The sequence below is a fragment of the Chromobacterium violaceum ATCC 12472 genome (assembly GCF_000007705.1).
Classification (GTDB): domain Bacteria; phylum Pseudomonadota; class Gammaproteobacteria; order Burkholderiales; family Chromobacteriaceae; genus Chromobacterium; species Chromobacterium violaceum.
In genome coordinates this window covers 1-224594 of the sequence record NC_005085.1, presented here as the reverse complement: position 1 = coordinate 224594, position 224594 = coordinate 1, and the positions used below count along the sequence as shown (strand labels likewise).

Genomic DNA, 224594 nt, shown 5'->3' with positions numbered 1-224594 from the left:
GGCACGCCCCTGCCACCGGTGATTTCCCTCACCCGTGCCGCCACGTCTTCCTCGCGGTACAGGATCACGTGGGCGGCGCCCAGGCTGCGCGCGATCTCGGCCTTGGCCTGCGAGCCCACGGTGGCGATCACCTGGACGCCCATCGCCGACAGCCATTGCAGCGCGATCTGGCCGACGCCGCCGGCGGCGGCGTGCCACAACACGGTCTGGCCCGGCTGAACGGGAAACGTGCGCTGAACCAGGTATTCGACAGTCATCCCCTGCAGCATCGCGCAGGCGGCGGTCTCGTCGGCGATGCCGTCGGGCAGCTTGACCAGGTGTTCGGCGGCGATCAGCCGCTCGGTCGAATAGGCGCCCAGCGGGCCGCCGGCGTAGGCGACGCGGTCGCCGGGCCTGAGGCCGGCCACGCCCTCGCCCACCGCTTCCACCACGCCGGCCGCCTCGCTGCCCAGGCCGCTGGGCAGCGGCGTCGGATACAGGCCGCTGCGCTGATAGGTGTCGATGAAATTGACGCCGATCGCAGTGTGGCGCACCCGCGCCTGGCCGGGTCCGGGCTGACCGACCTCCGCGCTCTGCAGGCGCAGCACTTCCGGGCCGCCGGTTTCGGCGAAAACGATAGCTTGGCTCATGGCGTTTCCTTTGCGAGTGGATGGCATAGTCTGCGCCCGCTCGCGCGGGGCCCGCAAGCGCGGGCGGCTGGACAGGCCGTCAAGCGCGGCTGGACAGTTGCCGGCGCGCCCAGGCGACCACCTCCGGCAATACCTTGGGCCAGTTGTTCAGCCGGTGGTCGTCGCCGTTGAATACAGTCTGCCGGCTGTGGCGGTAATGGACGGCCGCCTCGCGCCAGTCCAGCGTCTCGTCGCGGCTGCCCAGCAGCAGCCAGTAGCGGCCGGCGGCCGGCGCCGCCGTCCTTTGTTCCTGCAGCGCCCGCAGATCGTCGTCTCCCAGCGTGTAGACCTCGCCGGTGTAAGGGTTGGTCTGTTCGCCGCGGAAGCGTTCCAGGTCCCGGTCCGGCCGCACCGCCGGATTGATCAGCGCCGCGGGGCGGTCGTGCCGTTCCGCCAGCAGGGTGGCGTAGAAACCGCCCAGCGAGCTGCCGATCAACAGCGTGTCGGCCGGCAGGCCGGCGATGAGTTCGTCGGCCTGCCGGGCCGCTTCGGCGGGATGGGGCGAAAGCCGCGGGCAGTGCAGGACGATGTCGGGCGCGTGCTGGCGCAGCCAGGATGCGGTTTCGCCCGCTTTCAACGATTGCGGGCCGGAATTGAAGCCGTGCAGATAGACGATGTGCATGATGGAAGCCGGTATGAAAGTGTCTCGATGGTACGACGCCGGCCGGCGTTTGTCTTTGCCGCAAGTGCTTCATTTCCTTGTAAATCTCGAGTAAAAGCTTGCAACCCGCGACGCCTGGCCATTGTCATGTCCGTGGGTGCGATGCTCAAATAGCCGCAAAATCCAATTACAAGAGGAGAACCATCATGACCACCCTTCCGGCAGGAGGCCCGACCGTGGCCCCGCATTCGCTGGAAAGCCTGATCGTCGCCTGCGGCTACCTGCAGCACAGCGCGCTGCTGTTCGCCCAGGACATCAACGACGACCTGGCATTGATCCGGTCCGGCTTCTGCCCGCGCCACCAGGTGCAGCTGGACGCGCTGGGCGACATGCGGGTCAGCCAGGAGGTGCGCGAGGAGGTGGACGCCTTGCTGCAGGACAGCCATACCCTGCGTTTCGCGCTGCATGAGATGCTGATGCAGTTCGGTCCCTCCGTCTGCAACGATTCGCTGGCGCGCATCATTCTGCAGGGCGTGCGCAGCCTGGGCGACTGGCACCAGGTGTGCCGCTCGCTGGCCGATCTGGGACGCGGCCCGGTGCGGGCGGCCGCCTGATCGCGGTTTCGCGCCCGCTTGGCGCGGGCGCGTCGCGGTTCCGCATAATAATAAATTGCTTGCAATTAAATAGTGCACTATTTATTATGCGGCCATGGAACAAGAAAACACGTGCCCGCCGCAGGACGCGCTTTTGCGGCTGGACCAGCAACTCTGCTTCGCGCTGTATTCCGCCTCGCTGGCGATGAACAAGACGTACCGCGACAGCCTGAAGCCGCTGGGCGTCACCTATCCGCAATATCTGGTGCTGCTGGTGCTGTGGGAACAGGACGAGCGCTCGGTGTCGGACATCGGCGAGCGGCTGTACCTCGACTCGGCGACGCTGACGCCGCTGCTGAAGCGGATGGAAGCCGCCGGCTGGCTGGAGCGCAGCCGGCTGTCCAGCGACGAGCGGGTGGTGATTGTGCGGCTGACCGAGGCCGGACGCGCCCTGCGCGCGCAGGCCGAAGGCATTCCGCTGCAATTGTTGTGCCGGAGCGGAATGCAACTGGACGATATCGCCGGATTGAGGCAGTCGCTGTGCGATCTGCGCGACCGGCTGCTGCAATGAACCCGTCAGGGTTTTGATAGTTAGATAGTGCACTATTAAATAGCTCATTATTTTAATCGCAACGGCGTCAAGCCAAGGAGAGCCAGATGAACCCTCTGCAAAAAGTACTGTATACCGCCGAAGCCACCGCCACCGGGGGCCGCGACGGCCGGGCCGAATCCAGCGACGGCGCGCTGCAGGTGAAGTTGAGCACCCCGCGCGAGCTGGGCGGCCTGGGCGGCGACGGCACCAATCCGGAGCAGCTGTTCGCGGCCGGCTATTCCGCCTGCTTCATCGGCGCGTTGAAGGTGGCCGCCCAGCAGGCCGGCGTGCGGCTGCCGGCCGAGGTGTCGGTAACCGGCAAGGTGTCGATCGGGCCGATCGCCCACGGCTTCGGCATCGCGGCCAAGCTGGCGGTATCGCTGCCCGGGCTGGAGCGCGACGCCGGCCTGAGGCTGATCGAGGCCGCGCACGGCATCTGCCCGTATTCCAACGCCACGCGCGGCAATATCGAAGTGGAGCTGACGTTGGCGTAATCGGGCGTACGAATGTAAACGCGCCGCCGGAGCTGGGTCCGGCGGCGCGTTTTTCATGTCGGCGGCGAGGCCTAATCCACGATTTCGGAATGGCGGCTGGGCGATTGCTTGTTGCCGTACATCTTGCGGTCGGCCACCGCCAGCAGCTCGTCTATCAGCAGGCCGTCTTCCGGGTAGTAGGCGATGCCGATGCTGACCCCGACCAGCACCCGGTGCTGATCGACCTGATACGGCATCTGTATCGCCTGCTTCAACCGCGCCGCCACCTTGTCGGCCTCGCGGTTGGACTCGATGTCCTCCATCAGGATCACGAACTCGTCGCCGCCGATGCGGGCGACGGTGTCCTCGTTGCGGATCACGTCGCGGATGCGGGCGGCGATCAACTGCAGCACGCGGTCTCCGACCACGTGGCCATAGGTGTCGTTGACCGGCTTGAAACGGTCCAGGTCGAGGAACAGCAGGCCCAGCCGCTTGCCGCTGCGGTCCAGCCGTGTGATCGCGTGCTGCAGCCGGTCGTAGAACAGGTTGCGGTTGGCCAGTCCGGTCAGGCGATCGTGGTTGGCGAGGTGGAACAACTGGCTTTCGCGCTGGCGGCGGCTGTCGCTGCTGCGCACGAAGCTGAAGCCGGCCAGGCCTATGCCCAGGCCCAGCAGCAGCGACAGCAGCAGCCACACCGTCCATTCGAACAGGCCGATCTGCGCCCAACCCTGTTGCCAGCTCAGCGTCAGCCGCAGCGGCTGGCTGCCGCCGCCCAGCAGCTGGCTGGTTTCCAGCCGCGGGAACAGCAGTTTTTCCAGCGCGCTCGGGTGGGCGCCGCCCAGATGCAGCGCCTGGCCTTCCGTCGGCTGCGCGGGATCGTCGCGGTGGTGCAGGCGGACTTCCATGCCCGGCTGCAGCGCGATGTCGGTGGGCAGCAGCGAATCCGCCCGGACGAACAGCATCACGAAATGCTGCGGCAGCAGACCGATCAACTGGTCGTCCTGATGGTCGTCCATGCCGCGCAGCAGCGCGTAGCCGGGATCGCCTTGCGGCAGCAGCCGGAACTGGCGCGACAGCGTGGTGCGGCCGCTGTTGATGCTGTCCTGCAGCGCTTCGCGCAGCCGCGGCTGCTGCCAGGCGTCCCGGCCCGCCAGCTGGCGATTGGCCTGGGATTGCGGTTCGGCGAACATCAGCGGGAAATAGGCGTCTTGTTCCGGCAGGGGACCGGTTTCGCCGGCGAAGCCGCGCAGCCGGTAAGCGGCGCCGTAGTCGCGCTGCAGCGCGTGGTTGTAGCCGGCGACCTGGCCGGCGGGCACGCGTTCGATGTGGGCCAGCGTGGTGATTTGCGGATAGCGGCGCAGCAATTGCGCGACGAAGGGATGTTTCTGGCGGCTTTCGCTGTGGCGGTCGATGGCGCTGAAGGTGGCGTAGCTGTCTAGTATGGTCTCATTGGCGAGCAATCGCTGTTTCAGCTGTTCGGTCAGTTGCTGGAGCTGGCTGTTGAACTGCTGTTCGGCGCCCAGCAGCGAGCGGCTGGCGATGGACAGGGCGGCGAGCGCGCTCAGTATCAGCCATAGGACGAGGCACCCAGCATAGACCAGTCTTGCGTGCATGTTAAAACCATCGACATATATTCAGCAGTGAACGATTCTATAAGAACAGGTGCCTATTTTTTAGCAATAAATCGGGTAAAGCCGGTTTTAAGTAATAGTACGTAATCAATTGGATACGCTCAGCGCGGCGCGCAGCGCGTGAATCTGGCGGCGGCTGACCGGCAGCGGCGCCGGAATGTCGCGCAGTCTGACAATCCATTGTTCGTCGCCGTCGTTCTCCCCGCCGCGGCACAGTTCCTGCACCGCGTGGCGCATCACCAGGCAGTTGCGGTGGATGCGCAGCGCCGAATCGCCCAGACGCTGTTCCAGCGCCACCAGCGCGTCGTCCAGCAGGTATTCGCTGTCGGGGGTGACCAGGGTGACGTATTTGAGTTCGGCCTTCAGGTAGCGCGCGTCGGCGAAGGGCACGTTGAGCAGCCGGCCGCGCTGGCGCACGGTGAAGCTGGTCTGAGGCTGGCCCTGCCGGCGCGCCAGCGCGCGCCGCAGCGCCTGTTCCAGCCGTTCGCGCCGCACCGGCTTGAGCAGGTAGTCGGCGGCGTCCAGTTCGAACGCCTCCACCGCGAAGTGGTCGTGCGCGGTGCTGAACACCAGCGCCGGGGCCAGCGCCTGCTGGCGCAGCTGCCGGGCCAGCGAGATGCCGTCCAGGCCGGGCATGCTGATGTCCAGCAGCAGCACGTCGACCGGATGGCGCGCCAGCCAGTCCAGCGCCGCCTGGCCGTCGGCCAGGCAATCGACCTGCTCGACGCCGCAGTCGGCCAGCAGCTGGCGCAGCCGGTCGCAGGCCAGCGCCTCGTCGTCGACCACCAGCGCCCGCAGCGCGCTCAAAGCGCCCATTGCGGCTTGTCCATCTTGTCCACCAGCAGCCGCCAGGATTGCAGGATCTTCTGGAACTTGTTGTTGGTGGGCGCCGTGTCGCGCACCTTGCCCAGCAGTTCGTAGGCCCGGCGCATATGGCTTTCGTGCCAGCCGTTCTGGCTGACGTAGGCCAGCACCGCGTTGATCAGGTTGAGCATGATCTGCACGTTTTGCGGCATCTCGTCCAGCGCCTTGACGAAGCGTTCGATCGCCGCGTCGAACTGGCCCGACTGCGCTTCGCGCACCGCCTGGTTGTTCAGTTCCAGCACCGATTTGACGTTCTGCGCGATCAGCTGGCGGCCGGCTTGGCTCAGGCCGATTTCCTCGAACATGTCGCCGAAGTGCTCCAGCATGTCCTCGTCGTCGTGGTGGTTGCGCACCAGGTATTCCATCACCGCGTTGCCCTGGCCGTCCCGCCCCTGCTGGTAGCAGGCGCGCGCGTATTCCAGCTGCGACTCCTGGTCCAGCTTGGGCGCCAGCTGCTTGAAGCGCTCGCCGGCGGCTTCCAGCAGCTCGCGCGCCTTGTCGGCATTGCCGTTCTTGGCCTGCAGCTGGCTGTCCATCACTCCGGCCAGCCATTCGCCTTCCTCGTTGTAGCGGTAATCGTGCTTGAGGTTGGCCAGCGTGCGGACGGCGTTGCCGTTGTCGCCGCGCGCCAGCTGGACGCGCAGCAGCGCCGCGTAGTGGGTGGGGCTGCGGTGCCAGGTGTACTTGGCGATGTCCAGCGTCTGCTGGCAGGCGGCTTCGGCGGCGGCGAGGTCGTGGTTGAGCACCGCGACCTGGGCCAGCTGCTGCTGGCGGCGGAACACCACCGGCGACATGTCGGCGGCGGTCTGCAGCGTGTGCTGGGCGCGGCCGAGGTCGTGGTTGCCGCGGTAGAGCCGCGCCAGCCAGTCGTAGGCTTCCATCACCTGGTTGTTGTCGGCCAGCACCGCTTCGAACAGCAGCCGCGCCTCGTCGTGGGACTTCAGCCCGGCCAGCGACTTGGCCAGACCCATTTTGGCCCAGGTGGCGGGGCGCAGCCGCAACACCTGCATATAGGCGTCGCGCGCGGTGTCGAAATCGTTGATCTTCAGCGCCAGCGAGCCTTTCAGCCGCATGAAGTCGAGCGCGAATTCGCCGTTTTCCTCTATCTTGCGGCCGCAGGTTTCGATGGCGGACAGGTAGTCGTGGCGCAGGATGTTTTCATCCACCAGCCGGAAGGCCTCGCGCTTGCGCATCGCCCGCTCCAGCCGATCGCGCAGCACCTCGCCGGTGAACGGCTTGAGCAGGTAGTCGTCCGGCGCCAGCTCGGCGGCGGAAATCACCCGCTGGGCGCGCCGCTCGCCGGTGACGATCATGAACACGCAGGACTGCTTGAGCAGGTTGCGCTCCCGGATCTCTTCGAACAGGTAGAGCCCGTCGTAGCCGTTGCCCAGGTCGTAGTCGCACAGCACCACGTCGAACTCGTACTTGGCCATCTTGGCCAGCGCATCGCTGGCCTTGGACGCGTATTCGACGGTGTTGGCGCCGAACGACGACAGCGTCATCGCCAGCGCCCGCTGCATCTGCGGCAGGCTGTCTATGATCAGGAACAGCCGCTTGGCGTAGGGATTGTCGTAAGCCGCGCTGCGCGCCGGCGCGGCCTTCACGTGGTGGACCGGTTCCGGCGCCGCCGCCGGGGTGGGAGTGGTTTCGCTCATGACGCCTCGTCGGCTCGCTGTCCTGTGGTTGCGGATTGCAGTGTCGGCGGCGCGCGTTCCGGCTCAGGCCGGAGTCAGTTTCGCATAGCGCAGATCCAGCCATTTGACGCCGTGTTCGGCGAAATTGATCTGCAGCCGCACATCCTCCCCGTTGCCCTCGGCGTCTATCACCACGCCGATGCCGAACTTGGCGTGGCTGACCGCCTGGCCGATGGACAGGCCGTAGGCGTTTTCCGCCTGCCGGCGCGGCGCGGCGGCGGCGCGCCTCGCCTGTTGCGGCGCAACGGGTGCTTTCACTGTAGCAGACAGCGAATGGATCAGTTCGGCCGGGATCTCGTCGATGAAGCGCGACGGGATGGGGTAGCGGCTCTGGCCGTGCAGCATCCGGCTCTGCGCGCTGCTGAGGTACAGCCGCTTGCGGGCGCGGGTGATGGCCACGTACATCAGCCGGCGCTCTTCCTGCAGGCCCTTGCCGTCCATCACGCTGTTCTCGTGCGGGAACAGGCCTTCTTCCAGGCCGCTGACGAACACCGCGTCGAATTCCAGGCCCTTGGCCGCGTGCACCGTCATCAGCTGCAGCGCGTCGCTGCCGGCGTCGGCCTGGTGCTCGCCGGCTTCCAGGCTGGCGGCGGCCAGGAACTCGGTCAGCGCCTGTTCCGGCTGGTCGGGCAGGAAGCTGGCGGCGGCGTTGACCAGCTCGTCCAGGTTGGCCAGGCGCTCCTCGCCGTCCTTCTTGTCCTGCTCGTACATGTCGCGCAGGCCGCTGCGGTCTATCACCAGGCTGATGGTCTCGGCCAGGTTGAAGTCGCGGCACTGCTCGCGCAGTTTTTCGATCAGCAGCACGAACTCGCCGATCTTGGCGGCGGTGCGGCCGCCGCCGCTCTGGCAGGCCGCCTGCCACAGCGTGACGCCCTGCTCGCGGCTGGCGGCCTGCAGGTTTTCCACGCTGCGCGCGCCGATGCCGCGCGCCGGCACGTTGATCACCCTGAGCAGCGCGTTGTCGTCGTCCGGGTTGGCCACTAGCCTGAGATAGGCCAGCGCGTGCTTGATCTCCTGGCGTTCGAAGAAGCGCAGGCCGCCGTAGATGCGGTAGGGGATCTGGGCGTTGACCAGCACGTGCTCCAGCAGCCGCGACTGGGCGTTGGAGCGGTAGAGCACGGCGATGTCGGACAGCGCCAGGCCGTCGCGGTGCAGGCTCTTCGCCTCGTCGACGATGAACTCGGCCTCCTCGCCGTCGCTGCCGGCCTGGAAGAAGCGGATCTTGTCGCCCTCGCCGGCATCGGTCCACAGGTTCTTGCCCAGCCGGCCGTCGTTCTGTTCGATCAGCGCGTTGGCGGCGTTGAGGATGTTGCCCATCGAGCGGTAGTTCTGCTCCAGGCGCACCGGCTCGGCCACGTGGAAGTCGGACAGCAGCGCGCGCATATTGCCGACCTCGGCGCCGCGGAAGGCGTAGATGCTCTGGTCGTCGTCGCCGACCGCGAACAGCGCGCCGTGCTCGCCGGCCAGCAGCTTCAGCCACGCGTATTGCAGGCGGTTGGTGTCCTGGAACTCATCCACCAGGATGTGGGAAAAGCGGCTGCTGTAATGGGCGCGCAGCGCCTCGTTGCGCGACAACAGCTCGTAGCTTCTGAGCAGCAGCTCGGCGAAGTCCACCACGCCCTCGCGCCGGCACTGGGCGTCGTAGGCGGCGTACAGCTCCACCAGCTTGGCCTCGTACGGGTTCAGCGCCGGCGGCAGCGATTCGGCGCGCAGGCCGGCTTCCTTGTTGCCGTTGATGAAGGACTGCACTGCGCGCGGCGGGTATTTCTCGTCCGACAGCTCCAGGCTTTTCAGCAGGCGCTTGATCGCGGCCTGCTGGTCGGCGGAGTCCAGGATCTGGAAGGTTTGCGGCAGGCCGGCGTCGCGGTAGTGGATGCGCAGGAAGCGGTTGCACAGGCCGTGGAAGGTGCCTATCCACATATTGCGGACGTTGACCGGCACCAGCGCCGACAGCCGGGTCTGCATCTCGCGCGCCGCCTTGTTGGTGAAGGTCACCGCCAGCACGCCGGCCGGAGAGGTCTGTCCGGTGGACAACAGCCAGGCGATGCGGGTGGTCAGCACCCGGGTCTTGCCGCTGCCGGCGCCGGCCAGCACCAGCGCGCTCTTGGCGGGCCAGGTGACGGCGCGCAGTTGTTCGGGGTTCAGGCCGGCTAACAGATCGCTCATGTCGGGACGCTTTTTCGCTGCAAAAACGCCATTTTAGCATGCGAGTCCGGCATCCCGTTCCGGACGGCCGAGCGAATCCGAACGTTCGCAGCGGCGCGCGGGCCTGTGGCTCAGGCTGGCGCGGGCGCTACTCCTGCCACAGGTAGTGGGACATCAGCGTTTTCAGCCTGCCGCTCTTGTGCAGGCGCTCGATCGCGCGGTTCAAAGCGTCCAGCTTGACCGGCGAGCGCTGCGACAGCGCGCACATGGTCGGCTGCGAGGACACCACCAGCGGATGGACCTTGAAGCTGGCGGCCTCCTGGGCGTGGCCGCGGGCCCACCAGACATAGGTCAGCTCGGTGACGATGGCCACGTCGCTCAGTCGTTTCTCCAGCGATTTGGGCAGCAGGTCGAAGCGGGCTTCGGTGACGCGCTCGCTGCGGTTGGCGGACCACAGGTATTCCAGCGCCGGGTAATGGAAACCGTGGATGACGCCGATGCGCTTGCCGGCCAAATCGTCCAGCTGGCGCAAGGAGGGCTGGCTCTTTAGCGACAGCACGCGCTCCACCAGCGGATAGGTTTCATGGCTCCAGCCCAGGCGGGCGGAGTTGCTGTACCAGTCCGGGTTGGCGTTGCAGATGATGTCCACCTTGCCGCTCTCTATCGCCGGCTCCACCCGGCGGCGGGCGAGCAGCGTGAACTGCGGCTTCATGCCCATTTCGTCGGCCAGCAGCACGCCCAGTTCGCGCGCCAGGCCGCCGCTCAGCGTGGAACCGTCTTCGGACAGCACGGCGATCGGCGCGGCGTCGGTATCCGAGACGCCGATTCTCAACGGCGATGGCTCCGCCTGCGCCGAAGCGGAAAATAAAACCAGCCAAACCAGCCATTTCTTATGCAAACTGGCCATAAGGGAGCTCTCTCAATATTCTATTGCCGAGGGACAGACGCGCAGAGCGGCGATGTTAAGATGAATTGACGCCAACCCTTACCAGCTTTTGATTTCGTTTTAGACAAAATACCAGCCATCGCCATGACAAAGCCATTACCCCACTCCATTTATCAGCACCTGTCGCAACGCATCCTGATCCTGGATGGGGGCATGGGCACCATGATCCAGCGCCACCAGCTGACCGAGGCCGATTATCGCGGCGCACGCTTCGCCGACTGGCGCTGCGACGTCAAGGGCAACAACGACCTGCTGGTGCTGACGCGGCCGGACGTGATCGCCGGCATCCACCAGGCCTATCTGGACGCCGGCGCCGACATCGTCGAGACCAACACCTTCAACGCCACCTCCATCGCGATGGCGGATTACCAGATGGAAGAGCTGGTGTGGGAAATCAACCGCGAGGCGGCGCGGCTGGTGAAGGAACTGTGCGAGGCGGAGACTGTGAAAAATCCGGCCAAGCCCAGATACTGCGCGGGCGTGCTCGGCCCCACCAACCGCACCTGTTCCATCAGCCCGGACGTCAACGACCCCGGCTACCGCAACGTCAGCTTCGACCAGCTGGTGGCAAGCTACACCGAGGCGATAGACGGTCTGGTGGCCGGCGGCGCCGACCTGCTCTTGGTGGAAACCATCTTCGACACGCTGAACGCCAAGGCGGCGGTGTTCGCCATCCACAAATATTTTGATGAGCGGCCGGCCATCGCCCGCCTGCCCATCATGATTTCCGGCACCATCACCGACCAGTCCGGCCGCACGCTGACCGGCCAGACGACGGAAGCCTTCTACAACTCGCTGTCCCACGCCGACGCCGCCAGCTTCGGCCTCAACTGCGCGCTGGGGCCGGATCTGCTGCGGCCCTACGTGGAAGAGATGGCCCGGGTGTCGTCCACTTACGTGTCGGTGCACGCCAACGCCGGCCTGCCCAACGCCTTCGGCGGCTACGACCTTGAGCCGGAGAAGATGGGCGAGTACGTGCGCGAGTGGGCCGAGAGCGGGCTGATCAACATCGTCGGCGGCTGTTGCGGCACCACGCCGGAACACATCGCCGCCATCGCCCGCGCGGTGGACGGCATCGCGCCGCGCGCGCTGCCGTCCATCGAAGCCAAGTGCCGGCTGTCCGGCCTGGAGCCGTTCAACATCGGCGACGAAGACCTGTTCGTCAACGTCGGCGAGCGCACCAACGTCACCGGCAGCCGCGCCTTCGCCAAGCTGATCCTGAACGGCGACTACGCCACCGCGCTGGACGTGGCGCGGCAGCAGGTGGAAAACGGCGCCCAGGTCATCGACATCAATATGGACGAGGGCATGCTGGACGCCCACGCCGCCATGGTGCGCTTCCTCAACCTGATCGCGTCGGAGCCGGACATCGCCCGCGTGCCGATCATGATCGACTCGTCCAAGTGGGACGTGATCGAGGCCGGCCTGAAATGCATCCAGGGCAAGGGCATCGTCAACTCGATCTCGCTGAAGGAAGGCAAGGAGAAATTCGTCGAGCAGGCGCGGCTGATCCGCCGCTACGGCGCGGCGGTGATCGTGATGGCCTTCGACGAGAAGGGCCAGGCCGACACCTACGCGCGCAAGATCGAGATCTGCGACCACAGCTACCGCATCCTGGTGGACGAGGTGGGCTTCCCGCCGGAAGACATCATCTTCGACCCCAATATCTTCGCCGTCGCCACCGGCATCGACGAGCACGCCCGCTACGGCCTGGATTTCATCGAGGCCACCGGCTGGATCAAGCAGCACCTGCCGCACGCCAAGATCTCCGGCGGCGTGTCCAACGTCAGCTTCAGCTTCCGCGGCAACAACAAGGTGCGCGAGGCCATCCACGCGGTGTTCCTCTACCACGCCATCCAGCGCGGCATGACCATGGGCATCGTCAACGCCGGCGCCTTGGAAGTGTACGACGAGGTCGACCCCGAGCTGCGCGCGCGCATCGAGGACGTGGTGCTGATGCGCCAGCCCAAGGACGGCGGCGACGCCACCGAGCGCCTGATCGAGCTGGCCGAGAAGTTCAAGGGCGAGGCCGCCGGCGAGAAGAAGGGCGAAGACCTGGCCTGGCGTTCCTGGCCGGTGGAAAAGCGGCTGGAGCACGCGCTGGTCAAGGGCATCACCACCTTCATCGTCGAGGACACCGAGGAAGTGCGGCTGAAGTCGGCGCGGCCGATCCACGTGATCGAAGGCCCGCTGATGGACGGCATGAACGTGGTCGGCGACCTGTTCGGCGCCGGCAAGATGTTTTTGCCGCAGGTGGTGAAGTCGGCGCGGGTGATGAAGGCCGCCGTCGCCCACCTGGAGCCCTTCATCGAGGAAGAAAAGATCCGCCTCGGTCTGGCCGACGCGCCGGCCAAGGGCGTGATCATCATGGCCACGGTCAAGGGCGACGTGCACGACATCGGCAAGAACATCGTCGGCGTGGTGCTGCGCTGCAACAACTACAAGGTGATAGACCTGGGCGTGATGGTGCCGTGCCAGACCATCCTCGACGCCGCGCGCGAGCATAAAGCCGACATCATCGGCCTGTCCGGCCTGATCACCCCCAGCCTGGAGGAGATGAGCCACGTCGCCAAGGAAAAGCAGCGCCAGGGCTTCGACATCCCGCTGCTGATCGGCGGCGCCACCACGTCCAAGGTGCACACCGCGGTCAAGATCGCCCCGCACTACCAGCACCCGGTGGTCTACGTGCCGGACGCCAGCCGCGCCGTCGGCGTCTGCTCCAACCTGTTGTCCGACACGCTGAAGGACGCCTTCGTCGCCGAAAACCTGGCCGAACAGCAACGCGCGCGCGAAGGCCACGCCAACAAGGCCAACCGCAAGGTGGTCAGCCTGGAGGCCGCGCGCGCCAACAAGGAAAAGATAGACTGGGCCGGCTACGTTCCCCCCAAGCCGGCCTGGCTGGGCGTGCGCCGCTTCGAGCACTACCCGCTCTCCGAGATCGCCCAGTACATCGACTGGACGCCGTTCTTCCAGAGCTGGGAGCTGGCCGGCCGCTTCCCGCGCATCCTCGACGACGAGATCGTCGGCGAATCGGCGCGCGCGCTGTATGAAGACGCCCAAGTGATGCTGAAGCGGATCGTCGACGAGAACTGGCTGACCGCCAACGCGGTGATCGGCCTGTTCCCGGCCGCGAGCGTCGACGACGACGACATCGAGATCCGCCGCCCGGACAACGGCGCCAGCCTGATGACCTGGGTCGGCCTGCGCCAGCAGCTGCCCAAAACCGACGGCAAGGCCAACTGGGCCTTGGCCGACTACGTCGCGCCCAAGGACAGCGGCGTCGACGACTACATCGGCGCCTTCGCCGTCACCGCCGGCATCGGCATCGAGCCGCATGTGAAGCGTTTCGAAGACGCCAACGACGACTACTCGGCCATTCTGCTCAAGGCGCTGGCCGACCGCCTGGCCGAGGCCTTCGCCGAGCTGATGCACGCCCGCGTGCGGCGCGAGTTCTGGGGCTACGCCGCCGACGAGCAGATCGACAACGAAGGCCTGATCGACGAACAGTACCGCGGCATCCGCCCGGCGCCCGGCTACCCGGCCTGCCCCGACCACACGGTGAAGACCGAGTTGTTCAAGCTCTTGGACGCGCCGGCCATCGGCATGACGCTGACCGAGGGCTACGCGATGCTGCCGACCGCCGCCGTGTCCGGCTTCTATTTCAGCCATCCGGCGTCGCGCTACTTCGGCGTCGGCAAGGTGGAAAAGGACCAGGTGAGCAGTTACGCCCAGCGCCGCGGCGTGACGCTGGAGCAGGCCGAGCGCGATCTGGCGCCCAATCTGGGGTATGACGCGTAAGGCGCGCTGCTTCTGGCTGCTGATGGCCATGCTGCTGGGTTGCGGGTGGTTGTGGCAACAGTCCAGGCGGCCCGCCGAATGTTTCTGGCAGAGCCGCGCCGCCTGCCTGCAACGCTTGAGCGCAGGCCTGGACAAGCAGCCAAGCGAAGTCTGGCGCAGCGGCCCGCGGCATGACAGCGCGCAACTGCAGCTGGCGCGCGACGGCCGTTACCAGATTTATGCGATGGCGGACGACGTAGACGGCCGCGTCGATGTGGCCGAGGTCGGCCACTGGCAGGAGGCGCGCGGCGAACTGACGCTGCAGCCTCAGTTCGGCGGCGAAGCGCCGGCACGCTGGCATCGGCAGTGTTTTCAGGGGCAGTATTATCTGACCCGCTCTCCCCATCCTAGGGATATGGCGCGACGAGTGCAGGCCTGGCATCAGGATCGTTGGGACTTGCCTCCGCCGCTTCCCGGCGCGGAAAAAGAAGCTGAGACTTTGTGGCGGGGAGGCCTGGCCAGCGATTGTCCGGGCGCTTGATGCCGGATGGCGGACCGCGTGAATCCAAAAACAAAGAACCCAAATGCCAAAATGGAAAACCGCGTTTAGCAAGGCGGCGGCTGTCGTCTGGACCGCAAGCGCTTGCGGCCTGCTTGCCGCCTGCTGGCCCGGCGCAAGCGAGCGCATCAACCGCCAGGCCGAAGAACTGGGCCGCGCGTTGCCGCAGGAGGGCAGCCAGTTCTGGCAGTACTACGGTTTGACCGTGGTGCAGCAGCAGCTGACCCTGGCCGCCAATGGCTATTACGCCTGGGAGACTGTGTCCGACGACGGTGGCGCTCCGCCGGGAGACCATGATTACGGGCGCTGGCGCGAGGAGGATGGCCAACTGGTGTTGGCCTCGCAATTTGGCGGCGAGCGCCGCCTGCAGGCTGGCTGCCGCGACGGCGAATTCGTCTGGCTGTACGGTTACCCGGATGAAGAGCCTGCCTGGCATGGCGATACCGCGCGTCCTTGCCCGGATGGCAAGCGGCAGGCGAAGACAGAAAAACCGTTGGCGTTCAGATGAAGACACCCTGGATCAAACCCGTTCTCGCCAGCCTCGCCTTCGGCGGCTGGTGGCTGCTGCTGACGCTGTGCCGCGACCGCTGGGTGATGGTGACGCTGGCCGCGGCGTTGCTGCTGTGGGAGGCCCTGCCTAGCGGCCTGCGCGGGCGGGCGCTGCTGCTGGCCGGCGTCGGCTGCCTGCTGGATCTGGCGCTGGCTGCGTCCGGCCTGCTGCGCTTTGCCGGCGTCGGCGCGCTGCCCTTGTGGATGATGGTGTGGTGGTTGAGTTTCGCTTGCTGGTGGCTGTGGCTGCTGCAGTCCTGGCGGCCATCGCCGCGTTTGCTGATGATGCTGGGCGGGCTCGCCGCGCCGCTGGCGCGCTACGCGGCGTTCAAGTCGCAGGCGCTGCAGCCCGGCGCGGCCTGGTGGCTGCTGCTGCCCTTGCTGGCGCTGATGTGGGCCGCCTTGCTGCCGCAGACGCTGTGTCTGATCAGGCATGCGCCGCTGGCGGATAGGCATTGAGCCTGCCGCGGCGGGTGGCGTGCGCGAACTGTGGATAAGTGTTCCGCGGCGCGATGCCTGTGGGTAACACTCAGTTGATGGCTTCCAGATAATCCAGTTTGGGGATGCGCAGCGCCATCTCGCGGAGGATGCTGCCGCGTATCGCTTTCAGCCGCTCGCGCTCGCTGCCGTTGAACACGCCAGGCAATACCGCCCAGATATCGAAGCGGATTTCCTGGCTGGAAGTGTACTGGTAGCGCAGAAGCAAATGGGGTTTGGTGCTGCCCTCGTATAAACCCTTGTCTTGTGCCGGATCGCACTGTTGGCAACGAAGCTGATATTGGGCGGCTACCGCATTCAGCGCTTCCATCGTTTTGGCGCGGTCCAGATGCGCGGCCTGGATGCGGGTGCGCACGCTGTACTGCTCGCTATAGGGAGTCGCGGATGCCGCGCAGGCCAGCAGGGCGGTGAATGCGAGAGGCGGCGCCAGCCAACGGCGAGAAGCGGGGGCGGCCAAAGCCAGCCGTTCCCGGTGTACGACGGCTAGCCGGCTCAGCGGCAGCGCGGACAGCGCGATCAGGTCGCTGTAGTCGACGACGCGGGCGACCCGGAAGGGCAGCCAGTGGTTGACGGCGGCGATCGCAGGCGTGGACTGCGGGCTTTTCCACCACAGCCAGGCCAGCGCGATGCCGGCGCTGACTGTCGCGAAGCGCTTGGGCCAGATCGCCAGCGCCAGCATGCCGACGAGCGCCAAGCCGGCAAAATCGGACAGCTTGCCGCTGAGCCAGCCGGGATGGTGCTGTTTCAGCCACCAGTCATTGGCCAGCAGCAGGGACAGCGAGGCCAGTGCAGGCCAGCCGGCAAGGGTGGAACAGAGTCGCTGGTGCATGGAGGGAAGCCAGGGGATGGGAATGCGCATTGTAGCAGCGCGGGTCTGCCCCGAGGACCCGTTTCACACCCAGGCCAGCGGCAGCAGCCCCGCTCCCGCCAGCGCCAGCAGCAGCCACAGGCTTTGCCGGCCCGCTTCGCGCGCGCCCAGCGCGCGGGCGTAGACGCCTTTGGCGACGTTATTGGCGGCGGCGGCGATCAGGATGGCCGAGGCGGCTACCGGCAGCGGCGTCAGCGCGGGCGTGGACTGGGTGATGCCCATGATGAAGGGGTCGACGTCGCTGACGCCCATCGCCGCGGCCAGCGCGTACACGCCGCCGGCGCCCAGGTACTGGCTGGCCAGCCGGGTGGCGGCCAGCATGGCGAGGAACAGCAGCGCGAACAGCAGCGCGGCGCCGATTTCCAGCGGGTTGTGCGGCCGGTAGCCGCCGTCGCGCAGAGGCACGGCGTGGCCGCTTTTCGCCCACAGCCAGCCGCCGGCCAGCGCCGCCGCCGCCAGCAGCAGGAACGGCGGCCACAGCCGCTGCAGCAGCGCCGGATTGAACAAGGCCAGGAATACCGCCAGCCGCAGGTACATCACGCCGGAAGCCATCAGGATGGCGCCGGCGTACAACCTGGGCGCGTCCGCCTCGGCGGAACGGCGCGCCAGCGCCACCGTGGTCACCGTGGACGAGTAGGCGCCGCCGGCCAGCGCCGCCAGCAGCAGGCCGCCGCGGTCCTGGCGCAGCCGCTGCAGCAAATAGCTGCCGTAGGACACGGCGCTGACGGCCACCACCACCAGCCACGCCTGGAACGGGTTGACATGGAAGCGGCCCAGCGGCGCGTTGGGCAGCAGCGGCAGGATCACCGCCGCCAGCAGCAGGAACTGGGTGACGGTGAGGATGTCGGCCGGATCGATGCGGCGGGCCAGGTTCTCCAGCCGGGTCTTGAACTCCAGCAGCAGCAGGCTGGCGACGGTCAGCGTGGTGGCCAGCCAGAACAGTTCGCGGTACACCAGCGCGCCGATCAGATAGGTGGCCAGACCGGACATTTGGCTGGTGACGCCGGATTGGCCGGAGGCGTCCAGCTTGTGCCAGTAGGACAGCAGCAGGAAGGCGGCCACCACGATGAAGCCCAGCGCCAGCGGCAGCAGCTCGCCGCCGGACAGCGCCGACATCGCGTAGCCGATCAGGCCGATCAGCGGGTAGGTGCGCACGCCGCCGAAGGCGTAGGGGTCGCCGTTGCTCTTGCGCTCCTCCCGTTCCAGTCCGATCAGGAAGGACAGGAACAGCACCACGAGGATTTGCGTGGCTTCCGGCGGCAGCCAGTCCGGGTAGATCATGTTCGCGCCTCCCGGCATGCGGACGATGATGTCTTCAGGATACGCCGTCATGGGGCGCGGGGCCATCTGCGGACCGGCGCCGGCGCGGCAAAGGGCGAAGCGGGTCATGGCCGTCCCTTGGCTTGGATGGGCCTGGAGAGGACGCCCGCGGCCCGCCGCGGTGAGGCGCTGTGGATAAATCCCGAGCGCAAGCCGGCCTGTGGATAAGCGCAGCGCCGGTTTTCCGGCGCGCTGGCGGGCTAGGCGGCCGGAAGGTTCAGGCCGAACGAATGGCGCCGGCGGCCAGGCCGGCACCGCGAAGAGGCACGCATGGTTTTCGTAGGCCCGGCCTTGCCGCGGCGGCGGCAGGGAAAGACGCCGTCAGGCCGCGCACGCCTCCTGCTCGATGAAGGCGAACACGTAGCCGTCCGGGTCCGGGAAGTAGCAGATCCGGCAGTGATCGTCCTCGTACTTGGCGATGATGTCTATCTTGTCGCCCGCCTGGTCCAGCTTGGCGAAGATGTCGTCGACGCGCAGGTAGAAAACGGCGCTGGCCGGCGAGGGGCCAGGGGCCGAGCGCGGCAGAAAGGCGCAGGCGCCTGCGCGCGGCTGCACGGTGAACAGCGTGGCGCCGCCCTCGCGGATCGCGTACACCGTCTCGTGCCGGGAGACGCTGTCGCGGGAGACTTCATAGCCTAGCGACTCGAAGAAGTCGAGCGTGGCGCCGGCGTCCTGCACGGCGAGCCGGACGCAGAAGGGATGGGAGGGCATGGTTTTCCTTTCGTTTTGGGCGCCGGAATGGCTGGAACTGCCGCGCCCATGCGACAGTTTAGAATGCCCCTGCTGACAGCGTATTGTCAGTAGCCTTCTCGCGCCGCCACGCTTCCTGCTGGCGGCGGAGGTAATCGGCCAGGCTGGCATGGGCCGGCGGCGGCGCGGAGACCGTTCGCCGCAGCGCCTGGATCAAGTCGACGCGGAAGCTGCGGTAGTCGCCGCGCAGGCCGCACCAGGCCACCAGCGTCCACTTGCCGCCCCAGTACAGCAGGCCCAGCGGAAACACCGCGCGCCGGGTGCGCGCCTGGGCCAGGCTGAAGTAGTCGATTTCCAGCGGCGCGCGTTCGGCGATGGCCAGCCGCAGCTGGTCCCAGCGCGTTTTGTGCGCGGCGTCGAACGGCTCGGTGAACGCCAGCACCGCGCCGTCGCCGTCGCTGGCGCGCGCGTCGGGCAGGCTGGCGTAGATCTTGGCCAGCAGGCTCTGCGCCGCCCGGCTGAGGTCGTTGCCCACCGCGCGCGACAGCATGTCCATCGCCAGCGTCAGCGCTTCCAGCTCGGCCGAGGTCAGCGTCAGCGGCGGCAGCTCGAAGTTCTCGTCCAGCCGGTAGCCGACGCCGGCCTCGCCGTAGACCGGAATACCGTTGACCGACAGGTCGTCGATGTAGCGGTAGATGCTGCGCGCCGACACGCCCAGCCGTGCGGCCAGCTCCGCCGCGGTGATGGGCTGGCGGGCGCGGATCAGGTTGACCAGTTGGAACAGGCGTTCGGCTTTGCGCATGGATGTGATCGTCGGCTGCTGGGTTGCCAAGTGTAGCGCCAACGCGCGGGCGGCTACACTGAATCAAGGGCCCGGCGGGCCGCACGCGGGAGGGGACCATGGACATGCTCAGTCGCGAAAGCCTGTTGTGCCTGATGGAGGACGTGGAGGCGGAAGACCCGATCGATTACGCCGACCTGCCGTTCGACGAAAGCAATCTGCGCGAACTGATCGTCGACTCGCTGCTGGAGCGCGAGCTGGTGTTCCGCGCCGAGGAGCCGGACGACGCCAAGCGCATGCTGGTCTACCTGGCCGCGACGGCCAGGCTGACGCTGGAGAACATGGTACTGCACGCCCGCTTGCTGCGCGCCGGGCTGGAAGAGGCCTGATCCCGCCTCGCGCGCGGCGGCGGAATAATCATACGGCATGAATCGGATTATACTGGCGGCTCCCCCATCTAGAGGAAGCCGCCATGCTCCGCATACTCGGCCGCAGCAGCTCGATCAACGTCCGCAAGGTGCTGTGGACCTGCCATGAAATCGGTCTCGATTACGAACGCGAGGATTGGGGGCGCGGCGTGCGGCCGGTCTCCGATCCGGCATTCCTGGCGCTGAACCCGTTTGCGATGATCCCGGCGCTGGTGGACGGCGACGTCGCGCTGTCCGAATCCAACGCCATCTGCCGCTATCTGGCCGCCAAGCACGGCCGGCGCGACCTGCTGCCCGCCGATCCGGCCGGTCGGGCGCAAGTCGAGCGCTGGATGGACTGGCAGATCGCCGACCTGAATCCCGCCTGGAGCTACGCCTTCCACGCGCTGAGCCGCAACAGCCCCGAGCACCGAGATCCGGCGCGCATCGCCGACAGCGCGGCGGCGTGGAACAAGCAGATGGCGGTGCTGGAGTCGCAATTGGGCGAAGTCTGGCTGTTGGGCGAGGATTTCACGCTGGCCGACATCGCGCTGGGCGTGTCGGTGCAGCGCTGGCTGCTGACGCCGTTCGACAAGCCGGCCCTGCCGAAAGCCGAAGCCTATTTCGAGCGCCTGCGCCGCCGCCCCGCCTACCTGGCCCACGGCGGCGAGGGCGTGGCCTGATGGAGAACCGGGAGATGACGATGCAAGCGCGATGGGACGCGGTGGACGATTATTTCTGCCGACAGCTGGTGCATCAGGACGCCGCGCTGGAGGCGGCGCTGGCGGACAGCGCCGCCGCCGGGCTGCCGGCGATCAGCGTGGCGCCCAACCAGGGCAAGTTCTTGAACCTGCTGGCGCGCATCCACGGCGCGCGGCGGATTCTGGAAATCGGCACCCTGGGCGGCTACAGCGCGATCTGGCTGGCGCGCGCGCTGCCGGAGAATGGCCGGCTGGTGACGTTGGAATACGAATCGCGGCACGTGGAGGTGGCGGCCGCCAACCTGGCGCGCGCCGGCGTGGCCGGCAAGGTGGACATCATCCAGGGCGCCGCCGCGGACTCGCTGCAACGCTTGATAGACGACGGCGCCGCGCCGTTCGACCTGGTGTTCATCGACGCTGACAAGCCGAACAACCCGGTGTATCTGGAGCTGGCGCTGCGGCTGTCGCGGCCGGGCACGGTGATCGTCGGCGACAACGTCGCGCGCCAGGGCGAGGTGGCCAATCCGGACAATCCCGATCCGGCCATCGTCGGCACCCGCCGCTTCATCGAGCTGCTGGGCAGCCATCCGCGGCTGTCCGCCACCGCGATCCAGACCGTGGGCGGCAAGGGCTACGACGGCTTCGCGCTGGCCATCGTCGAGGGCTGAGCGCGGACGCGAAAACGGGCAGGCGCCGTCAGGCCCTGCCCGTTGTGCTTGGCTGCGCAACGCAGTCCGTCGCGCGGCGCGACCTTATTGTTGCGCGGCGAACACGTCGCGCCAGCCGGTGTAGGCGGTGACGAAGGCCACCGGCAGCCACAGCAGCAGGCCCAGGCCCAGCGGCAGCAGCGCCACCAGGCAGCTGACGCCCAGCACCAGGCTGGCCACCAGCAGCGGCAGCCAGTTGCTCAGGCAGGCCTTCAGGCTGGCGCGCAGCGCCGGCCAGGGCTCGACGCGGTTCAGCGCCACCAGCGTCGGCGCGAACCAGTAGGCCATGCCCACCAGCACGCCGCCGACCATCACCAGCAGCGCCAGCACGATGACGGCGCCGCCGGTCGCCATGGTCGACGCGCTCGACGCGGTGGCCTTGCCGAGCAGGCCGCCCATCAGGCCGCCGGACACGCCCATCGCCACGCCGATCACGATCAGGGCCAGCATCAGGCCGAAAATCATCGCGCCCAGCAGCAGCAGCGGGCCGGGCATCAGGCGGAAGGCGGCGAACAGGTCGGCCAGCTCCAGCTCCTCGCCGCGCTCGGACTTGGCGGCGGCCAGCACGAAGCCGGCGGCGAACAAGGGGCCGATCAGCGCGCTGGCGAGATCGCCGAGCACCGGCACCACGCTGAGCGCGATCTGGATCAGCAGATAGACCAGGGTCAGCAGCACCCAGGTCAGCGGTTGTTGGCGCACGATCTGGAAGGCTTCCACGAACCAGCGCCAGCCGCGGCCGGCTTCGACTTTGCGATGGGTGGGCGGACTATTGGGTTGCTGCATGGGCTTCTCCGGGAAGGCGCGCGGGGCGCGAGATGTTGATCGAATATGTCGAACGACTGTGCTTGATTGCCGATTATGCTTGATTGTACTCAATTCGCGCCCGGGCGGCTGGTTGCCGGGAAAGGGCAAAATCGGCGATAATCTCGCGGTTTTGCGACGGCGTGCCCCTGTCGCCAGCAGCATCGAGCGCGAGGGATGGACCGTCGTACCGGTTCCCAATAGTCTTGAGGTTTTACCTGCATGGTTACCCGCACCGAGCTTGCCAACGCCATCCGCTTCCTCTCCATGGACGCCGTGGAAAAAGCCAAATCCGGCCACCCCGGCGCCCCGATGGGCATGGCGGACATCGCCGAAGTCCTGTGGCGCGATCACCTGAAGCACAACCCGGCCAACCCGGCCTGGGCCGACCGCGACCGCTTCGTCCTCTCCAACGGCCACGGCTCGATGCTGATCTACAGCCTGCTGCATCTGACCGGCTACGATCTTTCCATCGACGACCTCAAGAACTTCCGCCAGCTGCATTCCAAAACCCCGGGCCACCCGGAATACGGCTACGCGCCGGGCGTGGAAACCACCACCGGTCCGCTGGGCCAGGGCATCACCAACGCCGTCGGCATGGCGCTGGCCGAAAAGATGCTGGCCGCCCAATTCAACCGCGACGGCCACGAAATCGTCAACCATCACACGTATGTCTTCCTGGGCGACGGCTGCCTGATGGAAGGCATCAGCCACGAGGCCTGCTCGCTGGCCGGCACCTGGGGCCTGAACAAGCTGGTCGCCTTCTGGGACGACAACGGCATCTCCATCGACGGCCACGTCGAAGGCTGGTTCAGCGACGACACCCCGGCCCGCTTCGAAGCCTACGGCTGGCAGGTGATCCGCAACGTCAACGGCCACGACCCGGCCGAGATCGCCACCGCGATCGCCACCGCCAAGAAGAGCGCCGACAAGCCGACGCTGATCTGCTGCAAGACCACCATCGGCTTCGGCGCCCCCAACAAGCAGGGCAGCCACGACTGCCACGGCGCGCCGCTGGGCGCCGCCGAGATCGCCGCCGCGCGCGAGCTGCTGAAGTGGCCGCACGCGCCGTTCGAAATCCCGTCCGAGATCTACGCCGAATGGAGCGCCCGCGATCAGGGCGCCGTCGCCGAGATCGAATGGAACAAGCGCTTCGACGCCTACCGCGCCGCCCATCCGCAGCTGGCCGCCGAGTTCGAGCGCCGGATGGCGGGCGAGCTGCCGGCCGGCTGGGCCGAAGCCCAGGCCGCCGCCGTCGCCAAGATCGCCGACGCCGCCCAGACCGTGGCCACCCGCAAGGCCAGCCAGATCGCGCTGGAAGCGTTCTCCCCGTCCCTGCCGGAGTTCGTCGGCGGCTCCGCCGACCTGACCGGCTCCAACCTGACCAACTGGTCCGGCAGCCAGTGGATAGACGGCGAAGGCAACGGCAACTACATCAGCTACGGCGTGCGCGAGTTCGGCATGGCCGCCATCATCAACGGCATGACGCTGCACGGCGGCCTGCGCCCGTACGGCGGCACCTTCCTGATGTTCAGCGAATACGCCCGCAACGCGCTGCGCATGGCCTCGCTGATGAAGATCAACCCGATCTTCGTGTTCACCCACGATTCGATCGGCCTCGGCGAAGACGGCCCGACCCACCAGCCGGTGGAGCAGACCGCCACGCTGCGCTACATCCCCAACCACCACACCTGGCGCCCGTGCGACACCACCGAGACCGCGGTGGCCTGGGCGCACGCCATCGAGCAGAAAACCACCCCGTCCAGCCTGGTGCTGAGCCGGCAGAACCTGCCCTTCGTCGCCCGCGACGCCGCGCAGACCGCCGCGATCAAGAAGGGTGGCTACGTGCTGCGCGACGCCGAGAACGCGCGCGCGGTGCTGATCGCCACCGGCTCCGAAGTGGAGCTGGCGCTGAAGGCGCAGGAAACGCTGGCCGCCGAGGGCGTGCCGGTGCGCGTGGTGTCCATGCCCTGCACCAATGTGTTCGACGCCCAGGACAAGGCCTGGCAGCAGAGCGTGCTGCCGGCTGGCCTGCCGCGCGTGGCGGTGGAGGCCGGCCATCCGGACTTCTGGCGCAAGTACGTCGGCCTGGAAGGCGACGTGGTCGGCATCGACCACTTCGGCGAATCCGCGCCGGCCGGCCAGCTGTTCAAGGAATTCGGCTTCACCGTGGAAAACGTGGTCGCCAAGATCCGCGCCGTTCTGCGTTAAGACGTAAACAGACCACCGGGGCGGCTCGGTGGTCTTTTTTTGCCGTGTCGTGTAGTGCCGGCACTACATTCAGTACCCTGGAGAAGAGAGAAGCATGACCATCCGCCTCGCCATCAACGGTTACGGCCGCATCGGCCGCCAAGTTCTGCGCGCCATCTACGAAAACAAGTTGCACGACGACTTCAAGGTGGTGGCGGTCAACGCCTCCGGCGATCTGAACATCAATGCCCACCTGACCCAGTTCGACACCGTGCACGGCCGTTTCCCCGGCAGCGTCGAGCAGGATGGCGAACACCTGATCCTGAATGGCGACAAGATTCCGTTCTTCAGCACCCGCAACCCGGCCGAGCTGCCGTGGCAGGCGCTGGATGTCGACCTGGTGCTGGAGTGCACCGGCGCCTTCACCACCAAGGAAAAGTGCCAGGCCCACTTGAACGCCGGCGCCAAGAAGGTGCTGATCTCCGCGCCGGGCGGCGACGACGTCGACGCCACCATCGTCTACGGCGTCAACCACGACACGCTGACGCCGGAGATGACCGTGGTGTCCAACGCCAGCTGCACCACCAACTGCCTGGCGCCGGTGGCCAAGGCGCTGAACGATGCGATCGGCATCAAGAAGGGCCTGATGACCACCATCCACGCCTTCACCAACGATCAGGTGCTGACCGACGTCAAGCACAAGGATCTGCGCCGCGCCCGTTCCGCCACCGACAACATGATCCCGACCAAGACCGGCGCGGCCAAGGCCGTCGGCCTGGTGCTGCCGGAGCTGAAGGGCAAGCTGGACGGCTTCGCGGTGCGCGTGCCGACCATCAACGTGTCGCTGGTGGACCTGACCTTCACCGCGATGCGCGACACCTGCAAGGACGAGATCAACGAAATCCTGCAGGGCGCGGCCAAGGGCAGCATGAAGGGCATCCTGGGCTTCAACACCCTGCCCCTGGTGTCCGGCGACTTCAACCACACCGAGGAAGCCTCCACCTTCGACGCCACGCTGACCAAGGTCACCGGCGGCAATCTGGTCAAGGTGCTGGCCTGGTACGACAACGAGTGGGGCTTCAGCTGCCAGATGCTGCGCACCGCGCGCGCGATGTTCGGCCGCTGACGCGGGCGGGAAACGACGGGGCGGGCGGCGGTTTCATGCCATTCGCCCTGTTGTTTTGTTACATAAAGCGCGCAAAAAATTTGATTGGTGTTAAAGTGACGCCGCCTAATCGGCATACACTGCCGGATAGGGGTGATCATCGGTCCCGCGCGCCCGGCGCGCCGGATACGGCGGCGGCGGACGGGAAATTTTGCAACAGCCCGCGCGTCGAAACGGATTGCCCGTGGTTTCGCCCTAGCTTGTTCCGCAAGACCGGCGGCCTGCCGCTTGCCGGACCGTTCCGCATCCAAACCGAGTGAGTGAAACGATGAAATTCAACAAACTCTCCGAACAGAATCTTTCCGGCAAGCGCGCGCTGATCCGCGTGGACATGAACGTGCCGCTGAAGAACGGCGTGATCGGCGACGACACCCGCATCCGCGCCAGCCTGCCCACCATCGAACACTGCCTGAAGGCCGGCGCCGCCGTGCTGCTGATGACCCATCTCGGCCGTCCGACCGAGGGCGAGCCCAAGCCGGAGGACAGCCTGGCGCCGGTGGTGGCCCGCCTGTCCGAGCTGCTGGGCAAGCCGGTGCGCCTGATCGCCGACTTCCACGCCGGCGTCGAGCTTGCGCCGGGCGAAGTGGCGATGCTGGAGAACGTGCGCCTGAACAAGGGCGAGAAGAAGAACAACGACGAGCTGGGCCGCGCTTACGCCGCGCTGTGCGACGTCTTCGTCCACGACGCCTTCGGCACCGCGCACCGCGCCGAGGCCTCCACCCACGCGGTGGCCAAGTTCGCGCCGGTCGCCTGCGCCGGCCTGCTGCTGTCGGCCGAGCTCGACGCGCTGGGCAAAGCGCTGCAGGCGCCGGCCCGCCCGCTGGTGGCCATCGTCGCCGGCTCCAAAGTGTCGACCAAGCTGACCATCCTGGAAGCGCTGGCCGACAAGGTGGACCAGCTGATCGTCGGCGGCGGCATCGCCAACACCTTCCTGCTGGCCGAGGGCAAGGCCATCGGCAAATCGCTGGCCGAGGCCGATCTGGTGGAAGACGCCCGCCGCGTGATCGCCAAGATCCGCGCCCGCGGCGGCGACGTGCCGCTGCCGGCCGACGTGGTGTGCGCCAAGGAATTCGCCGAAACCGCCGCCGCGGCCACCAAGAACGTGGCGGAAGTGGTCGCCGACGACATGATCCTCGACATCGGCCCGGACGCTGCCAAACAGCTGGCCGCCATCATCGCCCAGGCCGGCACCGTGGTGTGGAACGGCCCGGTCGGCGTGTTCGAGTTCGACCAGTTCGGCAACGGCACCAAGACGCTGGCCCAAGCCATCGCCCAGTCCAAGGCGTTTTCGATCGCCGGCGGCGGCGATACGCTGGCGGCGATCGCCAAGTACGGCATCACCGACGACATCAGCTACATCTCGACCGGCGGCGGCGCCTTCCTGGAGTTCCTGGAAGGCAAGGAGCTGCCGGCGGTGGCCATCCTGGCCGAGCGCGCGCAGTAAGCGACAGGGCCATGCTGGCTTGCCGGCATGGCCTTTTTTCCGCATCGGGCCGAGGACAAGGCAAGCGCCATCGGGGATAATGCCGGCCTTGTCCGCCACGCCGGACACGCAGGACGAAAGCCGGCGCGGCGGCCCCGGCGGCTGCGCCGTTTCGGCAAATCGCGGCGCGCGGCGGGCGATAAGCGTAAGATTGGAAACAGGAAAACGGATACCCGCGGAAACTGAGGAGAAGAGATGTCCTGGCAAACCTGGCTGTTGTTCGTCACCACCGTGTTCTTCGTCTCCGCCACGCCCGGCCCCAACATGCTGCTGGCGATGACGCATGGCATCCATTACGGCGTGCGCCGCACGCTGATGACCTGCTTCGGGCTGATGACGGCGCTGGGCCTGATCATGCTGGGGTCGGTGGCCGGCCTCGGCGCGCTGCTGGCGACGTCCGAACTCTTGTTCTCCATCGTCAAGTACGCCGGCGCGCTGTACCTGGTCTACCTGGGCGTCAAGACCTGGCGCAGCCTGCCGCAGCCGGTGGCCGAGCTGCGCGAGGACGACAGCGGCAGGCACGGCCCGTGGGCGTTGTTCCGCCGCGGCTTCCTGGTGGCCATGAGCAACCCCAAGGCCTTCATCTTCTTCACCGCGCTGTTTCCCCAGTTCATGAACGCGCACCAGCCGCAGGGGCCGCAGCTGGCCATCCTGGCGGCCACGTTTTACCTGATAGAGTCCTGCTGGCAGCTGACCTATGCCAGCAGCGGCGCCCGGCTCGCGCGCTGGCTGAACAGCGCGCGGCGGCTGCGGCTGGTCAACCGCTTCAGCGGCGGCGCCTTCGTCGGCGCCGGCCTGCTGCTGACCGGCCTGTCTCGACAATAACCATCACGGCTGCCGATCCGCCATCGTCAGCCGTTTTTTTCGAACCGGCCCCGCGAACTGCGGGGCTTCCCGAGGGAGAGATTCATGGCACTCGTTTCCATGCGCCAGCTGCTGGACCACGCGGCTGAATACAGCTACGGCCTGCCGGCTTTCAACGTCAACAACCTGGAGCAGATGCGCGCCATCATGGAAGCCGCCGACAAGGTCGACGCGCCGGTGATCGTGCAGGCCTCGGCCGGCGCCCGCAAATACGCCGGCGCGCCCTTCCTGCGCCACATGATCCTGGCCGCGGTGGAAGAATTCCCGCACATCCCGGTGGTGATGCACCAGGACCACGGCACCAGCCCGGACGTCTGTCAGCGTTCCATCCAGCTGGGCTTCTCCTCGGTGATGATGGACGGCTCGCTGAAATCCGACGGCAAGACCCCGGCCGACTACGACTACAACGTCGGCGTCACCCGCACCGTGGTCAACTTCGCCCACGCCTGCGGCGTGTCGGTGGAAGGCGAGATCGGCTGCCTGGGCAGCCTGGAAACCGGCATGGCCGGCGAGGAAGACGGCGTCGGCGCCGAAGGCGTGCTCGACCACAGCCAGCTCTTGACCGACCCGGAAGAAGCCGCCCGTTTTGTCAAGGACACCGGCGTGGACGCGCTGGCGATCGCCATCGGCACCAGCCACGGCGCCTACAAGTTCACCAAGAAGCCCACCGGCGACGTGCTGCGCATCGACCGCATCAAGGAAATCCACGCCCGCATCCCCAACACCCACCTGGTGATGCACGGCTCCTCCAGCGTGCCGCAGGAATGGCTGAAGATCATCAACGAATTCGGCGGCGATATCGGCGAAACCTACGGCGTGCCGGTCGAGGAAATCGTCGAGGGCATCAAGCACGGCGTGCGCAAGGTCAATATCGACACCGACCTGCGCCTGGCATCCACCGGCGCCATCCGCCAGTTCCTGGCTAAGAACCCGGCCGAGTTCGATCCGCGCAAATACCTGGCCAAGACCATCGAAGCGATGCGCGACATCTGCATCGCCCGTTACGAAGCCTTCGGCGCCGCCGGCCAGGCCAGCAAGATCAAGGCCATCAACCTGGACACCATGGCCAATCGCTACCTGAAGGGCGAACTCGCGCAGATCGTGCGCTGAGCGCCGGATGGCGATGGATGCGGCGGCGGGGTTTGTAAGCTGGATGTAAAAACGCTTGCAAGCCTTTGCCGGAAAAGCAATAATCCATTTGTCATTTCAGGAAAGGGATTTGTATGCCAATTTCGGCTCGCGCTCAATTGCACGCGCCGATGGCCATACTGACTGCCCGACCCGCCCTCGCGGCGGGTTTTTTTTTGGCCGCCGGGCCGATGTTTGCGCGCCGGCATTGGCCCGGCCCGGCGGTTTGCATACACTGCCGGTATTCGGACAAGAACCGGGAGGGACGCATGAAATTGAGCCTGCTGTATTTCGCCAGGCTGCGCGAGACGCTGGGCGTGGAGAGCGAGCAATTGGACAGCGAGGCGGCCAACGTGGCCGAGCTGCTGGCCGAATTGCGCCAGCGCGGCCAGGTCTGGACGCTGGAGCTGGCGGCGGACAAGGTGTTCCGGGTGGCGGTGAACCAGGAAATGGCGGGACTGGACACGCCCTTGGCCGACGGCGACGAAGTGGCGGTGTTTCCGCCGGTGACCGGGGGCTGAGATGACGGTCAACCATATCCGGGTGCAGACCGAGGGCTTCGACGTCGGCGCCGAGGTCAGGCGCTGGTCGGTCAATCCGGCCTGCGGCGCGGTGGTCAGCTTCACCGGCCTGGTGCGCGATTACGGCGACCGCCAGGACGTGGTGGCGCTGGAGCTCGAGCATTACCCGGGCATGACCGAAAAGGCGCTGGCCGACATCGTCCGCCAAGCGCGCGCGCGCTGGTCGCTGAAGGGCGTGACGCTGATCCACCGCGTCGGCCGGCTGGCGCTGGGCGACGACATCGTGTTGGTGGTGGTGGCCAGCGGCCACCGCCGCGACGCCTTCGAGGCCGCCGCCTTCCTGATGGACTATCTGAAGCGGCAGGCGCCGTTCTGGAAATGCGAGATCCTGGCCGACGGCAGCCGCCACTGGGTGGACGCCAAGGCCAGCGACGAGGCGGCGGCGGCGCGCTGGAACGCGCAGGGGGAGCAATCATGACGATGGACGTGATCGACTACCGGGTGTTCGGCGACGACATGCAGTACGTCGAGGTGGAGCTGGACCCCGGCGAGGCGGCGGTCGGCGAGGCCGGCGCGCTGTACTACATGCAGGACGGCATCGCGATGGACACCGTGTTCGGCGACGGCTCGGGCCGCGACGGCGGCGTGCTGGGCTCGCTGCTGGGCGCCGGCAAGCGGCTGCTGACCGGCGAGTCGGTGTTCACCACCGTGTTCGCCAACCAGTCGGCCGAGCGGCGCAAGGTCGCCTTCGCCGCCGCGACGCCGGGCAAGATCGTGCCGGTGCACCTGCTGGAGCTGGGCGGCACGCTGTACGCGCAGAAGGACAGCTTTCTGGCCGGCGCCAAGGGCGTCAGCCTGGGGCTGGCCTGGCAGAAGCGCATCGGCACCGGCCTGTTCGGCGGCGAGGGCTTCATCATGCAGAAGCTGGAGGGCGACGGCTATGTGTTCCTGCACGCCGGCGGCGCGCTGACCGAGCTGCAGCTGCGCCCGGGCGAGACGGTGCGGGTGGACACCGGCTGCGTGGTCGCCTACCAGCCCAGCGTCGATTTCGACATCGAATATGTCGGCAAGCTGAAAAGCGCGCTGTTCGGCGGCGAGGGGCTGTTCTTCGCCAGGCTGACCGGCCCGGGGCGGGTGTGGTTGCAATCGCTGCCCCTGTCGCGGCTGGCCGACCGCATCGTCGCCGCCGCGCCGCGCGCCGGCGGGGAATCCAAGGAACAGGGCTCGCTGCTGGGCGGCCTGTTCAACGACAAGAGCTAGGGGCGCGCCGCCAGCCGTCCAGCCGATGATGGCGGACGCCGCCCGCGCCCAGCTCGGACGCCAGCAGCGTCACTTCCTCCAATGGCAGCGCCAGCGGCGGCAGCGCCTGTTCCGGCAGCGGCCGCTCCAGGCCGCGCAGCAGCGTCAGGTGCGGGCGGTAGGGCCGCGCTTCGACGGCGATGCCGGCCGCGCCCAGCGCCGCTTTCAATTGCGACACCCATGCGCCCAGCGCCGGCGGCGGGCGGGCCGGTCCGCACCACCCCACGCCGCGCCAGCTGCCGCAGCGGTCCAGCACGATGGCCGGCGGCAGGCCGGGCGCCGCCTTTTCCGCGCAGTCGGCGGCCAGCTGCAGTTGCAGCGGCGTCACGTCGTCCAGGAAGGCCAAGGTCAGATGCAGCTGGGCCGCGGGCAACGGGCGGCCGCCGGCTTGTTTCCGCAAGCCGGCCTGCCATGCCAGCAGCCGGGCCAGGCATTCGGGCGGCGGCAGGCAGGCGAGGAAGGCGCGCATCAGTCCTCGTGGCGGATCAGCGCCTGGCGGCGCTTGACGAAGCCGCGCACCCGCTCGTTGTCGTGCGGCAGCCAGTGCAGCAGCTCGCGCAGGCTCTGCATCTCGCCGGCGAAGTCCTGGCCGGCCTCTTGCCGGTTTTCGGCGATGCGCAGCAGCATCGCGCAGCCGTACATGCCGAGCCGGCAATTCAGCGTCCGCATCGCCTCGCCGCGCAGCATCGCGGCGGCGGCCTCCAGCTTGCCCTGGTTGGCCTGCTCCAACGCGGCCCGGCTCTTGTCCTGCAGCTCGGCGTAGGCGGCGCTGACCGCGTCGGCGCAGGCCGGCCGCGGCGCCGCCACTTCCAGCAGCGTGCCCAGCTCGTGCCGGCCGTCGGCGAAACGCAGCGCGATGGATCGCGCCCAGTCCGGCGCGCGCTCGGCGCCGTGTCCTTCCGGCAGCTTGGCCGCCGCCGACAGGAAGCGCAACGCGCTGCCGAAGTCGGTTTCCGGCGCGGCGATCCATTCCGCGCCCTCGGCCAGATGGATTTGGGCCTGCTGCGGCCGCTGCTGCGCCAAGGCGGTCAGCGCGCGGCACACCGCCATCGTCAACGGGCCGCCGGGCAGCTCGCCCTGGCGGGCGGCGATGTCGTGCTGCAGCCGGTCCAGCTGCTGGGTCTGGCCGCTTTCGCAGCGCGCCTGCAGCAGGTTGACCATCGCTTCCGGACCGAAGAAGCTGTTGCCGCGGCCGATGTCCACCGCCCGCTGCAGCGGCTCCACCGCCCGCGTCGCTTCGCCGCTGCGCAGCAGCGCGGTGCCGTAGTGGTGCAGCCGATTGAAGTTGCGCGGCGAGATCGCCACCGCCTTTTCCAGCGCGCCGGCGGCGTCCGGGTAGTTGCCGTCGTCGGTCAGGTTCTGCGCCAAGAGGTCGTAGGCCTCGGTGTAGCGCGGCGCTTCGGCGATCACTTGGTCCAGCAGCGCGTTGGCGCCGCCGCCGTCGCCCTGCTCGGACAGGATGCGGGCGACGCCCATCTTGGCCCAGGGCAGCTCGTCCCGGGCCAGCACCTCGCGGTAGAGCCGCAGCGCCGCCTCGTGCAGCCCCTCGCGCGCCAGCAGTTCGCCGCACAGCCGCTGCGCGTCCAGCCGCCGTTGGCGGCTGTCGGCCTCGGCGATCAGTCCGCCCAGCGTCTGGATCGCCTGCTCGGTCTTGCCCTTGTCCAGCAGCCGGTGCGCCGGCGCCAGCCAGGCCTTGCGCCGGGCGGCGGCTTCCAGCCGGTCCAGCAGCTGCTGCGAGGTGAAGGGCTTGAGGATGTAGTCGTCGGGGACCAGTTCGGCGGCGCTGGCCACCTGGCCGTAGTTGCGCTCGCCGGTGATCATCACCCACAGCGTGGACAAGGGCAGCGCGCCGGCGCGGCGCATCGCCTCCAGCAGCTCCTGGCCGTTCATGCCCAGGCCCAGGTTGTAATCGCACAGCACCACGTCGTAGCGGCGGCCGCGCAGCCGGTTCTGCGCCTCGCCGGCGTGGCTGGCGGTTTCCGACTGGGTGACGCCGGCCATGGCCAGGATGGCGCGTATGCCCTGCGCCATGCTGTGCGCGTCGTCGACGATCAGGACCGTGGTGTTTTCATCGAATGCCATGTCGCCTCTCGCGTCGGCCGGCGCGGCGCCGGCCTCATTCGCAGTCCGGGTTCAGCGCGTGCAGCCGGCGCAGGAAGCCGCGCACGCGTTCGTTGTCCTCGGGTAGCCAGTCTATCAGCCGCTGCACCTGATGCTGCTCCTCGGCGAAGTCGCGGTTCGCCTTGTGGCGGTTCTCGCAGGTGCGCAGCAGCAGCGCGCAGGCGTTCATGCTGATGCGCTCGTTCAGCGTGTCCTGCGACAGTTGGTACAGCATGGCGGCGGCTTCTTCCAGCTTGCCGTTGCCGGCCAGCTCCACCGCCTTGTTGCTCTCCTGCTGCAGCGTTTCGTAGGCGTGCTCGATGGCGGCGTGGCCGGCCTCGTGCTTGTGCGAGATCTCCAGCAGCGTGCCCAGCTCGTGGCGGCCGTCGGCGAAGCGCAGCGCGATGGCGTGGCCCCATTGCTGCGGCAGCTCGTTGCTCAGCTCGGCCGGCAGCCTCACCGCGGCCGACAGGAAGCGCTGGGCGGAGGAAAAGTCGGTTTCGCGGGCGCGCAGCTCGCCGGCCACGCCCTGCAGCTGCGCCAGCGCGTCGCTGGGCCGCTGCTGGGCCAGCGCGGTCATCGCGCGGCACACCGCCATGGTCAGCTTGCCGCCGGGCAGCTCGTCGATGCGGCCGGCGATCTCCGCCTGCAGCCGGTCCAGCTGCTGGGTCTGGCCGCTCTCGCTGTAGGCCTGCAGCAGGTCCACTAGCACGTCGGGGCCGAAGAAGTTGTTGTTGCGGCCGATTTCCACCGCCCGCTGCAGGTAGTCGGCGGCCTTGGACGGGTCGCCGCAGCGCAGCAGCGCGGTGCCGCAGCTCTTCAGGCGGTTGAAGTTGCGCGGCGAGATCGCCACCGCCTTTTCCAGCACCACGGCGGCGGTCTGGTACTGGCCGTCGTCGATCAGGTTCTGCGCCAAGAGGTCGTAGGCGTCGGTGTAGCGCGGCGCGTCGGCGATGATTTCGCGCAGCAGCGCGTTGGATTCCTGGGTTTCTCCCTGCTCGGCGACGATGCGGGCGACGCCCATCTTGGCCCAGGGGATCACGCGCTGGGTCAGCAGTTCCTGGTAGATGCTCAGCGCCTCGCCCTGGCGGCCTTCGTTGACCAGCAGCTCGGCGGCCAGGCGCTTGGCGTCCAGCCGGTACTGCGGGTTCTGCGTTTCGCGCGCCAGCTGCAGCAGCACCTGGATCGATTGCTCCACCTTGCCCTGCGCCAGCAGCTTGTGCGCCGGGGCGAGGAAGGTCTTGCGCTGGCCGGCCAGGTGCATCCGGTCCAGCAGCAGCTGGGAGGCGAACGGTTTGAGGATGTAGTCGTCGGGCGCCATTTCGGCGGCGGCCACCACCCGCTCGTAGTGGCGCTCGCCGGTGATCATGATCCAGATGGTGGACAGCGGCAGGTTGCCGCCCTTGCGCATCGCCTCCAGCAGCTCCTGGCCGTCCATGCCCTCGCCGAGGTTGTAGTCGCAGAGCACGACGTCGTAATTCTTGCCGCGCAGCCGGTTGCGCGCCTCGCTGGCGTTGCTGACGGCCTCGGAGCGGGTGATGCCGGCCATGGACAGCATGGTGCGCAAGCCCTGGCGCACGGTGTGTGAGTCTTCGATGATCAGTACGGTGGTGGTGGCGTCGAATTGCATGATGGGGGCCGGTCGAATGCCGGTCTCAGACGATATCCAGGTGGTCTATGCCTTCCAGCGGGTCCCGGTTGCGGGCGCTCTCGCTGTACAGCTTGATTCTCAGGCGCAGGTCGTTGATGGAGTCGGCGTTGCGCAGCGCATCCTCGTAAGTGATCAGCTCGGCCTCGTACAGTTCGAACAGCGATTGGTCGAAAGTCTGCATGCCGGCCTCGCGCGAGCGTCCCATCACCTCCTTCAGCCCGGCGATCTCGCCCTTGAACACCATGTCCGACACCAGCGGGCTGTTGAGCAGGATCTCCACCGCCGCCACCCGGCCGCGGCCGGACTTGTGCGGCACCAGCCGCTGCGAAATGATGGCGCGCATGTTCAGCGACAGGTCCATCAGCACTTGCTGGTGGCGCTCTTCGGGGAAGAAGTTGAGGATGCGGTCCAGCGCCTGGTTGGCGTTGTTGGCGTGCAGCGTGGCCAGGCACAGGTGGCCGGTTTCGGCGAACTGCAGGCCGTAGGCCATGGTTTCGCGGTCGCGGATCTCCCCCATCAGGATCACGTCCGGCGCCTGGCGCAGCGTGTTCTTCAGCGCGACCTCCCAGTTCTCGGTGTCCACGCCGATCTCGCGCTGGGTGACGATGGACTTCTTGTGGGTGTGCACGTACTCGATCGGGTCTTCGATCGTGATGATGTGGTCCTGGTTGTTGCTGTTGCGCCAGTCCACCAGCGCCGCCAGCGAGGTGGACTTGCCGGAGCCGGTGCCGCCGACGAAGATCACCAGGCCGCGCTTGATCAGCGCGATGTCCTTCAGCACCTCGGGCAGGTTGAGCTGGTCGAAGGTGGGGATCTCGGTGTTGATCTTGCGCAGCACCATGCCCACCATGCCCTGCTGGACGAAGGCGCTGACGCGGAAACGGCCGACGCCGGGCGGGTTGATGGCGAAGTTGGCTTCCTTCTTCGCCTCGAACTCCTCGGTCTGGCGGTCGTTCATCACCGCGCGCACCAGTTCCTTGCTCTGCAGGGCGGTCAGCGCCTGCGGCGCCACCGGCGTGATCTTGCCGTCTATCTTCATCGCCGGCGGAAATTCGGCGGCGATGAAGATGTCGGAGGCGTTCTTTCCCGTCGCATGCTTGAGCAGGTCGTGGATGAATTTGGAGGCCTGGTCTTTTTCCATGGCGGCGTTTCCTGCGTAAGCGGCTTATACAGTCTAGCCCGCCGGGCGGCGGCGGGCGGGACTCAGAATGCGTCCTTGTGGCTGGCCTTGGCGCGCGCCTCGGCCGGCGACACGATGTTGCGCCGGGTCAGGTCGGCCAGACACTGGTCCAGCGTCTGCATGCCGTGTTGCTGCCCGGTCTGTATCATCGAGTTGATCTGGGCGATCTTGTTCTCGCGTATCAGGTTGCGGATGGCGGGCGTGCCTATCATGATCTCGTGCGCGGCCACCCGGCCCTGGCCGTCCTTGGTCTTCAGCAGCGTCTGCGCGATCACCGCGCGCACCGACTCCGACAGCATCGAGCGCACCATTTCCTTCTCGCCGGCGGGGAACACGTCGACGATCCGGTCTATGGTCTTGGCCGCGCTGCTGGTGTGCAGCGTGCCGAACACCAGGTGGCCGGTCTCGGCGGCGGTCAGCGCCAGCCGTATCGTTTCCAGGTCGCGCAATTCGCCGACCAGGATCACGTCCGGGTCCTCGCGCAGCGCGCTTTTCAGCGCGTTGGCGAAGCTGTGGGTCTGCAGGCCCAGCTCGCGCTGGTTGATCAGGCTCTTCTTGCTCTCGTGGACGAACTCGATCGGGTCTTCCACGGTAAGAATGTGCGAGAAGGCGTTTTCGTTGACGTAGTCTATCATCGCCGCCAGCGTGGTCGACTTGCCGGAGCCGGTGGGGCCGGTCACCAGCACCAGGCCGCGCGGGTAGTTGGCGATGTCCTGGAAGATGCGCGGCGCCGACAGCTGCTCCAGCGTCAGCACCTTGCTGGGAATCACCCGGAACACCGAGGCCATGCCGCGGTTCTGGATGAAGGAGTTGACGCGGAAGCGTGCGATGCCGGGCAGCTCGAACGAGAAGTCGCACTCGTAGGTGTCTTCGAAGGTCTTGCGCTGGTAGTCGTTCATGATGTCGTACACCATGTCGTGCACGTCATGGTGGTCCAGCGGCGGCAGATTGATCCGGCGGATGTCGCCGTTGACCCGTATCATCGGCGGCAGGCCGGCCGACAGGTGCAGATCGGAGGCCTTGTTCTTGACGGTAAAAGCCAGGAGCTCGGAAATTTCCATATAATTCTCCACGATGACATCGCCGCCCGCCGGTTTTCCGTTGGCATGGCCGGTCCGCAATCCATTGTATGCGCTTGCCGGGCGGCCGGATATCCCCGCCGCGCCCGAGCCGGGCGCTTCACGGAAATGAAAACGACATGACCGATTCCCTTTCTTCCCGACTCCAGCAGGTGCGGCTGCGGCTGGACGCCGCCTGCGCCGCCGCCGGCCGCGCGCCCGGCGCCGCGGCGCTGCTGGCGGTGAGCAAGACCTTCCCCGCCGACGCGCTCCGGGCCGCCTACGCTTGCGGCCAGCGCGCCTTCGGCGAGAACTATGTGCAGGAGTTGCAACAGAAGTGCGAGGCGCTGGCCGGGCTGGAGATAGAATGGCACTTCATCGGGCCCCTGCAGTCGAACAAGACCCGCATCGTCGCCGAGCGCGCGCACTGGGTGCATTCGATAGACCGGCTGAAGATCGCCGAGCGCCTGTCGGCGCAGCGGCCGGACGGCCTGCCGGCGCTGAATGTCTGCGTGCAGGTCAATGTGTCCGGCGAGGACAGCAAGAGCGGCTGCGCGCCGGAGGAGGCCGCGGCGCTGGCGCGCGCGGTGGCGGCGCTGCCGCGCTTGAGGCTGCGCGGCCTGATGTGCATTCCGGAACCGACCGAAGACACGGCCAGGCTGGCGGCGCAGTTCGCCCGCCTGCGCGGCTTGCAGCGGCAGCTGAACGCCGAGGGCCTGGCGCTGGACACATTGTCGATGGGCATGTCGGCCGACCTGGAGACGGCGGTGGCCGAAGGCGCCACCCTGGTGCGGGTGGGTTCGGCCATCTTCGGCCAGCGCGACTACCAACATTGAACACGGCGCCGCCCGGCGCGAGCCGAAGGGCGACGCATCCATAAAGGGGACGCTATGCGGATCACATTCATCGGCGGCGGCAATATGGCCGGCGCCATCATCGGCGGGCTGGCCCGCCAGGGCGGCCATCGCATCCACGTGGTCGAACATCAGCAGGACAAGCTGGACCAGCTGGCCGCCGGCTTCGGCTGCAGCGGCAGCCAGGCACTGCCCGAGCGCTTCGCCGCCGACGAGGTCGTAGTGCTGGCGGTCAAGCCGCAGCAGCTGCGCGAGCTGTGCCTGGCGCTGGCGCCTGTGCTTAACGGCGCGCTGGTGGTATCCATCGCCGCCGGCATCCGCCTGGACGCGCTGGCGCGCTGGCTGGGCAGCCGCCGCATCGTGCGGGTGATGCCCAACACCCCGGCCATGGTCGGCAAGGGGGTATCCGGCCTGTACGCCGACGCCGCGGTGTCCGCCGCCGACCGCGACGCGGCCGAGACCGTGATGCGCGCCGCCGGCCTGACCGTGTGGCTGGCCGACGAGGCCGGCATCGACGACATCACCTGCGTGTCCGGCAGCGGCCCGGCCTATGTGTTCTATTTCATAGAGAGCATGATAGAGGCGGCGGCGAAAGCGGGCTTCGGCGAGGACAAGGCGCGCGAGCTGGTGCTGGCGACTTTCGACGGCGCGGTGGAGCTGGCGCGGCAGAGCCCGTTGCCGGTGGCCGAGCTGCGCCGGAACGTGATGTCCAAGGGCGGCACCACCGAACGCGCGATCGCGCGCTTCGAGGCCGAAGGCGTCAAGGCGGCCATCGTCGCCGGCGCGATGGATTGCCGCGACCGCTCGATCGAGATGGGCCGCGAACTCAGCCAGGAGTGATGCCGCATCATGTTCGTCCATACCTTGCAATCCCTGATCCAGGTGCTGTCCGACCTGTTCGCGCTGGTGCTGGTGCTGCGTTTCTACCTGCAGGTCGCCCACGCGCCGTTCAAGCACCCGCTGTGCCAGTTCGTGGTGGCGGCCACCAACTTCCTGGTGCTGCCGACGCGCAAGCTGGTGCCGTCGGTGCGCAGCTACGACACCGCCACCCTGCTGCTGGCCTGGCTGGTGTGCCTGCTGGCGCGGGTGCTGATGGTGCTGCTGTGGTGGCGGCCGGAGATCTTCGCGCTGCCGCAAGCCTGGATGGTGCTGTCGCTGTGGTCGGTGCTGGCGGTGTTCCAGCTATCGCTGAAGCTGCTGCTGGGCGCGGTGATCGTGCAGGCGGTGCTCAGCTGGGTCAATCCCTACAATCCGCTGGCGCCGGTGCTGGACAGCCTGACCCGTCCCTATCTGCGGCCGTTCCGCCGCGCGGTGGTCGGCGGCGTCGACCTGGCGCCGATGGCGCTGTCGCTGATCGTCTGGATGATCCTGACGATTCCGGTGACCTGGCTCGAAGCAGTGTTCTTGACCCAACTCAATGTCATGGGCTGACAAACCGGGTTATTTGTCATACTTTTGACAACCGCCGCCTGTCCGGGCGGCCACGTGAAACGCGATAGGGAGAACCACGATGAAAAAAACCTTGCTCGCCGCCCTGCTGCTGGGCGCCGCCGCCGCGCCGGCGATGGCGAACATGCAGCTGGCGCAGAAATACAGCTGTACCGCCTGTCACACGGTGGACAAGAAGCTGGTCGGCCCCGCGTACAAGGACGTGGCCAAGAAATACGCCGGCGACAAGGGCGCCGAGGCCAAGCTGATCGCCAAGGTGAAGAACGGCGGTTCCGGCGTCTGGGGCCCGGTGCCGATGACCCCGCATCCGAATATTCCCGACGCCGATCTGAAGGCGTTGGTGAAGTGGGTGCTGAGCCAGAAATAAACACCGGCGCCCGGCTGTATTGAGGCAAGTCCGCAACGGCTTGCCCGGATTCAAAGGCGGCTTTTGCCGCCTTTGAACTTGTAAGGGCATCGTGGGTCGAAACCGGCGTCCTCATTATATTTCTGCTATTTCGGGCGGACTTGTTATCGGTACTGAAACGGGCTATATAAAATGCTAGTGCAATCGGTGATTATTGGGATTCGCGCTCAATACAGTTGCGCAAACATTAGCCCGCCGGTAATCTTCTCCGCCTGTTGCCAACTCTATGCTGGAAGCACCAAACATGGCCAAGCTGACCGAACAGGATATCCTCAACTGGGAAGGCGATGATTACATGAACGCCGACCACCTTGAGTTCTTCAAGGAACGGTTGTTGCAAATGCAGCAGGAGTTGCTGGTAAACGCCAACGCCACTGCCAACCACCTGCAGGAACAGGAAGCCACCCCTGATCCGGCCGACCGCGCCACTCTGGAAGAAGAGTACGCGCTGGAGCTGCGCACCCGCGACCGCGAGCGCAAGCTGCTGCAGAAGATCCAGGCGTCCATCCGCCAGATCGAAGACGGCTCCTACGGCTTCTGCGAAGACACCGGCGAACCCATCGGCCTGAAGCGCCTGATGGCCCGCCCGACCGCCACGCTGTCGGTCGAAGCCCAGGAGCGCCGCGAGCGCATGAAGCGCCAGTACGCCGACTGAGCGTCGCCTCGCCCCGACACGAAGCGCCACCGCCGCCAGGCCGTGGCGCTTTTGTCTGGCGGTTGTCACCCGTCGACAAATCCGGTTATCTTGCTGCTATGCAGAAAACGAAATAGCCACAAGGGACAACCGCATGCAACGCCAGACCGACGACGTCAGAATCCGCGAAATCAAGGAACTGCTTCCCCCGATCGCCCACCTTTACGAGCTGCCGATCAGCGAGTCGGCCTCCGAGCTGATCTACAACACCCGTCGCGAAATCTCGGCCTTGCTGCGCGGCGAGGACGACCGCCTGCTGGTGGTGATCGGCCCCTGTTCCATCCACGACGTCGACGCCGCGGTCGAGTACGCGCAGAAGCTGGCGCCGCTGCGCCAGGCGCTGGCGGATGAGCTGGTGGTGGTGATGCGGGTGTATTTCGAGAAGCCGCGCACCACGGTCGGCTGGAAGGGCCTGATCAACGACCCGCACCTGAACGAGTCCTACGACATCAACGCCGGCCTGCGCATCGCGCGCCGCCTGCTGCTGACGCTGAACAACCTGGGCATGCCGGCCGCCACCGAATTCCTCGACATGATCACGCCGCAGTACTTCGCCGACCTGATCAGCTGGGGCGCGATCGGCGCCCGCACCACCGAGAGCCAGGTGCACCGCGAGCTGGCCTCCGGCCTGTCCTGCCCGGTCGGTTTCAAGAACGGCACCGACGGCAACCTGAAGATCGCCGTCGACGCCATCCGCTCGTCCAGCGTGCCGCACCATTTCCTGTCGGTGACCAAGACCGGCCATTCCGCCATCGTTTCCACCGGCGGCAACCCGGACTGCCACGTGATCCTGCGCGGCGGCAAGGAACCCAATTACTCGGCCGAGCATGTGCGCGCCGCCGCCGCCGAGCTGACCGCGGTCGGCCTGCCGCACAAGCTGATGGTGGACTTCAGCCACGCCAACAGCCGCAAGGACTACCGCCGCCAGATGGAGGTCAGCGCCGACGTGGCCGGCCAGATCGCCGGCGGCGACCGCAACATCTTCGGCGTGATGGTGGAAAGCCACCTGGTGGAGGGGCGCCAGGATCAGAAGCCCGGCTGCGAGCTCAAGTACGGCCAGAGCATCACCGACGCCTGCCTGGGCTGGGACGACACCGAGACGCTGCTGCGCCAGCTGGCCGACGCCGTCAAGGCGCGCCGCGCCGCCGAGTAAAGCCCGGCCGCGAAGTTCGCGCGATGCCCCGCCCCGGCGGGGCATCGCCGTTTCCGGCCCGCGTCAGGGGGCCGAGACCAGGCGGTCGGCCATCGCCTTCAACGCCCTCATTTGCAGGCCGGTCTTCCAGGCGTAGGCCGGGCCGGTGTAGCCGAACCAGTCCCAGCATCCCTGGGGATTGGCCGCCGAGGTGGTGGTTTGCGGATACAGCACGATGATGCGGTTGTCGTCCGCCCACTCGTTGTAGCCGGCATGCGCGTAGAAAGCGTCGCCCACTTTGCCCGCGTACTGCTGGCAGCCGTGCAGCGCGATGTGCACCTTGCATGCCTGGCCGGCGAAGCAGGCGCGCGGCACGTAGACGTAGCCTTCGGCGGCCAGGCTGCTGCCGGCGGCGGCATACGGGGTCTGATCGAAGCTCAGCAACTTGCCGCTGGTCGTTTGCGGCTTGGGCTGCAGCGCGCCGTAGATGTGCTTCAGGATCAGGCCGGCCTGGTCGTAGCCCTGGCCCTGCCAAGTGCAGTGGTTGAGGTAGGGCGAGGCGGTGGCACCGCAGTTGTTGCCGAAGCTGGGCGTGATCTGGGCGTGGCCGGCCGGCAGCTGCTTCTGGTAGGCGAGCTGCGCCGCCGGCACGCCGGCCAGCTGGAAGAAGGACGCGGCGGCGTCCACCACCGGCGTGCGGACCGTGTTGTCCTGGGTGCCGCTGAACAGATAGATCCGGCGCTTGGCCAGGTCGGCCAGCGGGTCGATCTGGCCGGCCGCGGCGAACTGCTTGGCGCCGGCCAGCAGCAGCGAGGGCTGGGGCGGCGGGCCCGCCATGCAGGCCGCGGTGCCGGCCAGCGATCCTTGCGCGCAGTAGTACGGACCGCCGGCCACCACCCCGGCGCCGACCACCGACGCGGAAAAGGCGACCTGATACTGCGCCGCCATGAAGGCGCCTGACGACAGGCCGGAAACCGACGACTGTCTGGAATCGCCGTGGAAGGCGGGCAGCGGATCGGCGGCCTGCGCCGGCAAGGCCAGCATGGCGGCCAGCCCCAATATCGCTATCGATTTCATGCGGACTCCTTTCAATGGGCGCCTGCCGGCGCGATGGCGAAACGAAGACTCAACATGAAAATGGCAAATATCTTATGAAATATCAATGACATTTGCCAGTCCGGCGACAGGCCCGCCAAGGCGGGCCCGGATTTCAGCGCGCGGCGGGCGCGGTATCGCCGCCTATCAATTTGGCGATCGAGCCGGCCAGCGTGGCGTCGGGCAACGCGAAGAACAGCCCGCCGCGGCCGTTCTGCGCGCTGGCGCAGTCGCCGGACAGCGCGCCTTCCTGGTTCATGTCGCCGAAGATCGCGTAAGCCGCGCCGCCGACGCTGACGCCTATCTTGGCGTGGTTGAAGTTCTTGCCCAGGCCGCCTTTCAGCGAGAAGGCCTGGCCGGCCCAGCTGCCGGAGGTGGCGATCGCCACCGGACCCGGGATCGGCAGGCCGCCGCTCCAGCAAGCCGGCGCGCCGGCTTTGGCGGTGCTCGGGATGGCGGTGCTCTTGCTGCCCTCCCACCAGGTGGCGGCGCGCAGCGGGATGCCCCCCAGCTCGGCCGATACCAGTTGCCACGGCGGAACCTGCAGCGCGGAGGGCTTGGCGATCAGCGTGACGCCGCTGGACAGCCTGCTGACTTGCGGCGTCGCGCTGGAGGACAGCTGGCCCAGCTGGCCGACCGCGGCCTGGATGTCGGCAGGTCCGCCGTTCTTGACGATCTGCGGGTTGCCCGGATCGGTCACCGCGCTGGCGTTGGCCAGGCCCTGCAGCACCGCCAGCACGTCGGCGCGGCTCAGTTTCAGGGCAAAGAAGTGCTGGCTGACTTCCACATCGTTGTCCTGGACACAGCCCAGGGTGTTGCCGTCGCTGGTGCGCGGGTATTGCGCGTTGCCGGAGGCCGGCCACGACGGCGTGCTCACCTGCATCACCACGCCGTTGCCTTGCGCGTCCCAGGCCAGCACGCCCTTGGAGTGGCCCCACGGCGCGCCGCAGGCATTGCCGGAGCAGGAGGGGATGGCCGGATCGTCGTAGAACTGGTCGTTCCACACCACGTAGTTCAGCGTGCCGTTGTAGATCTGGCTGAAGGTGGCCCCCACCGGGTCGGCCGGGGTGTCGCCGACGCAGCCGCCGCCCTGTGTCAGGCTGGGCTGGCTGCTGCTGGCGTACACGTATTGCTGGCTGAAGCTCTTGCCGCCGGTATAGCTTTGCGGGCTGCCGCCGAACTGGCAGCTGTTCACCCTGGCCGATCCGCCGCAGCCGGGGAAGGCGGCGGCATTGAACTTGAACGCGAACCACCAGTTGACCGGGTGGCCGGCGTCCAGCAGCGGCGACGGGGCGGCCTGGCTTGGCTGCGCGGCGGCGGCCAGCGCCAGGCCGAGGCAGGCGATGCGCCAGAACGATGGGGCGGGCATGGAATGTCTCCTTCAGTGGGTCGGGTTGTGCGAGGCTAAGGCAGGATCCGAACAATGCCAATTGAATATTATGTGGAGAGTTTGAAGCCGCCTCCTGCCGCAACACTCGTTAACCAAGCGCCGATTTATCCACAGCCGCCCACGATCAGTCCAGTTATCCACACCCGGCCAAAAGACGGAAAAACAGGTAAAATGGATGCATGCGCGAACTCGACACCCTGATCGTCTCCAGACCCGGCATCACCCCATCGCGGGGTGAGGGGGAGGCGTGCGCGCGCATCCCGGGAGCCTAGCTCCGTCCCCTCAAGCCCCGCCGCATGCGGCCGGGCTTGTCTTGTTGGCATCAAACGCCCAGCCGTCGGCATTTCTCGACATGGAGTTTTTTGGCAATGACGCAAAACATCTACGACACCCCCGAATTTTTCCACGGCTACAGCCAGTTGAACCGTTCCGTCCATGGTTTGGCCGGCGCGCCGGAATGGCCCAGCCTGCAAGCGCTGCTGCCTGAGCTGGCGGGCCGCGCGGTGGCCGATCTGGGCTGCGGCTACGGCTGGTTCTGCCGCTGGGCGCGCGAAGCCGGCGCCCGCTCGGCGCTGGGTCTGGACGTCTCGGAAAAAATGCTGGCCCGGGCCGCGGCGATGACCGCCGACGATGCCATCGAATACCGGCGCCAGGATCTGGAAACCCTGCAATTGCCGCCCGCCGCCTTCGATCTGGTCTACAGCTCGCTGACCCTGCATTACATCGAGGATCTGGCCGGCCTGCTGGCTACCTGCCATCGCGCGCTGAAACCCGGCGGCCGCCTGGTGTTTTCGATAGAGCACCCTATTTTCATGGCGGCCACGCAGCCGCAATGGCTGCAGGATGCGCAGGGACAGCGGTGCTGGCCGGTCAGCGGCTACCAGGACGAGGGCCCGCGCGTCACCCACTGGCTGGCCGACGGCGTGATCAAGCGGCACCGCACCATCGGCACCTTGCTCAACCTGGTGATGGCCGCCGGCTTCACGCTGCGCCACGTCGAGGACTGGGGGCCCAGCGCCGAGCAGGTGGCGGCGATGCCGGAGCTGGCGGAAGAAAGGGAGCGGCCGATGCTGCTGCTGGTGGCGGCGCAGCGCTAGATCGGCCGGCTTTCAGACAAAAGCCCCCGCGATGCGGGGGCTTGCCAGGGGGCGACAGCTTCCTAGATGGCCGCGGCCAGGCGCGAGCCTTGGTCGATCGCGCGCTTGGCGTCCAGTTCGGCCGCCACGTCGGCGCCGCCGATCAGGTGCACCGGCTTGCCGGCGGCTTCCAGCGGCCCCTGAAGCTCGCGCAGCGGATCCTGGCCGGCGCAGATCACCACATTGTCCACCGGCAGCACTTGCCGCTCGCCCTTCACCGTGATGTGCAGGCCGGCGTCGTCGATCAGGTCGTAGCTGACGCCGGACAGCATCTTCACCCGCTTCATCTTCAGGCTTTCGCGGTGGATCCAGCCGGTGGTTTTGCCCAGGCCCTCGCCTACCTTGCTGGTCTTGCGCTGCAACAGATAGACCTCGCGCGGGCTCGGGTGCGGCTGCGGACCCTGCGGCGCCAGGCCGCCGGCGCTGTCGCCCGTCATGTCCACGCCCCATTCGCGCATGAAGGCTTCGGCGTCCAGCGAGGTGGAGCGGCCCTCGTGGCACAGGTACTCGGCGGTGTCGAAGCCGATGCCGCCGGCGCCGATGATGGCCACTTTCCCGCCTACCGGCTTCTTGTGCTTGAGCACGTCGAGATAGCTGAGCACCTTGGGGTGGCCGATGCCGGGGATGGACGGGGTGCGCGGCGCGATGCCGGTGGCCAGCACCACCTCGTCGAAGCCGGACAGGTCATCCGCGGCGACGCGGGCGCCCAGCTTCAGCTCTACGCCGGTGGTCTCGATGCGGCGCTTGAAGTAGCGCAGCGTCTCGTGGAACTCTTCCTTGCCCGGAATCTGCTTGGCGACGTTGAACTGGCCGCCGATTTCGGCCGCGGCGTCGAACAGCGTCACGCTGTGGCCGCGCTCGGCGGCGACGGTGGCGAAGGCCAGGCCGGCCGGGCCGGCGCCGACCACCGCCAGCTTCTTCGGCACGGCGGTTTTCTCGTAATTGAGCTCGGTTTCGCGGCAGGCGCGCGGGTTGACCAGACAGGAGGTCAGCTTGCCCTGGAAGATGTGGTCCAGACAGGCCTGGTTGCAGCCGATGCAGGTGTTGATCTCGTCGCCGCGGCCTGCCGCCGCCTTGTTGACGAAGTCCGGATCGGCCAGGAAGGGGCGCGCCATCGACACCATATCGGCGCAGCCGCCGGCCAGGATATCTTCCGCCACTTCCGGCGTGTTGATGCGGTTGGTGGTGATCAGCGGGATCTTGACCTGGCCCATCAGCTTCTTGGTCACCCAGGCAAAGCCGCCGCGCGGCACCATGGTGGCGATGGTCGGCACCCGCGCCTCGTGCCAGCCAATGCCGGTGTTGATCAGGGTGGCGCCGGCCTTTTCGATCTCGCGGGCCAGGTGAACCACCTCGTCCCAGCTGCTGCCGTCCTGCACCAGGTCCAGCATCGACAGCCGGTAGATGATGATGAAGTCGCCGCCCACCGCCGCGCGCACCGCCTTGACGGTTTCGATCGCGAAGCGGATGCGGTTCTCGAAGCTGCCGCCCCAGTCGTCGGTGCGCTTGTTGGTGGCGCGGGCGATGAACTGGTTGATCAGATAGCCTTCCGAACCCATCACCTCGACGCCGTCGTAGCCGGCCTGTTGGGCCAGCTTGGCGCAGTTGGCGAAATCGGCGATGGTTTGCCAGACGTCGGCGTCGGACAGTTCGCGCGGGGTGTAGAAGTTGATCGGCGCCAGCAGCGGCGAGGCCGACACGCACTTTTCCTGGAAGCTGTAGCGGCCGGAGTGCAGGATCTGCAAGGCGATCTTGCCGCCCTCGCGGTGCACCGCGTCGGTCACCAGCTTGTGCTTGGGCACTTCGTGCGCGTCCGACAGCTGGGCGGCGCCCTCGGCGACGCAGCCTTCGGCGTTGGGGCCGACGCCGCCGGTGACGATCAGCGCCACCCCGCCCCGCGCGCGCTCGGCGTAGAAGGCGGCCATTTTTTCGAAGCCGCCTGGGGATTCTTCCAGGCCGGTGTGCATCGAACCCATCAGCACGCGGTTTTTCAGCGTGGTGAAGCCCAGGTCCAGCGGGGCCAGCAGGTGCGGGTAAGCGCTCATGTTTCTTCCTCGTGTCCGTTTTGTAGCGGCCCGGGCGGGCGTGCCCAAGCCTTTGATTCGTCTGGCGATGTCAACCCTGGGGCCAAGATACTTACTGGTAAGTAAGTTGTCAATGGAATCGCCGGCCGCCAGACCGCGCTAGCCATCTATAATCGCTTGGACGGCCGCAGCCGTCATGACAAAGGAGAATAATCATGTGCGAATCATCGCCTCACGCTCACGGCGACTGCCTGAACCCGCCGCAAGCGCGCCCGCTGGGCCGCCGCGGCTTCCTGAAACTGGCCGCCCTGGGCGGCGGCGCCGTGCTGCTGGGCAGCTTTCTGCCGCGCACCAGCTGGGCCGCCGGGAAGACCGACGCGCTGCTGCTGTCCTGCATGGACTACCGGCTGGTCCACGACTTCGGCGAGTTCATGGATGGCCTGGGCCTGCGCGGCAAGTACGACCACATCGTGCTGGCCGGCGCCTCGCTGATCTCGATCACCGACCAGTTTCCCGACTGGAACGCCACGTTCTGGCAGCATCTGGGCGTGGCGATAGACCTGCATCACATCAAGCGGGTGGTGCTGCTGGACCACCGCGATTGCGGCGCCTACAAGGTGGCGTTCGGAGAGGACTTCGCGCAGGACCCGGGCAAGGAAACCCGGATCCACGCCAAGGCCTTGCTGAAGCTGAAAGACGAAATCCTGGCCAGGCATCCCGCGCTGGCGGTGGAAACCTATCTGATGGCGCTGGACGGCAAGACGGAGTCCATCGCGGCCTGAGCCTGGACTCAGGCGTGGACCGGCTCCGCGACGGCCGTCGGGCTGACGGCCGTTTTGGCATCCAGCCAAGCCAGCAGGTCGGATTCCACCTCGGCGCGGTTGATCTCGTTGAGCATTTCGTGGCGGCCGCCCGGATAGACCTTGCTTTGCAGGTCCAGCACGCCGGCGTCGCGGTAGCGGATTTCCAGCTGGCCCAGCGCCAGCCGGCCCAGGCTGACCGGATCGCGGCTGCCGGCGAACAGCAGGATGGCGCAGCGGCGGTTGAGGCCGGTTCCGGCCGCTTCGCCGTTTTCCATTTCGACGATGCCGGCGAACAGGTCGGCCCACAGGCCCGGGGCCGGGTCGAAGCCGCAGCGCGGATCGGCGAGATAGGCGTCGACCTCGGCCCGATCGCGGCTGAGCCATTCCATTGCGGTCCGCCACGGCGGAAAGCCCAGGTTGAAGCTGCCGAACACCAGCGACGCCATCAGCCGGCTGGGCTTGTCCCCGCCGCCCCTGCGGCCCAGCCAGCGCGCCAGCGCGCCCAGCGTTTTCGCCAGCGGCCGCTGGCGGTAGCCGGTGGAGGACAGCATCAGTCCGGACAGCTGCTTGCCGTGGCGCAGGAAATAGGCGCGGGCGATGAAACTGCCCATGCTGTGGCCAAACAGGACGATGGGCAGGCCGGGATGCCGCTCGGCCGCGTGGCGGCGAACCGTCTCGATATCCTCCACCACTTTGCGCCAGCCGTCGTCGGCGGCGAAGAAACCCCGCGGCTGCGGCGCGTCGCCATGGCCGCGGTGGTCGTGCGCGTACACCGCGTAGCCGGCGGCGGTCAGCGCGCCGGCGAAACGGTCGTAGCGGGCCGCGTGCTCGCTCATGCCGTGGGAAATCAGCACCACGGCGCGCGGCGGGCCGTCCGATGGCCATTCGCACAAGGGGATGTCGACGCCGTCGGCGGCAGGCAGCAGAGTACGGTACATGCGTTGTCCTTTTTGTGATTCTAGTCTAACGCGATCGCGGCGGCGATTCGCCCCCGGACGGCCGGGCCCAGGCATTTGAGATCGTCCCGCGCGAAGCCGCGGGCCAGGCCGCCAGATTGGGGTTTCCATCCGCTCAGCCCAGCAGCGTCCGGCGGTCGAAATCCGGGTTGGTCAGCGAGGTCAGCACGTGGTCGCGCCAGGCGCCGTCGAGGAACAGGTAGTCCTTGGCCTGCCCTTCGACGGCGAAACCCAGTTTTTGCAGCAGCGCCGCGCTGCGGACGTTGTGCGGCTGGTAATTCGCCTGGATGCGGTGCAGCTTGAGATCCGCGAAGGCGAAGGCGATGGCCGCCTGCAGCGCCTCGCGCATCAGGCCCTGCCCCTCGCGCGCCCGGTCTATGCCGTAGCCGAGGTGGCAGGCCTGGAACACGCCGCGGACGATGTTGCTGAAACTGACGGTGCCGATGATCCGTTCCGGTTCGGCCGGCGTCGCCAGCAGGAAGCGCGCGCTGACGCCTTCCTCCCAGCTGCGCGCGGCCTGGCGCAGCTGCATCGCCCAGTGGGCTTCGGTGTAGAACTGCGGGCCGGCGGTCGGGTTCCACGGCTCGAGGTGGGCGCGGTTGCGCAGATGGTAGTCGAGCGCGGCCGCGGCCAGTTCCGGGCGGGCTGGCAGCAGCCGCAGCCGTGGCGTGTCGAGTATCGGTTGGGCGACGGTCATGGCGTTGCGTTTTTTTATGACATGGCCGTAGATAGTAGTCGCAACGCCGGGCGATGCTCAAGCGACGCCGCCGGCGAGGGGCCGGCGGCGGGAGGTCCAGGCTATGGCGCGGCCATCGCCGGAGGGTTCCGGCAAGCGCGGGGTTTCAGCCGGCCAGCTTCTCCAGCGCCTCGCGGTACTTGGCGGCGGTCTTCTCGCGCACGTCCAGCGGCACGGCCGGGGCCGGGGCCTGCTTGTTCCAGCCCGAGGCCTCCAGCCAGTCGCGGACGAACTGCTTGTCGAAGGACGGCGGGTTGCTGCCGGGCTGGTAGCTGTCGGCCGGCCAGAAGCGGCTGGAATCCGGCGTCAGCGCCTCGTCCATCAACGTCAGCGTGCCGTTTTCGTCCAGGCCGAACTCGAACTTGGTGTCGCAGATGATGATGCCGCGCGTGGCCGCGTATTCGGCGGCGGTCTGGTACAGCAGGATGGCGGTGTCGCGCACCTTGGCCGCCAGCTCGGCGCCGACGATGGCCTCGCACTGGGCGAAGCTGATGTTTTCGTCGTGATCGCCCACCGCCGCCTTGGTGGAAGGGGTGAAGATGGGCTCGGGCAGCTTGTCCGCTTCCTTCAGCCCGGCCGGCAGCGCGATGCCGCAGACCGAGCCGGACTGCCGGTATTCCTTCCAGCCGGAGCCGGCCAGGTAGCCGCGCACCACCGCCTCGATCGGCACTGCTTTCAGGCGCTTGGCCACCACCGCGCGGCCTTCCACCTGCGGCAGGTCGGCCGCCGCCACCACGTCTTCGGGCTGGTCGCCGGTCAGGTGGTTGGGCACCACGTCCTTCAGCTTGTCGAACCAGAAATTGGAGATGGCGGTCAGGATTTGGCCCTTGGCCGGGATCGGGTCGTCCAGGATCACGTCGAAGGCGGACAGCCGGTCGGTGGCGATCATCAGCATGCGCTGGTCGTCGATCTCGTACAGGTCGCGCACCTTGCCGGAGTAGATCTTCTTCAGGCTGGTCAGGTTGGTGGTGGAGAGTCCGGTCATCATGCTTCCTTCGCGGGCAGGGGGTTCTGTTGGATTCGTTTCAGCGCTTCGCGCCGCGACAACGGCGACAGCGCGGCGGACGCGACGAAGCCGCGCACGGCCTCGGCGTCGGTGTAAGCGTATTCGCGCAAGGCCCAGCCTATGGCCTTGCGGATGAAGAATTCGGGATCGGCGGCGTTGGCCGAGCAATAGCGGAACAGGCGTCCGGCGTCGGTGTCGCGCTTCCAATACAACTGGTGCAGGATGGCGACGCGGCGCAGCCAGAAATCGCTGTCGCCGGCCAGCGTGTCCATCTCGGTCTGCAGTTCGCGCCGGCCGCGGACCAGCCCGCCTATCACCCAGGCCGCCAGGCCGTCGACGGTGTCCCACCATGACTTGGCGGTCACCAGCGCCAGCAGCCGCGGCAGGATGGCCGCCGGCAATTCGGCGGCATGGCGGGCCAGCAGGTCGAGCGCCACGTACTGGAATTCGCGCTCAGGTTCTTGCCACAGCCTCTCGGCCAAGGTCAGCCACACATCAGGACCGGCGGTGTCGTGGGATTTGATCCAGGCTACGGCGGCCTTGCGCCGCGCGGGCGCGGCGACGCCGAGGAAGTCGAACTGCCCGCGCATATAGGCGCGCATCGCCGGCGCGCGCGCCGGATCGGCGGCGGCGGTCAGTTGGGCGCGCAGCGCGTCGATTCGATCCATCAGCCGGCCTCCTGCTCGAAGAACACCATGTCCCGATAGGGTTGGGCGCGACAGGCGGCGAGGCGGCTCTGCAGCGAGCCGACGTGCAGCTCCAGCCGATGGCCGTCCGGGTCCAGGAAGTAGAAGGAGTCGCCCTCGCTGCGGTTGTCTTTCCAGGTTTGGACGCCGGCGTCGCGCAAGCGCGCCGCCCAGGCCGGAAAATCGGCGGCGGCGACGCCGAACGCGTAATGGGTGTAGCCGCGGCCCGGTTCGGGCGCGTCCAGAGACAGGCACAGCCACAACTCGCCCAGGCTCAGGTAGGCGCCGCCGGCCCAGCGCGCGTGCGGCCGGGCGCCGAGCAGGCCGTGGTAGAAGTCCCAGGACCGGTCCAGGTCGGCGACCGCCAGGGTCAGATGATTGAGTCCGTTCAGCTTCATCGGGATGAAAAATGGCGAAGCCGCCGGCCTCGCCATCTCGCTCGCTACAGGGTGTCCTTCAGCGCCCTGGCCTGCTCCAGCGCCTCGTCGGCGCTGGCGGCCATCACGTTGAAGTGGCCCATCTTGCGGCCCGGCCGCGCCTGCTTCTTGCCGTACAGGTGCAGCTGGGCGTTGGGCGCTTCGGCCAGCACGTCCCAGTTGGGCTCGTGGCCGTCGTCCTTCCACACGTCGCCCAGCAGGTTCACCATCACCACCGGGCTGAGCAGGTCGGTGCGGCCCGGCAGCAGGCCGCACATCGCGCGCACCTGCTGCTGGAACTGGTCGGTCAGGCAGGCGGTGAGCGTGTAATGGCCGGAGTTGTGCGGCCGCGGCGCGATCTCGTTGACCACCAGGCTGTCGTCGGCCAGCACGAAGAATTCCACCGCCAGCACGCCGACGTAGTCGAGCGCCTCGGCCAGTTTCCGGGCCATGTCCTGCGCCCGCGCCGCCAGCGCCGGAGCGATGCGCGCCGGCACGATGGATTCGTCGAGGATGCCGTTCTTGTGGATGTTTTCCGCCACCGGAAACACCGCGCTCTGCGCGCCGCTGACGCGGGTGACGATGGCCGACACCTCCAGCTGCAGGTCCAGCATTTTTTCCAGCACGCAGGCCTGGCCGCCCAGGTTGGCGTAGGCGGCGCGCGCCTCGTCGGCGGTCTGCACCCGTACCTGGCCCTTGCCGTCGTAGCCGAGGCGGGCGGTCTTCAGGATGCCGGGCAGGTAGGGCGCCAGGTCCACCTGGATGTCCTCGACGCTTTCGATGGCGAGGTAGGGCGCGGTCGGCAGGCCGGCCTTGTTGATCCAGGCCTTCTCGGCGATGCGGTCCTGGGCGACGGCGACGCAGTCGCCGGACGGCGACACGCGGGTGCGGCGCGCCAGCTCGCGCATCGCGTCGGCGTTGACGTTCTCGAATTCGGTGGTGACGGCGGCGCAGCTGTCGGCCAGCTCGCGCAGCGCGGCCGGGTCGTTGTACGGCGCGCGGATGTGGCGGTCGGCGAAGGCCGCCGCCGGCGCGTTCTCGTCCGGATCCAGCACGGTGACGCGGTAGCCCATGGTTTTGGCGGCCACGGCGAACATGCGGCCGAGCTGTCCGCCGCCGAGTATGCCCAGCATCGCCGGCGGCAGGATGGCGGCCATTATTCGACCTCCGGCAATGTCATCGCCAGCACGGTTGCTTCCTGTTGCTTGCGGAAGCCGATCAGTTGCTCGGCCAGTTCCGGCCGGGTGGTCGCCAGCATCGCCACCGCGAACAGCGCGGCGTTGGCGGCGCCGGCCTCGCCGATGGCGAAGGTGGCCACCGGGATGCCCTTGGGCATCTGGACGATGGACAGCAGCGAATCCTCGCCGCGCAGGTATTTGGACGGCACCGGCACGCCCAGCACCGGCACGTGGGTCTTGGCGGCCAGCATGCCCGGCAGATGGGCGGCCCCGCCGGCGCCGGCGATGATGGCCTTCAGGCCGCGCGGCGCGGCTTCTTCGGCGTACTGGAACAGCAGGTCCGGGGTGCGGTGGGCGGAGACGACGCGGGTTTCGCAGGCGACGCCGAAGTTTTTCAGCACGCGGGCGGCGTGCTGCATCACTTCCCAGTCGCTGTTGCTACCCATCACGATGCCGACTTCAATCATGGCGATGCTGCTCGCGGATGGTGAACGAAGAACGCGATTTTAACCGATGGCGCGGGCTACCCGTTATGGTTTTTTATTTTCATATCAAGACAGTTAGAGAATAAAGCTGTCTCGAAACAATGCTCTCACGCCAGTTTCGGATAGGTGAACAGCAGCAGGTGCAGGGTGTTGAAACCCAGGTGCGCCAGCACCGCCAGCCACAGCTGGCGCCGCGCGGCGTAGATCAGGCCGTAGCCTATGCCGGCCAGCGTGGCCAGGCCCATCCAGGCCCAGCCGCCGGCCAGGTGGGCGAGGCCGAACAGCAGCGACGCCGCCATCAGCGCGGCGAAAGGCTCGGTGCGCAGCTCCAGCCAGCGCTGGACGCCGGCGCGGAAGAAGGCTTCCTCCACCAGCGACGCCAGGAAGCAGTTGGCCAGCAGCCACGGCAGCAGCCAGGACGGCCACTTGGGCGCGAAGCCGATCACGCCGACGGCGGCGGCGATGCCGAGCACGAACAGCAGCGCCAGCGCGCCGACCGCGGCCGCCGGCCAGCCCAGCCGCCGCTCCGGCAGCGGCGCGCGGGCGAGGTTTAACAACAGCAGCAGGCCGGCCAAGCCCTTGTCGTAGCTCCAGAACAGCCGGTAGGGCGCGCTGTCGGGGCTGGCCCGGCCCTGCCACAGCAGCGGGTTGTCGAAGCCGGGCAGCGCGTGCACCGCCAGCGCCAGCAGCGCGGCGATCCATACCAGGTGCAGCTCCGGCCGCGGATGGCGGCGCAGCGCCAGCGTCAGCCCGGCGACGATGGCCGCGGCCAGCGCGCCCAGCGGCTGCAGCACGCCGGCGGCCAGCGCCAGCATCGCGCTGGTGATCAGGGCGATCCAGCCGGGCGCTTCCTGGCGCAGGCTGGCGGCGGTCAGGCCCAGCGCCAGCAGGCCGTAGGCGGCCAGCGTCAGGGAGGAAAGCGTCAACATGGCGGCTCCGTCGCGGGATGGGCAAGCGCCCGATGATAAGGCTTGGACGCGGCGAGGCCAAACGCTTCCTCAGGGCTGGGGCGGATGCGGCCGCAGCAGCCGGCGGCGCTGGGCGTCGGCCAGGTAGGCGGCGATCGGCGCCGCCTCTTCCGCCGGGATGGGCGCCTTGAACGCCAGCCGCATCTTGTCGACGACGGCGCGCCAGCGCGCTTCGTCGAAGTCGGGCTGCAGCGCGATGTAATCGGCGGAATGGCAGACCAGGCAGCGCCGCAGCGCGGCCTGGTAGCCGGGATGGCCGCTGTCCGGCAGCATCGCCGTCTCGTTGGGCAGCGCGATGCTGGCGGCGCCGGCGGGGGCGGCCAGCAGGGCCAGCGCCAGCAGCGCGGCCCTCATCGCTTAACCTCGGCGACGACGATTTCCACCCGCTCGGCGACGTTGCGGGCGTAGCCGCCGGGGTTCCACGGCTGGCGCAGCGGCTGGCGCTGGCCGTCGTTGGCGGCGGCGCGCGCCATCAGAGTCAGCGGGCCCGGCTTCACGCCGTCCAGCGTCAGCGTCCACGGCCGGAAGGCGAAGCGGCCGATGTCGGGGCCCAGCTCGGCCTGCCGCCAGCTGTCGCCGCCGTCGGCGGAAACGTCCACCCGGCGGATGCCGCTGCCGCCGTCGAAGGCGATGCCGCGCAGCGCCAGCCGGCCGTCCGGCGCGGCGATCGCGTCGCCGTGGGCGGGGTGGGTGATGAAGCTACGCACCTTCATCCGGGTCAGCCGCGCCGTCCTGTCCGGCTTGGTTCCCGGCGGCACGCCGTTGTCCGGCGTGTCGGGCACGGTGTAGGCCTGGCTGGCGAACCAGCCGTCGAACACATGGTCGAGCACCTCGATATGCGACAGGTGCTTGATCCAGTAGGCGGCGTAGAAGCCGGGGATGACCAGCCGGATCGGGTAGCCGTTCAGCACCGGCAGCGGCTGGCCGTTCATCTCCCAGGCGATCATCGCCTCCGGCCGCAGCGCGTCGGCGAGGTCCAGCGAGCGGACGAAGGCCGGCGTTACCTCCAGCGCCGGCTGGTCGGTGCCGCGGCAGGCGATCTGGCGCGCGCCGTCGATCACGCCGGCGGCGGCCAGCACGTCGGCCAGCCGCGCGCCGGCCATCTCGACGCAGGCCATCGAGCCGTTGCCCAGCTGCGCGCCCTGCACCCGCGGCTGGAACAGGCCGCGGCCGTTGCCGGCGCATTGCATCACCACGGTTTGCTTGAAGCGGGGAAAGCGCTGCAGCTCGCTCAGCGTCAGCGTCAGCGGCCGCCTCACCTTGCCGTCTATGGTCAGCGTGTGGGCGGCGGGGTCGATGTCCAGCGGGTGGCCGGCCAGGTGGTAGCGGACGAACACCGCCTCGTTGGGCGTGATCAGCCCGCGGTCGAATTGGGAAAACGGCGTTTCCAGATGCACCGGGCGGGTGGTGATGCGCAACAGCGGCATCTTCTGCGGATAGGGGACCAGCTCGCGCCAGCCGTTGTCGAAGCCCTGCTCCAGCCAGGCGGCGCGCGGGCGGCCCGCCAGGCCCAGCAGGCCGGCGGCGAGGCCGGCTTTCAGCAAGGCCCGGCGGGTGGCGGCATCGTCCATGTCCGCGCCTTTCCAGAAGGGAATGGACGCGATGCTAGGCGCCGCGCGGGCGGCCGTCTACCGGGGAAAGGGACAGGCGCTCAGCCGCGGCGGGCGCGCCAGCGCCGGGTCAGCGCGCCCGCCGCGGTGGCGAGGATGCCCAGCGCGGCCACCCATACGCCCAGGCCGAAGCCGGGCGGCATTTCGCCGGCGTCGGACGCGGCGGGCTCGGCCAGCAGCATCAGCAGCAGGCCGGCGACCAGCAGCAGCGCGCAGCCCAGCCAGTACAGCCGGCGCTGGTGCCAGCCCTGGAACAGCGAATACAGCAGCGAGCCGAGGTACAAGCCCAGCAGCGCGGCGGCGGGAATCCATTCGGAGGAAGGCGTGGACATCTATCGGCGGGAATCCGGATCAAAACACGATAGACCCGGCCGGGCGGGACTGGTTCGCCCGGCCGCGCCCTGCTACCAGCTGCGGTAGGGATGCTTGGACAGGTAGGCGTTGGTGTAGCGGCCGTCCTCGGTCACTTCCTCGCCCACCCAGTCCGGCTTGGCGAACGGGGTGTCCTCGTCCGGCAGCTCGATCTCGGCCAGCACCAGGCCGGCGTTGTCGCCGAAGAATTCGTCCACTTCCCAGACAAAGCCGCCATGCTCGATGCGGTGGCGCAGCTTGTCCACCACCATCGGGCACATCGCGCCCATGATGGTCTGCGCGTCGGCCAGCGGAATCGGGTATTCGAACTCGTGGCGGCTGACGTTGCTGATATGGCTCTTCAGCGTCAGCCAGGCTTGCTGGCCGACCACCCGCACCCGCACGGTGCGCTCCTTTTCCACCGACAGATAGCCCTGGCGGTATTGCACGGCCGGCGCCAGGCCGCGCCAGCCGTCGCCGCTCACCACGAAGCGGCGTTCGATTTCCAATGCCATCGATCAAGTCCTCAAGCGAAACATTCAGGGTTGGGGATGGGTCAGAACGGCTTGACCACCACCAGGATCACCACCGCCAGCAAGACCAGCACCGGCAGTTCGTTGAACACGCGGAACCAGGTGTGGCTCCTGCGGTTGCGGCGGGCGGCGAAGTCCGCGTACAGCCTGGCGCAGTAGCCGTGGTAGCCGACCAGCAGCAGCACCAGCGCCACCTTGGCGTGCAGCCAGCCGCCGGCGATGCCGAAGCCGAGCCACAGGCCGAGTCCGGTGGCCAGCGCCAGCAGGCCCAGCGGCGTCATGAAGCGCAGCAGCTTTTTCGCCATCAGCAGCAGGCGGCCGTATTCGTCGCCCTCGGCGGCCAGCGCCAGGTTGACGAACAGCCGCGGCAGATAGAACAGGCCGGCGAACCAGGACACCACGAAGAAGATGTGTAAGGCTTTCAGGTACAGGTAGCTCATCGACTTTCCAATGGGAGCGGGATGGGGCGATGGACCGGACGGGGCCGGCCCGGTTCCCGCCGGATCAGGACCAGGCCTGCCGTTGCGCCTTCGGCAGCTTGCTAAGCACAAGCTGGCGCGAGCGCTCGATGCCGCGGCGGATGTCATCGGGCGCCAGCGCCTCCAGCGAAACCACCTGCACCCAGCGGGCGCGGGCCAGATACGGCGCCGGGCGCACGCCGGGCAGGCCGGACAACGCCAGGAAGTCATCGTCGGCTACTTTGTAGCTGATGCCGGCCTCGCCGCACACCAGGAACATCTTGCCGCCGATGGAGACCACCCGCGTCCCGCCCCATTTGACGTCGAACTCGGCGCCCGGCAGCGCGCGGGCATGATCCAGCATCTCGTCGAACAGGGCGGCGGGCAGCGGCATCGCTCAGCCTTTCTTCGGCGCGGCCTGGTACAGCGGCCACACCTGCGGGATATGGGCTTGCAGGTCGCGGATGCGGGTGGGGCCCGACGGGTGGGTGGACAGGAATTCCATGCCGCCGCCGCCGCCGGCCGCCTGCATCTTCTGCCAGACGTTGACCGCGGCGTTGGGATCGTAGCCGGCGCGGGCCATCAGCTCCAGGCCCATGATGTCGGCCTCGGACTCCATGGTGCGGCTGTGCGGCTTGGACAGCGTCACGTCGCCGACCAGCGAGGCCAGCTTCAGCTGGCTGTCGTTGAGGCCGACCAGCGCGCCGACCAGGCCCAGGCCCATCTGCTGCGCGTAGGCCTGGCTCATGTTCTCGCGGGTGTGCTCGCGCAGCGCGTGCGAGATCTCGTGGCCGATCACGGCGGCGAGCTCGGCGTCGGACAGCTTCAGCTGTTTCACCAGGCCGGTGTAGACCATGATCTTGCCGCCGGCCATCGCGTAGGCGTTCATGTCGTCGGTGGTCAGCACGTTCACTTCCCAGCGCCAGTTGCGGGCGTCGGGACGGAAGGACGGCGTCTGGGCGATCAGCCGCTGCGACACGCGGCGCACGCGCGCGGTCAGCGCCGGGTCGGTGTTCAGGCGGCCCGCGGCGCGGGCTTTTTGCAACTCGCCGGCGTAGGACTTGGCCGACATCTGCTCCACTTCCTGGCTGGACAGCAGCATGCTCTGGCTGCGGTTGACGCCGACCGCGCCGCCGGCGGTGGTGCTCACCTGGGCGCAGGCGGCCAGCAGGGCGGCCAGCAGCGCGCCGCCCAGCCAGCGTTTCCAGTGCTTGGCCATCAGATTTCCACCATCTGGAAATCGTCCTTGCGGGCGTCGCAGTCGGGGCAGGTCCAGTTGGGCGGCAGGTCTTCCCAGCGCGTGCCCGGCGGGATGCCGTCTTCCGGCCGGCCGGCTTCCTCGTCGTAGATGAAACCGCAGATCAGACACATCCAAGTACGCATCGCATCGCCCTCGTGTTCGGATAAAATGGGTATTCTAAATCGTGCCACCGCAATAAAACAGAAGAGGTTCGCCCTTGACCACTCCACCCTCCCCTCCCGTGGTGCTGACCCTGGCCGGTTCCGACCCTTCCGGCGGCGCCGGCATCCAGGCCGACATCCTGACGCTGGCCAGCCTGGGCTGCCACCCGCTGTCGGTGATCACCGCGATCACGGTGCAGGACACCGTGGGCGTCAACGACCTGATGGTGCTGGATTCCGACTGGGTCAACGACCAGGCCCGTTTCCTGATGGAGGACATGCCGGTGGCGGCGTTCAAGATCGGCATGCTGGGCAGCGTGGAGAACGTCGCCGTGGTGTCGCAGCTGATCGCCGACTACCCGGACATCCCGGTGGTGCTGGACCCGGTGCTGGCCAGCGGCGGCGGCCACGAGCTGGCCGACGAGGACCTGATCGGCGCGATGCGCGACATGCTGATCCCGCAGGTGTCCATCCTGACGCCCAACAGCCTGGAGGCGCGCCGGCTGGCCAGCAACGATCCGGACGAGGACGAGGAGCTGACGCTGGATCAGTGCGCCGAGCGCATCCTGGCATTGGGCAGCCCCTATCTGCTGATCACCGGCACCCACGAGAACACCAAGGAAGTGATCAACAGCCTGTACGGCCAGGACGGCGTGGTGCGCGCCGACCACTGGGAGCGGCTGCCCGGCAGCTACCACGGCTCCGGCTGCACGCTGGCCTCGGCCATCGCCGGCATGCTGGCCACCGGCCTCTTGCTGCCGGAGGCGGTGCGCGAGGCGCAGGAATACACCTACCAGACCCTGCTCAACGGCTTCCGCCCCGGCATGGGGCAGTTCCTGCCGGACCGGATGTTCTGGGCGCGCGGCGACGACGAGGAAGACGGCGATGCCGCCAAGAGTTGAGGGGCTGTACGCGGTGACGCCGGACGGGCTGGACGATGCCCGGCTGTTCGCGCTGGCGGCCGCTGCGCTGGCTGGCGGCGCGCGCGCGCTGCAATACCGCGACAAGAGCGGCGACGCCGGGCGCCGGCTGCGGCAGGCGGCCGAGCTGCAGCGGCTGTGCCGCGCCCATGGCGCGCTGTTCATCGTCAACGATGATGTCGAATTGGCGGAGCGGATCGGCGCCGACGGCGTCCACCTGGGGCGCGACGACGGCGACATCGCCGCGGCGCGGCGCCGGCTGGGCGCGGACGCGGTGATCGGCGCCTCCTGCTACGACCGCATCGAACTGGCGCGCGCGGCGCTGGCCGCCGGGGCCAGCTACGTCGCCTTCGGCGCGGTGTTTCCGTCGCGGACCAAGCCGCACGCGGCCGCCGCGCCGCTGTCGCTGTTCGCTGACGCCGCGGCGCTGGGCGCCAACGCGGTGGCGATAGGCGGCATCGCGGCCGGCAACGCGGGGCGGGCGGTCGAGGCCGGCGCCGACGCGATCGCGGTGATTGGGGGCTTGTTCGACGCGGATGACACCGCCGCCGCCGCTAGAGCGCTGGCGGGTTGGTTCGGAGCACGGTGATGTCGGCCAGCCGGTAGCTGCCGGCGCGGTCTTCCTGGCAGAAGGCGCGGGCGCGCACGGTGACGGCGCGGCCCTTCAGCCTGGCCATGTCTTCCTGGCTCAGCGCCAGGCTGCGCATTTCCTGCTCGCCGCAGGCGGCGCCGTCGTCCAGCCGCAGCGGATGGTCCAGCTTCAGGTGATAGGCCTGGAAAAACGTGCCTTCGGCCTTGCTGCCGGAGCGCACGGGACCGATCACGGTGCCGCGCAGCGTGATCGGGGCGGCGGAGTCGCCGTCTATGCGGAAAACCTGGCCGGCATGGCCGGCCAGGCTGCTCGCCAGCATGAAGCCGGCCAGCGCGGTACTGCAGAGCTTACTCATCCCGATGAATCTATCAGTCCATATTGTTTTCAGACTTGTGCCGCCATTCCACCAGCGATCCCCCTGTCCGACAATCAGGGATATCCCGACGTTCGCAGAATGAAAAATCCCCTGCCGCATGACAGGGGATTTTTTCGATGCGGACGGCGCGCTCAGCCGTTGGCCTTGCGGTACAGCTGGATCAGCCTGCGGGTGGAGCTGTCGTGCTCGGCCTGCTCCAGCTTGCCGGTCAGCTCGGCGTGGATGGTCTTGGCCAGCTGCTTGCCCAGCTCCACGCCCCACTGGTCGAAGCTGTTGATGTGCCAGATCACGCCCTGGACGAAGATCTTGTGCTCGTACAGCGCGATCAGCGAGCCCAGGTTGCGCGGGTCCAGCCGGCTCATCAGCAGGGTGTTGGTCGGGCGGTTGCCGCCGAACACCTTGTGCGGCACCAGCGCTTCCATCTCCTCGCCCGACAGGCCCTGTTCGGCCAGCTCGGCGCGCACCTCGTCGGCGGTCTTGCCGCGCATGAAGGCCTCGGCCTGGGCGAACACGTTGGCCAGCAGGATCTCGTGGTGGCCGGGCAGGCTGGCGCGGTTGCCCAGCGAGGCGATCAGGTCGATCGGCGAGATGTGGGTGCCCTGGTGCAACAGCTGGAAGAAGGCGTGCTGGCCGTTGATGCCGGTCTCGCCCCAGATGATGGGCGCGGTCTCGAAATCCACCGGCTGGCCGGACAGCGTCACCTGCTTGCCGTTGGACTCCATGTCCAGCTGCTGGATGAAGGCCGGCAGCCGGTGCAGGTATTGGTCGTACGGCGCGATCACGTGGCTGCCGCCGCCGTAGTAGTTGATGTACCACACGCCTATCATCGCCAGCAGCACCGGCATGTTCTGCTCGAACGGCGCGTTCATGAAGTGCTGGTCCATGATGTGGGCGCCGTTGAGCAGCTCGGTGAAGTTCTCCTCGCCCAGGTAGAGCATGATGGGCAGGCCGATCGCCGACCACAGGCTGTAGCGGCCGCCGACCCAGTTCCAGAATTCGAACATATTGGCCGGGTCGATGCCGAACTCGGCCACCGCCTTCTGGTTGGTGGACACGGCGACGAAGTGCTTGGCCACCGCGCCCTCGTCGCGGGCGTGCGACAGGAACCACTCGCGCGCGGTGAGCGCGTTGGTCAGCGTTTCCTGGGTGGTGAAGGTCTTGGATTCCACCACGAACAGCGTGGTCTCCGGATGCACCTTCTTCAGCGTTTCCTTCAGCTGGGCGCCGTCGACGTTGGAGACGAAGTGCATGTTCAGCCGCGGGTGGCCGAAGGGCTTCAGCGCGGAACAGACCATCAGCGGGCCCAGGTCGGAGCCGCCGATGCCGATGTTGACGATGTCGGTGATCGGCTGGTTGGTGAAGCCCAGCCAGTCGCCGGAGCGCACCGCGTGGGCGAACTTGCCCATCCGCTCCAGCACCGAGTTCACCTTGGGCATCACGTCCTCGCCGTCGACGCGGATCGGCGAGTTGGTGCGGTTGCGCAGCGCCACGTGCAGCACCGCGCGGTTCTCGGTGCGGTTGATCTTCTCGCCCTTGAACATCGCCTTGATGCGCGCGGGCAGGCCGGCTTCGCGCGCCAGCTCCATCAGGCCCAGCAGGGTGGCGTCGGTGATGCGGTTCTTGGAATAGTCGAGGAACAGTCCGCCCACTTCCAGCGAGTAGCGCTCGGCGCGGCCCGGATCGGCCGCGAACAGGTCGCGCATGTGCAGGTGCTTGGCCTCGGCGAAGTGGTCCCAAAGGGCCTGCCAGGCCGGCAGTTCGGTCAGTTCACTCATGATGTTTCGTCCTATTCCGGTTGCTTGTTGTCCAGCCTGCGGTTCTTCAGGCTGTGTTTGGTCTTTTCCAGCTGGCGGATCAGGCCCGGGCCGCGGCGCAGGGCCACGCTGACCGTCAGGATGTCGATCTGAACCAGGTGCACGATGCGCGAGATCATCGGGCTGTAGGTTTCGTTGTCTTCCAGCGTGTCGGCGATCAGCGACACGGTGGCGCGGCGCGCCAGCGGCGAGCCGCTGGTGGTCAGCGCGATCACCTTGGCGCCGGAGGCCAGCGCCACGTCCACCGCGTCCAGGAGCTCCATGGTGCGGCCGGAGCTGGAGATGGCCACCAGCACATCGTCCGGCCCCAGCACCGACGCCGCCATCATCTGGATGTGGGTGTCGGAGTAGGCGACGGTGGGAATGCCGAAGCGGAAGAACTTGTGCTGGGCGTCGGCGGCGATGATGCCGGAGTTGCCCAGGCCGTAGAACTCGATGCGGTTGGCGTCGGTCAGCAGCCGCACCGCGGCCTCTATCGCCTGCGGGTTGACGTCGTTGCGGCACTTCAGCAGCGCCGACACGGTGTTGTCGAACACCTTGGCCACGATTTCCGAGGTCGGGTCTTCCGGGCGCACGCTGGAGTGGACGTAGGGCACGCCGGTTACCAGGCTGCCGGCCAGCTTCAGCTTGAAGTCGGGCAGGCCGGAGCAGCCGACGGTGCGGCAGAAGCGGATCACGGTGGGCTGGCTGACGCCGGCGTTCCTGGCGATCTCGGCGACGGCGGCCTGGATCACGGTGTACGGCTGCTCCAGCACCAGATCGGCCACCTTGCGTTCGGCCGAGGACAGCTGTTCCAGCTGGCCGCGAATGCGATCAAGCATGCATGTCTCCTGCTGTGCCGCCGCGAGGATGGGTGGGCGCTGCCACCGGGGCCGGGTCGCTGCGCGGCGCCAGGTGGTCCGCCAGATGGGCGGCCACGCCCGGCAGGGCCGGGTAGGCGCTGGTGATCAGGTAAACCGGGATGTCGGCCAGATAGGCCGACATCCGCCCCTTGTCCTCGAAACGGCGGCGAAATGGGGATTGTTCAAAAAAACCGCTCAAACGCGGCACAATACCACCACCTATGTACACCCCGCCACGGGCACCGAGGGTCAAGGCCAGATTCCCGGCCGCCGAACCCAGCAGCGCGCAGAAGATTTCCAGTGCTTCGCGGCAGCGCGCGTCGGCGCCGGACAGGCCGCGGGCGCTGACTTCGGCCGGCGCCAGGCCGGCCTCTTCCGCCCCGTCCAGCGCGCACAGCGCCCGGTGCAGCAGGCTGAGGCCGGAGCCGGACAGCAGCCGCTCGTGCGACACGTGGCCGAAGCGGGCGGACGCGTAGCGCCAGATGCCGATTTCGCGTTCGTTGGCCGGCGCGAACGAGGTGTGGCCGCCCTCGCCGGCCAGCGCGCGCCAGCCGCCGGCGTGCGGCACCAGCGCCGACACGCCCAGCCCGGTGCCGGGGCCGATCAGCGCCAGCGGCGCGTCCGGCCGCGGCGCGCCGCCGCCCACCTGGGCCAGCTCCCGGCGCGGCAGCCTGGGCAGGGCCAGCGCCAGCGCGGTGAAGTCGTTGAGCAGCAGCAGCGTGGAGAGGCCCAGCGCGCGGCGCGTCGCTTCGATGGAAAACGACCAATGGCAATTGGTCATCCGCACCAGGTCGCCGTTCAGCGGATTGGCGATGCCGATGGCGGCGTGGGCGACGCGGCGCGCGCCGACCTGGGCCAGGTAGTCGCGCAGCGCGTCCTCCAGCGTCGGGTAGCGCTCATTGGACAGCGTCAGGATGTCTTCAATCACCCCGGGCGCGGTTTCCAGCGCGAAGCGCGCGTTGCTGCCGCCGACGTCGCCGAGCAGCCGCGGCCAGGCTTCAGGCAGACCAGTAGACATCGATCGGCACCTTGTCCTGGGCCAGGAAATGGCTGATGGGCAGCGCGTCGTCGGGGCCGCGGGCGGCGGCTTCCAGCACTTCGCGCTTCTTCGCGCCCTGGATGGACAGGATCAGGCAGCCGGCTTGCAGCAGCGCGGCGCGGCTCAGCGACACGCGGCGGTGCGGCGCGGTCTGCGGCGTCACCGCCAGGAAGGGCGCCGGGTTGGCGAGGTCCAGGCCGGCGGCCAGCTCCGGCGCGCCGGGGAACAGCGAGGCGGTGTGGCCGTCCTCGCCCATGCCCAGGATGGCGACGTCCGGCGCGATGAAGTCGCGGTTGTCGGCCGCCACCTCGGCGTCGATGTTGGCGACGGCGCGCACCAGCGGCAGGAAGCGCGCGGCCGTGGCGCGGTTCTGCAGCAGGTGCGCGCGCACCAGCGCGGCGTTGCTGTCGGCGTGGTCGGGGGCGACGAAGCGCTCGTCCACCAGGCTGACGGTGACGCGCGCCCAGTCTATCGCCATCTCGGACAAGAGCTTGAACAGCGGTATCGGCGACTTGCCGCCGGACACCGCCAGCGCGGCCTGGCCGCGGCTTTCGATTGCGGCGGACAGGCGGGCGGCGACGCTGTTGGCCAGCGCGTCGGTTTGCTGCGCGGCGTCGGGGAATTCCAACCAGTTCATTCGCTTACCTCGGTTGCTTCTTGCGGGGGCGGAAAACGGCTTTACGGGCCTTCCACCCCAATGGTGTTTTCGTAAGGCGGAAGCCCGCGGAGCGGGCGTTCCGCCATGTTCGTCGATGGGCGTGAAAAAGGCGGAACCCCCCGAAGGGGCCTCCGCCCTACCTTAACACTCCTCGTGCCAGCTGATGCCGTCGCGCGACAGCAGCGCGCTGGACGCGGCCGGGCCCCAGCTGCCGGCGGTGTATTGCTTGGGCGGGTTGTTGGTGCTGGCGGCCCAGGTGTCCATGATGGGCTCGACCCAGCGCCAGGCCTCGATCAGCTCGTCGCGGCGCATGAACAGCGCCAGCTTGCCGCGGATCACGTCCAAGAGCAGGCGCTCGTAGGCGTCGGCGCGGCGCACCTTGAACGCCTTGTAGAAGTCCAGGTCCAGGTAGGCCGGCTGCAGGCGCATGGTGTCGCCCGGCTCCTTGGCCAGGAAGTACAGGCGGATGCTTTCCTCGGGCTGCAGGCGGATCACCAGCCGGTTGGCGTGGTGGCTGCCGCCCAGCGGGCCGGTGAACACCTGGTGCGGCACATCGCGGAAGTTGATGACGATCTCGGCCAGGCGTTCCTGCATCCGCTTGCCGGTGCGCAGGAAGAAGGGCACGCCGGCCCAGCGCCAGTTGTCGATCTCGGCCTTGATGGCGACGAAGGTCTCGGTCTGGCTGCCGGCGGGAATGCCGGCCTCGTCCTGGTAGCCGACCACCGGCTGGCCGCCGCTGGCGCCGGCCTTGTACTGGCCGCGCACGGTCTTGGCGGCGACATCGTGCTCGGTGAACGGGCGCAGCGCCTTCAGCACCTTCAGCTTCTCGTCGCGGACGGCGTCGGCTTCCAGGTTGGCCGGCGGCTCCATCGCCACGATGCACAGCAGCTGCAGCAGGTGGTTCTGCACCATGTCCCTGAGCGCGCCGGTGCCGTCGTAGAAATCGCCGCGGCTGCCGACGCCCAGTTCTTCCGAAATGGTGATCTGCACGTCGTGTATCCATTCGCGGCGCCACAGCGGCTCGAACAGCGCGTTGGCGAAGCGGATGGCCATCAGGTTCTGCACCGACTCCTTGCCCAGGTAGTGGTCGATCCGGTACAGCTGCTCTTCCTTGAAGAAGCGGGCGACGTCGTCGTTGATCTCGTTGGACGAGTCGAGGTCGGTGCCCAGCGGCTTTTCCAGCACCACCCGCACATTGGGGCGGTTCAGGCCGACCGCGGCCAGGTTTTCGCAGATGCCGGCGAACAGATTGGGCGCGGTGGCAAGGTAGCACACCACCACCTTGCCGGCGTCGTCGCCGACCTTCTCGGCCAGCGCCGGGTAGTCGGCGGCCTGGGAGGCGTCGACGCGCAGGTAGTCGATGCGGCTACAGAAGCTCTGCCAGGCGGCATCGTCGAAGTGGGACTTGATATGGATGCGGGACTGCTTTTCGACGGAAGCCAGGTAGTCGTCGCGGCTCAGGTCCTTGCGGCCCAGCGCCAGGATGCGGCCCTGTTCGTTGAGCAGGCCGGCGTTATGCGCCTGGTACAATGAAGGCAGCAGCTTGCGCATCACCAGGTCGCCGGCGCCGCCGAACAGCACCATGTCGAAGGCCGGGGTAGGGGTAGAACGAGTCTCCATCCTGATCTTCCATCTCGTTAAGTGTATTAGATGTAGTTATATTACCATTCGCCATCGTGCTGTCTACGTCGGTACAGACGATGTGGCCGCTTTTGCAACACCATTTGTCTTTGCTCAAGAATCGGCTATTTCCGCTGGAAATCCTTGAGAAGAAATAGGATAGTCGCCTTGGGCCGCCGCCGGCGGCACGTAGCGAACCTTGCATTTTGAGTGTAGTAAAACTACTATCAGTTTCAAATCCAATCACGGAACGTCACCATGGCTTTGCATCCCACCCTGTCCGCCGTCACCGACCGCATCATCGCGCGCAGCCGCGCGCGCCGCGACGCCTACCTGGCCCGTGTGCGCGCCGCCGCCCAGCAGGGCCGGGTGGAACGCGCCCAGCTGTCCTGCACCAACCTCGCCCACGCCTTCGCGGCGATGCCCGATAGCGTCAAGATCCACCTGAAGGAAGAGCACCGCGCCAACCTGGCCATCGTCTCTTCCTACAACGACATGCTGTCGGCCCACCAGCCGCTGGCCGCCTTTCCGGCCTGGCTGAAGGAGGCCGCGCTGTCCGCCGGCGCCACCGCCCAGTTCGCCGGCGGCGTGCCGGCGATGTGCGACGGCGTGACGCAAGGCCAGCCGGGCATGGAGCTGTCGCTGTTCAGCCGCGACGTGATCGCGATGAGCACCGCGGTGGCCTTGTCGCACCAGATGTTCGACGCCGCGCTCTACCTGGGCGTGTGCGACAAGATCGTGCCGGGCCTGATGATAGGCGCCCTCACCTTCGGCCACCTGCCGGCGGTGTTCGTTCCCGCTGGTCCGATGACCACCGGCATCGCCAACGACGAGAAGGCCAAGGTGCGCCAGCTGTACGCCGAAGGCAAGGTCGGCCGCGACGCGCTGCTGGAGTCAGAATGCCAGTCCTACCACGGCCCCGGCACCTGTACCTTCTACGGCACCGCCAACTCCAACCAGATGCTGATGGAGATCATGGGTCTGCACCTGCCGGGCGCCGCCTTCGTCAACCCGAACACCCCGCTGCGCGAGGCGCTGACCCGCGCGGCCGCCATCCAGGGCAAGAAGATCGCCGCCCAGGGCGAGCAGTTCACCCCGGTGGGCGAGATGATAGACGAGAAGTCCATCGTCAACGCCATCGTCGGCCTGCTGGCCACCGGCGGCTCCACCAACCACACCATGCACATCGTGGCCATCGCCCGCGCCGCCGGCATCGACGTCAACTGGGACGATTTCGACCAGCTGTCCGCCGTCATCCCGCTGCTGGTGCGCGCCTACCCCAACGGCAAGGCCGACGTGAACCACTTCCACGCCGCCGGCGGCATGGGTTTCGTGATCCGCGAGCTGCTGTCCGCCGGCCTGCTGCACGAGGACGTGGGCACGGTGATGGGCCGCGGCCTGTCGCGCTACACCCAGGAGCCGTGGCTGGACAACGGCGAACTGAAGTGGCGCGACGCGCCGGCGGTCAGTGGCGACGACAGCGTGCTGCGCCCGGCGTCCAACCCGTTCTCCGCTGACGGCGGCCTGAAGCTGATGGCCGGCAATATCGGCCGCGCGGTGATCAAGGTGTCGGCGGTGAAGCCGGAACACCGGGTGGTGGAAGCGCCGGCGGTGGTGTTCCACGACCAGAACGACATGCTGGCCGCCTTCAAGCGCGGCGAGCTGGAAAAGGACTTCGTCGCGGTGATCCGCTTCCAGGGCCCGCGCGCCAACGGCATGCCGGAACTGCACAAGCTGACCCCGGCGCTGACCATTCTGCAGGAGCGCGGCTTCAAGGTGGCGCTGGTCACCGACGGCCGCATGTCCGGCGCGTCCGGCAAGGTGCCGGCCGCCATCCACGTGTCGCCGGAAGCGCTGTCCGGCGGCGCCATCGGCAAGGTCCGCGACGGCGACCTGATCCGCGTCGACGCCGAAACCGGCGAGCTGTCCGCGCTGGTGAGCCAGGCCGAGTGGGATGCGCGCGAACAGGCCCAGGCCGACCTGTCGCACAACGATTACGGCATGGGCCGCGAGCTGTTCGCGGTGTTCCGCCACGGTGCCGACGAGGCCGAGGCTGGCGCGATGAGCTTCCGCCACCCGGCCTGGAACTGAGCGCGGCTCGCATAATTCAGCAAGGCGGCGCGGACTGAGCGCCGCCCGCCAACAGGAGATAGAAATGGATGCATTGTCTGTACTGCGCCAGGGCCCGGTGGTTCCGGTGATCATCGTCAACGACGCCGCGGTGGCGGTGGACCTGGCCCGCGCGCTGGTGGACGGCGGCATCAAGGTGCTGGAAGTGACGCTGCGCACCAAGGCCGCGCTGGCGGCGATGCGCCGCATGCGCGACGAAGTGCCGGAAGCCATCGTCGGCGCCGGCACGCTGCGCAACCGCGCCCAACTGGAGGCGGCGGTGGACGCCGGCGCCCAGTTCGGCATCAGCCCCGGCTTCTCCGGCGAGCTGGCCTCGGCGGCGCGCGCGTCCAACCTGACGCTGATCCCCGGCATCGCCACCCCGTCGGAGGCGATGTGGGCGCAGGACGAGGGCTTCAACACCCTGAAGCTGTTCCCGGCCGAGGCGGTGGGCGGCGTCAAGCTCTTGAAGTCGCTGGCCAGCCCCTTCCCGGACCTGCGCTTCTGCCCGACCGGCGGCATCGACATCAAGAAGGCGCCGGAATACCTGGCGCTGCCCAATGTGCTGGCCGTCGGCGGCAGCTGGCTGACGCCGGACGACGCCATCGCCGCGCGCGACTGGGGCCGCATCACCGCGCTGGCCCGCGAGGCCTGCCAGCTGAGCGCCGGCTGAGCGTCCCGTTGCCGCTTCATCGATGCCGCCCATGGGCGGCATTTTTCATGGCCGCGCGAGGGTCAGGCGCCGCTGACCACACCTCGCGGCGGACCCGATCCCAGGCGCGCCGGCGCAGGCGGGGCCCGCCGTACGGCAGGGAGGCGCGACGCAGGATCAGCAGTTCGCCTAGCGGCTTTCAGGGCGCGAACACCCGCTCGGCCATGTGGTCGATGAAGGCGCGCAGCCTGGGCGGCATCGCCGGCATCGCCGGCCACAGCAGATACATATTCCCGCTGCGCGCCACCTGGGGCGCATCCAGCAGCGCCAGCGCGCCGGCGGCCAGCTCGCGGCGGACGGAGAAATCCGGCAGGCAGACGATGCCCATGCCGCGCGCCGCCAGCTCGATCAGCGCTTCGCCGGTATTGCAGCTGGCGCTGACCGGCGGCGACGCGTCTTCCCCTTCCGCGCCCACCAGCGGCCACGGCAGCAGCTTGCCGCTGTGCGGCAGCCGGTAGTGCAGGCAGCGGTGGCGTTGCAGATCGCGCGCCGTTTGCGGTCTGCCGTATTCGGCCAGATAGCCGGGCGAGGCCAGCAGGCGCATGCGGTAGCTGCCCAAGCGCCGCGCGGCCAGCCGGGAGTCGCCGGGCTCGCCGCCGCGCACCACCACGTCGAAACCCTCGCCTATCACGTCCACCAGCCTGTCGCTGTAGTCCAGGTCCAGCGCCACTTGCGGGTAGCGGCGCATGAAGTCGGCCAGATGGGGCGTCAGCAGGCCGCTCTCGTGCGGCACCCCCACCTTCAGCCGCCCGCTGGGCGCGGCCAGGCCCTGTTGCAGCTCGCGCTCGGCCGCTTCCGCCTCTTCCAGGATGCGCAGGCAGCGCGCCAGGTATTGCTGGCCCTCGGCGGTCAGCGCCAGCCGCCGCGTGCTGCGGTGGACCAGCCGCGCGCCCAGCCGCTGTTCCAGCCGCGCCAGCCCCTTGCCCACCGCCGACGCCGACAGGCCCAGCTGCCGCCCGGCGGCCACCAGGCTGCCCTGGCGCGCGATCTGGGCGAACAGCTCGATTCCGCTCATTCTGTCCATGATTTTCTCTGGATTACGGAAAATTATTCCGTTATGAGCGGCATGCTAACCCATTTATCCGTCATGGACGCGCTTTTAGCATGGGGGCCTGACATCACGAGGAGCTTTGCCGTGCCGATGACAAAAATCCGTTCCGGAGGCTCCGGCGCGCCGCCGCTGCCCGCCGCCATCTACCTGCTCAGCCTGTGCATTTTCGCGATGGCCACCTCGGAATTCATGGTGGCCGGCATGATGCCGTCGCTGGCGGCGGCTTTCCACGCGTCGCTGGCCGATGTCGGCAATCTGGTATCCGCCTTCGCCGCCAGCGTGGTCGTCGGCGGGCCCTTGCTGACCTGGCGGCTGCGTGCGGTCCGGCGCAAGCCGGCGCTGTTGGGCCTGCTGGCGGTGTTCCTGATCGGCCAGCTGATCGGCGCGATGGCCGACGGCTATCCGCAGATGCTGGCCTCGCGCATCGTCTGCGGCATCGCGCAATCGGCCTTCTTCGGCGTGGCGCTGGCCCTGGCCGGCGAGCTGGTGGGCATGGACCGCATCGCCCGCGCCGCCGGCCTGGTGCTGAACGGCCTGATGTTGGCTTCGGTGGCCGGCCTGCCGATGGCGACGCTGCTGGACCGGCACTGGGGCTGGCGGCCGGCGTTCTGGCTGGTGGCGGCGCTGGTGGGGCTGGCGATGCTGGGCATCGCCGCCGCGGTCCCGGCCGGGGCAAGGCCCGTCCGCCAGGATGCCGGCGCGGAGTGGCGCGCGCTGCGGCGGCCATCGCTGTGGCTGGCTTATCTGAGCAGCGGTTTGATCATAGGGGCGGTGTTCGCCGTCTTCACTTATCTCGCGCCGCTGTTCCTGCGCGTCAGCGGTTTTTCCCCGGCCATGGTGCCGCTGCTGTTCGGCGTCTATGGCGCGGCCACCGTGCTTGGCAACCTGGTGACCGGCCGCCTGGCCGACCGCCATACCCGGCGGGTGCTGCAGGGCGGCATCCTGACGCTGCTGCTGGCGATGACGGCCTTGGCGCTGGGCGCGCAATGGCAGGCGCTGACGCTGGCGGCGGTGTGCCTGCTGGGGCTGGCCGGCCTGCCGATGAATCCGGCGATGGTGGCGCGGGTGGTGCGCGCCGGCGGCAGCGGGCCGATGGTGAACAGCCTGCACATGGCGGTGGTGAACCTGGGACTGATGTTCGGCGCCTGGGCCGGCGGGCTGTGCCTGGACGCCGGCTGGGGCCTGCGCGCGCCCTTGTGGCTGGGCGCGGGGTTGGCCTTGCTGGCTTGGCTCAGTTTGAGCTTGGATAGGCGCGGCGACAGCTGGCAAGCCAAGGCTCGTCCGGCGGATGTGTCGGTTTGATTGAGACTTAGGTTATGGCTACACAGTGAACGGCGGATCACCCCGTGAACGGGGCATCCGCCCTACGCGAAATCTTCAGCCGTAGGGCGGAATCCCGGCCAAGCCGGGAGTTCCGCCAAACCACGCCCATCCTGGCAATATCCGGGGTACGCAGTTTAAAACTTATCATTCAAAACCATGCTCGGATAATTTTATTTTTACAGTTGTCTTTTGTATCTCACTATTAACTGTTGGTAACTTAGCCGAAATTTGATATTGGGTTGAATTTGTATGTAAAACCCAAAACTCTTCATTTGATATTTTTCGAGTGGTGATTGCGCCTGAGCTAAACTTGCTCAATGCTTTCGCAAAGCCTCCTTGAACCCCTTGACTATAGGCACTTGCAATTAAATTGTTAATTGACTCATCAAAATTATCTCCTGAAACCATGGCAGTCTTAATCTTTTCAATCAAATCCTCCATTCTCTCAGTAGGAGTCTCGCCTTCCGTTAAAATATCTGTCTCTTCTTCTATTCGAGAAATCCATTTATTCATAGACTCAGATCTTGCTTCTTTTTTTATTTGATTGATTGATTTTTTGTATTCCATGACCTCTCCTGTACCAATTGAATACTAACGTTTGAGTTAAACGGCTTACGACAGAGTGGAAAAACAGGGCAAAAATGAAATAACACACGGCGCAGGCATGCCGGATAACGTCCGGTTAGACAATGAGGACCGTAGGTTGGGCTGAATAAAATGAAGCCCAACCTACGGTCCTAAATCGGCATCTTAATCTACGACCCTTTGCGTTCCTAATGATTTTAATATTAGCTGCTTGTATTTAGTGCAACTATTGCAACAATAAAACTTCCAAGTGAGACCAATAGCGCAAGGAGTGCTATTACTCCTGGGTTTTTGTTGAGCCATATTGTGATCTTTTGAAGGCGGCTGCGACTAACTGCCTCATAGCCAGCTTTGGTTAGAAAGAATTCGTAGCCATTCGGGGGAAATTTTATTAAGCCTTTTATTTCAAGTTCTTTTGCCCAGTCAATTACGTGCGAGTTGGCAAGATTGCCATCAATAGAATATAGCCAGCTCGGGAGGTCTTTTACACTGTAAGTAGTAAAAAAATGGTCATTCGTCAATGTTGCGAATTCCATATCCAAAACGCTTAGTATATTTGTCCGATAGCCATTTAAGAAATTTCTGTTCGTTTTTTGGATCTCGCATGGGCAATCCCTTTGCGTGCAGCTTTTTTGCCGCCCGATACACTCAGGACCGTGGACTGGGCTGAATAAAATGAAGTTCAACACTCTCTAATGTTTGAATTCAGCGACTCGCTTTAGCGCGTCCGATACAATGAATTGTTATATTTTCAATCACGCAGCTCATATAAAATATTGCCATTAACATCTTTAAGTAAATAAATATTTTTCTCTTTCACAACAGTGCCAATAAATTTAGCAGGCTTATCTAGCGAATATATTTCGACCCCATCCACCCTAAAGTTCACACTACCTGTCGGATAGAAAAACTCTCCATCAAAATGACCAATATGCGTATTTGGCTGTTTGAATACTTGCAAATGAGTATTGCTGTTAAACATTTAGTTATTTCCAATATTCACTCTGCACGGTAAACGTTGGGCTTCGCAAACCCAGCCCAACCTACGGCCCTAATACGCTCCACCGAAGACAGCAGCGACGGCGAAAAATGTGCCAGCCACGGCGGCACAGTCCTACTATGAAATACGCCCGCTTTTTAGCGCCGGCAAGTCCACCGAACTGTGCTTTCCGTCTTTGCTGGTAATTTGAACGACACCATTTGAATTTACGTCTAAACGATGTCCAGATGCTAACTTAACGCTCGCGCTTGGCGTCAATGAATTGATAGCCGTAACATCTGACGCTTTAACGATTATTGTGTACACAAACCCAGTTTCCGACTCTGTGTATTTGTAAGTTGGCATACATGCGCTCCAAGCGTCGATGGAGAAATTGCTCTAACTTGTAATTAGCCACCCAAAACGCTGGGTGCAAACCACCAGATTGTGGCGCATACAAATTATGCCGTCAAAATTTTAATATTAAAATCATGACCATGACAGCCTGCACGATTCTTGCAAGGACCTAAAGTTGGACGAAACACACCGCTTGCCTGGAGTGATGCCGGCGTATCCCAGATAACGGATTGATGTTTTGCGAGTTGGCCGCATTGCGCAGGCGCGCCCATGAAGCCCCGTAGCGCGGGTTGGCGCAAGCCATACCCGCGATACACCCATAGACCTCCCAGCGCTACAGCTGACGCAGCACCGGCAGCTCGCCCGGCCTGCCCAGGTAATAGCCCTGGTACAGTTCCACGCCGAGCGCGCGCATCGCCTCCAGCTGCTCGGCGGTTTCTATTCCTTCCACCAGCATGCGGCTGCCGATCTGCCAGCCGAACTCCAGCAGCGCCGGCAGCCTTTGCGTCTGGCCGGCCATGTAGTCCAGCAGCAGGCTGCGGTCGATCTTGATGATGTCCGGGCAGAGTTCGCCCATCTTGTCGCGGCGGGCGGGCAGCGCGCCGAAATCGTCCACCGCCAGGCCGAAGCCCATGTCCGCGGCGTGGCGCATGCCCTGCAGCAGCGGCTGGCCATGGTGCTCCACGTCGAATTCCGGCAGCTCGAAGATCACCCCGCCGCTGTCCAGCTCCACGCTCTGCAGCATGCTGTTCAGCAGCGGCAGGTGGGTGCGGCCGCTCTGGTCTTCCTGCACAGTGGCGGGCATCAGGTTCAGGCACAGGCAGCCGCCCTGGCCGCTCTGGGCGAAGTTGCGCACGTGGATCAGCCGCGCCAGGCGGTCGGCTTCCAGCGCCATGCCTGGTGCCAGCGAGGCGAGGAAACGGTCCGGCGGCCGCCATTCGCCGCCCTCGTCCACCACGCGCAGCAGCGCCTCATGGCCGAACAGGCTGCCGCCCTTGTAGAAAATGGGCTGGAACGCGCTCAGGAAGCGGTAGCCGGCCAGGCTGGCGCAGTAGCGGCCGGAAGCGTCGCGGAACAGCATGCTGCCCGCCTGCGCGCCGAGTGTGGGCTGCATGGCGCACCTGCCTTGAAGAAGGGGCGATGCTTCAGCATAGCAAAAACGCGTATGGCGAACGCGCGCGGCTGACAAAAGCTTGCAGCGTCGCCAAGGCCGGGTACGGCGCTTACTCCGCGACGTGCAGCTGGGTGCCGGCTTCTTGCATCACGTGGGCGATGGCCGGCGGCACCGGCTTGTCGGTGAACAGCGCGGCGATCTGGGAAAGCCGGCCCAGCTCCACCAGCGCCGGGCGGTCGAACTTGCTGTGGTCGGCGGCCAGGAACACCTGGCGCGACTGCTGGATGATGGCCTCGGTGGTGCGCACCTCGCGGTAGTCGTAGTCGCGCAGCGTGCCGTCGGATTCGATGCTGGAGACGCCGATGATGCCGTAGTCGACGCGGAACTGGCGGATCATCTGCACCGTCGCCTCGCCGGTCAGGCCGCGGTCGCGCTTCCTGAGCGAGCCGCCCAGCACGATCACCTCGCAGTCCGGGTAGTCGCACATCTGCTCGGCCACGTGCAGATTGTTGGTGATCACCCTCAGGCCGCGGTGGCGGTGCAGCGCCTTGGCCACCTCTTCGGTGGTGGTGCCCAGGTTGATGAACAGCGAGGCGTTGTCCGGGATGTGGCGGGCGACGCAGGCGGCGATGCGGCGCTTTTCCTCTATGCACAGCACCTGGCGGGCCTGGTAGGCGACGTTCTCCACGCTGGACAGCACGCTGGCGCCGCCGTGGTAGCGCTGCAGCAGCTGGTGTTCGGCCAGCAGCGCGATGTCGCGGCGTATGGTCTGGCGGGTGACGGAGAAATGGTCGGCCAGCTTTTCCACGCTGACGTAGCTCTCGCGCTTGACCATATCCAGCAGTTCTTGTTGGCGTTGATTCAGAATCAGCATTCTTGTTGTTTCTCCGCTTGTTGCGGCTGATTGTAAGCGATTTGCGTCCGCGTCCGTCAACGCCCGCGCCGTCAGGCCGGCAGCTGCGCCAGCGCGGCGTCGGCGATGGCGAGGCAGCTGGTCAGGCCGGGCGATTCGATGCCGAACAGGTTGACCAGCCCCGGCGCGCCGTGGACTGCCGGTCCCTGGATGACGAAGTCGGCGTCCGGCTGGCCGGGGCCGGCGATCTTGGCGCGGATGCCGGCGTAGCCGGGCGCGAGCGCGCCGTCCGGCAGCTGCGGCCACCAGGCGCGCACCGCGCGGTAGAAGGCGTCCGCGCGGGCCGGGTCGACGCGGTAATCGACGCCGTCCACCCATTCCACGTCCGGGCCGAAGCGCGCCTGGCCGGCGAGGTCCAGCGTCAGGTGGCTGCCCAGGCCGCCGGCTTCCGGCAGCGGGTAGACCAGCCGCGAGAACGGCGCGCGGCCCTGCAGCGAGAAATACACGCCGCGCGCGTAGCGGGCCTGCGGGATCGAGTCGGCGCGCAGGCCGGCGATGGCGCGGGCGACATCGGGCGCGAACAGGCCGGCGGCGTTGACCACCCGCTTGGCCAGCAGCGCCATGCCGGCGACGCGCAGCGCGACGCCGTCCGGCGTGACCTCGCCGCCTTCCACCGGCGAGGCCAGCGCCAGCTGCGCGCCGGCGGCCTCGGCGTCGGCGAGCAAGGACAGCATCAGCGCGTGGCTGTCGACGATGCCGGTGGACGGCGACAGCAGCGCGGCGGCGCAGTCCAGCGCCGGCTCCAGCGCGCGCGCCTCGCTGGCCGTCAGCCGCCGGATGTCGGCCACCCCGTTGGCGCGCGCCTGCGCCTCCAGGGCGTCCAGCCTGGCCAGCTGGCTCTCGCGGCTGGCGACGATCAGCTTGCCCAGTCGCCGGTGCGGGATCGCCCGCTCGGCGCAGTAGCGGTACAGCGCGTCGCGCCCGGCCACGCACAGCCTCGCCTTCATGCTGCCGGCGGGGTAATACAGGCCGGCGTGGATCACTTCGCTGTTGCGGCTGGACGCGTGCAGGCCCATCGCCGGCTCCGCCTCGACGATCACCACTTCGCGTCCGGCCTGGGCCTGCGCCCGCGCCACCGCCAGCCCGACCACGCCGGCGCCGATCACCACGCATTCCACCCGCTCCATAGGCCGTCTCCCGCGCCGCTTCAGGCGATGCCGCGCCGCATCGCTACGCGGTTGCGCAGCCCGGCCGCCGCCTCGGCGCGTAGCTGGTCCGCCAGCGCGCTGCCGGCCGGCGGCTCGAATGCCAGAAAGCCGTGGCGGCGGTAGAACGGCGCGTTCCACGGCAGGTGGGCGAAGGTGGTCAGCGTGACGGCGGCGCAAGCGCGCAGCCCGGCCTGGGCCAGCGTGTGCCGCAGCAGCGCGGAGCCGATGCCGCGGCGGGCGTGGCTCGGGTCCACGTCCATCTCGGCCAGGTGCAGCTGGCCGTCCAGCATCTGCGCCAGCGCGAAGCCGATCGGCTGGCCGCCGCTGTCCGCCACCCACAGCAGGCCGGCGTCGCGAGCGTCGCTCAGCATCCCGGCCGGCAGCGTGTGTTCGCTGAGCGCGGAGGGCAGATCCTCGGGGGAGAACAGCCGCGCGGCGCGGCGTTCTATCCGCGCCAGCAGCGGCAGTTCGGCCGCCTCGGGCGGGCGGATCAGGAAACCGTCTTCTATCATGTCATCCTCAGTTGTTCGGCGGCCAGCCGGCCCAGCCGGGCGATGGCCGCCTGTTGCGCCGCGTCCCAGGGCTGGCCGAAATTCAGCCGCAGGCAGTGGCGGAAGCGCGGCTCGGCTGAAAACAGCATGCCCGGCGCGAAGCTGATCGATTCTTTCAGCGCCGCCTCCAGCAGCCGGGCGCTGTCCAGGCCCTCCGGCCCCTCCACCCACAGCAGGAGGCCTCCTTGCGGCCGCCGCAGCCGGGTGCCGGGCGGGAAGGCGGCCAGCACCGCGTCCGCCACCCGCGCCATCTGCTCCGCCAGCCGCGCGCGCAGCCGCTGCGAGATGCGCGCGTAGTCGCCGCTGGCCAACAGGTCGGACAGCGTGCCCAGCAGCAGCGCCGGGCTGACCAGGCTGCTGCTGGCGCGCAGCCGCTCCAGCGCCGCGTGGTGGCGGCCGCCGGACAGCCAGCCCAGCCGGAACGACGGCGCCAGGCTCTTGGTGAACGACGCGCAGTAGATCACGTCGCCGTCGCGGTCCCAGGCTTTCAGCGGCGTCGGCCGGCGCTTGCCGAAGTAAAGCTCGCCGAACACGTCGTCCTCGATCACGGCGATGCCGTGGCGGCGCGCCAGCGCCAGCAGCCGCTTCTTGTTGTCGTCCGGCATCAGCGCGCCGGTGGGGTTCTGGTAATTGGTCACCGTCACCAGGCAACGCACCGGCGGGCCGTACTGCAGCGCGAATTCCAGCGCCTCCAGCGACAGGCCGGCGTCCGGCGTGCACGGAATCTCCAGCGCCTTCAGCCCCAGCGCCGCCAGCGTTTGCAGCAGGCCGAAGTACACCGGCGTCTCCACCGCCACCGTGTCGCCGGGCCGGGTCAGGTGGCGCAGCGCCAGGCTGATGCCCTCGGTGATGCCGTTGCAGAACAGGATCTCGTCCGGCCCCACGTCCAGCTGCCAGCCGGCGGCCATCTGCCGCAGCTGCGCGCACAGGCGCTCGTGCTGGGCGGCCGGCAGGTAGGCGCCGATCAGCTCCGGCTGGCGCAGCAGCGTTTGCTGCAGCCGCCGCGCCAGCTCCGCCGCCGGGTACAGGCTGTGGTGGGCCTCGGCCATGTGCAGCTGCACCGCCACGTCGGACGCCGACAGCGCCACCAGCTGCGACATGCGGCTGTCCACATCCACCAGGGTGGCCGGCGACGGCAGCGCGCGGGCGGGCGCCTGGCCGGCGGCGCGGGCCGGCAGCGCGGCGAAGAAGCCGGCGCGCGGCCGCGCCACCACCCGCTGCTTCTGTTCCAGCCAGCGGTAGGCGGCCAGCGCGGTCAGGCTGTTGACGCCGTGCCGGGCGGCCAGCTGCCGCACCGACGGCAGCTTGCTGCCGGGCGGGAATTCGCCGGCATCCAGGCGGGCCTGCAGCTGTCGGGCGATGTCCTGATATTGCGGCATGGCGCTCAATCGACGATGAACAGCCTGGCGCCGGCCGGCGCGCTGGAGCGGTGCGCCTCGGCCCGGTCCGCCACCTGGTAGCTCATGCCGGGCTTGAGGATGAAGACGCGGCCGTCGTCCAGCTCGGTGCGCAGCTCGCCTTCCAGGCACAGCAGGATGTGGCCTTTCTCGCACCAGTGGTCGGCCAGGTAGCCGGGCGTGTATTCCACCATCCGCACCCGGATGTCGCCGAACTGGCGGGTGCGCCAGTAGGCGCGGCCCTGTTCGCCGGGGTGGGCTTGCGCGGGAATGTCGTCCCAGTCGGTGACGCCGAAGGGGATGCCGGTCAGCTGCATGCGAGGCTCCTGAAGATGGCTGTTATATAGAACAGATTCGATCCAGCATAAACTGTTTGGCCCGTTTGTGGGAGCCCATGCCGCGCCGGCCGTGGCACGCTGGCGGCATTGGTTTTCATCAGGAGAGTCGCCATGTGGCAAACCCTGCGGCGCGACGCCGCCCCTTCCACCCTGCTGGCCGCCGTCCTGGCGCTGCTGGTGGGCTATTCCGGCCCCTTTCTGATCATCGTCCACGCCGCGCAGTCGGCCGGCCTCAGCGAACCGCAGCTGGCGTCCTGGGTATGGGCGGTGTCGATCGGCTCCGGGGTGGCCGGCGCCTGGCTCAGCTGGCGCTGGAAGGCGCCGGTGATCACGGCCTGGAGCACGCCGGGCGCGGCGTTGCTGTTGACCGCGCTGCCCGGCACGCCCTACCCGGAGGCGGTGGGCGCCTTCCTGGCCGCCGCCGCCATCGTCACGCTGGTGGGCGTCAGCGGCATGTTCGACCGGCTGATGCGGCTGTTCCCGCCGGCGCTGGCGGCGGCGCTGTTGGCCGGCATCCTGTTCCGCTTCGTCGGCGACGTGGTGGGCGAGGCGGCGCGCGACCTGGCGCTGGTGCTGCCGATGGCGGCGCTGTTCTTCATCGGCCGGCGCTTTTTCCCGCGCTGGGCGCTGCTGGCGGCCATCGCCGCCGGCGTGGCGCTGAGCCTGGGACAGATCCGCGCGCCGGCCGCCGGCTCCTGGCAGGGCCTGGCCGGCCCGCTGTTCACGATGCCGGCCTGGTCGTGGAGCGCCTGCGTCAACCTGGCGCTGCCGCTGGCGCTGCTGGCGCTGACCAGCCAGTTCCTGCCCGGCATGGCGGTGCTGCGCGCGTCCGGTTACGACTTGCCGGCCCGCTCGCCGGTGACCGTGCTGGGGCTGGCGTCGGTGCTCACCGCGCCGCTGGGCGGCCACGGCGTGACGCTGGCGGCCATCATCGCCGCCATCTGCACCGGGCCGGAATCGCACCCGGATCGGCGCCGCCGCTACGTGGCCGGCCTGTTCTGCGGCCTGCTCTACATCGTCCTGGGCCTGATGGGCGGCGCGCTGGCCGCCTGGGTGTTGCTGCTGCCCAAGGCGCTGGTGGTGGCCGCCGCCGGGCTGGCGCTGTTCGGCACGCTGGCCTCGTCGCTGGGCGCGGCGCTGGCCGACGGCGAACACCGCGAGGCGGCGCTGCTCACCTTCGTGGTGGCGGCCTCCGGCGTCAGCATCGCCGGCCTGGGCGCGCCGCTGTGGGCGATGCTGGCCGGCGGCCTGCTGTGCCGGCTGCTGAGCCCGGTCAAACCCGCGCCGGAAAAGGCCGTGGAGGCGGCCGCGCGCTGAGGCGGCGGCTGGCCGGCGGGGGCCGCGCGTGATAACTTAGGCGGTTGAATCTACCCGCAGCGGCGCCCCCGCCGGCATGCGGCAAAAGGAGAAAACATGTTCGCCCCTTCCGTCTACGCCCAGCGTCGCGCCGGCCTGAGCCAGGCCGGCCTTTCCGGCCTGTTGCTGTTCGTCGGCAACGTCGATTCGCCGATGAACTACCACGACAACACCCTGCCCTTCGTGCAGGATTCCAGCTTCCGCTACTTCTTCGGCCTGAACGAGCCCGGCCTGGCCGGCGTCATCGACGCCGACAACGGCGAGGCGACGCTGTTCGGCAACGACCCGGACGTGGCCGACATTGTCTGGACCGGCCCGCTGCCCTCCCTGGCCGAGCGCGCCGCCCAGGCATCGCTCTCGCGCAGCCGCCCGTACGCCGAACTGGCGCAAGTGGTGGCCGAGGCCCGCGCCGCCGGCCGCCCGGTGCGCTACCTGGCGCCGTACCGCGGCGAGACGCTGATCGAGATGGGCCGCCTGCTGGACGTGCATCCGGCGCAGGTGAAGGCGGGCTTCTGTCCCGAGCTGACCCGCGCGGTGGTGGCGCTGCGCGAGATCAAGGGCGAGGAAGAGATCGCCGAGATGGAAGCCGCGCTGGGCGTCACCCACGCCATGCACATCGCCGCGATGCAGAACGCCAAGCCCGGCGTGGTGGAATACCAGGTGGTGGGCATCATGGAAGGCATCATGCGCCGCCACGACTGGCAGCTGGCCTACCCGTCCATCTTCTCCAAGCGCGGCGAAGTGCTGCACAACCACCACCACGACCACGTGCTGCAGCAGGGCGACCTGGTGCTGAACGACACCGGCTGCGCCAGCGGCGGCGGCTACGCCAGCGACATCACCCGCACCTTCCCGGTGGGCGGCAAGTTCTCCACCCGCCAGCGCGAGCTGTACGACATCGTGCTGGAGATGCAGCTGGCCGCCATCGCCGCGGTCAAGCCGGGCGTCAAATACCAGGACATCCACAAGCTGTCCGCCGCCGTGATGGTGGAGCGCATGGCCGGGCTGGGCTTCTTCCGCGGCGACGTGGACGCCATCGTCGAATCCGGCGCCTACGCCATCGCCTTCCCGCACGGCCTGGGCCACCAGATCGGCATGGACGTGCACGACATGGAAGCGCTGGGCGAAGACCTGGTGGGCTACGGCGACGGCACCGAGCGCAGCCAGCTGTTCGGCCTGGGCTACCTGCGCCTGGGCAAGGCGCTGAAGGCCGGCATGGTGCTGACCGTGGAGCCGGGCGTCTATTTCATCCCGGCGCTGATCGAGGCTTGGGAAAAGGAAGGCCGCCACAGCCAGTACATCAACTACGCCAAGTTCCGCGAATACGCCGACTTCGGCGGCATCCGCATCGAGGACAACGTGCTGGTGACCGCGGACGGCAGCCGCGTGCTGGGCGAGCCGATCCCGAAGACGGTGGAGGAAGTGGAAGCGGTGATGGCGGTGTAAGCCGTCCGGTTCCGCAACCCGAAACGCCCCGCCGCGCGGGGCGTTTTCACATCCGGCGTCCGGATTGACCGGCCGTCCGCGGCGGCGACACAATGACGGCAGTCTATTTCGCGCCGGCCCGCCATGACCCGCCCGCCGCTTCCCGTTCTCCATCCGCCGCATCACCATCCAGGGAGATTCCCATGTCCGTCCAATACGACTTTTCCGCCATCCCGCTGCTTGCCGACGCCGCCCGCCGCTATGCCTGGCAAGACTGCTGCAGCATCGCCTTGCCGCCCGATGCGCCGGCGGCCGACGCCGCCGGCCTGCTGCGCGCCTTCTCCGCCGCGATGCCGCTCTGGGCCCGCGCGCTGATGCGCTTGCGCGACCGGCTGGTGTCGCCATTGGGCCTGAAAACCGCCCAACCCGCCGCCGCCGCCGAGCCTTTCCATGTCGGTCAGCAGCTGGGCGTGTTCCGCGTGCTGCATTTGGGAGAGCATGTCGCGGTGCTGGGCGAAGACGACCGCCATCTGGATTTCCGGGTGGTGTTGCAGTGGCGGCCAGGGCGGCTGGAGGTCAGCACGCTGGTGCGGACGCATAATTTATTGGGGAGGATGTATCTGGCGGGAGTGACGCCGTTTCATCATGCGATTGTGGCGGCGAGCATGAGGCGGATGGCGGCGGCATTGGGATGAGGCGTAGGGTGCGGTGTCCGCTGCGCGGATGATGATTTTCATGGCGGGGCTGCCCGCCAGGCAGGGAGGCTGTCCGGGTAGGGTGCGTCACCCCATAGGGGCGACGCACCGAATAGGATAGTTTTGTGTCCGCTGTGCGGACGATGGATTTTGATGCCGGTTCCGCCCGTCGGACGGGAAAGGGGGCTGCGCGGCCAGCCCCCTTTCAACCCCAGGCCGCCCCACAGCGCGCGAAACCCCGCTCAAAAACCACCCAGCCAGGCACCGCCGAACTCCATGCGTGCGAATCTTTGATTCGCTCAGCGGTAGGGCGCTAACGTCGCCCCGCTCAAACAGGCGGCGGCTTAAAACCTGGCTGGGCGATTTTTGACCGGCGCGCGCTGAAGGGGGGCAGGGTGGCTATCGATTGAGCGTTTGCCATAAAGCCAATAAAAAAGCGCGACCCGTTTCGGCATCGCGCTCCCGCTGGATCAACCGGCGATCCGCCCCATCCGCTCCGCCAGCCGTAAATGGCAGGCGGAAGCCAGTTTGACCAGGTCGGTATTGTTCACCGGCATCCTGCCCGGCTCGGCGATCAGCTCCGCCAAGCCGTCCAGCGTGGCGACGGAGGAGGGGCGGCCAGGTACTTGAACACCGACACTAGACGGCCCGCTGCCTTAGCCCTTTCGGGCTGTTGTTCGACAGACGCGCTACCCGGCCATAAGCAGCAGACGCACCAAGAGCAAGGCACGGCTAGGAAAGCTATGGACGCAAAAACCTCGTCTGTCGGGCGAGGCAACCGCTAGTGTGTCAGGTGTGTTCAGCACCAAGGAGAATTCTATCAGTGGTGGGAGTGGGGACAACGAAACTCAGTTGACAATGCCCTTCATGTGACTCTTCAGCCTTTGGGTTTAGCTGAAGGAGTCACATGAAGGCAACTCCTACTGGAGTTGCTGCACATCGCGAGCCTGGCGAACGATCATCCACAATGGACAGATTTGTTGCCTTAATACTTTTTGGACGAGTTGGCTGAGGATGGTGCAAATCGTTGAACACTAGATGTAGTGTTTACATGCTTCCCATTAACAATATCTTTTTTCCAAGCGGGCCAGTTGTTAACGTTTTTGCTAGCGTTATCCAGTGCCTGCTGGAGTCCAATTTTGGGTTGCTTACTCATTGGAGGTGTCCTTACTTAATGTGTCAAGTGTACTTCCAAATTGAGTGAAAAAGAAAGTTTCTTTTTCAATGTAGCTCAGAGGATACATTTGTATTCGTAATGAAGGTATTGCACTACCTGGCCATGAGAAAGTTTTCCCATTGGCATCTTTTCGTTTAATTGGGAAACCATCACTCATGTTCATTGAGAATAGATCAAAAAATCGCCTAGGTCCAACTCCAACAAATGGTTCAAAGATAACTTTATTACTTGCATGTGAAGTATTGTACGATATTGAATCGTCGTGAAACTCCATTGCTTTTGATTTAGGATATGGCTCTATATAGACAACTCTCTTTATTCCTGAAGCAATTAGATGCTTAGCGCAGTTGTGGCATGGAAATGTTGTACAATATAACGTTGTTCCCAATGTCGGCGTACCATTTCGTGCGCAATTTAGGATTGCGTCCATTTCAGCATGTACTACTCTTCCATATTCAGTTATGTCTTTTATTTTTGATTTCTTTAGAAATTTATCAATAGTTGCTATTGTATTTTTGTTGGTTATTTCCTTCTTCAATCCTTCAATAATACTATTAATAATGTCATTTTTCTCTTTTGAATTTGAATCATATCCTCTTTTGTAATCACGACCATTAGTAATATCTTCTACTACCCCGTGTTTTTTAATTTCAGGCCAATAAACTCCTCCTCCAAACTTAGGGACGTCATTAGATCCTGTAGAAATTATAACCTGATCTTTTGCAATAACTGCACCAACTTGGCGTGACAGATCGGCAGAGCGCAGCGAAGATGAAAATGCCATAAACATCGAAAATTCATCAAACGTTGGCGTCTTATATGGGTCGCCAAATATTATGTCAATGATTCGGTGTATATTGTTAACGAGAGTGTCTTCTGAGCCGTCATAATTAATAAAAAAATCAGATAAATGAAATGAGTCTCTTGTATGCTGGCCGTATTCATCTGATTCGTCTTCATCTCTTTCAATTAGATTTTCAGCTTGTTCTTCACTCATCACCATATCCGTTAGGCTTTTTTTTCTTCGATTTTTTTCTGAATAAACGGAAATTACATAAAACCCAGACTGATAGATCTCCCTTAACCTTTGGATTTCATCAGGTGTCTTTAATGAATTAACTATGAAAGCAGTATTTTTTAGAGGCTCAAGAGAGTTAGGGTCTTGTGAGCTATCTTGTCTCTTTTTATTAATATAAGCAGCAACACCATTTGCAAGCACTGCATTATTTTTTGTTCCGCTTCTGGCCAAGTTGCCTTTGTTCATGTATAACGTAATTCGCTCAAATGCAGAGGCCGGATCTGCTTTTATATTAAATAGGGGCTTAATGACTTCTTTGGAAACTCTCACTTCCTGGGCAGAGTAATTGTAAGACTTTAGCTTATTTTCAAGCGGAGTTATCACTTTTTTCAAATCGGTACCAACAGCACCAATTAATGCAATAACAATTTCAGACTCATTGAAATTTATCATTTTTTACCTAAAACACAGTTTTTATTTGACATACGCGGGTAAATCTCGTCTACCCATAAAATTTTATTAAAATAGCATAATGTTGTTGATGCCGATGCTGTTAATTCGAACAGATCGGGTCAGACCAACGCGTCTCATATCCCCATCAGCGCAAGCCGGCTCCGAAGCCATTCCCAAGGTTTTAAGCCGCCGGTTGTTCGACGCCGCGCGACGTTAGCGCGGCTAGTTCCGGCGGCTCCTTGGGAATGGGTTTGGAGCCGGGGTTTCGCCGCGCTGCTGGGGTCGCCTAGGGGTGTCGGGGAGCTGGCAAGACAGCTCCCTGACCTGCACGGCGGGCAGCCCCGCCATGAAAAACATCGTCCGCGAAGCGGACACAAAACCTTCCACACAGATGGTGCGTCGCCCCTGCGGGGTGACGCACCCTACTCGCACTGCCTCTACATGGTCATGCCCTCTGCCATCGCAGCGTTTTCCCCAGCCGAATCCGCAGGCAACCAGCCTTGTCTGACATAGTGATGAAAACTGGAATACGGCCAATCCATCACTTGCGCCACATAACCATGCTTGACCGGGTTGTAATGGATATAGTCCACATGCGTTTGCAGGTCAGCCGCATCCCGAATCTGGTGTTCCCAATAATGCCGCTGCCAGATGCCCCGCTCCTTGCGTTGGGCGCGTGACAGGGACAGGTTTTCACCTTTTTCGATGCGTTTGGAGAACATCATCTTGATCAGACGCCAGCGTAAGGCAAAGTCGGCGTCGTCCGCCGGCAATTCCCATACGCAATGCAAGTGATCCGGCAGCACGACCCAGCCGTGGATGACGAAAGGATGGGCTGCCTTCACAGCCCGTACGACTTCACGTAGCGCATCCACGTGCCGTACCAGCAAATCGTTGCCGTGCCGCTGCCATAAGGCCACCGTGAAAAAGTAAGTGCCGCCAGGCATCCAGCTGCGTCGATAATTGGGCATGGCTGATCTCCTGCGAAGCCAAACCTTCATCGTTCCATTGCGGTGACGATATGGCCAATCCGCCTAATGGTCAGGACATGGCGCGTAGGGTGCGTCACCCCAAAGGGGCGACGCACCTCATGCCAAATATGTTTGATCGGCTTTGAATAAGTGGGTGGTGCGTCGCCCCTTTGGGGTGACGCACCCTACGGGCGGGATCGAACCGACGCGTCCCATGCCCCCATCAGCGCAAGCCGGCTCCGAAGCCATTCCCAAGGTTTTAAGCCGCCGGTTGTTCGACGCGGGGCGACGTAAGCGCCCTACCGCTGAGCGAATCCAAGATTCGCACGCATGTAGTTCCGGCGGCTCCTTGGGAATGGGTTTGGAGACGGGGTTTCGCAGCGCTGCTGGGGCGGCCTGGGATTGCCAAGGGGCTGGCCGCACAGCCCCTGGCCCGTTCGCCGGGCGGAACCGGCACCAAAATCAATCGTCCGCGAAGCGGACACAAAGCCGCGACACCACAACCGGCGCGTCGCCCCTGCGGGGTGACGCACCCTACCCGTACACCACCCTACCCTCTACACAATACTTATCCACAGCCATCCGCCAAACCCATTTTTATCCACAGCAAGCCAACGCATGGCGAAAACCCCGCGCATCCCCGCGCAAAACAAAACGGGCAAGGCGCCATCGCCATTGCCCGTCTTTGTCTTCCCCCCATGTCCCGTACAGGCGGAACCGGCGGCGGAACGCCCGGCCACGCCGGGCTTCCGCCCTACCTCACAGCAACACCACGTCGAACTGCTCCTGCGTGTAGCTCGCCTCCACCGACAAGGACACAGGCTTGCCGATGAAATCCACCAGCATCGCCAGGCTCTGCGACTCCTCGTCCAGGAACATGTCGATCACCGACTGCGCCGCCAGGATGCGGTAACCCTTGGCATCGTATTGCCGCGCCTCGCGCACGATCTCGCGCTGGATCTCGTAGCACACCGTCTGCGCGGTCTTGATCTCGCCGCGGCCCTGGCAGGTGGGGCAGGGTTCGCACAGGATGTGGGCCAGGCTCTCGCGGGTGCGTTTGCGGGTGATTTCCACCAGCCCCAGGCTGGTGAAGCCGTTCAGCGTCACCCGGGTGCGGTCGCGCGCCATCGCCTTGGCCAGCTCGGCCAGCACCGCGGCCTGGTGCTCGTCGTTGTCCATGTCGATGAAGTCGACGATGACGATGCCGCCCAGATTGCGCAGCCGCAGCTGGCGGGCGATCACCTGGGTGGCTTCCAGATTGGTCTTGAAGATGGTTTCGTCGAAGTTGCGGTTGCCGACGAAGCCGCCGGTGTTGACGTCTATCGTCGTCATCGCCTCGGTCTGGTCGACGATCAGGTAGCCGCCGAACTTCAGGTTGACGCGGCGCGCCAGCGCCTTGTCGATCTCGGTTTCGATGCCGTGCAGCTCGAACAGCGGCCGCTCGCCGGCGTAGCGCTCGATCTTGTCGACGGCGATCTGCACGTACTGCTCGGCGAACTCCACCATGCGGCCGTAGTTCTCGTTGGAGTCCACCAGCACCTTGTCGGTGTAGCCGCTGACCATGTCGCGCAGCACCCGCACCGCCAGCGGCAGGTCGTCGTACAGCAGGCTTTGCGGCGGCAGCGTCTGCGACTTCTGCTGGATGTCGGACCACAGCTTGCTCAGGTATTCGATGTCGGCGGCCAGCTCGTCGTCGCGGGCGGTCTCGGCGCTGGTGCGGATGATGTAGCCCTTGGGACTGCCGGCCGGCAGCAGCTTTTCCAGCCGCGCCTTCAGGCTGTGGCGCTCGGCGTCGCTTTCTATCTTCTGCGACACGCCGATGTGCTCTTCCTGCGGCAGGTGCACCAGGAAACGGCCGGCCAGCGAGATCTGCGTCGACAGCCGCGCGCCCTTGGTGCCGATCGGGTCCTTGATCACCTGCACCAGCACGGTCTGGCCTTCGAACAGCATCTTCTCGATGCGCTGCGGCTCGGTCGGGTGCTGGCGCTGCTCCAGCACGTCGGCGATGTGCAGGAAGGCGGCGCGCTCCAGGCCGATCTCGATGAAGGCGCTCTGCATGCCGGGCAGCACGCGCTTCACCTGGCCCAGGTAGATGTTGCCGACGATGCCGCGGCTGGCGGCGCGTTCCACGTGCAGTTCCTGGACGATGCCTTCCTCCAGCACCGCGACGCGGGTTTCCTGCGGGGTGATGTTGACCAGGATCTGTTCTTGGGGCCGCGGCAGGTCGCGCGGCAGCGGTATCGATTGATGCAGCATGGCGCCCTCCCGGCTCATGGCAGTTCGAAGCCGAACTCGGCCAGGAGCAGCGCGGTTTCGTGCACCGGCAGGCCCATCACGCCGGTGTAGCTGCCTTCGATGTGTTCGACGAACACCCCGGCCTTGCCCTGGATGCCGTAGGCGCCGGCCTTGTCGAACGGTTCGCCGCTGGCGATGTAGCGCTCGATCTCGGCGTCGGACAGGGATTTGAAGAACACGTCGGTGATGGAGGTTTTGACGAGCAGCTTGCCGCCGTCGCGCACGGCGACGCTGGTGATCGCCTGGTGGCTGCGGCCGGAAAAGGCGCGCAGCATGCGGCGGGCGTCGTCGGCGTCTTCCGGCTTGCCGAAGATTTCGCCGTCCTGGCTCACCGTGGTGTCGGCGGCCAGGAGCGGGCGCTCGGGCAGGCCGCAGGAGGAGACCACGCGCCAGCCAGCCTCGGCCTTTTCGCGGGCCAGCCGCTCGGTGTAGGCGACGGCGTCTTCGCCCGGCCGCACCGACTCGTCGATGTCGGCATGGATGCGTTCCAGATGCAGGCCCAGCTGTTCCAGTATCTCGCGGCGGCGCGGGCTGCCGGAGGCCAGGTATATTCGGGTGTCATTGGTGCTCATGTCAGGCTGCTCGTTTGTTCTTGGGCTGCCGCCTAGGTTACCAGAGCGGCCCCGAGCCAACCATCTCCGCGGCGCGGCGGGGGGGCGCCGGCGGGCGTTCGGCCTTGCGATTCAATGGCTTGCGCCGGGCGGGATTTGGTGAACGATTGTAATGCCGCTATCGCATCGCCGTTCGCTGATATGCCATTGATTTTCATTGATGAAATTTTTATGCAAATTGGAGAATGGGGGCAGCTTTGGTAAAATGTCGACTTTCGCCCCTCGAAGCACGCGTCATGTCGCACTCCAGCCTTGCCGTCCGCCAGTCGAACCCGGCCACCGCCGCCGCCATCCTGTTGATCCTGTTCAATCCGCTTGGCGTGGACTTGTACCTGTCCGCGCTGCCGGCGCTGCAGCGCCATTTCCAGGCCGACGTGTCGGCCAGCATCAGCGTGTTCGTGTTCTGCCTGGGCCTGGGCCAGCTCTTGTTCGGCCCGCTGGCCGACCGCGCCGGCCGCCGCCCGGTGGCGCTGGGCGGCCTGCTGGCCTACGCGCTGGGCTCGGCGCTGGCCAGCCTCAGCGATTCGATGGGCAGCTTCATGCTGGCGCGGATGCTGCAGGGCCTGGGCGCCAGCGCCAGCTCGGTGTGCGCGTTCACCATCATCCGCGACTGTTTCTCCGGCAACGCGGCGTCGCAGCGCTACAGCCTGCTCAACGGCGCGCTGAACATCGTGCCGGCGCTGGCCCCGGCGCTGGGCGGGGTGCTGACCGAGCTGTACGGCTGGCAGTCCTGTTTCCTGTTCCTGGCGGTGTCGGCGCTGGCGGCGCTGGCGCTGCTGTCGCGGCTGATGCCGGAAACGCGGCCGGAGCGGTTGGAGGACGCGGCGGGGCCCGGTTTTCTGCAGGTGCTGCGCCATCCGGCGCTGCTGCGCAACGGCGCCTGCAGCAGCACCGCGCTCGGCCTGATCGTCAGCTACGTGACGCTGGCGCCCACGGTGCTGATCGAGCGCGGCGGCTTGTCCGCCGCCACCTTCGGCCTGCTGTTCGGCGCCAACGCGCTGTTGATCATGGCGGCCAGCTTCGTCGGCCTGGGGCTGATCGGCCGGCTGGGGCCGCGCCGGGTACTGAAGACCGGCCTCGCCATCATGCTGGCGGCCGGCGCGCTGCTGCCGGCGCTGGCTCATCAGGCCGGCGCCTGGCATTACATGCTGCCTGTCGCGGTGCTGAGCGTGGGCTTCGCCTTCACGCTGGGCCCGGCGGCGGGCCTGGCGATGGCGCCGTTCGCGGAATCGGCCGGCCGCGCGGCGGCGCTGCTGGGCTGCGCGCAGATGCTGTTCGCGTCGGCCTTGTCGGCGCTGCTGGCCGCGCTGCCGGTGGCGGGCGAGCTGGCGCTGGGCGGCGCGGTGATCGCGCTGTCGCTGTTGTGCCTGGCGCTGCAGTGGCGCGCGCCGGCGCGCGGCTGATCGCGCCTTCCGGCCGCGCGGCGCGGCCAACTGCCTGAATCGCTTGGGACATTCGCCGCCGCGCGGGTACAATCGCGACTGTTCCAAGATTTGGCAAATTCATGAGCAAGCACATCCCGCGCAAGCGTTTCGGGCAGAACTTCCTGCAGGACGCCAGCGTCATCGCCGGCATCGTCCACGCGGTCAATCCGCAGCCTGACGACATCGTCATCGAGATCGGCCCCGGGCTGGGCGCCATCACCAAGCCGTTGCTGGCGCGCCTCAAGCATCTGCACGTGGTGGAGATCGACCGCGACATCATCGAGCGGCTCAAGGCCGAACATCCGGCCGACAAGCTGACCATCCACGCCGGCGACGCGCTGGCCTTCGACTTCGCCTCGGTCAGCGAGGCGCCGCTGAAGATCGTCGGCAACCTGCCGTACAATATCTCCACGCCGCTGCTGTTCCACCTGGCCAGCTACGGCAACCGGGTGACGGACATGCATTTCATGCTGCAGAAGGAAGTGATAGAGCGCATGGTGGCCGAGCCGTCCACCGCCGATTACGGCCGGCTGACAGTGATGCTGCAGTACCGTTTCTACATGGAAAACATCCTGTTCGTGCCGCCGGAGGCGTTCTGGCCGCCGCCGAAGGTGGATTCCGCCGTGGTGCGGATGATTCCGGCGCCGGGCCGCTGCGGCACCGCGCGCGATGAGGCGCTGCTGGAGAAGCTGGTGAGCCAGGCGTTCGCCCAGCGCCGCAAGACGCTGCGCAACAACCTGAAGGGCCTGGCCGACGCGGCCGACCTGGAGGCGCTGGGCATCGACCCCGGCCTGCGTCCGGAAAACCTGCCGGTGGAGGATTTCGTCCGCCTGGCCAACCATCTGCACGACAAGGGCGCGCGCGGCTGACGGACATTCCGCGGCTGGCCGGGTTTCCGGCCCCGCGGCTTCCCGTTGCGTTATGTCCTGACACAAACAAAAAATAACAGCATACTGTTAGACAATCACTACAAAGAAGATCATGGCGCCGCGACAGCGGCGCCGGCCTACCCGCAAAGAGAGTCTATAAGGAGAAACTCCATGCATATCCGCACCTCCGTCATCGCCGGATGTACGCTGGCCGCCATGGCCACCCTCGCCGCGCTGCCCGCCGGCGCCGCCGAGCTGACCGGCACGCTGAAGAAGATCAAGGATTCCGGCGTGATCGTGCTCGGCAACCGCGATTCTTCCATTCCCTTCTCGTACTACGACAACAACCAGAAGCCGATCGGCTACTCGGTTGACCTCGCCAACAAGGTGGTGGACGAGGTGAAGAAGGAACTGAAGATGCCGAACCTGCAGGTGCGCTACAACCTGGTCACCTCGCAGACCCGCATCCCGCTGGTGCAGAACGGCACCGTGGACCTGGAGTGCGGCTCCACCACCAACAACGCCGAGCGCGGCAAGCAGGTGGCGTTCTCGGTCGGCATCTTCGAGATCGGCACCCGCCTGCTGACCGCCAAGACTTCCGGCGTCAAGGACTTCCCGGACCTGAAGGGCAAGAATGTGGTCACCACCGCCGGCACCACGTCCGAGCGCCTGATCAAGGCGATGAACGCCAGCAAGAATATGGGCATGAACGTGATCTCGGCCAAGGACCACGGCGAATCGTTCCTGATGCTGGAGTCCGGCCGCGCCGCCGCCTTCATGATGGACGACGCGCTGTTGTACGGCGAGATGGCCAAGGCCAAGAACCCGGGCAACTGGGTGGTGACCGGCAAGTCGCAGTCCTACGAGATCTACGGCTGCATGATGCGCAAGGACGACCCGGCGTTCAAGAAGGTGGTGGACACCGCGCTGGAGAAGACCTTCAAGTCCGGCGAAGTGAACAAGATCTACGCCAAGTGGTTCACCAGCCCGGTGCCGCCCAAGGGCCTGAACCTCAACTTCCCGATGTCCGACGAGCTGAAGGCGCTGTTGGCCAAGCCGACCGACAAGCCCGCCGAGTAAGCCGGCCTGGCCGCGGCTGCGGCCTCCGCCCTGAACGTAGCCGCCCGCTTGCGCGGGCGGCGGCTTGACCCTGCGCGGCCGCGGCCGCCGGGGGGCATCGATCGCCGCGCCGCCTTCCCGACGCGCGGCTGGGAGTGGTTGCAATGAATTATCACTGGGACTGGGGAGTCTTTTTCAAACCCACCGGTGTCGGCAGCGAGATCTACCTGAGCTGGTTCGCCAGCGGTCTCGGCTGGACGCTGGCGGTGGCGCTGTCCGGATGGATCATCGCCCTGCTGCTGGGCACCGTGGTCGGCGTGGCGCGCACGCTGCCCAATCGCGGGATCGCCGGCCTGGCGACCGTCTACGTCGAACTGTTCCGCAACGTGCCGCTCTTGGTGCAGCTGTTCGTCTGGTACTTCCTGGTGCCGGACCTGCTGCCGGAGGGCGCGCAAATCTGGTTCAAGCAGGACCTGTCGCCGACCACCTCGCAGTTCCTGTCGGTGGTGGTGTGCCTGGGCCTGTTCACCGCCGCCCGGGTGGCGGAGCAGGTGCGCACCGGCATCGAGGCGCTGCCGCGCGGCCAGCGCAACGCGGCGATGGCGGTGGGCTTCTCGCTGGGCCAGACTTACCGACATGTGCTGCTGCCGCAGGCGATGCGCATCATCATCCCGCCGCTGACCAGCGAATTCCTCAACATCATCAAGAACTCTTCTGTGGCGTCGCTGATCGGCCTGGCCGAGCTGCTGGCGCAGACCAAGCAGACCGCCGAGTTCTCCGCCAACCTGTTCGAGGCCTTCACCCTGGCCACCGTCATCTATTTCACGCTCAATATGAGCCTGATGCTGGGGATGAGCGCGCTGGAGAAGAAGCTCAGGGTGCCCGGCATGATGGGAGGCAAATGATGGATTTCAGCCAAATCGTTCCGGCGCTGCCGGGCCTGAGCCAGGGCATGCTGCTGACGCTGAAGATGCTGGCCGGCGGCGTGGCCGGCGGCGTGCTGCTGGGCATCCTGCTGGCGCTGGCGCGCCTGTCCAGCAACAAGGTCTTGTCGGGCATGGCGACCGCCTACATCTATTACTTCCGCTCCATTCCGCTGCTGCTGGTGATCTCCTGGTTCTACCTGGCGGTGCCGATGCTGCTGAACTGGATCACCGGCAACCTGGAGCCGGTGGGGGCCTTCACCTCCTGCCTGGTGGCCTTCGTGATGTTCGAGGCGGCGTATTTCGCCGAGATCGTCCGCGCCGGCATCCAGGCGATACCGAAGGGCCAGGCCGGCGCCGCCTACGCGCTGGGCATGCGCTACCACCAGGTGATGGGGCTGGTGGTGCTGCCGCAGGCGCTGCGCAAGATGCTGCCGCTGCTCTTGCAGCAGTCCATCATCCTGTTCCAGGACACGTCTCTGGTATACGCTGTCGGCTTGATGGATTTCCTCAACACCGCCCGCTCCAAGGGCGACATCGTCGGCCTGCCGCACGAATTCCTGATATTCGCCGGCATGGTCTACTTCCTGATCAGTTTCGGCGCCTCCCGCCTGGTGAAGCGCCTGCAACAAAGGTTGGCTGTATGACTGCAATGATTTCGCTGAACAAGGTCAGCAAATGGTATGGCGCCTTCCAGGTGCTGACCGACTGCACCACCCAGGTCGCCAAGGGCGAGGTGGTGGTGGTGTGCGGGCCGTCCGGCTCCGGCAAGTCCACCCTGATCAAGTGCGTGAACGCGCTGGAGCCGTTCCAGCAGGGCGAGATCGTCGTCGACGGCATTTCGGTCGGCGATCCGAAAACCGATCTGCCCAAGCTGCGCTCCCGCGTCGGCATGGTGTTCCAGCACTTCGAGCTGTTCCCGCACCTGTCCATCACCGAGAACCTGGCCATCGCCCAGGTCAAGGTGCTGGGCCGCGGCCGGGACGAGGCGGTGGCCAAGGGCCTGAAGCTGCTGGACCGCGTCGGTCTGCGCGCGCACGCCGACAAGCATCCCGGCCAGCTGTCCGGCGGCCAGCAGCAGCGGGTGGCCATCGCCCGCGCGCTGGCGATGGACCCGATCGCCATGTTGTTCGACGAGCCGACCAGCGCGCTGGACCCGGAAATGATCAACGAGGTGCTGGACGTGATGACCGAGCTGGCCCAGGAAGGCATGACCATGATGTGCGTGACCCACGAGATGGGCTTCGCCCGCCGCGTGGCCGACCGCGTGATCTTCATGGACCAGGGCCGCATCGTCGAGGACTGCGGGAAGGACGAGTTCTTCGGCGACCTGGACGCCCGCAGCGAACGCGCGCGCCAGTTCCTGTCCAAGATCCTGCAGCACTGATCCGCCGCGGCGGTATCCGGTTGGCAAAGGCCCGGCATGCCGGGCCTTTTTCACGCCCGGATCATCTCCATGTGGTGCAAATGGTATTTTTGTCGGGATACGGCCGGACCGCGCGTCCGGCGCGTTTCTTTCTTTCCGTTCAATTACTTAATCCGGTGCGCCATGCCGTCTGGATGGCGTTTTCGCAACAACGGCGGTGGGCGCGGACGACAAATGCGCAGCGCATGGCGCTTAGGGGATAGCATTGCTGAAAACATTTCCAAGCAAATGCCGTGAAGAAACTGATCGTCCTGTTGTTGTGCTGTCTGGCGTTCGAACCGGCGCTGGCGGACGCGCGCGAGCTGGTGTTCGCCTACAACGTGTTCGAGCCGTGGAAGCGGCTGGACGCGCAAGGCCGGCCGGCCGGGCCGTACACCGAGATCGTGCGCGAGCTGGCGCGGCGGCTGGGCCTGCCGCTGCGCTACCTGCACTGCCCGCTGTCGCGCTGCCTGGCGACGATGCAGCAGGGCCGGGCCGACCTGATGATAGGCGTGCGGCCGACGGCGGAGCGCGCCCGCTATCTGGATTTCCTGGAGCCCCCGTTCGCCAACGGCGACCACCTGGCTTTCTACCAGCGCCGCGACGACGCGCGCGTCATCGCCCGCTACGAGGACCTGCTGCCGCTGACGGTGGGCGTGGCCGAGGGCGTCAGCTACCTGCCGCGCTTCGATCGCGACGCCCGCATCCGCCGCGAGGCCAGCCCGGGCATGGAGTCGGGCTTCCGCAAGCTGGCGGCCGGCCGGGTGGACGCGCTGATCGTCAACGCGCGCCAGGGCGCGCTGCTGGCGTCCCGGCCCGAGTTCGCCGGCCGGGTGAGGCGCGCGGCGCTGACGCTGGACGACAGCCATCCCAACCGGCTGGCGCTGGCGCGGCGCTCGCCGCTCCATGCGCAGCGCGCGCGCATCGAGCAGGCGCTGCGCGCCATGGTGGCCGACGGCACCGCCGCCCGCATCCTGGCGGTTTCGGGCCGCTAGGGCAAATCCGGACTGGCCGGCGGCGGTTGCGGCTGGCATAGTAGGGTTTTTGCACCATCACTGCAGGACGCTACGCCATGCAAGACTCGCACGCCTGGTCCGGCCGGTTTTCCGAGCCGGTTTCCGAACTCGTCAAGCATTACACCGCCTCCATCGGCTTCGACTACCGGCTGGCCGAAGTGGACATCGAAGGCTCGCTCGCCCACGCCGCGATGCTGAACCGATCGGGCGTGCTCAGCGACGCCGACCTGGAAGCGATCCGACGCGGCATGGCGGACATCCTGGACGAAATCCGCGCCGGCAAGCTCGAGTGGAGCGTGGACCTGGAAGACGTGCACATGAACATCGAGCGCCGGCTGACCGACCGCATCGGCGACGCCGGCAAGCGGCTGCACACCGGCCGCAGCCGCAACGACCAGGTGGCCACCGACATCCGGCTGTGGCTGCGCGGCGAGATCGACGCCACCGTCCACCTGCTGGCCGGGCTGCAGAGCAGCCTGCTGGAACTGGCCGAGCGGCACGCCGACACCGTGATGCCTGGCTTCACCCATCTGCAGGTGGCGCAGCCGGTGACCTTCGGCCACCACCTGCTGGCCTATGTGGAAATGCTGGCGCGCGACGCCGAACGGATGCTGGATTGCCGCAAGCGCGTCAACCGCCTGCCCTTGGGCGCGGCGGCGCTGGCCGGCACCACCTACCCGATAGACCGCCATTACACCGCCCAACTGCTGGGTTTCGACGACGTGTGCCACAACTCGCTGGACGCGGTGTCCGACCGCGACTTCGCCATCGAATTCACCGCCGCCGCCAGTCTGGCCATGCTCCATCTGTCGCGGCTGTCGGAAGAGCTGATCCTGTGGATGAGCCCGCGCGTCGGCTTCATCGACATCGCCGACCGCTTCTGCACCGGCTCGTCCATCATGCCGCAGAAGAAGAACCCGGACGTGCCGGAGCTGGTGCGCGGCAAGTCCGGCCGCGTCGTCGGCCACCTGATCGCGCTGATCACATTGATGAAGGCCCAGCCCTTGGCCTACAACAAGGATAATCAGGAGGACAAGGAACCGCTGTTCGACACGGTGGACACGCTGCAGACCACGCTGCGCATCTACGCCGACATGATGCGCGGCGTGACGGTGAAGCCGGAGGCGATGCGCGCGGCGGTGCTGCAGGGCTACGCCACCGCCACCGACCTGGCGGACTACCTGGTCAAGAAGGGCCTGCCCTTCCGCGACAGCCACGAGGTGGTGGCGCTGGCCGTGCGCCATGCCGAGGGCCTGGGCGTGGACCTCGCCGATCTGCCGCTGGCCAAGCTGCGCGAATTCTCGGCGCTGATCGAGGACGATGTGTTCGGCGTGCTGACGCCGGAGGGCAGCCTGGCGCAGCGCGACCATGTCGGCGGCACCGCGCCGGCGCAGGTGAGGGCGCAGATCGCCCGCCACCGCGGCCGTCTGGGCTGAGCCTCCCGGCTCGCGCGCGAACCCTCCTGCGGGAGGGTTTATTTTTTGGTTTAAAATAAGATAATTATTTAAAACCAATCATCAATTCCGCATGGGCGGAATTGCACGCGCGGAGAGTCGATGAATCCCCTGCAGCCACGCCGTCGCCATCGCCTGTCCCATCTGTTGTTCGCCCTGCTGGTGGCGGCGCTGCCGTTCGCGGCGACCGCGCCGGCGCTGCTGTGGCAGGAACGGCAGGACCTGAGCGCTTCGGTCAGGCAGCAGCTGGACCAAGGCCTGGAACTGGTGGACGGCATCCTCGACCAGGCCGACGAGGCGGCGCGCGTCCTGCTGCCGCTGGCCGGCGGTCCGTGCGACAAGGCCGTCTACCCGCTGCGCCGCCAGGTGGCGGTGGCGCCCTTCGTGCGCAGCGCCGTGCTGCTGGACGGCGATACCGTCTATTGCTCGTCGCTGAGCGGCAGCACCAGCTGGGCCATGCCGGCGCGCGATTTCGTGCAGGGCAGGATGCAGCTGCTGTCCGGCAACGCGGTGACGCCCAATGTGCCCCTGCTGTACTACCGGCTGCACCGCGGCGGCGACGCGGCGGTGACGGCGGTGGACGGGCGCTATCTGCAGCTGGCGCTGCAGGACGCCAGCGACACCATCCCGGTGTTCCTGCAGGTCGGCGAGCATTGGCTGGGTCCGCGCCGCAACGGCGCCGGCCAGGCGCCGGCGCTGGGGCAGGTGGCGGAATTGCGCCGGTCCAGCCGCTATCCGTTCACCGTGCGCGCCAACTACGACCTGCCGCCCTGGCACCGGCAGCTGTGGTCGCACCACGCGCCGCTGACCGTGATCCTGCTGCTGCTGGGCCTGCTGGCCGGGGCCACGCTGTACTGGCTGCTGGGCCGGCCGGCCTCTTTCACCGGCGAGCTGCGGCGGGCGCTGGCCAACGACGAGTTCGAAGGCTATCTGCAGCCCATCGTGAAACCCGGCCTGCCCGACTGGCGCGGCGCCGAGGTGCTGATGCGCTGGCGGCATCCGCGCGAGGGCCTGATCCGGCCGGACCTGTTCATCCCGCGCGCCGAGGAGAGCGGCCTGATCGTCGAGATGACGCGGCGGATGATGGACGCGGTGATCGCCAAGGTGGGCAGGCTGTCGCTGCCGCAGGATTTCCACCTGGGCGTCAACATCAGCCGCGCCCACCTGCAGGAGGGCAGCCTGTATGGCGACTGCCGGCGCTGGGCGGGCCTGCTGGCCGAAAGCGGCGCGGTGCTGACGCTGGAGCTGACCGAGCGGGAAATGGTGGAGATCACGCCCGAGGTGGAGGCGCTGTTCCGCAGCCTGGACGCGCTGGGCGTCAAGATCGCGCTGGACGATTTCGGCACCGGCCATTCCAGCCTGGTCTACCTGCAGCAGCTGACGGTGGACGGCCTGAAGATAGACCAGGGTTTCGTCGCCGGCATCGGCAGCGACGGCCTGTCCGGCCACATCGTCGACAGCGTGGCGGAACTGGCGGCCAAGCTGGGGCTGGAGACGGTGGCGGAGGGCGTGGAGACGGCCGAACAGTTCGACTACCTGAGCCGGCTGGGCGTGGGCTGGCTGCAGGGCTTCTACATCGCCCGGCCGATGCCGCTGGACGAATTCGTGCGCCGCGTCCGCCAGGGCGGCACCTGGCAGCGCTGAGCGGCGTTGCGGCCGCCATGCCGCATGGGTAGACTGGCCGGTCCCGCGCCGGCTGTCGGCGCGCTTTCCCACGCAGAAACCATGAACGCGAAAACCATAGGCATCGCCGGCGTCACCGTGCCCGGCGCTGTAGACTGCCTCTCCAAGATCCACCGCCTGTGCGCGGACCGCTTTCCCCACCACCACCACCCGCGCTTCGCGCTGGACCAGCCGGATTTCGGCGTGGTGCACCAGGCGCAGGACGACGACCGCTGGGACCGGGTCGCGGACTCCATCGTCGGCTCGCTCCAACGCCTGGCCGGCGCGGGCGCCGAGCTGGCGGTGATTCCGGCCAACACCGTGCATCTGGTGGTGGACGACATCCGCGCGCGCTCCCCCATCCCGCTGATCAGCATCCTCGACGTGGTGGCCGACGCCTGCGCCGCGCGCGGGCTGAAACGGGTGGCGATACTGGGCACGCGCTGGACCATGGCGCGCCGGCTGTACCAGGCGCCGCTGGCCGCGCGCGGCATCGAGGAGATGATTCCCGACGAAGAACAGCAGGTTGTGATCCAGCGCGCGATTTTCGAAGAGCTGGTGCCCACCGGCCGCGCCAGCGCAGCCACGCTGGCGGCGCTGCTGGAGGTAGTCGAGGCGATGAAGGCGCAGGGCTGCGACGGCGTGGCGCTCGCCTGCACCGAGCTGCCGCTGGTGCTGGACGACGCCAACTGCGGCGTGCCGGCGATCGACACCACGCTGGTGCTGGCCGAAGCCGCGCTGGCGGCAGCCTGCGCCTAACGCCGCTCAGTCCGGGCGGCGGGACTGGCCCGCCGCCATTTCGGCAAGGCGGCCATCGCGCACCGTGGCCAGGCGGCCGCGGTTGTGGCGGCCGCGCGCCGACGGCTTGGGGAAGGGGCGGAAAGCGCGGGAAATTTGCGGTTCGCATTTGCTATCGGGGGGAAAAATATGTTACTAAAGTAACGTGATTTTCGATTCCGAATAGTTATGAGCCCCCGCTCTCCACGACACGACAAAATCCTGCAGCTGGTTCGCGAAAACGGCTTCATGCCCATCGAAGAGCTGGCCCGTCTGCTCGATGTCACTCCGCAGACGATACGGCGCGACATCAATCAGCTGTGCGAAGCCAATCTGCTGCGCCGCTACCACGGCGGCGCGGCGCTCGGGAACAGCGTGGAGAACGAGGACTATTTTGCTCGCAAAGGAAAGTTCCAGAGCGAAAAGGCCCATATCGCCGACATGATCGCGCGCAGCATCCCCGATCACGCCTCGCTGTTCATGAGCATAGGCACCACGATAGAGGCGGTGGCGCAGGCGCTGACGGCCACCCATAAGGGCCTGCGCGTCATCACCAACAACATCCACGTCGCCTCCATCATGTCCACCAACCCGGACTTCACCGCGATGATCACCTCCGGCACCGTGCGCGCGTCGGACGGCGGCATCACCGGCGTGGCGACGCTGGACTTCATCAACCAGTTCAAGGTGGACTACGCGATCATCGGCGTGTCCGGCATCGAACCGGACGGCTCGCTGCTGGATTTCGACTACCGCGAGGTGCGCGTCGCCCAGGCGATGATGAACAACGCCCGCCACCGCTACCTGGCCGCCGACCACAGCAAGTTCGGCCGCAACGCGCTGGTGCGCATGGGCCACATCAGCGAGTTCCACACCGTGTTCACCGACGCGGCGCCGCCGGAGCCGGTGACCAAGCTGCTGGAAGAGCACAACGTCAGGCTGGTGTTGTCCGAGGCTTGATTGAGATGGAAATGAAAAAGGGCGCCGCGCGGCGCCCTTTGTCTTTGCCGGCGCGGCCGCGCCGGATCGTCCCCTACATCCTGGCCAGCGCCTGCTTGGCCTTCTGCGCGGCGTCGGTCTTCGGGTACAGCTTGATCAGGCGGCGGTAGGTGTTTTTCGCCTGGTCCACCTGGCCCAGGTCGCGCTGGCAGTTGCCGATGTTGCGCAGCGCGTCCGGCGCGAAATGGTTGTTCGGGTACTGCTCGACGAAGCGGCGATGGATGTCGATGGCGGCATCGTACTGGCGCAGCGCGGTGTGGGCGACGCCCAGCCAGTAGCTGGCCTCGGCGGCCTGCGGCGCCTGCGGATTCTGCTGGATGAACAGCGACAGCGCGTTGATCGCGTTGGGGAAGTCGCGCGCGCGCAAGAGATTCAGCGCCTTGTCGTAGTCGGGGCTGGCCTGGCTGTCGCCGGCGGCGGCCTGCTGGGCGGCGGCCTGCGAGGCGTCCCGCTTGCCGGGGGCGCCCTCCAGGTGGGACAGGCGGCCGTCCAGATCGTTGTACAGGTCGTTCTGGCGCTTCTGCGTGGTCTGCAGATTGTAGTTCAGCACTTCGACGTCGCCGCGCAGCTTGGCGACCTCGGCCTTCAGGGCGTCGACCTGGCTGACCATTTCCAGCAGCTTCTCATTGGACAGCTTGCTTTCCACCGCGCTGATGCGGGTGGACGCCTGCTGGTTCACCTGGGCCAGCTGGCGGCGGGTTTCCTCCAGGTCGCTGGTGCTGGCGCAGCCGTTCAGGATCAACAGCAGGGCGCTACTGATGGCGATGCGTTTCATGGGTTTCCCGGTAAGTGACGACAGCCGGATATCATAGCGGCAAGGCCGCCGTTTGGCAGCTGTCCGCGATACCCGGCCGGGAACGGTGGGGCGGCCTGCCGGCCGCCCGCCTGGGGCTTACTGGCCCTGGTAGACGATGTCGGCGCGGCGGTTTTCCGCGTAGTCGGCGTCGCTGTGGCCGGTGGCCTTCGGCTTTTCCTTGCCGAAGCTGACGGCTTCCAGCTGGCTTTCCTTCACGCCCAGCACTTCCATCGCGTGCTTGACGCTCTCGGCGCGGCGCTGGCCCAGGGCCAGGTTGTATTCGCGGCTGCCGCGGGCGTCGGTGTTGCCCTGGATGATCACCTTCTTGTCGTGGCCCTTCAGGTAATCGGCGTGGTTGGCGACGGTGGTCTTGCCTTCGCCGTCGACGGCGGAGGAGTCGAAGGCGAAGTACACGCTGCGCTTGGCCAGCGGGCTGTTCGGATCGTTCAGCGGATCCATCGCCACCTGGTTCTGCTCGCTGCCGGAAGTCACCGGGGCCTGGGTGGTCGGAGCCTGGGTAACCGGCGCGGCCGGGGTCTCGGCCGGCTTGGTGCTGGCGCAGGCGGCGAGCAGGGTGGCGACGGCGGTGGCGAGGGCGAGTTGTTTCAGGTTCATTGTTTGGCTCCCATCAAGGATTATTGAACGGACCCCATGCCGGGTCCTGAACATCACCGTTGAGCACGGCCAGTTTCACCTTGCTGCTGCCGTCGGCGGTGGCCGCGTACAGCACGCTCTGTCCGCCGGCGTCGCTGGAGTACAGCACCATGCGGCCGTTGGGCGCGAAGCTGGGGCGCTCACTGTAACTACCGTCTGACAACTGCCGGCTGTCATTAGTTGCCAGATCCTGCGACATCACACGGAAATTGCCGGCGGAACGACGAATATAGACCAGGGTCTTGCCGTCCGGCGACAATTTGGGCGAAACATTGTAAGCGCCCTCCCAGGTGACGCGCTGCGCGTTGCCGCCGTTCACCGGCACTCGGTAGATCTGCGGGTTGCCGCTGCGGTCGGAAACGAAGTACACCATGGAGCCGTCCGGGCTGAACGCCGGCTCGGTGTCGATGCCGCCGTTGTACATCAGGCGGCGCGCGGGGCCGCCGGCGGCGTTGATGATGTAGATCTGCGAGTTGCCGCTGGTGGTCAGCACCACCGCCAGCTTGCTGCCGTCGGGGCTCCAGGCCGGCGCGGAGTTGCTACCCTTGAAGTTGGCGACCGCGCGGCGCTGGCCGGTGGCCAGGTCCTGCACCCATACCACCGGCTTTTGGCTGGCGAAGGACACGTAAGCGATGTGGCGGCCGTCCGGGCTCCAGCTGGGCGAGATGATGGGCTCGGTGGAGCGCAGAATGGTCTGGCTGCGCTGGCCGTCGACGTCGGAGATCTGCAGCGCGTAGCTGCGGCCGGATTTCAGCACATAGGCCAGGCGGGTGTTGAAGAAGCCCTTCTGGCCGGTGATCGCCTCGTAGATCATGTCGGCGATCGCGTGCGCCACCTGGCGGCTGCGGTCCGGCGTCACGGTGAATTCGCCGCCGGTCAGCTGCTTGCGCTGCGACGCGTCCATCAGCCGGAAGCTGATCTTGATCTGGCCGCCGCCGGCGCTTTCCACCTTGCCGATGGCCAGCGACTGCGCGCCGGCCGCCTGCCACAGCGGGTAGCGGATGTCGGCCGGCTCGAACGGCACGTTGGCGACGGCGGACGGGTCGATCAGGCGGAAGGCGCCGGATAGCGCCAGGTCGTTGCGGATCACCGGCGTCAGATTGCCCTGGGTCGGGCCCTCGTCCTTGAACGGCAGCACGGAGATGGCGTGGCGGCTGGCGCCGCCGCCTATGATTTCGATGTTCAGTTCGGCGCGGGCGCTGCCGGCGACCAGCATCGCCGCCACCAGCACGCCCCGCAGCAGGGTTTTCAAACTCGGCATGGCTTCCTCAGGGCTGGGTCCCGCCCGCTCAGCGCGGACGGAAGGTCAGGGTAAACGTGCGGTAGCCGTCATTGAAATTGGCTCCCGCCGGCAGTTTGGGGAAGGTCTTGGCCTCCCATACCGCGCGTTGCACGGCATCATCATAGGCCGGAACGCCGCTGCTTTTCACCAGCTGCACCGCGCGCACCTCCAGGGTCGGCAGCAGCGTCACGCGCACCACCGCCGCCGGATTGCCGGCGATGCCGGGCGGAATCTGCACCAGCGGCGTCACCTTGGCCTTGACCAGGTCTATCCAGCCGGCGCTGACGCCGGAGCCGTTCACCGCGCCGCCGGCCACGCCGTGCTTGCTGCCGGCCTGGTCGCTGCGCGCGTTCGGTTTGCCGCTGGTGCGCGCGCTGTCCAGGCTGGAGAGCAGGTCGTCGGCCTCGTTGTTGTAGGCCTTGGCGGTCTTGTGGCCGGGTTTGGCCGCCGGCGGCGTCTGGGCCTTGGCCTCTTTCCTGTCCGGCGCTTTTTCCGCCGGCTTGGCCTTTTCCGGGACTTTCTTCTCCGGTTCGGCTGGTTTGGGCGCGTGCTTGGGTTTCTTCGGCTCAGGCTCGGCCGCCGGCTTGGGTTCCGGTTTCGGCGTTTCGTGCTTGGGCTTGGGCGCGTCCTTCTTGCCCAGATTGACCTCGGCCGGCGGCGTCTCGACCACCGGTTTGGGTTCCGGCGCCGGCTGCGGCGCGGGGGCGGGCGCGACCGGGGCGGTCACCGCCGGCGGGGGCGGTGGCGCGGTGGTCCACAGTTCCAGCGCCAGCGGCGCCGGGCTGGGCGGCGGCGTGGTCTGCAGCCCGCCCCACAGCAACAGGCCGATCACGCCGGCGTGGAACAGCGCCGAGGCGATGAAGGTCCAGGGACGCGGCGAGGCGGACGATTGCGGCTTCATTGCTTGCTGATTTGCTTGACGGTCAGCGCCACGCGCTTGATGCCGGCCTGGTGCAGGCGATCGGCGATCCGCACCACTTCGGCGTACTTGAGGTTGGCGTCGGCGGAGATGGCCACCGGGCGGGCGCCGGCGCCCGCCAGCGCCTGGAGCTGGCTGGCCAAGTCGTCCAGCGAGTCGACGCGGGTCTTCTGCTCGCCGTCCACCAGTTCGATCTTGCCGGCGGCGTCCACGGTGACTTCCAGCGGGCGGACGTCGATGGCCGGCGCCTCGGAGACGCTGGGCACGTCGATCACGCCCGGCGTGAACATCGGGGCGGTGACCATGAAAATCACCAGCAGCACCAGCATCACGTCGATGTAGGGCACGACGTTCATCTGGTTCATCTGGCGGCGGGGGCGGCGGTTCAGCATGACGGTGACGGGGTAAGCTCGGTCAACAAACGGCCATCATAGCACCGGCGCGGGGGCCGGCGCTGTGGCCAAAACGTTACAGACCGTCCGCCGGCGGCGAAAGTTCATGCGCGCGGCTTAGCGGCGGGTGCACAGGGTCAGGCCGTCGCCTATCGGCAGCACGCACATGTGCACGCGCGGGTCGGCCTTCAGGCTGGCGTTGAACGCGTGCACCAGGTGCACGCCGGGCGGGTCTTCCGGTTTGGGCTCCACCACGCGGCCGGACAGGAAGATGTTGTCGATGGCGATCACGCCGCCGGGCCGAACCAGCTCAAGGCAGGCTTCGTAGTAGTCGCGGTAGGACGGTTTGTCGGCGTCGATGAAGGCGAGATCGAAGCTGCCGGCCCGGCCTTCGTCCAGCAACTGGCGCAAGGTGTGCAGCGCCGGCTGCAGCCGCAGACTTATGCGCTCGGCGACGCCGGCCTTGGCCCAGTACTCGCGGGCGATGGCGGTGAAGGCCTCGCTGACGTCGCAGGCGACCACCTCGCCGTCCTCGGGCATCGCCAGCGCCACGGTCAGCGCGCTGTAGCCGGTGAACACGCCGATCTCCAGGTAGCGGCGCGCGCCGATCAGCCGCGCCAGCCAGCCCATGAACTGGCCCTGGTCCGGCGAGATCTGCATCTTGGCCAGCCGGTGGCCGGCGGTGAATTCGCGCAGTTCGCGCTGCGCCGGATGTTCGGAGACGGCGATGTCGAACAGGTAGTCGGAGAGGGCGCTGCTGAGCGCCACGGTGTGGCGGGTCATGTTCGGGCTTTCAAAATGACAAAACGCCCGCGAAGGGCGTCGGAGGCGGACCGGTTCGGTTTATTCCGGCTGGTACACGTAGGGCTTCTGCGGCACGCTGGATTCCTTCCAGCGGCGCTGGTCGTCCAGGTTGAGCTCGCGGTCCCACAGCGTCAGGCGCAGTTCGCGGCGCTCGCTGTCCACTTCCGGATTCTTTTCCAGGAAGCCGTTGATGAACTGGGTGAATTCGGACTGGTACATCGTACCCTCCATGGTGGCTGATCAGACGATTTTAATCGATTCGCGCCCCTGCCGCCACGCCGGCTCAGCATTGTTCTCCGTCCTGGTACAGCATCTTCTCGATGCGCCGGTCCGGCGCCAGCCACATCAGCGCCACCGCCAGGTACAGCGCGCCGGCCAGCCAGGTATGCCACCAGGCGGACGCGATCGCCAGCAGGTAGCACAAGGGCGAGAGCTTGCCCTTGATGTCGCTGCCCAGCGCCTCGGACAGCCGGGTGCGGTTGCCGGGCAGGCACAGTAGCGACTGCTGCATGATCCACCAGGCCACCGCGCACATCAGCAGCACCGCGCCGTACAGCGCCACCGGCAGCGGCGCGTAGTGGTTCTCGCCCATCCAGCCGGTGACGAAGGGGATCAGCGACATCCAGAACAGCAGGTGCAGATTGGCCCACAGCACGCGGCCGTCGACGCGGCGGGTGGCGTGGTAGAAGTGGTGGTGGTTGTTCCAGTAGATGCCCACGTAGATGAAGCTGAGCAGGTAGCTGAGGAAGACCGGCAGCAGCGGCGCCAGCGACTGCCAGTCGGTGCCGTGCGGCACTTTCAGCTCCAGCACCATGATGGTGATGATGATGGCGATCACGCCGTCGCTGAACGCCTCCAGGCGGTTTTTTTCCATATTGGGCCTCGCGCGGATGGTCATGACTGGAATGTAGAGCGGCGGGCCGCGTTCGGCAAAGCGCGGCGGCCTCAGCCAGGCCTGGCCGCGGCCCGGCAAGGCAGGCGGACGCGGGCCAGGTAGCGCTCGCCGCGCCGCTCGGCGAGCAGCGAGGCCTCGGCGTCGTACAGCAGCGCCAGGCGTTCGCGCAGGTTCTCCAGCGCGATGCCGCTGCCGGCGCCGGGCGCGGCGTCGGCCGGCAGCGGATTGTCCAGCGTCAGCTCCAGCAGGCCGCCGGCGACGCGGGCGGAGATGACGATCTCCACCTCGCCGGCCACGCGCTCGGCGCCGTGGCAGACGGCGTTCTCGGCCAGCGGCTGCAGCAGCAAGGGCGGCAGCTCGGCGTCGGGCGGCGCGTCGATGCGCCAGCTCACCTTCAGCCGCGGCCCCAGCCGCTCGGACTCTATCGCCAGGTACATGCCGGCCAGCTCGATCTCGCGCGCCAGCGTGGACAGTTTTTCCGGCGCGGCCATCTGGGTGCGGAACAGTTCGGCCAGGTTTTCCAGCACCGTTTCCGCCCGCTGCGGCCGCGAGCGGATCAAGGCGATGGCGGCGTTCAGGCTGTTGAACAGGAAATGCGGGCGGATGCGGGCCTGCAGCGCGGTCAGCCGCGCTTCGGCCAGCGCCGGCGACAGCGCGCGCTGGCGCAGCGCCAGGTAGTGCAGCAGCAGCGGCGCCGCCGCCATCGCCAGCGCGGCCGAGGTCCAGGCCCGGCCCCAGTCGTCCTGCAGCCGCCATTGGCACAGCGCAAAGCTGGCGCCGGCGATCAGCGCCACCCACAGGGCGCCGCGCCGGCGGCGCGCCAGCCAGGGACCGGCCAGCGCCAGCAGGGCCAGCGTCAGCAGGCTGCCCGGAATCAGCGCCAGCGCCGACTGCAGCCAGCGCCACAGCGGCTGTTCGGCGGTCAGCGCCAGCACGCCCGCGGCGCACAGCAGCAGCGCGGGCAGCTGCAGGATGCGCAGCATCACGCCGGGATGGCGGAAGTCGGGCAGCGGCGTCGGCGTCGGGCGGGGCATGGCGGGCATCCGGTAGCGATGCTGCGATGATAGCGCCCGGCGGTGAAAACCGCCGCCGCCGTGTATAACGGAATGCATGGTGAGCGGAGATGAGGCGATGAGAATCCTGTTGCTGCTGGCGTTGTTTTGCCTGGGCTTATGCCGGGCGATGGCGGCCGAACTGCTGATCGCCACCGGCGAGTACGCGCCCTGGACCGGCGAACAGCTGCCGGATGGCGGCTACGTCAACCGCGTGGTGCGCGAAGCTTTCGCCCGCGAAGGGGTGCAGGTGCGCTTCGCGTACATGCCGTGGGCGCGGGCGCTGGAAGCGTTGCGCAATGGCAACGCCCAGGCCAGCTCGTTCTGGTACGACGATCCGGTCAAGGCGAAGGAATTCCTGTACAGCGCGCCGATCTCCGAGCATCGCGAACTGCTGTTCCACCGCAAGGACGTGACCGTGCCGCCGTGGCGCAAGCTGCGCGACCTGCGCGGCCTGCGCTTCGGCGCCACCCACGGCTACACCTACACCGCCGAGTTCCGCCAGCTGATGAAGCAGGGCGCGCTCAACGTGGAGGAGGCCAACGACGACAAGATCAATCTGCTGAAGATGCTGGCCGGGCGCATCGAGCTGTTCCCGCTGGACGAGTTCACCGGCTGGCAGCTGCTGACTTCCGACGCCTTTCCCCGCGGCGCGCACGATCTGGTCACCACCGAGGCCAGGCCGTTCAGCATCCAGTACGGCCACCTGCTGATGCCGCGCTCCGCGCGCAACGAGCAGCTGATGGCGCGCTTCAACGCCGGCCTGGCCAGGCTGCGCGCCGACGGCACGCTGGAGCGCTTCCGCCTCGACCTGTACCGCGGCAGCGGCATGGGTCAATGAACCGGCGCTGATCTGGCGCAAACTTGGTCGCGAACGGCGGTTTTCCCCGCTTGCGGGCTGGCCGAGCCGGCGGTAGTGTCGATTTTTCAGAATATCAGAAAAATCTAATTTGAATTTTCGCCTGCGCGCCTGGGGCTTTCCCGCTTGTCATACGCTTGGCACACGGTTCTGTTGCAATGGATTTATTGCGTTGCGACATGTTGTGCGCATGTCCGATTTCCCGGTTGAATCAAGCCTGTCAGACGATATACGGTAGCCAATATATGCCTTGCATAATGCGGCGCAGCATGCATTTAATGATTTTTCAAACGTTCGTTCCCCATTGCCGCGCACGACCGTTCCCGTTTCTGATTTCACCATCCACTTGCAGGAGATATCCGATATGAATATCGTCATTCCGGCCGAGCGGCTGGCCGGCGAGCATCGTGTGGCGGCGACGCCGGACACGGTGAAGAAGCTGGTCGCCGCCGGCCACGCCGTCACCGTGGAGCAGGGCGCCGGCCTGGCCGCCGCGTTGCCCGACGCCGCTTTCCTGGCTGCCGGCGCGGGCATCGCCGAGCAGCGGCAGGCGATGCTGGCCGCCGCCGACATCGTGCTGGCGGTGCGCATGCCGGAAGCCGCCGACGCGGCGGCGCTGAAGCCGGGCGCGGTGCTGATCGGCATGCTGGCGCCGTACCAGAATCCGCTGCTGCCGCAGCTGGCGGCGCAGCGCGTGTCGGCGTTCGCGCTGGAGCTGCTGCCGCGCACCACCCGCGCGCAGAGCATGGACGTGCTGTCCAGCCAGAACAATATCGCCGGCTACAAGGCGGTGCTGCTGGCAGGACAGTTCTACCCGCGCTTCATGCCGATGCTGATGACCGCCGCCGGCACGGTGAAGGCGGCCAAGGCGCTGGTGCTGGGCGTCGGCGTCGCCGGGCTGCAGGCCATCGCCACCGCCAAGCGGCTGGGCGCGGTGGTGGAGGCCTACGACGTGCGCCCCGCCACCCGCGAGCAGGTGGAGTCGCTGGGCGCCAAATTCGTCGAGGTGCCGATGAGCGACGAGGAGAAGGCCGCCAGCGGCGGCGTCTACGCCCGCGAGATGTCGGCCGACTTCCAGGTCCGGCAGAACGCGCTGATCGCCCAGCGCGCCGCCGCCGCCGACATCGTCATCACCACCGCGCTGATTCCGGGCAAGCCGGCGCCGCGGCTGTTGTCGGCCGAGGCGGTGGCCGGCATGAAGCCGGGCTCGGTGATCGTCGACCTGGCCGCCGAGGCCGGCGGCAACTGCGAGCTGACCCGCGCCGGCGAGGCCTGCCTGTCGCCCAACGGCGTGCACCTGGTGGGCCTGACCAATCTGCCCGCGATGCTGGCGGCCGACGCCTCCAGCCTGTACGCGCGCAATCTGCACACCTTCCTCGGCCTGCTGCTGACGCCGGAAGGGCTGAAAATCGACCTGGAAGACGATCTGGTGGCCGCCACCCTGATCGCCCACCAAGGCGAGCAGCGTTTCGGCGCCGCCGCGCGCCCGGCCGCCGCCAATCACGACAAGGAGCCGCAACATGGCTGATCCCTTCATCACCAGCTTCACCATCTTCGTGCTGGCGGTGTTCGTCGGCTACCACGTGGTGTGGAACGTCACTCCGGCGCTGCATACGCCGCTGATGGCTGTCACCAACGCCATCTCCGGCATCATCGTCGTCGGCGCCATGCTGCAGGTGGTGGACATCGACGGCCAGCAGATCACCGTGACCTCGGTGCTGGGCGCCGTCGCCATCTTCCTCGCCAGCATCAACATCTTCGGCGGTTTCCTGGTCACCCAGCGCATGCTGGACATGTTCAAGAAGAAAAACAGGGGATGACGATGCAGAACGTTTCGGCTGTTCTTTACCTGCTCGCCGCGGTGCTGTTCATCCTGGCGCTGAAGGGGCTGTCCAGCCCGGCCTCGGCGCGGCGCGGCAATCTGTACGGCATCGCCGGCATGGCGATCGCGGTGCTGACCACGCTGCTCATCATCGACAAGCCGGTGCTGGCGCTGATCGCCGGCGCCATCGCCGCCGGCGCGGTCGTCGGCGCCTGGAAGGCGCGCACGGTGGAAATGACCGGCATGCCTGAGCTGGTGGCGGCGATGCACTCGCTGGTGGGGCTGTCCGCGGTGCTGATCGCGGTGGCGGCCATCTTCCACGGCGGCGTCGAGCACACGCCGGTGCAGAAGGTGGAGCTGTTCATCGGCGCCTTCATCGGCGCGATCACCTTCACCGCCTCGGTGATCGCCTACGGCAAGCTGTCCGGCCGCTTCGGCGCCAAGGCGGTCCGCTTCGCCGGCCAGCATCCGCTCAATCTGCTGCTGGCGCTGGCCATGGTCGGCTTCGGCGCGGCCTATTTCTTCACCGACAGCCAGGCCGCGTTCCTGGCCATGGTGGCGGTGGCCCTGGCGCTGGGGGTGACGCTGATCATCCCGATCGGCGGCGCCGACATGCCGGTGGTGGTGTCGATGCTGAACAGCTACTCGGGCTGGGCGGCGGCCGGCATCGGCTTCACGCTGAACAACCCGGTGCTGATCATCGCCGGCGCCTGCGTCGGCTCGTCCGGCGCCATCCTGTCCTACATCATGTGCAAGGCGATGAACCGCTCCATCGTCAGCGTGCTGCTGGGCGGCTTCGGCGCCGAGACCGTGGCCGGTCCGGCCGGCGACGCGGGGCCGGCCAAGGCCTACAAGGCCGGCAGCGCCGAGGACGCGGCCTTCCTGATGGCCAACGCCGACCAGGTGGTGATCGTGCCCGGCTACGGCCTGGCGGTGTCGCGCGCGCAGCACGCGCTGCAGGAATTCGCCGAGCTGCTGCACGAACAGGGCGTCGGCGTCCGCTACGCGATCCACCCGGTGGCCGGCCGGATGCCGGGCCACATGAACGTGCTGCTGGCCGAGGCCGAGGTGCCGTACGAGCAGGTGCTGGAGATGGAGGAGATCAACGCCGACTTCTCCACCACCGACGTGGTGCTGGTGATCGGCGCCAACGACGTGGTCAATCCGGCCGCGCAGAAGGACAAGCAAAGCCCGATCTACGGCATGCCCATCCTGGAGGCGCACAAGGCGCGCAACGTGATCGTGGTCAAGCGTTCCATGAACGCGGGATACGCGGGGCTGGACAACGAACTGTTTTACATGGATAAAACCATGATGGTGTTCGGCGATGCCAAGAAAGTGGTGGAAGACCTGCTCAAGAACGCTGTGCACTGAGCGGTTGTCCGCCGTCCCGAACGCCCGCCTCCGGCGGGCGTTTTGCTGTCCGCAGTCATGGAAAAGGAAAACCGCATGCCTTCTCTCGGCGCCCTGTTGGTCAGCGGCAGCATGATGCTGCCGACTCAAGCCCTGCCCGATCTGCAACACACCGAATGGCGGCTGCAGTCGCCGGCCCAGCCGGCGCCGCTGCCGACGCTGAGCATCGCCGACAGCCGCATCGGCGGCTTCGCCGGCTGCAACCGCTTCACGCTGGGGGTGGACGGCGAGGGCCGCCACCAGGTTTCCACCACCCGGATGCAGTGCGCGCCGGAGACCATGGCGCGCGAACAGGCTCTGCTGAAGCTGCTGGGCGCGCCGTTCCGCCTGCTGCCGTCGACCGATCGCCGCCACCTGACGCTGGCGTCCGGCAAGGCCGTCTATCGTTTCGAGAAAGTGGATGCCGCGCAGCCCGCCGCCGCGCCGCTGGCGGCGCTGCAGCCGGGGGCGGGCGAGCAATACTGGTACGCGGCGCGCGGGGCCTGCGCGGACGGCGGCTGCCTGCGCTTGCGCGGCAGCGAGGGCGAGCCGTGGCGCGATTACCACGGCGCGATCGCCGGCTTCACCCCCGAGGCCGGCCGCAGCTACTACCTGAAGCTGCAGGGAGAAAAGGGCGCGGACGGCCGCACCGCGCTGCAGCTGGTCAAGGTGATCTATCAGGAAACGGTGGCGCCGTTGGTCGATTGACGGAACCTGTGCGTTTTGTGGGCGTCATAGTCTCTTTCTTGAATTCAGGATATCGCGATGCCATACCGACTGACTCTGCTGGCGCTCGGCGCCGCCCTGCTGGCCGGCTGCGCCAGCCCCACCGCGCCGGTCCGTTCCGTGCCGGCGCCGACCCTGGCCCAGCTGCAGGGCGAGTGGAAGCAGACCGGCGCCGGAGACAAGCCCATCCTGCTGCGCGTCGACCAGGACCGGCTGTTCGCCAAGGCCGGCTGCAACGGCATGTTCGGCCCGGCCGCGATCGACGGCGGCAAGCTGCGCGCCGAGCGCCTGGCCTCGACGCTGATGATGTGCCCGCCGGAGGCGATGCAGCGCGACGCCAAATTGTCCCGCCAGCTGGAGGCAGGCATGGACGTCAGCCTGGAGGGCGAGCGCCTGAAGCTGTCCGACGGCAAGGACGCGCTGAGCTTCGAGCGTCAGCCGCAGGGCGAGATCAAGTTCATCTACGTCGCCGCCGAGCGCAAGCCGTGCACCGGGGTCGCGCCGATGCAGTGCCTGCAGGTGCGCGCGGACAAGGCCAAGCCCTGGGAGCTGCACTACGGCGAGATCGAGGGCTTCCAGCCCGAGCCCGGCATCGCCTACCGGCTGCGGATCAAGGAGGTGAAGGTGGACAATCCGCCGGCCGACGCCTCGTCCATCCGCTGGATTCTGGACATGGTGGTGGAGCAGGAAGTGGTGAAGAAGCCTTGAGGGACGGCTTCCGTGTCGCATGGCACGTGATGAATCCGCTGCGCGGATGATGGTTTTCATTGCCGGGGCTGCCCGGCAGGCAGGGAGGGGATATTTGCGTGGCCAAATATCCCCTCCACCCCTAAAGGCCACCCTACAAGCCTGGCCTTCTGCTTCCCGTCGGGGCCCGTCAGGCCCGAGGCGCGGCTGAACTCGCCCCGCGCTAACGTCGCGGGGCTCAAACAGGCAGCCGCTTAAGACCCCGGGCCTGCCACCCGGCGGCAGGCTTGAAGGGCCTCTGGCGCATCGGAAACGTGTCATCTTCCAGTGCAGTTCCAACGTGAGCAAAGGTCGCGGGCAGACTCCGGCTCGGGCGCGGGATGACCGCTCTGCTACAATCGCGGCATTGAAATTGCAGGAGGCCGCCATGAGCCTGATTCCCGAAATCAAACCCCAGCAATCGCTGGAGCTGCTCAAAGAGCTGCACATCCTCACCCGCGACGGCAAGATCAACCAGGACACCCGCCGCAAGTTGAAGCAGGTCTACCACCTGTATCAGTTCATCGAACCCTTGATGGCCGACGTGCTGGAGAAGAAAGGCGCGATGACGCTGGCCGACCACGGCGCCGGCAAGTCCTACCTCGGCTTCATCCTGTACGACCTGTTCCTGAAGGAGAAGGCCGCCGGCCATGTCTACGGCGTGGAGACGCGGCAGGAGCTGGTGGACAAGTCGCGCGAGCTCGCTGAGCGCCTGGGCTTCGAGCGCATGGGCTTTCTCAACCTGACGGTGGAACAGTCGATCACTTCGACCGCGCTGCCGGAGCAGGTGGACATCATCACCGCGCTGCACGCCTGCAACACCGCCACCGACGACGCCATCCGCTTCGCGCTGGCCAAGGACGCCCAGTACATCGTGCTGGTGCCCTGCTGCCAGGCCGAGGTGGCGTCGGTGCTGCGGCAGAAGAAGAACGAGACCTTCGGCAAGACGCCGCTGTCGGAGTTGTGGCGCCATCCCATCCACACCCGCGAGTTCGGCAGCCAGTTGACCAATGTGCTGCGCTGCCTGCAGCTGGAGGCGCGCGGCTACCAGCTGACCGTTACCGAGCTGGTCGGCTGGGAGCACTCGATGAAGAACGAGCTGATCATCGCCAAGAAGACCGGCAAGGGCAAGAACAGCGCCCGCGAGCGCCAGCTGGCCATTCTGGACGAATTGAACCTGATGGATCTGCGCGAGCGCTTCGCCTACTGATGGCCGGACGGCGGGACATCCGTTCCGCCGCCCCTCCTTTCTCCTAGCGCGCCGCCGCCGGGACGAACTTGAATTCCTGTATCACCACTTCCACTTCCTTGTCGTCCGCCGGCGGCTTGCCCTGGAACAGCCACAGGTTCAGATGCACGGGCAGCGGCTGCTGCGGCACGCGCTGCGCCGCGTCGACCGGGGCGAAGCGCCAATGGGCGATCGGATAACGGTCGCCGTCCTGGAAGCCATGCAGCGACTGGTATTCCACCGCGGCCGCGTTCCAGTCGAAGCGGTGGGTGCTGTAATCGCCGCCCAGCGCGAAGTCGAAGCTGTACGAGGTCGGCGCCGGACCCGGCTGCGCCGGGTAGACGGTGTAGTTGCCCATGGGATTGGCCGGACTGCCCCAGCGCGCGAACTCGATGTCGATCTCGTTGCTGCCGTCGGGGCCGACGTCCGGCGTCGGGTAGTTGAACAGGCCCAGCACCACATTGGGGTCGAAGCGGTCCGGACGGCCGATCAGCTTGAACTGGTAGCGGCCGAAGCCCAGCCGCTGCGGCAGATAGAGCTCGGCGGCGGTCCATTGGCCGCCGCGCTTGGCGATTTTCAGATGCAGCCGGCCCTGGGCGTCCAGCCAGACGTTGTTCTCGTCCCAGACATTGGGGCCGGGCCCGCTGCTGCCCTGGTTGCGCACTTCCCAGTCGTAGCCGGAGAAGCGGAGGGTCTTGGCGGATGCGGGCTGGGCCAAGGCCAGCGCGGCCGATAGCGCGCAAGCGAGCGCGAACGCGGTTTTCATGATGGCGGCTCCTGAGGGGGGGAAACCGCCATGCTGCCATGAGCCCCGTCTGGCGCGCAGCTGTCCAGTCCGACAGGATAGTCTGCTTAAGGACTTTTTCTTATAGCCGGAAGCGCGCGGTCACGTTTTGCAGATTGTGCGACAAGGCGTTCAGTTCGCTGGAGGTGGTGGCCAACTCCTCCACGGTGGCGCTGTTGGATTCCGCCATCTGCGACACCTGCTCCATGCTCTGCGCCAGGCTGAGGCTGGCGGTGCGCTGCTCGCCCAAGGCGCTGGTGATGTTGCCTATGGTGCCGACGATGCCGCGGGTGCTGCCTTCGATCTCCTCCATCGAGTCGCTGGCCTCGCGCGCGCTGCCGGAGACCGCGTCCACGCTGGACAGGCTCTGCTCCATGCTGCCCACCACTTTTTCCACGCCTTGCTGGATGGCGCTGATCATCTGGGTGATTTCCTGCGCCGAGCTGGCGGTGCGTTCGGCCAGCTTGCGCACCTCGTCGGCCACCACGGCGAAGCCGCGGCCCATCTCGCCGGCGCGGGCCGCCTCGATCGCGGCGTTCAAGGCCAGCAGGTTGGTCTGGTCGGCCACGTCGCGGATCACGGTGACGATGTTGCCGATGCGCTGCACCTCGCCGGTCAGGGAGCGCATTTCTTCCGAGGTGGCGGCCACCGCGGTGCTGACCGACTGGATCTTGCCGACCGAGGCCTGCACCGCGTGGCCGCCGCGGCCGGCCAGCTCGCCGGCATCGCGCGCCTGGCGCGAGGCCTGATCGGAATTGTCGGCGACGTGGTTGATGCTGACGGTCAGCTGCTCGATGGTGGCGGCGGCCTCGGAGGTGGCCTCGGACTGGCGCTGCGCGCCGGTGGCCACCTGCTGCGCCATGCTGGCCAGCTGGTGGGCGGAGTCGGATACCTGGTTGGCGTTGTCCTGGATGCTGGACACCACTTCGCGCAGGCCCTGCCGCATGTTCTGGATATTGCGGGCGATTTCCATCGCCTCGTCGCGCGAGGGCGGAAAATGCTCGTCCGCGCCGGTCAAATCTCCTTCCTGGATATGCCGAACCAGTTCGACCGACTTGCGCAGCGGCGAGGTTACCAGGTTGGAAATGAACAGCGCGATGGCGATGGCGACCACCAAGGCCACGCCAGCCGCCGTGAATACGACGGAAACCGCTTGACTGTAAGCGGCATTGCTGGCCTCGACCGCCTCTTTGACTTTCCCGTCCTGATAGGCTTTCAATTCATTGAACTTTTGCGAGAACGCATCGATAGCCGGCGCGAAACGCTTCTGCAGGAAAACCTTGGACTCCTGATCCTTATTGGCGCGAATCAACTGGTACAAGGGCGCGTACAGCTCCGACAGCGCGGAGCGGGCCTTCAGCGCCTGCTCCAAAATGCCGCGCCCTTTCGCCGATACCAGCGTCTTGTCCAACTCGTTGAGGCTGGCGGTGTTTTCGGCGCGCAAGGCTTCCACTTTGCTGATGTTGGACTCGATATCTTGCGGATGGTCCGAAAGGACCGCGTCGCGGATGAGCTTGGATACCTCCTGCGTGGTGATGACGATCTTGTTGCACAACTCGGCCTTGGGATAACGGTTATTGGTGATCTCGCGCCGATTGGCCTGCATCGCGCTCAGGTTGGCCACCGCCGTCGCCACGATCACCGCCAGGATGGCAATCAACAAACCATATCCCAACAGCAACTTTTGTTTAACAGATAGTTGGTGCAACATCTTGCGCCTCCGCAAGTTCGAACCCGGACATTCGCAGGCCCCTCTCGCTGAAAAATAGCCCGCATCCTGAGCCAGCGCAAAAATGAAAATGAAAGGATAGCCTTGCGTCTCAGCGACTTGCCGCCGCCAAGCGGAGTTTCTCATTCCCCTCCGGATTGCCTAAGCTCAAACCTGCTAAACCGGCAAGGGGAGAGCATCGATGCAGGTGGGGGAAATCTTCGACAAGGCCTCGGGCAAGCTGCCCATGGTTCCCAAGGTGGTGCAGGAACTGGTGGCCAGCTTCCACCGGTCGGACGTCAACATCAACGACATCACCGACATGGTGATGCACGACCAGGTGCTCAGCGCGCGGGTGCTGCGGCTGGCCAACAGCGCGCGTTTCGGCAGCAGCCGCCGGGTCGGCTCGCTGGACGACGCGGTGATCCTGCTGGGCTTCGACAACCTCCGGGTGCTGGTGATCGCCTCCGGTGTCACCGGCGCCACGCTGGGCATCAGCGGCTTCGACATGAAGGCGTTCTGGCTGCGTAGCTTCGCGATGGCCAACACCGCCAAGCTGCTGGCCAAGCTGGCCGGGCTGGAGGCGCAGCTGGGCTATACCTGCGGCCTGCTGGCCGACATCGGCGAGCTGGTGCTGTACGTGGCGGTGCCGGAGCAGGCGCAGCAGATAGACCGCATCGTCGCCGGCGGCGCCGAGCGCATCGCCACCGAGCGCATGCTGTTGGGCCTGGACCTGACCGAGCTGGGGGCCGAGCTGGCCCGGCGCTGGAACTTCCCGGACGAGATCCAGGAGGCGATCTACCGCCAGCACGATCTCTTGAACGACGAGGCCTCCCCGTACGCGCTGCTGATCGGCCTGACCTCCTTCGTGGTGTCCGGCTTCCGCCACGGCATGAGCCCGGAGGACATGCTGGCCGGCCTGCCCGACGGCGTGCTGGAGAGGCTGGGGCTGGACCGCGAGCGCATCGCCGGGGAGATCGACGCGCTGCAGCAGTCCAGCACCCTGGTCGACGAGCTGTTCTAGGGGCTGTTGACGTTTGGTGAGTGGATCGCGTTTGCGCCGATTTGGGACGGAAGCAAGGCGCACAGTCAGACGCATAGTCATGCTATGCAAGGGCTGGGCAACGCGGCTTCCGTCCCAAAGCGGCCAAACCCGCAGGGCCAGGCGCTTTTCGCGACGACGCTTCCTTGTTCCGCGCTGGCAGAGAATGACTATGCGGCGCGCGAAACGCCTGGATTCGCCGCAAAACGCATCCCGGCGCGACCGCTCGGCAAACGTCAACAGCCCCTGGCGCCGGCCTGCCTCAGGCCGGCTGGCGCAGCTCGCGGCGCAGGATCTTGCCGACGTTGGACTTGGGCAGCGCGTCGCGGAACTCGACGTGGCGCGGCACCTTGTAGGCGGTCATGTTGTCGCGGCAGTGGCGCAGCAGTTCGTCCGCCTGCAGCGACGGGTCCTTGCGCACCACCACGATCTTCACCGCCTCGCCGCTGCGCTCGTCCGGCACGCCTATGCAGGCCACCTCGCGCACGCCCGGATGCTGGGCCACCACGTCCTCCACCTCGTTGGGATACACGTTGAAGCCCGATACCAGCACCATGTCCTTCTTGCGGTCCACCAGCTTGAGCAGGCCATCGGCGGTGCGGATGCCGATGTCGCCGGTGGCGAAGAAGCCATCGGCGTGGAACACCTTGGCGGTCTCCTCCGGCCGCTGCCAGTAGCCGGCCATCACCTGGGGGCCGCGCACGCAGACCTCGCCCGGCTCGCCGTCGGCCGCCGGGCGGCCTGCGTCGTCGCGCAGTTCCACTTCGGTGCCGGGCACCGGCATGCCGACGGTGCCGGTGTAGCGTTCCGCCGCCAGCGCGTTCACCGATACCAGCGGCGAGGCCTCGGTCAGGCCGTAGCCTTCCAGCAGCACCAGGCCTGTCGTCCGCTGCCAGGCTTCGGCCACCGCCTGCTGCACCGCCGCGCCGCCACCTATCGCCACCTTCCAGCGGCTGAAGTCCAGCTTGGCGAAGCCGGCGTGGTGGACCAGCGCGTTGAACAGGGTGTTGACGCCGGTGAAGGCGTTGACCGGATGGCGGGCCAGCTCGGCCACCAGGCCATCCAGGTCGCGCGGATTGGTGATCAGCAGGCTGTTGCCGCCCAGCCGGGTGATCAGCAGGCAGTTCACCGTCAGCGCGAACACGTGGTACAGCGGCAGCGGCGTGGCCACCACCGCCCGGCCTTCGATCAAGGCCTCCCCGAGCACCAGCCGCGCCTGCTCGACATTGGCCAGCAGGTTGCGGTGGCTGAGCATCGCGCCCTTGGCCAGGCCGGTGGTGCCGCCGGTGTACTGCAGGATGGCCAGCGCGTCGGGCGCCAGCCTGGCGTCGCGCCAGCGGGTGGCGTCGCCGGCGGCCAGCGCTTTGCGGAAGGAGATGGCGCCGGGGAGGCGGTAGGACGGCACCAGCTTCTTCACGTAACGCACCGCCGCGTTCACCAGCCAGCGCTTGGGCGCGGGCAGCATGTCGCCGACGGCGGTGACGACCACATGCTGCAGCGAGGTGTCGGCGCGCGCCTGCTCCACCACCTGGGCGAAATTCTCCAGCACCACGATGGCGCGGGCCTGGGAGTCGGCCAGCTGGTGATGCAGCTCGCGCGCGGTGTACAGCGGGTTGACGTTGACCGCCACCAGGCCGGCGCGCAGCACCGCGTACAGCGCCACCGGGTACTGCAGCAGATTGGGCATCATCAACGCTACCCGCTCGCCGGCGCGCAGCCCCAGGCCGCGGATCAGGTAGTCGGCGAGCCGGGCGCTTTGCCGGTCCAGCTCGCGATAGCTGAGATCGAGGCCCATATTGTGGAAAGCGGTGTGGTCGGGATAGCGGGCGACGGTCTGCGCCAGCATCTGTCCCAGCGAGGCGTCGGGCAAGGCGTCTATCCGGTCGGGGGTGTCCGGGTGGCGGGCGAAATCCTGCATGTTTCCTCCTGTGCTCGCGGCATGGGCGCCGCGGATAATCTTTATAAGTATTTGTTGCGGCTTCCAATTCGTAACGCGCGGTACTGTTGCGACACTAATCGATGAGCATAATAATTTCAATCGAACGTCGGATTCATTTTGTTGCGGGAGGGGAAGTCGGCGCGCAGACCATGGCTGCGCGGACGGGGGGCGACGGCCTGGGCGCGCGGGCGAAGAAAACAAAAACCGCCGGGCCTTGCGGCGCGGCGGTTGCGGATCGGGCGGGGGGAGAGCGCTCAGCTTTCCTCGTCCTCCAGGTCGTCCTCGACGTGGTCGAGGCGGCCGGTGTAGCGCAGCTCCACCTCCTGCGTCAGCAGGTCCACCTTGACCACCGACAGCTGCACGCGGTCGCCGCGCGCCAGTTCCGGCAGGCCGGGGATGCGCAGCCTCAGCGGCAGGCCGTCGATGCGCACCAGGTCTTCCTTGATCACGGCGGCGGTCGGCTCGGTGATGTTTTCCTGCAGCAGATACTTCAGGCACCAGTAGTGCTCCATCTTGTCCTGGAACGACAGATAGGCGCCGTAAGTGGCGTCGAAGTCGCGCAGGATGGCGAACAGCATCGCGTCGCCCTGGGCGAACTGCGGCTTCTCGCCGCGTATCATCGCCGCCAGCTGGCGCTGGTTGATGAAGTCGCTGGCGCGGCGCAGCGGCGACGTGCTCCACGCGTACTGGGCGACGCCCAGGCCGATGTGCGGCTCGGGGCGGGTGGTCATCCGCACCTTGCCCATGCTCTGCGCGCGGTACATCGCCGGGATGTCGGCCTCGGCCAGCATCCGGCCCCACTCGCTGTTGGCCAGGATCATCAGCTCGGACACCAGTTTGTCCATCGGCGCGCCGCGCTTGCGGATGGTGATGGACACGCGGCCGTCGACGACGTCGATGTTGTAGTCGTGCTGTGCCGGACGGGTGGGGTCGTACTTGCCGCGGCGCTTCTCCAGCGCCTCGGCGAATTGCCACAGCCAGGTCAGCTCGCGCTTGAACGGGTAGTCGACGCCCGGATCGTTGGCCAGCGTCTCCTCGTTGAACACCTGTTCCAGCTCGGCATGGCGCAGGTTGGCGGCCACCGGCACTCTCTCGATGCGGTTCTCGAACGCCACCGGCTCGAATGCCGGCGTCACTTCGACGTACAGCGAGAATGCCGGGCAGTCGCGGCCTTCCTGCAGCGTGAAGGCCTGCACCACGTCGTCCGGCAGCATGGTGATCTTGTCGCCGGGGAAATAGGCGGTGGACAGGCGCGACAGCATCATTTTCTCGATGTCGGAATCCTGCGGCACGCCCAGCGTCGGCGCGGCGATGTGGATGCCGACGCGCTTGTTGCCGTTCGGCAGGTCCTCGACCGACAGCGCGTCGTCGATCTCGGTGGTGTTGGCGTCGTCGATCGAGAACGCGCGCACCGCGGCCACCGGCAGTTCCGGCAGCTCGGCCGGCGGCGCGTACTTGCCGAAGCCGGCGCCCTTGGGGAAGTACTCCATCAGGAAACCGGCCATCAGGTAGTCCGGCACCGACGGAATGCCGCCCACCTTGTCCGCGAGGCGCTGCGGCGGCAGGTTCAGCTCGCGGCTGGCCTGGTCGAAAGCCTTGAATTCCAGCGCGTTCTTGTCGGGCTTCCACAAGAGCTGCATCAGCTGCGAACGGATGGCTTCCGGCAGCGCGCCGGCTTTCAATTCAGCCACCCAGCCGTCTATCTGCTCCTGCTCGCGCTTCTTGCGCTCGACGCCGGCCAGCGCGGCCTGCAGCGCCTCCTGCGGCGCCTTCTTGTAACGGCCCTTGCCCTTCTTGTAGAAGTACATCGGCGCGCCGTGCAGCCGGCTGATCAGCGCGGCGGCCTCGGCGGCGGAGGGCTGATGGCCGAAATAATCGGCGGCCAGGTCCTGGTAGCCGAACTCGTCGTCGGGGCTGCACTCCCACAGGAAGTCCAGGTCGATATCCGCGGCCAGCTTGTCCGCCGACGGCAGAAAATCCGCCAACGGGGAGCTAAACTCCAGAAAGACGTTGGCGCTCTTGATCTTGGCGCGCTTGCCGTGCTGGGTGTCCACCTGCAGGCTGGCGTCGCTGCGCGACACAATGCTGCCAACCTTGAAACTGCCGCTCTCTTCGTAAAAAACGTTCATCAAAACTTGCCAGGCCGTTGAATTTAAGGGCGGATTATAACAGTTCGCTCCGGCGACAGAGCCACAAACTTCGCCGTCGAGACGGCCGGATTCAACAGGAAACGGAAGCACCGCCCGATGAAACAGGCCGCGTCCATCCATCCAGGCCAGCGCATCCACCTGGCGCGGGAAATCGACCGCATCGGCTACATGCTGGTGTCGCGCTGGGAGCGGCCGCTGGCCGCGCATCTGCTGTCGCTGGTGACGCGGCTGGAAACCCTGGTGCGCACCGTCAGCCTGGCCGAGCTGGCCAAGGAGGCGCGCGCGCTGGCCACGCTGCTGGAGCAGTGGCTGCAGAAGCCGGAGGCGTCGCCGTCGGAGCAGGCGCGTTATGGCCAGCTGCGCCACCACCTGGGCGTGGTCTGCCAGCTGGGCCTGATGGAGCGCCAGCAAGGGCTGGGCAATCTGGACGGCTTGCTGCAGCCTGGGGGCGCGGATTCGCTGTTGTACATGTGGCTGCCCGCAGGGCTGGTCGACGGCCGGCTGCAGCGCCAGCTGGCCTGCTTCGGCTTCGAGGTGACGGTGGTGTCCCAGGCGGCCAAGCTGGCCAAGGCGCTGCAGCGCCAGGCGCCGGCCGCGGTGGTGGCTTTCGCCGACTTCACCCACAACGATCCCATTTTGCAGCTGGCGCCGGCGATCAGCAGCTGCTGCCCGCTGGTGGTCACCTCGCCGCGGCGGGACTTCCCGGCCAGGCTGGAGGCGGTGCGGATGGGGGCCAGCGGCTTCCTGGACTGGCCGCTGCAGGTCAACCAGCTGGTGGACCTGCTCAGCTTCGGCGACATCGGCGAGCGGCGCGATCCCTTGCGGGTGCTGATCGTCGAGGACATGGCCTCGCTGGCGGGCCTGTATTCGCGGGTGCTGGGCGCGCACGGCGTGGAGGCCACCAGCGAGACCAACCCGGAGCGGGTCCCGGAGCTGATCGAGCACCTGAATCCGGACCTGATCCTGATGGACATGTACATGCCGCAGTGCAACGGCATCGAGCTGGCCAAGGTGATACGCCAGCAAAGGCTGCTGGACGGCATCCCCATCGTTTTCCTATCGGTGGAAAAGCGGCAGACGGTGCAGCTGGACGCGCTGACGCTGGGCATAGACGGTTTCCTGACCAAGCCGGTGGCGCCGGAGGAACTGGTGGTGACGGTGGTCAACCGCGCCCGCCGCTACCGCAAGCTGCGTTCCTACATCGCCAACGACAGCCTGACCGGCCTGCTCAACCATTCCCATCTGCACGGCCAGCTGGACAGCGCGATACTGCGGGCGCGCCGCGTCGGCCAGCCCTTGTCGCTGGCGATGCTGGACCTCGATTACTTCAAGCAGGTGAACGACAACTACGGCCATCAGGTCGGCGACGAGGTGCTGCTCACCCTGGCGCGCTTCCTGAAGGAGAGGCTGCGGCGCACCGATCTGGTCGGCCGCTACGGCGGCGAGGAGTTCGCCATCGTGCTGGGCGGCACGCCGGCGGACAAGGCGCATGGGATGCTGGAAACCTTGCGGCAGGACTTCGGCCTGCTGGAGCAGCAGGTGGGCGAGCGGACTTTCCGCCAGACCTTCAGCGCGGGGATCAGCTCGCTGGCCAGCGCCGCCACCTCGACCGAGCTGGTGCAGCAGGCGGACGAGATGCTGTACCGCGCCAAGGCGGCCGGCCGCAACCGGGTGGTGTGCCACGGCGGCTAGAAAAACAAAACCCCCGCGAGGCGGGGGCGTGCAAGCGGCGGCCAAGCCGCCGGCCCGCCCGGGGAACGGGCGGGAAAGTCCATCAATTACTTGATGTTGTACTTGATCGAGTAGATCACGGCGTTCTGGTACGCGGTGCTGCCCAGCTTCTGGTCGGCGTAGCGGTACTGGATGCCGGTGGTGACCGCTTTGGTCGGGGTCCACCACAGCGCGATGGCGCCGTTCTGGCCTACGCGCGGACGGTCGCCGCTCTTGTACGCGCCGATGAACTTGTCTTGGCGGTTGAATTCGGTTTCATGCCATTGAGTCAGCATCAGGTTCTGGCCGAATGCTTGGAACGGATACAGCATCACGTAACCGGTCATGAAGCCGTTGTAGCCGGATGCGGAACCAGCAGGCATCAGGGCATCCATTTGGTTGTGAACGCCGAAGAACGGCTTGATGCTCAGCGCGCCGAAGCTCAGGTCGGTGCCCAGACCCAGAACACGGTTTTGGGTGAAGAAATGGCGGTCCGCAGGGCCATTGCCGCGGGTGTCGTAGATGTGGCCGTACAGCTGCACCGGCACGCCGCCGACTTCAGCCAGGTTGTAGCGGCCGACTACCTTGGTGGTGAAACGGCGATCGCGGCCTTGGGTATTGCCATTGCCCTTGCCCGGGTTCTCGATGTCGAAGAAGCCGTACAGCTCGCCCCACTTGGCGCCCAGGCCGCCTTCAGCTTCCAGATAGCCAAAATCCTGTTTGCCGGATTGTTGGGTGGTACGATCCGACCAGTCCAGCCAGTTGGCGCTGACGTTTGCGAAAGAGTATTCACCACCGGCATGAGCCAGTGCGGAGGCGGCCAACAAGGACAGGGCCAGCAGCGACTTGCGAGTATTCATTGTTTCACCAGACTATTTTCGTGTAGTAATCATCCGACAGGCTGTCGGCGAGCGCGCGCAGATTAGACGTAGAAAGGGACGTATGCAAACAATTTGTCACCTATCTGTCGCTTTTCTGCAAAGAAACATTGAGATGTTGTAACAAAATGACAGAAGCGTTACATCCTGTCGCCATAATGCCACATGGAAATATCTCCACGTGGAGATAAGTATCTGAGTGCGCGCCGGTTTCTGGCTTGCTTCAGGTCAAACCATCTGGCCGGGCCAGCCGAAAATCCGCAGATCCACCTTGCCGCTGGCATTGAATTCCACCCCTTCCTCCTCCAGCAGCAGCCTTTGCCAGTCGGCGTGGTGGCTGCCCGGCCGCGACGGCCTGCCGCCGGCGCCCAGCACCCGGTGCCAGGGCGCGGTCACGCCTTCCGGCAGGTTGCCGAGCAGATGGCCGACGTGGCGCGAGTGGCGCGGGTAGCCGGCCAGTTCGGCCAGCGTGCCGTAGGTGGTGACGCGGCCGGGCGGCACCTCGGCCAGCAGCGCCAGCACGCGGCGGGCGAATTCGGGCGGCATCAGCGGTAGCGCGGGTCGGCGACGTAGGGATTGCCGCGCTTCTCCGCGCCTATGGTGGTGAACGGGCCGTGGCCGGGGATGACCACGGTGTCGTCGGGCAGCACGAACAGCTTTTGCTGGATCGCGTCTATCAGCTGCTGGTGGTTGCCCATGGGGAAGTCGGTGCGGCCGATCGAGCCCTGGAACAGCACGTCGCCGGCCACCAGCACCTTGGCGGCCGGGCTATGGAACACCACGTGGCCCGGGGTGTGGCCGGGGCAATGGATCACGTCCAGCGTTTCCTGGCCGACGGTGACGGTGTCGCCCTCTTCCAGCCAGCGCTGCGGCGTCAGCGGCTCGCTGCGCGGGAAGCCGAACATCTGGCCCTGGGTCGGCAGCTGGTCCAGCCAGAAGCGCTCCGCGCGCTGCGGGCCCTCGATCGAGACGCCCAGCTTTTCCGCCAGCCTGGCGGCGCCGCCGGCGTGGTCGATGTGGCCGTGGGTCAGCAGCAGTTTTTCCACCGTCAGGCCCTGGCCGTCCACCCAAGCCTGGATGCGTTCGATGTCGCCGCCGGCGTCGACGACGGCGGCCTTGCGGCTGGCGTCGCACCACAGCACGCTGCAGTTCTGGGCGAACGGGGTGACCGGGATCACGTGGTATTTCAGGGCCATGGCTATGCTCGCGGACAAAAGTCGTAATCGGACATTTTGTCATGGCCTAGGGGCTTTGGGGAGGGGCGTAGGGCGGAAGCCCGGCCTTGGCCGGGCGTTCCGCCTAAGTATTATCAGCAGTAGATGGCGGAACGCCCCGTTGGGGCTTCCACCCTACGAATACAGCGCCCGCTCGATGAACTGGCGCGGCACCTTGGGCTTGGGGACGCGCACGTCGAACCAGCCGCGCACGTCGCCATCCAGGCCGATGCCGTGCATGAAGTTGTACAAGGCCTTGTTCAGCCCGCGGCCCATCAGCTCGTGGTCGGTGCCGGTGGGGTCGATGAAGCCGACGTCGTTCTTGGCGAAGTCGCCTTTGGGCAGCGGCACCAGCTTGACGCCGTATTCTTCCGGATTCTGTCCCACCGGCGAATGCACGGTGCAGGCGAAGCGGTGGAAGAAGCCGGACTGGATGCAGCCGTGGTCGAACAGCTGGCGCACGTATTCCAGCGCGTCCACCGTGTCCTGCACCGTCTGCGTCGGGAAACCGTACATCAGGTAGGCGTGCACCAGGATGCCGGCCTCGGCGAAGCCGTGGGTGACGCGCGCCACCTGCTCCACCGACACGCCCTTCTTCATCAGCTTGAGCAGGCGGTCCGACGCGACCTCCAGGCCGCCGGAGATGGCGATGCAGCCGGATTCGGCCAACAGCTGCGCCAATTCCGGCGTGAACGACTTCTCGAAGCGGATATTGCCCCACCAGGAGATGGACACCTTGCGCCGCAGCAGCTCTTCGGCCAGCGCCTTCAGCATCTTGGGCGGCGCGGCTTCGTCGACGAAGTGGAAGCCGGTCTGGCCGGTTTCGGCGATGATGGCCTCGATGCGGTCCACCAACAGCTCGGCCGACGCCGTCTCATAGCGTGAGATGTAGTCCAGCGTCACGTCGCAGAAGCTGCACTTTTTCCAGTAGCAGCCGTGGGCGATGGTCAGCTTGTTCCAGCGGCCGTCGCTCCACAGCCGGTGCATCGGGTTCAGCATGTCCAGCAGCGACAGGTAGCGGTCTATCGGCAGGCCGTCCCAGGTGGGCGTGCCGACCTCGGAGAACGGCACGTCGGCTTCCTGCAGGTTCACATAGCGCACCGCGCCGTCCTGGCGCAGGAAGGTGCGCGCCAGCCGGCTGACGCCGCGCTTGCCTTCGAGATGCTCCATCAGCGCCAGCAGCGGCTTCTCGCCGTCGTCCAGCGTCACGTAGTCGAAGTAGTCGAACACGCGCGGCTCGGCCAGCTCGCGCAGCTCGGTGTTGACGTAGCCGCCGCCGAGGCAGATCTTGATGTCCGGCCATTGGCGCTTGATGGTCTGGGCGATGCGGAAGGCCGCGTAAACCGCGCCGGGGAAGGGCACCGAGATCAGCACCAGCTGCGGCTGGTGCTTCTCCACCGCCTCGCGCGCGAGCGCGGCCAGCGTGTCGTCCACCCAGTTGGGCTCGGCCGCCAGCGCCTTGGCCAAGGGTTCGAAGGTGGGTTGCGACAGCGCCAGCGATTCGGCGTAGCGGACGAACTCGAAGCGCGGGTCCACCGCCTCGCGCAGCACGTCGGCGATATCGTTCAGGTACAGCGTGGCCAGGTGGCGGGCGCGGTCTTGGGTGCCCAGCGCGCCGAAGGCCCAGGCCAGCGGGTCGCCGCCGTCCGGGTCGTCCGGATCCACGTACACGTCCAGCGACGCGAAGCGCGGGCCTTCCGGCAGGTAGTTGCGGCCGGCGATGCGGTAGGACAGCGTGGCGTCGCGGCCCTGCAAAAAGCCGATCACCGCGTCCACCGTCGCGGCGTAGCGCTCGTAGGAGATGTCGAACTGCATCATGCAGTCGGTGCGCTGGCGCATCGGGATGCGCTGCACGTGCTCGCGCAGCGTGGCCAGGCCGGCTTTGGAGAACAGCCGCAGCACCAGCGCCAGCGCCAGATCCTCCTGGAACGCGGCCACGCCGCGCGAGCGCAGGAAGCCGGTCAGGTAGGCGGTGGAGGGGTAAGGCGTGTTCAGCTGCGTCATCGGCGGGATGAGCGACAGCGCGCGCAGGGAGCTGGCAGACATGGTGCGTGAAATCCAGGCGGTGGTTCAAAAAGCATAGCCGGGCTTGCGCCCGGCCATGAAGAATTGTCCCACAGCGGACGATGCGAGACTAGGCGGTCTTGGCGCTGAACTGCTCGAAGGCGGCCAAAGCGTGGGCGGAATACATCAGCGACGGGCCGCCGCCCATGTAGACCGCCATCGCCAGCGCTTCTTCCACTTCCGTCTTGCTGGCGCCCAGCTTGACCAATGCCTGGGCGTGGAAGCCCAGGCAGCCGTCGCAGCGCGCGGCCACGCCCAGCGCCAGCGCGATCAGCTCCTTGGTCTTCTTGTCCAGCGCGCCGTCGCGGGTGGCGGCGCGGGCCATGTCGTTGAAGCCCTGCATCACCTCGGGCACGTCGGCGCGCAGCGTGGCCAAGTGTTTGGAGATGGCGTGGGTCAGTTCCGGGTAGTTGACTTCGTTGCTCATGCTCGGGACTCCCTATCAAGGTGGGGCGGCGATCCGCCAAATAGTTTATTGATTTATATAATATCAATTGATATATTGAAGTCAAGCCGTTCCGCAAGAGAGTCCGACATGAATCAAACTTCACCCAGCCTCGCCCAGATGCGCGCCGCCGCCGGCCAGGCCTGCGGCCTGCTGCGCGCGCTGGCCAACGAAGACCGCCTGCTGCTGCTGTGCCAGCTCAGCCAGGGGGAGCGGTCGGTGGGCGAGCTGGAAGACGCGGTGGGCATCCGCCAGCCGACGCTGTCGCAGCAGCTGGGCGTGCTGCGCGGCGAGGGCCTGGTGGCCACCCGCCGCGACGGCAAGCGCATCTATTACTCGGTGGCGGACGCCAACGCGCTGGCGGTGCTGGCCACCTTGTACCAACGCTTCTGTCCCGGGGAGGACGCCTGATGATCATAGACTGGAGCCATTTCACGCCATGGAGCGCGCTGGCCGGCGGCGCGCTGATAGGCCTCGCCGCCGCCTGGCTGATCCTGTTCAACGGCCGCGTGGCCGGCATCAGCGGCATCGTCGGCCATCTGCTCTCGCCGGGCGGCGACAAGGGCTGGCGGCTGGCCTTCGTCGCCGGTCTAGCGTTGTCGCCGTGGCTGTACCGGCTGTTCGCCGCGCCGCCGGACGTCCAGCTGGACGACAGGTGGGGGCTGCTGATCGCCGCCGGCCTGTTGGTCGGCTACGGCAGCCGCCTGGGCTCGGGCTGCACCAGCGGCCACGGCGTGTGCGGGCTGGCGCGGCTGTCGCCGCGCTCGCTGGCGGCGACCCTGGCCTTCATGGCCGCCGGCTTCGCCGCGGCGTGGCTGACGCGGCACTGGATAGGCTAGGAGAACGAGATGAAGCTTGTCAGCGCTTTTCTTGCAGGGCTGATGTTCGGCATCGGCCTGATCGTGGCCGGCATGGCCAATCCGGCCAAAGTGCTGGGTTTCCTGGACCTGGCGGGCCGCTGGGACCCGTCGCTGGCGCTGGTGATGGCGGGCGCCGTCGCCGCGGCGCTGCCGGCCTTCGCCGTGGCGAAACGGCGCGAGCGCGCGTGGCTGGGCGAGGCGATGCAGCTGCCGGCCGCGCGCGGCGTGGACCGCCGCCTGCTGCTGGGCAGCCTGGTCTTCGGCACCGGCTGGGGGCTGGCCGGCGTGTGTCCGGGGCCGGCGCTGGTGCTGGCGGGCAGCGGCTTGCCGTCCGGCCTGCTGTTCCTGGCGGCGATGCTGGCCGGGATGTGGGTCCATCGCGTCAGCGCGAGGTGAATGCCGCCGCAAAGGCATGGGCAACACGGGGCGCGGCGATCTATATTCCTCTTCATGTCATTCGAATGGAGGCGGCCATGAAGTTTTGGATAGGCATCGCGCTGTTGGGATCGGGGATGCTGGCGGGCGCGCCGGCGGGGGCCGAGCCGGCGCAACAGGCCCGGCAGTGGTGCGCCAGCTGCCATGGCGCGGACGGCAATGGCCCGGGGCCGGCGCCGAGGCTGGCCGGACAGCAGGCCGGCTACATCGCCCAGCAGCTGCAGGCCTTCCGCCTGGGCCAGCGCGCCGACGGCGGCGCCCACGCCGCGGCCTTGGCCGCATTGGCCAGGGAGGATGAGGTCAAGGCGCTGGCCGCGTATTTCGCCGCGCGGCGGCCGGCGCGGCCAAAGCCGGCGGCGAGCGGCGATCCGGCCTTGCTGGCCGCCGGGCGCAAGTTGTACGCCGAGGGCAATCTGGCAGTGGGCACGCCGCCCTGCTTTTCCTGTCATGGCGACCGCGGCGAGGGCGGCAGCGCCGCGCCCGGGCTGGCCGGGCAGCTGCCGGCCTACCTGGCCCGGCGCATGCGGGTGTCGGACGCGCCGCAGCCGGATGCGGCGATGGAGATGCAGGAAATCCTGAAGACGATGAGCGCCGACGATATCCAGGCCTTGCTGGCTTACCTGGCCACGCTGTAGCCGGGCAAAAGAAAAGGCCACGCAAGGTGGCCCCAAGTTTCGGAGAAAAAAGTCCGTCCGGCACGGCTGTCCGGATGGACACGGTCCGCGCGCGCGGCCCGTCTTTTTCAGGCGATGATTCTAACGCCGACAATGGCGGCAGGCAATCCGTTCAGTCGCCCAGCGCCGCCAGCAGTTCCGCCTGCTGTTCGGCGATCAGCGCGTCGGTCAGCTCGGCCAGGTCGCCATCCATCACGTAATCCAGCTTGTACAGCGTCAGATTGATGCGGTGGTCGGTGATGCGGCCTTGCGGGTAGTTGTAGGTGCGGATGCGCTCGGAGCGGTCGCCGGAGCCGATCAGGCTCTTGCGCTCGGCCGCTTCCTTCTGGTTCTTCTCGCGCAGCTGGATGTCGTAGATGCGCGCCGCCAGCACCTGCATCGCGCTGGCCTTGTTGGCGTGCTGCGAGCGGCCGTCCTGACACTCCGCCACAATCCCCGTCGGAATATGGGTGATGCGCACCGCCGAGTCGGTCTTGTTGATGTGCTGGCCGCCGGCGCCGCTGGCCCTGAAGGTGTCGATGCGCAGGTCGGCCGGGTTCAGCACCACTTCGGCGATCTCGTCGGCCTCGGCCATCACCGCCACCGTGCAGGCGGAGGTGTGGATGCGGCCTTGGGTCTCGGTGGCCGGCACGCGCTGCACGCGGTGGCCGCCCGATTCGAATTTCAGCCGCGAGTACGCGCCCTGGCCCACCAGGCGGACGATCACTTCCTTGTAGCCGCCGAGGTCGGACTCGCTGGCGGAGACGATTTCCACCTGCCAGCGATTGCGTTCGGCGTAGCGGGTGTACATGCGCAGCAGGTCGGCGGCGAACAGCGCCGCCTCGTCGCCGCCGGTGCCGGCGCGGATTTCCAGGAAGATGTTCTTGTCGTCGTTGGGGTCCTTGGGCAGCAGCAGCTTCTGCAGCTCCAGGTCCAGCGCTTCCAGCTTGTCCTTGCCTTCGGCGATTTCCGCCTGGGCGAATTCCTTCATCTCCGGATCGGCCAGCATGTCTTCCGCCGCGGCGATGTCGCCCTCGCACTGCCGGTAGGCGGAGAAAGTCTCCACCACCGGCGTCAGCTCGGCGTGCTCGCGGGTAAGTTTTTTAAAGGCTTCCATGTCCTGGGTAGCCGTTTCGCTGGCAAGCAGGTGGGTCACCTCTTCCAGGCGGTCGGCCAGCTGGGCGAGCCTGGCCGCGATAGACGCTTTCATTACGACTCCGGGTGTAAACGGTAAAGCCGCGCGATGGCTTGCACCTGCGCGTCATGCTCCGCGCCGCTGCCCGAGGACAGGGCCTGGGTCGGCGGGTGCATCAGTTTGTTGGTCAGCTGGACGGACAGGGCCTCCAGCACTTTTTCCGGCGCGTCGCCGCGCGCCAGCTGTTTCAGCGCGCCTTCCAGCGCATGGCGGCGCGCGCGGTCGGCCTCGTCGCGCAGCGCGCGGATCAGCGGCACCGTCTCGCGTTTCTTCAGCCAGTCGGTGAATTCGGCGACGCGCGCCTGGATGATGGTCTCGGCTTCCTCGGCGGCGTTCTGCCGCGCTTCCTTGCCCACCTCGACGATGCCGGCGATGTCGTCGACGCTGTACAGGAACACGTCGTCCAGCTTGCCGACCTCCAGCTCGACGTCGCGCGGCACGGCCAGGTCCAGCATGAACATCGGGCGGTGGCGGCGCGCCTTGATCGCCCGCTCCACCATGCCCTTGCCGATGATGGGCAGCTGGCTGGCGGTGGAGGTGACCACCACGTCGTAGCGCGCCAGCGATTCCGGCAGCTCGGCCAGCGTGATCGCGTTACCGCCGAACTGCTCGGCCAGCCGCTGGCCGCGCTCCAGCGTGCGGTTGGCCACGGTGATACAGGACGGGTTGCGCGCGGCGAAGTGGGTGGCCACCAGCTCTATCATCTCGCCGGCGCCGACGAACAGCACGTTCAGTTCGGCCACCGACGGGAAAATCTGCTCGGCCAGTTTCACCGCCGCCGCCGACATCGACACCGAGCTGGCGCCGACCGCGGTGCTGGAGCGCACCTCCTTGGCCACTGCGAAGGTGCGCTGGAACAGGCCGTTCAGCAGCGTGCCCAGCGCGCCGGCGTGCTCGGCGCTGCGCACCGCGTCCTTCAACTGCCCCAGGATCTGGGTTTCGCCCAGCACCATGGAGTCCAGCCCGGACGCGACGCGGAAGGCGTGGCGCGCGGCCTGGGACGCTTCCAGCCGGTACAGGTAGGGCTCCAGCTCGGCCCGGCTCAGGCCGTGGAACTGGCACAGCCAGTCCAGCGCGGCATGGGGGTCCGGACTGCTGCAGTAGATCTCGGTGCGGTTGCAGGTGGAGACGATGGCCGCCTCCCGCGCAGCCTGCGAGGCCAGCAGACTTTCCAGCGCGCGCGGCAGGGTTTCGGCCGGGAAGGCCAGTTTTTCCCGTATCGACAGCGGTGCGGTGTGATGGTTGAGTCCGAAGGCAAGCAGATGCATGGGCGGAAACGCCGCAGACGAAAACAGGACATTTTAGCCTAACTCGCCGATGCCGTCCCGCTAGGCGTGGCCGGGACATGGGTTTGGATGATGCGAAGCGGACGCCTGATCGGAATGATTGGGCCATGAGCGTGGATCATGACAACTTGTTGTTTTGTTGACACAGTTGGCACGTGAGAAGCGAGATGTCGTTAATAGAAAAACACAATTGTCATCAATGGATTAACAAAGGCGGACGCAGCCTGCGAGTTTTCTGAATATGAGCCGGACGGGCAAACTATTTGCCGTTGACATGTTTTGATGCCATTTTCATTCCTTGCCGCAGTGTTGCAGCCATGTGACAGCGACGGCACAGATTTGCGCCCACGCAGCGCAAACACCGTGATGAACAAAGGGAAACGAGATGAGAGTCAAGACTCTGGCCCAGGCGATCGCCGCGATCGGCCTGCTGGGCAGCGGCTTCGCGCATGCCGCGGACGACAACCAACTGGAACGGGTGACGATCACCGGTTCCAACATCAAGCGCAGCATCAAGCAGGAAAAAGCGCTGCCGGTCACCATCCTGAAGACCGAAGATCTAGCCAAACAGGGTCTGACCACGGTCGAGCAAGTAGTCAACAGCATCGCTGCCAACCAGTCCACGCAAGGTTCTTCGTCCGCAGTCGGCGCATCCTCAGGTGGCGGTTCCTTCGCCAGCCTGCGTGGTCTGGGTAACCAGTACACGCTGGTTTTGCTGGATGGCCGTCGCATGGCCAACCAAGCGATTGATGGCACTTCAGCCGACCTTAACGCCATTCCGTTATCCGTCATCGATAGAGTGGAAGTGCTGCTGGATGGGGCTTCCGCTATTTATGGAACCGATGCCATCGGTGGCGTGATGAACTTCATCACCAAGAAGAGCATGAAGGGTTTCAGCATCGGTGGAAGCTTCGCGAATCCCCAGCACGGAGGCGGCGATGAGAAGCGCGTCAATGCGTCCTATGGTATCGGCGATCTTGCCAAGGATGGATTCAATGTCTACGGTGCCGTTGATTATCTGAAGCAGGACATGATCATGGCGAGCCAGCGCGGTTTTGCCAGCACCATTACGCCGCAAACCGACACTGTACCCAGCGTCAATGCTTGGCCGGGCAGTTATTACGACAGCGTGAAGAAGAAATACGTTCAACCGTCTGCGCCCAACTGTCGTCCGCCGTATTCCCAATTCGTCAATGGCCGCTGTCGGGAATACTTCCCGCTTTATCCAAGCATCGTGCCTGAGGTTGAGCAAATCTCCGGGGTCTTCAAGGCGACCAAGCGGATTGGCGATGATCATGAGCTGTCGCTGCAGTACACGCGAACGGAAACTATCACTACCGCGCAAAATGCGCCACTGCCGACGGCAGGAGATGTAACCCGCGCGAATCTAACTGACCCAAGTCAGCGAGATCAGTTGTATGTTCGAGCGGTGCCACTGGGCAATCGTGAAACGGAGGCTAACTCCGTCACCCAGCGTCTGATGCTGAATCTGGAAGGCTTGGTGGCCGGCTGGGATTACCGGGCAGGCATTGGGCGTTCTGAAAACCTGATCAAAGAGAATTTGACCTCGGGTTACATCAGCAAAAGTAAAATGCAATCGGCGATCGACAGCGGTGCGCTCGATCCGTTTGATCTCAGCAGCAATAATCTGGCTGCTTGGCGTTCGGTAAGCATGACCGGTCAAACCAAGGAGGCCAAGTCGACCATAGACATGGCAGATGCCAAGGTCAGCAAGGAGCTGTTCGATTTGCCGGCCGGCAAGCTTGGCGTCGCGTTAGGCGCGGAGGTTCGTCATGAAAGCCTGAGCACCATTTACAACAAGTCGGTTACTCGCGACGCGCTCAGCACGGGGCAGGACAAGACGGAAGATTCAATGGGGAGCCGTTCGGCTTATGCCTTCTATGGAGAGGCCGACATTCCGGTATTGAAGACGCTGGATGTTCAGCTGGCGGCCCGTTATGACCATTACAGCGACACCGAAAGCTCGCTGAATCCCAAGGTGGCTTTCAAATTCCAGCCGGATCCCAAAGTGATGTTCCGCGGTTCGGCGAGTACTGGTTTCCGGGCTCCGTCGCTATACAACATCTATCGGCCAAACCAACTGCAACTGACCGGCAAGCCATTCAAAGATACGGGAGCTTGCGTGAACGGCGCGCCCTTGCCGGGCACCAACGGCGATGCTTGTACCGAGATGCAACGCAACAAGCGCATCGCGGGCAACAAGAACCTGCAGCCGGAGAAATCCTCGTCCTTGTCTTTCGGCATGGTGATCGAACCGACCAAGGATTTCACCGCCAGTGCCGACTTGTGGTGGACGATGATCAAGGACCAAATCAGCGTTCTGGATGAATCGCTGATCATCAATAATCCAGCCCTGTATGCGGATCGCTACGTTCGCGATGCGAATGGAAATTTATCCTACCTTGTCGATGATTACTCGAACCTGGGTAATCTGAGCGCGTCCGGTGTTGACCTGCGCTTGAGTTGGATCCTGCCGAAAACATCATTCGGCGTCTTCACCGCTGGCCTGGATGGCACTTATCTGGCGAAGTATGAGTATCAGCGTGAGAAAAACGGTGATTACTTCAGCAATCTGGGCACCTTCAAGGATGGAGGCCCGACTTTCCGTTGGCAGCATAATCTGACATTGAACTGGATGTATGGTCCTTGGAGCGCTATCCTGTCACAAAACTACAAATCTGGTTATACAGATGAAAATCCGAAGAAAGAGAATCATCTGGTTAAGCCTTACTCCACTTGGAATTTGTCGGCTTCGTACGCTTGGAACAAGCAGCTGACATTTACCGCAGGGGTCAAGAATCTGTTCGATCAGGAGCCGCCGTTCTCCAATCAACAAACCCGCACCACCCAGATGAATTATGACCCGCGTCTGGTCGATCCGACGGGCCGCAGCTTCTTCCTGAAGGGTGCGTACAAGATGTAAGCTGGCTTCATCTATCGATGAAAGACGAAACGGACAACCTGCGGTTGTCCGTTTTTCATGGCGCCGCGGCGTTCACTCCCGCCTCATGTCCACATGCGGAATCCCGCCGTCGTCGTACGGCGCCGACACCGGCTTGAAGCCGAGCGACTGATACAGCGCGCAGGCGTCGACCTGTGCCGACAGCATGACGGGCTTGCCGGGAAAGTGGATCTGGCACTGGGCCACCGCCTGCGCCATCAGCGCCTTGCCCAGGCCCTGGCCGCGCGCTTCCGGCGCCACCACCACCCGGCCGATGGCGGCGGCGTCGGGGTATTTGTCGCCTGGCGCGATCAGCCGGGCGTAGGCGAGCAGCCGGCCGCCGTCGTCGCGGCCGGACAGGTGCAGGCAGCGGGTGTCCACGCCGTCCACGTCGCCGTAGATCGACCGCTGTTCCACCACGAACACCCGGTCGCGCAGCTGTAGCGCCTGGTACAGCGCGAGCGGCGTGAAACCGTCGAAATCGTGGCAGTGCCACGCTATCCTGTTTGCCATAGTAGAATCCCTCCCATTACCGGCACGGTCGTCAGCGTTGCTATAGCATTCCGCCCGAACGCGCGCCGCCATCCAGATCAAGACACTAGCATTTATATATGAGCGACCACGATCTCTTCGACTCGCCGGCCCCGGCCGGCGACCTCACGCCGCCGCCCCCGGCCGCGCCGGAAGCCGCCAGCGGCGACTGGATCCCGCTGGACCTGTACGCCGAGCGCGCCTACCTGGAATACGCGATGAGCGTGGTCAAGGGCCGCGCGCTGCCGGAGGTGGCTGATGGCCAGAAGCCGGTGCAGCGCCGCATCCTGTACGCGATGCGCGACATGGGCCTGGTCCACGGCGCCAAGCCGGTGAAGTCGGCGCGCGTGGTCGGCGAAATCCTCGGCAAATACCATCCGCACGGCGACAGCTCGGCCTACGAGGCGCTGGTGCGGATGGCGCAGGACTTCACGCTGCGCTACCCGCTGATAGACGGCCAGGGCAACTTCGGCTCGCGCGACGGCGACGGCGCGGCGGCGATGCGTTACACCGAGGCGCGGCTGACGCCGATCGCCGAGCTCCTGCTGTCCGAGATCGACATGGGCACGGTGGACTTCGTCCCCAATTACGACGGCGCTTTCGAAGAGCCGTCGCTGCTGCCGGCGCGGTTGCCGATGGTGCTGCTCAACGGCGCGTCCGGCATCGCCGTCGGCCTGGCGACGGAGATCCCGCCGCACAACCTGACCGAGGTGGCCGCCGCCTGCGTCGCGCTGCTGGACGATCCGGAACTGGATACCGCCGCGCTGATGCAATACGTGCCCGGGCCGGACTTCCCCGGCGGCGGCCAGATCATCACGCCGGTCGCCGACATCCTGTCCGCCTATGAAACCGGCAAGGGCAGCGTGCGGGTGCGCGCCAAGTGGGAGGTGGAAAAGCTGGCGCGCGGCCAATGGCGCGCCATCGTCACCGAGCTGCCGCCCGGCTCGTCCGCGCAGAAGGTGCTGGCGGAGATCGAAGAAGCGACCAACCCCAAGCTGAAGGCTGGCAAGAAGCAGTTGTCGCAGGACCAGCAGAACCTGAAGAAGCTGATGCTGGACCTGCTGGACCGCGTCCGCGACGAATCCGACAGCGAAAGCCCGGTGCGGCTGGTGTTCGAGCCCAAGTCCAGCCGCCAGGATCCGGACGAGTTCATGAACATCCTGCTGGCGCAGACCAGTCTGGAGGGCAACGCCTCGCTGAACCTGGTGATGATAGGCCTGGACGGCCGCCCGGGGCAGAAGGGCCTGAAGCCCATCCTCACGGAATGGATTGATTTCCGCCGCACCACCGTCACCCGCCGGCTGGCGCACCGCCTGGCCCAGGTGGACAAGCGCATCCACATCCTGGAAGGCCGGATGATCGCCTTCATCCACATCGATGAAGTGATCCGCGTGATCCGCGAGTCGGACGAGCCCAAGCCGGATCTGATCAAGGCCTTCGGCCTGACCGAGATCCAGGCCGAGGACATCCTGGAAATCCGCCTGCGCCAACTGGCGCGGCTGGAAGGTTTCAAGCTGGAGAAGGAGCTGTCCGAGCTGCGCGAGGAGCGCGAGGGCCTGCGCCACGTCCTGGATACGCCGGACGCCTTGACTCGCCTGATCCGCGACGAGATCCAGGCCGACGCGGCCAAGTACGGCGACAAGCGCCGCACCGAGATCAAGGCCGCCGAGCGCGCGGTGCTGACCCAGACCACCGCCGACGAGCCGGTAACGCTGATCCTGTCGCAGAAGGGCTGGATCCGCGCCCGCGTCGGCCACAATGTCGAGCTGGAGACGCTGAGCTTCAAGGACGGCGACGGGCTGGCGGCGGTGGTGGAGACGCGCACCGTGTGGAACGCCATCGTGCTCGACCACAACGGTCGTGCCTACACCATAGACCCGGCCACGGTGCCGACCGGCCGCGGCGACGGCGTGCCGGTGGCGTCTCTGGTGGACCTGCAGGACGGCGCCAAGCCGGCGCAGCTGATCTCAGGCCGCGACGAAGACCGCTTCGTGGTGGCCGGCAGCGGCGGTTACGGCTTCATCGCCAAGATCGGCGACATGGCGGGCCGGGTGAAGGCCGGCAAGGCCTTCATCACGCTGGATGCCAGCGAGACGGTGCTGGAGCCGGTGAAGCTGCCCGCCGCGCCGTTGGAGCAGCTGCAGCTGGTGGCCGCCAGCGACAGCGATCGCCTGCTGGCCTTCCCGGCGGCGGAACTGAAGGAGCTGGCCAAGGGCCGCGGCCTGATGCTGATGGCGCTGGACGACGGCGCGGCGCTGACCGCGATCGGCCTGGTGGCCGGCGGCAAGGCGCTGCTGTCCACCACCTCGGTGCGCGGCAAGGAAGCGGAAGAGAAGCTGGCGCTGGAGGAGTTCGCCGGCAAGCGCGCCAAGAAAGGCAAGCTGATGCCGAAGAAGTGGCGGGTGAGCCGGATTCGGGAGTTGCCGATGTGATGTTCCGGACAGCCCAGCCGCAAACGCTCAGTCCCCGTGCCGCGCTGTTGTTCGTCAACGGCTTCCGCGCGCTGCTGCTGCTGGTGCTGTTTTCGCTGTCGCTGCTGCCCGACAGCGACGGCCTGCCGCTGATCGAAGGCGGCCGGCAGTTCTATCTCTGGTCCGGCGTCTATGTGCTGCTGATAGGCGTCTGGTATTCGCTGCGCGAAGGCAAGCTGGGCCACACGCTGCAGCTGACGCTGGCCATCGCCGCCGACATCGCGATGATGGTGTGGCTGATGGCGATGAACGATGGCGTCCACGGCGGCTTCGGCCTTTTGCTGCTGCCCTATCTCGCCGCCGCCGGGCTATTGTCCTCCGGCCGTTACGCCTTGTTCTACGCCGCCATCGCCACGCTGGCGCTGTTCAGCTATTCCGGCGTCGAGCACTGGCTGGGACGGGCCCGGCCTTCCGACCTGCCCTACAGCGCCCTGCTCGCCTCGGCGGGTTTCGCCACCGCCATCGCCACCTGGCAGCTGGGCCGGATGGCGCGCGCGTCGGAGGAGCTGGCGGCGCGGCGCGGCGGCGAAATCGCCAACCTCAACCACCTGAACGAACTGATCCTGCAGAGCCAGCGCGACGCGGTGGTGGTGCTGGACGAGGACGGCCACCTGCGCCAGTTCAATCTGCAGGCCGAACGCTACTTCAACCGGCTGCAGCGCGGCCAGCTGCTGTCCGAGCTGCTGCCGCTGGTGCGCCGCTGGCGCGACAACGGCTACCCGGCCTTGTCCACTTTCGTCGAACACAATGTGCGCGGCCGCCAGATGGTGGGGCGGCTGGTGCCGGTGCCGGTGCCCGAGGGCCAGCTGCGCGGCGTGGTGCTGTTCATGCGCGACATGGCCGACATGGCCGAAGAGGCCAAGCGGGTGAAACTGGCGGCGCTGGGGCGGCTCACCGCCAACATCGCGCATGAAATCCGCAATCCGCTGTCGGCGATCCGCCACGCGGCCGACCTGCTGGCCGAGGATGAAGAGGATCCGGCGCGGAGGCGCCTGCTCGGCATCGTCCAGGACAATACCCGCCGCATCAACGGCATGGTCGAGGACGTGCTGACGCTGGGCCGGCGCGACCGCGTCCGCCGCGAAACGATAGCGCTCGCCTCCTTCATCGCCCAGCAGCTCGAGCAGTTCGCGATGGCCCAGCCGGACGCCGCCGGCGCCGTGCGCTGCGAACTGGCCGGCGATTGCCGGTTGAGCTTCGACCGCGGCCATCTGGCCCAGATACTGGGCAACCTGCTGGCCAACGCCTGGCGCCATGGCAGCCGCCGGCCCGGCTCGGTGCGGCTGCAGGCCGGCATCGCCGAGAACCACCTGATCCTGCGCGTGATCGACGACGGCCCGGGTGTGGCCGAAGCCGACCAGGCGCGGCTGTTCGAACCCTTTTTCACCACGGAAAGCGCCGGCAGCGGCCTGGGGCTGTACATCGCCCGCGAGCTGGCGGAAGCCAACGACGCGCGGCTGGACTACAGCCCGCCCGGCGGCGTGTTCCGGCTGATCTGCCATCTGGCCTATGACTAAGACACTGCGCGTATTGATCGTCGACGACGAACCGGACATCCGCGAACTGCTGGAACTGACCTTGCTGAAAATGGGCCTCGCCCCGGTATGCGCCGGCAGCGTGGCCGAGGCGCGTTCCGCGCTGGACGCGGGCGGATTCGACCTGGCGCTGACCGATATGCGGCTGCCTGACGGCGAGGGCTTGGAGGTGGTCAACCACATCGGCGAGTCCGGGCTGGATGTGCCCATCGCCGTGATCACCGCCTACGGCAGCGCCGACAACGCGGTGCGGGCGATGAAGGCTGGCGCTTTCGACTACTTGCAGAAGCCGGTCAGCCTGGCCCAGCTGCGCAGCCTGGTGAAGACGGCGCTGAAGGTGGAAACGCCGGTCCGCGCCGCCGTCCAGCAGCGGCTGCTGGGCGAGTCGCCGGCGATACAGGAAGTGCTGCGGCTGACGGACAAGCTGTCGCGCAGCCAGGCCGCGGTGTACATCGGCGGGGAGTCCGGCACCGGCAAGGAACAGGCGGCGCGGCTGATCCACGAGCTGGGTCCGCGCGCCGACAAGCCCTTCGTCGCCGTCAACTGCGGCGCGATCCCGGAAAGCCTGATGGAGAGCGAGTTCTTCGGCTGCCGCAAGGGCGCGTTCACCGGCGCGGACGCCGACCGCGACGGCTTCTTCCAGCAGGCGCAGGGCGGCACCCTGTTCCTGGACGAAGTGGCCGAGCTGCCGCTGGCGATGCAGGTCAAGCTGCTGCGCGCGATCCAGGAAAAGACCGTGCGCAAGCTGGGTGCCAGCCAGGAAGAGGCGGTCGATGCCCGCATCATCTGCGCCACCCACCGCGATCTGGCGGCGCGGGTGGAGTCCGGGCAGTTCCGACAGGACCTGTACTACCGCCTCAACGTGCTGCCGCTGAGAATGCCGCCGCTGCGCGAGCTGCGCGACGACATCCCGCTGTTCGCCGAGCGGCTGCTGCAGCGCTTCGGCGGCGCGTCCGCGCCGCAGTTGTCCGCCGACGCCCGCCGCGCGCTGCAGGACTACGCCTACCCCGGCAATTTCCGCGAGCTGGAGAACATCCTGGAGCGGGCGGTGGCGCTGGCCGCCGGGCCCGCGCTGTCGCGCGAAGACCTGCAGCTGACGCCCTGCGCCGAGCACGCGCCGGAGCCCGGCAGCGGCGAGCCGCTGCAGGACTACCTGGACCGCGTCGAGCGCGAGGCCATCGTCAAGGCGCTGGAGGGCACCCGCTACAACCGCACCCAGGCCGCTAAGAAACTGGGGGTCACCTTCCGCTCGCTGCGTTACCGGATGGAGCGGCTGGGCGTGAAGTGAGGCGGCGCCGCATGCGGATGCGGAAGGTGGCCCGTCTCTTCACTGTCGAGCTCAGACAGTCGCCGGAGCCGGCGCTGCCGCGCGCCGGCGTTTCCGTTTGCGCATCCAGTAGTCCAGCACCAGCCGTTCCGGCAGATTGAGCTTGAACGACGGGCAGCCGGTTTCGCCATTGTACCATTGCTTGGCGCAGCCGCCGCCGCATACCGGAAACAGCGGGCAGCGCGGACAGGGCGACATGCCGGAGCGGATGTCGGTGTACCACTCGCGTGTGACGGCCTGGTCGTTGCGGACCTGGTCGATGCTCTGGATGTGGCCGATCTTGTATTTGGGCGAGTCGTACTTCGGCGTGTACGGGTATTCGTAACAGGGATAGATGTTGCCGTAGGCGTCGTAGACCTCGGCGTCGGGCATGACGACCATGCAGGGGGCGATGGTGCGGGCGGGCAGGATGCCATCGAATTGGAATCCGCGCTGGATCGCATGCAGCATCCAATCTATTTCCCGAGTGGAGAATTCGGCCGCCGCCAGGCTGTCCCGGTCAGCCTGGTTCCCTCCCCAATCCACCACCGGACGGAAATCCAGTCCCACGTTGCGCGTCGCCAACCCCCGGTCGGCCAGCAGGTCGATCAGTTCGACCACCTTGTCGTGGTTGCGGCGGTTGATGTTGACGCGAATCGTGACGCTGGTGCGGTTGGCGGCGAATTCCGGCAGGGCGGTCACATCGACCAGGTTCTGCAGAATGATGTCGAAGCTGCCGCCGCCGGCCTTGACCGGCCGCATCAGGTCATGGGTCCGCGCCAGGCCGTCGAGCGTGATCTGGAAGCTGTTGACGCGACGCCGCTGCAGCCGCAGGTAGACGTCGGGCTTCAGGCTGAGCCCGTTGCTGACCATGGAGGCGAAGAAGCCGATGCCGGCCTGCTCGCAGCGTTCGATCAGACGGCCGCTCATGTCTTCTATCTGCTTCAGCGCCAGGATGGGCTCGCCGCCATACCAGTTGATCGCCAGCTGTTGGTAGCGCTTGCGCTGGAGCGTGCCCATGATGCGATCGACGATGCGGGCGGAGGTGTCGTCGTCCAGGTTTTTCTTGACGTGTTGCTGGCCGCAGTACACGCAGCCCAGCTGGCAATTGGCGGTAGGCTGCAGGGTCAGGCTGAGGGTGCGTGTTTCGCTTATGGCCAGCCGGTTTTTCCCCAGCATGTCCAGAAACTCGTCGTCCGTTGGCGGGACCAGCACTTCGTCGGATTGCAGTTGCCTCAGCGTGGCGGCGTCGATGCGCTCGAACTCTCCGGCCTGCAGATGCCGATAAACCCTTTCCTTGACCAGCAGCGACTTGCCGGTCCTGCTGGCAAACAACAGCCGGGAAGGATCGGGATGATGGTCCGGACTGACGATGTCCGAGGCGATCAGGTAGCGGGATAGAACGTATTCGCCATGCATGCTTGTCTCCCTGAACCGTCGGAGCCGGGCGGCGTCCGGAAGCGCGGGCGGTTTCCACATGCTCCGCAGCGGCCGCCCGGGCCATTTCAGCTCATGTCCGAGCTAATTGTTCTTGTAGCCGCTGCCACAGCTGACATAGCCGGATTGGCATTCGGTCGGCTGTCTCGCCACCTGTCCGCCGGAAATGAATTCCAGATCCTGGTCGGCGATTTCGTCGATGGTGTCGGGGGACTCGTCGTGGAGCTCGTCCAGCATCGTTTGCAAAGATTGATTCTTCATGCGCATCTCCTGAGTGGTGTGGGCTGCTAGTTTCACGACATCAAGTCCAGGTCGGTCGTATCCGGACCGCGGAGCCTCCGTAAAGAGGTTTCGGCCTGGATATTTCCATCAATGACGATGAACTATTGGACGGTCTGGGAGGTGGAACAAGCCGGGCAATTACGGAGCCGGGGAGGCTGGACGATCCGCTGGCGCTGTCGGCATCTCGCAACACGCGCAAAAGCCTTGCGCGGCGCGGCTGCCGCGTGGCGGAGGACACCGATTCGCTGGAAGCGGCAGTAATCAGCCAGTTCTAATGGACAGTGTGGTGCGCATGGGACGCGTGATGAGAATTTAAAGAAAACATGGGCTTGCGGCGCAGTGCGGGGAGGCGGCAGGCCCGAGGGGCCGGCCGGGACGAACGATTAATGCTATTGTCCCGGCATCATGCCCGGTCCGCCTTCTTTGGCATTGGGCAGGGCGATGAATCATTCCGCATGCGTTTGCGCGCATGCTCACCGAGAGGTGCCGCGTCTGTGTCGCTTTTCCGTTCCGCCGCCCTCGCCCATGCCGCCGACCGCCGCTACGGCCGCATCGTGCTGTTGCGCCCCGCCAGCCTCGCCTGGCTGACCGGCGCGTTCACGCTGATCGCCATCGCCATCGTCCTGTTCTTCGCGCTCGCCAGCTATACCCGCAAGGCCCAGGTGGCGGGCGTGCTGCTGCCCAGCCAGGGCCTGATCCGGCTGCAGCCGGCGCAGGCCGGCGTGGTGGCCGAGGTGAGGGTGCGCGAGGGCCAGCAGGTGCGGGCCGGCGACGTGCTGTTCGTGCTCGGCAACGAGCGCGAGAGCGCCACCCGCGGCGATGCCGGACGCGAGATCACCGCGCTGCTGCAATCGCGGCGGGACAGCCTGGCCGGCGACCAGGCGATGCTGCGCCTGCAGGCCAGGCAGAAGCAGGACGCGCTGCGGCGCAAGGCGGGCGACCTGGCGCGCGAGCTGCAGCGGATGGACGAGCAGATAGGCTTGCAGCGGCGGCGGGTGGCGCTGGCCGAAGAGACGCTGCAGCGCCACCGCAAGCTGCTGGAGTCGCACTTCATCTCCGCCGCCGCGCTGCAGGACAAGCAGGCCGAGGCGATAGACCAGCAGGCCAAGCTGGCCGACTTGCAGCGCGGCCGCGCCGTCTTGCAGAGCGATCACGACGCGGCGCTGTCCGACCTGGGCGATCTGCAGCTGCAGGCCCGGCGCGACGAGGCGGCGGCGCAGCGCGGCATGGCGGAGCTGGAGCAGGACCTGACCGAGAACGAGGCCAAGCGCCAGCTGCTGGTGCGCGCGCCGCAGGCCGGCATGGTCAGCGGCATCGCCGTTCAGCCCGGCCAGACCGCGGCGGCCGGGCAGACTCTGGCCAATCTGTCGCCGGCCGGCTCGCCCTTGGAGGCGGAGCTGTACGCGCCGTCGCGCGCCGCCGGCTTCGTCAAGCCCGGCATGGCGGTGCTGATCCGCTATCAGGCCTATCCCTACCAGAAGTTCGGCCAGTTCAAGGGCACGGTGCGCGAGGTGTCGCGCAGCGCGCTGCGGCCGGAGGAGTTGTACCTGCCCGGCGGCCAGGGCGGCGCCGGCGAGCCGCTGTACCGGGTGCGGGTGAGGCTGGAGCGCCAGAGCATCACCACCTATGGCCAGGCCCAGCCCTTGAAGGCCGGCATGGCGCTGGACGCCAGCGTGCTGCTGGAGCGGCGCAAGCTGTACGAATGGGTGCTGGAGCCGCTCTACAGCATCAGCGGAAAGGTGTGAGATGAGCCATCAGCAACCGATTTTGCAGCTCTGGGGCCGCCGCCGGCTGCCGGTGTTGCTGCAAACCGAGGCCGCCGAATGCGGGCTGGCCAGTCTGGCGATGGTGGCGGGCTACTGGGGCCACCGCATCGACCTGGCCAATATGCGCCGCCGTTTCTCGGTGTCGTTGAAGGGCTCCACGTTGAAAAGCCTGATCGCGATGGCGCAGGGCCTGGGCTTGGCGTCGCGGCCGCTGAAGCTGGACCTGCAGCACCTGCCGCAGCTGAAGCTGCCTTGCGTGCTGCACTGGGACATGAACCATTTCGTGGTGTTGAAGCAGGTTTCGGCGCGCCACATCGTGATCCACGACCCGGCGGTGGGCGAGCGCAAGCTGAGCCTGGACGAGGCGTCCAAGCATTTCACCGGCGTGGCGCTGGAGCTGACGCCGGACGCCTCGTTCCGCAAGGCAGAGGAGAAGCTGCAGTTCAGCCTGCTGTCGCTGATGGGCCGGGTGGATGGTCTGGGCGGAGGGTTGATCCAGTTGCTGCTGCTGGGCCTGGCGCTGCAGGTGTGCGCGCTGGCCGCGCCGTTCTATCTGCAATGGGTGGTGGACGAGGCGCTGGTGGCGGCCGACCGCGACCTGATCACCGTGCTGGGCATCGGCTTCCTGCTGCTGGTGCTGCTGCAGACCGCGATCGGCGCGGTGCGCTCCTGGGCGACCACGGCATTGGCCACCAGCCTCAATTTCCAGTGGCTGGGCAATGCCTTCGCCCACCTGATGCGGCTGCCGCTGCCGTGGTTCGAGAAACGCCACCTGGGCGACATCGTTTCGCGCTTCGGCTCGATCCAGACCATACAGAAAAGCCTGACCACCCAGTTCGTCGAGGGGGTGATAGACGGCCTGCTGGTGATCGCCACGCTGATCGTGATGCTGCTGTACAGCGCGCCGCTGGCGGCGGTAAGCCTGATCGCGGTGGCGCTGTACGCGCTGCTGCGCTGGAGCATCTTCCGCGCGCTGCGCGAGGCCACCGCCGAGCAGATCATCCACGCGTCGCGGCAGAACACCCATTTCATCGAATCGGCGCGCGGCGCGCAGAGCGTGCGGCTGTTCGGCCGCCAGGAGGAGCGCCGCATCGGCTGGATGAACGCGCTGGCCGAGCAATTCAACGCCGACCTGCGCATCGCCCGGCTCAGCCTGTCGTTCCAGACCGCCAATACCCTGCTGTTCAGCGCCGAGCGGGTGGTGGTGGTGTGGCTGGCGGCGCTGGCGGTGATGGACGGCCGCTTTTCCGTCGGCATGCTGTTCGCCTTTCTCAGCTACAAGGATCAGTTCAGCCAGCGCATCGCGGCGCTGATCGACAAGCTGTTCGAGCTGCGCATGCTGCGGCTGCACGGCGAACGCGTGGCCGACATCCTGCTGACCGAGCCGGAGCCGGAGCTGAACGACGTCGAGATCGATCCGGCCCATGTGCAGCCGGCGATCGAATTGCGCAACGTGTCCTTCCGCTACTCCGACAGCGAGCCCTATGTGTTGCGCGAGCTGAGCCTGGCGATTCCGGCCGGCCAGTGCCTGGCCGTCACCGGCGCGTCCGGCTGCGGCAAGACCACGCTGCTCAAGCTGGTGCTGGGCCTGATGGAGCCGACCGAGGGCGAGGTGCTGATCGGCGGCGTGCCGCTCAGGCAGCTGGGCCTGTCCAACTACCGCCAGCTGCTGGGCACGGTGATGCAGGACGATTTGCTGTTTTCGGGCTCCATCGCCGACAACATCTGCTTCTTCGACCCGCAGCCCGACCAGGACCGCATCCGCCGCTGCGCGCAGCTGGCCGCCATTCATGACGAAATCATGGCCATGCCGATGAACTACAACACCCTGGTCGGCGACATCGGCTCCGGCCTGTCGGGCGGCCAGAAGCAGCGCGTGCTGTTGGCGCGCGCGCTGTACAAGCAGCCTCGGCTCCTGGTGCTGGACGAGGCCACCAGCCACCTGGACGTGTGGAACGAGCAGCTGGTCAACGCCGCGGTGCGGGACATCGACATGACGCGCATCCTGGTTGCCCACCGGCCGGAAACCATCGCCATGGCGGAGCGGGTGGTGGTGCTGGAACAGGGGCGCATCGTGCAGGATTCTCCGGCGGCGGTGGCGATGGAGCAGCGGATGGCGAGGGAGGGCGGCGGTCCCGGACGGGTCGGCGATCATGTAGAATGATCGCGTCCGGCGGCACCCGAGCGCACCGCCGCGCATCCCCATATTCCGCGGCGCGGTCCGCGCCGCCAGACAAGGAAAACCTCATGTCCCGCAATCTGGAACTGTTCGAACGTGGCAAGCAAGTGATCCCCGGCGGCGTCAACTCGCCGGTGCGCGCCTTTGGCCAAGTCGGCGGCACGCCGCGCTTCGTCGCCCGCGCCGAGGGCGCCTATTTCTGGGACGCCGACGGCAAACAGTATCTGGACTACGTCGGCTCCTGGGGCCCGGCCATCGTCGGCCATGCCCACCCCGAGGTGGTGAAGGCGGTGCAGGACGCGGCTGTCGGCGGCTTGTCCTTCGGCGCGCCGACCGAGGGCGAGGTGGTGATCGCCGAGGAAATCTGCAAGCTGCTGCCGTCGGTGGAGCAGGTGCGGCTGGTGTCGTCCGGCACCGAGGCGACCATGACCGCCATCCGCTTGGCGCGCGGCTTCACCGGCCGCGACCTGATCGTCAAGTTCGAAGGCTGCTACCACGGCCATTCCGACAGCCTGCTGGTCAAGGCCGGTTCCGGCCTGCTGACCTTCGGCAACCCGTCGTCCGGCGGCGTGCCGGCCGATTTCACCAAGCACACGCTGGTGCTGCAGTACAACGATGTCGAGCAGCTGTCCCGCACCTTCGCCGAGATCGGCGACAAGATCGCCTGCGTGATCCTGGAGCCCATCGCCGGCAATATGAATCTGATCCAGCCGTCGCGCGAATTCGTGCAGGCATTGCGCCAGCTGACGGAAAAGCACGGCGCGGTGCTGATCTACGACGAAGTGATGACCGGCTTCCGCGTGGCCAAGGGCTGCGCCCAAGGCCTGCACGGCGTCACGCCGGACCTGACCACGCTGGGCAAGGTGGTGGGCGGCGGCATGCCGCTGGCGGCCTTCGGCGGCCGCGCCGACATCATGGGCAAGATCGCTCCGCTGGGCACCGTCTACCAGGCCGGCACCCTGTCCGGCAATCCGCTGTCCGTCGCCGCCGGCCTGGCCACGCTGAAGCTGATCCAGCAGCCCGGCTTCTATGAAACGCTGGGCAGCCGCACCGCCCGCCTGGCCCAGGGCCTGGCCGAAGAAGCGCGGAAAGCCGGCGTCACGCTGTCCACCGACAGCGTCGGCGGCATGTTCGGCTTCTACTTCAGCGACAAGGCGCCCAAGTCCTATGCCGAAGCCACCGGCTGCGACATCGAGCGCTTCAAGCGTTTCTTCCACGCCATGCTGGACGAAGGCGTCTACTTCGCGCCGTCCGCCTACGAAGCCGGCTTCGTCTCCGCCGCGCACAGCGAGCAAATGATCGAATCCACCCTCGCCGCGGCGGGCCGGGCTTTCGCGCGCCTCTGACCACAGGCGGCTGCAAACCAGGGAGCCTCAGGCTCCCTTTTTTATTGCGCTGAAGAAAACGGCTTGGCTTGGTAATATTGCCGCCGAATTCAAAAAATCATTCGGGCCGGACAGGCCTGCGGGACATTGCGGCAGTGAAGGGGATGTGGATGGAAAGGAAGACCAGGCTGCGCCTGGCCATCGGCGCGGGGGCGCTGGCGGCCGCGGTCCTGGCCGGGGTTTTGCTGCTGAAAGGCGGCGATCAGGTCAAAGTGGAAAGACTGGAACTGAGCGGCGCGTCGGCGCGCGGCCTGGCGGCTAACATCATGAATCGCGCTTACGGCAGAGAGCAGCATGATCCGAAACGGAACTGCTGGCACTACCTGCGCGAGGACGGCGGCGATTACTGCCTGCGCCCGCTGGCGCTGGACCGGGCGACTGTCGGACGGGAGCGCAGGCTGTATCTGTTCGCCAGCGGCGGCAAGGATGGCGCGCGCGACGAGGACCTGAGCGGCCTGGCCGGCGCTTTCGTCGTCAACGCCGACACGCTGGCGCCGATAGCGGGCAGCCGGGAACTGGACTTCCGCAACTACCGGGCCGCAGGCCCCGAGCAGGCGCAGCTGCTGCAACTGTCCCGCGACGGCTATCTGGGCTGGTTCGCGGCCGGCCGCGCCGCGCCCGGCGCCGCGGCCGAGGATTTCCCGCAGTTTTACGCGCCCAAAGATGGCCAGGTGGTGGCCATCGGCGGCGAAGTGTTCGGCCGCGACGCCGATACCGTCGCAGGGCTGAGGTTCTCGTACCAGCTCGACAGCGCCCGGAGCGAGCCCCCGGTCTACCCGCTGTCGCTGATCGTCCGCGACGGCAAGGACAAGCAGCTGGCCAGCTTCGATTTCCGCTTCGACCGCCGCCGCTGGGAATACGTCTGCGCCGATGTCGACTGCCGGGTGCGCGCCGGCTTGCCGACGCGGCCGGAGCGGGAGGAACAGGCGCAGCAGCCGGCCAGGCCGGCAGCCGACGCCAACGAGGCCTTGTTCGGCAAGGGGCGCAAGCTGTCCCAGGCCGACCTGCAAGACGTGCTGGATCAACTGGGCATGCGCTACGTCGCGCAGGACGGCGCGGCGGGATTCGTCGATCGCAAGGGCTGCGACGAACCCTATCCGCTGAACGCCCATTTCGAGCGCGATGGCGGACAGGAACAGCTGTGGGTGCGCGGAGGCGACGGCTGCACCTCGGGCGAGGCCGGCGCCTCGGTCTGGGTCTTCGTGCGCGACGGCGAAGGCCGCCTGCGCGTCAATCTGGGCATGCCGGCCAGCCAGGTGCGCCGCACCCGGGATGTGTCGGCCGGGGTGCATGATCTGCGCGTCGGCTCGGCCGCTTTTTGCGATCGCTTGTGGCGCTGGAACGGCAAGGCTTTTGTCCATCTGTTGAACATCCCCACCCAGGCAGGCGGCTGCGAAAGCGGCAGCGCGTAGCAAACGGAAACGGCGGCTTGGGCCGCCGTTTTCGTATGCCGCTTTGCAGCGCGGTCCGATTCCGGCAACATCGGCCCGACTTTTCCTTTCCACGATGCGCAATGACCGAACCGCAACCCTCTTCCCGCCTGATCTGGCGCTTGCGCCTGGCCGACTCCGGCGCCCAGCTGCAGCCCTTGCTGCAAAGCGCCGGCCCTGACGGCTGGAGCCGCGGCCGCGCCTGTTCTCTGGCCAGCCTGCTGCAGGAGCAGGCCGAGGCGGTGCGGCCGCACGACCTGCCGGTTCTGAAGCCGTTGCTGGCGCTGTGGCAGGCGCACGGCGGCGACGCCGGCCTGGTCGACGCCGCGCCGCTGCTGCCGGCGCTGATAGATCACCCGCTGCTGTTCGACGCCGAAGCGCCGGCGCGTCGCATCCGCGTCGAGGCGGGCCAGCCGGCGCTGCAGATGGAGCGGGTGGGCGCGGAATTGCGGCTGAAACTGCTGCCGGACGGCCTGGCCGGCTGCTGCGGCGCGCTGTGGCAACGGCCGCAGCCGGAGCGGCTGCTGGTCTACCAATTGACCGACGAGTTGAAGGCGCTGGCCGACCTGGTCGGCCACGGCCTGACCGTGCCCTGGCAGGCGCGGCAGCGGGTGCTGGAGGCGATACGCGAGGTCGCGCCCGGTCTGCCGCTGGTGGACGCCAGCCCGGCTTTCGATCCGGCGCTGGCAAGCGAAGCGGCCGACCCGGCCTTGTACGCCTTGTTGACCCGCCAGCCGGAAGGCCTGCGGCTGCAATTGAAGGTCAAGCCGCATCCGGCTGCCGCCTGGAGCGCGCCGGGCCGCGGCGCGGCCGGGTTGGTGCTGGATGTCGACGGCGAATACCGTCAGTTCGTCCGCGACCTGGCCGCGGAAGCCGGCCGCCTGCGCGCGCTGCGTGAGGCCTGCCCGGCCATTGCCCGGGGCCAGCGCGACGGCGACGGCTGGCTGTTTGCCGACCAGCACACGGCCCTGTCGCTATTGTCGCAATTGCAGGCGGCCGGCGAGGACCGCGTGATCTGCCTGTGGCCGCAGGGGGACAAGATCCGCCTGGCCGCCGCCGACGGCATGCCGCAGCTGAAACTGAAAGTGAAGCGGCGCGGCGGCTGGCTGCAGGCCGACGGCGAGTTGGAACTGGACGATGGCCGCATCCTGACGCTGCGCCATCTGCTGGCGGCGCTGGCCAACCAAAAGGGCAAGTATCTGCAGCTGTCCGACGGCGACTGGCTGATGCTGTCCGGCAGCCTGGGCGAGCGGCTCGGCGAGCTGGCGCGCATGGTGGACCACGCCGGGCCGGACGGGCTGGCGATCAGCCCGCTGGCCGGCCCGCGCCTGCAGGCGCTGGGGGAGGACGCGGGGCAATTCGACGGCGACGACGGCTGGCAGCGACAGGCGGCGCGCTGGCGCGAGGCGGCTGTTTTCGATCCCGAGGTCCCAGCGACGCTCAACGCCACGCTGCGGCCTTACCAGCTGCAAGGCTTTGCCTGGATGGCGCGGCTGGCGCATTGGGGCGTGGGGGCGTGCCTGGCCGACGACATGGGCCTGGGCAAGACGGTGCAGACGCTGTCCTTGTTGCTGACCCGCGCCCACCTGGGCCCGCAACTGGCGGTGGCGCCGACCTCGGTGGCGCTGAACTGGCTAGCCGAGGCTGCCCGCTTCGCGCCCAGCCTGCGCCTGCGCGCCTACCACCAGCACAGGCGGCTGGACGATGTCGGTCCGGGCGACCTGGTGGTGGTCAGCTACGGCCTGCTGCAGCGCGAGGCCGAGGCCTTCTGCGACGTGCACTGGGCGTCGGCGGTGCTGGACGAGGCGCAGGCGATCAAGAACCCGCAGAGCCAGCGCGCCCAGGTGGCGCAAAGCCTGCGCGCCGATTTCCGCCTGGCCGCCAGCGGCACGCCGGTGGAAAACCACCTGGGCGAGCTGTGGAGCCTGTTCCGCTTCATCGCGCCGGGCTTGTTGGGCAATCTGGCGCAGTTCGAGCAGCGCTACGCGCAGCCGATCGCCGACGGCGACGACACCGCGCGCGCGCAGCTGAAGGCCTTGATCCAGCCCTATCTGTTGCGGCGCACCAAGCGCGAGGTGCTGACCGAGTTGCCGCCCAAGACCGAGACCACGCGCTTGATCGAACTGTCCGAGCAGGAGCGCCACGTCTACGAGGCGATGCGGCAGGAGGCGCTGGCGCGGGTGGCGGAGGCCGACCCGGCCGCCGGCGGCCAGACCATGCAGGCGCTGGCCGAGCTGACCCGGCTGCGCCGCTTCTGCTGCCACCCCAAGCTCACGCAGCCCGACAGCGCGCTGCCGGCCAGCAAGCTGGCGGCCTTCGCCGAAATCTGCGAGGAGCTGCTGGACAACGGCCACAAGGCGCTGGTGTTCAGCCAGTTCGTCGATCACCTGGCGCTGGTGGCCGAGCACCTGAGACAGCGAGGCGTCCGTTTCCATTACCTGGACGGCGGCACGCCGAGCAGGCAGCGCAAGGCCAGCATGGACGCCTTCCAGGCCGGCGACGGCGACCTGTTCCTGATCAGCCTCAAGGCTGGCGGCACCGGGCTCAACCTCACCGCCGCTGACTACGTGATCCACCTCGATCCCTGGTGGAACCCGGCGGTGGAGGACCAGGCCTCCGACCGCGCCTACCGCATGGGCCAGCAGCGGCCGGTCACCGTGTACCGGCTGGTGGCGGCCGGCACCATAGAAGAGAAGATCGTCGAATTGCACCGCGACAAGCGGGCATTGGCCGACAGCCTGCTGGCCGGCGGCGACGCCAGCGCCAGCATGGACGGCGAGGCTTTGCTGGCCTTGCTGCGGGGCGAGGCCGGCTAGCCTCTTGCCCTCGGCCATGCGCTTGCGCGCCGTCAAGCGTTTGGACTGCCGGATTGCCTGTTTACAATTGGCTTGGCATGATGACGGCCATCTTCATGACACCAAGGTTGCATCATGTCGCGTTACTCCTTGTTGGCCGGCGCTCTGCTGCTGGCCGCTTCCTGGCCCGCGCTGGCGGATCCCTCCATCGGCAATAACGGTTCGCAAACCCTGGGCATGGGCGCCCTGTCCATACTGGCCGCGCCGGTGGTCAGCGTCGGGGGCACGTCGCAGGGCCATGGCGAATCGGCATTGGGCCCGGTGCTGGCGGTGACCGGCAGCGCCTATGTGATCGCCGGCATCGTCCAGGGCGCAGGCGATGTGGCCGAGCTGACGCTGGACTCGGTGCAGGGCGGCGCCAAGCTGCTGGTCAAGGCCTCCGGCTCCGCGGTGAAGGCGTCGGGCGCGGCGGTCGGCGCTTCGGTGCAGGTGACCGCCACCGCCAGCGGCACGCTGCTGGTGACCTCGGGCAAGGTGCTGGCCTTCATCCCCAACAAGGTGGGCGAGGCGCTGCTGGAACACTCGAGGATTCCGGGATGAGGGCGGCGCGCGCCCTTTGCGCCCTGGCGCTGACGCTGCCGGCTTTGGCTGTCGCCGGCCAGAGCTGCGAGGAGAAGCCGCTGACGCCGGAAACCTTCCGCATGGCGATGCAGACCGCGCAGAAGGTGCAGCAGCGGCTGGACCAGCTGGGCAGCGAGGTGGTGGTGCTGGGCCGCATGGGCCAGGACCTCAGCCAGTACAATCTGCGCTACACCCACGCCGGCATCGTCTACCGCACCGAGCCGGACCGCCGCTGGCGGGTGGCGCATTTGCTGAACGATTGCGGCACCGACCGTTCCGAGCTGTGGTACGAGGGTCTGGGCAATTTCTTCCTGGACGACATGTTCCGCTTCGACTCGGTGGCGCTGGTGCCGCCGCCCCAGGTGGCGGCGCGGCTGCTGGCGCGGCTGAACCAGCCGGCCAGGCTGCGCGAGCTGCACACCGCGCATTACAACCTGCTGGCCTACCCGTTCTCCACCCGCTACGAGAACTCCAACGTTTGGGTGCTGGAGCAGCTGGCGGCGGCGGAGAGCCACGAGACGGCGATACGCAGCCGGGAACAGGCGCAGATGTGGCTGAAGCTCAACGGTTACCAGCCCACCGAGCTGAAGCTGGGACCGATGACCCGGCTGGGCGGCCGCATGTTCAAGGCCAACGTCGCCTTCGACGACCACCCCAACGAGCTGCGCTTCGCCGACCGCATCCAGACGGTGTCGGTGGACTCCATCATCCAGTTTGTCGACGCGCGCGAGGAAGGCTGGAAGGTGGAAGAGATCGCCGGCGCGCAGCCGCGCCGCTACTAGGCCCTGCTTGCAGTATGGCGAAACGGCCCTGCGGGGCCGTTTTTCGCGTTTGGCGCGCCGAAGCGCTCGTTGCGAGCGGGGCCCTAGGCCTCGCATGCGGCGGGCGTGGGCGCAGCCGCCTTGCGCCGCTCGCGCGAGGCCAGCCAGGCGCCCAGGCTGACGCTGGCGAGGCCCGCGGCCAGGCTGACGGTCAGCGGCTCGCCCAGCAAGGGCGCGGCCAGCAGGCCGGCCAGCATCGGAATCAGCGCGAACAGCACGCCCATCTTCACCGTGCCCAGGGCGGCGATGGCGCGCAGGTAGAGCAGCATCGCCAGGATCGCCGCGCCCACGCCCTGGTACAGCGCCTGGAAGGCCAGCATGCCCCACGACGCCTCCGCCAGATGCCTGGGCAGCCACAGCAGATAGACGGGCAGGTAGAGCAGCGCGGCCATGATGGTGATCGCGCGCGTCAGCGGCCAGGCGGCGAAGCCCCAGCGCCGGGCCAGCACGCCGAACACGGCCCAGCTGACCGAGGCCGCCAGCAGCATCAGATCGCCGATCCAGACCTGGCCGACATCATGGCCGCTCAGCATGGGCAACGCGCTCAGCAGCAGGCCCAGCGCGATCAGCGCATAACCGGGCAGTTTGTGCGCTTGCGGTTTTTCTCCCAGCAGCGGCCAGGCCGCCAGCGCCACCAGGAAGGGTTGCATGCCCGGCAGCAGCAGGCCGCCGTGCGCCGCCGGCGCGAATTTGAACGCGCAGTAGGCGAAGATGCTGACGCCGAGGCCGCCGAGCAGGGTCAGCAGCCACAGCCGGGCATCGCGCAGCGCGCCGCGCGGCAGGCCGCCGCAGGCCAGCAGCACCAGCGCGGCGGTTCCCAGGCGCAGCGCCAGGATGTCGGTGCCGGCCAGCGCGCTCTTGCCGGCCAGCCGCGACGCGATGTTGAAGCCGGTCCAGATGGCGATGGCGCCGGCTGCCGCCAGATAGCCTTGTTTGATGTTGGGTGCGGACATGATGGTTCTCCGATGGGTTTCCCGCATCCTAGTCCGCTTCTATGTTCTTAAAAAATGAATTATTGTGATTGAAATCATCTCAAGGAAAGAATGATGGAGCTGGACGAGCTGAGAATCTTCCAGGCGGTGCTGCAGGAAGACGGCATCACCCGCGCCGCGCAGCGCCTGCACCGGGTGCAATCCAACGTCACCACCCGCTTGCGCCAGCTGGAGGACAAGCTGGGCGTGGCGCTGTTCCTGCGCGAGGGCAAGCGGCTGATTCCCACCGCCGCCGCCTGGAAGCTCAACGATTACGCCGAGCGGCTGCTGGACCTGGCCGAAGAGGCCAGGCTGGCGATGGCGGACGCGGCGCCCAGCGGGCGGCTGCGGCTGGGGGCGATGGAGAGCACGGCCGCGGCCAGGCTGGCGCCGGTGCTGGCCGATTACCACGCGCGCTACCCGGCGGTGCGGCTGGAGCTGCAGACCGGGGAGTCGCGCGGGCTGACCGCGGCGGTGCTGGACGGCCGGCTGGACGCGGCGCTGGTCAGCGGGCCGCTGGACGACGTCAGGCTGGACCAGACCGTGGTGGCGGTGGAGGAGATCATGCTGGTGGCCGCCGCCACGCTGGGGCGGCCGTCGCTGGAGGTGCTGGCCGACACCACGCTGCTGGCCTTCGGCAGCGGCTGCTCCTACCGCCAGCGGCTGGAGCAATGGCTGCAGCGCCAGGGCGTGCAGCCGCGGCGCGTCGTCGAGCTGAGCTCCTACCACGCGATGCTCAGCTGCGTGGCCTGCGGCATGGGCCTGGCGCTGCTGCCGCAGGCCTTGCTGGACACCATGCCGCAGATGGCGGCCCAGGTGTCGGCGCACGCCTTGCCGGATGACCTGGCCCGCGCGCCGACGCTGCTGATCCGGCGCCGGCAGTCGCGCCAGCCGGCCCTGAAGGCGCTGGAGGAGATGCTGCTGGCGCGCGCTTGGCATGGAGGAGACAACCGGCAGGATGCGATAGATGTTTGATTTAAAAGAATTTGACATCAAAGAATAAATCATCAAACTATCTTTATATAAAAATATTTATCTGTTTTTCATATTTGTCCCGTATGATGCGCCGCGCCGGCATTTTGCCGGCCAATAAAACAAAAGCAATCAACCGGGAGAGAACATGAAGAAGGCACTCGCATTGCTGTTGTCCGCCGCTTTCGCCGCCAGCAGCGGCCAGGCGCTGGCCTGGGGCCAGGAAGGCCACCGCATCACCGGCTACATCGCCCAGCAGTTGCTGAGCAGCAAGGCCAAGGCCGAGGTGAAGAAGCTGATCCCCAACGCCGATTTCGCCCAGCTGGCGCTGTACATGGACCAGCACAAGCAGGAACTGAAGCAGACGCTGCCGGGCTCCGACCAGTGGCACTACAACGACGAGCCGGTCTGTTCCGGCGTGACGGAGGACGAGTGCCCGGACGGCAATTGCGCGGCCAACCAGATCGATCGCTACCGCAAGGTGCTGGCCGACCGCGGCGCCGCCAAGGCCGATCGCGCCCAGGCGCTAACCTTCTTGATCCACATGGTGGGCGACATCCACCAGCCGCTGCACGCGGCCGACAACCTGGATCGCGGCGGCAACGACTTCAAGGTGCAGCTGCCGGGCAGCAGCAAGATCAGCAACCTGCATTCGGTGTGGGATACCGCGCTGGTGCAGCAGGAGCTGAACGGCGCCGACGAAAAGAGCTGGGCCGCCGCCGATCTGCAGCGCTACCAGCGCAACGTCTCCGGCTGGCAGGGCGGCGGCGTGATGGACTGGGTGCATGAGTCCAACCAGTACGCGCGCGCCGACGTCTACGGCCCGCTGGCCGGCTTCAGCTGCGGCGCGTCGCCGTCCACGCCGGTTTACCTGGACAACACCTATCTGCGCGCAGGCGGCCTGCTGGTCGACCAGCAGCTGGCCAAGGCCGGCGCCCGCATCGCCGCCGTGATCAACCAGGCATTGAACTAAGCGCCGTGCGGCTTCGGGTTCCGCCCGCCGCGGCGGAACCTGATCGCGCGCATTTCCGGCTCGGCCGCGTTCGACTAAGATGGACAGCCAAGGAGGAAACATGTCGCTGAACCTTGCCGATATCCGTCTGGAATACTCGAAAAAAGAATTGTCGCCGGAGGATTGCCTGCCTGACGCGGTGGCGCAGTTCGAAATCTGGCTGAACGAGGCGATCGCCGCCCAGGTGCCGGAGCCGACGGCGATGAACCTCGCCGCGATCGGCGCCGATGGCCGGCCCTCGTCGCGCATCGTGCTGCTCAAGGGCGTGGAGGACGGCCAGCTGCTGTTCTACACCAACTATCAGAGCCGCAAGGGCCAGGCGCTGGAGGCCAATCCCTATGTCGCCCTGAATTTCTTCTGGCCCGAGCTGGAGCGGCAGGTGCGAATCGAGGGCAAGGCCGCGCGCGTGGCGCCGGAGGTGTCCGACGCCTACTTCGCCAGCCGGCCGTATACCAGCCGGCTGGGCGCCTGGGCCAGCGAGCAGAGCCGCGAGATCGCTTCCAAGGCGACGCTGGTGACCCGCGCGGCGATGTTCGGCGCCCGCTACCCGATCAACGTGCCGCGTCCGCCGCATTGGGGCGGCTTCGCGGTCGTGCCGGACCGGGTCGAGTTCTGGCAGGGGCGCCCCAGCCGGCTGCACGACCGCGTGCTGTACACCTTGCAGCCGGACGGCGGCTGGAGCCGTTCCCGGCTCGCGCCGTAAATCTCCCAGGGCCGCGACCGCGGCCCTGTTCTTATCCCCCATCTTGCGCCGTTTTCTGCAACTGTCATATTTTTGCAAATAAGGCAGGTGCGAAAAACAAAATGAAGAATATTTGTAATTTTTCAGTTTGATCTCGTACCCAAGCCCATCACGCATCTCCTTGTCTGGCAATTGATCCCGCTCAGTCTTTTCATATAAGCCTCGCAGCAACTGCCAGAAAGTACAGATGAATATCCGCAGGAAAAATCCAATACATAATTTATGCATTTGGGATTATCTGGCCGGGACATTCCGGGCTCAGCCCGGCCGCGTGGCAGACGCGCCGACCCGTTCCCAAAGCTAAGTCGCAGGCCGGTCCGGCAACAACGGGCGGCGCGCGGCGGCGGCAGGCGATGCGCACGGTCCCGAGAGAATGGCGCCGGCGGATTCCATCGTCCGCAGTCTCCTCCGCCCTCCCCGACGGCGATCCGCCGCGGGGCGACAGCCCGGGTCGAACCGGCAGCGGCTTCGGTACCGGCGGCCACCAGCCGACGGTGTTGCGCGGGACACACCCCGTTCCGCCCTGTCTACATTTGGAGTCCGTGATGAGAAAAGAGCAACTGATGCTGCGTGGTCTGGTCCTGTCCGCCCTGGCGGTTTTCAGCTCGGCGACGATGGCTGCCGAGCGCATCGACCTGGAAAAACAAGGCAAGGCTCAGGCCAATAGCGCCTCGGCGTTCACCGGCGTGAGCCAGGGCGACCTGAAGGCGCTGCGCAGCACCCAATTCGCTTCCGGCAAGGTGGTGACCCGCTATCAACAGTATTATCAGGGGGTGCCGGTCTGGGGCGAAGGCGTGGTGGAGGAAAAGCCGGCCGCCGCGCTGAAGTCGGTTCAGGGCAAGCTGTCCGGCCACTACATCGCCGGCATTCAGGCGGATCTGGCATCCGCCAAGCCGACGCTGAGCAGCGCCCAGGTGCTGTCCCAGGCCAAGGCGCTGAAAGCCAACGGCAATCCCACCTACAACGACAAGGCCGAGTTGGTGGTGCGTCTGAACGAGCGCAACGTCGCCCAACTGGTCTACCTGGTGTCCTTCGTGGTGGACGGCAAGGAGCCGAGCCGGCCGCATCTGATCATCGACGCCAACAGCGGCCAGGTGCTGAAACAGTGGGAAGGCCTGAACCATGCGGAAGCCAACGGTCCCGGCGGCAATGCCAAGACGGGCCAGTACTACTATGGCAAGGACTATGGCCCGCTGATCGTGACCAGCGACTGCAAGATGGACAGCGGCAACGTCGCCACCGTCAACCTGAACGGCGGCACCAGCGGCTCCACTCCGTACAAGTTCGCGTGCCCGACCAACACCTACAAGGCCATCAACGGCGCCTACTCGCCGCTGAACGACGCCCACTACTTCGGCAACGTGGTGTTCAACCTGTACAAGGACTGGTTCAACCTGAAGCCGATCACCCAGAAGCTGCTGATGAAGGTGCACTACAGCCGCAACTATGAGAACGCGTTCTGGGACGGCACCGCGATGACCTTCGGCGACGGCTACAACACCTTCTATCCGTTGGTATCGCTGGACGTGTCCGCGCACGAGGTCAGCCACGGCTTCACCGAGCAGAACTCCGGCCTGGTCTACAGCGGCCAATCGGGCGGCATCAACGAGGCGTTCTCCGACATGGCCGGCGAAGCCGCCGAGTACTACATGAAGGGCAAGAACGACTTCCTGGTCGGCGCGGAAATCTTCAAGAAGACCGGCGCGCTGCGTTACTTCGCCGACCCGACCAAGGACGGCCAGTCGATCGGCAACGCCAAGGACTACTACAACGGCCTGGACGTGCACTATTCCAGCGGCGTGTACAACAAGGCGTTCTATCTGATCGCGACCAGCCCGAACTGGAACACCCGCAAGGCCTTCGAGGTGTTCGTCGACGCCAACCGTCTGTACTGGAACGCCAACGCCACCTACAACAGCGCCGCTTGCGGCGTGGTCAAGGCGGCCGACGCCCGCGGCTACAACAGCGCCGACGTGACCAAGGCGTTCGCCGCGGTCGGCGTGACTTGCCAATAAGCTTGCGCCACCGAGAGCGCGGCCCCGTCAGGGGCCGCATCTGACTGCCCGGCCGGCGCCGCGAGGCGCCGGCCTTCGCTCGGGAGTCCCCCACATGTTGAAACTGCGTCAAAGCGCCCTGCTGGTCCTGTTGGGTCTGGCCGGCGCCGCCCAGGCCCAGCCGGTCTGGATTTCGGTAGGCGATCAGGGCTACCAGCTGCTGCGCAAGCTGGATGCCGGCGCCAGGAGCCAGGAAAGCCGCCAGCTGGCCGCGGACGGCCGCCTCGCCAAGGGCGCCGCCGGAGAAACCGTGCACCTGGTCCAGGTGGACGAGGCGCTGCTGCCCGCGCTGTCCGATTCCATCCATGAAAACCTGCGCCATTGCGGCGGCTTCATCGTCCACCGCGATCTGCAGGACGCCCGCGCCGCGTTGAAGGGCGCTGCCGCGCCGCTGGCCGGCCTGGCCGCGCCCAGCTATGCGATAGACAACCAGGCGGTCGTCAACAAGCTGCTGCCCCAGCTGCAGGACAGCAACGTGCTCGGCACCATCCAGTCGCTGTCCAACTACCAGAACCGCTTCTACACCACCAGCCATGGCGTCAACGCGTCCAACTGGATCGCCGCGCAGTGGAAGCAGCTGGCGGGAAGCCGCGCCGACGTCACCGTCGAACAGTTCACCCATGCCAACTGGCCGCAGAAGTCGGTGATCCTGACCATCAAGGGCAGCGACAACGCGGCGGAAACCGTGGTGCTGGGCGGCCATCTGGATTCCACCGTCGGCAGCGGCACCGGCGAGAGCTCCCGCGCGCCGGGCGCCGACGACGACGCTTCCGGGGTGGCCAGCCTGACCGAGGTGATCCGCGTGCTGATGGCCGGCAACTACCAGCCGCGCCGCACCATCAAGTTCATGGCTTACTCTGCGGAAGAGGTGGGCCTGCGCGGTTCGGCCGACATCGCCAAACGCTTCAAACAGCAGCAGGCCAAGGTGGTGGGCGCGCTGCAGCTGGACATGACCAACTACCAGGGCGACGCGCAGGACATCTTCCTGTTCACCGACTACACCAACGCCGCGCAGAACACCTTCCTGGCCAATCTGGCCAAGGTCTACCTGCCCAGCCTGAAAGTCGGCTACAGCCAGTGCGGCTACGCCTGCTCGGACCACGCCTCGTGGAACGCGCAGGGCTACGCGGCCTCGTTCCCGTTCGAGTCCAGCTTCAACAATTCCAACCCCTATATCCACAGCCGCAACGACACGCTGGCGAGCTCGGGCAACCAGGCCAAGCACGCGCTGAAGTTCTCGCAGCTGGCGCTCGCCTACGCGGTGGAGCTGGGCAGCGACGGCCCGTCGGCCAAGCTGCGCTGAGCTGGGTTTCCGCCGCGGCGGCGCTCCAGCCGCGGCGGCTGTCGCGACGCGGAGCCGGCTTTGCCGGCCCCGCGTTCTTTTTTCTTCCGATGACAGCCGGGCTGGGCCGGTGCGCGCCGGGCGGAGGACGACCGTTCTCAGCCGGTATTGCGCAGGCCGGCCGAGGTGCCGTTGATGGTCAGGTGGATCGCGTACAGCGTGTCCTCGTCGTCCGGCTCGGCGCGCAGTCTGGCCAGCAGGTCGGCCTGCAGCAGCCCCAGCGCGTCGAGGAAGGGCAGCCGCGTCTCCAGGCTGCGGCGCAGCGTGGGGTTGCCTTCCAGCAGCTCGGCCTGGCCGGTGATCGCGAAGAAGGCGTCGTGGGTCTTGCGCCATTCCGCCTCGATCGCGCCGAACAGCCGCGCCGCCAGCTCGCGGTCGGCCACCAGCTCGGAGAAGCGGCGGGCGATGCCCAGGTCGGCCTTGGCCAGCACCTGCTCCATATTGGACAGCATCACCTGGAAGAACGGCGAGTGCCGGTACAGATGCTGCAGCTTGGCCAGGCCGGCGTCGCCGTGCTTCTGCACATAGGCGGCCACCGCCGAGCCGACGCCGAACCAGCCGGGCAGCATCAGCCGCGACTGCGACCACGAGAACACCCACGGGATGGCCCGCAGATCGCCGATGGACGACAGACTCTTGCGCGAGGCCGGTCGGCTGCCGATATTGAGCCGGGCGATCGCCGTCACCGGCGTCGCCTCCAGGAAGTACTGCATGAAGCCCGGCGTCTCCACCAGCGCCCGATAGGCGGCGAAGGCGCTGGCCGACAGCTCGTCGAACAGCGCGGTGTCCACCTCGCCGCCCGGGATGTTGCCCAGGCTGGCCTCCAGCGTCGCCGCCACCAGCGCCTCCAGGTTGCGGCCGGCGATGGCGGGGTCGGAATACTTGGCGGTGATCACCTCGCCCTGCTCGGTGATGCGGATGCGGCCGGCGACGCTGCCGGCCGGCTGGGCGACGATGGCCTCGTAGGACGGGCCGCCGCCGCGGCCGACCGAGCCGCCGCGGCCGTGGAACAGCTGCAGCCGCGCGCCGGCGTCGGCGAACACCTTCACCAGCCGCGTCTCCGCCTGCCACAGCTGCCACTGGCTGGTCAGGTAGCCGCCGTCCTTGTTGCTGTCGGAATAGCCCAGCATCACCTCCTGCACCCGCTCGCGGCTGTCCAGGAGCTGCTTGTACCAGGGCAGCGCGAACAGCGCGCGCATCACCGCCTCGCTGTTTTCCAGATCGGCGATGGTTTCGAACAGCGGCACCAGGTTGACGCTGGCGCGCGGCTGGCCGTCCTCCAGCCGGATCAGGCCGGCTTCCTTGCACAGCAGCGCCAGGGCCAGGATGTCGCTGACGCTGGCGCAGTTGGAGATGATGCACTGGCCGATGGCCTCGACGCCGAAATCGCGCTGGATCGCCGCCGCCTCGCGGAAAATCGCCAGTTCTTTTTCGGCCTGCTCGCCGTAGCGCAGGTAGGGCGAGAACAGCAGCCGCGGCGTCGCCAGCTCGCGGATCAGCACCCGCACCCGCGCCGCTTCGTCCAGCGCGCGGTATTCCTCCAGGCCGGCGGCGCTGAACAGCTCGGCCACCACGCCCTCGTGCACCGCCGCGTGCTGGCGCAGGTCCAGCGGCATCAGGAAGAAGCCGAACACGTCCACGCTGCGGATCAGCCGAGACAGCCGGCCGTCGGCCAGCAGCGCGCTGCCGTGCGCGCGCAGCGAGGCGGACAGGCTGGCCAGGTCCTGGATCAGCTCGCGGTGGTCGCGGTAGGGCGCGCGCTCGTCCCAGCGGCAGGCCAGCTCGACGCCGCGCAGCCGGGCCGTGGCGCGCAGCTTGCCCTGCATCGTCGCCAGCGCGCGGCGGTACGGTTCTTCGCCGCGGCTGACCGCTTGGTCCGGCGACTGCTCGGCCAGCGCCAGCACCTCGGCGCCGGCCTCCACCAGCCGCGACGACAGCGACAGCTCGCGGTACAGGCTTTTCAGTTCCTGCAGATAGTATTCGAACGCCTGCTGCGACTGGCGCGTCACCGCGTGGCGCAGCAGGCCGGCGTCGACATTGGGGTTGCCGTCGCGGTCGCCGCCTATCCAGCTGCCGACGCGGATGAAGGACGGCAGCCGCGCCTCCTCGCCCCATAGCTGGCCGATCTCGCGCTCCAGCCGGCGGTACAGCGCCGGCAGCGCCTCGAAGAAGGCCAGCGGGTGGTAGGCGACGCCGTTGGTGATCTCGTCGCGCACCGTCATCTTGAAGTGGCGGATCTCGGAAGTCTGCCACAGGGCCAGAATGGCCCGTTTCAGCTTGGCCTCCAGCGCCTCGCGCTCTTCGGGCGTCAGGTCCGCCGCGTTCAGCTGCGACAGGAAGCGGCGCACCGCGCGGTGGCCGTCCAGCACGCTCTGGCGCTGCACCTCGGTGGGGTGGGCGGTGAGGATGGCGCCCACCTTGGCGTGGCTGAGCAGCTGGTGCAGCGCGTGGAAGCTGACGCCGTCCTGGCGCAGCCGCTGCAGCGCGCGCGGCAGGCTGCCCTGCTGCGGCGCGGAGCCGGCCAGCTGGTGGGCTCGGCGGCGGCGGTTGTGGTGCAGGTCCTCGGCGATGTTGAACAGCTGCGCGTACAGGCCGCAGGCGCGCAACAGCGAGGCGGCCGCCTCCGGCGCCAGCTGCGGCAGCGGGTGGCTGCGCTCGTCGCCGCGCCGCAGCGCGATCGCCTGCACCGCGCCGGACACCACCGCGCCTTCCTGTTCTCCCACCACTTCCGACAGCAGCCGGTCCAGACAGGCCAGGTCGGCCCGCAGCGGCAGATCCTTGTCGTGCTCGCTCATATTCATTGTCCCTGTGTTTGACTCGTCAGGCATGGCCACGGGGGGCCATGGCCATGCCTCACCGGTCGGGGGCAAACATTCATCATAAGCAGCTTGCGCGCCGTAGTGGACACGCTACGGCATTTTTCCGCATCCCGCCTTGATCTTGCTGCGTCGCAGCAACAGCCGGGCCAAGCCCATGACGGCAGCGTGGTAGAATCCACGGCTGATTACACCCTCTCTCATTGGGATCCGGTTTCATGGACAAGATCGTCATCGCCAGCCGCGAAAGCCGGCTGGCCATGTGGCAGGCCGAGCACATCCAGGCCCGGCTGCAAGCGTTGTACCCGCACCTGACTGTGGAAATCCTGGGCATGACCACCCAGGGCGACCAGATCCTGGACAAGACGCTGTCCAAGATCGGCGGCAAGGGCCTGTTCGTCAAGGAGCTGGAACAGGCGCTGATGGACGGCCGAGCCGACTTGGCCGTGCATTCGCTGAAGGACGTGCCGATGACGCTGCCGGACGGCTTCGCGCTGGCCGCGGTGTGCGAGCGCGAGGACCCGCGCGACGCCTTCGTCTCCAACCGCTACCAGCATCTTTCCGAGCTGCCGGCAGGCAGCGTGGTGGGCACCTCCAGCCTGCGGCGCGAGGCCCAGCTGCGCGCCCGTTTCCCGCAGCTGGCGGTGAAACCCCTGCGCGGCAATGTGCAGACCCGGCTGAAGAAGCTGGACGACGGCGAATTCGACGCCATCATCCTGGCCGCCGCCGGCCTGAAGCGTCTGGGCCTGGCCGAGCGCATCCAGGGCGAGCTTGCGCCGTCGGAAAGCCTGCCGGCCGCCGGACAGGGCGCGCTGGGCATCGAGATCCGCGCCGATCGCGCCGACCTGTCGGCGCTGCTGGCGCCGCTGAACCATCCGGACACCCGCGCCTGTACCGCCGCCGAGCGCGCGCTGGCCAAGGAGCTGGGCGGCAGCTGCCAGGTGCCGCTGGGCGCCTTCGCCACGCTGGCCGACGGCACGTTGACGTTGGGCGGCCTGGTCGCCCATCCGGACGGCTCGGTGGTGCTGACCGCCAGCGCCAGCGGCCCGGCCGATTACGCCGACGCGCTCGGACGCGCGGTGGCGAAAAAGCTGATCGACGCCGGCGCGCGGCCGCTGATCGCCGCGGTGCTGGCCGAACCGCGCTGATCGCGGGCGCTTCTATATAGAGGGAGGCGGAAATGGAATCCTGCGTCGCGCTGATCCGCGGCATCAATGTCGGCAAGGCCAAGCGCATCGCGATGGCGGATCTGCGGCGGATGGCGGCGCAGCTGGGCGCGGAGGACGTGTCCACCTTGCTCAATAGCGGCAACCTGGTCTGCCGCCACCGGTCCGCGCCCCTGCTGGCCGCCGGACTGGAGGCCGCCATCGTCCGCGACTGCGGCTTTTCCGCCCGCGCGCTGGCGCTGAGCGGCAGGGAGCTGGACGCCATCGCCGCCGCCAATCCCTACGCCGAGCTGGCCGATGATCCCGCCCGCTTGCTGGTGGCGTTTCCGCTGGAGCCGGCCGCGCTGGCCGACTGCGAGCGGGTCGAATACGAGCGCGGCGGCGCGGAGCGGCTGCACGTCGGCGCCGGCGCCGCCTATCTGTGGTGCGCGGAAGGGCTGATGGACAGCCCCCTGGCCGCCGATTTCACGCGGCGGCTGGGCGAGCGCTTCACGGTCCGCAACTGGGCCACCACGCTCAAGTTGCTGCGGGCGCTGCCGCGATGAGGCGCGTCCTCGCCGCCCGTCCGCTGGCGCAGTGCGCCGGCCTGCTTGAGAAGCTGCGGGCCGAGGGCTGGCAGGCCGGACATCTGCCCTTGATGGAAATCGAGCCCTTGCCGGAGGCGCTGGCCGCGCTGCCGGCGCAGGCGGCGCGGGCCGACGCGCTGTTCTGGGTCAGCCCCAGCGCCATCGACGTCGGCTGGCCGGCGCTGGCGGGCATGGATTTCAGCGGCAAGCGGCTGGCCTGCGTCGGCGCCGCCAGCGCCAGACGGCTGGCCGATCTGTCCGGCAGACCGGTGCTGCATCCCACCGCCGGCAGCGACAGCGAGGCGCTGTTGGCGCTGCCGGAACTGGCCGACGCGTCCGGCCAGCGCTGGTTGATCGTCCGCGGCCAGGGCGGCCGCCCGCTGCTGGCGGACACGCTGGCCGCGCGCGGCGCGGAAGTGGGCGTCGCCGAGGTCTACCGCCGCGTCGACGGCGCGCCGGACTGGGCCGCCTTCGACGCCGCTCCGCCCGATGCCGTCATCATCACTTCGGGCGAAATGGTAGAGCAATTGTTCCGACTGGCTGGTCCGCGCCGGACGGGGGCGCTACAATGCCTGCTATATTGCGTGCCGCATCCGCGTATCGCCGAGCGCCTGGCCGCCTTCGGCGCGGCACGCATCGTGACAACCCGGGCCGACGATGCCGCACTGGTCGCCGGCCTCAAAGAATGGTTCCGTCGTCACCCATGAGCGAATCCCAGATCAACGAAGCCATCCCGGCCCAAACCGTCCGATCCCGCAAACGCCCCGGCTTCGCCGTGTGGCTGGCCGTCGCCGCTTTGGGCGTGGCGGGCTGGCAGTTCTACACCACTCAGCAGCAGCTCGATTCGATGCGCCAGGAGCTGGCGCGCCGGCTGGCCGAAGGCAGCGGCGCCGGCAAGGAGCAGCGCGCGATCGCCGAGCAGGCGATACTGGCCGCCCGCGCCACCGACGGCAAGCTGGCGCTGGTGGAAGCGCGCGTCAACGAGTCGGCCGGCCAGTACGCGACGCTGAACGGCATGTACCAGGAGCTGACCAAGAACCGCACCGACTGGCTGCTGTCCGAGATCGAACACACGCTGGCCATCGCCAGCCAGCAATTGCAGCTGGCCGGCAACGTCAGCGCCGCCGTCTCCGCGCTGGAGATGGTGGACGCGCGGCTGTCCAAGTTCGACCGCCCGCAGCTGATCGCGGTGAAGAAGGCGGTGGCCACCGACCTGGAAAAGCTGAAGGCGCTGCCCTATCTGGACACCGTCGGCCTGACCGTCAAGATCGACCGGCTGATGCTGAGCGTGGACGCGATGCCGCTGGTGGTGGATGCGCACCGCCTGGGCGGCGCGCAGCCCGGCAAGCCGGCGCAGCCGCCGGCCAACGCGCCGTGGTGGGAGCGGCTGTCCGCCGAGATCAGCGGCAGCCTGGGCGAGCTGATCCATATCCGCCGCATGGACAAGCCGGAGGCGTTGCTGCTGTCGCCCGAGCAGGCCTTCTTCCTGCGCGAGAACCTGAAGATGCGCCTGCTGGACGCGCGCCTGGCGCTGATGCAGCGCGACGGCAAGACCTACGCCGCCGATATCGCCGCCGCGCGAAGCTACGTGCAGCGCTACTTCGACCGCGACGCCGCCGCCACCTCGCAGTGGCTGGCGACGCTGGGGGAACTGGAAGGCGCGCCCCTGGACATCAGCCTGCCGGACATGAGCGCCAGCCTGAAGGCCGTGCGCGACGCCCAAGGCAACAGCGGGGAGTAAACGGTGAGATTCGCATTGTGGATAACCGGCCTGTTCGCCTTGGCCGTGCTGGTGGGGCTGGCCTCCACCCTGAATACCGGCTACGCCATCCTGTTCCTGCCGCCGTACCGGATGGAAGTGTCGTTCAACCTGATGATCGTGCTGGTGGTGGCGCTGATCGTCGTCACCCATATCGTGTTGCGCCTGATCGCGCTGGCCGCCGACCTGCCGCGCCAGGTGCAGCGCTTCCAGCGCCAGAAGAAGCTGAAGGCCGCCCGCCACGCGCTGCGCGAGGCCGGCATCGCCTTTTTCGAGGGGCGCTTCCAGAAGGCCGAGCGCGAGGCCGCCAAATCGCTGGGCGATGAGTACTCGGCCGAGAACCGCGCGCTGGCGCTGCTGATCGCCGCCCGCGCGGCCGGCTCCGCCGGCGACGGCGACAAGCGCGACGAATACCTGAACCAGCTGGATCAGCTGCCGGCGCGGCTGCAGCTGGCGCGCCACATGCTGGACGCGGAGTTGAAGCTGGACGACAAGGACGCGCTCGGCGCCCTGGCCGCGATCGAGCGCGCGCGCGCGCTGTCGCCCAACCTGACCAACGCGTTGCGGCTGGAGCTGAAGGTGCGGCTGCTGCAGAAGCAGCCGGAAGCTATCCTGCTGCTGACCGAGAAGCTGCTGAAGGCCGACGCGCTGGAGCCGGAGCAGGCGCGCCGCTACCGGCTGGCCGCCTACCAGCAGCAGCTGGCCGGCCTGCTGTCCGAGCGCGAAGTGAAGGAATGGCTGCGCCGCATCCCTGACGCCGAGCGCGGTAATCCGCAGCTGCTGCAGCAGGTGGTCGCCCATCTGATCAAGCTGCAGGAGTACGACTACGCCGCGACGCTGCTGGCCGGCGCCCTGGCCGGCGACGAGATGGAGCTGCCGGAGCTGGCGCGCGAGCTGGGCCAGCTGGCCGCCCATCTCAGCGTGGAAAAGCGCCTGGAGCTGCTGAAGGACGCGGAGAATTGGCTGAAGCTGCGTCCGCGCGACCACTGGCTGCTGCTGGCGCTGGGCCGCCTGGCGCAGGCGCAGCAGCTGTGGGGCAAGGCGCAGAGCTACCTGGAGGCCAGCGTGTCGATCCAGCCGACGCTGTGCGCGCACGCCGAGCTGGCGCGGCTGTTCGAGGCCACCGGCAAGGAAGACGCCTCGCAGCTGCATTACCAGAAGAGCCTGGAGCTGGCGCTGAGCCAGGGCTGCTGAGCGCCGCCTGTTCCCGTTCGAAATGCCGCCCGCCGTTTTGGCCGGCGGCATTTTGCTTGCCCGCGCGCCGGGGGCGGGCAAAAAAATCGGACCCCGAGGGGCCCGTGCATGCCAACGTGGACTGGCAGACAATCAATCGATACGAGAGCGCGGCTGGTATCCTGTCTGACAATAAGGATGCCGAACGACGAAAGCTGTGCCAGAATCAACCATTATGCATGGCTGACCTCAGACCTATGCATGGCGCCTGCTCCCGCCGCGACGGTTCCGGCCGCGACAATGTCTACCAGCATACGTGGAGGCGCCGGTTTGCACAAAGCAGTTAATCTCATGAAAACTATGAAGAAAAGGCATGTAACAGCATGAAGCTGCCTCCGCTGAATGCCCTGCGCGTGTTCGTCGTCGCCGCCGAACACCTGTCGTTCACCCGCGCCGCCGCGGCGCTCAGCCTCACCCAGGGCGCGATCAGCCGCCACGTCCAGACGCTGGAAGAGTACTACGGCGCCACACTGTTCACCCGCCAGGCGCGAGGGCTGGCGCTGACCGCCGAGGGCGAGGCGCTGGTGAAGCCGGCGCGCGAGGCATTCCAGCTGCTGAACGAGGCCAGCGAGGCGCTGCGCCTGCGCCAGAGCGATCTGAGGGTGAGGATGCCGCCGACGCCGGCGATGCGCTGGGTGCTGCCCAACCTGGCCGACTTCCAGGCGAGGCATCCGGAATACACGCTGCATCTGCTGACCCAGCTGATACACAACAAGCCCTTCAACCGCGCCGAATACGACCTGGCCGTGGTTGGCCTGTCCAGCCCGGAGGCGGCGCCCGACCTCAGGCTGGAATGCATCTGCCGCGAGAAGCTGATCCCGGTGTGCTCGCCCAGCCTGCTGGCCGGCAAGCACCCGCTGCACGCGCCGGACGACCTGAAGCACCACACGCTGCTGCACCCCTGGCGCGACCAGAACACTTGGCAGCGCTGGCTGACGCTGGCCGGCGTGTCCGGCGTCAATCCGGAGAGCGGCGTTACCTTCGACGCGCTGGAATACGCGCTGCACGCCGCGGTGGCCGGCATGGGCGTGACGCTGGCCCAGGCGTCCATGGTCACCCAGGACCTGGACAGCGGCCGGCTGGTGATCCCGTTCGACACCGTGCTGGAGACCGAGTGGGCGTATTACCTGGTCTATCCTCACGAACTGGCCGAACTGCCCAAGGTGCGCGCCTTCCGCGACTGGCTGGTGCACACCGTCGCCAACAGCGAGGAAGCGAGCTGGCTGGCGCGCCAGGGCTACTGAGCGGCGCAGGCGTCCGGGGACGCGCTTTTGCGCGGCCCCGTTCCCTTTTTCCCGACAACATTTGTTAACCGCGGGCGCGTGGCGCGGCGGTTTCTTCCGCCGCATAATGATTGATATAGCAACTATTGACTGATCAATCATGAATGCTCCCGATGCTTCCCGGTTCCGGCCCGACGCGCTGGATTTCCGCCAGCGGCTGATGGCGATGCTGGGCTTGTGCTGCGTGCTGATCATGGTGGCGCTGGACCAGACCGTGGTCGGCACCGCGATGCCCACCGTGGTGGCCGACCTGCATGGTTTCGCGCTGTACGCCTGGGTGGGGACCGCCTACCTGCTGACTTCGGTGATCACCGTCCCGGTGTTCGGCAAGCTGGGCGACGATCATGGCCGCAAGCCCTTCGTGCTGACCGCCATCGCGCTGTTCACCGGCGCGTCCATCCTGTGCGGCCTGGCCCAGGACATGCTGCAACTGGTGCTGGCGCGCGCCTTGCAGGGCGTCGGCGGCGGCATGCTGGTGGCCACGACGTTCGCCTGCGTGCCCGACCTGTTTCCCCACACCCGAGAACGGCTGCGCTGGCAGGTGATGCTGTCGGCGTCTTTCGGCCTGGCCAACGCCATTGGACCGTCGCTGGGCGGCTTCCTCACCGAGTACCTGGGCTGGCGCTGGGTGTTCTTCGTCAACTTGCCGGTCGGCGTGGCCAGCCTGTGGTTCGTCTGGCGCTTCCTGCCGGTGATCGGCCACGACGAGCGGCCGCCGTCGCGGCTGGACTGGCAAGGGGCGGCGCTGATCGCGCTGTTCCTCGGCTCGCTGCAGCTGGCGGTGGAATGGCTGCCGCAGCACAAGCCGCCGCTGCTGCTTGGCCTGCTCGCCGGACTGGGCCTGGCCGCGCTGGCGGCGCTGATCTGGTGGGAGAGGCGCAGCCCCAACCCGTTGCTGCCGCCCAGCATGCTGTCGCACCGCGGCCTGGCGCCGCTGTTCGGCCTGTCGCTGCTGATGGGTTTCGGCATGTTCGCGGTGATGTACTACGCGCCCTTGATGTTCCAGGCCGGCTTCGGCCTGTCGCCTAACCAGGCCGGCCTGCTGGTGACGCCGCTGGTGGTGTTCATCACCATAGGCAGCATGTTGAACGGGCGCATCGTGCAGCGGCTGAGGCGCCCGACACGGCTGCTGGGCCTGGGCCTCGCGATGTTCGCGCTGACCGCCGCGCTGCTGGCGCGCGCGACGCCGGCCACCGCGCACGGGCTGATCATCGCCAACATGATGCTGGGCGGCCTGGGCCTGGGCCTGTTGATGCCCAATCTGACCATCTTCGTCCAGCAACTGGCGCCTAGACAGCAGCTGGGGGTGTCCACCGCCATGCTGCAGTCGACGCGGATGGTGGGCGGCATGCTGGGCACCGCGGTGATGGGTGCGGTGGTCAGCCACCATTTCCAGCAGGGCGTGGCGGCGATGTTGGCATCCCGGCACGGCGAGGCCTGGCTGTCCCGGCTGGCCGATCCGCAGACGTTGCTGAACGCGGACAGCCTGGCGCAGTTCCGCCGCATGGCGGCCTCGGCCGGCGCCGACGGACTGCTGGCCGCCAGCCGCGAGGCGCTGGTGGCTTCCATCCATTACAGCCAGTGGCTGGTGGCGGCGGCGCTGCTGCTGGGCCTATGGCTGGTGCGCAAGGTGCCGGCGGTGAGGCTGGACAGCGTGGTTCCGGAACAGGAGCTGAGACATGAGTGAGCAACCACCCAATCTGCTGCAGCAGCTGGGGCGTAGCAGCCGCGCGATGTACAGCGCCTTCGAGGGCCGCGTCGGGCAGGCCTTGCCGCGCTGGCGCATCCTGAAGGCGCTGGACGATCTGGGCACGGTCAGCCAGAAGCGGCTGGCCTGCCATCTGCAGATGGACCCGGGCGCGCTGACGCGCCAGTTGAAGCCGCTGGAGGCGGAGCGGCTGGTGCGGCGCGGCACGGATCCCGCGGACAACCGCCAGACGCTGGTGACGCTGGACGCGGCCGGCTCGGCGCTGTTGCTCGCGGCGGCGCCGCAGCGGCAGGCGTTTTTCGACCTGGCCTTGAGCGGGATAGACGCGGCGGAGCTGGAGGCGACGCTGCGGGTGCTGCGCGTGCTGGAGCAGCGCTTCCGCGGCATGGCCGCCGGCGAGCGCTAGCCGCCGTCCGCCGTCGCGGCGTCGCGGCCGGCGATCACCAGCCGGTTGCGGCCCTGCTGCTTGGCGCGGTACAGCTCGCGGTCGGCGGCTTCGATCAACTGGCGGCTGTCCACCACCTCGCGCGGATGCACGGTGGCGCCGCCTATGCTGATGGTGACGATGTCGGCCACCGACGAGCCGGCGTGCGGCAATTGCAGCTCGCGCACAGCCTCCAGCACCGCCTCGCCGACGAAGGCGACGCCCTCGGCGCCGGTGTCGGGCAGCAGGCAGACGATCTCCTCGCCGCCGTAGCGCGCCACCAGGTCCTGCGGCCGCCGCACGCTGCTGCGTATCGCCTGCGCCACCTCGCGCAGGCAGTAGTCGCCGCTGACGTGGCCGTAGTGGTCGTTGTAGAGCTTGAAGTAATCGATATCTATCATCAGCATGCCAAGCGGGGCGCCCAGCCGTCGCGCGCGCCGCCACTCGCCGTCCAGGCTTTCCTCGAAGCAGCGGCGGTTGGCGATGCCGGTCACCGAGTCCACCCGGGACAGCGCCACCACTTCGGCGTGCGACTGCTCCAGCGCCAGCGTGCGGATGCGCACCTGCTGCTCCAGCTGCTCCTGCTGCCTGCCCAACTCCTGCTTGATGCGGCGCTGCTCGCTCATCAGCGCGGCGACGCACAACGCCACCACGGTCAGGATGCCGATGTAGGTCTGCAGGATGATCAGCGTGCTGTAGGCGGAGAAGCCCAGGTAGGGGCCGCCGCCGTGGCGGGTGCCCCACAGCGCCAGCGCCGTGATCAGCAGCAGCGCCAGCGTCACGTCCCGCGGGGTGAAGCGGAACGCCGCCCAGGCCACCAGCGGCAGCACCAGCATGTCCAGCGGGTAGGTGGTGTCCACCGTCGGGTGCCACCAGACGAAGATGCTGGCGGTCAAGAGCGCCACGGTGGCGAAATAGGCCAGCATCTCGTACCAGGCTTCCCGGCTCTGCCTGGGCCAGCCGTGGTGGCGGAGGTTGAGCAGCAGGCTGCCGAACAGCAGGGTGCCGGTGGCGTTGCACAGCCACCATAGGCAGCCGCGGGCCAGCAGCATGCGTTGCGGCACCAACTGGGCCAAGTGAAGGGTGGCGATGGCGATCAGCGTGCCCAGCAGCGCCGAAGCCGCCACGACCAGGCAGAACAGCAAGCAGTGGCTGAAGCTGTCGAGCGGATTGCCCGTGCCGATGTGGCGGCGCACCAGCCAGGCTCCGACCAGCGCCTGCGCCAGCACGCCGGCGGCAACGCCCAGCGTCGGGACTAGCCAGTCAGCGCCCGCGAGCTGGCCGGACCAGCGCCAGCCTTCGGAGAGCAGCGCGCCCAGCAGCACGCCGGGCCAGGCCCGCCGTCCGGCAAGCAGCAGGGCGGCCAGCGCCAGCGCGGGCTGCGGCCACAGCACGCTGTCCATTCCGAGTTCTAGCATCAATAAACGGTCGCCCAGCCAGGTTGCCGCGCAATACAACAGCGCAACCAAGGCATTGAGCAGCCAGTCCGGGACAGCCGGAGGGCGCGATAGCATGCCGCGCATAGGTTTCCTTCTGCGATGATGGCGGGGCGGCGCTGCCGCTCCGTCCTGTTCTTCTTAGTTACATCGTAGTTGGCGAATGGCGGCGGCGCAGCCCGAGGCGCGGGGAGAGAATGAAAAAACGGCCGAAGCGGGAGGCTTCGGCCGTATGGAGCGGGCATCAGGCGGATTACATCTTCACGCCCAGCTCGCGCAGGCGCTCGTCCAGATAGCTGCCGGCGGTGTGACGGTCCGACAGCACCACGTCCGGGCGCGGATGCAGGAACAGCGGCAGCGACACGCGGCTCTTCTTCGCGCCCTCGCCGGTGGGATTGACCACGCGGTGCTGGGTGGACGGGTAGTAGCCGGCGGATGCCTCCTGCAGCATGTCGCCGATGTTCACCACCAGGGTGCCGAAGTCGCAGGGCACGTCGATCCAGTCGCCGTTCTTGTCCTGCACCTGCAGTCCCGGCTCGTTGGCGGCCGGCAGGATGGTCAGCAGGTTGATGTCGCCGTGGGCGGCGGCGCGCAGCGAGCCGGCAGGCTCCTCGCCGGTCAGCGGCGGGTAGCGCAGCACGCGCAGCAGCGTCTGCTGGCTGCCTTCTATCATGTGGGACAGCGGCTCGCGGTAGTTGGCGGCGATGTCGGCCGGAGTGTATTGCTGCACCCAGGACAGCAGCTCCTGCGCCAGCTGGTTGGCGACGCCGTAGTAGCGGTCGGCGTCGGCCTTGAGCCGGGGCGGCACGCGGCCCCAGGGGTAGATGTGGAAGTATTCCTTGATGTCCTTGAGCGTGGCGCCCTTGGCGGTTTCCGACACTTCCGGCGAGAACCAGCCGTCCTGCTTTTCCACTGAGAAGGCGTAATCGAACTTCTGTTCGCTGTTGAAGAAGTCCAGCCATTCGGCGTAGATCTTTTCAACCAGGTCTTGCGGGATGGGATGGTTGGTCAGCACGCCGAAGCCGGTTTCGTGCAGGGAACGGGTGAACTGTTCCGCGGCGTCCGGGGCGCGGTAGTCGACAACTCTGACGTTCATGGGGCGGTTTTCCTGATGAACCCGGCGCCGCCATGCAATATCGGGGCGGTCGCCGGCCGCGCGCATTGTAGCGGCTAAGCTACAGGCCGCCAAGCCGTTGGCATCTGTACTGTTGGCAAACCAGCAAAAGAGAAGCAGCCTTGCGGCGCAAGGACATCGGGCGGATTTTCCCGCCGGCTTCGACGCGGAGCCTGCCGGACGGGGCCGCCGTTCGGGCGCCCCCGCAACAGGCCTGGATGTACTTTAATTACAAGATGCCCGCGCGCTCACACTCGCTGGTCCATGTCCAGCGCCGGGGTGCCCGGACAGGCCTGGGCCACCACCCGCGCCGGCACGCCGGCCACGGTCGCGTGCGGCGGCACGTCTTCCAGCACCACGCTGCCGGCGCCCACTTTCGCGCATTCGCCGACGCGGATGTTGCCCAGCACCGCGGCGCCCGCGCCCAGCATCACGCCGTCGCCTATCTTGGGATGGCGGTCGCCGCGATCCTTGCCGGAGCCGCCCAGGGTGACGCCGTGCAGGATGGAGACGTTATTGCCGATGACGGCGGTTTCGCCGACCACCAGGCCGGTGCCGTGGTCCAGCATCACGCCCTGGCCGACGCGCGCGGCGGGGTGGATGTCGGCGCCGGTCACCTCGGAAATGCGGTTCTGCAGGAACAGCGCCAGCGTGGTCCGCCCCTGCTGCCACAGCCAGTGGGTGACGCGCTGACTCTGGATCGCGTGGAAGCCCTTGAAGTACAGCAGCGGCGTGGAGTAGCGGTCGCAGGCGGGATCGCGCTCGAAACAGGCGCGGATGTCGGCGCGCAGCGCGGCGCTGATCGCCGGATCGGCCTGGAAGGCCTCGCGGAACAGCTCCTGCAGCGCGCGGGGATCCATCACCGGACTGGCGAGCTTGGTGGACAGGTGGAAGGCCAGCACGTCTTCCAGCGTGGCGTGGCGCAATACGGTCATGTGCAGGAAACTGGCCAGCAGCGGCTCGTCGTTGACCGCCGCCAGCGTTTCGTCGCGGATGGCCGACCACAGCGGATCAACCAGGGTGGAACTCATCGGGGACTCCGGTAATGACATCTAGTCGAAACATTGTAGCCTGCCACAGTCCGCGCCGTCAGGTTTCGCGCCGCGCGCCGACCAACCGGCATCAACGGGGAGGATGGCCATGAGATGGGGAATCTTGCTGGCGTTGCTGCTGGCGGCATCGGGCGCGCAGGCGGCCGAAGCCGAGGTGCCGGGCTGGAAGGACTACCAGGCCGGCCGACTGGCGGCCGCCCGCATCGCCTTCTGGCAGGCGGCGCAGAATGGCGACCGGGTGGCGGCCTTCGACCTGGCGATGATGGACTGGAAGGGCGAGGCCGGCGCGGCGGACAAGGCGCGGGCGGTGTACTGGCTGCAGCGTTCGGCGCAGCTGGGGCTGGACCGGGCGCAGCACGCGCTGGGCCTGCTGGCCGAGCGCGGCGATGGCCTGCCCAAATCGCTGACCGAGGCCACGCGCTGGTTCGCGCTGGCCGCGCGCCAGGGTTATCTGCCGGCGCAGATCGACCTGGGGACCCAGTATTTCCTCGGCCGCGGCGCGCCGCAGGACGACCGCCTGGCCGCCTACTGGTACGAGGAGGCGGCCAAGCAGGGCGACGTCGGCGCGCAGTATCTGATCGCCAGCATGTACGAGCATGGCCAGGGGGTGAAGCGGGACATCCCGGCGGCGATACGCTGGTACGCGCGCGCCGGCGCGCAGGGCGACGCCGGCGCGCGGGCCAAGGCGCTGGACCTGGCCAGGCGCGAAACGGCGCGCCGCGCTCAGAGCGCGTCCAGCGGCAGCTTCAGGTAGCGGACGCCGTTGTCCTCGGCCGGCGGCAGGCGGCCCGCGCGGATATTGACCTGCACCGCGGGCAGCAGCAGCTGCGGCATGGCCAGGGTGGCGTCGCGCGCCCGGCGCAGCGCCACGAACTGCGCCTCGTCCACGCCGTCGCGGACGTGCAGGTTGGCGGCGCGCTGCTCGGCCACGGTCGCGCTCCAGGCCGGCTCTCGGCCGGCCGGCGGGTAGTCGTGGCACATCAGCAGCCGGGTGTCGTCCGGCAGCGCCAGCAGCTTGCGGATGGAGCGGTACAGTTCGGCCGGGTCGCCGCCTGGAAAGTCGCAGCGCGCGGTGCCCACGTCCGGCATGAACAGCGTGTCGCCGACGAAGACCGCGTCCCCGACCTGGTAGCCGACGTCGGCCGGCGTATGGCCGGGCAGCGCGATCACCCGCGCCTCCAGCCCGCCGATGCGGAAGGCCTCGCCGTCCTGGAACAGGTGGTCGAACTGCGAGCCGTCGCAGCGGAAGGCCGGCTCCAAGTTGAACACGCGGCGGAAGATGGCCTGGACTTCGGCGATGCGCGCGCCGATGGCGACGCGGCCGCCGGCCTGTTGCTTCAGATAGGCGGCGGCCGACAGGTGGTCGGCGTGGGCGTGGGTTTCCAGTATCCACTGCAGCGTCAGCCGCTGCTCGGCCAGGAAGGCCAGCAGCCGGTCGGCCGCCGCGCGCGAGGTGCGGCCGGAGCGGGCGTCGAAGTCCAGCACCGGGTCGACCGCCGCGGCGCATCCGCCCGGGCGGTCGTAGACGATGTGGCTGACGGTGCCGGTGGCGGGGTCGAAGAAGCTGGCGATCTGAGCGGTCATCTGGTCCTCCGGGTATGGCGCTTGCGCCGGTCTAAATAATATACTGTTATAAGTATATTCCTTTTTGAAATTTCACCATGGCGATATTCCGGCTTGGACGCGCATCGCGCGGATGGGGGCGGCCATGGCGCTGACCCTGTTGCTGGGCGTCCTGGTGGGCGCGGTGCTCGGGTTGACCGGCGCCGGCGGCGGCATCCTGGCGGTGCCGGCGCTGATGGCGTCCCAGGGATGGAGTGTGCCGCAGGCGGCGCCGGTGGCGCTACTGGCCGTGGCGGCCGGCGCCGCTTTGGGCGCTTGGGAGGGCTGGCGGCGGGGCGAGGTGCGCTATCGCGCCGCCGCGTGGATGGCGCTGTGCGGCCTGCCAGGTTCGGCGCTGGGGGCGCGCGCGGCCCATCTGTTGCCGGCCGCCTGGCTGGCGGCCGGCTTCGCGCTGGTGTTGCTGATTGTCGCCTGGCGGGCGTGGTCCGGCGCGGGGCGGCAGGCGCGCGCCGGGGATGGGGCGCTGTGCCGGGTGCGGCCGGAGACCGGCCGCCTGGCCTGGACGCCGGCCAGCATCGCCGCGCTGGCCGGCGTGGGCGCGCTCACCGGCTTGCTGACCGGCCTTCTGGGCGTGGGCGGCGGCTTCGTCATCGTGCCGGCGCTGCGCCGGCTCAGCAACCTGGGCATGCACGCCATCGTCTCCACCTCGCTGCTGGTGATCGCGCTGGTCGGCGGCGGCAGCGCGCTGGCGGCTTATTGGCATGGCGCGCATCCGCCCGTTCTGCCCGCGTTGGCTTTCGTCGCCGCCGCCCTGGCCGGGATGGCGGCCGGACGCTGGCTGATACGGCGGCTGGCGCAGCGGCAGGTGGCGCGGGGCTTCGCGCTGCTGGCGGCCGGGGTGGCCGCGGCGATGCTGTACCACGCCGTCGTTGGCTGAGGCTCAGCCGGCGAAGTCGAAGGCCTCGCCGCTGCCGGCGCGGATGGCCTCGGCCAGCGTCGCGTAGAATTCCGCGCCGTCGCGGCTGGCGATCCAGGCCTCGCCGCGGCGCGAGAAGTGATAGCCGCCGCTCTTGGCCGCGATCCACATTTCCTGATTGACGGCGTGGCGGTTGACGATCACCTTGTCGCCGCTGTCGAACTCGATCTCCAGCACATTGCCCTGGCGCAGCGTGTCGGCGTCCAGCCCGTGTTCGTCTATCGCCTGTTCGATGCGGTCGAAGATGTCGTCGCTCAGTTGCAGGAATTCGCTTTCGGTCATGGTGTTTCCCTGGTGGCGCCGGCGGCGGCAACACCGCCCGGCAAGGTTTTGCTAGTATGTTGATTTTGCCACATCGGATTGCCCTCAGTATGCGTACCCTGCTCGCCTGCGCAAGTTTGACCCTGTTCCTGGCCGCCTGCGGCTACAAAGGCCCGCTGGTGCTGCCGCAGCAGCCCAAAAAGGCGGCGCCGCCGGCCGCCCATGCGGCCAAGCCGGATGCCTCCGCTCCCAAGCGGGAAGCTTCCGCGCCCGGGATCGACGCTTCCGCCGCCCGCTGATCGCGCCGGCATCAGGATATTTCCAAGCAATCGCTTGTCTGACCGGGCCTTGGCCTAGAATGGGCCGTTGTCTCTCGGAATAGGAGCCGCCATGCCCCACTACGCGCGTCATCTGGAACACCATACCATCGTCAACCCGTTTCCCGGCATCGCCAAGCTGGAGGCGGCGCTCGGCCGCAAGGTGGCCAGCCGGCTGGGCGCCAACGAGAGCATGGTGAAGCCGGCCTCGCCGTTGCTGGAGCAATGGGGCGAGGCGCTGGCGGAGCTGGCCCGGCTGTACCCTGACCCGTACGCGCTGGCGCTGCGCGAGCGCGTCGCGCAGCGGCTGGGGCTGGAGAGCAGCCAGGTGCTGTTCGATTGCGGCGCCGACAGCCTGATCCTGCTGGCCCTGCGCCTGCGCTGCAATGCCGGCGACGCGGTGGTGTGCAGCGCCGGCACCTATCCGGCCTTCCGCTATTTCGCCGAGGGCGTGGGCGCCCGCATCCTGGAGGTGCCCTACCAGTCGCAGGGCGTGGGCCTGAGGCCCGACCTGGCCCGGCTGTGCGAGGTGGCCCAGGCCGAGCGCGCGGTAGTGGTCTACCTGGCCAATCCCGACAATCCCACCGGCCATTACTGGTCGGCGGCCGATATCCAGGCGCTGCGCCAGCAACTGCCGTCGCAGACGCTGCTGATCCTGGACGAGGCCTATATCGATTTCTGCACCCAGCCGGAGGACGCCCCGCCCGCCGGCGCGCTGCCCAACACGCTGCGGCTGCGCACGCTGTCCAAGGCCTACGCGCTGGCCGGCTTGCGCGTGGGTTTCGCGCTGGCGCCGGCCGAGATCATCGCCAAGGCCGACCAGATCCGGCCGCAGTACGCGTTGTCCGGCATCGCCCAGCACGCGGCGGCGACGGTGCTGGACGCGCCGGACTACGCCAGCCAGCTGGTGCAGGCCACGGTGTTGCTGCGCGACAAGCTGGCCGACGCGCTGCGCGGGCGCGATCTGACCGTGCTGCCCTCGCACACCAATTTCGTCAGCATCGTCTATCCCAATGCCGCCCAGTCCGAAGCCATCCAGCGCGGATTGCTGGGCGAGGGCATCGCCGTGCACCGGCCGCCGCACCCGGCGCTGCGCCACCTGCTGCGCGTCACGGCCCAGCCGCAGGCCTTGTCCAGCAAGGTGCTGGAGGGCCTGGCGGGCCGCTGACGGGCATAGTTACATTGACACGGCTTAACGCCGGTGACATAAGCGGTGGGGTGATAAAAACCTCATCGCTTATTTTTTCGCGGCGTCGCCGGCCGCATGCCTCCGTCGCCGCGAGCGTCCGCCTGATCGCCGGCTTGTGCCTGCTGGCCGGCTGCCATGCCGCCGCCGCGCCGGTGCGCGCCGATGGCGAGACCCGGCTGGCGTTGCGCGGCACCGTGGTCGGTCCGATCGCCAGCGGCAGCAAGGCCGAGGGCACGCTGTTCCGCGCCTATTACCTGCAGTTGCGGCACCCGCTGCGGCTGGACGACGGCGCCGCCTGCGGCGCGCAGACCATGCGCAAGCTGGCGCTGAACCAGGAGGGCATGGAACCTTACAAGGGGCGGGCCGTCGCGCTGGAAGGCAGGGTGTTCTGCCAGGAGAACCGTACCGGCACTTATCACCTGGCCGATATCGTGGTGGACGAGGCAGCCGGGCGCTGAGCCCGCCTAGGATTGGCGCAGCCGCGTGTCCAGCGGCGCGGCGATCGTTTCCAGGATCCGGCAGCGTCCGGCGTCCGGGTGCAGCGGGTTGAGCAACAGATTGCGCCCGTCCACCGCCAGCGCGCTGGGCACCCTGAGCAGCGCGCTGGGCGCCTGCGCCAGCCAGGCGTCGCCCAGCCGCCGGGTATCCTCCTGGCGCGCGCGCCAGTCGGCAGGCAGCGCGGACGGGTCCAGGTCCAGCACGCCGTCGTCCGGCAGCGCCACCTTCAGCAGCTGGAAGCTGGGCGGCAGCCGGCGCAGCTCGCTGTGCACCAGCATTTCCAGCATCGCGCTGGCGGCGTGATCGGCCAGGTAGACGATGGGCCGGCCGGCGTGGTGCCAGCGGCCGTCGGCGCGCAGCCCGCCCAGGCCGTTCAGGTCGGCGTAGTTGCTGATGCGCCAGGCGATCACGCGACGTAGCCTTCGTCTATCTGGATCAGCAGGTTTTCCACCAGGCGCGCGCCCTGCTCGGTCTGTGCCATTGCCAGCGGACTGGCGTCGTCGAAGCGGCGCAGCGGCTGCCGCAGCCAGCCGGTGGCCTCCTCTCCCAGCACCTGCTGGGCCAGCACCAGCAGGCTGGCCACCCGCACGCCGCGCTCGGATTCGTCGCGGCTCAGCTTCTCGTGTTTCTTGATGCGGTGTGACAGCGTGCGCGCCGGGATCACGAACTCCAGCTCCTTGCGCGTCAGGCCCTGATCGGCCAGCTGGTCTATCAGTCCAGTGTCGGCGCCGTCGGCGACATAGCGCGCCACCTCCAGGTCGGAGCGCACTTGCTGGCCGATGATGCGCGACAGCCGGGCAAAGCGCCGTTCCGGCGCGCGCGGTTGCTCCGGCAGCGGCATGGGGGCGGGTTTGTACAGCGCGTTCGGCATGGCGGGCTCCATTGGCATTTGCCTTATTAGTATCGGCATTTTGCCGGGAAGGGGCAAGTTCGCCGGACAACGGGCCGTATTCCTACGCATTCCAGACGATGCTGCCGGCTTCCGGGCAAGTCCACGACGCCTGCAGCCGCTGGCGGATCTCGGCCAGCGTCTGTTTGACCAGCAGTTCGCCGTCGCGGAACACCGGCCGCAGCGCGCCGCCCTCGGCCTCGGCCGGCGTCTGCTGCTGGTACAGCGCGTAGCGGCCGTTTTCCTCCTCCACCCGCAGCAGGCCGCGCGCCGATTTCTTGGTGCCGTCGTCGGTGGCCGGGTCTTTGTAGATGTCCACCGCCTCGCCGGCCACTTCGGCGTAGACCGCCTTCAGCGCGTAGCCGAAGGTGTCGCGCGAGTTCATGCCGTAGACGAAGCTGCCGATGCCGAACACCACATTGCAGGAGGCGTAGCCCTTTTCCGCCAGCCGCAGCAGGATGTCGCGGGCGCGCGGCAGCGTGATGGAGTCGCCGTAGATCAGGCCGACATGGCTGTCCAGCACGCGGTAGCCGCGCTCGGTGACGGTGCCGCCGAAGATGTCCCACAGGCATTCCACCGCGCCTTTGCGCTCGGCTGCGCTGACCGGGCGGCCATCGTCGCGCGCGGTGCAGTTGCCGGCGTCGTCGAACTGCAGCTCGTCGTCGCGGTAGCCGGCGAGTATCCTCACCGGGTCGCCGGAGTCCGGGCGGAACACCACCTTGGCGTTGCCCAGCGCGTCCGGGCGGCGGGCCTGGATGTCGTCCTTCAGCTCGCGGGCGATCACGGTGAGCACGTTCCAGAAATCGAAGGTGTCGGACACGATGGACACCATGCCCGCCGGATAGTCGCGGGTGACGAATTCGCGCACCACCTCGCGCTCGGCCAGCCGGCGCAGCGCCTTGTCGTCCAGGCCCTGGTGCGCCGGCATTCGCGCCAGCCGCTGCTGGGTCAGCAGGATGCGCAGCGCCATCACGCTGTGCTCGGACGCCGGGATGGAGCCGCCCACCAGTTCGCGCTCGGCGTCGGCGCCGTAGTGGTCTTCCAGGTAGTCCAGCGCCGGGATGGTGTCGGTGCCGGTAAAGGACAGCAGGTGGCCGGCGCCGCAGCGCATGGCGTCGTGGACGCCGCTCATGCCGCGCATCGAGAAATCATGGCCCTGCCAGGCGACGAAGTCCTGCGGCGCGCCGGTCAGCGCGGCGAAGTAGCTCAGCAGCTTGCGGAACTCGAAGGCGATGGTGGCCACGGTGGACGGCTTCCAGCTTTCGCAGCTGAACAGCGTTTCGAAGTAGGTGGCCACCCAGGGGAAATCCGGATGGGTGTTGGAGAAGGTGACCGGCGGCACCTTGATGTCCACCCGCGCGCCTTCCGGCAGCGAGCGGATTTCCAGCGGCAGATGGCCCAGATCGTGCAGCGCTTCCAGCCGGCCGCCGTCCACCGCGCCGGCGCCGAGCGCCGTGTCCATCCGGCGCTGGTAGCGGCGCACCGCGTCCGCCTTGGGGCGTTGGAAGAATTCGCGGTTGAACAGATCGATCAGGTATTCCTGGATGAAGCCCTGCAGGCCGAACCACACCACCTTGTCGTCGAACAGCTGCGGCAGCACCTGCGCGTACTTGGCCGAGCGCGGCGTGAAGTTGGCCACCAGCCGGGTGGTTTCGCGCGGATACATCGCCGGGTGGCCGGTCTTGTAGAAGTCGGCCAGGTTGAACGGGACCAGCTGGTTCTTGTCTTGGGCGGCTTTCGGGGCGGTCATCATGATTCTCCTTCGGTCTATCTGTTGGGGCTGGGACGGCTGCGCGGCGCTCAGACGAGGCGGCAACGGGCGTCGCCGCTCCAGTCGTTGCGGGCGAACACGGCGTCGAAATGTTGCAACAGCCGGTCCAGGCCGCGGCTGAAGATGCCGTGAGTCACATACAGGTACAGCGGCGCGGATTGGCCTTCCGCCGCCTGGCGGGCGGCGATGGCCTCGGCCAGGCCGACGAAGGTGCCGCCGCCGTCGCAGATGTCGTCCACCACCAGCAGCGGGCCGGCCGGCAGCGCGCCGTGCACTTCGATGCCGCTGATCTTGCCGGTGACGGTGTCGCGCGCCTTGTCGGCGCAGACGGCGCCGCAGCCCAGCTGCTGGGCCAGCTTCAGCACCCGCTTGCGGGCGCCGGCGTCCGGCGCCACCAGCGTGGCCGGACCGATGGCCTCCAGCGCGCGGCGCAGCGCCGGCAGCGGGTCTTCCACCTCCACCCGGTCCAGCAGCGCGGTCACCACGTCGCTGTGCGGGTCCTGGATCCGCACCCGGCTGTAGCCCTGCTGGTTGATCAGGCCGCAGAACACCTTGGCCGACAGCGCCTCGCCCGGATTGGCCACCCGGTCCTGGCGGGCGTAGGGCACGTAGGGCAGGCAGAGTTCCAGCGGCACGCCGGGATAGGCGCGGCGCAGCGCGTCGGTCGCCATCAGCAGGGAAATGATCGCGCCGGCGTCGCGCAGGTCGGCGCGGATGCAGAGCGCGGCGGCTGGCGCGCCGGTTTCCGCCGTGGCGTGCACTTCGCCGCCGGGAAAGGTGAAGAGGTCCAGCTTCAGCGCCTGCGGCTGGCCATCGCGGGTGAGGTAGCTGACGGTGATCATCGCGGTATCCTTTATGAGTGCCGCTGGCCTTGCTGGCTGGCGGTGCGGTCGGCTCTTAGTTGGTTATTTCGACTAACATGGGCGCAGTATATCCATGCTTAGTTGAATTTTGCAACTAAGAAAGCGAAAATAATATTTGGAAAGAATCGACAAAACGGATATGCCATGCCCCCTAACCGACCCGCCCCCATCGTCAGCGTCGACGTGGTGTTGCTCACCTTGGCCCAGGGCAAGCTGCAGGCGGCGCTGCATCGGCGCGGCCGCCAGCCGTTCCAGGGCTGCCTGGCCTTGCCCGGCGGCTATGTGCATCCCGAGGAAGACGCCACCGCCGAAGATACCGCGCGCCGCGTGCTGCGCGAGAAAACCGGCGTCCAGCCGCGTTATCTGGAGCAGTTGGGCACTTTCGCCGGCGCGGCGCGCGACCCGCGCGGCTGGTCGGCGGCCATCTCCCATGTGGCGCTGATGCCGCACGAGGCGCTGCGCCAGGCCGGCGACGAAGTGTTCCATTTCTACGATGTCGACCAGCTGCCCGAGCTGGCCTTCGACCACGCCGAGCAGATCCGCGCGGCGGTGGAGCGGGTGCGCAACAAGGCCAGCTACTCCACGCTGCCATGCTGGCTGCTGCCGGAACGGTTCACGCTGACTCAGCTGCAGCGCACTTACGAGCAGATCTTCGGCGAGACGGTGTCGCGCGGCACCTTCCGCTCCCGGCTGGGCATCAAGGTGGGCGATATGAATCCGGGCGAGGCGGCCGACCAGGCCGACATCCTGATCGCCACCGACCAGTTCCAGGGCGGCAGCCAGCGGCCGGCGCGGCTGTTCCGCGTCAACCGGCTCAGCCTGTTCAAGCGCGCCAGCTGGTAATCCGGGTGGCCAGCCGGCGGAGCGGGGCGTATCATCGCCCCCCTTGCGCGGCATCGGTAATCATTCCTTTGTGCTAGAACGTTTCCTGCGTTACCTTCCAAGCTGGGGACGCGGGCGCCGCGGGCGGTTATCGGTTCTCATTCCGCGATGAACATGCAGACAATCGGACAGGCCGACATCCGCCGCGGCGGGTGGTCCGTCCGGCAAGAGGTGAACGATGATTGCAACCATCAAGGGCAAGATACTGGTCGGCTCCGGCCTGCTGATCCTGATCGGCTTTACCGTGCTGGCGGGGGCCAACATCTACAACAGCTACCGCAACGCGGAGAGCGCGGTGCTGGAGCACGCCCGCCTGCTGGCCGGCAGCGAGGCCGGCCGCGTGCAGCGCATGCTGGGCAAAACCTACGACTCCGCCCAGGCGATGGCCGAGGCGGCGGTCGGGGTGAAGGCCGCGCTGCCGGCCAACGGCCGCGCGCTGCTGTCCGAGGTGGTGAAACGCCAGTTGCCCAACAACCCCGACGCCGTCGGCTACTGGGTGGATTGGGAGCCCAACGCCTTCGACGGCCGCGACGCCGAGCTGGCCGGCAAGCCGGAAAACGACCACACCGGCCGCTACGGTGTGTACTGGTTCCGCAAGGCCGGCAAGGTGGACGTGGTGTGGGGCAGCGACGGCGTCGACGAAAGCGCCTACTACACCGAGCCGCGCAAGACCGGCAAGCCGATGCTGACCGAGCCCTATGTCGATCCCGATGTGAAAATCCTGATGGGCACCCTCTCCTTCCCGCTCAATATCGGCGGCAAGGTGCTGGGCGTGGCCGGCTGCGACATCGCGCTGGGTCACCTGCAGGAAATGGCGGCCAAGGTGCGTCCCTACGACGCCGGCTTCATGAGCTTGTATTCCAACGGCGGCGTGCAGTTGGCCGGCCGCCAGCCCGGCCTGAACGGCAAGCCGGCGCCCGACCTGCCGGCCGAGGCCAAGGCGGCGATCAAGGACGGCCGCCCGGCCGAGTACCGCAGCGACGACGGCTTCCGCCACTTCATCATGCCCATCGTGGTGGGCGAAGCCGGCACGCCGTGGGCGGTGCGCATCTCCATCCCGGAGGACGAGGCCTTCGCGCCGGTGCGCGCGGCCAGCTGGCAGTCCGCCCTCATCAGCCTGGGCATCCTGGCGCTGATCCTGCTGCTGCTGGGCACCACGCTGAACCAGTTGCTGCGCCCGCTGGGCCGGCTGCAGGGCGCGATGACCGAGCTGGCTTCCGGCAGCGGCGACCTCACCCGCGAGCTGTCCATCGCCAGCCGCGACGAGATCGGCCAGGCCGCCGGCGCGTTCAACACCTTCACCGGCTCGCTGCGGCGGATGATGCTGGACGTGCGCGGCCATGCCGGCGACATGCTGGGCTCGGTGCGCCAGTTGACCGGCGACGTCGGCCAGATCCGCGACAGCTCCGCCCGCCAGTCGCAGGCGGCCAACGCCACCGCCGCCAGCGTCGAGCAGCTGTCGGTCAGCGTCACCCACATCGCCGAATCGGCGCGGGTGGCCGAGCAGCGCGCGCGCGAGGCGGACGCTCTGTCCAGCCAGGCCGCCGCCAACGTGGACGCCACCGCGGCCGAGATCGGCCGCATCGCCCATACCGTGCGCCAGCTGGCCGACGTGCTGGGCGGCATGCAGCAGCGTTCGGACCGCATTTCCGGCATCGTGTCGGTGATCCGCGACATCGCCGACCAGACCAATCTGCTGGCGCTGAACGCCGCGATCGAGGCCGCCCGCGCCGGCGAGCAGGGCCGCGGCTTCGCGGTGGTGGCGGACGAGGTGCGCAAGCTGGCCGAACGCACCGCCCAGGCCACGCTGGAAATCTCCGACGTGATCCAGACCATGCAGAAGGACACCTCCCATGCCGCCGACAGCATGAGCGGCGCGCTGGAGCAGGTGGAGCAGGGCGTGAAGTTGGCCGGCGAATCGTCGCAGTCCATCCAGCAGATCAGCGGCCAGGCGCAGCAAGTGGTGCACGCGGTGGGCGACATCGCCGTCTCCACCGCCGAGCAGTCCAGCGCCAGCCAGGAAATCGCCCGCCACATCGAAAACATCCACGGCATGCTGCTGCAGACCGACGACTCCATCCACCAGGCGCAGCAGGCCACGGTGGCGCTGGCGCGGCTGGGCGAGGAGCTGGAAAGCCTGATCGGGCGGTTCAAGCTGTAAGCTTGCCGCTGCCTGGGATATGGGATGGCGTCGACGCCACCGTCGCACGGGCTGGCATGATGTATGACAAACCGAGAATGCGCATGATGAAAAAAACCTTATGCCTGCTGGCCGCGCTGGCGGCGCAGGGCGCGGCGGCGCGGGATGTGCCGGCCGCCCTGGCAGGCCATTACGTATTGGACGAATACCATTGGTCGCCGGCGAGCCTGAGCCTGGACGCCAACGGCAAATTCGACTGGCGCTTGCTGTACAGCGGCGATTTCCGGGTGCGCGGCACCTGGGGCGTGGAGGACGGCAAGGTCATGCTGCATGCCGATCCGGCCAGCGAGAAGGCCGTGTACCAGCCTATCCAGCCGGCGTCCTGCGGCATCTCGCCCAGCCAGCACCGCGGGCTGACGCTGGCGGTGTTCGTCTCCGCCAACGACCGCTGCGGCTGGGTGGGGGTGGAGGGCAACGAGGTGGTATTCGAGGACGATAAGGGCCATCGGCAGCCGGCGGAGAAATCCAGGCAGGAAGGCTTTAGCGGCGCGACCATGCCTGCGGATTGGGGCCAGTGGCGTCGGGTGGGCCTGCGCCGGGAGGGCAGCCGACAGCCCTGGCAATGGTTCGCGGTGAGCGACGCCAGCCGCGCGGCCAATATGATGGTCTTCAAATTGGTCAATATCAACGAGGTGGCGCCGGCCTACCGCGACGTGGAACTGACGGTGGGGCGTGAGGATGGCGAAGTTTCCCTGCCGCGTCCTGAAGTCCCGATTTTGCTGCAGGCCAGTTCCAGCATGACTTACCGCAAGATCAAGCCCTTGAATGAGAAGCAGGCGATAGGCCGCTACGAGTCTGCGGACAGATCGATCCCCGGCGATCTGGAGCTGGGCCGCAATCATCGCGCGCGCTGGTCGTTGGCGGCGGGCAAAAGCATGTATGTGGAAGGGAAGTGGCGGCTTGACGGCAACTACGTGCGGATTGTCCCCCAACTGCCGAGCGAGAAGCCCAGCTGTCGCGCGATGAGCGCGGACGAGTACAAGATCAAGAGCGCCGCCATGGAGGACGAGTTGATCGCCATCGTCGGCATGCCCAGGGTGGGCGGTGCCCAAAACATCGAGGTGAAGTTCGAGGTGGACGGCAAGGTGGTGGGCAGTGCCGTCAGCAACGATAGCGGCGACGCCATCCTGAAGTGGTCGGGCAAAGCTGAAAAATGGACGCGGGTGGCGCTGCGGCGTGCCGGCAGCCGCGACCCTTGGGTATGGCTGACTGTGCCGGAAGAGCGCCGCGCCAACCGTATCATGGGCGTGGCGATCAGCGATCTGAGCCTGGCCCAGCCCGCCTTCAGCGAGCTGGTGTTGCTGCCATCGGCTGACGGTGGCTTGAAGACGAAGGATCCCACCATGGACAGCACGCTTGAATACCGCAGGGCAGCGTCTCCGCAAGTAAAATAACCTGCGTCGAGACCCACATGCGAACCGCCAGGCAGGCCATGAGGCCGCCTGGCTTTTTTACGTCGTCAGCCTGAGGGACATGATCAAGTCACTGCGCTGGGGAGGCCAGGCAGCGTTGCTCCGGATCCCACTGGCAAGACATCGATAAACCGCCCCAGCGACGGGCTGCCTGCCTCCTGTTTCCAGACAAAACACAGCGGCACCGACACCGACGCCGACAGATTCTGCAGCCGGTAAAACCTTGCCTGCGCGGGCGGACGCGTCTGATTGACGGCGTTGACGATGGCGGCGCAGACCAGGGACAGCATCGCCGCCGCGGTAGGCTGCTCCAGCATCACGTTCAGCCGGATGCCAGCCTGCACAGGCGCTGAACAGGCGGTCTTGGTAGGCGGGATAGGCGGCGCGCGGAAGCGAGACGAAAGGCCGCCGGCCCGTGCGCGCAGAGCAAGCGGGATTACTTTGCCAAGCCGGAGGCTGGCAAGCGCCGCATCGTGCTCGACGACAGCGTGGCGCCAGTGTTGGCCAGTGGCCAGGGCGTGGGCATTGATGCGGCGGGGGACGGTTACGAAGACGCCTTCCATTTCCACCCGACGCCTGGCCATTGCGCCGGACATATGTCCATCTCGCTGCATTCCGCTGGCGAAACCGCCATCTTTACCGGGGACGCGATGCATTCTCCGGTGCAGGTTTACCACCCGGAATGGAGCTCAGCCTTCTGCCGGGAACAAGACGGCACGCGGGCCTCCCGTCGCTGGCTGTTGGACTACGCCTATGCACACAAGGCCACGGTATTCACCGCCCACTTTGGCGCGTCGTTGGCGCGGGTGGTGAGCCGGGAGGGGGATGGTTATGGGGGGCGGTTTCTGTGAAATCGGCAGACTGCTTAGTATGGAGTGGCTTAAGGTATCGAGCAGAGCAGTGGCGCAGTAGTTTTAATCAAGTTGAATGAGTTTAGAATAGCTGTAGCCATTGTTTGGGTGGTAGCTTAGATTTTATAACTTGACGAAGAATTTTATCTGCATCCGTCAGTTGCTGAGTAAGCAATTTTCCTAAATTTTTTAATGGATTTTGTTTTGTAGGCATCAGGTAATTTATTTAACTCTTTGAAAGAAATTGATCCTGCATTTATTTCTAAATCAGAGTTTTCCCCTATTATTCTGGCGCTATAGCACAGTCCCGTCCCTGACATGCCATTCTTGTATGCTATGCCACATGTTGCAGTTGCTTCGTAGATAGAGAATCCATTCTTTCTACTAGTATGGCAGGGCTTGATGTGTCATTAGCACCACCTAAATACCAAGTGCCCTTAACGCCAAGTCCTTCCTGTACATCCGAATCTGATATGGGTCTGATGTTTGGGCTTGCTTTGTTTGTTGCGCTGATGAGCAGGTTTTGATTTGTAAGGTAACTTTTTTTCTTACTAGTTCTGCACCTAGTCTATTCCAATCTGTCGCTGAATAGAGAAGCTTAACATCTTTGACATAGACCGCCCATTCTCAAGAGATGAATGCGGCAATAATAATGTTAAGGTGATTAGTATCCCTATGCTAAAAGGAAATGAATTTTGCGCTGGATTAAAATATTGGCAAGTCATCAAATAATTTTGACGATAGGGTATCGACAAATTTTATATCTTTCAATTCCAATTCACTTGTAGTGATAAGAAGAATCTTTCTAAAGAATTTAGCATTGCTGCATCATCTATGTCATCTGGATTTGCTTTGTAGACTGCATAAATAGAGTAAGTGTTTTTCTTTGAAAAGTAAAAGTCTTTTTCTATAGATTCAACGCTTCCATCTTTGTTTTTCTTGATAAAAGTATCTACTTTTACATCGCCATTTTGATGTTTTACAAAATAGCTTTGATAGATTATTTCAGCACTTTTTCCTTTTATTTCATCAAGCACTTCCTTGGTTGGTGGCGTTGCATCTAATTGATTGCTTTCGCTTGGGAAGCTGAGCTTTACTGCTTTTTTTCCACTCTTTAATTTAACAGTCAGCTCGCTTTTACAGTTGTCTAGTTTTGACTGTTTTTTAATAAAGTTGATATCTAAGGTTTTGGGAGGAATGAAGGTGAAAATTCCATTGCAATAAGAAATTCTATCAGATGCAATCGCATTGTATGAGATAAATAATAATATAATCCAGAATAGCTTCATGCCTACTCTCCTATGGGCTTGAAATTTTTGGGAGGGGCAGTCTCATCATTTGATGCGTACCATGCATGCTGAAAGCATGGCCATCTGACTTCATTGAAATGATGTGCTGCAGTATTAATGCATTTTGTAACTTGTTTTGATGATTCTAAATCAGCTCCTTTGTCTGCCCATGAATTTATACCTAAGTCTCCCAAGGGAACCATCTTTTTCTTTTCATTAATTTTGTTTCTCTGTTTTGAAGCCCAAAAATAACCTGCAGCATCACATGTTTTGTAGGCACTCGTTAGAAGCGTTTGTGATTGGTTTTCTATAGAAAAATCAATTCTTCTATATTTGCCATATCTTATATAATTTTCTCTGCCAGTTAGTTGAATCAAACCTCTTCCCTTGAATTTTTTTCCGTCCCCTTTGGCGGTATTCCCCAACTTTTTTCCTTGATCTGTTCCGGGTTCATACTTATCAAAATATGAATCGGGTCCGCCCTCCACCATTGCTTTTAGTCGGCCAGTTTCTTCTGCTAACTGAGAAATGAGATGAGATATTCGCAATGGTGTTACAATAAGATACTTTCTCATAACAGTTGATATGTTTGGATATAACTGTGCAGGTCTCTTTTCATTGGCTGTAGAAAGATATTCGTATATGTTTCCTTTTGTCAGTGCGCTATTTTGGTCTTCTCTATTTATCGCGCTTGGATTGGGTAAAGTTTTCCTGATTAATCTGGCGATGTCATCTTTTCCCATCCATCCACATCTTCTAAAATGTGAAAAAAATAGTCTTGGATGAAAGTGCCAGTGAGTATTATTTATTTCCAGCCCAGCCTCTTCCCAGAAAGACAGCGCCTCGACATAGGTTTTGAAATCAGCATACAGCTCCTCCGTCATGGGCTCATCCAATACGTCACTTTTTTTCTTCAACCAATCATATCGCGTATCAATCTGTCCTTTTTCCCATTCCGTTGGGAACTTGCAGATCGCACGTGCAAGCCGCGACTGTATCTTTGTATCTCCGAGCGCTGCGGTGAGCGCATCTGCTGTCAATTTCTTCCCTGAATTACCTACGATCCATTTTTCAAGTGTCGGAGAGTTGCACTGGCTGTCAGGTGTTGGATCGTCGTCAATCAAGCTCCAGCCTGACCAGTGTGGAAAGTCGGCATCGCTGAACTTCTTGATCCCCACTGCATTCAGATCAACCCAACCTTGTCCGCCCGGGTAGTTGACCTTGTGCCAGTGCGGAACGGCGCCTGCCGCGATAGGTGTTTCGTTCTCCGTATTGATAACCCGGCCAAAGCGGAGCAGTTCATAAGCGGCACTCGGCGCGATATGGAAGGCGTCGCCTAGAGACGTCGCTTTGCTGTAGAGATTGTATTCGTACTTATCATCGCTATTGGTTAGCGCTTGGTCTAACTCGATGTATAAGCCTTCTTGTTGAGGATCTTCCTGGCGTGTCGTCAGCAAGCACTTTCCGCGCTCGAATCTCATCGTCACAAACAACGGCACGGAGGAGGTATGCACTGGCGCTCCGCTGTCTGATGGCGCTTGCGGCGAGGCAATCGATGCATAGAACGGTGTGCCGGGCGGCAGGTAGAAGTGCATGTCGCCATAGACGATCTTGTCCCGGCCATCTGTGCTGATGTCCAGCTTGCCCGAGCTTCTGCCGACGATCTTTTTCAGATTGGCGTCGTCGCAGATGATTTCCAAGTGAATGGCGTTTTTGCCGTTGCAGCTGCCGACACTGCCCAGGCTGTCTTTGCGGTTTACCGGCTGCTTGTTTTTGACGAAAACTTCCTTCAGATGCATGTAGATGGAGTAGTACTCGATCTGGCCATCCGGCCCCTCGCCGATTTCCGTGTTGTGCTTGATCACCACGCAGCCGTTGTCGGTCTCTCCTTGATACGCCAGCGGCTTTTTGTCGGCATCCGGTGATGGCGTTCTCTTGTATACGACAGTGCCGTCGGCGATAGTGCGCACCGGTTCGCCATGCGCGCCGGTGTCCGTATGTTCGATGTGTTGGCCGCCGTGCCAAGCCATGCGGCTGGCGATGGGGAAGCCGCCTCGGGAAGAGAACGGCATCAGGCTGGCAAGCCATTGTTCATCACTGGCGTTGCCCTGGGGCATTTTGAGAATCGGAGGGCTGATAATCATGCTGGTATCCGCTTATTCCGAGAACGGATGAGTATTGGGAGGGGTGTACTTGTCTTTGGGGAGCGTCGGCAGCGGCGGGTTCATGCTGGCCGGTCCGCTCAGATCGTGGCTGGCGCCCTTGACGCTGACGGTGCCCGGGCAATGCACCTCGATATTGCCCCCGGCGATGCGGATATAGCCGCCGCCGGCCGTGACCAGGATTTCTTGCTTGGCGTTGACGACTATCCTTTCCTTGCATGAAGTAATCGTCACATCCTTATCCGCCGTCAGCTCCATCGCGTCGCTCTGCGCCTGCACCTGCACCTTGCCTTTGGCCGCGATCAGCTTCAGCGCCACCTTGTCCTTCACTCCCGCTACGAACAGGCTGATGTGCTGGCCGACGTTGTGCAGCCAACGCCGTCCCGTGGTGTGGTTGGCGTCGCGCTGGGCGACCAGGTTCAGGTTCTGGCCGGCGGAGACGGTGTGGCTTTGTTCGGTCAGGGCGGCGATGCCGGCGGGCGCGGACAGCACCAGCAGCGGCTGCTGGCCGGCTTGGTCCTTGGCGGTCTTGCCATCCTTGTCGGTGTTCGATCCCGCTTCCCAGGCTTTCAGCGCGTCGGCGTGGTGTTGCAGGTGGCCGTCGGTTTTCTTGCCGGCCTTGGCGTTGTCCGGGCCGATTTCGTCGGGCCCGGTTTCCATGGCGTCGGCCAGCTGGCCGCTGGCGGTTTCGGCCAAGGCTTGCGAGAGGCTGAGCGCGGCGTCGAGCTGGCTTTGCGCGTGCTCGCGCGCCAGTTGTTTGCCGGACGCGCCGTTCTGCGCTTCGGTGGTGAGCAGCAGGCCGTGGGCGGCGCGGATGGCGCCGTGGTGGTCGGTTCTGAGCTCGAAGCCGTCGCCGCGCGGCTGGGCCTTGCCGTTGCTTCTGGGATGGGCGAGGTAGCCCTGGTTGAGCTGGGTTTTGCCCGGTTCGCTGCTGAGCTTGGCGCGCACTTCGCCGGGGGTGTCGTCGAACAGCAGTTCGTTGTAGCCGCCGCCCTGGTGTTCCTTGCTTTTGATGCCGGACAGGGTCTTGTTGGCGGGGAGCGCGCCGGCGCCGCTGAAGTCGGGCGTGGGGTGGCTGCCGTTGTACAACACGCCGGTGATCACCGGGCGGTCGATGTCGCCTTCGATGAAGTCGACCAGCACTTCCTGGCCGATGCGCGGGATGAACTGGTGGCCCCAGCCGGCGCCGGCGCTGGGCATGGCGACGCGCAGCCAGCAGGAGGATTTGTCGTCCAGCGCGGCGCCGATGGTGGGGTGTTCGTCCGGCCGCTGCCAGTGGAACTGCACCTTGATGCGACCGTGTTGATCGGTGTGGACTTCCTCGCCGGCCGGGCCGACCACGGTGGCGGTCTGGACGCCGCGCGATTTCGGTTTGGCGTGTTCTGTGCCGGCATAGGCCGGGGTCAGCGGGATGCCGCGGCGCTGGGCCTGGATGGAGGTGGCAAATGGAGTGGCATCGGACTCCGTTCCAATATGCTGCGCCAGATCCTGCGGCAAATTATTGCGGACCTGGAAGCTTTGGCCGGTGACGACGAATTCCCGGTTCTCCGCCGCATCGCCGTCATGCGCGGGATGGTCATCCAGACGGAACCAATCGCCCGGCAGCAGTCCGCGCACCGATCCGCTGCCGCTGAAGGATTTGGCCTGCAGGTCGTTGGCCTGCTGCCGCAGCTGGGCGTAGCGGCCCAGCTGTTCTTCGTCGTCGGCGTAGTAGAGGCCTGGCGCGTCGTATTGGGTCAGGCTGCTTTGCAGCGCCTGGCCGGTCTGGCCTTGATCGATATGGCTATCGTCGCGGTTTTGCTGGCTGTAGACCGGTTTGTAATCGTAGCTGGCCAAGGCGGTGCCGCCGGGCACGATCTGGCGCGCGGCTTGCCATTCGGTGAGGCCGTCCTCTTCTTCCGTCGCGTCGCTGCGGTGGAAGCGCACCCGTTCCAGTTTGGCCGCCGGCAGGCTGAGAGCATCGTCAAACACAGCCAGTTCCACCTGCGGGCTATTTCCTCGCGACGCTTCGCTACCTCGCTCGGTCACTTCATCCAGATGGACGAATCGCCAGGCGTAGCCTTCCTCATGCAGCAGCCGGACGATGAAATCGAAATCGCTCTCGCGATACTGCAGCGTGTAGCTGCGCGGCGGGGCGGGTTTGACCTGGATGTCCAGCGTCTGCGTCCGGGCGAAGGCGGGATTGGCGGCCTGATGCTCGGCCAGGATTTGCTTGACGATGTCCGGCACCGACAGATCCTGGAACACGCGGGAGGTCTTGCGGTGGCGCAGCAGCGCGAACGGCGGCTCGATGGTCAGCTCGTATCTGGCGAAGCCGCCGTCCGCTCCCGCCAGCCTGGCCTGGCTGACCACGCCGCAACGAATGGTTTCGTCGCCATCGGCGTCCTGGATGCCGATGCGGGCCGGCTGGCCCAACAAGGTCTTGAGCTCGATATGGCCATCCGGCGACAGGCAGGTGACGGTGTAGCGGTAGGCGCGGGAGAGGCCTTCCTCGCCGTCCAGGCTCAGCGGCAGCAGCTGCTCGGCGGCGATCTGGCCGCTGCCCAGTTCCAGGGTGAGCGGGCGATGGTCCTGGCCAAAGGCGGAAGCAAAGCTGGACAACAATGCATTCAGATCCATCGGCGTTCCAGGCGAAGATACCTTCTGGAGAAGGTATGTCATTGAGTGGGAAGGAGATTAGGATTCTATTGACGTTGCGGACGCGACAACAAGCCGGCTTTGACAGGAAATGAGCGGATGTGCACTAAAAGACAGGGAGCGCAGTTCAATCGGCAGCTTGAAAGCTCCTATTAGAACCAGGTAGGCCTCCGTAGCCTGTTTGAACACAGCAAGACTTGGGACCGCCCTGTTGTGGGTTGCATAGGATGCGCGAACTTTGTGCCGGGTAAGCTGTGGGGTGGGACATGGGTGTCCTCCCGCGAGAAAGTCCTCCCGACCGGGCGCGAGCCAGCGCCTGGCCGGCAGCCGGGAACCGCAGCCTCAGGCGCCGTCGCATCCCTGCCCTGCCAACCCTGGAACCACCATGGCCTTCACTCATGGTGATTGCTCCCTCCCGTTCCACTTCAATGCGCAGTGGCTGGTCTTGACGCGCCATCAGGCAGCGGCGGCCAGTGCCGCTGATCGCTTCTTGTCCTTCCCGTTGTCCGGAACGAATCAGGCCGCGCAGACGCGGCATGCCGTTCGCGCCTGTTGCCAACATGCCAAGCAAGCTATGCCAAAAATCATACGTTCGCTTCAATTCGCGCTTACATGCTGATACTATGCATTTAGAATAGTATTATGTGGCATAATATTTTTAATCAATATAAGAACAGTCTATATGCCGCCGGAGTCCAGCTCGCGCGGCAGGGCCTTTTCGCAGCCGCTGCGCAGACAGCGGCGCGGGAAGCGCAAATCGTTTCAATCAACACAAGACGGGGCTATACACGATGCATCAATACACCAATATCAAAAAAGCCATCCAGCTGAGCAACAGCTTCTGGGATGTCACCACGGCTGCCGGCATGGCCAATATCGCCACCCGCAACCTGGGAAACGGCCGCCATGAGGCGGTGGCCAGCGGCCGGCAGTTCACCAATATGTCGTCCTACTCCTACCTGGGGCTGGACTCTCACCCGGCCATCCTGCGCGCCGCGGCGGACGCGGTGATGAACACCGGCTCGCTCAACACCTCCATCTCGCGCATCCGGGTGCAGTTCGACATCCTGCAGCAGGCGGAAGAAGCGCTGGCCAGCCTGGTGGACGCCGAGACGCTGACGGTGCCGTCCTGCGCCGCCGCGGCCGCCGCCACGCTGCCCCTGCTGGCTTCCGGCGCGCTGACCGGCGACGTGGCGCCCTTGATGGTGTTCGACAAGAACGCCCACTTCTGCCTGAACATGATGAAGCCGATCTGCGCCGACGAGACCGAGATCCAGACTATCCGCCACAACGATCTGAACGCGCTGGAAGACTTGTGCAAGACGCATCAGCGCGTCGCCTACGTCGCCGACGGCGTCTACAGCACCGGCGGCATGGCGCCGGTGAAGGAGCTGCTGGCGCTGCAGGACAAATACGGCCTGTTCCTGTTCTTCGACGAGGCGCACGGCCTGTCCACGCTGGGCCATCTGGGCCGCGGCCTGGTGCTGGAGGAGATGGGCGCGATCAACGACCGCACGCTGATCGTCACCTCGCTGAACAAGGGTTTCGGCGCTTCCGGCGGCGCCATCTTCCTGGGCCCGCGCGGCGACGCCGAGCGCCGCAAGCTGGCCACCCGTTTCGGCGGCCCGGTGACCTGGTCGCAGCGCATCAACACCGCCGGCCTGGGCGCCATCATCGAGTCGGTGGCGGTGCACAAGTCCGCCGAGCTGCCGGCGCTGCAGCAAAAGCTGCAGGACAATATCCGCCTGTTCGACCAGCATGTGGCGTCGGAAAACAGCGGCGATAGGCTGCCTATCCGCTTCGTCTCCATCGGCTCGGAGGAGCGCACCATCCTCTACGCCAAGAGCCTGCTGGAAGACGGCTATTACACCTCGCCCATCTTCTTCCCGGTGATCGCCAAGGGCCGCGCCGGCCTGCGCATCATGATCCGCGCCAATATGACGACGGAGGAGATCGAACGCTTCGGCGCCTGCCTGAAGCAACTGCGAGCCAGCCATGAGTAAGGCTTCCGCTCAGACCGCCGCCGCCCCGCGGGAGGCCGCGCGTCCGGCGGCGCGGGTGATGGTGTTGTGCTGCCTGATCGTGTTCATGGCGCAGATGGCCACCACCGTCTACCTGCCTTCGCTGCCGGCGGTGATGCGCGAGCTGGCGATGAGCCAGAGCCTGGTGGAAATGTCCATCTCCGGCTTTGTCGTCGGCGCCGCGCTGCCGGTGCTGTTCTGGGGATCGGCCGCCGACCGCTGGGGCCGCCGCGGCCCGCTGCTGGTCTCGCTGGCGCTGTTCGTGCTGTGCAGCGCGCTGCTGGCCGCCGTCGGCAACGCCGCCGAGCTGCTGGCGCTGCGGGTGCTGCAGGGCATCGCCGCCGGCGGCGCGGCCATCATCGCCCGCATCATCGTCCGCGACAACTGGAGCGGCGACGAGCTGGCGCGCCGGCTGTCGGTGTTGTCCATCGCCTTCATCACCGCGCTGGGCGGAGGCCAGTTCATCGGCGGGCTGATAGGCGAGTACAGCCGTTGGCAGCTGGGCTTCGTGCTGATGGCCGCCACCGGCATCCTGGCCGCATTGCTGAGCATGACCCTGCCGCTGCAGGGCGGCCGGCCGGCGGCCGCGCGCCACGGCGGCAGCCCGTACTGGCAGATACTGCGCCGCCCCGGCTTTGTGCTGCCGGCCTGCGCCGGCGGCCTGGGCTTCGCCACCACGGTCACGCTGCAGGAAGTCAGCCCCTTCGTGTTCCAGGAGCACTTCGGCCTGGCGGTGGCGAGCTTCGGCAATGTCGGCCTGCTGATAGGCCTGGCCTATTTCAGCGGCGCGATGACGGTCAACCGCACCGTCGCCAAGCTGGGCGGCAAGAAGCTGATGCGCGCCGGCGCGCTGCTGATGGCCGCGGCCACCGTCGCCATGCTGCTGTGCTGGCACCTGGGCGCGCTGCAGGCTGGAGCCGGCCTGCTGCTGTTCGTCGGCCTGTATTGCCTGACCATTTTCGGCCAGGCGGTGCTGTTCCCCAACAGCATGGCCACCGCCGTCAGCGACGCCAAGGACCACGGCGCCCACGCGATGGCGCTGTGCGGCTTCCTGCAGCAAGGCCTGGCCGGCATCGCCGCCACCGCCTCGGTGCTGCTGCACCACAACGGCACCTGGACGCTGGCGGTGGCCGCGCTCGGCCTGATCACCCTTTTGCAAGTTCTGTTCCAGGCGCGCCTGCGCGCGGCCTGACGCAAGGATATCGATATGTCTCGAATCGAATCGCGCCTCCCGGCCAGCGGCGAAGCCTATGAGCGCAATATGGCGGCTTATGGCCAGCTGCGCGGGCAGATCGCCGCCGCCCGCGACGCCGCCTTGCAGGGCGGCGGCGCCGATGCCCGCGCCAAGCAGGCGGCCAAGGGCAAGCTGTCGCCGCGCGAGCGGCTGTCGCTGCTGCTGGACCCGGGCACGCCCTTTCTGGAAATCGGCCAGCTGGCCGGCCACGAGGTCTACGACCACGCGGTGCCCTGCGCCGGCATCGTCACCGGCATCGGCATCGTCTCCGGCCACGCGGTGGCGGTGTTCGCCAACGACGCCTCGGTCAAGGGCGGCACCTACTACCCGCTGACGCTGCGCAAGCATCTGCGCACCCAGGACATCGCCCGCGAGCTGGGCTTGCCCTGCCTCTACCTGGTGGATTCCGGCGGCGTCTATCTGCCGCTGCAGGAGGAAATCTTCCCGGACGAGCACCATTTCGGGCGCATCTTCCGCAATATCGCCGAGATGTCGGCGCTGGGGCTGCCGCAGATCTCGGCCGTGCTCGGCTCTTGCACCGCCGGCGGCGCCTACATCCCGGCGATGAGCGACGAAACCATCATCGTGCGCGGCAACGGCTCCATCTTCCTCGGCGGCCCGCAGCTGGTGCGCGCGGCCACCGGCGTCATCGTCGACGCCGAAACGCTGGGCGGCGCCGACGTCCACACCCGCGACAGCGGCGTGGCCGACCATTACGCGCTCAGCGACGAGCACGCCATCCAGCTGCTGCGCGACATCGTCGCCCGTCGCGGCGTGGGCCGGCAGTACGCGCCCCCGCAGGCGCCGCGGCCGCCGCGCCACGATCCGGCCGAGCTGCCCGGCATCATCAGCGCCAATCCGCGCGAGCACATCCCGGCGCGCGAAATCCTGGCCCGGCTGCTGGACGACTCCGCCTTCGCCGAGTACCGCGCCCGCTTCGGCACCAGCATCCTGTGCGGCACCGGCCATATCGGCGGCTACCCGGTGGGCGTGCTGATCAACGACGGGGTGCTGTTCTCGGAGAGCGCGCAAAAAGCGGCCAACTTCATCGAAATCTGCTCCCAGCGCGGCATTCCGCTGCTGTTTCTGCACAATATCAACGGCTTCATGGTGGGCGCCGAATACGAGGCCGGCGGCATCGCCAAGCACGGCGCCAAGATGGTCAACGCCGCCTCCTGCGCCCGCGTGCCCAAGTTCAGCATCCTGATAGGCGGCAGCTACGGCGCCGGCAATCTGGCGATGTGCGGCCGCGCCATCGGGCCGCAGCTGATGGCGATGTGGCCCAACGCCAAGACCACGGTGGTCGGCGGCGAGCAGGCCGCCACCGTGCTGGCGCTGATCCGCGCCGAGCAGTTGGAAAAGCAGGGCAAGAGCTGGACGGCGGAAGAGGAGGAAGCCTTCAAGCGGCCGATACGCGAGGCCTACGAACGGCAGGGCCAGGCGCTGTACGTCGCCTCCCGGCTGTGGGTGGACGCCATCGTCGACCCCGCCCAAACCCGCGAGTGGCTGGCGCTCAGTCTGGCGCTGGCCGCCGCCGCCCCGGTCCGCGAAACCCGCTTTGGCGTCTTCAGGATGTAGACCATGTTCAAACGAATTTTGATCGCCAACCGCGGCGAGATCGCCCGCCGCATCGCCCGCAGCTGCCAGCGGCTGGGCATAGAGTTTGTCGCCGTCCACTCCTGCGCCGACGCCGGAGCCGAGCATCTGCGGGGCGCCGTCGCGCGCGAATGGATAGGCGAGGCCCCGGCCAGCGCCAGCTATCTGAACGGCCAGGCCATCATAGACGCCGCGCTGCGCAGCGGCTGCGAGGCCATCCACCCCGGCTACGGCTTCCTGTCGGAAAACCCCGGCTTCGCCAGCGCGGTGGCCGAGGCCGGCCTGGTCTTCATCGGCCCGGACGCGGACACCATCGTCCAGATGGGCGACAAGGCCCGCGCGCGGCAATTGATGGAGGCCGCCGGCGTGCCGGTGCTGCCCGGCTCGCCCGAGGCCACCGAATCCTACGGCTTGATCCTGGAGACCTGCGCCGAGATCGGCTATCCGGTGATACTCAAGCCGTCTGCCGGCGGCGGCGGCAAGGGTATGCAGGTGGTGTGGAGCGAGGCGGAACTGCGCGAGGCGGTGGACGCCGCCGTGCGCATCGGCCGCTCCAGCTTCGGCGATGGCCGGCTGCTGGTGGAGCGCTACGTCTCCCAGCCGCGCCACCTGGAAGTGCAGATCTTCGGCGACGGGCGCGGCGCGGCCGTGCACCTGTTCGAACGCGAGTGCTCGCTGCAGCGCCGCCATCAGAAAATCGTCGAGGAAGCGCCCGCCTGCGGCCTGCCGGCCGACACCCGCGAGGCCCTGCTGGCGGCCGCCGTGCGCGGCGCCCAGGCGATAGGCTACCGCAACGCCGGCACCTTCGAGTTCATCCTGGCGCCGGACGGCCGCTTCTACTTCCTGGAAGTGAACACCCGGCTGCAGGTGGAGCATCCGGTGACCGAGGCCATCACCGGCCAGGACCTGGTGGAATGGCAGCTGCGCATCGCCGCCGGCGAGGGCCTGCCGCTGGCCCAGGCCGACATCTGCGCCGACGGCCACGCCATCGAATGCCGCGTGTACGCCGAAGACCCGCTGCGCGAATTCGCGCCCATGCCCGGTACCGCGCTGCACGCGCGCTGGCCGGCGCAGCTGCGCGTGGATGCCGCTTTCGACCACGGCGGCGCGGTGCCTGCCTTCTACGACCCCATGCTGGCCAAGCTGATCGCGCACGGCGCCGGCCGCGCCGCGGCGCTGGCGCAGTTGCAGACCGGCCTGCGCGACACCGAGCTCCTGGGCCTGACCAGCAATCTGGGCTTTCTGCAGCGGCTGCTGCGCGAGCCGCGGGTGCAGGCCGGCCAGCTGCACACCCATCTGGTGGACGAGCTGGCGGCGGCGCCGGAGGCCAATCGCCTCACGTGCGCCGTGGCCTGCGCCGCCGCCATCCGCCTGGCGCTGGCCTGCGCCGAATCCGCCTCGCCCTGGCAGGGCGGCGTCGGCGCCTACGACCGCGCCGCACTGGACCCGGACGCGCCGTTGGGCCGGATGGCCTATCGCGGCGGCGCCGAGCGCTGCCAGGCCTGGCTGCTGGAGCGCGACGCGGAGCGGACCCTGGTGCAAGTGGACGGGCGGCGCCATGCCGTCAGCCTGTCCGGCGCCGGCGAGCATTGGCAGGGCGAGGTGGACGGCTGGCGCTGGTACGCGCTGCTGCGCGGCGACGATGTCGAGCTGAGCGTCGGCGGCCAGCGCGTCGCCCTGCGCGCCGAGCTGGCGGAACAGGCCGAGCAGGAGGCTGGCGGCGGCCTGCAGGTGCGCACGCCGATGCCCGGCACCGTGGTGGCCTTGCCGCTGGCGGCGGGCAGCCGGGTGGAAGCCCAGCAGGTGGTGGCCATCGTGGAGGCGATGAAGATGGAAAACCGCCTGTACGCCCCCTGCGCCGGCATCGTGGCCGAGCTGCACTGCCAGGTCGGCGACATCGTCAATGCCGATGCGCTGCTGGTCAGCCTGGGCCAGGCGGAGGCCGAGTAGGCGGTCTGATTGGGCAAGGCGAAAGCCCGCTCCGCGGCAAGGCGGGGCGGGCGTCGGCATGAGGCGGGGATTTGTCTATGGTACCCGGGAAAGTCCAAGCAGGCAGCTGGCCCGCTTGCCGCGCAATTCAAGCGCGTCCCTATGGGGAGGCTTTTTTGCAATCCATAGCGATCACCGTAGTGTCCATCAGCCGAATCTTGTCGCCGAGAGATACGGTGTAGATCTGATAGCCATCCGACAGCATCAGCATCTTGTCTGTGCGATCCAGTATCCAGCCATGAATGAGCTTGCCGCCATCCAGGACAAGGCTGCTGGGCCAGGACTTTTGCTGGCGGTGGCTGCACGTGGTTTTGGTGAAAAAAGCTTGTCCAGCTTGATACGAATTGACGACCCAGTAAGCAAGTGGATACAGCAAAGCAGAAAACAGAAGGCAAGCAACCACCAAGAACCCCATGGCTAGGCCAGCGTAGCTTTTGTCATACCCCATCCTGTTGCTTAGCCATGCAGGCGGCCGGGCGGCAATGGGCTTGGGGAAGTTGAATTTCACTCTCAGGCCGCTTAGTGCCGTGATGACGCTTAATGCCAAGATCGCTCCGACGGCGCGCATCCAGGTGGTGAATGGAGAAATGAAACCGTGCAGCGCGGTTTCTTGCAGCGTAGCGGCGGACAGTGGTCCCGCATTGTTGGCCGCTTCCCAGAATCCGTACCGATAGCAAGCCCCGGCTATCCATGCCAGAACGCCCAGCAAGGAGATGCTAAGGCCGGTGACTTTCAGCAAGAATTCCAGTATCTGCAGAAATAGCCCCGCCTTGGTGTGGGGAATTTTGGGCTGGCGCTTGTTGGTAAGCGGCAGAGAGCGTGTAGCCATGGCAGGTGCGTGCAGGGGTGGTAGGGAAAGTCTGAATTATGCATTTAAAATGGCGTGGCGGTGGGGGAGGCGCGGGATAGGCTGATTCAGATCACCCATGCGGTAAGTGCGCATCCCGCTGGCTGTACCCAGGCTAAATAAGCCATTCCACTACTTGAGTGGTAGTCGGCCTATCCGCAGGTACGTGAAGGGCAAGGAGCCCTTGAACACATCAAGCGCATACGTGGAGGTTGCCGCCATTTAAATATGCTTTTGCAATATCTGCAGGTGCTTAGTTGCGTGAAAGCTTCTTTTTACCTGTTCTTTAGGTCAGGTAATTGGACGCGCTGTAGTTGCAAGCCTGTTAAGGAAAGAGATGGCCAATCTAAAATAATTGGGCTATTCATGCGCATCAAATACTAGAACCCGTTGCTGGGTTCTTTCCTTTTCCAGTTCGGATTGCCATGGACCTTAACAGCCTCCTCTCCAGCTTCGCCTCCGCCTTCAATCAAGAGCAGCGCCTGCTCACTCTGGAGCTGGGCACCGGCCAGATCGCCGCCGAGCAGCTGCTGCCGCTGAGCCTGGACGGCGAGGAAGGCGTCTCCCGCGCCTACCGCTACACCGTCACCTGCCTGTCGCCGGATGGCCATATCGAGCTCAAGACGCTGTTGGGCCAGCCGGCCCGCATCGGCATCCAGGACGCCGATGGCGACGAAACCATTCGTTGCGGCATGGTCAGCCAGGCCAGGCTGGCGGGAGCGGACGGCGGCTTCGCCAGATACGAGCTGACCATCGAGCCGCCGTTCGCGCTGCTGCGCCACCGCAAGACCTCCCGCGTGTTCCAGGACCTGTCGGTGCCGGACATCGTCAAGCAAATCCTGGCCGAGCATCAGGCCGCCAACCCCGCCTTCGCCCGGGCGCAGACGCTGGACATCCAGGTGCGGCCAGCCCCGCCGCGCAGCTACACGCTGCAGTATCGCGAGAGCGATTTCGATTTCATCGTCCGGCTGCTGCATGAGGAAGGCTACGCCTGGCGCTTCGTCCATCTGGATGAAGTGACCGAGCGAGGTAGCGAAGCGTCGCGAGGAAATAGCCCGCAGGTGGAACTGGCTGTGTTTGACGACGCCCACAGCCTGCCGGCGGCCAAACTGGAACGGGTGCGCTTCCACCGCAGCGACGCGACGGAAGAAGAGGACGGCCTCACCGAATGGCAAGCTGCGCACCAGATCGTGCCTGGCGGCACTACCTTGGTCAGCTACGATTACAAACCGGTCTACAGCCAGCAAAACCGCGACGATAGCCATATCGATCAAGGCCAGACCGGCCAGGCGCTGCAAAGCAGCCTCACGCAATACGATGCGCCGGGCCTCTACTACGCCGGCGACGAAGAACAGCTGGGCCGCTACGCCCAGCTGCGGCAGCAGGCCAACGACCTGCAGGCCAAATCCTTCAGCGGCAGCGGATCGGTGCGCGGGCTGCTGCCGGGCGATTGGTTCCGTCTGGATGACCATCCCGCGCATGACGGCGATGCGGCGGAGAACCGGGAATTCGTCGTCACCGGCCAAAGCTTCCAGGTCCGCAATAATTTGCCGCAGGATCTGGCGCAGCATATTGGAACGGAGTCCGATGCCACTCCATTTGCCACCTCCATCCAGGCCCAGCGCCGCGGCATCCCGCTGACCCCAGCCTACGCCGGTACTGAACTGGCCAAGCCGACCAGCCTCGGCGTGCAGACCGCCACCGTGGTCGGCCCCGCCGGCGAGGAAGTCCACACCGACCAACATGGCCGCATCAAGGTGCAGTTCCACTGGCAGCGGCCGGACGAACACCCGACCATCGGCGCCAGCCTCGACGACAAATCCTCCTGCTGGCTGCGCGTCGCCATGCCCAGCGCCGGCGCCGGCTGGGGCCACCAGTTCATCCCGCGCATCGGCCAGGAAGTGCTGGTCGACTTCATCGAAGGCGACATCGACCGCCCGGTGATCACCGGCGTCTTGTACAACGGCAGCCACCCCACGCCCGACTTCAGCGGCGCCGGCAGCCTGCCGGCCAACAAGACCCTGTCCGGCATCAAGTCGAAAGAACACCAGGGCGGCGGCTACAACGAGCTGCTGTTCGACGACACCCCCGGCGAAGTGCGCGCCAAGCTCAGCAGCGAGCCGGGCAAGACCCAGCTCAACCAGGGCTACCTCGCCCACCCGCGCAGCAACGGCAAGGCCCAGCCGCGCGGCGACGGCTTCGAGCTCAGAACCGACCACCACGGCGCCATCCGCGCCGCCCACGGCCTGCTGCTCACCACCGAAGTGCAGAACGGCGCATCCGGCAAACAGCTGGCGCGCGAGCACGCGCAGAGCCAGCTCGACGCCGCCTTGAGCCTCTCGCAAGCCTTGGCCGAAACCGCCAGCGGCCAACTGGCCGACACCATGGAAACCGGGCCCGAGGAAATCGGCCCGGACAATGCCAAAGCCGGCAAGAAGAGCGACGGCCACCTGCAGCACCACGCCGACGCGCTGAAAGCCTGGGAAGCGGGATCGAACACCGACAAGGATGGCAAGACCGCCAAGGATCAAGCGGGACAGCAGCCGCTGCTGGTGCTGTCCGCCCCCGCCGGCATCGCCGCCCTCACCGAACAAAGCCACACCGTCTCCGCCGGCCAGAACCTGAACCTGGTGGCCCAGCGCGACGCCAACCACACCACGGGACGGCGCTGGATTCACAACGTGGGCCAGCACATCAGCCTGTTCGTAGCGGGAGTGAAGGACAAGGTGGCGCTGAAGCTGATCGCGGCGAAGGGCAAGGTGCAGGCGCAGAGCGACGCGATGGAGCTGACGGCGGATAAGGATGTCGCCATCACCTCGGTCAAACAGAAAGTCCAGTTCAACGGCAAACAGGAAATCCTGCTGACCAGCGGCGGTGCCTATGTGCGGATCAAGGATGGCAAGATCGAGCTGCATGCGCCGGGCACCGTCAGCTTCAAGGGGGCCAGCCATGATTGGAGTGGGCCGGCGAGTACCAACTTGCCCTTCCCAACTTTGCCTCAGGGTGATACGCCAAGTTGTCAGCTGGCGGCAATACAGCACAAATCAGGCATGACGAAAAAATGATGAGCGCGTTTAGATTACTGGTAGAGAGCCGGCTTCAAACTCTACAGCAAGGTAACCGTGCATACCTGTTGCTGGATGGTAGTGTATTAAATCGCAAGCAACGTAAGTTATTCTCTTTATTGCCATTATTTGCAGACACCGGCTTATCCTCTGTGATTGAAGATGGGCCGCAATGGCTGGATGTGGATACGTTGAGCGATACCCGCTGGGCGGTATTGGAAGCTTTGCTTAGCAACTTTCCGCAGCCACTGCAATTGGTATTGAGTAAGCATGAATTGTCTGATTTGAATGCTCATTATCAACGCCAGCTGGATGGCTTTGATGTTGGCAATAAGCAGCTCATTTGGTTTCATTTTTACCAGGCTACTGTTCTGCCTATATTGCATCGGGAATTGCCCGATGAGTATCGTGCTGTCTTATTTGGTCCAGTTGCCGAATGGTGGGTGCTGGATCGAGGCAATGAATGGCAAAAATTGACAGGTGATAATGCAGGTATGGTGATTAATCCATATCGCCATCCATTTCATGGGGAGGTATTTCCCCTTTCAGCAGAGTTGGCACAGGCTTTGAATGATGAAAGGCTGACAGATGATGTTTATCAGTGGCTGAGGCATCATTTACCTGATACCTTACCAAAAATCCAATGGCATGCATTGGCGCGGATACAGGAAATGGTTGAGTATGCTAGAGCTGCCTACGCCTTAACAGATATCAATGCCATTTTATCATGGTGCATTTTAGCTATGCTGACGGTGGAGGATGTGGATCAAAAGATCCCTGAAATAGCTCAAAGAATGCATGAGGCTGGGTCTGGAGAGGGTGTTCCGGTTAACTGGTTGACTTATGGTTTGTCTGATCCGGCCAAAGTCAAATTGGAAGAATTTTTTCAAGCTAGAAAGCAAGCGCTGATGTAAAAGATGTGATGTTGCTTATTTATCTGGACTGAAATGATTTATTTCTCGCGCTTGCCTCAGTTGAAAGAGATGTAATCTCTAAACTTATATCGGTCATTATTCATAGAGATATGAATTCCAACTTGATGGGTTCTTTTATGTGGAAGTTAAAATTTTTCAGCGCTTTGTTGGGAGTTATCTCATTAATGGCTTGCTCATCAGGATATATGTTTGATCCTGTTCGAGGTGTCAATTATAAGGCGGGGGAGCTTACTCGAGTTAGCTTCAGTCAGGCCAATCGATCCAATGATATGGGATTTTTCTACGAATTATACCGTTTGGATGGCAGCAAGTTGCATGAAGGCGATGCCGATATTTACTCCAGAGGTGGAAGTGGTTTTGGCAGCTCATACATTGGTGGTGTATTCCCGAAACCAGGTAGCAAGGTCAAGATTCGCTGGAAGGCGTATCCAATTCATTCAAGTTTGAGTGAGATAGATTTGCTGCCATGGAGTGAGCGGATTGTACCTGTAGAAGGAGGCTTGGAAAACACAGAGCTTCCCGTGGTTGGGACGGTTATGTGTTCTCCTTTCGACGTACATGTCTATATTTTTGGCCAAAAAGAAAGTCTGGGCATGCCTTATGAGATCAAAAGTAGAAACAATCCATTTTATTGGGCGTGTGGTAATAAAATAAGTCAATAGCTAGACAGTGGCTATGGCGAAGTACTCATATTATTTTATTTGAGGTGGATATGAGATTTATAAAGTTGGTTGTCGTGCTGGTAAATGTTCTAATGCTTCAGGCTTGCGCCTCAGATTACGCCTATGATTCCACTTGGGGGTTGAAATATAAAAAGCATGAATTAAGAGGAGTAGTGTTTAAAGGAGCAAATCGGTCTGATACCCTGGCATTTAGTTATGAATTATATAGGCTTGATGGAAGTAAACTTTTCAAGGCTGGAGTAAATATTTACTCAAGAGGCGGGGGAGGCTTAGGCGGTGGATATGTCGGTGGAGTATTCCCGAGGCCTGGAGAGAAAGTAAAAATTCGCTGGAAAGCATACCCGCTTCAATTGAGTATAAAAGAGTTTGAAGCTTTGCCTTGGCGTGAGCGTGTGATTGTAGTGGAAGGTACTGGTGTCGAAGACGAGTTGCCAATCGTTGGTACCATCATGTGCGATGCTGATGATGTGCATGTATATATTTTTGGTAAAAAAGAATACACTGATGTTTCACATGAGATTAAAGCAGGTGGCAATCCATTTTACTGGGTCTGCAAAAAATAAAAGGGGTTGACATGCAGGATTGGAGCGATAGTTCATTTGAGACGCAAATGCAAGCAGCGCAAAAACGACAGGAGCTTCATCCCTTGCTTGCTGGCTGCCCAACTTGCGAGCAGAAACCTTGGATAAGTGTATTTTTTGATGGAACGGGTAATAATGGAGAGATAGATGCAGATAAAAAGAAATGGTCGAATATTTATCGATTATTTCAGGGGCATGCTGACGATCAAACCCGTGGTATTTTCCCTATCTATATCCCTGGCCCAGGAACTCCTTTATCTGTAAGTAATGCAGGCTGGCTCTCAAAATTGCGTGATAGTGGTGCTCTGGGAGGCGGGTTTGGATTAGGCATGGATGCTCGAATGGATAAAGCATTCAAACTTTTTTCTAGGAACTTAGCAGATTGTCAGCGTGTCAGCAGAATAGATATAGCTATTTTTGGATTTTCTCGTGGGGCAACACTTGCAAGAGCATGGATTAATCTTCTACTAAAAGAATGTATATGGGAGAAAGGGAAACCCCATTGGCGCATGTTAAATGCAAAAAATGGAGTGTCGGCTGAAATTTGTATTCGCTATGTTGGTTTGTTTGATACGGTTGAATCAGTAGGAATGGTTGCCAAAAATTGGTCGCCATCACAATGCATGACGTTGCCAAATGTTGTGGAGCGTTGTGTTCATTATGTTTCGGCCCATGAACTACGTGGAGCATTTCCTCTGACGACGGTGGCGGATACTGCAGGTGCTCCCCCTGGAGAGGAGCGAGTATGGCCGGGGATGCATTCTGATGTCGGCGGTGGATATCGTCCAAATGAACAAGGGCGATTTGATACTTTATCACGCCTTCCATTGAATGCAATGCGTCTAGATGCATACTTGGCAGGAGTACCCTTCTTATCGCCAGCAGAGTTAAAAGGTAACATGGTCGAAAACAAACATGTTTTTGATTATTTTGAGTACGATGCTGAACTAAAAAATCTATACGATCATTATAAAAGTCAAATCAGTGATGCTAGTAGTGATTTGGATCGTACTATTATATCGCATATGAAGTTGTACTATGGTTGGATGAAATTGCGCCAAGATGGCGATATCGATTCGCTATATGGGAAAGTTAGAGAAGAGCGCGCTGACTTGGCAAAAGAGCTAGAAAATGAGTTAAGCGATCAGCGTAAATATTTACGGAAAATCCCATTTGAAAATCTTAGCAGAAAAGAGAATGTTGAATGGGCAAGGTTGAAGATTTCTGATTTTAGAAAATATCGAGAAAAATTAGAGTCTGCCCGTGAGACGTATGGGAAAAATTTCCGACCGTATGAGTTAAACTCGCGGCAGCTGACTTATTGGGATGCATGGGAGAAATCAGTAGTGCCTGATGAAAAAATAACTAAGTTTTTTGATTTCTACGTACATGATTCACGAGCTGGCTTTACTTTCAATAGTGGGGATTATTTGGAACCCAGGGAAGTGCTGGAGCGTAAGGTTTGCAGCGTTGAGCCGGCTCGTAGAGGTAAACAAATAGCTGCCTCAAATATTGGCGTAGATCATCAGTGAAAGAGATATTTAATATAACAACATGTAATAGTGTAAAAAGCCTTTTGTGGAGTAGATGTTTTATTGGGGCTATAGCCATTTTTTTACTCTCTGCATGCGTATCCGGATATTCTTATGACCCTATCTGGGGTCTCAATTACAAACAGGGGGAGTTGAGAGGTGTTGCATTTAATGGGGCAAATCGGTCTGATATTTTTGCATTCAGTTATGAATTATATCGGTTGAATGGAGGTAGGCTTTATAAAGGAGATATTGACACCTTTTCAAGGGGTGGCGGCGGCTTAGGTGGTGGCTATCTTGGTGGAGTGTTTCCAAGGCCTGGGGAACAAGTAAGAATTCGCTGGAAAGCATATCCACTTCAATTGAGTTTGGAAGAGTTTGAAGCTTTGCCTTGGCGTGAGCGTGTGATTACAGTAGAAGGTACTGGTGTAGAAGATAAGTTGCCTGTTGTGGCTACTATTATGTGTGATATTGATGATGTGCATGTATATGTTTTTGGGAAGAAAGAATATTTTGATGTTCCGCACGAAATTAAGGCTGGGGTAAATCCATTCTACTGGGCTTGCAAGAATAATGTGTGAGCCTCTGATAACCTTGTAATGACCAGTAGGTTGTTAGTGGATATGGTTGTTGCGGTTTTCCTTGTCCAATAGCGGATCTGTTGATACTCCTGGTCAGGTAGCAATATCCAAAGCAAAAGCCCACCCCGCCATCCGGCCGGGTGGGCTTTTTGCTACACCTTGCCTACCAGCTGGTAGCGGGCGCGCAGCACTTCCTGGTGCAGCGGGGTGAGCAGGCTGAACAGCTGGCGGGCGGGGAGTGGGGTGCCGTCTGCCATGCGCAGCAAGTTCAGCAGCGATTGCATGCCTTCGTTGGCGCGGGCCAGGGTTTGGTTGCTGGCGCTGAGGGTTTGTTCGATGTCCTGGTTGAGCGCCGCCAGCCTTTCCACCAGCAGGCGCAGGGCGGTGGGGCTGTGGTGGGTGAGCGGGTTTTGTAGCTTGGCGACGATCTGGTCCAGCTCCACCAGCGCCGCCACGGTGGTGGGGAGGAGGTTTGGCTTGCTGGCATCGGCGTCCTGGTTGGTTGTGGACGGATTGGGCGGGGTAAGCGGGGTGATGTTGGACATATGTTTTCCTCCATGACTGGATAGGGGAAACTGCCGGGCCTGCGCGCGCCGGCCCGGCGAGCTGTGCGCTTACAGCGCGCGGGTGAGCAGGTGGAGGGGCTGGTCCATGCGCTTAACCAAAGGCGTCAGCAGTTCCTTTAGCCGGCTGGATGGCAGGCGCACGTCGTCGCCCAGGCATGCGAGCAGGTCAATCATGGATTCCAGGCCCAGCTGGGCGTGGGCCAGGTGGGGGATGGATTCCCTTACCGCGTCCTCCATCTCCCGGCACAGGTGGGCCAGCTGCGCCACGGGCGAGCGCAGGCTGGCTAGATCGGGGTCGGCCAATTGTTCCTGCAGCTGAGCAAAGATGTGGTTCAGCTTGGCCAGCGGCGCGGCCGGGTTGGATGGCCGCAGGTGGCGGTATGGTCCGTGGCCATGCGCCTGGGAGCGGATGTGCACGGCAAACGGCGCAAATTCAGTGGGGTGGGACATGCGTATCCTCCAGCGAGAAAGTCCGCCCGCCCGGGCGCGAGCCAGCGCCTGTCCGGCCAACGGCCGGGGAAAGGCCAACGCGCGCGGGCGAGCGGCAAGTCAGTGCGTCCCGTGCGGGGGCGGAGAAAGCGGCGAGGGCGGAGCGGTGCCTGATGCGCAGGCGGCGAAGGGCGCGATGGATGAGTGCGCCCCCAAGGTGCCGCCACGCCGCTGTCCACCCCAACACGGGGTTCTCAGCGGCCGCCGTGCCCAGATGGGCCGCGGCGGCAGCGGCTTACAGCACGCCGGTGAGCCGGCTGAGAGACGTTTCCATCCGCTTATCCAGCGGCGCCAATAACTGCTGAAGGCGGCTGGAAGGCAGGCACGCATCGTCGCCCAGCGCGGACAGCAGGCCCAACAACGGCTGCAAGCCCAGCTGGCCGTGGGCCAGGTGGCAGATGGTTTCCACCACCGCGTCCTCAATGTCGCGGCACACATGCGCCAGCTGCGCCGCCGGCACGCGGGCGCAGGCCTGCGGCTTGCGGGCTAGCTGGTTCTGCAAGGCGGCAAAGGCATCATGCAGCCGATGCATGGCCAGCAGGCTGGGCTGAGACAAAGAGGCAGACGCCCCGGAACGGAGCAAAGGGCTGGGGGATACGGCAAGGTGAGACGCACTGCGGGAAATGCTAGTCATAGCAAGATCCTCACGGAGATGAGTGCTCAATCCTGCTTTCCCGACGCCAATCGGGGGTGGCAGGCGCATGGCGGGATTGGCGTTACCGGCATCTCCTCCGGCGTGTCTCGCGACACTCCCACCAAGGCCCGCCATGAATTGCGCGTAGCAATGGTGATCGGACTGCGCGATGAGTGCGACAGTTCGATGGAAGATGTAGCAGGACGCCAATCCCGGTACCGCTATTGAACGGCACGAGGTCAATTATCCGGTGGGGGGATCAGGCTGGCAAGGCTGGGATTAACACTTATTCCAGTCTTGCGGCCGTAGGCGGCTGGTTTGGTAGTAGGTGGAGACCAGTGAGGCTCTGGGGGTGTCTAGGAAAGGAGGGGCGATTCAGATTTCAAGCCGCTCCAGGTTAAGCGACACCCCATAAAGACCATTGTTTGGTTCGATCAGGGCTGGCACGAGATCGCTGCGGTCCAACAGGTCGCCCCGGATCACTTTGGCTATATCGTAAGACCTGTGAGGGTATTCGGTTCTCAGGAAATGCAGCTGTGTGCCTTTTTCCTGGGCCAGCTGGCGGCGCTTCTAGTAGGCATTCCTGCCCTATGATTGGACTCAATGACAATCCATCTGACCTACGGCGTTGGCCCGAACCAACCACGCTCCTCTTCGTATGGGGCTCCGGCGCCAACTTCTTCAAGAGTCGCCTTCAGCAGTTCGCTAATAGCTTCCACCTGTCCCCCACTCCCCTCTGGAGTTAACGGAAAGGCCCCGACACTTGGCACAAGCTGGTCAGCTGGCGACCCAAGGGCTGAGGGATGGCGAACGAATAGGTTAGGGTTCGGATTAACCGTTTGGCCGCCAACTCCGTCCCCTGGAAACAGGACATAAGCCCCCCGTGTGCTCAAGATGCCATCCCGGTACGTATGCATCTTGAAGAGGTCTTCCTGCTTGTGCACTCGCACGAGCTCGGCCTCGTAGTCAGCCATGACTCCAGCATCGTCATCTGAGTCTTCGTCTGCTTCAAACATCGCCTCGGCCTGCTGACGCTCCAAGCGATACTTGGCGTCAAAGTGCAACCAGTGCGCGGGTCCATTGGGAGAGCGAATCAGAATGCTGTAGTCCGGATCAAACGCGGCCGTGTAGCTACCACTCCAGTCATTTTGCGGAACTCGAGGCCGCAGGAATCTGCGGTTGTAAAACAGGCTCACGCCGAGAGATGTTCCATTGCCGCAGGTGTACTCAAATCGGCACTCGCTCCGCCTGCCCTTGGCAAGCTGAACACGAAGCCCATCAGCCGATACGCTCAGAAAGTTGCCTCCACCTGTTTCCAGGCATAGGCTCCGCAACACGTCACGCAGAACGAAGAAGCACCAATATTCGTAGATTTGATTGACGGGCCGACTGTCACCGACAAGTCCGTCGGCAAGGTCTGTGCCGTGTGACCAAGCCAAGCCCAGGCTCATCCGAAGGGATAAATCCAGCCTGAAAAGCTCCTTGTAGCCCCGCCCGCGCAGCATAATTTGCGAGTTAGCAGGTAGTTGGCCAAGAGGCCCCACCTCTCGCCATAGACCATGCTGCAGCAGTTCATCGAGCTGCAGGCTCCACGATTTGGCCTCGCGCTCAGCCGCCTTGCGTTTGCGAGCGCCCATGCGGACTTCCAGTCGCTGAGCCAGCAGCCGACAGTGTTCGAGCAACGCTTTGGCGTAGCGGTTCTCGGGGGTGTCGTGGGACTCGAACGTCTCCCGCTGCGGTAGCTCGCGGGGCGTGTAACCTCCGAAGAACCTTGCTAACGGACCTCCTTGGCCAAGGGATGAGACATCAAGGTGGTCGCTGATTAAATCGGTGTGGCCTTCTTCGACTTCCTCGATGGGCTTCACTTCCAGTCGCTCGACAAGCCGCGCATGCGGCGTGTTCAGCACTTCAGCGAACGCAGCAGGGAGCTGCAGGGGCGACATTACGTAACGCAGGAGAAAGTGTAGCGCAGCGTCATTCCCGGCCTGCTCTTGAGATAGCCCGAATGACAAAGACACTGGAGTGTCATAAGCCAATAGCAGTTCTGTCGCCTTCTCCGCGAGCCCATCCAGAAGGGACTTGAATTCGTCGAAGTACTGCAGCTTGCGGCAAACCACTTCTGCCCGGAGGCTGCCGCCAAGCTCTGTACCAAGGTCCAACACGCCGGCATGTGACCGGAGTCGAAGCTGACCGGTCACGATGGTGTGCTGGCGCCCGCCGACCTCGATTTCGCGCCAGCGCTTGACAGGCTCTCGCGTGAAGGCCGAAGCGAGGCGCAGGTTGAAAGGCCAAGCCGAATGGGTGGCGGCACGCTGACAGGTCTCAACTATAGGCAGCGGAACCGTCACGTCCACAAAGTAGTCCGTATCTTCTCGAAGCTGAAAGGGCTCGAATAGCTCGCCACCCGCGCGCCAGCACATTGGCGGCAAGCCGCCAGAGCTGAACTGCTTTGCATCGACCTCCTCGTCAGCAGACACCAAGCCTGGCGCGGCAAACAATACTGCATGTGTCTGCCCGCGCCCGAGTACAGACTCAATCTCTATCTGTACTCCAGAGCCAATATCGAAGTGAACGCGATGCAACGCGACCAGGGACATGTTACCTCACGAAGGACGCGTAGTTTCGGGCGACAAGGCGGTCATGCATCGCGCGCAACTTCGCGGAGCTCTGCTTGAACGACGAACCTGCAGGCAGCGACAATCCCTTACCGGCGTCGATCTGCACAACGGCATCGACCCCGAGGGTGTACTTCGCGGCCGGCGAGCTTTGCGCGTCACCCCCATTGAGGAAAGCAGCAAGGGCCTTCAAGCTGTCGCCCAACGCGGAACGGTTACCGTGGATCTTTGGCAAGACTTTTTGGAACAGTGCCCGGTCGAGACCATCAACCCACGAACCAAGCACCGTAGCTGGTGACAGCCCAATGGATAGCTGCGCCTTTGTCCAGACCAGAAGGTAGCTGTGAACTTCTTTCACCACACGATAGGCAAACTCGAACCCGATCGGCGCCAACAGGTGGAAACAGCCATCAAGCACCTCCAGGGTAAGCGCTTTACACTTCGCCAGCTCGCTGGCATCGACACCATGCTTGTTGACGAGTACGTCCAGAACGGCCGAAGGATCAGCATGACGGCCTTCCTCGGCTTCTCTGTCGTCAATAGCTTCACGCAGAAGTGTGTTGGCATGCGCCAGGTCAATGGTCGCATCAGGAGTCTCCCCGGCAACATACTGGCTCGGGGTGAGCGCTTTGACTTCAAGAACGTGGGCGCGGTCAAGAACCTTCGGCGAGAACATGTAGGTTGTCTCATCGACGTTGACCGTGCCGACATAGAACAGGTTTGGAGGCAGTTTTAGGGCCTGCTCATTCGCAACTAACAACCGCGCCGACTCAGCCTCTGGCGAATCCTTGTCCTCAAGGTCCAACAGTTCGCTAATTACCTCCAGGCTCTGGCGGTCCACGATAGGTGCGTTCTCCCCGTCTTCGAGGATGGACGAAGCCTCCATCAGCGACAGGAACGGCGCAAAGTACCGTTCAACGTGAGAGAGGTTCATCTCATCAAACACCAGAAAGTGCGGGACCTTGGTGGACTTCGGATTGCAGGCTCGAAGGATGATGCGGAGCGTCTCCGTAATCTCGTAGCTCTCGTTTGTCTTGCTGCCATCGGCGCGCGTACGTTCGACTCCAAATGGCGTACGATAGCCGAGTAGCTTCTTCGGAGAAGTCCAGTCCGGCCCGATGGCCACAAGCTGGAAGATTTGCCCGTCAACTGCTGCTCCGTAGTGAGCTTGGAGCTGCTCTGCCAAGCGCAGGGTTGCCCGAGACTTCCCGGTTCCAGACGTGCCTGTCATGATGACGAACGGCTTTGCCGCCAGTGCGACCACCAGATCACACGAGCAAGAAAGACCCTCCGTGGTTACCGCTGGTGACGTCGGAGCCGCAGTCAAACCAGCCAAGTAGTCACGAGGTGCAGCAGCGCTTACATCAAGGTCTTCATCCTGAATATCACCGGTTGATGTGTCGAACAACTCGGCAATCTCATCGTGGGTTAGACCATAGTCATCAATTAAGCGGTCTTCTAGCAGCTTGCCTCGGCGAGTTGGGTCGGTCTCAGTGCCGAGGATGGGCTCAACATCGAAGTGCCGATAGTTCCAGACGGCGATTTCGACCAGCTTAGGCTTACCAAGGCGTGGTGAGTCCTTTAGCAGCAGGTCCGCCAAGTGTGATGTGTAGCCTGTACGGAAGCTCGCCTTCCTAGGCTTGTCGGTCGTCAGTTCGATGATGGCTTGCCATGGGTTGCCGCCAATCGTTGAACCTGTCCCGTTGGAGATGTACTTACCACTGCGAAAACCCGCCTTGGTATCGGCGGAAGCGAAAACATTGAAGATGGCCCTTTCTGCGCCAATCTCGATTCGCCCTGAGATTTCAACAGCAGCCAGTTCTCGGGTTGCTTGGATGTAGGCAGCCTCCCCTTGGGTGATAGCTACCTGCGGCGTGCCCTTAATGGCCATGGTCCTCTTAACGATGAGAAAGTCCAGTAGTGCAGCCTTGCCGCGCGTATCTGCCAGTGCCGCGACTGCGGCACGCAGGCGCAGAGCGTTAAGGAACTTCGCCATTTATCCTCCCATTCTTTTCTTGTTACTCAAGCGAGCGCAGCTGTTCCACCATCAACTCACAAAACTCTGCCTTGAGGTCGATGCCGATAGCCCTAAAGCCATGCTTCCGCGCGAAAACAAGGCTAGTACCGCTTCCACCGAAAGGGTCCAGGACGACACCACCCGGAGGTGTCGTGGCCAGGATAGGGATGCGAACCAGCTCTTCGGAGAAGCGCGCTTTGTGCTGGTGGCTGCTACGGGCGGGAGCGACCTCCCATGTATCCGGCGGTGGCAGCACGCTTCCGCTAGCGGACTTGCGACCTACCGCATCCTTGTTGAAGTAGTACCAGCGAGACTTGACCAAGTGAAACACGTACTCGTGGGACATTGAGCAACGGTCTCGCACCTGGTCTGGAATCGGATTTGGCTTTACCCACACGTTGTCGTTGCGAACCAACCAATCGTGATCTTGCATGGCAATGGCGAACCGGTGGGGGATCAGGAGTAACTGCTTCGGCTTGCATAGCTCACCGTCGCCAGTTCGATCCTGCGGACGCAGGCCGAAGCGCCGTGCACTCTGCTTGCCTTCTCCGCTCTTGTGCTCGCCCTTTCCGCTCCAGTAGGTATCACCAAGGTTCACCCAAAGACTACCGTTCTCGGCGAGGACTGGCCGGCTCGCTTCGAAGCATCCCACCAGATTCGCGATGAAGTCACGTGGGTGCTCTTCCAAGCCAATCTGACCATCTACCCCGTAGTCACGCTGACCGTAGAACGGTGGAGAGGTGACCATGCAGTTGACGATAACCCCGGCTCGTGCAAGATGGCCCATTGCCTCACGCACGTCCATGTTAAAGATCAAGACGTTGTCGTCTGCATAGAACGCAGCGTTTCTAAGCTCCCCGTCAGTAAAAGATGCATGAGATGCCACCTGGGGGACCAACGCAGCGTTTGCCTTAGTAAGAGGCTTGTCCTGTTTAAGGTCTCGAGCAGAAGGCTTAGTGGTTTCACTTGCGAGGCGCCTGCTGGATGTAGTCTTTGACGCTTCGAGCATAGGCACACTTGTATCCTTTTGCTCTTCTGCTTGTTGTGTTGCGCATAGCGTTTTGACGGTCAATGTCGTGCCTCCAAGGGGGGCCACTGATCAACGATGTACTTCTCAGCGGCATCCCGAATAACCCAAGCCACGGAGATTTTCTTCTGCTTCGCGACGTCCTGAAGTGTGCGGTACAAATCAGGCAATACGCTCGCCGAAGCACGCGCAGCACGAGGCTTGCCTGTCGGCTTACATCCTCTTATTCCGATCATCTCGTGGCGTCCATCAAGTTTGATGCGGTATTTTACAGTATAAAGAAGCACGAATTCGTACCCAATTTCCCCCATCGGATCCAGAGTCGTTGCCGCCTCTCTGTACGCCCTTTACCCGACGTCCCCCCGGTATTGAGTAGCACGTGACTTTAGAGTCCAATCAACCACACACGGAGATTGGATATGAAGAAACGATTCACCGAAGAACAGATCATCGGCTTCCTGCGCGAAGCCGACGCGGGAATGCCCATTGCCGAACTGTGCCGCAAGCACGCCTTCTCGGAAGCCAGCTATTACCTCTGGCGCAACAAATTCGGCGGAATGAATGTCTCGGAGGCCAAGCGTCTCAAGGAGCTGGAGACAGAGAATGCGCGCCTGAAAAAACTCTTGGCCGAGACCATGCTCGAGAACGAGATTGCCAAAGAAGCCCTGAGAAAAAAGTGGTGAGCGCACCGTCACGGCGGGAGCTGGTGCGCCATCTGGTGGGCAAAGGGCTCAGCGAGCGCAAATCGCTGCGCCTGGCCGGCATGAGTCCCAGTTCATTCCGCTATCAGCCCGCCACCGATCGCAATGCCGTCTTGAAAGCGAAGATCATCGCGCTTGCGCAACGGCACCGACGCTACGGCGCCGGCATGATCTATTTGAAACTGCGGCAGAGCGGCATGGTGGTCAATCACAAGCGGGTGGATCGGCTCTATGCTGAGGCCGGTCTGCAAATTCGCCGGCGCAAGCGCAAGAAAATCCCTGTGGCCGACCGTCACCCACTGGCCCGTCCTTTGGCCGCCAATCAGGTCTGGTCGATGGACTTTGTGTTCGACCGAACGGCAGAGGGGCGGGTCATCAAAAATCTGACGGTAGTCGATGATGCCACGCATGAGGCAGTCGCCATTGTTCCGGAACGTGCGATGGGAGGTCTGCATCTGACCCGCGTCCTCGACCAGCTGGCGCAGACACGTGGCTTGCCCAAAGCCATCCGGACCGATAACGGCAAGGAATTCTGCAGCCGAGCGATGTTGACCTGGGCACACGCTCGTGGGGTGCAGCTCTTTCTGATCGAGCCAGGCAAGCCGAATCAGAACGCTTACATCGAATCATTTAACGGGCGCTTCCGGGATGAGTGCCTGAACGAACACTGGTTCACCAGCCTGCGCCATGCCCAGGTCGTCATCGAAGCCTGGCGTAGGGAATACAACAACGAAAGGCCCAAGAAAGCACTGGGTGGTTTGACGCCAGCTGCCTATGCCGAATCACTTGCAGAGAAATCAGGTCAATTAAGCCCGGACTCTAAAGCTCTCTGCTACTGAAAGTGGGGGGACGTCGCGGCCATTTGTCATCTCTTGCCCTGTCGTCAACTTTGGCCGAAAAGCAGCAGTTTGATCCATCGTGGAAAAACCCACCGAAGCCCTCCGGTGGGTTTTTTCATTATCTGTGCCAGCATTTTTCACTAAACTGACACAAATTTCACTTTGAGTGTCACCCTACACCCTTACACGTCGATGTTCCGCGCAATCAGCGCATTGCCTTCAATGAACTGACGTCTCGGCTCAACCTCGTCGCCCATCAGGGTGGTGAACACGTCGTCGGCGCCCATCACGTCTTCGATGCGCACCTTGAGCAGGCGGCGCACGGTCGGGTCCATGGTGGTTTCCCACAGCTGTTCCGGGTTCATCTCGCCCAGGCCTTTGTAGCGCTGGATGTTCATGCCCTTTTTCACCTCGGCCAGCAGCCAGTCCAGCGCTTCGCCAAATTCGGCCACTGGCTTGACGGTTTCGCCGCGTTTGACGTGGGCGCCCTGGCGCAGCAGGCCGCCCAGCAGGCTGCCGGTCTTTTTCAGCTCGGCGTAGTCGCCGCTGTCCAGGAAGTTCTGGTCCAGCACCGTCACCAGCACATTGCCGTGCAGCTTGCGGATGATCTTCACCAGGTGGCCGTCGTTCTTTTCATCGCGCAGCAGTTGCAGCTCGATGGTGTCGGCGGACAGGTGCTTGTTCAGCTCGGCCACGGTGGCGTCGGCTTGCTGCTGGCTTTCCAGCGACAGCGGGCCGGTTTTGAGCATGGCTTCCAGCACCAGCGGGTCGATGACGCGGCTTTCGCGTTCCATCACCGCGCGGGCCAGCAGGAACTGGCGGGCGATTTCGCCCAGGGTTTCGCCGGACAGCGGGGCTTCGCCTTCGGCCGGGATCAGTTCGGCTTTTTCCAGCGCCAGCTGCAGCAGGTACTGGTTCAGTTCGCCGTCGTCTTTCAGATAGCGTTCCTGTTTGCCGTGCTTGGCCTTGTACAGCGGCGGCTGGGCGATGTAGATGTGGCCGCGCTCCACCAGCTCGGTCATCTGGCGGTAGAAGAAGGTGAGCAGCAGGGTGCGGATGTGGGCGCCGTCCACGTCGGCATCGGTCATGATGATGATGCGGTGGTAGCGCAGCTTGTCCGGGTTGTACTCGTCCTTGCCGATGCCGCAGCCCATGGCGGTGATCAGGGTGGCCACTTCCTGGCTTTGCAGCATTTTGTCGAAGCGGGCGCGTTCCACGTTCAGGATCTTGCCCTTCAGCGGCAGGATGGCCTGGAATTTGCGGTCGCGGCCTTGCTTGGCGGAGCCGCCGGCGGAGTCGCCCTCCACCAGGTACAGTTCGCACAGCGACGGATCTTTTTCCTGACAGTCGGCCAGCTTGCCGGGCAGGCCCAGGCCGTCCATCACGCCCTTGCGGCGGGTGATTTCGCGGGCCTTGCGCGCGGCTTCGCGGGCGCGGGCGGCTTCCACGATCTTGCCGCAGATGATCTTGGCGTCGTTGGGGTTTTCCAGCAGATAGGTTTTCAGCGCTTCGCTGATCACTTCGTTGACCACCGGGCCGATTTCGCTGGAAACCAATTTATCTTTGGTCTGGCTGGAGAACTTGGGGTCCGGCAGCTTGACCGACAGCACGCAGGTCAGGCCTTCGCGCATATCGTCGCCGGTGGTGTCCACCTTGGCCTTCTTGGCGGCTTCGCTCTCTTCGATGAACTGGTTCAGCGTGCGGGTCATCACCTGGCGCAGCGCGGTCATGTGGGTGCCGCCGTCGCGCTGGGGGATGTTGTTGGTGAAGCACTGGACGCTCTCTTGATAAGAGTCGTTCCACTGCATCGCCACTTCCACGCTCATGCCGTCCTTTTCGCCGATGCCGTAAAACACTTTCGGGTGCAGCACGGTCTTGTTGCGGTTCATGTATTCCACGAAGCCGGCCACGCCGCCGGAGAAGGCGAAGTTTTCTTCCTTGCCGCTGCGCTTGTCTATCAGCTGGATGCCCACGCCCTGGTTCAGGAAGGACAGCTCGCGGATGCGCTTGGCCAGGATGTCGAAGTGGTATTCGATGTGGCCGAAGGTTTCCACGCTGGCGAAGAAGGTGACTTCGGTGCCGCGGTGGCTGGTATGGCCGGTGACGGTGAGCGGGGCCACGGCGTCGCCGCGGCGGAATTCCATTTCATGCACCTTGCCGTCGCGCCAGATTTTCAGCTTCAGCCAGTCGGACAGCGCGTTCACCACCGATACGCCCACGCCGTGCAGGCCGCCGGAGATCTTGTAGCTGTTGCTGTCGAATTTGCCGCCGGCGTGCAGGATGGTCATGATCACTTCCGCCGCTGACCGCCCTTCTTCCGGGTGGATGTCGGTGGGGATGCCGCGGCCGTTGTCTTCCACGGAAACGGAGTTGTCCGGATTGATGGTGACCTTGATGGTGTCGGCATGGCCGGCCAGCGCCTCGTCAATGGCGTTGTCCAGCACCTCAAACACCATGTGGTGCAAGCCGGTGCCGTCCTGGGTGTCGCCAATATACATGCCGGGGCGCTTGCGCACCGCATCCAGGCCTTTAAGCACCTTGATACTGTCCGCGCCGTATTCTTGTTCGCTCATACTCAAACCTTCCAAATGGCGGCGGCTGCGCCGCAAGGCGGGCCGCGCCGGTCATTCTGGAGAGCCGCCCGCCCGGAGGAGGGGGCTCTTTAACCCGGTGGGCGGCTGGGCCGCCCGCTCCGTCGCTACATCAGATGCGCATCGGCATCACGATGTATTTGAAGTTGCTGACATCCGGAATGGTGAACAGCGCGCTGCGGCTGGAGTCGCCAAAGGCCAGCTGCAGGGTGTCGGCCGGCAGGTTGGTCAGCACGTCCAGCAGGTAATTGATGTTGAAGCCGATTTCCAGCGTGCCGCCCTGGAAAGCGATCTCCAGTTCTTCCTCGGCTTCTTCCTGTTCGCTGTTGGTGCACAGGATGGACATCTTGCCCGGCGCCAGCACCAGGCGCACGCCGCGGAATTTCTCGTTGGCCAGGATGGCGGCGCGCTGCAGCGCGTGCAGGAATTCCAGTCGTTCGATCAGGAAGATCTTGTCGTTGTCCAGCGGGATCACGCGGTTGTAGTCGGGGAACTTGCCGTCCACCACCTTGCTGATGATCACGGTGGCGCCAAAGCTGAAGCGCACCTGATTGGCCAGCACTTCGATCTTGATCTCGTCGTCGCTGTCCTGCAGCAGCTTGTACAGCTCGATGATGGTCTTGCGCGGCAGGATCACCTCGGCCTTGGGCAAGGTGGCGGCCACGTCGGCGCTGGCGAAGGCCAGGCGGTGGCCGTCGGTGGCCACCAGGCGCACTTGGTTGCCGTCGGTCTGCATCAACAGGCCGTTGAGGTAATAACGGATGTCCTGCACCGCCATCGCGTACTGCACCTGGGAGATCAGGCGCTTGAGCTCGCGTTGGGACAGGGTGAAGCTGGATTCGCCGGCGCTGCCTACCGACAGCAGCGGGAAGTCTTCCGCCGGCAGGGTTTGCAGGTTGAAGCGGCTCTTGCCGGCCTTCAGCACCAGGCGGCCGCCGTCCAGCTGTTCCAGCGTGACGGTGGCGTTGCCGGGGATGGCGCGCAGGATGTCCTGCAGCTTCTTGGCCGAGGTGGTGAGGCGGAAATCCTCGCCCGGCAGCTCGTCGCTGCTGGCGGTGGTGATCTGGATTTCCAGGTCGGTGGCCAAAAAGCCTACCTGTCCGCCCTTTTTCTCGATCAGGACGTTGGACAGGATGGGCAGCGTGTGACGACGCTCGACAATGCCGGTGACTGCCAGCAAGGGCTTGAGCAGGGCATCGCGTTCGGCTTGCAGGATCAGCATGTGGCGGGCTCCCGTTGGATAGTGAAGAGTCGGATCATGGTTTTAATTGCGCAGCATGGACAGCAGCGCTTCGTAATCGTGGGCGATGTCGGCGTCGCTGGCGCGCATCTCGGTGATGGTCTTGCAGGCGTGCAGCACCGTGGTGTGGTCGCGGCCGCCGAAGGCGTCGCCGATATTGGGCAAGGACAGCTGGGTGAGCTCCTTGGCCAGCGCCATCGCCACCTGGCGCGGGCGCGCGATGTCGCGGCTGCGCTTCTTGCTGTGCATGTCGGACAGCTTGATCTTGTAGTACTCGGCCACCGTCTTCTGGATGGCGTCCACGGTCACCTGGCGGTTGCCGGCGGCCAGGATGTCCTTCAGCGCTTCCTTCACCAGCTCCAGCGTGATGTTCTGGCTGGTGAAGCGGGCGTAGGCCACCACGCGCTTGAGCGCGCCTTCCAGCTCGCGGACGTTGGAGCGTACGTTCTGGGCGATGAAGAACGCCACGTTGTGCTCCAGCTTGATGCTGTCGGCCTCGGCCTTCTTCATCAGAATGGCCACGCGCATTTCCAGCTCCGGCGGCTGGATTTCCACGGTCAGGCCCCAGGAGAAGCGGGAGATCAGCCGCTCTTCCATGCCTTCTATCTGCTTGGGGTAGCTGTCGCAGGTCATGATCACCTGCTTGCCGCCCTCGATCAGCGCGTTGAAGGCGTAGAAGAATTCTTCCTGGGTGCGGTTCTTGCCCGCAAAGAACTGGATGTCGTCAATCAGCAACAGGTCCAGCGAGTGGTAGTAACGCTTGAATTCATCAAAGGCCTTGTGCTGGTAGGCGCGCATGATGTCGGCCACATAGCGTTCGGCGTGGATGTAGCGGATCTTGGCCTGCGGGTTCTTCTGGAACACGTGGTTGCCGATCGCCTGGATCAAGTGAGTCTTACCCAGGCCCACGCCGCCGTAGACGAACAGCGGGTTATAGGCCTGGTCGCCCGGATTTTCGGCGATCTGCATCGCCGCGGCGCGCGCCAGCTGGTTGCCCTTGCCGGTCACCAGCGTGTCGAAGGTGAAGGACGGGTTCAGGCGCGTGCTTTCATGGCTGCCGCCAATGGCCTTCACCGCCGCCTGCTTGGCGGGCGACGGCGCGGCCGGGGCGCTGGCGGCGGCCTTGGCCGGCTCCTTGGCCTTGGGCTGGCTGTTGCCCGCCACCGGCGCGGCGGGGCGCGCGGTGGGCGCGCCCAGGCGCAGTTCCACCGGCAGCTCGCCCACCAGTTCCACGGCCAGTTCCTCGATGCGCGGCAGGAAGCGGTCCTTGATGAACTGCATGATGAAGCGGTTCGGGGCGAACAGCGCAATGCCTTCGTCGCCGGCTTCGGCGGTCAGCGGCTTGATCCAGGTGTTGAACTGTTGCGAAGACAGTTCGGCCTCCAGGCGGGCGAGGCACGCAGGCCAGAATTGATCCAGTTCAGTCATTACATACCAAGTGAAAGCGAAAAACCCGCTGCGGGCGCGTGGCTTGCAACAGCGGGAAATGCCGCACGCGATGCGCGTTTCGCGCGCGCGGGCGACGGAATGTTCGGCATGGAAACGGCCGGCGGGCTGCGGTGTTTCAAACGCGGCGGGCCTGTGGGCCCCTGGGTGCGTTCATTTGTTGTGCAGCCGAACGGCAACGGTAAACCTAGACATTCTAACGGTTTTTTGCAAAGTTATCCACAGG

At 65.8% G+C, this 224594-nt stretch carries 208 protein-coding genes (1 of these 208 running past the window's edge); 103 read left to right on the top strand and 105 right to left on the bottom strand.

Going from position 1 to position 224594, the window contains the following annotated elements; translation table 11 throughout:
- Positions 1-629, bottom strand: the 5' portion of a protein-coding gene (locus CV_RS00990) for a quinone oxidoreductase family protein (RefSeq protein WP_011133768.1). 346 nt of this gene lie to the left of the window's left edge; only the first 629 of its 975 coding nucleotides appear in the window; its start codon is at positions 627-629; its stop codon lies off the left edge, out of view.
- A 79-nt stretch (positions 630-708) separates the two neighbouring features.
- Positions 709-1290, bottom strand: a complete 582-nt coding sequence (locus CV_RS00985) for a YqiA/YcfP family alpha/beta fold hydrolase (protein WP_011133767.1) — start codon at positions 1288-1290, stop codon at positions 709-711.
- A gap of 185 nt (positions 1291-1475) precedes the next feature.
- Here CV_RS00985 and CV_RS00980 point away from each other — a divergent pair, with 185 nt between their 5' ends.
- The 3 genes from CV_RS00980 (at position 1476) to CV_RS00970 (ending at position 2948) form a co-directional block, all read left to right on the top strand.
- Positions 1476-1883 (top strand): hypothetical protein, encoded by a 408-nt coding sequence (locus CV_RS00980; protein WP_011133766.1) that lies wholly within the window; start codon positions 1476-1478, stop codon positions 1881-1883.
- A gap of 94 nt (positions 1884-1977) precedes the next feature.
- Positions 1978-2433 (top strand): MarR family winged helix-turn-helix transcriptional regulator, encoded by a 456-nt coding sequence (locus tag CV_RS00975; protein ID WP_043595207.1) that lies wholly within the window; start codon positions 1978-1980, stop codon positions 2431-2433.
- 86 nt (positions 2434-2519) lie between these two features.
- Positions 2520-2948 carry an organic hydroperoxide resistance protein gene (locus tag CV_RS00970; RefSeq protein ID WP_011133764.1) on the top strand — a complete coding sequence of 143 codons (429 nt, stop codon included), beginning with the start codon at positions 2520-2522 and terminating at the stop codon, positions 2946-2948.
- 71 nt (positions 2949-3019) lie between these two features.
- On the opposite strand, the gene CV_RS00965 is transcribed toward CV_RS00970, so the two are convergent.
- The 5 genes from CV_RS00965 to CV_RS00945 all read right to left on the bottom strand — a co-directional run bounded on the left by CV_RS00965 (position 3020) and on the right by CV_RS00945 (position 10168).
- Positions 3020-4540 carry a sensor domain-containing diguanylate cyclase gene (locus tag CV_RS00965; protein ID WP_043595205.1) on the bottom strand — a complete coding sequence of 507 codons (1521 nt, stop codon included), beginning with the start codon at positions 4538-4540 and terminating at the stop codon, positions 3020-3022.
- A 105-nt stretch (positions 4541-4645) separates the two neighbouring features.
- Positions 4646-5374, bottom strand: a complete 729-nt coding sequence (locus CV_RS00960; protein WP_011133762.1) for a LytR/AlgR family response regulator transcription factor — start codon at positions 5372-5374, stop codon at positions 4646-4648.
- Positions 5362-7077 carry a response regulator gene (locus CV_RS00955; protein ID WP_080508888.1) on the bottom strand — a complete coding sequence of 572 codons (1716 nt, stop codon included), beginning with the start codon at positions 7075-7077 and terminating at the stop codon, positions 5362-5364. Before CV_RS00955 ends, CV_RS00960 begins: the two co-directional genes overlap by 13 nt.
- A gap of 63 nt (positions 7078-7140) precedes the next feature.
- Positions 7141-9282 (bottom strand): UvrD-helicase domain-containing protein, encoded by a 2142-nt coding sequence (locus CV_RS00950; RefSeq protein ID WP_011133760.1) that lies wholly within the window; start codon positions 9280-9282, stop codon positions 7141-7143.
- A gap of 127 nt (positions 9283-9409) precedes the next feature.
- A complete protein-coding gene (locus CV_RS00945; RefSeq protein ID WP_011133759.1) occupies positions 9410-10168 on the bottom strand; it encodes a substrate-binding periplasmic protein in 759 nt (252 codons plus the stop codon).
- Positions 10169-10291: 123 nt separating this feature from the next.
- Between CV_RS00945 and metH the strand changes: the two genes are divergently transcribed.
- The 4 genes from metH to CV_RS00925 are packed head-to-tail and all read left to right on the top strand — an operon-like array spanning position 10292 to position 15551.
- Complete coding sequence (gene metH / locus CV_RS00940; RefSeq protein ID WP_011133758.1) at positions 10292-14005, top strand: methionine synthase; 3714 nt, start codon at positions 10292-10294, stop codon at positions 14003-14005.
- Positions 13995-14525, top strand: a complete 531-nt coding sequence (locus CV_RS00935; RefSeq protein ID WP_011133757.1) for a hypothetical protein — start codon at positions 13995-13997, stop codon at positions 14523-14525. The genes metH and CV_RS00935 overlap by 11 nt, the downstream gene beginning before the upstream one ends.
- A 43-nt stretch (positions 14526-14568) precedes the next feature.
- Positions 14569-15051, top strand: coding sequence for a hypothetical protein (locus tag CV_RS00930; RefSeq protein ID WP_011133756.1), 483 nt, complete (start codon positions 14569-14571; stop codon positions 15049-15051).
- The gene (locus tag CV_RS00925; RefSeq protein ID WP_011133755.1) at positions 15048-15551 is read left to right on the top strand and encodes a DUF2878 domain-containing protein; all 504 of its coding nucleotides are present in this window, start codon (positions 15048-15050) and stop codon (positions 15549-15551) included. The genes CV_RS00930 and CV_RS00925 overlap by 4 nt, the downstream gene beginning before the upstream one ends.
- A 70-nt stretch (positions 15552-15621) precedes the next feature.
- On the opposite strand, the gene CV_RS21920 is transcribed toward CV_RS00925, so the two are convergent.
- The 4 genes from CV_RS21920 to CV_RS00905 all read right to left on the bottom strand — a co-directional run bounded on the left by CV_RS21920 (position 15622) and on the right by CV_RS00905 (position 19270).
- The gene (locus tag CV_RS21920; RefSeq protein WP_011133754.1) at positions 15622-16419 is read right to left on the bottom strand and encodes a hypothetical protein; all 798 of its coding nucleotides are present in this window, start codon (positions 16417-16419) and stop codon (positions 15622-15624) included.
- A 63-nt stretch (positions 16420-16482) separates the two neighbouring features.
- On the bottom strand, positions 16483-17847 hold the full coding sequence (locus CV_RS00915; RefSeq protein ID WP_218567048.1) for an MgtC/SapB family protein: 1365 nt from the start codon (positions 17845-17847) through the stop codon (positions 16483-16485).
- Positions 17848-18099: 252 nt separating this feature from the next.
- Positions 18100-18489 (bottom strand): VOC family protein, encoded by a 390-nt coding sequence (locus tag CV_RS00910; RefSeq protein ID WP_011133752.1) that lies wholly within the window; start codon positions 18487-18489, stop codon positions 18100-18102.
- A gap of 58 nt (positions 18490-18547) precedes the next feature.
- Positions 18548-19270, bottom strand: coding sequence for a helix-turn-helix transcriptional regulator (locus tag CV_RS00905; protein WP_011133751.1), 723 nt, complete (start codon positions 19268-19270; stop codon positions 18548-18550).
- 98 nt (positions 19271-19368) lie between these two features.
- Here CV_RS00905 and CV_RS00900 point away from each other — a divergent pair, with 98 nt between their 5' ends.
- The 3 genes from CV_RS00900 (at position 19369) to CV_RS00890 (ending at position 21025) form a co-directional block, all read left to right on the top strand.
- Entirely contained in the window at positions 19369-19638 is a 270-nt protein-coding gene (locus CV_RS00900; RefSeq protein WP_011133750.1) for a hypothetical protein, read from the top strand.
- 83 nt (positions 19639-19721) lie between these two features.
- Positions 19722-20339 carry a glutathione S-transferase family protein gene (locus tag CV_RS00895; protein ID WP_011133749.1) on the top strand — a complete coding sequence of 206 codons (618 nt, stop codon included), beginning with the start codon at positions 19722-19724 and terminating at the stop codon, positions 20337-20339.
- A gap of 20 nt (positions 20340-20359) precedes the next feature.
- Complete coding sequence (locus CV_RS00890; RefSeq protein WP_011133748.1) at positions 20360-21025, top strand: O-methyltransferase; 666 nt, start codon at positions 20360-20362, stop codon at positions 21023-21025.
- A gap of 84 nt (positions 21026-21109) precedes the next feature.
- Here the strand turns inward: CV_RS00890 and CV_RS00885 are convergent, their stop codons facing one another.
- Positions 21110-21847 (bottom strand): BPSS1780 family membrane protein, encoded by a 738-nt coding sequence (locus CV_RS00885; protein WP_011133747.1) that lies wholly within the window; start codon positions 21845-21847, stop codon positions 21110-21112.
- Between the two features lie 240 nt (positions 21848-22087).
- On the opposite strand from CV_RS00885, the gene tkt reads away from it, so the two are divergent.
- From tkt to CV_RS00845, 9 genes are all read left to right on the top strand, one after another.
- Positions 22088-24076 (top strand): transketolase, encoded by a 1989-nt coding sequence (tkt, locus tag CV_RS00880; protein ID WP_011133746.1) that lies wholly within the window; start codon positions 22088-22090, stop codon positions 24074-24076.
- A gap of 94 nt (positions 24077-24170) precedes the next feature.
- Positions 24171-25181 (top strand): type I glyceraldehyde-3-phosphate dehydrogenase, encoded by a 1011-nt coding sequence (gene gap / locus CV_RS00875; protein ID WP_011133745.1) that lies wholly within the window; start codon positions 24171-24173, stop codon positions 25179-25181.
- A gap of 35 nt (positions 25182-25216) precedes the next feature.
- Positions 25217-25480, top strand: a complete 264-nt coding sequence (locus CV_RS23255; protein ID WP_131825748.1) for a hypothetical protein — start codon at positions 25217-25219, stop codon at positions 25478-25480.
- Positions 25481-25488: 8 nt separating this feature from the next.
- Complete coding sequence (locus CV_RS00870; RefSeq protein ID WP_011133744.1) at positions 25489-26664, top strand: phosphoglycerate kinase; 1176 nt, start codon at positions 25489-25491, stop codon at positions 26662-26664.
- A 234-nt stretch (positions 26665-26898) separates the two neighbouring features.
- Positions 26899-27528 (top strand): LysE family translocator, encoded by a 630-nt coding sequence (locus CV_RS00865; RefSeq protein WP_011133743.1) that lies wholly within the window; start codon positions 26899-26901, stop codon positions 27526-27528.
- Positions 27529-27612: 84 nt separating this feature from the next.
- Positions 27613-28677 carry a class II fructose-bisphosphate aldolase gene (gene fba, locus CV_RS00860; RefSeq protein ID WP_011133742.1) on the top strand — a complete coding sequence of 355 codons (1065 nt, stop codon included), beginning with the start codon at positions 27613-27615 and terminating at the stop codon, positions 28675-28677.
- A 287-nt stretch (positions 28678-28964) separates the two neighbouring features.
- A complete protein-coding gene (gene moaD, locus CV_RS00855; RefSeq protein WP_011133741.1) occupies positions 28965-29216 on the top strand; it encodes a molybdopterin converting factor subunit 1 in 252 nt (83 codons plus the stop codon).
- 1 nt (position 29217) lies between these two features.
- Entirely contained in the window at positions 29218-29694 is a 477-nt protein-coding gene (moaE, locus tag CV_RS00850; protein WP_011133740.1) for a molybdopterin synthase catalytic subunit MoaE, read from the top strand.
- Positions 29691-30476: a TIGR00266 family protein gene (locus CV_RS00845; RefSeq protein ID WP_011133739.1), complete on the top strand. Its 786-nt coding sequence runs from the start codon at positions 29691-29693 to the stop codon at positions 30474-30476. The genes moaE and CV_RS00845 overlap by 4 nt, the downstream gene beginning before the upstream one ends.
- Here CV_RS00845 and CV_RS00840 read toward each other — a convergent pair.
- From CV_RS00840 to CV_RS00820, 5 genes are all read right to left on the bottom strand, one after another.
- Entirely contained in the window at positions 30460-30984 is a 525-nt protein-coding gene (locus CV_RS00840; RefSeq protein ID WP_011133738.1) for a 2'-5' RNA ligase family protein, read from the bottom strand. The two genes, CV_RS00845 and CV_RS00840, sit on opposite strands and share 17 nt — an antisense overlap.
- The gene (locus tag CV_RS21915; protein ID WP_011133737.1) at positions 30984-32597 is read right to left on the bottom strand and encodes a response regulator; all 1614 of its coding nucleotides are present in this window, start codon (positions 32595-32597) and stop codon (positions 30984-30986) included. The genes CV_RS00840 and CV_RS21915 overlap by 1 nt, the downstream gene beginning before the upstream one ends.
- Positions 32598-32631: 34 nt before the next feature.
- On the bottom strand, positions 32632-34245 hold the full coding sequence (locus tag CV_RS00830; protein ID WP_052262685.1) for a response regulator: 1614 nt from the start codon (positions 34243-34245) through the stop codon (positions 32632-32634).
- Between the two features lie 25 nt (positions 34246-34270).
- Positions 34271-35407, bottom strand: a complete 1137-nt coding sequence (locus tag CV_RS00825; protein WP_011133735.1) for a PilT/PilU family type 4a pilus ATPase — start codon at positions 35405-35407, stop codon at positions 34271-34273.
- 62 nt (positions 35408-35469) lie between these two features.
- The gene (locus CV_RS00820; protein WP_011133734.1) at positions 35470-36507 is read right to left on the bottom strand and encodes a type IV pilus twitching motility protein PilT; all 1038 of its coding nucleotides are present in this window, start codon (positions 36505-36507) and stop codon (positions 35470-35472) included.
- A gap of 137 nt (positions 36508-36644) precedes the next feature.
- Between CV_RS00820 and CV_RS00815 the strand changes: the two genes are divergently transcribed.
- The 6 genes from CV_RS00815 to aroG all read left to right on the top strand — a co-directional run bounded on the left by CV_RS00815 (position 36645) and on the right by aroG (position 41060).
- Entirely contained in the window at positions 36645-37340 is a 696-nt protein-coding gene (locus CV_RS00815) for a YggS family pyridoxal phosphate-dependent enzyme (protein ID WP_011133733.1), read from the top strand.
- A 54-nt stretch (positions 37341-37394) separates the two neighbouring features.
- The gene (proC, locus tag CV_RS00810; RefSeq protein ID WP_011133732.1) at positions 37395-38198 is read left to right on the top strand and encodes a pyrroline-5-carboxylate reductase; all 804 of its coding nucleotides are present in this window, start codon (positions 37395-37397) and stop codon (positions 38196-38198) included.
- 9 nt (positions 38199-38207) lie between these two features.
- Entirely contained in the window at positions 38208-38789 is a 582-nt protein-coding gene (locus tag CV_RS00805) for a YggT family protein (protein ID WP_011133731.1), read from the top strand.
- Positions 38790-38868: 79 nt separating this feature from the next.
- The gene (locus CV_RS00800) at positions 38869-39174 is read left to right on the top strand and encodes a c-type cytochrome (protein WP_011133730.1); all 306 of its coding nucleotides are present in this window, start codon (positions 38869-38871) and stop codon (positions 39172-39174) included.
- Positions 39175-39457: 283 nt separating this feature from the next.
- Positions 39458-39868, top strand: coding sequence for an RNA polymerase-binding protein DksA (gene dksA, locus CV_RS00795; protein WP_011133729.1), 411 nt, complete (start codon positions 39458-39460; stop codon positions 39866-39868).
- A gap of 133 nt (positions 39869-40001) precedes the next feature.
- A complete protein-coding gene (aroG, locus tag CV_RS00790; protein WP_011133728.1) occupies positions 40002-41060 on the top strand; it encodes a 3-deoxy-7-phosphoheptulonate synthase AroG in 1059 nt (352 codons plus the stop codon).
- A 63-nt stretch (positions 41061-41123) separates the two neighbouring features.
- Here the strand turns inward: aroG and CV_RS00785 are convergent, their stop codons facing one another.
- The gene (locus CV_RS00785) at positions 41124-42116 is read right to left on the bottom strand and encodes an extracellular catalytic domain type 2 short-chain-length polyhydroxyalkanoate depolymerase (RefSeq protein ID WP_011133727.1); all 993 of its coding nucleotides are present in this window, start codon (positions 42114-42116) and stop codon (positions 41124-41126) included.
- Between the two features lie 133 nt (positions 42117-42249).
- Positions 42250-43503: a deoxyribonuclease II family protein gene (locus CV_RS00780; protein ID WP_043595198.1), complete on the bottom strand. Its 1254-nt coding sequence runs from the start codon at positions 43501-43503 to the stop codon at positions 42250-42252.
- Positions 43504-43892: 389 nt separating this feature from the next.
- Between CV_RS00780 and CV_RS00775 the strand changes: the two genes are divergently transcribed.
- Entirely contained in the window at positions 43893-44621 is a 729-nt protein-coding gene (locus tag CV_RS00775; RefSeq protein ID WP_011133725.1) for a class I SAM-dependent methyltransferase, read from the top strand.
- A gap of 62 nt (positions 44622-44683) precedes the next feature.
- On the opposite strand, the gene CV_RS00770 is transcribed toward CV_RS00775, so the two are convergent.
- Positions 44684-46705: an NADPH-dependent 2,4-dienoyl-CoA reductase gene (locus CV_RS00770; protein ID WP_011133724.1), complete on the bottom strand. Its 2022-nt coding sequence runs from the start codon at positions 46703-46705 to the stop codon at positions 44684-44686.
- Positions 46706-46899: 194 nt separating this feature from the next.
- Here CV_RS00770 and CV_RS00765 point away from each other — a divergent pair, with 194 nt between their 5' ends.
- On the top strand, positions 46900-47466 hold the full coding sequence (locus tag CV_RS00765) for a carbonic anhydrase (RefSeq protein WP_011133723.1): 567 nt from the start codon (positions 46900-46902) through the stop codon (positions 47464-47466).
- A gap of 8 nt (positions 47467-47474) precedes the next feature.
- Here CV_RS00765 and CV_RS00760 read toward each other — a convergent pair whose 3' ends face one another.
- The 16 genes from CV_RS00760 to CV_RS00685 all read right to left on the bottom strand — a co-directional run bounded on the left by CV_RS00760 (position 47475) and on the right by CV_RS00685 (position 58253).
- Positions 47475-48425 (bottom strand): alpha/beta hydrolase, encoded by a 951-nt coding sequence (locus tag CV_RS00760; RefSeq protein ID WP_011133722.1) that lies wholly within the window; start codon positions 48423-48425, stop codon positions 47475-47477.
- A 133-nt stretch (positions 48426-48558) separates the two neighbouring features.
- Positions 48559-49140, bottom strand: a complete 582-nt coding sequence (locus CV_RS00755) for a GNAT family N-acetyltransferase (protein WP_011133721.1) — start codon at positions 49138-49140, stop codon at positions 48559-48561.
- Positions 49141-49285: 145 nt separating this feature from the next.
- Positions 49286-50164, bottom strand: coding sequence for a phosphoribosylaminoimidazolesuccinocarboxamide synthase (locus CV_RS00750; RefSeq protein WP_043595195.1), 879 nt, complete (start codon positions 50162-50164; stop codon positions 49286-49288).
- Positions 50164-50853, bottom strand: a complete 690-nt coding sequence (locus tag CV_RS00745; RefSeq protein WP_011133719.1) for a DNA alkylation repair protein — start codon at positions 50851-50853, stop codon at positions 50164-50166. Before CV_RS00745 ends, CV_RS00750 begins: the two co-directional genes overlap by 1 nt.
- Positions 50853-51269, bottom strand: a complete 417-nt coding sequence (gene fos / locus CV_RS00740) for a fosfomycin resistance glutathione transferase (protein ID WP_043595193.1) — start codon at positions 51267-51269, stop codon at positions 50853-50855. Before fos ends, CV_RS00745 begins: the two co-directional genes overlap by 1 nt.
- A 44-nt stretch (positions 51270-51313) precedes the next feature.
- The gene (locus tag CV_RS00735) at positions 51314-52444 is read right to left on the bottom strand and encodes a 5-(carboxyamino)imidazole ribonucleotide synthase (RefSeq protein WP_011133717.1); all 1131 of its coding nucleotides are present in this window, start codon (positions 52442-52444) and stop codon (positions 51314-51316) included.
- Complete coding sequence (gene purE, locus CV_RS00730; protein WP_011133716.1) at positions 52444-52932, bottom strand: 5-(carboxyamino)imidazole ribonucleotide mutase; 489 nt, start codon at positions 52930-52932, stop codon at positions 52444-52446. The genes CV_RS00735 and purE overlap by 1 nt, the downstream gene beginning before the upstream one ends.
- Positions 52933-53057: 125 nt before the next feature.
- Positions 53058-53879, bottom strand: coding sequence for a CPBP family intramembrane glutamic endopeptidase (locus CV_RS00725; protein WP_011133715.1), 822 nt, complete (start codon positions 53877-53879; stop codon positions 53058-53060).
- A gap of 69 nt (positions 53880-53948) precedes the next feature.
- Complete coding sequence (locus tag CV_RS00720; protein WP_011133714.1) at positions 53949-54272, bottom strand: hypothetical protein; 324 nt, start codon at positions 54270-54272, stop codon at positions 53949-53951.
- The gene (locus CV_RS00715) at positions 54269-55489 is read right to left on the bottom strand and encodes a molybdopterin-dependent oxidoreductase (RefSeq protein WP_011133713.1); all 1221 of its coding nucleotides are present in this window, start codon (positions 55487-55489) and stop codon (positions 54269-54271) included. The genes CV_RS00720 and CV_RS00715 overlap by 4 nt, the downstream gene beginning before the upstream one ends.
- Before the next feature lie 80 nt (positions 55490-55569).
- Positions 55570-55860 carry a hypothetical protein gene (locus CV_RS00710; RefSeq protein ID WP_011133712.1) on the bottom strand — a complete coding sequence of 97 codons (291 nt, stop codon included), beginning with the start codon at positions 55858-55860 and terminating at the stop codon, positions 55570-55572.
- Positions 55861-55932: 72 nt separating this feature from the next.
- The gene (locus CV_RS00705) at positions 55933-56394 is read right to left on the bottom strand and encodes a CYTH domain-containing protein (protein WP_011133711.1); all 462 of its coding nucleotides are present in this window, start codon (positions 56392-56394) and stop codon (positions 55933-55935) included.
- 41 nt (positions 56395-56435) lie between these two features.
- On the bottom strand, positions 56436-56852 hold the full coding sequence (locus CV_RS00700) for a CopD family protein (protein WP_011133710.1): 417 nt from the start codon (positions 56850-56852) through the stop codon (positions 56436-56438).
- Positions 56853-56916: 64 nt separating this feature from the next.
- Positions 56917-57264, bottom strand: coding sequence for an MmcQ/YjbR family DNA-binding protein (locus CV_RS00695; RefSeq protein WP_011133709.1), 348 nt, complete (start codon positions 57262-57264; stop codon positions 56917-56919).
- Between the two features lie 3 nt (positions 57265-57267).
- Positions 57268-58089 (bottom strand): M48 family metallopeptidase, encoded by an 822-nt coding sequence (locus CV_RS00690; RefSeq protein WP_011133708.1) that lies wholly within the window; start codon positions 58087-58089, stop codon positions 57268-57270.
- Positions 58089-58253, bottom strand: a complete 165-nt coding sequence (locus tag CV_RS00685) for a rubredoxin (RefSeq protein WP_011133707.1) — start codon at positions 58251-58253, stop codon at positions 58089-58091. Before CV_RS00685 ends, CV_RS00690 begins: the two co-directional genes overlap by 1 nt.
- A 74-nt stretch (positions 58254-58327) precedes the next feature.
- Here CV_RS00685 and CV_RS00680 point away from each other — a divergent pair, with 74 nt between their 5' ends.
- Positions 58328-59173 carry a bifunctional hydroxymethylpyrimidine kinase/phosphomethylpyrimidine kinase gene (locus CV_RS00680; protein ID WP_011133706.1) on the top strand — a complete coding sequence of 282 codons (846 nt, stop codon included), beginning with the start codon at positions 58328-58330 and terminating at the stop codon, positions 59171-59173.
- Positions 59157-59780 (top strand): thiamine phosphate synthase, encoded by a 624-nt coding sequence (gene thiE / locus CV_RS00675; RefSeq protein WP_011133705.1) that lies wholly within the window; start codon positions 59157-59159, stop codon positions 59778-59780. The genes CV_RS00680 and thiE overlap by 17 nt, the downstream gene beginning before the upstream one ends.
- Here thiE and CV_RS00670 read toward each other — a convergent pair.
- The 6 genes from CV_RS00670 to zwf all read right to left on the bottom strand — a co-directional run bounded on the left by CV_RS00670 (position 59746) and on the right by zwf (position 66132).
- Entirely contained in the window at positions 59746-60138 is a 393-nt protein-coding gene (locus CV_RS00670; protein WP_043595188.1) for a hypothetical protein, read from the bottom strand. The two genes, thiE and CV_RS00670, sit on opposite strands and share 35 nt — an antisense overlap.
- Positions 60139-60290: 152 nt before the next feature.
- Positions 60291-61934 (bottom strand): glucose-6-phosphate isomerase, encoded by a 1644-nt coding sequence (pgi, locus tag CV_RS00665; protein ID WP_011133704.1) that lies wholly within the window; start codon positions 61932-61934, stop codon positions 60291-60293.
- A gap of 11 nt (positions 61935-61945) precedes the next feature.
- On the bottom strand, positions 61946-62794 hold the full coding sequence (hexR, locus tag CV_RS00660; RefSeq protein WP_011133703.1) for a transcriptional regulator HexR: 849 nt from the start codon (positions 62792-62794) through the stop codon (positions 61946-61948).
- A complete protein-coding gene (locus tag CV_RS00655; protein ID WP_043595186.1) occupies positions 62787-63833 on the bottom strand; it encodes a glucokinase in 1047 nt (348 codons plus the stop codon). The genes hexR and CV_RS00655 overlap by 8 nt, the downstream gene beginning before the upstream one ends.
- Positions 63814-64491 carry a 6-phosphogluconolactonase gene (gene pgl, locus CV_RS00650; protein WP_043595184.1) on the bottom strand — a complete coding sequence of 226 codons (678 nt, stop codon included), beginning with the start codon at positions 64489-64491 and terminating at the stop codon, positions 63814-63816. Before pgl ends, CV_RS00655 begins: the two co-directional genes overlap by 20 nt.
- A gap of 162 nt (positions 64492-64653) precedes the next feature.
- Positions 64654-66132 (bottom strand): glucose-6-phosphate dehydrogenase, encoded by a 1479-nt coding sequence (zwf, locus tag CV_RS00645; protein ID WP_011133700.1) that lies wholly within the window; start codon positions 66130-66132, stop codon positions 64654-64656.
- 258 nt (positions 66133-66390) lie between these two features.
- On the opposite strand from zwf, the gene edd reads away from it, so the two are divergent.
- Both edd and CV_RS00635 read left to right on the top strand, forming a co-directional pair.
- Positions 66391-68223: a phosphogluconate dehydratase gene (gene edd / locus CV_RS00640; protein ID WP_011133699.1), complete on the top strand. Its 1833-nt coding sequence runs from the start codon at positions 66391-66393 to the stop codon at positions 68221-68223.
- A 64-nt stretch (positions 68224-68287) separates the two neighbouring features.
- Positions 68288-68914 carry a bifunctional 4-hydroxy-2-oxoglutarate aldolase/2-dehydro-3-deoxy-phosphogluconate aldolase gene (locus CV_RS00635; RefSeq protein ID WP_011133698.1) on the top strand — a complete coding sequence of 209 codons (627 nt, stop codon included), beginning with the start codon at positions 68288-68290 and terminating at the stop codon, positions 68912-68914.
- 178 nt (positions 68915-69092) lie between these two features.
- Here the strand turns inward: CV_RS00635 and CV_RS00630 are convergent, their stop codons facing one another.
- Positions 69093-69977, bottom strand: coding sequence for a LysR family transcriptional regulator (locus CV_RS00630; RefSeq protein WP_011133697.1), 885 nt, complete (start codon positions 69975-69977; stop codon positions 69093-69095).
- Positions 69978-70094: 117 nt separating this feature from the next.
- On the opposite strand from CV_RS00630, the gene CV_RS00625 reads away from it, so the two are divergent.
- Positions 70095-71306, top strand: coding sequence for an MFS transporter (locus tag CV_RS00625; protein ID WP_227590103.1), 1212 nt, complete (start codon positions 70095-70097; stop codon positions 71304-71306).
- 165 nt (positions 71307-71471) lie between these two features.
- On the opposite strand, the gene CV_RS23250 is transcribed toward CV_RS00625, so the two are convergent.
- The 9 genes from CV_RS23250 to CV_RS00595 form a co-directional block, all read right to left on the bottom strand.
- Positions 71472-71894, bottom strand: a complete 423-nt coding sequence (locus tag CV_RS23250; RefSeq protein ID WP_011133695.1) for a hypothetical protein — start codon at positions 71892-71894, stop codon at positions 71472-71474.
- Positions 71895-72115: 221 nt separating this feature from the next.
- On the bottom strand, positions 72116-72448 hold the full coding sequence (locus CV_RS23245; protein ID WP_147296173.1) for a hypothetical protein: 333 nt from the start codon (positions 72446-72448) through the stop codon (positions 72116-72118).
- A 215-nt stretch (positions 72449-72663) separates the two neighbouring features.
- Entirely contained in the window at positions 72664-72894 is a 231-nt protein-coding gene (locus tag CV_RS23240) for a hypothetical protein (RefSeq protein WP_147296174.1), read from the bottom strand.
- A 688-nt stretch (positions 72895-73582) separates the two neighbouring features.
- Positions 73583-74362, bottom strand: a complete 780-nt coding sequence (locus CV_RS00620) for an EAL domain-containing protein (protein ID WP_011133692.1) — start codon at positions 74360-74362, stop codon at positions 73583-73585.
- 109 nt (positions 74363-74471) lie between these two features.
- Positions 74472-75233, bottom strand: a complete 762-nt coding sequence (locus CV_RS00615) for a DeoR/GlpR family DNA-binding transcription regulator (RefSeq protein ID WP_218567061.1) — start codon at positions 75231-75233, stop codon at positions 74472-74474.
- Between the two features lie 74 nt (positions 75234-75307).
- Entirely contained in the window at positions 75308-76402 is a 1095-nt protein-coding gene (locus tag CV_RS00610; protein WP_011133690.1) for an NAD(P)/FAD-dependent oxidoreductase, read from the bottom strand.
- A gap of 20 nt (positions 76403-76422) precedes the next feature.
- On the bottom strand, positions 76423-76935 hold the full coding sequence (locus CV_RS00605; RefSeq protein WP_011133689.1) for a GNAT family N-acetyltransferase: 513 nt from the start codon (positions 76933-76935) through the stop codon (positions 76423-76425).
- Positions 76932-78353 (bottom strand): PLP-dependent aminotransferase family protein, encoded by a 1422-nt coding sequence (locus tag CV_RS00600; RefSeq protein WP_011133688.1) that lies wholly within the window; start codon positions 78351-78353, stop codon positions 76932-76934. Before CV_RS00600 ends, CV_RS00605 begins: the two co-directional genes overlap by 4 nt.
- Before the next feature lie 5 nt (positions 78354-78358).
- Positions 78359-78688, bottom strand: a complete 330-nt coding sequence (locus tag CV_RS00595; protein ID WP_011133687.1) for a DHCW motif cupin fold protein — start codon at positions 78686-78688, stop codon at positions 78359-78361.
- A 132-nt stretch (positions 78689-78820) separates the two neighbouring features.
- Here CV_RS00595 and CV_RS00590 point away from each other — a divergent pair, with 132 nt between their 5' ends.
- The 3 genes from CV_RS00590 to CV_RS00580 all read left to right on the top strand — a co-directional run bounded on the left by CV_RS00590 (position 78821) and on the right by CV_RS00580 (position 82185).
- Positions 78821-80026 carry a benzoate/H(+) symporter BenE family transporter gene (locus CV_RS00590; RefSeq protein WP_011133686.1) on the top strand — a complete coding sequence of 402 codons (1206 nt, stop codon included), beginning with the start codon at positions 78821-78823 and terminating at the stop codon, positions 80024-80026.
- A 96-nt stretch (positions 80027-80122) separates the two neighbouring features.
- Positions 80123-81511 (top strand): aminopeptidase P family protein, encoded by a 1389-nt coding sequence (locus CV_RS00585; RefSeq protein WP_011133685.1) that lies wholly within the window; start codon positions 80123-80125, stop codon positions 81509-81511.
- A gap of 182 nt (positions 81512-81693) precedes the next feature.
- The gene (locus CV_RS00580) at positions 81694-82185 is read left to right on the top strand and encodes a DUF2867 domain-containing protein (RefSeq protein ID WP_011133684.1); all 492 of its coding nucleotides are present in this window, start codon (positions 81694-81696) and stop codon (positions 82183-82185) included.
- Positions 82186-83333: 1148 nt separating this feature from the next.
- On the opposite strand, the gene CV_RS22510 is transcribed toward CV_RS00580, so the two are convergent.
- The 4 genes from CV_RS22510 to CV_RS00560 form a co-directional block, all read right to left on the bottom strand.
- The gene (locus CV_RS22510; protein WP_011133682.1) at positions 83334-84833 is read right to left on the bottom strand and encodes an anti-phage dCTP deaminase; all 1500 of its coding nucleotides are present in this window, start codon (positions 84831-84833) and stop codon (positions 83334-83336) included.
- A gap of 437 nt (positions 84834-85270) precedes the next feature.
- The gene (locus tag CV_RS00570; RefSeq protein ID WP_011133681.1) at positions 85271-85804 is read right to left on the bottom strand and encodes an REP-associated tyrosine transposase; all 534 of its coding nucleotides are present in this window, start codon (positions 85802-85804) and stop codon (positions 85271-85273) included.
- A 759-nt stretch (positions 85805-86563) separates the two neighbouring features.
- Positions 86564-88060: a ribonuclease G gene (gene rng / locus CV_RS00565; protein WP_011133680.1), complete on the bottom strand. Its 1497-nt coding sequence runs from the start codon at positions 88058-88060 to the stop codon at positions 86564-86566.
- A 14-nt stretch (positions 88061-88074) separates the two neighbouring features.
- Entirely contained in the window at positions 88075-88671 is a 597-nt protein-coding gene (locus tag CV_RS00560; RefSeq protein ID WP_011133679.1) for a Maf family protein, read from the bottom strand.
- Between the two features lie 275 nt (positions 88672-88946).
- On the opposite strand from CV_RS00560, the gene CV_RS00555 reads away from it, so the two are divergent.
- The 11 genes from CV_RS00555 to CV_RS00505 all read left to right on the top strand — a co-directional run bounded on the left by CV_RS00555 (position 88947) and on the right by CV_RS00505 (position 100259).
- Positions 88947-90113 carry a multidrug effflux MFS transporter gene (locus tag CV_RS00555; RefSeq protein ID WP_011133677.1) on the top strand — a complete coding sequence of 389 codons (1167 nt, stop codon included), beginning with the start codon at positions 88947-88949 and terminating at the stop codon, positions 90111-90113.
- 101 nt (positions 90114-90214) lie between these two features.
- A complete protein-coding gene (rsmA, locus tag CV_RS00550) occupies positions 90215-91003 on the top strand; it encodes a 16S rRNA (adenine(1518)-N(6)/adenine(1519)-N(6))-dimethyltransferase RsmA (RefSeq protein WP_011133676.1) in 789 nt (262 codons plus the stop codon).
- A 171-nt stretch (positions 91004-91174) separates the two neighbouring features.
- Complete coding sequence (locus CV_RS00545) at positions 91175-92083, top strand: glutamate/aspartate ABC transporter substrate-binding protein (RefSeq protein ID WP_011133675.1); 909 nt, start codon at positions 91175-91177, stop codon at positions 92081-92083.
- Positions 92084-92226: 143 nt separating this feature from the next.
- Entirely contained in the window at positions 92227-92967 is a 741-nt protein-coding gene (locus CV_RS00540) for an amino acid ABC transporter permease (protein ID WP_011133674.1), read from the top strand.
- On the top strand, positions 92967-93632 hold the full coding sequence (locus tag CV_RS00535) for an amino acid ABC transporter permease (RefSeq protein ID WP_043595178.1): 666 nt from the start codon (positions 92967-92969) through the stop codon (positions 93630-93632). The genes CV_RS00540 and CV_RS00535 overlap by 1 nt, the downstream gene beginning before the upstream one ends.
- A gap of 5 nt (positions 93633-93637) precedes the next feature.
- Positions 93638-94372 (top strand): amino acid ABC transporter ATP-binding protein, encoded by a 735-nt coding sequence (locus CV_RS00530; RefSeq protein ID WP_011133672.1) that lies wholly within the window; start codon positions 93638-93640, stop codon positions 94370-94372.
- 272 nt (positions 94373-94644) lie between these two features.
- The gene (locus CV_RS00525; RefSeq protein WP_011133671.1) at positions 94645-95385 is read left to right on the top strand and encodes a substrate-binding periplasmic protein; all 741 of its coding nucleotides are present in this window, start codon (positions 94645-94647) and stop codon (positions 95383-95385) included.
- Positions 95386-95462: 77 nt separating this feature from the next.
- Complete coding sequence (gene argH, locus CV_RS00520; RefSeq protein WP_011133670.1) at positions 95463-96842, top strand: argininosuccinate lyase; 1380 nt, start codon at positions 95463-95465, stop codon at positions 96840-96842.
- A gap of 120 nt (positions 96843-96962) precedes the next feature.
- Entirely contained in the window at positions 96963-98504 is a 1542-nt protein-coding gene (locus tag CV_RS00515) for an EAL domain-containing protein (RefSeq protein ID WP_011133669.1), read from the top strand.
- 81 nt (positions 98505-98585) lie between these two features.
- On the top strand, positions 98586-99281 hold the full coding sequence (locus tag CV_RS00510; RefSeq protein WP_052278738.1) for an aspartate/glutamate racemase family protein: 696 nt from the start codon (positions 98586-98588) through the stop codon (positions 99279-99281).
- Positions 99282-99488: 207 nt separating this feature from the next.
- Positions 99489-100259, top strand: a complete 771-nt coding sequence (locus CV_RS00505; protein ID WP_011133667.1) for a DeoR/GlpR family DNA-binding transcription regulator — start codon at positions 99489-99491, stop codon at positions 100257-100259.
- Positions 100260-100332: 73 nt separating this feature from the next.
- Here the strand turns inward: CV_RS00505 and ybgF are convergent, their stop codons facing one another.
- From ybgF to CV_RS00460, 9 genes are all read right to left on the bottom strand, one after another.
- Positions 100333-101073 carry a tol-pal system protein YbgF gene (gene ybgF / locus CV_RS00500; protein WP_011133666.1) on the bottom strand — a complete coding sequence of 247 codons (741 nt, stop codon included), beginning with the start codon at positions 101071-101073 and terminating at the stop codon, positions 100333-100335.
- Positions 101074-101190: 117 nt separating this feature from the next.
- Positions 101191-101709 (bottom strand): peptidoglycan-associated lipoprotein Pal, encoded by a 519-nt coding sequence (pal, locus tag CV_RS00495; protein WP_011133665.1) that lies wholly within the window; start codon positions 101707-101709, stop codon positions 101191-101193.
- A gap of 13 nt (positions 101710-101722) precedes the next feature.
- On the bottom strand, positions 101723-103009 hold the full coding sequence (gene tolB, locus CV_RS00490; protein ID WP_011133664.1) for a Tol-Pal system beta propeller repeat protein TolB: 1287 nt from the start codon (positions 103007-103009) through the stop codon (positions 101723-101725).
- Positions 103010-103037: 28 nt separating this feature from the next.
- Positions 103038-103931, bottom strand: coding sequence for a cell envelope integrity protein TolA (locus tag CV_RS00485; RefSeq protein ID WP_011133663.1), 894 nt, complete (start codon positions 103929-103931; stop codon positions 103038-103040).
- Positions 103928-104341 carry a biopolymer transporter ExbD gene (locus CV_RS00480; protein WP_011133662.1) on the bottom strand — a complete coding sequence of 138 codons (414 nt, stop codon included), beginning with the start codon at positions 104339-104341 and terminating at the stop codon, positions 103928-103930. Before CV_RS00480 ends, CV_RS00485 begins: the two co-directional genes overlap by 4 nt.
- 117 nt (positions 104342-104458) lie before the next feature.
- Positions 104459-105124, bottom strand: coding sequence for a class I SAM-dependent methyltransferase (locus CV_RS00475; protein WP_011133661.1), 666 nt, complete (start codon positions 105122-105124; stop codon positions 104459-104461).
- Between the two features lie 60 nt (positions 105125-105184).
- Positions 105185-105364, bottom strand: a complete 180-nt coding sequence (locus CV_RS00470; RefSeq protein WP_043595174.1) for a DUF3460 family protein — start codon at positions 105362-105364, stop codon at positions 105185-105187.
- Positions 105365-105428: 64 nt separating this feature from the next.
- Complete coding sequence (locus CV_RS00465) at positions 105429-106019, bottom strand: TMEM175 family protein (RefSeq protein ID WP_043596994.1); 591 nt, start codon at positions 106017-106019, stop codon at positions 105429-105431.
- A gap of 71 nt (positions 106020-106090) precedes the next feature.
- Complete coding sequence (locus CV_RS00460; RefSeq protein ID WP_052278737.1) at positions 106091-107074, bottom strand: sensor histidine kinase; 984 nt, start codon at positions 107072-107074, stop codon at positions 106091-106093.
- 97 nt (positions 107075-107171) lie between these two features.
- Between CV_RS00460 and CV_RS00455 the strand changes: the two genes are divergently transcribed.
- From CV_RS00455 to CV_RS00425, 7 genes are all read left to right on the top strand, one after another.
- Positions 107172-107933, top strand: a complete 762-nt coding sequence (locus CV_RS00455) for a substrate-binding periplasmic protein (protein ID WP_011133657.1) — start codon at positions 107172-107174, stop codon at positions 107931-107933.
- Between the two features lie 382 nt (positions 107934-108315).
- Positions 108316-109479 carry a Re/Si-specific NAD(P)(+) transhydrogenase subunit alpha gene (locus CV_RS00450; RefSeq protein WP_011133656.1) on the top strand — a complete coding sequence of 388 codons (1164 nt, stop codon included), beginning with the start codon at positions 108316-108318 and terminating at the stop codon, positions 109477-109479.
- The gene (locus CV_RS00445) at positions 109472-109771 is read left to right on the top strand and encodes a proton-translocating transhydrogenase family protein (RefSeq protein WP_011133655.1); all 300 of its coding nucleotides are present in this window, start codon (positions 109472-109474) and stop codon (positions 109769-109771) included. Before CV_RS00450 ends, CV_RS00445 begins: the two co-directional genes overlap by 8 nt.
- A gap of 2 nt (positions 109772-109773) precedes the next feature.
- Entirely contained in the window at positions 109774-111147 is a 1374-nt protein-coding gene (locus tag CV_RS00440) for an NAD(P)(+) transhydrogenase (Re/Si-specific) subunit beta (protein WP_011133654.1), read from the top strand.
- Between the two features lie 75 nt (positions 111148-111222).
- Positions 111223-111873 carry an META domain-containing protein gene (locus tag CV_RS00435; RefSeq protein ID WP_043595170.1) on the top strand — a complete coding sequence of 217 codons (651 nt, stop codon included), beginning with the start codon at positions 111223-111225 and terminating at the stop codon, positions 111871-111873.
- A gap of 57 nt (positions 111874-111930) precedes the next feature.
- A complete protein-coding gene (locus tag CV_RS23975) occupies positions 111931-112599 on the top strand; it encodes an META and DUF4377 domain-containing protein (RefSeq protein ID WP_052278736.1) in 669 nt (222 codons plus the stop codon).
- A 406-nt stretch (positions 112600-113005) separates the two neighbouring features.
- Entirely contained in the window at positions 113006-113827 is an 822-nt protein-coding gene (locus tag CV_RS00425) for a class I SAM-dependent methyltransferase (protein WP_011133652.1), read from the top strand.
- A gap of 43 nt (positions 113828-113870) precedes the next feature.
- Here CV_RS00425 and CV_RS00420 read toward each other — a convergent pair whose 3' ends face one another.
- Entirely contained in the window at positions 113871-114611 is a 741-nt protein-coding gene (locus tag CV_RS00420; RefSeq protein ID WP_011133651.1) for a glycoside hydrolase family 16 protein, read from the bottom strand.
- Between the two features lie 100 nt (positions 114612-114711).
- On the bottom strand, positions 114712-116340 hold the full coding sequence (locus tag CV_RS00415; protein ID WP_011133650.1) for a methyl-accepting chemotaxis protein: 1629 nt from the start codon (positions 116338-116340) through the stop codon (positions 114712-114714).
- 199 nt (positions 116341-116539) lie between these two features.
- Here CV_RS00415 and CV_RS00410 point away from each other — a divergent pair, with 199 nt between their 5' ends.
- Positions 116540-117361 (top strand): HDOD domain-containing protein, encoded by an 822-nt coding sequence (locus CV_RS00410; protein WP_011133649.1) that lies wholly within the window; start codon positions 116540-116542, stop codon positions 117359-117361.
- Between the two features lie 280 nt (positions 117362-117641).
- Here the strand turns inward: CV_RS00410 and CV_RS00405 are convergent, their stop codons facing one another.
- Entirely contained in the window at positions 117642-119297 is a 1656-nt protein-coding gene (locus CV_RS00405) for an AMP-binding protein (protein ID WP_011133648.1), read from the bottom strand.
- Between the two features lie 275 nt (positions 119298-119572).
- Positions 119573-121447 (bottom strand): ribonuclease catalytic domain-containing protein, encoded by a 1875-nt coding sequence (locus CV_RS00400; RefSeq protein WP_011133647.1) that lies wholly within the window; start codon positions 121445-121447, stop codon positions 119573-119575.
- 117 nt (positions 121448-121564) lie between these two features.
- On the opposite strand from CV_RS00400, the gene CV_RS00395 reads away from it, so the two are divergent.
- A complete protein-coding gene (locus tag CV_RS00395) occupies positions 121565-123160 on the top strand; it encodes a GGDEF domain-containing protein (RefSeq protein ID WP_218567050.1) in 1596 nt (531 codons plus the stop codon).
- Between the two features lie 86 nt (positions 123161-123246).
- On the opposite strand, the gene CV_RS00390 is transcribed toward CV_RS00395, so the two are convergent.
- The 5 genes from CV_RS00390 to CV_RS00370 form a co-directional block, all read right to left on the bottom strand.
- Positions 123247-124038: an outer membrane protein OmpK gene (locus CV_RS00390; RefSeq protein ID WP_011133645.1), complete on the bottom strand. Its 792-nt coding sequence runs from the start codon at positions 124036-124038 to the stop codon at positions 123247-123249.
- Positions 124039-124284: 246 nt separating this feature from the next.
- Positions 124285-124602: an MGMT family protein gene (locus tag CV_RS00385; RefSeq protein WP_011133643.1), complete on the bottom strand. Its 318-nt coding sequence runs from the start codon at positions 124600-124602 to the stop codon at positions 124285-124287.
- Positions 124602-125252, bottom strand: coding sequence for an MBL fold metallo-hydrolase (locus tag CV_RS00380; protein ID WP_011133642.1), 651 nt, complete (start codon positions 125250-125252; stop codon positions 124602-124604). The genes CV_RS00385 and CV_RS00380 overlap by 1 nt, the downstream gene beginning before the upstream one ends.
- Before the next feature lie 153 nt (positions 125253-125405).
- The gene (locus CV_RS00375) at positions 125406-127316 is read right to left on the bottom strand and encodes a B12-binding domain-containing radical SAM protein (protein ID WP_043595168.1); all 1911 of its coding nucleotides are present in this window, start codon (positions 127314-127316) and stop codon (positions 125406-125408) included.
- Positions 127317-127404: 88 nt separating this feature from the next.
- Entirely contained in the window at positions 127405-127761 is a 357-nt protein-coding gene (locus CV_RS00370; protein ID WP_011133640.1) for a carboxymuconolactone decarboxylase family protein, read from the bottom strand.
- A 108-nt stretch (positions 127762-127869) separates the two neighbouring features.
- On the opposite strand from CV_RS00370, the gene CV_RS00365 reads away from it, so the two are divergent.
- The 4 genes from CV_RS00365 (at position 127870) to CV_RS00350 (ending at position 129709) form a co-directional block, all read left to right on the top strand.
- Positions 127870-128190 (top strand): ArsR/SmtB family transcription factor, encoded by a 321-nt coding sequence (locus CV_RS00365; RefSeq protein ID WP_011133639.1) that lies wholly within the window; start codon positions 127870-127872, stop codon positions 128188-128190.
- Positions 128190-128618, top strand: coding sequence for a YeeE/YedE family protein (locus CV_RS00360; protein ID WP_011133638.1), 429 nt, complete (start codon positions 128190-128192; stop codon positions 128616-128618). Before CV_RS00365 ends, CV_RS00360 begins: the two co-directional genes overlap by 1 nt.
- Positions 128619-128627: 9 nt before the next feature.
- Positions 128628-129035, top strand: a complete 408-nt coding sequence (locus CV_RS00355) for a DUF6691 family protein (RefSeq protein WP_011133637.1) — start codon at positions 128628-128630, stop codon at positions 129033-129035.
- Positions 129036-129112: 77 nt separating this feature from the next.
- Complete coding sequence (locus CV_RS00350; protein WP_052278735.1) at positions 129113-129709, top strand: c-type cytochrome; 597 nt, start codon at positions 129113-129115, stop codon at positions 129707-129709.
- A 151-nt stretch (positions 129710-129860) separates the two neighbouring features.
- Here the strand turns inward: CV_RS00350 and prfA are convergent, their stop codons facing one another.
- Both prfA and hemA read right to left on the bottom strand, forming a co-directional pair.
- Positions 129861-130937 (bottom strand): peptide chain release factor 1, encoded by a 1077-nt coding sequence (gene prfA, locus CV_RS00345; RefSeq protein WP_011133635.1) that lies wholly within the window; start codon positions 130935-130937, stop codon positions 129861-129863.
- Positions 130937-132190, bottom strand: coding sequence for a glutamyl-tRNA reductase (gene hemA, locus CV_RS00340; RefSeq protein WP_011133634.1), 1254 nt, complete (start codon positions 132188-132190; stop codon positions 130937-130939). Before hemA ends, prfA begins: the two co-directional genes overlap by 1 nt.
- 403 nt (positions 132191-132593) lie before the next feature.
- Here hemA and CV_RS00335 point away from each other — a divergent pair, with 403 nt between their 5' ends.
- A complete protein-coding gene (locus tag CV_RS00335) occupies positions 132594-135152 on the top strand; it encodes a TonB-dependent receptor plug domain-containing protein (RefSeq protein ID WP_011133632.1) in 2559 nt (852 codons plus the stop codon).
- A gap of 72 nt (positions 135153-135224) precedes the next feature.
- Here the strand turns inward: CV_RS00335 and CV_RS00330 are convergent, their stop codons facing one another.
- The gene (locus CV_RS00330) at positions 135225-135683 is read right to left on the bottom strand and encodes a GNAT family N-acetyltransferase (protein ID WP_011133631.1); all 459 of its coding nucleotides are present in this window, start codon (positions 135681-135683) and stop codon (positions 135225-135227) included.
- Between the two features lie 98 nt (positions 135684-135781).
- On the opposite strand from CV_RS00330, the gene parC reads away from it, so the two are divergent.
- From parC to CV_RS00315, 3 genes are read left to right on the top strand one after another with little or no spacing between them, the layout of a single operon-like run.
- The gene (parC, locus tag CV_RS00325) at positions 135782-138133 is read left to right on the top strand and encodes a DNA topoisomerase IV subunit A (protein WP_011133630.1); all 2352 of its coding nucleotides are present in this window, start codon (positions 135782-135784) and stop codon (positions 138131-138133) included.
- Positions 138133-139689 (top strand): two-component system sensor histidine kinase NtrB, encoded by a 1557-nt coding sequence (locus CV_RS00320; protein WP_011133629.1) that lies wholly within the window; start codon positions 138133-138135, stop codon positions 139687-139689. The genes parC and CV_RS00320 overlap by 1 nt, the downstream gene beginning before the upstream one ends.
- Entirely contained in the window at positions 139682-140995 is a 1314-nt protein-coding gene (locus CV_RS00315) for a sigma-54-dependent transcriptional regulator (RefSeq protein ID WP_011133628.1), read from the top strand. The genes CV_RS00320 and CV_RS00315 overlap by 8 nt, the downstream gene beginning before the upstream one ends.
- A gap of 51 nt (positions 140996-141046) precedes the next feature.
- On the opposite strand, the gene CV_RS00310 is transcribed toward CV_RS00315, so the two are convergent.
- Together CV_RS00310 and CV_RS23740 are read right to left on the bottom strand one after the other, a co-directional pair.
- On the bottom strand, positions 141047-142432 hold the full coding sequence (locus CV_RS00310) for a radical SAM/SPASM domain-containing protein (RefSeq protein ID WP_011133627.1): 1386 nt from the start codon (positions 142430-142432) through the stop codon (positions 141047-141049).
- A 102-nt stretch (positions 142433-142534) separates the two neighbouring features.
- Entirely contained in the window at positions 142535-142711 is a 177-nt protein-coding gene (locus CV_RS23740) for a hypothetical protein (protein ID WP_011133626.1), read from the bottom strand.
- Between the two features lie 515 nt (positions 142712-143226).
- On the opposite strand from CV_RS23740, the gene CV_RS00305 reads away from it, so the two are divergent.
- From CV_RS00305 to CV_RS00275, 7 genes are all read left to right on the top strand, one after another.
- Positions 143227-144477 carry an HlyD family secretion protein gene (locus CV_RS00305; protein WP_011133624.1) on the top strand — a complete coding sequence of 417 codons (1251 nt, stop codon included), beginning with the start codon at positions 143227-143229 and terminating at the stop codon, positions 144475-144477.
- A gap of 1 nt (position 144478) precedes the next feature.
- Positions 144479-146662: a peptidase domain-containing ABC transporter gene (locus CV_RS00300; protein ID WP_011133623.1), complete on the top strand. Its 2184-nt coding sequence runs from the start codon at positions 144479-144481 to the stop codon at positions 146660-146662.
- A gap of 83 nt (positions 146663-146745) precedes the next feature.
- Positions 146746-148023, top strand: coding sequence for a glutamate-1-semialdehyde 2,1-aminomutase (gene hemL, locus CV_RS00295; RefSeq protein ID WP_011133622.1), 1278 nt, complete (start codon positions 146746-146748; stop codon positions 148021-148023).
- A 149-nt stretch (positions 148024-148172) separates the two neighbouring features.
- Entirely contained in the window at positions 148173-149474 is a 1302-nt protein-coding gene (locus CV_RS00290; RefSeq protein ID WP_011133621.1) for a hypothetical protein, read from the top strand.
- Positions 149475-149575: 101 nt separating this feature from the next.
- Positions 149576-152308, top strand: coding sequence for a DEAD/DEAH box helicase (locus tag CV_RS00285; protein ID WP_011133620.1), 2733 nt, complete (start codon positions 149576-149578; stop codon positions 152306-152308).
- A 114-nt stretch (positions 152309-152422) separates the two neighbouring features.
- On the top strand, positions 152423-152887 hold the full coding sequence (locus CV_RS00280; RefSeq protein WP_011133619.1) for a hypothetical protein: 465 nt from the start codon (positions 152423-152425) through the stop codon (positions 152885-152887).
- Positions 152884-153690: a DUF2145 domain-containing protein gene (locus CV_RS00275; protein WP_011133618.1), complete on the top strand. Its 807-nt coding sequence runs from the start codon at positions 152884-152886 to the stop codon at positions 153688-153690. Before CV_RS00280 ends, CV_RS00275 begins: the two co-directional genes overlap by 4 nt.
- 83 nt (positions 153691-153773) lie before the next feature.
- Here CV_RS00275 and CV_RS00270 read toward each other — a convergent pair whose 3' ends face one another.
- The gene (locus tag CV_RS00270) at positions 153774-154682 is read right to left on the bottom strand and encodes a DMT family transporter (RefSeq protein ID WP_011133617.1); all 909 of its coding nucleotides are present in this window, start codon (positions 154680-154682) and stop codon (positions 153774-153776) included.
- A gap of 90 nt (positions 154683-154772) precedes the next feature.
- Between CV_RS00270 and CV_RS00265 the strand changes: the two genes are divergently transcribed.
- From CV_RS00265 to CV_RS00245, 5 genes are all read left to right on the top strand, one after another.
- Entirely contained in the window at positions 154773-155675 is a 903-nt protein-coding gene (locus CV_RS00265) for a LysR family transcriptional regulator (RefSeq protein WP_218567051.1), read from the top strand.
- A gap of 145 nt (positions 155676-155820) precedes the next feature.
- A complete protein-coding gene (locus CV_RS00260; RefSeq protein WP_011133615.1) occupies positions 155821-156645 on the top strand; it encodes a S1/P1 nuclease in 825 nt (274 codons plus the stop codon).
- A 100-nt stretch (positions 156646-156745) separates the two neighbouring features.
- Complete coding sequence (gene pdxH, locus CV_RS00255; protein ID WP_011133614.1) at positions 156746-157387, top strand: pyridoxamine 5'-phosphate oxidase; 642 nt, start codon at positions 156746-156748, stop codon at positions 157385-157387.
- A gap of 584 nt (positions 157388-157971) precedes the next feature.
- On the top strand, positions 157972-159441 hold the full coding sequence (locus CV_RS00250) for a M4 family metallopeptidase (RefSeq protein ID WP_011133612.1): 1470 nt from the start codon (positions 157972-157974) through the stop codon (positions 159439-159441).
- Between the two features lie 94 nt (positions 159442-159535).
- Positions 159536-160783, top strand: coding sequence for a M28 family metallopeptidase (locus CV_RS00245; RefSeq protein ID WP_011133611.1), 1248 nt, complete (start codon positions 159536-159538; stop codon positions 160781-160783).
- A 137-nt stretch (positions 160784-160920) separates the two neighbouring features.
- On the opposite strand, the gene ppc is transcribed toward CV_RS00245, so the two are convergent.
- A complete protein-coding gene (ppc, locus tag CV_RS00240) occupies positions 160921-163617 on the bottom strand; it encodes a phosphoenolpyruvate carboxylase (protein ID WP_011133610.1) in 2697 nt (898 codons plus the stop codon).
- 239 nt (positions 163618-163856) lie between these two features.
- Between ppc and hemC the strand changes: the two genes are divergently transcribed.
- The 8 genes from hemC to CV_RS00200 all read left to right on the top strand — a co-directional run bounded on the left by hemC (position 163857) and on the right by CV_RS00200 (position 171759).
- The gene (gene hemC, locus CV_RS00235) at positions 163857-164786 is read left to right on the top strand and encodes a hydroxymethylbilane synthase (protein ID WP_011133609.1); all 930 of its coding nucleotides are present in this window, start codon (positions 163857-163859) and stop codon (positions 164784-164786) included.
- Positions 164787-164818: 32 nt separating this feature from the next.
- Complete coding sequence (locus CV_RS00230; RefSeq protein WP_011133608.1) at positions 164819-165349, top strand: DUF1697 domain-containing protein; 531 nt, start codon at positions 164819-164821, stop codon at positions 165347-165349.
- The gene (locus CV_RS00225; RefSeq protein ID WP_011133607.1) at positions 165346-166077 is read left to right on the top strand and encodes a uroporphyrinogen-III synthase; all 732 of its coding nucleotides are present in this window, start codon (positions 165346-165348) and stop codon (positions 166075-166077) included. The genes CV_RS00230 and CV_RS00225 overlap by 4 nt, the downstream gene beginning before the upstream one ends.
- A complete protein-coding gene (locus tag CV_RS00220) occupies positions 166074-167111 on the top strand; it encodes a uroporphyrinogen-III C-methyltransferase (protein ID WP_011133606.1) in 1038 nt (345 codons plus the stop codon). The genes CV_RS00225 and CV_RS00220 overlap by 4 nt, the downstream gene beginning before the upstream one ends.
- 3 nt (positions 167112-167114) lie before the next feature.
- Positions 167115-168323: a heme biosynthesis protein HemY gene (locus CV_RS00215; protein WP_011133605.1), complete on the top strand. Its 1209-nt coding sequence runs from the start codon at positions 167115-167117 to the stop codon at positions 168321-168323.
- Between the two features lie 362 nt (positions 168324-168685).
- Complete coding sequence (gene gcvA, locus CV_RS00210) at positions 168686-169606, top strand: transcriptional regulator GcvA (RefSeq protein WP_011133604.1); 921 nt, start codon at positions 168686-168688, stop codon at positions 169604-169606.
- Between the two features lie 139 nt (positions 169607-169745).
- On the top strand, positions 169746-171332 hold the full coding sequence (locus tag CV_RS00205; RefSeq protein ID WP_052278734.1) for an MFS transporter: 1587 nt from the start codon (positions 169746-169748) through the stop codon (positions 171330-171332).
- Positions 171325-171759, top strand: a complete 435-nt coding sequence (locus CV_RS00200; protein WP_011133602.1) for a MarR family winged helix-turn-helix transcriptional regulator — start codon at positions 171325-171327, stop codon at positions 171757-171759. Before CV_RS00205 ends, CV_RS00200 begins: the two co-directional genes overlap by 8 nt.
- Here the strand turns inward: CV_RS00200 and CV_RS00195 are convergent.
- The 3 genes from CV_RS00195 to cysE all read right to left on the bottom strand — a co-directional run bounded on the left by CV_RS00195 (position 171756) and on the right by cysE (position 175358).
- Positions 171756-173291 carry a sensor domain-containing diguanylate cyclase gene (locus tag CV_RS00195; protein ID WP_158303291.1) on the bottom strand — a complete coding sequence of 512 codons (1536 nt, stop codon included), beginning with the start codon at positions 173289-173291 and terminating at the stop codon, positions 171756-171758. The genes CV_RS00200 and CV_RS00195 overlap by 4 nt on opposite strands.
- Positions 173292-173466: 175 nt before the next feature.
- A complete protein-coding gene (locus tag CV_RS00190) occupies positions 173467-174309 on the bottom strand; it encodes an isopenicillin N synthase family dioxygenase (protein ID WP_011133600.1) in 843 nt (280 codons plus the stop codon).
- A 266-nt stretch (positions 174310-174575) separates the two neighbouring features.
- A complete protein-coding gene (gene cysE / locus CV_RS00185) occupies positions 174576-175358 on the bottom strand; it encodes a serine O-acetyltransferase (protein ID WP_011133599.1) in 783 nt (260 codons plus the stop codon).
- A 109-nt stretch (positions 175359-175467) separates the two neighbouring features.
- Between cysE and CV_RS00180 the strand changes: the two genes are divergently transcribed.
- Positions 175468-176133: a tetratricopeptide repeat protein gene (locus CV_RS00180; protein WP_011133598.1), complete on the top strand. Its 666-nt coding sequence runs from the start codon at positions 175468-175470 to the stop codon at positions 176131-176133.
- Here the strand turns inward: CV_RS00180 and CV_RS00175 are convergent.
- The gene (locus tag CV_RS00175) at positions 176103-176963 is read right to left on the bottom strand and encodes an MBL fold metallo-hydrolase (protein WP_011133597.1); all 861 of its coding nucleotides are present in this window, start codon (positions 176961-176963) and stop codon (positions 176103-176105) included. The two genes, CV_RS00180 and CV_RS00175, sit on opposite strands and share 31 nt — an antisense overlap.
- A gap of 124 nt (positions 176964-177087) precedes the next feature.
- Between CV_RS00175 and CV_RS00170 the strand changes: the two genes are divergently transcribed.
- On the top strand, positions 177088-177879 hold the full coding sequence (locus tag CV_RS00170; protein WP_011133596.1) for a sulfite exporter TauE/SafE family protein: 792 nt from the start codon (positions 177088-177090) through the stop codon (positions 177877-177879).
- A gap of 3 nt (positions 177880-177882) precedes the next feature.
- On the opposite strand, the gene cyaY is transcribed toward CV_RS00170, so the two are convergent.
- On the bottom strand, positions 177883-178200 hold the full coding sequence (gene cyaY, locus CV_RS00165) for an iron donor protein CyaY (RefSeq protein ID WP_011133595.1): 318 nt from the start codon (positions 178198-178200) through the stop codon (positions 177883-177885).
- Between the two features lie 89 nt (positions 178201-178289).
- On the opposite strand from cyaY, the gene CV_RS23235 reads away from it, so the two are divergent.
- From CV_RS23235 to CV_RS00155, 3 genes are all read left to right on the top strand, one after another.
- Positions 178290-178478, top strand: coding sequence for an LPS translocon maturation chaperone LptM (locus tag CV_RS23235; RefSeq protein WP_204086475.1), 189 nt, complete (start codon positions 178290-178292; stop codon positions 178476-178478).
- A 91-nt stretch (positions 178479-178569) separates the two neighbouring features.
- Positions 178570-179664 (top strand): pyridoxal phosphate-dependent aminotransferase, encoded by a 1095-nt coding sequence (locus CV_RS00160; RefSeq protein ID WP_011133593.1) that lies wholly within the window; start codon positions 178570-178572, stop codon positions 179662-179664.
- Positions 179665-179714: 50 nt separating this feature from the next.
- Positions 179715-180143 (top strand): hypothetical protein, encoded by a 429-nt coding sequence (locus CV_RS00155; protein WP_011133592.1) that lies wholly within the window; start codon positions 179715-179717, stop codon positions 180141-180143.
- Between the two features lie 6 nt (positions 180144-180149).
- On the opposite strand, the gene CV_RS00150 is transcribed toward CV_RS00155, so the two are convergent.
- The 4 genes from CV_RS00150 to CV_RS00135 all read right to left on the bottom strand — a co-directional run bounded on the left by CV_RS00150 (position 180150) and on the right by CV_RS00135 (position 183685).
- Positions 180150-180593 (bottom strand): RES family NAD+ phosphorylase, encoded by a 444-nt coding sequence (locus CV_RS00150; RefSeq protein WP_011133591.1) that lies wholly within the window; start codon positions 180591-180593, stop codon positions 180150-180152.
- On the bottom strand, positions 180590-181054 hold the full coding sequence (locus tag CV_RS00145; RefSeq protein ID WP_011133590.1) for an antitoxin Xre/MbcA/ParS toxin-binding domain-containing protein: 465 nt from the start codon (positions 181052-181054) through the stop codon (positions 180590-180592). Before CV_RS00145 ends, CV_RS00150 begins: the two co-directional genes overlap by 4 nt.
- 82 nt (positions 181055-181136) lie before the next feature.
- Positions 181137-182825 (bottom strand): nicotinate phosphoribosyltransferase, encoded by a 1689-nt coding sequence (locus CV_RS00140; RefSeq protein WP_227590064.1) that lies wholly within the window; start codon positions 182823-182825, stop codon positions 181137-181139.
- A 47-nt stretch (positions 182826-182872) separates the two neighbouring features.
- A complete protein-coding gene (locus CV_RS00135) occupies positions 182873-183685 on the bottom strand; it encodes a ribose-phosphate pyrophosphokinase-like domain-containing protein (protein WP_011133588.1) in 813 nt (270 codons plus the stop codon).
- Between the two features lie 165 nt (positions 183686-183850).
- Here CV_RS00135 and CV_RS00130 point away from each other — a divergent pair, with 165 nt between their 5' ends.
- From CV_RS00130 to CV_RS00120, 3 genes are all read left to right on the top strand, one after another.
- The gene (locus tag CV_RS00130) at positions 183851-184549 is read left to right on the top strand and encodes an NUDIX hydrolase (protein WP_043595155.1); all 699 of its coding nucleotides are present in this window, start codon (positions 183851-183853) and stop codon (positions 184547-184549) included.
- A gap of 217 nt (positions 184550-184766) precedes the next feature.
- On the top strand, positions 184767-186749 hold the full coding sequence (locus CV_RS00125) for a methyl-accepting chemotaxis protein (RefSeq protein ID WP_011133586.1): 1983 nt from the start codon (positions 184767-184769) through the stop codon (positions 186747-186749).
- A gap of 83 nt (positions 186750-186832) precedes the next feature.
- Positions 186833-188182, top strand: a complete 1350-nt coding sequence (locus CV_RS00120) for a hypothetical protein (protein WP_147296175.1) — start codon at positions 186833-186835, stop codon at positions 188180-188182.
- A gap of 83 nt (positions 188183-188265) precedes the next feature.
- Here the strand turns inward: CV_RS00120 and CV_RS23735 are convergent, their stop codons facing one another.
- Positions 188266-188517, bottom strand: a complete 252-nt coding sequence (locus tag CV_RS23735; RefSeq protein WP_080508881.1) for a hypothetical protein — start codon at positions 188515-188517, stop codon at positions 188266-188268.
- A gap of 156 nt (positions 188518-188673) precedes the next feature.
- Between CV_RS23735 and CV_RS21900 the strand changes: the two genes are divergently transcribed.
- Complete coding sequence (locus CV_RS21900) at positions 188674-189051, top strand: MBL fold metallo-hydrolase (protein WP_158303290.1); 378 nt, start codon at positions 188674-188676, stop codon at positions 189049-189051.
- 767 nt (positions 189052-189818) lie between these two features.
- Here the strand turns inward: CV_RS21900 and CV_RS23230 are convergent.
- The 3 genes from CV_RS23230 to CV_RS00100 are packed head-to-tail and all read right to left on the bottom strand — an operon-like array spanning position 189819 to position 195121.
- On the bottom strand, positions 189819-190340 hold the full coding sequence (locus CV_RS23230) for a hypothetical protein (RefSeq protein ID WP_011133580.1): 522 nt from the start codon (positions 190338-190340) through the stop codon (positions 189819-189821).
- Positions 190341-190342: 2 nt separating this feature from the next.
- Positions 190343-192484 carry a peptidoglycan DD-metalloendopeptidase family protein gene (locus CV_RS22500; RefSeq protein WP_011133579.1) on the bottom strand — a complete coding sequence of 714 codons (2142 nt, stop codon included), beginning with the start codon at positions 192482-192484 and terminating at the stop codon, positions 190343-190345.
- Between the two features lie 12 nt (positions 192485-192496).
- The gene (locus CV_RS00100; protein WP_011133578.1) at positions 192497-195121 is read right to left on the bottom strand and encodes a type VI secretion system Vgr family protein; all 2625 of its coding nucleotides are present in this window, start codon (positions 195119-195121) and stop codon (positions 192497-192499) included.
- An 809-nt stretch (positions 195122-195930) separates the two neighbouring features.
- On the opposite strand from CV_RS00100, the gene CV_RS00095 reads away from it, so the two are divergent.
- From CV_RS00095 to CV_RS00080, 4 genes are read left to right on the top strand one after another with little or no spacing between them, the layout of a single operon-like run.
- Positions 195931-197142 (top strand): aminotransferase class I/II-fold pyridoxal phosphate-dependent enzyme, encoded by a 1212-nt coding sequence (locus CV_RS00095; RefSeq protein ID WP_011133576.1) that lies wholly within the window; start codon positions 195931-195933, stop codon positions 197140-197142.
- Positions 197135-198352 (top strand): MFS transporter, encoded by a 1218-nt coding sequence (locus CV_RS00090; protein ID WP_011133575.1) that lies wholly within the window; start codon positions 197135-197137, stop codon positions 198350-198352. The genes CV_RS00095 and CV_RS00090 overlap by 8 nt, the downstream gene beginning before the upstream one ends.
- Positions 198353-198367: 15 nt before the next feature.
- The gene (locus CV_RS00085; RefSeq protein ID WP_011133574.1) at positions 198368-199972 is read left to right on the top strand and encodes a carboxyl transferase domain-containing protein; all 1605 of its coding nucleotides are present in this window, start codon (positions 198368-198370) and stop codon (positions 199970-199972) included.
- 3 nt (positions 199973-199975) lie between these two features.
- Positions 199976-201940 (top strand): acetyl/propionyl/methylcrotonyl-CoA carboxylase subunit alpha, encoded by a 1965-nt coding sequence (locus CV_RS00080; protein ID WP_011133573.1) that lies wholly within the window; start codon positions 199976-199978, stop codon positions 201938-201940.
- Positions 201941-202079: 139 nt separating this feature from the next.
- Here the strand turns inward: CV_RS00080 and CV_RS00075 are convergent, their stop codons facing one another.
- Positions 202080-202808 (bottom strand): hypothetical protein, encoded by a 729-nt coding sequence (locus tag CV_RS00075; RefSeq protein ID WP_011133572.1) that lies wholly within the window; start codon positions 202806-202808, stop codon positions 202080-202082.
- A 443-nt stretch (positions 202809-203251) separates the two neighbouring features.
- Between CV_RS00075 and CV_RS00070 the strand changes: the two genes are divergently transcribed.
- The 6 genes from CV_RS00070 (at position 203252) to CV_RS22475 (ending at position 210203) form a co-directional block, all read left to right on the top strand.
- The gene (locus CV_RS00070) at positions 203252-205891 is read left to right on the top strand and encodes a type VI secretion system Vgr family protein (protein WP_011133571.1); all 2640 of its coding nucleotides are present in this window, start codon (positions 203252-203254) and stop codon (positions 205889-205891) included.
- The gene (locus tag CV_RS22495; protein ID WP_080508879.1) at positions 205888-206805 is read left to right on the top strand and encodes a DUF4123 domain-containing protein; all 918 of its coding nucleotides are present in this window, start codon (positions 205888-205890) and stop codon (positions 206803-206805) included. The genes CV_RS00070 and CV_RS22495 overlap by 4 nt, the downstream gene beginning before the upstream one ends.
- Before the next feature lie 110 nt (positions 206806-206915).
- Positions 206916-207488, top strand: a complete 573-nt coding sequence (locus CV_RS22490; RefSeq protein WP_227590063.1) for a hypothetical protein — start codon at positions 206916-206918, stop codon at positions 207486-207488.
- Positions 207489-207562: 74 nt separating this feature from the next.
- Positions 207563-208072, top strand: a complete 510-nt coding sequence (locus CV_RS22485; protein ID WP_227590101.1) for a hypothetical protein — start codon at positions 207563-207565, stop codon at positions 208070-208072.
- Positions 208073-208083: 11 nt separating this feature from the next.
- Positions 208084-209622, top strand: coding sequence for a T6SS phospholipase effector Tle1-like catalytic domain-containing protein (locus CV_RS22480; protein ID WP_011133567.1), 1539 nt, complete (start codon positions 208084-208086; stop codon positions 209620-209622).
- Positions 209619-210203, top strand: coding sequence for a hypothetical protein (locus CV_RS22475; RefSeq protein WP_011133566.1), 585 nt, complete (start codon positions 209619-209621; stop codon positions 210201-210203). Before CV_RS22480 ends, CV_RS22475 begins: the two co-directional genes overlap by 4 nt.
- A gap of 152 nt (positions 210204-210355) precedes the next feature.
- Here CV_RS22475 and CV_RS00055 read toward each other — a convergent pair whose 3' ends face one another.
- From CV_RS00055 to CV_RS00030, 7 genes are all read right to left on the bottom strand, one after another.
- Complete coding sequence (locus CV_RS00055; protein WP_011133565.1) at positions 210356-210748, bottom strand: DUF1484 family protein; 393 nt, start codon at positions 210746-210748, stop codon at positions 210356-210358.
- A 69-nt stretch (positions 210749-210817) separates the two neighbouring features.
- A complete protein-coding gene (locus CV_RS00050) occupies positions 210818-211219 on the bottom strand; it encodes a DUF1484 family protein (RefSeq protein ID WP_011133564.1) in 402 nt (133 codons plus the stop codon).
- Between the two features lie 274 nt (positions 211220-211493).
- Positions 211494-211814, bottom strand: a complete 321-nt coding sequence (locus CV_RS00045) for a DUF1484 family protein (RefSeq protein ID WP_227590062.1) — start codon at positions 211812-211814, stop codon at positions 211494-211496.
- Positions 211815-212267: 453 nt separating this feature from the next.
- Positions 212268-212450: an ATP-binding protein gene (locus CV_RS24355; protein ID WP_115610194.1), complete on the bottom strand. Its 183-nt coding sequence runs from the start codon at positions 212448-212450 to the stop codon at positions 212268-212270.
- Between the two features lie 62 nt (positions 212451-212512).
- Positions 212513-214489, bottom strand: coding sequence for a restriction endonuclease-like protein (locus tag CV_RS00040; protein ID WP_011133562.1), 1977 nt, complete (start codon positions 214487-214489; stop codon positions 212513-212515).
- 1 nt (position 214490) lies between these two features.
- Entirely contained in the window at positions 214491-216503 is a 2013-nt protein-coding gene (locus tag CV_RS00035) for an McrB family protein (protein WP_011133561.1), read from the bottom strand.
- 22 nt (positions 216504-216525) lie between these two features.
- The gene (locus tag CV_RS00030) at positions 216526-217329 is read right to left on the bottom strand and encodes a DNA-methyltransferase (RefSeq protein ID WP_218567052.1); all 804 of its coding nucleotides are present in this window, start codon (positions 217327-217329) and stop codon (positions 216526-216528) included.
- 641 nt (positions 217330-217970) lie between these two features.
- Here CV_RS00030 and CV_RS00020 point away from each other — a divergent pair.
- Positions 217971-219091, top strand: a protein-coding gene (locus CV_RS00020; protein WP_115610257.1) for an IS3 family transposase whose coding sequence is annotated in 2 segments (ribosomal slippage) — positions 217971-218229 and positions 218229-219091 — 1122 coding nt in all. Because the reading frame shifts where the segments join, the coding sequence is not laid out codon by codon here.
- A gap of 182 nt (positions 219092-219273) precedes the next feature.
- On the opposite strand, the gene gyrB is transcribed toward CV_RS00020, so the two are convergent.
- From gyrB to dnaA, 3 genes are all read right to left on the bottom strand, one after another.
- Complete coding sequence (gyrB, locus tag CV_RS00015) at positions 219274-221664, bottom strand: DNA topoisomerase (ATP-hydrolyzing) subunit B (RefSeq protein ID WP_011133558.1); 2391 nt, start codon at positions 221662-221664, stop codon at positions 219274-219276.
- Between the two features lie 130 nt (positions 221665-221794).
- Positions 221795-222904 (bottom strand): DNA polymerase III subunit beta, encoded by a 1110-nt coding sequence (dnaN, locus tag CV_RS00010; protein WP_011133557.1) that lies wholly within the window; start codon positions 222902-222904, stop codon positions 221795-221797.
- A 42-nt stretch (positions 222905-222946) separates the two neighbouring features.
- Positions 222947-224350 (bottom strand): chromosomal replication initiator protein DnaA, encoded by a 1404-nt coding sequence (gene dnaA / locus CV_RS00005; RefSeq protein ID WP_011133556.1) that lies wholly within the window; start codon positions 224348-224350, stop codon positions 222947-222949.
- Positions 224351-224594 lie beyond the last annotated feature (244 nt).

Coding starts and splice junctions, on each gene's coding strand:
- CV_RS00985 (WP_011133767.1), bottom strand. CDS start 1,290: ATGCACATCGTCTATCTGCACGGCTTCAATTCCGGCCCGCAATCGTTG.
- CV_RS00980 (WP_011133766.1), top strand. CDS start 1,476: ATGACCACCCTTCCGGCAGGAGGCCCGACCGTGGCCCCGCATTCGCTG.
- CV_RS00975 (WP_043595207.1), top strand. CDS start 1,978: ATGGAACAAGAAAACACGTGCCCGCCGCAGGACGCGCTTTTGCGGCTG.
- CV_RS00970 (WP_011133764.1), top strand. CDS start 2,520: ATGAACCCTCTGCAAAAAGTACTGTATACCGCCGAAGCCACCGCCACC.
- CV_RS00965 (WP_043595205.1), bottom strand. CDS start 4,540: ATGCACGCAAGACTGGTCTATGCTGGGTGCCTCGTCCTATGGCTGATA.
- CV_RS00960 (WP_011133762.1), bottom strand. CDS start 5,374: ATGGGCGCTTTGAGCGCGCTGCGGGCGCTGGTGGTCGACGACGAGGCG.
- CV_RS00955 (WP_080508888.1), bottom strand. CDS start 7,077: ATGAGCGAAACCACTCCCACCCCGGCGGCGGCGCCGGAACCGGTCCAC.
- CV_RS00950 (WP_011133760.1), bottom strand. CDS start 9,282: ATGAGCGATCTGTTAGCCGGCCTGAACCCCGAACAACTGCGCGCCGTC.
- CV_RS00945 (WP_011133759.1), bottom strand. CDS start 10,168: ATGGCCAGTTTGCATAAGAAATGGCTGGTTTGGCTGGTTTTATTTTCC.
- metH (WP_011133758.1), top strand. CDS start 10,292: ATGACAAAGCCATTACCCCACTCCATTTATCAGCACCTGTCGCAACGC.
- CV_RS00935 (WP_011133757.1), top strand. CDS start 13,995: ATGACGCGTAAGGCGCGCTGCTTCTGGCTGCTGATGGCCATGCTGCTG.
- CV_RS00930 (WP_011133756.1), top strand. CDS start 14,569: ATGCCAAAATGGAAAACCGCGTTTAGCAAGGCGGCGGCTGTCGTCTGG.
- CV_RS00925 (WP_011133755.1), top strand. CDS start 15,048: ATGAAGACACCCTGGATCAAACCCGTTCTCGCCAGCCTCGCCTTCGGC.
- CV_RS21920 (WP_011133754.1), bottom strand. CDS start 16,419: ATGCACCAGCGACTCTGTTCCACCCTTGCCGGCTGGCCTGCACTGGCC.
- CV_RS00915 (WP_218567048.1), bottom strand. CDS start 17,847: ATGACCCGCTTCGCCCTTTGCCGCGCCGGCGCCGGTCCGCAGATGGCC.
- CV_RS00910 (WP_011133752.1), bottom strand. CDS start 18,489: ATGCCCTCCCATCCCTTCTGCGTCCGGCTCGCCGTGCAGGACGCCGGC.
- CV_RS00905 (WP_011133751.1), bottom strand. CDS start 19,270: ATGCGCAAAGCCGAACGCCTGTTCCAACTGGTCAACCTGATCCGCGCC.
- CV_RS00900 (WP_011133750.1), top strand. CDS start 19,369: ATGGACATGCTCAGTCGCGAAAGCCTGTTGTGCCTGATGGAGGACGTG.
- CV_RS00895 (WP_011133749.1), top strand. CDS start 19,722: ATGCTCCGCATACTCGGCCGCAGCAGCTCGATCAACGTCCGCAAGGTG.
- CV_RS00890 (WP_011133748.1), top strand. CDS start 20,360: ATGCAAGCGCGATGGGACGCGGTGGACGATTATTTCTGCCGACAGCTG.
- CV_RS00885 (WP_011133747.1), bottom strand. CDS start 21,847: ATGCAGCAACCCAATAGTCCGCCCACCCATCGCAAAGTCGAAGCCGGC.
- tkt (WP_011133746.1), top strand. CDS start 22,088: ATGGTTACCCGCACCGAGCTTGCCAACGCCATCCGCTTCCTCTCCATG.
- gap (WP_011133745.1), top strand. CDS start 24,171: ATGACCATCCGCCTCGCCATCAACGGTTACGGCCGCATCGGCCGCCAA.
- CV_RS23255 (WP_131825748.1), top strand. CDS start 25,217: ATGCCATTCGCCCTGTTGTTTTGTTACATAAAGCGCGCAAAAAATTTG.
- CV_RS00870 (WP_011133744.1), top strand. CDS start 25,489: ATGAAATTCAACAAACTCTCCGAACAGAATCTTTCCGGCAAGCGCGCG.
- CV_RS00865 (WP_011133743.1), top strand. CDS start 26,899: ATGTCCTGGCAAACCTGGCTGTTGTTCGTCACCACCGTGTTCTTCGTC.
- fba (WP_011133742.1), top strand. CDS start 27,613: ATGGCACTCGTTTCCATGCGCCAGCTGCTGGACCACGCGGCTGAATAC.
- moaD (WP_011133741.1), top strand. CDS start 28,965: ATGAAATTGAGCCTGCTGTATTTCGCCAGGCTGCGCGAGACGCTGGGC.
- moaE (WP_011133740.1), top strand. CDS start 29,218: ATGACGGTCAACCATATCCGGGTGCAGACCGAGGGCTTCGACGTCGGC.
- CV_RS00845 (WP_011133739.1), top strand. CDS start 29,691: ATGACGATGGACGTGATCGACTACCGGGTGTTCGGCGACGACATGCAG.
- CV_RS00840 (WP_011133738.1), bottom strand. CDS start 30,984: ATGCGCGCCTTCCTCGCCTGCCTGCCGCCGCCCGAATGCCTGGCCCGG.
- CV_RS21915 (WP_011133737.1), bottom strand. CDS start 32,597: ATGGCATTCGATGAAAACACCACGGTCCTGATCGTCGACGACGCGCAC.
- CV_RS00830 (WP_052262685.1), bottom strand. CDS start 34,245: ATGCAATTCGACGCCACCACCACCGTACTGATCATCGAAGACTCACAC.
- CV_RS00825 (WP_011133735.1), bottom strand. CDS start 35,407: ATGGAAAAAGACCAGGCCTCCAAATTCATCCACGACCTGCTCAAGCAT.
- CV_RS00820 (WP_011133734.1), bottom strand. CDS start 36,507: ATGGAAATTTCCGAGCTCCTGGCTTTTACCGTCAAGAACAAGGCCTCC.
- CV_RS00815 (WP_011133733.1), top strand. CDS start 36,645: ATGACCGATTCCCTTTCTTCCCGACTCCAGCAGGTGCGGCTGCGGCTG.
- proC (WP_011133732.1), top strand. CDS start 37,395: ATGCGGATCACATTCATCGGCGGCGGCAATATGGCCGGCGCCATCATC.
- CV_RS00805 (WP_011133731.1), top strand. CDS start 38,208: ATGTTCGTCCATACCTTGCAATCCCTGATCCAGGTGCTGTCCGACCTG.
- CV_RS00800 (WP_011133730.1), top strand. CDS start 38,869: ATGAAAAAAACCTTGCTCGCCGCCCTGCTGCTGGGCGCCGCCGCCGCG.
- dksA (WP_011133729.1), top strand. CDS start 39,458: ATGGCCAAGCTGACCGAACAGGATATCCTCAACTGGGAAGGCGATGAT.
- aroG (WP_011133728.1), top strand. CDS start 40,002: ATGCAACGCCAGACCGACGACGTCAGAATCCGCGAAATCAAGGAACTG.
- CV_RS00785 (WP_011133727.1), bottom strand. CDS start 42,116: ATGAAATCGATAGCGATATTGGGGCTGGCCGCCATGCTGGCCTTGCCG.
- CV_RS00780 (WP_043595198.1), bottom strand. CDS start 43,503: ATGCCCGCCCCATCGTTCTGGCGCATCGCCTGCCTCGGCCTGGCGCTG.
- CV_RS00775 (WP_011133725.1), top strand. CDS start 43,893: ATGACGCAAAACATCTACGACACCCCCGAATTTTTCCACGGCTACAGC.
- CV_RS00770 (WP_011133724.1), bottom strand. CDS start 46,705: ATGAGCGCTTACCCGCACCTGCTGGCCCCGCTGGACCTGGGCTTCACC.
- CV_RS00765 (WP_011133723.1), top strand. CDS start 46,900: ATGTGCGAATCATCGCCTCACGCTCACGGCGACTGCCTGAACCCGCCG.
- CV_RS00760 (WP_011133722.1), bottom strand. CDS start 48,425: ATGTACCGTACTCTGCTGCCTGCCGCCGACGGCGTCGACATCCCCTTG.
- CV_RS00755 (WP_011133721.1), bottom strand. CDS start 49,140: ATGACCGTCGCCCAACCGATACTCGACACGCCACGGCTGCGGCTGCTG.
- CV_RS00750 (WP_043595195.1), bottom strand. CDS start 50,164: ATGACCGGACTCTCCACCACCAACCTGACCAGCCTGAAGAAGATCTAC.
- CV_RS00745 (WP_011133719.1), bottom strand. CDS start 50,853: ATGGATCGAATCGACGCGCTGCGCGCCCAACTGACCGCCGCCGCCGAT.
- fos (WP_043595193.1), bottom strand. CDS start 51,269: ATGAAGCTGAACGGACTCAATCATCTGACCCTGGCGGTCGCCGACCTG.
- CV_RS00735 (WP_011133717.1), bottom strand. CDS start 52,444: ATGGCCGCCATCCTGCCGCCGGCGATGCTGGGCATACTCGGCGGCGGA.
- purE (WP_011133716.1), bottom strand. CDS start 52,932: ATGATTGAAGTCGGCATCGTGATGGGTAGCAACAGCGACTGGGAAGTG.
- CV_RS00725 (WP_011133715.1), bottom strand. CDS start 53,879: ATGTTGACGCTTTCCTCCCTGACGCTGGCCGCCTACGGCCTGCTGGCG.
- CV_RS00720 (WP_011133714.1), bottom strand. CDS start 54,272: ATGAGGGCCGCGCTGCTGGCGCTGGCCCTGCTGGCCGCCCCCGCCGGC.
- CV_RS00715 (WP_011133713.1), bottom strand. CDS start 55,489: ATGGACGATGCCGCCACCCGCCGGGCCTTGCTGAAAGCCGGCCTCGCC.
- CV_RS00710 (WP_011133712.1), bottom strand. CDS start 55,860: ATGTCCACGCCTTCCTCCGAATGGATTCCCGCCGCCGCGCTGCTGGGC.
- CV_RS00705 (WP_011133711.1), bottom strand. CDS start 56,394: ATGGCATTGGAAATCGAACGCCGCTTCGTGGTGAGCGGCGACGGCTGG.
- CV_RS00700 (WP_011133710.1), bottom strand. CDS start 56,852: ATGAGCTACCTGTACCTGAAAGCCTTACACATCTTCTTCGTGGTGTCC.
- CV_RS00695 (WP_011133709.1), bottom strand. CDS start 57,264: ATGCCGCTGCCCGCCGCCCTGTTCGACGAGATGCTGGATCATGCCCGC.
- CV_RS00690 (WP_011133708.1), bottom strand. CDS start 58,089: ATGGCCAAGCACTGGAAACGCTGGCTGGGCGGCGCGCTGCTGGCCGCC.
- CV_RS00685 (WP_011133707.1), bottom strand. CDS start 58,253: ATGCGTACTTGGATGTGTCTGATCTGCGGTTTCATCTACGACGAGGAA.
- thiE (WP_011133705.1), top strand. CDS start 59,157: ATGCCGCCAAGAGTTGAGGGGCTGTACGCGGTGACGCCGGACGGGCTG.
- CV_RS00670 (WP_043595188.1), bottom strand. CDS start 60,138: ATGAGTAAGCTCTGCAGTACCGCGCTGGCCGGCTTCATGCTGGCGAGC.
- pgi (WP_011133704.1), bottom strand. CDS start 61,934: ATGAGTGAACTGACCGAACTGCCGGCCTGGCAGGCCCTTTGGGACCAC.
- hexR (WP_011133703.1), bottom strand. CDS start 62,794: ATGCTTGATCGCATTCGCGGCCAGCTGGAACAGCTGTCCTCGGCCGAA.
- CV_RS00655 (WP_043595186.1), bottom strand. CDS start 63,833: ATGTCTACTGGTCTGCCTGAAGCCTGGCCGCGGCTGCTCGGCGACGTC.
- pgl (WP_043595184.1), bottom strand. CDS start 64,491: ATGAACTGGTTGGAATTCCCCGACGCCGCGCAGCAAACCGACGCGCTG.
- zwf (WP_011133700.1), bottom strand. CDS start 66,132: ATGGAGACTCGTTCTACCCCTACCCCGGCCTTCGACATGGTGCTGTTC.
- edd (WP_011133699.1), top strand. CDS start 66,391: ATGGCTTTGCATCCCACCCTGTCCGCCGTCACCGACCGCATCATCGCG.
- CV_RS00635 (WP_011133698.1), top strand. CDS start 68,288: ATGGATGCATTGTCTGTACTGCGCCAGGGCCCGGTGGTTCCGGTGATC.
- CV_RS00630 (WP_011133697.1), bottom strand. CDS start 69,977: ATGGACAGAATGAGCGGAATCGAGCTGTTCGCCCAGATCGCGCGCCAG.
- CV_RS00625 (WP_227590103.1), top strand. CDS start 70,095: ATGACAAAAATCCGTTCCGGAGGCTCCGGCGCGCCGCCGCTGCCCGCC.
- CV_RS23250 (WP_011133695.1), bottom strand. CDS start 71,894: ATGGAATACAAAAAATCAATCAATCAAATAAAAAAAGAAGCAAGATCT.
- CV_RS23245 (WP_147296173.1), bottom strand. CDS start 72,448: ATGGAATTCGCAACATTGACGAATGACCATTTTTTTACTACTTACAGT.
- CV_RS23240 (WP_147296174.1), bottom strand. CDS start 72,894: ATGTTTAACAGCAATACTCATTTGCAAGTATTCAAACAGCCAAATACG.
- CV_RS00620 (WP_011133692.1), bottom strand. CDS start 74,362: ATGCAGCCCACACTCGGCGCGCAGGCGGGCAGCATGCTGTTCCGCGAC.
- CV_RS00610 (WP_011133690.1), bottom strand. CDS start 76,402: ATGGAGCGGGTGGAATGCGTGGTGATCGGCGCCGGCGTGGTCGGGCTG.
- CV_RS00605 (WP_011133689.1), bottom strand. CDS start 76,935: ATGATAGAAGACGGTTTCCTGATCCGCCCGCCCGAGGCGGCCGAACTG.
- CV_RS00600 (WP_011133688.1), bottom strand. CDS start 78,353: ATGCCGCAATATCAGGACATCGCCCGACAGCTGCAGGCCCGCCTGGAT.
- CV_RS00595 (WP_011133687.1), bottom strand. CDS start 78,688: ATGCAGCTGACCGGCATCCCCTTCGGCGTCACCGACTGGGACGACATT.
- CV_RS00590 (WP_011133686.1), top strand. CDS start 78,821: ATGTGGCAAACCCTGCGGCGCGACGCCGCCCCTTCCACCCTGCTGGCC.
- CV_RS00585 (WP_011133685.1), top strand. CDS start 80,123: ATGTTCGCCCCTTCCGTCTACGCCCAGCGTCGCGCCGGCCTGAGCCAG.
- CV_RS00580 (WP_011133684.1), top strand. CDS start 81,694: ATGTCCGTCCAATACGACTTTTCCGCCATCCCGCTGCTTGCCGACGCC.
- CV_RS22510 (WP_011133682.1), bottom strand. CDS start 84,833: ATGATAAATTTCAATGAGTCTGAAATTGTTATTGCATTAATTGGTGCT.
- CV_RS00570 (WP_011133681.1), bottom strand. CDS start 85,804: ATGCCCAATTATCGACGCAGCTGGATGCCTGGCGGCACTTACTTTTTC.
- rng (WP_011133680.1), bottom strand. CDS start 88,060: ATGCTGCATCAATCGATACCGCTGCCGCGCGACCTGCCGCGGCCCCAA.
- CV_RS00560 (WP_011133679.1), bottom strand. CDS start 88,671: ATGAGCACCAATGACACCCGAATATACCTGGCCTCCGGCAGCCCGCGC.
- CV_RS00555 (WP_011133677.1), top strand. CDS start 88,947: ATGTCGCACTCCAGCCTTGCCGTCCGCCAGTCGAACCCGGCCACCGCC.
- rsmA (WP_011133676.1), top strand. CDS start 90,215: ATGAGCAAGCACATCCCGCGCAAGCGTTTCGGGCAGAACTTCCTGCAG.
- CV_RS00545 (WP_011133675.1), top strand. CDS start 91,175: ATGCATATCCGCACCTCCGTCATCGCCGGATGTACGCTGGCCGCCATG.
- CV_RS00540 (WP_011133674.1), top strand. CDS start 92,227: ATGAATTATCACTGGGACTGGGGAGTCTTTTTCAAACCCACCGGTGTC.
- CV_RS00535 (WP_043595178.1), top strand. CDS start 92,967: ATGGATTTCAGCCAAATCGTTCCGGCGCTGCCGGGCCTGAGCCAGGGC.
- CV_RS00530 (WP_011133672.1), top strand. CDS start 93,638: ATGATTTCGCTGAACAAGGTCAGCAAATGGTATGGCGCCTTCCAGGTG.
- argH (WP_011133670.1), top strand. CDS start 95,463: ATGCAAGACTCGCACGCCTGGTCCGGCCGGTTTTCCGAGCCGGTTTCC.
- CV_RS00515 (WP_011133669.1), top strand. CDS start 96,963: ATGAATCCCCTGCAGCCACGCCGTCGCCATCGCCTGTCCCATCTGTTG.
- CV_RS00510 (WP_052278738.1), top strand. CDS start 98,586: ATGAACGCGAAAACCATAGGCATCGCCGGCGTCACCGTGCCCGGCGCT.
- CV_RS00505 (WP_011133667.1), top strand. CDS start 99,489: ATGAGCCCCCGCTCTCCACGACACGACAAAATCCTGCAGCTGGTTCGC.
- ybgF (WP_011133666.1), bottom strand. CDS start 101,073: ATGAAACGCATCGCCATCAGTAGCGCCCTGCTGTTGATCCTGAACGGC.
- pal (WP_011133665.1), bottom strand. CDS start 101,709: ATGAACCTGAAACAACTCGCCCTCGCCACCGCCGTCGCCACCCTGCTC.
- tolB (WP_011133664.1), bottom strand. CDS start 103,009: ATGCCGAGTTTGAAAACCCTGCTGCGGGGCGTGCTGGTGGCGGCGATG.
- CV_RS00485 (WP_011133663.1), bottom strand. CDS start 103,931: ATGAAGCCGCAATCGTCCGCCTCGCCGCGTCCCTGGACCTTCATCGCC.
- CV_RS00480 (WP_011133662.1), bottom strand. CDS start 104,341: ATGCTGAACCGCCGCCCCCGCCGCCAGATGAACCAGATGAACGTCGTG.
- CV_RS00475 (WP_011133661.1), bottom strand. CDS start 105,124: ATGACCCGCCACACCGTGGCGCTCAGCAGCGCCCTCTCCGACTACCTG.
- CV_RS00470 (WP_043595174.1), bottom strand. CDS start 105,364: ATGTACCAGTCCGAATTCACCCAGTTCATCAACGGCTTCCTGGAAAAG.
- CV_RS00465 (WP_043596994.1), bottom strand. CDS start 106,019: ATGGAAAAAAACCGCCTGGAGGCGTTCAGCGACGGCGTGATCGCCATC.
- CV_RS00460 (WP_052278737.1), bottom strand. CDS start 107,074: ATGCCCCGCCCGACGCCGACGCCGCTGCCCGACTTCCGCCATCCCGGC.
- CV_RS00455 (WP_011133657.1), top strand. CDS start 107,172: ATGAGAATCCTGTTGCTGCTGGCGTTGTTTTGCCTGGGCTTATGCCGG.
- CV_RS00450 (WP_011133656.1), top strand. CDS start 108,316: ATGAATATCGTCATTCCGGCCGAGCGGCTGGCCGGCGAGCATCGTGTG.
- CV_RS00445 (WP_011133655.1), top strand. CDS start 109,472: ATGGCTGATCCCTTCATCACCAGCTTCACCATCTTCGTGCTGGCGGTG.
- CV_RS00440 (WP_011133654.1), top strand. CDS start 109,774: ATGCAGAACGTTTCGGCTGTTCTTTACCTGCTCGCCGCGGTGCTGTTC.
- CV_RS00435 (WP_043595170.1), top strand. CDS start 111,223: ATGCCTTCTCTCGGCGCCCTGTTGGTCAGCGGCAGCATGATGCTGCCG.
- CV_RS23975 (WP_052278736.1), top strand. CDS start 111,931: ATGCCATACCGACTGACTCTGCTGGCGCTCGGCGCCGCCCTGCTGGCC.
- CV_RS00425 (WP_011133652.1), top strand. CDS start 113,006: ATGAGCCTGATTCCCGAAATCAAACCCCAGCAATCGCTGGAGCTGCTC.
- CV_RS00420 (WP_011133651.1), bottom strand. CDS start 114,611: ATGAAAACCGCGTTCGCGCTCGCTTGCGCGCTATCGGCCGCGCTGGCC.
- CV_RS00415 (WP_011133650.1), bottom strand. CDS start 116,340: ATGTTGCACCAACTATCTGTTAAACAAAAGTTGCTGTTGGGATATGGT.
- CV_RS00410 (WP_011133649.1), top strand. CDS start 116,540: ATGCAGGTGGGGGAAATCTTCGACAAGGCCTCGGGCAAGCTGCCCATG.
- CV_RS00405 (WP_011133648.1), bottom strand. CDS start 119,297: ATGCAGGATTTCGCCCGCCACCCGGACACCCCCGACCGGATAGACGCC.
- CV_RS00400 (WP_011133647.1), bottom strand. CDS start 121,447: ATGAACGTTTTTTACGAAGAGAGCGGCAGTTTCAAGGTTGGCAGCATT.
- CV_RS00395 (WP_218567050.1), top strand. CDS start 121,565: ATGAAACAGGCCGCGTCCATCCATCCAGGCCAGCGCATCCACCTGGCG.
- CV_RS00390 (WP_011133645.1), bottom strand. CDS start 124,038: ATGAATACTCGCAAGTCGCTGCTGGCCCTGTCCTTGTTGGCCGCCTCC.
- CV_RS00385 (WP_011133643.1), bottom strand. CDS start 124,602: ATGCCGCCCGAATTCGCCCGCCGCGTGCTGGCGCTGCTGGCCGAGGTG.
- CV_RS00380 (WP_011133642.1), bottom strand. CDS start 125,252: ATGGCCCTGAAATACCACGTGATCCCGGTCACCCCGTTCGCCCAGAAC.
- CV_RS00375 (WP_043595168.1), bottom strand. CDS start 127,316: ATGTCTGCCAGCTCCCTGCGCGCGCTGTCGCTCATCCCGCCGATGACG.
- CV_RS00370 (WP_011133640.1), bottom strand. CDS start 127,761: ATGAGCAACGAAGTCAACTACCCGGAACTGACCCACGCCATCTCCAAA.
- CV_RS00365 (WP_011133639.1), top strand. CDS start 127,870: ATGAATCAAACTTCACCCAGCCTCGCCCAGATGCGCGCCGCCGCCGGC.
- CV_RS00360 (WP_011133638.1), top strand. CDS start 128,190: ATGATCATAGACTGGAGCCATTTCACGCCATGGAGCGCGCTGGCCGGC.
- CV_RS00355 (WP_011133637.1), top strand. CDS start 128,628: ATGAAGCTTGTCAGCGCTTTTCTTGCAGGGCTGATGTTCGGCATCGGC.
- CV_RS00350 (WP_052278735.1), top strand. CDS start 129,113: ATGAAGTTTTGGATAGGCATCGCGCTGTTGGGATCGGGGATGCTGGCG.
- prfA (WP_011133635.1), bottom strand. CDS start 130,937: ATGAAAGCGTCTATCGCGGCCAGGCTCGCCCAGCTGGCCGACCGCCTG.
- hemA (WP_011133634.1), bottom strand. CDS start 132,190: ATGCATCTGCTTGCCTTCGGACTCAACCATCACACCGCACCGCTGTCG.
- CV_RS00335 (WP_011133632.1), top strand. CDS start 132,594: ATGAGAGTCAAGACTCTGGCCCAGGCGATCGCCGCGATCGGCCTGCTG.
- CV_RS00330 (WP_011133631.1), bottom strand. CDS start 135,683: ATGGCAAACAGGATAGCGTGGCACTGCCACGATTTCGACGGTTTCACG.
- parC (WP_011133630.1), top strand. CDS start 135,782: ATGAGCGACCACGATCTCTTCGACTCGCCGGCCCCGGCCGGCGACCTC.
- CV_RS00320 (WP_011133629.1), top strand. CDS start 138,133: ATGTTCCGGACAGCCCAGCCGCAAACGCTCAGTCCCCGTGCCGCGCTG.
- CV_RS00315 (WP_011133628.1), top strand. CDS start 139,682: ATGACTAAGACACTGCGCGTATTGATCGTCGACGACGAACCGGACATC.
- CV_RS00310 (WP_011133627.1), bottom strand. CDS start 142,432: ATGCATGGCGAATACGTTCTATCCCGCTACCTGATCGCCTCGGACATC.
- CV_RS23740 (WP_011133626.1), bottom strand. CDS start 142,711: ATGAAGAATCAATCTTTGCAAACGATGCTGGACGAGCTCCACGACGAG.
- CV_RS00300 (WP_011133623.1), top strand. CDS start 144,479: ATGAGCCATCAGCAACCGATTTTGCAGCTCTGGGGCCGCCGCCGGCTG.
- hemL (WP_011133622.1), top strand. CDS start 146,746: ATGTCCCGCAATCTGGAACTGTTCGAACGTGGCAAGCAAGTGATCCCC.
- CV_RS00290 (WP_011133621.1), top strand. CDS start 148,173: ATGGAAAGGAAGACCAGGCTGCGCCTGGCCATCGGCGCGGGGGCGCTG.
- CV_RS00285 (WP_011133620.1), top strand. CDS start 149,576: ATGACCGAACCGCAACCCTCTTCCCGCCTGATCTGGCGCTTGCGCCTG.
- CV_RS00280 (WP_011133619.1), top strand. CDS start 152,423: ATGTCGCGTTACTCCTTGTTGGCCGGCGCTCTGCTGCTGGCCGCTTCC.
- CV_RS00275 (WP_011133618.1), top strand. CDS start 152,884: ATGAGGGCGGCGCGCGCCCTTTGCGCCCTGGCGCTGACGCTGCCGGCT.
- CV_RS00270 (WP_011133617.1), bottom strand. CDS start 154,682: ATGTCCGCACCCAACATCAAACAAGGCTATCTGGCGGCAGCCGGCGCC.
- CV_RS00265 (WP_218567051.1), top strand. CDS start 154,773: ATGATGGAGCTGGACGAGCTGAGAATCTTCCAGGCGGTGCTGCAGGAA.
- CV_RS00260 (WP_011133615.1), top strand. CDS start 155,821: ATGAAGAAGGCACTCGCATTGCTGTTGTCCGCCGCTTTCGCCGCCAGC.
- pdxH (WP_011133614.1), top strand. CDS start 156,746: ATGTCGCTGAACCTTGCCGATATCCGTCTGGAATACTCGAAAAAAGAA.
- CV_RS00250 (WP_011133612.1), top strand. CDS start 157,972: ATGAGAAAAGAGCAACTGATGCTGCGTGGTCTGGTCCTGTCCGCCCTG.
- CV_RS00245 (WP_011133611.1), top strand. CDS start 159,536: ATGTTGAAACTGCGTCAAAGCGCCCTGCTGGTCCTGTTGGGTCTGGCC.
- ppc (WP_011133610.1), bottom strand. CDS start 163,617: ATGAGCGAGCACGACAAGGATCTGCCGCTGCGGGCCGACCTGGCCTGT.
- hemC (WP_011133609.1), top strand. CDS start 163,857: ATGGACAAGATCGTCATCGCCAGCCGCGAAAGCCGGCTGGCCATGTGG.
- CV_RS00230 (WP_011133608.1), top strand. CDS start 164,819: ATGGAATCCTGCGTCGCGCTGATCCGCGGCATCAATGTCGGCAAGGCC.
- CV_RS00225 (WP_011133607.1), top strand. CDS start 165,346: ATGAGGCGCGTCCTCGCCGCCCGTCCGCTGGCGCAGTGCGCCGGCCTG.
- CV_RS00220 (WP_011133606.1), top strand. CDS start 166,074: ATGAGCGAATCCCAGATCAACGAAGCCATCCCGGCCCAAACCGTCCGA.
- gcvA (WP_011133604.1), top strand. CDS start 168,686: ATGAAGCTGCCTCCGCTGAATGCCCTGCGCGTGTTCGTCGTCGCCGCC.
- CV_RS00205 (WP_052278734.1), top strand. CDS start 169,746: ATGAATGCTCCCGATGCTTCCCGGTTCCGGCCCGACGCGCTGGATTTC.
- CV_RS00200 (WP_011133602.1), top strand. CDS start 171,325: ATGAGTGAGCAACCACCCAATCTGCTGCAGCAGCTGGGGCGTAGCAGC.
- CV_RS00195 (WP_158303291.1), bottom strand. CDS start 173,291: ATGCTATCGCGCCCTCCGGCTGTCCCGGACTGGCTGCTCAATGCCTTG.
- CV_RS00190 (WP_011133600.1), bottom strand. CDS start 174,309: ATGAACGTCAGAGTTGTCGACTACCGCGCCCCGGACGCCGCGGAACAG.
- cysE (WP_011133599.1), bottom strand. CDS start 175,358: ATGAGTTCCACCCTGGTTGATCCGCTGTGGTCGGCCATCCGCGACGAA.
- CV_RS00180 (WP_011133598.1), top strand. CDS start 175,468: ATGAGATGGGGAATCTTGCTGGCGTTGCTGCTGGCGGCATCGGGCGCG.
- CV_RS00175 (WP_011133597.1), bottom strand. CDS start 176,963: ATGACCGCTCAGATCGCCAGCTTCTTCGACCCCGCCACCGGCACCGTC.
- CV_RS00170 (WP_011133596.1), top strand. CDS start 177,088: ATGGCGCTGACCCTGTTGCTGGGCGTCCTGGTGGGCGCGGTGCTCGGG.
- cyaY (WP_011133595.1), bottom strand. CDS start 178,200: ATGACCGAAAGCGAATTCCTGCAACTGAGCGACGACATCTTCGACCGC.
- CV_RS23235 (WP_204086475.1), top strand. CDS start 178,290: ATGCGTACCCTGCTCGCCTGCGCAAGTTTGACCCTGTTCCTGGCCGCC.
- CV_RS00160 (WP_011133593.1), top strand. CDS start 178,570: ATGCCCCACTACGCGCGTCATCTGGAACACCATACCATCGTCAACCCG.
- CV_RS00145 (WP_011133590.1), bottom strand. CDS start 181,054: ATGCCGAACGCGCTGTACAAACCCGCCCCCATGCCGCTGCCGGAGCAA.
- CV_RS00140 (WP_227590064.1), bottom strand. CDS start 182,825: ATGATGACCGCCCCGAAAGCCGCCCAAGACAAGAACCAGCTGGTCCCG.
- CV_RS00135 (WP_011133588.1), bottom strand. CDS start 183,685: ATGATCACCGTCAGCTACCTCACCCGCGATGGCCAGCCGCAGGCGCTG.
- CV_RS00130 (WP_043595155.1), top strand. CDS start 183,851: ATGCCCCCTAACCGACCCGCCCCCATCGTCAGCGTCGACGTGGTGTTG.
- CV_RS00125 (WP_011133586.1), top strand. CDS start 184,767: ATGATTGCAACCATCAAGGGCAAGATACTGGTCGGCTCCGGCCTGCTG.
- CV_RS00120 (WP_147296175.1), top strand. CDS start 186,833: ATGATGAAAAAAACCTTATGCCTGCTGGCCGCGCTGGCGGCGCAGGGC.
- CV_RS23735 (WP_080508881.1), bottom strand. CDS start 188,517: ATGCTGGAGCAGCCTACCGCGGCGGCGATGCTGTCCCTGGTCTGCGCC.
- CV_RS23230 (WP_011133580.1), bottom strand. CDS start 190,340: ATGAAGCTATTCTGGATTATATTATTATTTATCTCATACAATGCGATT.
- CV_RS22500 (WP_011133579.1), bottom strand. CDS start 192,484: ATGATTATCAGCCCTCCGATTCTCAAAATGCCCCAGGGCAACGCCAGT.
- CV_RS00100 (WP_011133578.1), bottom strand. CDS start 195,121: ATGGATCTGAATGCATTGTTGTCCAGCTTTGCTTCCGCCTTTGGCCAG.
- CV_RS00095 (WP_011133576.1), top strand. CDS start 195,931: ATGCATCAATACACCAATATCAAAAAAGCCATCCAGCTGAGCAACAGC.
- CV_RS00090 (WP_011133575.1), top strand. CDS start 197,135: ATGAGTAAGGCTTCCGCTCAGACCGCCGCCGCCCCGCGGGAGGCCGCG.
- CV_RS00085 (WP_011133574.1), top strand. CDS start 198,368: ATGTCTCGAATCGAATCGCGCCTCCCGGCCAGCGGCGAAGCCTATGAG.
- CV_RS00080 (WP_011133573.1), top strand. CDS start 199,976: ATGTTCAAACGAATTTTGATCGCCAACCGCGGCGAGATCGCCCGCCGC.
- CV_RS00075 (WP_011133572.1), bottom strand. CDS start 202,808: ATGGCTACACGCTCTCTGCCGCTTACCAACAAGCGCCAGCCCAAAATT.
- CV_RS00070 (WP_011133571.1), top strand. CDS start 203,252: ATGGACCTTAACAGCCTCCTCTCCAGCTTCGCCTCCGCCTTCAATCAA.
- CV_RS22495 (WP_080508879.1), top strand. CDS start 205,888: ATGATGAGCGCGTTTAGATTACTGGTAGAGAGCCGGCTTCAAACTCTA.
- CV_RS22490 (WP_227590063.1), top strand. CDS start 206,916: ATGAATTCCAACTTGATGGGTTCTTTTATGTGGAAGTTAAAATTTTTC.
- CV_RS22480 (WP_011133567.1), top strand. CDS start 208,084: ATGCAGGATTGGAGCGATAGTTCATTTGAGACGCAAATGCAAGCAGCG.
- CV_RS00055 (WP_011133565.1), bottom strand. CDS start 210,748: ATGTCCAACATCACCCCGCTTACCCCGCCCAATCCGTCCACAACCAAC.
- CV_RS00050 (WP_011133564.1), bottom strand. CDS start 211,219: ATGTCCCACCCCACTGAATTTGCGCCGTTTGCCGTGCACATCCGCTCC.
- CV_RS00040 (WP_011133562.1), bottom strand. CDS start 214,489: ATGTCCCTGGTCGCGTTGCATCGCGTTCACTTCGATATTGGCTCTGGA.
- CV_RS00035 (WP_011133561.1), bottom strand. CDS start 216,503: ATGGCGAAGTTCCTTAACGCTCTGCGCCTGCGTGCCGCAGTCGCGGCA.
- CV_RS00030 (WP_218567052.1), bottom strand. CDS start 217,329: ATGGACGTGCGTGAGGCAATGGGCCATCTTGCACGAGCCGGGGTTATC.
- gyrB (WP_011133558.1), bottom strand. CDS start 221,664: ATGAGCGAACAAGAATACGGCGCGGACAGTATCAAGGTGCTTAAAGGC.
- dnaN (WP_011133557.1), bottom strand. CDS start 222,904: ATGCTGATCCTGCAAGCCGAACGCGATGCCCTGCTCAAGCCCTTGCTG.
- dnaA (WP_011133556.1), bottom strand. CDS start 224,350: ATGACTGAACTGGATCAATTCTGGCCTGCGTGCCTCGCCCGCCTGGAG.